Here is a 230,686-nt window from a genome sequence, read left to right as displayed (position 1 = left end):
TCCGGCTGAAATCTACTTTGTTAACTGCAACATACCCCGTTTGGAGGACGAGTCGTCGAACGACGGACGGACAAATTTGCCCTCGGGGCGACCCCTCGTGTGGAGTGGGGACTCAGCAGAGTTGTGTAACGAATTGTCTCTCTGCTCGTCGGTTCTGTGATTCTTCGAACGGGAAATTAACGAGGTTATAACGGCACTGTCTAGGTAAGCCAGTCCGCGAAACGAGCAGCTCGTAGAGTTAGCGCTTTAAAGCACCGAGAACTGCTCAGAGAGACGTAGACCTCCTCAGCGAGTTCTTCATACGATTCGGCCTGCTCGCACGTTCAGTTCCCGCCGTGACCACGCTGTGGGTACACAGTTCGTCCGAACCGACACTTCCTGTCGGTGTCTGACCGGACGAATACGGATTTGGCGACTCGCGTCTAACGGTCCGAGTTCGTTGGATAGTGGTGTACTACCCGCAAAATACGGTCCGGATGCCGAGCCTCAGAGTACGTCGTCGTCGAGTCCGCCGGGGTCTCCGGCAGTGTCAAACAGGTTGTTCTGGGCGCTCTGGACGAAATCTGACTGGACGGCGTCCTCGTCATCGACGGGTGCACCGTAGGCATCCATTCCCATCGAGAGGAGCTCTTCGACGGCCTGCTCTTCGCTCAGGAACTCTTCGTCGACCAGCTGTTCGAACTCGACGAGCAGTTCGTCGGGGAGATTGACTTCTACGACTGGCATAGAAACGGGTTCGTGCTCGATGTACTTGAGCGACCGGGTGTGAGTATTCTGTATGCCGGATGATTACGGCGATTTGCTGAGAATTGATAACAAGTTGATAAGCAACGTCTGAAAGTAGTTGGGCGACGTGGCCGGATGCCCGAAGAGATGGGTGCTTCGTCTAATATCATATTTTTGGCGAGGTTCGCAACCGCGTGTATTATACAGGCCCGCACGGACGGTCAACGCAACGAGCGGCCACCGACCGATACGAGTCGAACGCGACACTATCGACAGAGGACATACGACGTGACACGCGATACCGACGAGGCGATGGACGGTGCCACGGGTCTGCTGGCGACGGGTGAACTCGGGTGGCTCCCTGAGCGGGTCGAACTCCCGGGCGACGAGTGGGTCATCTATCCGCCCGGCGAACCACGCCCGGCAAACTTCGCACTTCGGTTCGAGAAGTCCACTCCGGCGGTCCTCGTTGGGACCGAATCCGGCGATGCACCCGGCGTCCACGTCCTTCCGCATCCCGGCGGACTCTCTGTCTCTGCTCGTTTCGGTGGTATCGTCGACGACTCGGTCCACGAGTTCGAGACGCCGCAGTCCGATGACGAGCGTGCGAGTGTCGCGTCTTGGGTCCAAACGTGGGTCTCTCGAATCGACGAACGAGCCGAAAAAGCGCGTATTCAGGCCGCGTGCGCGCCCGTCCCGAACGCCGGAGACAGAGCGGCAAAGGTACTCTATGAGCATTTCGGGAGCGCTGACTCCGTCGCTGCCGCGGTCGTCGAGCGAGACACCGCTTCCCTTCGGAAACTCTCGGGTATCGCCGAGCAGACGGCGAGTGAACTCGTCGTCCACTACGGAACCGACGCAGAGTGGGAGTATTACCGGCAGAACCACCGTGATACCGCGCCATGACCGGCAGTACTGTCCCGCTTGTTCCTCTCAGGAGCACTGTCCCGCTTGTTCCTCTCAGGAGCACTATCCCGCTTGTTCCTCTCAAGCACTGCCCAGTCGTTCCCATCGGTAGCCACATGACTCAAATGGCTATTTGACTCTCACGTAGGGTTATTCACCCAGCGGACAACCATCTCCTTATATGCCCCCAACACGGCGCTCTCTGCTCCGTTCGACAGCCCTCCTCTCGCTCGGTCTCGCCGCCGGGTGTCTTGGAGGAGGTGGTTCAGGCGGCACTACTAACAGCACGGACAACGACACAAATAGTACCGATACCACCGCGACTGGGACGGATGAGACCATGACCGATACGGACGACACAACCGACACAGACGAGACGACTGGCACGGACGAGACCGACACTTCCGATGGCACGCAACCCGCTCACAGCCCGGAACTGTCGCTTGCGAACGTGGACAAGGCTGCGGATGCCCCGATAGAACACTCAATCGAAGTGACTAAGGCAGCCACGACTGACGAGCACCCGCCACAGGTCCGGGTCACGCTGACTAACACGAGCGATGAAGCCGTCCAAGCCGGTGAGGGGCGGGACATCTTCTTCAAGTACATTACAGACGACTCGGACGAACTCATCCTCCTCCCCGCAGGAAGTGAGTACTCCGCGGACCCGGGTTGTTGGCGTCTCAAGGAATCTCTCTTCCTAACACAGGAGTATCAGATGATTTCCCTCGACCCGGGCGAGTCGCGGTCCGAACTCGTCGACCTCTACGGTGCAGCGAAGCAGGAGGGTGAAGAAGAGACGTGCCTCTCGGTCGGCGAATTCAGTTTCGAGTCCAACTTCTCCGTCGGCGCATCGGAGGCCGACGAGAAACAAGAGGCGAAGTGTCGCTTCTCGATATCACTCGAGTAAGAGAACCACGGGTTCGAACCCAGCCGTCGTGTCAACCCGTGTGGTCGTGTGACAAGCCTCATATCCCTCTCTCGGTGAAGTACGTGGTATATGGTGACGAATCGTATCACGGTCTCGCTCGATGAGGATGCGCAAACCGCTCTCGATAGCCTTTCGAGACGGACTGACAAGCCACAGAGCGAAATCGTTCGGAACGCGCTCACGTTCTACACGGCCAATTTCGAGGCGGCGACGACGGAAGCGAGTGCCAACCTCGAATCCTATCATCAGATGCTTTCGAGCGGTGAACACGTGCTCCTCGACATCGACTTCTTACACTGTTTCCTGGACTACGTAGAGGACGAAGAGGGCGAACCGGCCCCGGCGTTCGTCGAGGTCGCAGACCGTGTCGCCTCGTTTCACGCGCACGAGTACGAAGAACGGTTCGACTCCCTCGATGAGATACTCGATTGGCTTTCGTTCTGTGGCTTCCTGACGGTTCGAGCATCCGAAGGAGACACGTATCACGTCGTCTTTCCCACGGAGTCGGTCAAGTGGTTCATGACGTGGTTCATCCAACAGAGTACCCAACGACTCCCATTCGACATCGAGGTCGAAGAGGGCGTCTCGAAAGCGATACTCACCGAGGTTCGGTGACAGTCGCCCGTCTCTCTTCATACGATTTCACACACCTTCATACGACCTCTACCACGCGTAAACGGCGTTCTCAAGCGGGTTTTATATATTGGACCATGATTTGTGAAAGCACACCATGGGTGGAATCATGAACATTGTAGATCGGCTGAAGTCAATCGGGCCCGGTGCGATGGTCGCCGCCGCGTTCATCGGACCGGGGACCGTCACGACAGCCAGTGTAACTGGTGCGCGGTTCGGCTACGCACTCATCTGGACAATCGCCTTCTCGATAATCGCGACTATCGTACTCCAAGAAATGAGCGCCCGACTCGGTCTCGTTTCGGGCGATGGGCTCGGCGAAGCGCTCCGTGGCCAGTTCGACAACCCCACGATGTCGATGCTCAGTATCGTTCTCGTCGTGAGTGCAATCGGTATCGGCACCGCCGCCTACGAGACCGGGAATATCCTCGGTGGTGCGGCCGGTCTCGAAGGTCTCACAGGAGTAAGCGCCAACATCTGGGGACCAGTTATGGGCCTCTTCGCTGGGTCGCTGCTTTGGACTGGCAAGTACAAACTCATCGAGAAGGCGCTCGTGGGTCTCGTCTCGATAATGGCGGTTTCGTTCTTCATCGACGCCATCATCATCGGTCCCGACCTCGGCGCGCTCGCCGGCGGGTTCGTTCCGAGCGTCCCGAACGGGTCTGAGTTCCTCATCACCGGTCTCATTGGGACGACCGTCGTCGGCTACAACCTCTTTTTGCACGCCGGAAGCGTCCAAGAGCGGTGGTCCGGCCCGTCCGAACTGAACGAATCGCGCGCCGACACCATCCTCTCTATCGTCATCGGCGGTCTCATCACCATCGCTATCCTCGTGACCGCCGCCGCGGCGTTCCCCGTCGGCACGAATATCGAGAACGTGAGCACGATGGCCGAACAAATCGAACCGCTCGTCGGAACCCACGCGAAGGTGCTTTTCGGCATCGGACTGTTCGCCGCAGGGTTCACCAGCGCGACGACCGCTCCGTTGGCCGGCGCGTACGCAACCGCCGGTGCACTCGGCTGGGAGACGGACCTCTCGTCGACGAAGTTCCGCGCCGTCTGGGGTTCGATTCTGCTCGTCGGTATCGTCTTTTCGGGACTCGGTTACAGCCCGGTCGAGGCGATTCTCTTCGCGCAGGTCGCAAACGGCGTCCTGCTTCCAATCGTCGCTATCTTCCTCATCTACATTATGAACGACCGCGACATCCTCGGCAACTATGTCAACAGCACGACGCAGAACATCGTCGGTGGTATCGTTACAATCATCGTCGTCTGGCTCGGTCTCCGGACGCTCTACACGGTTGCAGGAAGCTTAGGGGTGCTCTGAATGGTAGATGAGACACGCCTCGGCGTCGATGTCGGTGGGACGTTCACTGACGTGGCCCTGTTAACCCCCGATGATGAACTCGTAACCGCGAAAGTCCCGAGCACTGACGACCAGAGCGTGGGCGTCATCGAGGGCATCGAGAAAGCCTGCACGGAGGCGGGTATCTCTCCCGCCGACGTGGACGCGTTCACGCACGCGATGACCGTTTCGGTCAACGCATTGCTCGAAGACGACGGTGCGAAGACGGCGCTCGTCACGACCGAGGGCTTCCGCGATGTCCTCGAAATCGGACGCCAAACCCGCCCCGACCTCTACGACGTGACGGTCGACAAGCCCGACCCGCTCGTCCCGCGTCGGCGACGGTTCGAGGTCTCGGAACGCGCCACTGTCGACGGCATCCAGCAGGCTGTCGACACGGACGAGGTCGAAGCACTCGCCGACGACATCCGAGAATCCGGGGCTGAAAGCGTCGCCGTCAGCCTCCTTCACGCGTATCGACATTCCGAGAACGAGCAGGCTGTCGCGGAGGTTCTTCGCGACGAACTCGACGTTCCGGTCTCGGTTTCCCACGAGGTCCTCGCCGAGTTCCGGGAGTTCGAGCGCACCTCGACCACCGCGGTCGATGCCTACGTGACGCCCGCAATCGACGCCTATCTCGGTCGGCTCGAAGCCCGTGCGGACTCACTCGGCGTCCCCGTCCCCCGAATTATGCAAGCGAACGGCGGCATCGCTCCGGCGAAGACTGTCCGAGAACACGCTGTCACGACCACCATGTCCGGTCCCGCGGCGGGTGTCGTCGGTGCTGCGGAGACGGCGACAGACGACAGTCTCGACGGACTCGTGACCTTCGACATGGGCGGCACGTCCAGCGACGTGAGCCTCGTTCGTGACGGCGACGTCGAACAGACGACCGACGCCGAAATCAACGGCCGTCCAATCAAGACGCCGATGGTCGATGTCGGGACCGTCGGTGCGGGCGGCGGGTCCGTCGCGTGGGTCGACGCGGGTAATGCGCTCCGTGTCGGTCCTCGCTCTTCCGGCGCGCAACCGGGTCCTGCGTGTTACGGCCGCGGCGGAACCGAACCGACAGTGACCGACGCGAACGTCGTCCTCGGCTACATCGGCGGCAGTTCTGCACTCGGCGGCGAACTCTCGCTGGACGTTCCCGCGGCCGAGGACGCGCTCGCGTCGCTCGCCGACGAGGCCGGTCTCGCAGATTCGCTCGAAGCGGCACGCGGCGTCTACCGCGTCGCCAACGCCAACATGGCTCGCGCGATTCGGTCGGTGACGGTCGAACGCGGCCTCGACCCGCGCGGATTCGGTCTCGTCGCGTTCGGCGGCGCTGGCCCGATGCACGCCGCAGCACTCGCAGAGAGTCTCGGTATCGAGACTGTCGTGGTTCCCCGCGCCTGCGGCGTTCTCTCGGCGTACGGTTTGCTCGCGGCGGACGAAAAACACGACTCCGTGCGGACGTTCCGAACACCGCTCGAATCGATTGACGCGGCGGCGATTGGGACTGCTTACGACGAACTCGCAGACGACGTGCTCGCCGACGTTGCGACTCCCGAATCCGCGGCAGTCCGCCGCGCTGCGGACCTCCGATACGTCGGCCAGAGTTTCGAACTGACTGTCCCCGTGGACGACGAGTTCGATGCGGTGGCCGTCGAACGGCGGTTCCACGAGGCTCACGAGAGCGCGTACGGCTACCGGATGTCGGACCCGGTCGAACTCGTCAATATCAGAGCGACGGCCGTCGTCGAATGCGACTCACCGTCGGTCACCTATCGGGGCGGGACCGACGCCCGGAAGGGGAGTCGTGATGCGTTCTTTGGCGCGCGTTTTTACGACACACCGGTCTACGACCGCGACCGCATCGCTCCGGGGTCCGATGTTTCCGGTCCGGCAATCCTCGAACAGGACGAGAGTACAGTCGTCGTGCCGCCAGCGTGGCACGGAACCGTCCGCGCGGATGGGACGCTCGTCTTGACCGCGGGAGGTGACGACGAATGACCGACATCGACGCCATCACGCTCGAAATCATGCGCAACCAGTTCGAGAGCGTCGCCGAGGAGATGGGGCAGGTGCTCATCACCTCGTCGTACTCCCCGAACATCAAGGAGCGCCGTGACTGCTCGACCGCGTTGTTCGACGCCGAGGGTCGCCTCCTCGCGCAAGCCGAACACATTCCGGTTCACCTCGGCGCGATGCCCGAGGCCGTGACGACGGTGCTTGAATACGACCCCGAACCCGGCGACGTGTTCGTCCTCAACGACCCGTTCGAGGGCGGAACGCACCTGCCGGACGTGACGATGGTCTCGCCGCTCACGGTGGACGACGAGATACTGGGATACGCCGTCTCTCGGGCGCACCACGCCGACGTGGGTGGCATGACTCCCGGCAGTATGCCCGCCGGTGCTCGCGAAATCTATCAGGAGGGCCTTCGCCTCCCACCGGTTCGACTCGTCACGGCAGGCGAAATCAACGACGACGTGCTGTCGCTCCTCTTGGCCAACGTTCGAAATCCGAGTGAGCGCCGCGCCGACATTCGGGCGCAAATCGCCGCCAACGAGCGGGCCGAAGAACGGCTTTCGGACCTCATCGACGAGCACGGGAGAAAACAGGTCGTTGCCTCGTTCGACGCGGTCATGGACTACTCGCGCGACCGGGTGACTGCGGAACTTCGCGACCTGCCGGATGGTGAGTACCGCGCCCGTGACGTGCTCGAAGGCGACGGCGTTACTGACGACGATATCCCAATCGAAGTCAGTGTAACTGTCGACGGTGAGTCCATTCACGTCGATTTCGAGGGTACCGCTCCACAGGTCGCTGGCAACGTGAACGCCCCGTTCGCCGTCGCAAAGAGCGCGGTCTATTTCGTCGTTCGCTGCGTCACCGACCCTGAGATACCGCCGAACCAAGGCTGTTACGACCCAATCGACGTGCACGTCCCCGAGGGGTCGCTTTTGAACCCGGCTCCACCTGCCGCCGTCGTCGGCGGCAACGTCGAGACGAGCCAGCGCGTGACCGATGTCGTCTTCACCGCCTTCGCGGCGGCGGCACCGGAGCGCGTCCCCGCGCAGGGACAGGGAACGATGAACAATCTCACTATCGGCAGTCGCTCCGGCGGTGAGGATGGATTCACGTACTACGAAACCATCGCCGGCGGCTTCGGCGGCCGAGCGAGCGGCGACGGCATGGACGGCGTTCAAGTCGGTATGACGAACACGCTCAATACGCCAATCGAAGCGCTCGAAGCGGAGTACCCGCTTTTCGTCGAGCGATACGGACTCCGAGAGAACAGCGGCGGGCGCGGGACATACCGGGGCGGACTCGGTATCGTCCGGTCGGTGACCGTCGAGACGGATGCGACCGTCTCACTGCTGACCGAGCGTCGCCGAGTTGCGCCAAAGGGAGTCGCCGGTGGCGAAGATGGTACTGTTGGGAAGAACGTCCTTTCCGACCCTGAACCGGGTGATACCGATGAAACGTTACCCGCCAAGGTGACGCGGGATGTGCCGTCGGGGACGACGATAACCGTCTTTACCCCCGGCGGTGGCGGATACGGTGACCCGGCCGACCGCAACCCGGACGATATCGAACGGGACCTTGCCGACGAGAAACTGTCGGAGCGGAGCTGAGACTCACTGGTGAGAGTTCCGGCCTGAAAATACCTATTTCTCTGTTATCTGTTTGACTGCTTGTCCCGTTCGCGGGCATCAAATCGATACTATAGTCGTTATCGATGAATTTCTCTCGACAATACAGTTATATTCTGACAGGCGTACTATTCTGTAAGCCAACCGTGAATCAAAGCCTGAACGACACTCCTTCGACGACCGGTGATGAGTCGGAATAGTTCTCGGACTCGCGAGCGAATTTATGCGACGTTTGCCGACTCGTCACTCGACTTCGAGGAGTCTGTACAGCACTCACTCGAAATTGTGGCTGACTTTCTCGGCGTAGAGTACGGGTTCTTGACCCGTATCACCGACGGCGAGCAGCGAATCCAGCAGGCGATTGGTTCGCACGAACTCATCCAGCCCGGCGAGTCGTGCCCGCTGGAGGAAGCCTATTGTCGGCGAACAATTCAGATGGAAGAGACGTTAAGCGTTCAGGACGCCGAAGCATCGCCTCAGATTCCATCCAACGCGTTCGAGACGTTCAATCTGGGGTGTTATATTGGTACGAAAATCACCGTCGACGACGAGGTGTACGGAACGGTCTGTTTCGGCGACACGACACCCCGAAACGAGCCGTTTCCCGAGAGAAAAGCACTCCTCGTCGAACTCCTCGGACAGTTGATTTCACAGGCACTCGAACGGCGCGCGTACGAAACGAAACTCGAAGAACGAAACCGCCGCCTCGAAGCTGAACGACAACGGTTCAAAGAAATCACCGAGACGACGTTCGACATCATTTACCGAACCGATTTAGCGGGACAGTTCACGTACGCCTCGTCGTCGGCCGAACGAATCATCGGCTACCAGCCTGACGAGTTGTTGGGCACGCAGTTCATCGATTATATCTGCGAGTCGTCGGTTCCGAAGACACTTGCGGCGTTCAATCGCGTCTTAGACGGCCACTACATCGAACAACTCGAAGCCGAATTCAACACCAAAACTGGCGAGACAGTCGTGCTGGAGATTAACGCTCGACCTGTCTACCACGATGGCGAACTCCTGTTGGTGCAGGGTGTCGCCCGGGATATCACGAGACGGGTCGAACAGGAACGCGAACTCCGGATTCAACACCGGGCTATCGAAGACACACATATCGGTATCACGATTGCCGATGCGTCGCTTCCGGGTTACCCTGTTGACTACGTAAACGAGGCGTTTGAGCGACTGACTGGGTATACGGGAGCTGAACTCGGGGGGAAGTCGTATCACACATTCCTGCCTGAAGATGTCGACTCGAACGTTCGAGACGAGATTCGGAACAGTCTGGACGTCGGTGAGTCGATTTCGTTCGAACTGCTCATCACCCGAAAGGATGGCACGCCACTGTGGTGTCGGACTACTATCAGCCCCGTCACGGACGACCAAGGCGAGGTGACACACTTTGTCGGGTTCCACGAGAACGTCACGGAGCAGGAACGGACTGTCCGTCTCGTCGAACTGCTCAACCGGGTCTTACGACACAATCTGCGGAATAGCATGAACGTCATTCTCGGTAACGCCGACCTCTTGCGTGACCCCGCAGTGGCTGATGTGGCCGCCGCTCGGATACGTCGACGGGCTGACTCGCTGGTCCAATTAAGTGAGCGTGCACGCGAGTTAAAACAATACGCGCAGCGCGACCGGAGCCCGACCCGTCTCGACCCTGCTACACTCCTTTCTCGAATTGTCGAGGAACACGAACACGCATTTCCTGATGCTTCCATCGAGACTGACATTTCCACCGAACGGGGAATCTGTGCGGGGAGCGAACTCGAACAGGCAATCTCGGAACTCGTGACGAACGCGCTTACACACCACCCCTCGGATTCAGCACACGTCTCTCTCTCGGTGTCCGATGCCGACGACCAGGTCTACATCGAGGTGATTGACGACGGCCGGGGCATCTCACCAAGTGAAACGGCGTTCGTCGAGGAGGGCCACGAGACGGAGTTAGAACACGGCAGTAGTATGGGTCTGTGGTTGGTTAACTGGATTGTCACCCGATACGGGGGGTCGTTCCAAATCGGACCAATCGACAACCCAACCGAAACGGGAACGCGTGCAACGCTCCTCGTTCCGGCCATCGACGACGAGATGACCGTCGAAGAGGCTGCACAGCCACCGACCGCACTCTTTTGGTAGGTCGTCCTGGATAGCGAACTCCGGGTTACTCTTCAGTCGAAAAATGACCCAGTTCCCGGTACGTTTCCCGCGCCGTCTGGCAGTTCTTCAATAGTTAACGCAGATTGTGATAAATAGAGGATAAAACTCGTGTGAGCTATCGGCTTCTATACTCGCTGGAGGAACGTGCGTAACTCAGCATATGCTGCGTCGTACTGGTCGTAGAACACGCAATGTCCGGCTTCGGGGATATGAACGAGTCGTCCGTTAGCTAACTTGTCGGCAATATCGAGGTCCTTGACCCGTCGTTCGAGGTCGGCGTCGGATTTCAGTACGAGCGTCGGACACGTAATCTCGGTAAACGCGTCCCCCAACTGCGGGTAGCCTTCACGTGCGATTTCCGCAATCGCCTGACGACACTCGGAATCCGCAACTGCGAGACGCCGAGCTAAACTCGGCTCTCGTTCTGGATAGTCTGCCGTGATTTCCTCGACTGGTCTGTCTGAACATTCTTGAATGTGCTCACGGACTATGCGTGCTCGCTCGTCGGGACTATGTCGGGAGCGCCGTACATACCTGCGGGGTCTTCTAAGATGATCGCACGCGGGAGGTCGGGTTTCTTGGCGGCTGTCCACGCGACGATCGAGCCACCCATCGAGTGGCCGAGTAGAATCGGGTCTACAAGGTCGAGCGCATCTACGAGTCCCAGAAGGTCTTCGACGCGGTCGTCCATAGTGTAACCACTTTTAGGGGCATCTGAACGACCGTGACCGCGGGCGTCGTACATCACTAGCTCGTAGTCGTCCGCGAGATCGGCAACGAGTGGCTCCCAACACCTGCCGTTGTTGTAGAACCCGTGAGCCATGACAAGCGGTGGACCGCTCCCTGCTCGGTAGTACTGTAACCCGACTCCGTTGACGTGTACCGTGTCTGTTGTCCAACTATCCGGGAGGTTCATACGAACACAAATTTTGTATCTGAAATAAACATATCGAGCCGGGAACCGTACTTAGGTCGACTTGCTGAGAGTGTACACCGCCGGTTGTGTCCGAACGAAATTGTCAGAAAACAGCACTATGTGGGGCCTCGGTCATGTACTTCCTTTCGACGGTCGACTACCAACCGAATGGTGCGGTCGACATGCACACCAGTTGTGTGTATTATAGACTATTCTACTATGGTTGTACCACTGTCTCTCGTTCGAACATTGTAAACATTCTAAAATTTGTATATGGGACTGAAGTCTCTCCTGCTATTATCTCTCTCATCGTCGTCGAATTGGGGAAGCGACTCTACACGGGGAAAGGTACTAAACCCTGAATACTACTGATACCTACGAATCGCTAGATGCCATCTCCCGTGGCGAGTTATTGGAGATAAAACATTCTGTGTAATAGTCCGCTGTCCAGACAGTTTTCTAAAGGCGTGATCTCACGAACATATTGTAAAAAAATAAACAATACTATATCCCCGTCGTTGATGCCATATATGGAATGTATCGCCCGGGACTCACTTTCTGTTGCTGAATAGTCTTATCACTGTGAGTACTATTATCTGAGTGTGTATCCGTCAGCCCGTGTGGTTTGTGAGTAAATCGCGTCGACCCGAGCGTTCGGGCTTCCCATTACAATTGTATTGTTGTAATCCATTCTCCCACTCTTTTTCACACCACTCAGTCGAGAAACTGTGTCGCTATCCATCGATTGAACTGTACTCGTAGTACTGGTTTCGAACCTCGATCTCGTTTTTGCTGTATCGCAGTATGTTCAGTAGGTCGGCCATGTACCCCGGCGTGAACCTGTCTCGCGGTCCGGTAACCCCGATTGATGCCTCGACATTTTCGTCCCCGTCGAGAATCGGGACGGCAATTCCCCGAATCCCGCGCAGGTGTTCTTCGTCGTCCATTGCGTACCCCTGTTGACGAACTCGGCTGAGTTCGCGTTCGAGTTCTTGGGGTGCTGTGAACGTCTGGCTCGTTCCTTTGGAGAGACCGTGCCGCTCGACAATCTGCTTCCGTCGGTCCTCCGGAAGGTATGCTAAAATAGCTTTCCCGAGCGATGTCCAGTGCATCTCGGTGTGGTTCCCGATGGGTATCTCGTCGGCAGCGGCCTTCTCACCAGTGCTTCGGTAGAGGATGACGCGCTTTCCGTTCTCTTCGATGGCGGCACCGACGATTTCGCCAGTCGTCCGACTGAGCTCTTCGACCTTATTTCGGAGGAGTCGCGCGATGTCCAGTTGCTGGCGAACGCTTCCGCCGACCTCCAGAAACCGAAATGACCGCCGGTACTGTCCCGCTTCCTTGACGACAAAGCCCTGTTCTACGAGCGTGTTCAAGTGGATGTAAATCGTGCTCGTCGGGATGTCGACCACCGAGGCGAGGTCGGAGAGTCCAGTCGGCTCTACCTCCCCGAGCGCCGAGAGTATCTCGAACGCCGTTTCGACCGAGCGTATTGTTTTATCGTTACCAGTTGTCATGGTAGTGTATTTTTCGCACTGGTTGAAAAGGTTTCCTTCACTATCCAAGATATATTCAACAGCGTTGAAAAAATGCGTAGCGGTAATTGGAAATGGCAACGAATCGCTCGAACCACTGGTATTTTTCGGACCTCGTGTTCTTGCATTCCATGATGAATGTTAACTTATATATTGGTACGAAGTGAACTGTTCGGCCTGATGTCCGGGTAGGAGCGCTCGTGCTGCGGATTGATTCACTGTCGGAGAATCTGGTCCGATTTTATCATTTTCGACCATGTTGAAACTGCGGTCGCGGAGGAATCAGTGACCGACCGAAATTTGTCCGTAGCGGTCCGCAGATACGGCTGGAGTCCTAATTTGCACAAACAGGCTGCTTCGCTCGGTATACACTGTGTTTCCTCCCTCACTGCAACTGAGACGGTGCCCTATCTCACATCTGTCTCCCTCGAGCGCGGACCAGCAGACATGCGTTTTCCCAATGAAGCCTTTCAATACGGTTGGTAGAACGGTTTTTGCATCCACTGCCAACATTTATTATTCAGGATAGTGCATTATCCTTCACCCTATATGAGCAAGGTTACACTATCGAACGTCAGCAAAGTGTACGACGATTCCATCCTTGCAGTCGAGGGCTTGGACCTCACTGTGGAGGATGGCGAGTTCGTCGTCGTCGTCGGCCCATCCGGTTGTGGGAAATCGACGACGCTTCGGATGGTCGCGGGGCTTGAGACCGTTTCTGGTGGTGAGATATCCATCGGGGATACCGTCGTCAACGACGTCCGGCCACAAGACCGGAACATCGCGATGGTGTTCCAGTCATACGCATTGTACCCGCACATGACCGTGCGCGAGAATATGTCGTTCGGGCTTCGGCTCGCGGGTGAGCGCGACGACGAAATCGAAACGCGCGTCGAGGACGCCGCTGAGATGCTGGAGATATCCGAACTCTTGGATGACTTACCCAAACAACTCTCCGGCGGGCAACAGCAACGAGTTGCGCTGGGGCGTGCCATCGTTCGCGACCCCGATGTCTTCCTGATGGACGAACCACTGTCGAATCTGGACGCAAAGTTGCGGACGCAGATGCGCACCGAAATCCAGCGAATCCAAGAAAACCTCGGTGTCACGACGATATACGTCACGCACGACCAGACGGAAGCGATGACGATGGCCGACCGTATCGTCATTCTCAACGACGGCAAGCTTCAGCAAGTCGACCCGCCGGAGCGATGCTACGACGAACCGAACAACGAGTTCGTCGCCGGCTTCATTGGCTCGCCATCGATGAACTTCTTCGACGTGACCGTTACCGCTGCCAACGAGGGTGCACACTTCGAATCGCCGAGCTTCGAATTCGCGCTCGACGTCGATGTCCCGTCGGGAGAGTACACTCTTGGGGTACGACCGGAAGACCTCACCGCCGAACGAGAGGGTGGGTACATCGATACGATTGTCGACGTGGTCGAGCCGGTTGGCTCGGATAACTTCCTCTACCTCAAAACAACTCGCGAATCGTCCGAAGTGATTGCGCGGGTCGAGAGTGAGTTCCGTCCAGCGGTCGACGACGAGATTACACTCGGGTTCGATATCGACGATATGCATCTCTTCGATGTCGACGGAGCGCGCGTGCCGGTAAACGAGCTACAGATAACGGATTCAGCCTAATATGATGTACAATACGATTGGTCGAGGCGAGCACGAATGGGCGGGAATGACGGCAAGGGAAGTTCGGGAGACCGGGTCTCAACCGGGTTCTATCTTGGTTATTCCAGTTGGCAGCATCGAACAACACGGACATCACCTTCCGGTCGTCACTGATTCTCTTCTCGTCGAAGCGATGGTCGATGCCGCACTCGAACGACTTGACGACGTTCCGGTCGTCGTCTCGCCCACGGTTTGGAGTGGCTTCTCGCCGCATCACCTCACGTTTGGCGGGACGCTTTCACTCGACTTCGAGAACCTCCGTGCGATATTAGAAGATATCGCAAGTACCGGTCTCGAAAACGGATTCGATGCCGTGCTGTTCGTCAACGGCCACGGTGGCAACGGACCGCTCATCGGATCGGTCGTCAGCACGGTCGGCGTGGAGGCTGACGCCGAGGTCCTTGGAACGACGTACTTCGAACTGGCATCCGACCGGATCGAGGCGCTCCGAGACAGTGAGACCGGTGGGATGGCCCACGGGGGTGAGTTCGAAACGTCGCTTATGCTTGCACTCCGTCCGGACCTCGTCGGTGACTCCTCGGAACGCGATGGTGAGACGTTAGACGAACAGTACCAGTGGGCTGGACAGGACCTGCTTGATGGCGGTTCTGTCGGTGTGTACCGGTCGTTTGATGTGTACTCTGACTCCGGTGCAATCGGTTTACCTGAAAAGGCCAGCGCTGAGAAAGGGGAACGGATTCGGTCGATTATCGGGGAAGAACTCGCTTCGCTGTTGCGTACTATCCACGAACACAACGCGTAAACTGCACTGAACGCACTACTGACAAAAATAGAATATGAACATAAACAATTATATATGCGGGAGTAAGTGGTAGCAATGATGCGAAAAGATACCAAAGGGCAGCCTAGTGAGCAGTCTCTGGACCGTCGTCAACTCCTTCAGGCACTCGGTGCTGGCGGGATGATTGCTATCGCCGGGTGTACCGGCGATGGAAACGGCGATGGGACTGGCACTGCCGACGGCAACAGCGGTGACGGTGGAAACGGTGACGACGGTGGACAGAGTATCCAGTTCCTCACGATGGGAGTTGGTGACAACATCAAGCAGTTCTTCGAGGAGAACAACGCTGCCTTCGAAGAAGAGTACGGGGTCAACGTAGAGTTCACGAGCGTGACGTGGGACAATGCACGTCAAACGGTGAACAACCGCGTCGACGGGGGACAAGCACCGGACGTGAGTCGGTGGCCTGCGCGCTGGATTCCGCAACTCGTCGGGAAGGGTGCACTCGAACCAGTCGACGACCTGATGGACGGCGAATTCGGCGAGAAGTTCGCCGAAGGAGTTGCCAACGGGACGATGTACAACGGCTCTCACTACGGTGTACCGTGGGCGGCTTCGAACAAGTGTCTCTACTACAACAAGGACGTGTTCGAGGCTGCCGGACTCGACCCGGAGAACCCGTCGCTGGACACGTGGCAGGACATGTTGTCCGCCGCGAAGACGATTACCGAAAGCGGCGAGGTGAGTGTCCCGGCACTCGGCCTTGCCGGGGCTGACGCCATCGAGACCGGGTCGCAGTACTACCATTACCACTGGTCGTACGGTGCAGACCTGGTAGACGACGAGGGGATGCCGGTCGTCAATTCGGACGGAGCCGCCGAAGCGCTCTCGTTCTACGCCGACCTTCACCTCGAACACGGCGTGACGCAGGCCTCGCCGCTGTCTTCGACCCGCCAGGACATCCGGCAGTTGTTCGAGAACGGTGACCTTGGGATGGTCATCGGCCACGTGTACACGGGACTCAACATTACCGAATCCCAGGAGAAGGGCGAAGTCGACTTTGAGTACGGTATCGCCCAGGTCCCAAAGGGTCCGGAGGGACGGTACAGCCTCTTTACCATCGACACGCTCGGCATCCTGAGCCAAAGCGAGCACAAGGACATCGCACGGGACCTGATTCGGTTCTACTTCGACGAGGAACGGCGGTTCCAGTACTCGAAGCAGAAGGGGTTCCTCCCGGTCGTCAAAGCGGTCGGCGAACGGGAGTACTTCTCCGAGTCGAAAAACTGGGGACCGTTCGTCGAGGCGGGCCAGTATGCCCGTGCCCGGCCGAAGCTCAGTAATTTCAGCCAGTTCAACGACCGGATGGTCCAGGCGATTCAGGAGGCGCTTGCGGACCAAAAAAGCCCGCAAAAAGCCCTGGATGACGCCCAGAGCGACCTCGAAGATGCAATGAGCTAAAATGGAACACCATGAGTCTCGCTGAAGAATATTCCAAGACGGACGGGGAATCACGTCTCTCTCAGTCCATCGCACACCTCAAGCAAAACCGGCGCGCCTACTTCCTGATAGCGCCCGCTGCAGTATTTCTGCTCGCCGTCGTCGGCTACCCGATACTGGAGACGTTCCGTCTGTCGTTGTACCGCTCACCGGCCGACTCGACTATCGAGACGTTCGTCGGCCTGCAGCACTACGTCGAAATCGTCAACAGCGACATCTTCTACCGGCTCCTCTGGCAGACGGGGCGCTGGGTGCTGGTTGGTGTCGCCGGCAAGACGCTCCTCGGACTGCTCATCGCGGTTCATCTGAAGAACGATATTCAGGGTCGGAAGTTCTTCCGAACGGCATTCCTCATCCCGTGGGGGATTCCGTATGCCATCTCTGCGGTCGTGTTCCGGTGGATAGAACACCCGCAGTTCGGCTACCTCAACGCGGTGCTCCTCAAGCTTGGCGTGATAGACCAGGGAATCGGTATCCTCGGAAATCCCGATATCGCGTGGCTTGGTGTCGTCGTCGCCGACGTCTGGATCGGAACGCCGTTCATGGCGATTATCTTCCTCGCTGGACTGCAATCGATTCCGCAGGACCTGTACGAGGCGGCCGCAATCGACGGGGCCGAGCGGTGGCACCAGTTCCGGTACATCACCCTGCCGCAGCTCAAGAGCGTCATTCTGATGGCCACGCTGCTATCGACCATCTGGACCTTCGTCAGCTTCGACGTCATCTGGACGATGACCGGTGGGGGTCCGATTAGTACGACTGCGACGCTGGTCATCCATATCTATCAGGTTGGATTACAGAACGGGAACCTCGGTCGCGGCGCTGCCTACAGCGTCATCGGGTTCCTGTTCCTCCTCCTGTTCGCCATCGTCTATCTGCGGGTGTACACCCGAGGAGGTGACGAACTATGACGATGGCGGGCCACAACAGAACCGGCCTCCGGCGGGTCAGAGTCTACGGCGTCCTCATCGCGTTGCTCGGAGTCATGATGTTCCCGTTCTACGCCATGTTCTCCAGTACGTTCAAGCCCGAGTCCGAGATTTTCTCGGCCCCGGCGACGCTGGTCCCATCAGACCCGTCTGTCGGGGCGTACCTCGATGTCTGGACACAGACCGACGTCGTCCTGTGGGTCGCCAATAGCTTCGTCATCTCGCTGGGGACCGTCGTACTGACGCTCCTGCTCGCAATCCCGGCCGCGTATTCGTGCGCACGGAACGATTTCGTCGGGAAGCGGACGTTCCTGCTCGCCGTGCTCGTCGTCCAGATGTTCGCGCCGGTCGTGCTCATCGTCGGGCTCTTCGACGTTATCACCCAACTCGGGTTGTTCAACACTTACCTCGCGGTGATAATCCCCGCGGCGGCCTTTACCCTGCCGTTCAACATCTGGATGCTCTACGGCTACTTCAAGACGGTTCCCGTCGAACTCGAAGAGTCGGCTCGTATCGACGGTGCCAGCCAGTTCCAGATACTCACGAAAATCGTCCTTCCGCTGACTAAGCCCGCACTCGTCGCCAGCATCACCTACACGTTCCTGTACGCGTGGAACCGACTGCTGTTCGTGCTGACGTTCCTCACCGACAGCGGGAAGTACAACATTCCGCGCGGGGTCTTCTCGATGGTCGGGGCGCTCCAGACCGACTGGCGGATGATGCTGACTGTCTCAGTCATCGGTATCATTCCGCTTTTGGTCCTGTTCGCCTTCCTCGAGCAGTACATCGTCGCCGGAATGACTGCCGGTGCGGTCAAGGAGTAAGCCAGCACCGCACAGCCTGCCTCCCTTCTCTCTTCCCCAACCTCCCTTCACCTTTATTACCGCTCCAGTGGACGGCTTCGTATGGAATTCGCCATCTGGGCGTACCCGTGGGACCTTTCCGAGGAGGGTCCCGACCGGGTCACGGCTCGACTCACCGAACTGGGAATCGACGAACTAAACCTTGCGACTAATTATCACACTGTGCAGGCTTTCTCGCCACACAACCCCGAACGACGGACGTTCTTCGCGCGTGCGAGTTCGTACTTCCAACCCGACGACGGGTACGGGCGACTCGAACCGGTCCCGTACGAGGGGATGTCCGGCGACTGGATTGACGAAATCGCGGCCGGGCTTGGCGACATTCGGTTGAACTCGTGGACGGTCGGCTGTCACAACTCGCGGCTCGGGATGCGCCACCCCGATGTGACGTTAACGTCGGCCCACGGCGACGATTTGGTGTTCGGACTCTGTCCGTCGAACCCCGACGTACAGCACTACTTGACCGCACTCGTCCGCGATTTGGCCGCCCGCGAACACTTCGACCGTATCGAACTGGAGACGTTCGACTACTTCTACGGCACCGGATTCGGCTGGCACCACCAGAAGATTCACGCGCAACTCGGGACGCTCGGCGAGTTCTTACTCGGACTGTGTTTCTGTGACCACTGCCGGAGTACCGCGGCGGACGCCGGACTCGACGTCGAACAGGTCAGAAGGACTGTTGCTGAAACGCTCGATGCGGTCGTTGCTGGGACGATTCCGGACGACCTCTCTCCCGAGCGATGGCTCCGTGAGCACGACGTAGTCGCCGACTACGTCGACATTCGTGAAGAGACGCTGGCTGACCTCTACGCAGAACTGTCGGCGTCCAGCGGGTCGACGCCGCTCGGCTATTACGTCGGCGCACCCGAACCCGGACGAGAGTGGATGGTCGGCGCAAACCTCGACCAGTTATCCGAGCACGTCGATTACTACTGCCTTCCGGCGTACGAGTCGTCGAGAAACGCGGTGATGGATGCGTATCGAACCGTCGATGCATTGACCCCGGATGTCCCGCTTCACGTGGGGCTTCTTCCGGGCCACCCGGCGATACACGACGAGGCGACCCTCGTCGAAATCGTGGATGCGCTTCGGGTTGCGGGCGTCCCCCGTGTTTCCTTCTACAATTACGGGCTGTTACCGGAGCACTCCCTCGACTGGATTCGGGCGGCAACAGACACTGCCACGTTGTAACAAACGATACTTTCTTACTGCCACCCGGTACAACCATTGGTATGGAGATAACCGACGTGACAGCGGTTACTGTAGATGTTCCGTTGACCAATCTCGACGAACCCCTTGGTATCGGTCCGTACACCACGAACCACGGGGAACTCGAATCGATGGAGCGTGTACTCGTCCGCGTCGATACGGACGAAGGAATCGCTGGCTGGGGGGAAATGCGCGTGTTCCTTTCGCCGTCCGCCACCGAATCGATTATCGAGGAGGGCGTCGGCCCGATGATTACCGGGCAATCGCCGTTCGAAATCGAGCGGCTCCGTCGGCAAGTGTTCGTCGAATACACGAACGTCGATATGTTCTTCGCCGCCGTCGAGACGGCTTGTTGGGATATCGTTGGGAAGGCGCTCGACCGCCCCGTCTACGAACTCCTCGGTGGGTGGACTGCTCCGACACAGAGCTCCCTCCGTCACCGAGAGAACGTGGGTGCCAACGACCTGACCCCGGAGAGGGTTCCAGTTGCGTTCTGTCTCGGAATTCTCTCACCCGAGAAATCCCGAGTCAAAGCACGAGAGGCGTTGGAGGCCGGATTCGACGTTCTCAAGACGAAAGCTGGCAAGGATTGGCGGCAGGACGTTGCGCGAATCAAAGCGATGCACGACGAGACGGACGGACAACTCGAATTCCGTCTCGACCCCAATCAGGGATGGACCCTCGACCAGGCGGTCCGCGTCGGGGCGATGCTGGAAGACGAGGGAATCTACCTCCAGTACCTCGAACAGCCGATTCGAGTGGATTCGCACACGTCGCTGGCGAGGTTGCGGCAGCGTCTGCGGCAACCCATCGCACCGAACGAAGACACCTACATCTCGCACAACATCTCCTCGCTGGTCGAGGCCGGCGCGATGGACGTTGGCGTCATCGACCTCACCCCGGCCGGTGGTATCAGTGGACTTCGCCAGCAAGCAGCAATACTCGAAGATGCGGGCGTTCCGTTCACGCACCACTGCGCGTTCGACCTCGGGATTCGGACGGCCGCAATCCTCCACGCCGTCAGCGGAATCCCTGGGTTCTCACTCCCGCCGGACTCGACGTATTACGCGTGGGAAGGGGACATCATCGAAGAACCGTTCGAAGTCGTAGACGGTTGCCTGCCCGCCCCGACCGGTCCGGGTCTCGGCATTTCGGTCGACCTCGATGCCATCGAAGCGTACCGGATATAATGGGACACCATGACAAGGTTCAAGAGGTGCGACCGCATCGATTCTCCCGCTATGGTTGAGTTATCACTACGAGACCGTCCGGCAATCGTCACCGGTGCATCCCGTGGCATCGGCCGTGAAATCGCGGCGCGGTTCGCGGAAGCCGGCGGGGATGTCGCCATCTGTTCGCGGTCCTACGACGATGTCGAACCGGTGGCTGAAGAACTGACTGCCGCACACGCCGGGCGAGTCGTCCCTGTCGAGTGCGACGTGACCGACCGCGACGAGATCCGGAATCTAGTCGATACTACGATTGACGAGTTCGGCGATATTCGAGTCTTGGTGAACAACGCCGGCGGTTCGGACGAGTCGGCCAACACCATCCACCGTTGTGACGAAGCGGCGTTCGAATGGATGGTCGACCTGAACCTGAAGAGTCAATTCCTGTTGAGCAAAGAGGTGCTCCCGGCCATGGTTGCCTCCGGTGGAGGCTCGATGGTTCATATGGGGTCGGTCAATGGACTCTTCGGCATTGGACTCTCCGGCTACTCGGAAGCGAAGAGCGGACTCCTCTCGATGTCCCGAAACATCGCCGCCCATTACGGTCAACACGGCATCCGCTCGAACGTCATCTCCGCGGGGACGATTGAAACCGCCAACCGACGCGAGGAGATGGAGAGCACGGAGGGTCGGACGGGCGAATCAAGCGCCCGGGACCGCTGGCTCGACCAGTATCCACTCGGGCGGTTCGGAACTCCCGACGAAGTCGCAGATACGACGCTGTTCCTTGCGTCTGAGATGTCCAGCTTCATAACCGGTGAGAATCTCGTACTCGACGGCGGTCTCACGACGAGCCTCCCGACGTCGTTTATCAACGAGATATACCAGACGGATGAGATTCCCGCACGAGAATAACCAACTCCTACCAATTCAGTCCCAATGAAAGAGCTAACAACAGACGAGGCACCGGACAGTATCGGCCCATTCTCACAGGGGGTTGTCTCCGGAGACCGAATCTATGTCTCCGGGCAAGGCCCCGTCGACCCGGAAACCGGCGAAGTCATCTCCGGCACTCCGGGCGAACAAACCGAGCGGACACTGAAAAACATCGAAGCCATCCTCGAAGCAGGCGATGCGTCGCTTGCAGACGTGGTGAAGGCAACGGTGTTCCTGAAGGACATGCGGTATTACGACGAGGTAAACGAGGTCTACGGGGAACACATGTCGTCTCCGTACCCTGCTCGGAGCGCGGTCGAAGTCGTGAAACTCCCCGTCGACATCGACGTAGAGATAGAGGTAGTCGCCGAGGTGTGAGTCAGAACGAGCCATACCGCAATTAGTGACAAACGTTTGGAACGGCTCATCAAAACAGTCGACATACCGCGACAGGGACGCGATTTCACGTTGGGGAACCGGGCTACTCGCAGTCTTATTCTTTTCCGCGTTTCGCCGACTTCCGACTTAGTCGTCGTGCGCAGCAGCGACGGCATCGACGAACGCACGGGCGTTCGCAGTAAGTTCTTCGTAGTCTCCCCGTTCGATAGCGTCGCCGTCGACGAGTGAACTCCCGACACCGACGGCGGTCGCACCGGCGTCGACGAATGTGCCGACGTTGTCGAGTGAGATGCCGCCGGTTGGGACAGTCGGGATATGCCCAAGTGGTCCCTGTAGCGAGGAGACGAACTCCGGACCGAGCGACGACGCCGGGAACACTTTCACCATGTCGGCTCCGGCGGTGTATGCGTCGACAGCTTCAGTCGGTGTCGCTACACCGACGATAGAGGGGGCACCGTAGCGATTCGCGGTTTTCACCGTCTCTGCATCGAACGACGGGGTGACGATGAACTCGGCTCCAGCGAGCATCGTCGCCCGCACGGTTTCGTTGTCGAGAACTGTCCCTGCGCCGACGACGACCTCGTCGGACGTGAACGTCGAGGAGATGTCTCGAATCATTTCGAGTACGCCGTCGGTGTTCGCCGTCACCTCGACGACGGAGACGCCACCTCGCTGAAGTGCATCGACGGTCTCGATTGCCGTATCCGGGTCTGTACCACGAACGATTGCGACGATACCCGTCTCTACGATTCGCTGGGCGATGTTTGCGGACATTACGCATATCAGGGCGACACACCTCTTAATTTTCGGGGTACAGGCGGGAATCTGTACGGGGTTGCTGGCTTGCTCAGTTCGTAGCAAACATCGTCGAAAACAGAGGAATTATCCCGCAACTCCGTGAGGAACGAGTATGGTGACCACCCCTCAGGAGAGTGAACACTGTGACGGCTGACCTCGTGACGTTTGGTGAGACGATGCTCCGACTCTCACCACCACGCGGAAGTCGATTGGAGACGACAGAGACGCTTCGGTTCAGTACGGCCGGTGCGGAGTCGAACGTGGCAATCGCTGCGAGCAGGCTCGGTGTTGACACCACGTGGATTTCGAAACTCCCCGATTCGGCACTTGGTCGCCGAGTCGTCACCGACATCCGCCAACACGGGGTTGCCCCGGAAATCGTCTGGACGGACCAGCATCGTCAGGGGGCCTACTACCTCGAACACGGTGGCGAGCCGAGAGGAACCTCGGTCGTCTACGACCGCAGCGATGCTGCGGTAACGACAGCCACGCCCGAAGAACTGCCGACCGATACTGTCGAGGAAGCAGCCTACTACTATACGAGCGGCATCACGCCGGCGCTATCGGACCAACTCCGAGAGACGACGCGCGTCCTGCTCGAAACCGCACAGTCCGCAGGGACGACGACCGTCTTCGACCTGAACTACCGGACGAAACTCTGGACGCCAACCGAGGCCCGCGCGACGCTCGAATCGTTGTTCCCCTACATCGATGTCCTCGTCGTCGCGGAACGCGATGCACGAAACGTCCTCGGACTCGACGGTGACGCTTCGGCGATTGCGACGGCGCTGGACGACCAACACGGCTTCGAGACGGTTCTCGTCACGCGTGGTGACGAGGGTGTGTTGGCGCTGTCCGATGGGAGGGTATACGAGCAGGGCGCGTTCGAGACTGAAACCTTCGACCCGATTGGGACTGGAGACGCGTTCGTCGGCGGCTATCTCGCGTCGCGGATTCGCGGGGACCCTCTCACGACTGCACTCGAACAAGGTGCTGCAACTGCGGCACTCAAACGGACGCTCGATGGAGACTTGGCGGTCGTCACTCAGCAGGAAGTTGACCGCGTGCGGGAGCAATCGAGCGGCGGTATCAGCCGCTGAGACCACCGCTGTCGAGTCGGGAGGACGACACAATCAGCGGCGGTTAGCATTAACATTGCCTCGAAATCCGCCTTGGTCTTGGCTATGTTTCCCTTTCCTATTGCCGTCTCATGATGTCTAATTATTTGACATCTGCTGATTTCTTATTCATTGTTCTTGTGCACAAATAGCACTATTCGACTGCGGACCTTCGAATTGTTTCTCCCTCCAGAATTGAGGTGGCTGTCGATACGTATTCTGGGGACCCATTCCTATTTTCCGCTGTGGTTTCAGTTGACATAGTCGTCCCGTCTACTCTCCCTATCCGTGGAGAGTCTGTCTAATAGTTACAGACATTAAAGAGAGATCTCGCGTCTGAGAGGGCATATCTATCAGTTAGTCGGTACGAAACACGGCAGCCGAACTAACACTGTATTATCCAACTGATTCGACATCGATGATTCACTTGGTTTCAGAATGTATTGTATCGAATAGACACGGCCACCTTCGATAGGTTTTGACAGTGGTCCATCGGTCGTGACCGCGCAATTAGACGGTGTCTTTTAACCTCATAGCCCGAACTGAGGCTATGTACAAGGCAGTGTTCCGTATCGAGAGCGATGATCCCTATTCGAGCTCTACGGCGAAAAATAACACAACAATCGAACTCTGGTGTAACGACCACTGTGACTTACTCCACATTACCGGTGAGCGGCAGGACGAGGTAGTGAAGCATGTGGATTCGGAAGTCGGCGTCCAAGAACGAATCGACAACGAGAGCGACCAGACTATCATCACGGAAGCATGCCTGAAGCGGCACGGAAGCGATTATATCGAGCCGTATCTCGCCGCGAACAACTGCCTTCTGTTACCACCATTACGATACGAACATGGTGCAAAGGTCGTTCGTGTACTCTCACTCGATTCGTCGAACCTCACGACATTCTACAGCGACATCTCGGCCGACCATACCGTTACAGTCGAGTCGAAAAAAGAGCTAAAAAACGTGCGGTCGGAGACGCCCGTTCTTTCGGTGGATTCGTTTTTACCGACACTCTCCGACCGCCAACGTGAGGTATTTCTCACCGCCTACGAGCAGGGGTATTACGAGATTCCACGTGGCACAACGACCGCTGAGCTCGCAGATGCTGTCGGTGTTGGCCGACGGACGGTAGAACACCACCTCAGGCGCGCCGAGGAAAAATTCGCAGACGTATTTGCCGCCTATCTATAGCAGCAGGTCTCTTGTTTACGAATCACACCCGCCCGTAATCTGTTGTTTTCCAGACTCAGTGACCTCGTACCGTCCTCGACCGCGTGGATGAATATGCCCCTGCTTGTATAAATACGCGCAGGTATGGTCCACCGTGATTGGATGACAATCTGTGGTCTTGGCGATGTCCATGACGTGCAGTGGCGATTCCTCGACGAGTACGGTAAGCACCTTGTGTTCGGTTTCGGGGTTGCGTTTTCTCATTACGTCTGTAACTAATCTGGAAATATTGGTCCTCTTAGACCGGTCGGTGGGGGCGATTCAACGTTACCGTGAAAGTCGTCTCCAAAGAGTTGGACACGTTCTCACAGTATCGTTGACCTGGTGAATGGAATCAATCGACGTGTTACGATGATGCTTTGGCTTAGTCCGCTCCCTCTCTCGGTACCCATCCGCACTGTTCGCACTTCCAGTAGTCGGTCCGTCTCGAAAGTTCGCCGTTGCATCTACTACAGCTCATTATCACTCACTAGTTGTTGGATTATATACATTAACCTAGGGTGACGACGAGTATTTTTCACGGCCACAGGCCCCGCGATTCTTTTGCCTTCCCGATACGACTGAGTGCAACCACATACGCGGCATCTCGCCAACTCAGACTCTCTACGTCGACTTTTTCTCTGACCGCGTTCCACGCGGACAGCATCTCTGCTTCGAGTTCGTTGTTGACGCGCTTTTCGGACCATTGTCGACGGTTGATGTTCTGTAACCACTCAAAATAGGAGACGGTCACCCCGCCAGCGTTGGCGAGAATATCCGGTATGACTGGGATACCGCGTTCGTTGAGGATGCCGTCTGCTCGGGGTGTGGTTGGACCGTTCGCGCCCTCTACGATTATATCCGCCGCGATTCGGTCGGCGTTGTCGTCGGTAATCGCATTCCCGACTGCCGCCGGGATCAGAACGTCGACATCTAACTCCAGTAGGTCCCTGTTGGAAATCGTGTTGGGGGCTTCGTGCTGCCTCACGCCCTCCGGTTTTTCTTTGTGTGACGGAACGGTGTGGGTGTCAAATCCATTGGAATCGTAGATTCCCCCGTTCACATCGCTGACGGCGACAATCGTCGCATCCCACTCGTCGAGCAGGCGTGCTGCGTTTGCCCCGACGCTTCCGTATCCTTGGACGGCGACGGTCGTCTCTGTGATGTCTTTTCCGTAGTAGTCAATCGCCTCACGCGTGATTATCGCGGTACTTCGTCCGGGTGCCTCCTCACGTCCATAGCTTCCTCCCACGACTGGGGGCTTCCCCGTCACAACCCCCGGAATTGTCTCGCCCTGCTGCATACTGTACGCGTCCATAAACCACGCCATCGTCCTCGCATCGGTTCCCATATCGGGCGCAGGAATATCTTGATTCGGGCCGACGTCACCTCGAATCTCATCGGCGAACCGACGAGTGAGACGTTCTTTCTCGGCATCGCTGAGGTCCTTCGAATCAACCGCAACTCCTCCCTTTCCACCGCCGAATGGGAGATCCATGACAGCACACTTCCACGTCATCCACATCGAAAGCCCGACACACTCCTCTGCGGTCACGTCTGGATGGTATCGGAGTCCGCCCTTGTATGGCCCGCGAACGTTATCGTGTTGTGCACGATAGCCGGTGAAGACCTCAACTTCGCCATCGTCCCGTTTGAGAGGGACAGAGACTTCAACAACCCTCGACGGGTGTTTGAGACGTTCGATGACATCCGGGTTGATATCGACGTGCGTCGCCGCCTCGTCTAGCTGTCGGCGGGCTGTTTCAAGCGCAGATATCTGATTCGAATCGACACTCGGGTTCGATTCTCGGGTCTGTGTTGATGTCATGAGTCTGTACTAACGAAATACCATTGAGATGTGGCTCCGCTCCAGCGTTGACCTCGAATCCGGAAAGACCGCCGCCATTCGGCTTCGGTACTCCTGGTTGGATTTCGTGAGGGTGGGTTGCGTCCCATATTGGTTGATACATATCATGTAGCATATTCTCTGACACTCCGAACGCGTACCAATTTATAAGAAACTGCCCAGTGGTATTGGACCATCAGCCCAAACTATGCGGTGACGAAGATGAGACGGACGGATGCTACTACCGGAACGAAGTATGGAACGATGAACGAAGCGTGGAACCGCAGTTCACACACCCACACGCTACGTACGTGTAAAAAATATAGAAAATATGGAAAATATTTTCAAATCATCACTTCGAACTACTGAAATCCGTGACATATTCATTGGGATATTTAAAGGTGAGTCCATATGGAAATTGATTCTATTTGCCCCAATCCCTGATTATTGTTAATGGACGTATGACAACGGAACACACATCGTGTGGTCGGGAGAATCGGTCCGTTTCACGGCGGCTTGTACAACATACAACGAATCTCGTAGCCAGAAACACGGTTGTAGACGAACGGACTGACAGCAAGGTAAGTCAATGGTAGACTTCGAACCTCGTCTTTTCGGGCAACTTGACCCCGATGAACGCCCCTCGCTCATCGCAGCACTCGTTCCCATCGCGGGAATGATCGTATTCCTCAGTGTGGGTATCATCACGTTCGGCTTGGACCCACAGTTCCCACTCTTCTGGGGTATCGTATTCACTGGATTGTTTGCTCACTATCACCTAGGCCTGTCGTGGGAGGACCTCTATGACGGTATCTCGAATGGTCTCCTCTTGGGGATGAAGGTGATTCTCATCATGTTCACCGTTTATGCACTCATCTCCTCGTGGATTCAGGCAGGGACCATCCCGAGTCTAATGTACTATGGACTGGAGTTGTTCACGCCTGCGGTGTTTCTTCCAATAGCCGCCGTACTCGCTGCGATTATTGCCTTTGCGGTTGGCTCGTCTTGGACGACAGCAGGAACACTTGGGGTCGCACTCATTGGCATCGGTTCCGGCCTCGGAATCCCGGCACCGATGACTGCTGGGGCCGTTCTCAGCGGTGCCTACACGGGTGACAAGCAATCACCGCTCTCAGATACGACAAACCTCGCGGCCGCAGTGACGAACACCGATTTATACGAGCACATCAACGCGATGCGGACTGGCACGTTCATCGCGTTCGCCTTATCGGTCGTTCTGTATGCGTTCCTCGGCATGACTGCCTCCGGAAACATTCCCGCCGGTCGCGTCGAATCGATCCAAGCAGCTATCGAAGGTACCTACGTCGTGTCGCCGGTCGTCTTCCTCCCGTTGATTATCACTTTCGGACTTGCGATGTACGGCGTTCCGGCGCTCCCAACCCTCGGAACGGGCGTCATTGCAGGCGCGGTCACGTCGATGCTCGTGCAGGGGACGGGTTTCGCCGCGGCGTGGTCTGCCGCCCAATCCGGCACTGCCCCCGAAACGGGGATGGAACTCGTGAACGGATTACTGCAGAGCGGCGGGATGACGGGTGGCGCGTGGATCGTCACGATTGCGATTGCTGCGCTTTCGCTTGGTGGGATGCTCGACCGTGCCGGAATTCTGGCGGTCCTCGCCCACCATCTCGGCCGACTGTGCCACAACGTGGCGAGTCTAACGGGCGCGACCGCACTCTCTGCTGTTTCGATGAACATCCTCGCCGCCGAGCAGTACGTTAGCATCGTCGTGCCGGGGATGACTCTCAGAAACCTGTACGACGAACAGGGATTGAAGACGGAAAATCTCTCGCGTGCTATCGAAGCGTCCGGAACAACGACGAGTGCGCTTATTCCATGGAGCAGTGGCGGACTGTTTATGGCTGGAACGCTCGGCGTTCCGACGCTGGAGTACGCCCCCTACTACTTCTTCGGCTTACTCTCGCCGCTTGTCCTCATATTCATGGGAATGACCGGCTGGCAGATTATGTATAAGGACCAGGAGCAGTCCAGTAGCACTGTGTCACCAAGTGAGGGAACGGCGACAGTAGCGCCAGGAGAAGACTAATCGCACTGCCGCCTCGGGGGGTTCGAGAACCGGATTCCCTTGAGGGATTCTCCGATAGTATCGTTTGCAAGTTATTGCACACTCGCTCGACCACTGTCGTGCGATCGGATGTGTCACCAGTTGCAAACGCTACTATAGCTTAGTAGTGCAACTCGTTAGCGGGGTGTAAGCCCGACGCCATCGGCCAGTAATTCGTGGGACCGGAGTGCGTGCTCGTGGTCGGAAACGATATGCTGAATCATCACTTCGTCGACGCCGACGCGCTCCGTAAGTTGCTCTAACAAGCTAGCAAGCGTTTCTGGGCTCCCGGAAATGGCTCGTGGCCATTCGTCGGAATCGAGCGTAGCAGGTGTTGGTTCTGGGACGCCACCAAGTTCGTCGATAGCTTCCTCGATGGACGGCGTGGTTCCGATGATTCCACGTTGCATCCGTTTGTACGACGCCTCAGCCACTGCCCGTAGTCGTGCCGCCTCTTCGTCGGTCTCAGCACAGACCGCGTTTACTGCAACCATCCCCTGTGGCTCGTCGATACCACCGGCTAGTTGTGACGGCTGGAAGCGTTCACGGTATTCATCAAACGCGTGTGTGGCGAACTGCGGTCGAATGAACGCCGCGAAACAGTATCGTAACCCGAGTTCGCCTGCAATAGCTGCGCTCGACGGACTCGACCCGAGTACCCACGGTGTTGGTACGTCATGGCTTGAGTGCGGAATTTCGAGGTCGCTGTAGGCGTGTCCGTCGGGGTAGTCGTCGTAGAGGTGAGTAACGACGGCTTCGATTTTCTCAGTGTGGTCTTCGTCCGGGTTCTGCACGTGTCGTTCCGTCCCAAGGGCACGGTCGGCGGCTGGTGAGCCGTTCGCCCGACCGAGGCCCGCATCGATACGGCCCGGCGCGAGTGCATCCAGCGCACCGAACGCTTCTGCGACCTTAAACGGGCTATAGTGGTTGAGTAGCACTGCTCCTGACCCGAGTCGGATTGAGTCAGTTTCGCCGGCGAGGCGGCCGAGTAATACTTCGGGCGTCGTGCCCGCGATGGTATCTGCCATCCCGTGGTGTTCAGCCACCCAGAACCGGGAGTACCCAAGTTGCTCGGCCTGTCTTGCGGCTGCCACAGTGTTCGCGTAAGCTTCAGCTGCGGTCCCGTTGTCGGGAACCGGAGACAGATCGACGATGGAGAGCTTCATACTCGGCCTCTGCGACTGCGAGGAATAACGGTTTGGCTAGCCGGAACCCTTGCTTGCTTTCGAAGAATTTCAGCCGCTGACCATCCGTCGACGACCAACGACAGCAGCCCCGAGTGCGACGACGGTCAGTCCAAGGTAGACGAACGTGACGCCCGACGAAACCGTCTGGTCGTACGCTCCAAGATAGTCCAACGGAATAAGTTCGTTCATCGGGCCACCGTACCACGCAACCAGATACAACATCTCGAAGACGCGAGGTCGGCCAGTCCAGATGCCAATCGCGAGTGCTGCCGCAGGGAGAAAGAGAACACCGACCGCCCACCCGAACAGCGCGTTGAACGTTCCTGTAAGCGCAAATCTGGCAGCGGCGGGGAAAGTCAGTGCAATACCGACTGTGACTGCTGCGAGGTACGACGACGCCAACAGCACATTCCGGCCACTGCTTACAAAGACGAGTTCTTGGGTTCGGTGCGTTTGGTCTCGGGTTCCGAGAGAGGACCACAGTGACAGGGGTAACAGGAGCGCGAATGGTATTATCACGGACCTGAGTGCAGTCACTGATGGAACGAACGACCCGAGTAGGGCGAGTCCGCAGGCAACGTACCACCAGCGAGGGTGCCCTCGAACGACGAGGCGGAGTTCGGAGAGAAACACCTGAGGGAACCGGATGCCGGTCTGTGAAACAGGTGGCAGTGATGAAACGTCTGTAGTCCGGTTCCGAGACTGATTGTCGGTTGTTGCCGCAAGTTGCGGTGATTCCGCCTCGTTGCTACCATTCTCGCTTTCTTCACGCTCAGGCGTAAGAGAGGGGGCTGACCACGAACTAGTCGTATCGAACCGATTGAAGGACACGTACGAGCCAACGAATAGTATCCCAGTCGTCGCGAAGATTGGCACTCTCGTGGCGAAATGCTTCACCGACCACGCGACACCCGACCAGTTGAATGGTTTTAGTTCTCCAGCGGTATTAGTGTAGAGAAACCCGACGTTCGTTCCGTCGTACGCTGGATACTGCGAGGCTATCGCTTGCGCCATGCTCTCCCTGAAAATATTGATTCCCATGAGGTCGACCGCTCCTGAATACGCTCCGAAAAGCGTCAGGAACATCGCGGCAACCACGTAGATGATGTTTCCGGCCGTTCCGCGAAGGAATCGGTTACTCTCGAAGCAAACGGCTGCGGCCGCAACTACCGTCATTGTCGGCAGTGTTACCAGAATGAATGGCGAGAACAGTGCCCAGAGGTCGAACTCGCCCGTTCCTTGGATAACAAAGGTTCCAGCAGTCAAGACGGCGAGGACCAGAGTCGTTATCGTGAGGAGCGCGAAATTACTTGCCCATTTGCCGAGGAGATAACTGCCGTCCGAGAGCGACGACGTTGCGACGAGTTCCGAAACGCCGGTGTCTCGGTCCCTGCTTACGCTCCCGCCGACAAGGACAAACCCGAATACGAACAGCATATTCGTCCCGATAGCACTCAGCATTGCACCGTACCATGCGGCTGTCGGAACGCCTGTGTACTCACCGGCGACGACGAGTGATGAGTCGACCGTGATGAGTTTCGCGAAGTACGCCAAAATGATGGGCACGACGAGCCACTTCGCGGTCCGAGAGCGCTCTCGGAAGTCCGCTCGTGCAACTGCGAGTACCGCTGTAAGCATTACCGTGCTCCTCCGCCGGTGACATAGAGGTAGGCATCTTCGAGCGTCGGCTCGACTTGCGTAGCTTCGGGCGTTGGGACGTCGTCTGCAACGGCACGAACTTGCAGGCCGTCTCGCGTTCGCGTCGTCCCGCTTACCATGTATTCCTGTTTGACTGTCGCCAATTCCGAATCCGGGACAACCCACTCCCAGACAGAATCAGCAGCTCGGGACAGTAGTTCGCTCGGCCGTTCGTGGGCGACGAGCGCTCCGTTTGAGAGCAGCGCAATGTCGTTTGCGGCTGCCTCGATATCCGAGACGATGTGCGTCGAAAGAATGACGATACGGTCCTCGGCGAGGTCTGCAAGGAGGTTTCGGAAGCGGACCCGCTCTTCCGGGTCGAGTCCGACTGTCGGTTCGTCGACGACGAGCAACCCCGGGTCGGCGAGGAGACTTTGCGCGATGCCGACACGCTGTTTCATTCCTCCCGAAAAGCCGCCTAATCGACGGTCTCGGTCGTTTTCGAGGTTCACCAGTCGCAGTAATTCTTCGATTCGGTCACTTGCATCGCTGATTCCTCGGATGCCAGCGAGATACGACAGGAACTCTTCTGCGGTCAGGTTTGGATAGACTCCGAAGTCCTGCGGTAGATAGCCGAGGTCTTCCCGAATTGCCTGTGGGTTTTCAGTCACCTCAGTTCCGTTCCAGTGGACCGTCCCCTCGGTCGGTTCTTGGTAGGTAGTAATAATCCGCATTAGGGTGGATTTCCCTGCACCATTTGGTCCGAGAAGTCCGACGACGCCGCTATCGAACGAAAGGGAGATATCTCGAAGCGCCCAGGTACTTCCGTACTCCATTCCGAGATTTTCGACAGTGAGATTCATAGACATTCGACCAATCACACTCCGCTGTGTACACGAAATGTAACCTCACCACCATATAATAGTATTGAATAATTGATTGGTGGATACACCTCCCGGCCAGACGGCCGTGAGAGAAATCTAAGACTCGTGAGTATACCGAGTTACCAGCCGTTTCATCACGGCAGATTCGGCTTTGCGGAGCAAATCGGAGGCAGTACTCTCCGCACAATCGAGCGCATGTGCTACATCGTTTAGCGTCCCTTGACGGGGGACATCGTAATAACCGATTGCAACAGCCGCTTGGAGTGCCTCGAACTGTCGTTCGGTGCAGTCTGTGGCGACAGTCTCGTGGCGGCGGTCGAACGTTCCAATCGAACGGATAGTCACGTCGATACTCGGCGGCAACCGCTCGATGAGTGTCCGTAGGTCCTCTCCTGCTCCGACGAGCGTCATCTCAAATGTTGCGTCAGCGTCGTAGATGACCGGTGGCAAGACGACGAGGTCCAGTTCAGTATATGCCTCACGCCACGTCCGGTCTTCGGTCCGAGTTTCTTGACAGATATAGACGTAAAACGAATTCTCATCAATCGGGGTTATTTCGTACCACCGAATCGAGTCTACGGATAAAATCGCGTCTTCGTACGGCTCACGGGCTGCCTCTACGTAAAATATAGTAGCGTTTGCAACTGGAGACACATCCGACCGCACGACAGCGGTCGATTGAGTGTGCACTGACTTGCAAACGTTACTATAGCTCGTACTCGATGTCCCCTCCTGTCTCGATATTTCACGACAACAGTTCCTCGTAGTGGACGACGTCGTTCTCGCGGATGAACTGCTGCATCGGATGTAACATCCAGTCCAGTTGGCGGAGTGTGGCCCGTAGATATTTCATATACGTTGTGCAAAACTGACATTGTATTTAAACTATCTAAGTGTGCCGCCGTAACGCCAAAACAGGTCTCAATGCTACCACTAACTGATGCTATTGACACTCAGCGAGGTGTTGCTTGGTATCGGGCTTGTGGCCGGTGTGGTGAATCTCGGGGGCGTCTGGGCGAGTATACTCGGTTATACGTCGTACTATCCGCTCGGCGAAAAGAACCTCCAGTTCCACGCGTTTTGGGGGCTTTCGCATACGCTGAACCTATCGCTATTGGGACTCGGTATCCTCCAGTTCGGAACCCTCGGTCTCCCGACCTGGGTGTTCTATCTTGGAATCGTGCTCGCTATCGTCGGGTTCGTCACCGTCACCATCTCGACGTTCGACCTCGGCGTGGAACAGACGCAAGGATTGGAAGGTGAATTACGGACGGATGGACTGTATCAGTACTCACGAAACCCACAGTATGTCGGCTACGTTCTCGCGACGGTCGGGTATGCCTTTATAGCCGGTTCGCCGTTTGCGATTCCACTCTGTGGATTCTACTTAGCGTGGTGGTTCAGCTTCCCGCTCGCGGAAGAGCCGTGGCTGCGAGAGCAGTACGGAGACGAGTACGAGCAATATCTGGACCGCGTTCCTCGGTTTGTCGGCCTTCGGACGCTCCGATTACTGGTGCAGTCGTCCGCGAGTCAGTGAACGCGGTGGTGACCAGTTTGCATCGAAAACAGTGAGTGAAGAGGGATTGATGCTAATCACCGGCCGACCAATCTCACGCGGTCCTCCCCAAACACCGGGACACCGTCGTGTGTCATGCCCTCCAATCGGCCCGTATTTTCGTCGCCGTCGAAGCCAGCGTCTCTAGTTGGGAAGTGGAGTACGAGATCATTTCTCCCGTCTCCTCCACACGGAACCGTGTCTTCGACGTGACCGTTATGGGCGGGACTCGCACCGCTGCCAACCTTCACATCCTCCGGGTCGCCGAAGCGGAGTGACCCCACGTCAATCCGTTCGGTCGGGTTGAATGTGCTTGTCTGCTTGACACTGACCGGGGTGACGCCCCTACTTCTGGGATTGATCGGACTCGGTTCAGAGCAGGGTTTAACATCGATTTCGGCTTTGATCGCCACGGTGAGTGTCAACGTACAGGTGTCTGATGCACCGTGTTCATCGGTGACTGTGAGTGTAACCGTCTTTTTACCGCCGGTCGTGAAGGTGTGTTTGACGACTGCACCGGTTGCGTCGGTGATACCGTCCCCGTCGAAGTCCCACTCGAAGGTAAGTACGTCACCGTCGGGGTCACTCGATCCCGTCCCGTCGAAGAAGATTGGCTCACCCGTCGCTGAAACGTTGCCCGGGAAGGATATTCCACAGTCGTTCGGGATGATTATTTCACAGTTGGCGGTTGGTGGTCGATTACAGACTACCACGTTAACCACCTCAGTGCAAGTGGATGACTTCCCGTCTTCGTCGATGACCGTCAGTACAACCGTCTTCTGTCCTGGACTTGAGAAGCTGTGTGTAACTATTTGACCGATTGCGTCGGTGATACCGTCCCCGTCGAAGTCCCACCTGTAAGTGAGTTTGGAGTCGTCACCGTCGGGGTCACTCGACCCCGATCCGTCGAAGGTTACCGTATCCGTGACGCAAGCTTTGTTGCCCGGGAAAGATGCCGTACACTGGGCATCCGGTGCCTGTAAGGTCACGCTAGCTCCACCGAGTGCTGCCGCCTGTTGGCCAACAGAGTTGCTTTGCCAAGCCAGCACATCGAGGAAGCTCGGCCAAGCGGTGAAGGTATCGTGCCAACAACAGAGGTCCAGATCTGGATCGACGATACCGATGTTGTTACCTTCCGTAGTTGGTGTGACGTCACTATAGCTGAGACCTGTATTGGTCGTGAAGCTGCCAATATCTGCGATATACGCCCAGGCGTTGTTGAAGTCGGTTTGGGAGCTGCCAAACAGTCCTCCCCCATTATCTACGAAAGACGCGACGTCTGCCGAACGGCTGACTAGGGCGTCATTTTCCGCTTGCGACATCCCGCCGGTCGTTTCGGGTGCACTGCTGACGACAGCAAGCATCGCGAACCCGCTGAAACTCTGACTCCGGATGTTGGTGCTTCCCCTGACGTACGTGACTGATTCGCCCGTATCAGTCCCGATACGGTCCCAAAACGTCGTCACCGGGCTGTTGGCGCTGCCGCCAACGACGAGAATCCCGTTGTTCCCGTTAGTCACCCTACTGAGGATATCGTTGACAATACCGACGTAAGTGCTGACCGGTCCGTGCCCACCTATGCCGCCGTCCTCAGTATCAATCCCCATAAGAATGACAGGACCTCCCGCTTGTGCACTCACAGATGGAGTGCTGAACGTAAGCAACCCGCCACCCAAACCGACTGCAGTAGCTGACTTGAGGAGTGTTCGACGATCGATACTCGCTGGTTCGCTTTCGACTGAATCGTTCTGTGTCATACCGTTATGCCTATCTTCACCCGATGTTGGACTACTGTCTCTCCACCACACTCGACTGACAATCTTGAACTATTTGGCCTCAATTGGGTGTGTGATAGTGTACAATCTAGAATACTATTGTAATATTTAAAGTATATACGAAGTTATCCGTTAATGTATTTGAATGCTTGAGTGTTGGTTCTTGGTGGTCTGCTGACCCGCACCGCCAGGTCAAAGAACAGATGAAGGGTCGATTATCCTCTCGCCGCCTGGCCGATAATTCGCTGTATCGTGGTGAGATGGGTTCTCGTGCCGTTCAAACAGATTACTCTTCGAGTTGCAGACGCAGGACTTCGACATTCAGACAGCGAACACATAACTGTGAAAGCCTAAATTAGGTAGAACTATCGTTCGCCAACTGGTGTCCACGTCCGCCCAGTCGCGCCCACGTAGTGTGCCCGCGGACGAATTACTCTATTATTTTCCAGTTGTTCGAGACAGTGCGCCATCCAGCCACCGACTCGCGACACGCCGAACGTCGCCGTGAACACGTCTTTCGGGATACCGAGGCCGTGAAGGAGCGCAGCGGTGTAAAACTCGACATTCGTCTCCAGTCGCCGGTCTGGCTTGTGCTCCGCCAAGATATCGACAGCGCACTCTTCGAGGTCTTGAACGGTCTCGAAGAACTCCGTATTCGAACTCGCCTCGTAGAAGCGCTCGGCGGCCGTCGAGAGCACCGCTGCGCGTGGGTCCCGAACGCGGTACACGCGGTGGCCGAACCCCATTAGGCGTTCGCCACGCTCCAGCGTCTCGCGGACGTACCCCTCTGGTTCCCCGGATTCGTGGACTTCTTTGAACATGTCGAGGACAGGTCCCGGAGCGCCGCCGTGGAGTGGCCCCTTGAGTGTCCCGACGGCGGCGGTGGCTGCCGATACGAGATCTGACTCCGTCGAAACCACGACTCTCGCAGTAAATGTCGAGGCGTTCACCCCGTGGTCTACAACCGTGTTGAGGTACGTTTCTAACCCACGGATGGCGGCGTCGGTCGGCTCCTCACCGCTCAGCATGTAGAGATAATTTGCGGCGTGTCCCAAATCTTCGCGCGGTGCGACCGGCTTCTTCCCCTGCCGATATCGCCAGTACGCGGCTACAATCGTCGGGAAGGCGGCGATTACTCGCTGCGCATCGTCCTGTGGGGTGCCATCTTCGGTCCCGATGGTTGCTGTCGCAGCGCCCATCCGAAGGGCATCCATCGCGGGTTTTTCTTCTTCGGCAGCACGCCGGAGCACCGCCCGTACTTCGTCGCTAATCTCCCGGCGGGCCGCGAGTTTGGCTCGGAGGTTGGCGAGTTCTCTATCGGTTGGGAGTCGGCCGTTCAAGAGGAGGAAGATACTTTCCTCGTAGGTCGCGTTTGTTGCAAGCTCTTCGATGGGGTACCCACCAATCACAAGTTCGCCACTTTCGCCATCGATGTCGCTAATTCGAGTCTCTGCAACTGTGATCCCCTCTAGTCCTTGGTTCGTGGTGTTATCGCTCATTGATTATTTTGTGTGAATTTGTGATTCGGCTGGACGCTGTCGTTAGATTATTGTGAAACCGGTGCCGGCGTTTCTGACTTCCACTCCTTCGAACCGATGTTGGTTGACCGCGCCAGCAGACGCTGACATTGCTAGCGTGGTTCCTGTACATCGTTGTCTATTGATAGATGGCCTCGAACCATATTCTTTCTGAGAACACCAATTCTCACAACTAGTTGATGACTATGCGTTGCTCACAGGGTGGACAGCATATCGGAGACCCCTCGCGACTCGTCCTATTGTGAGTGTGTTGAGGCTACTTCGGTGTATGTCACCGAGAAGTTGATTTCCCCACACTGAACACACGGTGACAATGTGACACAGTTTCTATTCCGTTTTGATTAGCATATTCGATCAGAAGTCACAAATTGTCTCATAGATACAATTTCGTATGGAAAATTTCAACCCCAAATCTGTTGACGGCACTGCTCCGAATCCCGATACGCCGCAGGCGGTGCTCTCGAATTACCTCGACGAACACGATTACGAGATTTTCCGTGCGCTCAACGAGAATGGGAGGATCTCCGACACTGAACTTGCAGAACGGGTCGGACTCTCTCGAACAGCAGTCCGCCGCCGCCGAGAGAAACTCCAGGAAAGCGATGTACTCGAAATCCTCGCAGTAATTGTGCTTCAAGAGGCAGACCTCGTAACTGCGCAAGTTCTTGTCACGTTCGACCAGCACGTGTCATCTGATGTCAGAAAAGAGTTTATTACGAAACTCATCGATGAGGGTCTCATTTACAATGCGAGTTCTTGTCTCGGTGAGTACGACCTCGTATTTAGCACTTGGCACGCGGATTTGAACTCACTCAAAGAGTACGTTTGGGACCTCTTCGATGGAGAACAGATCGTCGACGATTATACGATGATTCCACTGGTGAAGACGTGGAAAGCGTGGGATAAAGAACTGGACCGACCCTAATTCGATTTGGGTTCTATATGGGAGTAGACCTTGTTATTTAGAAATTGACCATAATATCTAGAAGTCGCCCTTGATAATGTCTGCAACGCGTTGGCGATCAAACAACTGTTCGTCTGCGGGAATCTCCGGGTACGGCCCTTCAGTGTAGGTCGGCCACTCCCCGAAAATGTCGGGATAGAGTTGCTTTGCCGCCATCTCAAGTTGAAAGAGGTTCATGAGTGGCCCCTGGTTGCGTCCGCCCTGTGTGTAGATACGGTCGTTCTGAACGGCTGAGAGTGACTTCGTCGTCGGATTACTCTTTAGACGGTCGCGTACCTTCGTCACGTGTCTATATTCGGACATCCCGGCGAGACAGAGGATGACATCCGGGTCGGCCTCGATGAGCGCCTCGAAGTCGACGGACGACTCAGTTTGTACATCCGCGAAGACATCTGCCGCGCCAAGCGGTCGGGTGTGGGCCGTCAGGAAACCCGGGCCGTTTAGCGCATACACGTACATGCTGTCTTCTGACTGTGCGAAAATGACCATCGCCGCTGTCGGACGCTGGTCTTCGGGCGGGAGGTTTCCCTCGATAGTCGAGAGCACTTGAGCATGCACATCAGCGAGTGCCTCGTATCGCGCCTCCGCTTGGAAGACTTGTGCGACTTTTTCGAAAATCTCCCAGAGTGTGTAGTACTGGTACCCCTCGGCCCAACCTGCCGGTGGTTCTTTGTTGGCGCTGCTGAGTGTGTTCCCGAACCACGGGGCGACATTCTCAGTGATTTCTTCGATATCGTCGGTACTCCACCCCTGCATGGTCGTCATGTAGGCAGGGTCGGCGAGGTGAAGGTCACTGTCGAGTTCGTAGAGTAACTCTTTGCTCGGGTTCCACGACCCGGGGAGACCGGCCCAATCGACAGAAACACCATCGAGGCGTTCGAGAAACTTGTTCCATATCTCGTCGTTGTATCCGGGGCTGTACAGCATCGACGTGACGGCGTCGCCGTGTCCGACTGCAGTCGCCATATCAGCATGATGTGGGAGGACTGTGAAGACACTCTCCGGCGGTTGCTCGAACGTAACCTCACCGGCGGGCGACATCGTCACCGAGTACGACGTCTCTTTGGCGGTTTCGGCCACTGTAACAGACCCGGATGTTGTCTCTGTTGGTGTTGAGGATTCGCCGCTCCCCGTACAGCCAGTAAGTATCCCCACACCAATGACTGTCCCACCGTACTTCACATAGTCGCGTCGTGTTATTGAATTGTCACGAATTGTCTCACGTTCCACGATATTTAGGCCGGCCTAAATTAATAAAATTGTTTCGATTATTAGGCTGGCCAAAAACTATCCCTTGTTAGTATAGTCTACCGTAACCTGGATGGCTTGTGTGTCAAATCTGGGAGAACATACGCTAGTTCGGCAGTGATATCACGAATTAGTTCCAAGACAGCATATGGATATCGACGTCACCCTTTCACAGGTCAACCCAACCACAGGAGACATCAAGGGGAACACCGACCGCATCGTCGATAGCCTTGAGAGGGCCGAACAGGACGGTTCAGACGTCGTCGTTTTTCCAGAGATGGCAATTACGGGTTACTGTATCCGGGACCTCATCGAAGACGAAACGTTCGTCGACGAAAACCGACGCGCACTCGATTACATCCGCCGGCGAACCGGTGACACGGCTGTCGTCGTAGGTGTCATCGACAGAGACGACCGTGGCGTATACAATGCCGCTGCCGTCCTCCAGAACGGCACTGTCAGGGGAATCGCCCGGAAAGTTCTGCTCCCGAACTATCGATACTTCGACGACGAGCGCTATTTCGAGGCTGGAGAAGACATCAGTCCCATCCAGATTGCAGTCAATGGGGAACAGATGGACCTCGGCGTCACCGTCTGTGAAGACATGTGGGATGAGGAATACGACCGCCAGCCTATTACGGAACTCGCGGACGCGGGCGCTGACCTACTCATCAACATCAACGCATCGCCATTCGAAGCGGGAAAGCGACAGACCCGCCACGAGATTATCCAGCGACACATCGAGCAGACGGGACTCCCACTCATCTACGTGAATACGGTTGGCGTCGCTGATGTGGAGAAGAACATCCTCGTCTTCGACGGCGATAGTCTGGCCTATGCCGCAGACGGCACACTCCTTGCGAAAGCGGCCCAGTTCACCGAAGACAGCGTCCACGTCACGGTGAGTCAAGACGACGCCGTGCTCTCCCAGTCCCGCTCTCAGTCCCAGTCCCGCTCTCAGTCCCAGTCCCGCTCTCAGTCTGACTCCCATTCCCAATACACGCCGACGACTATCTCGACGGAGCGCCGGGAAAAAGAACTGTACGATGCACTCGTTATGGGTGTTCGTGATTATGCTCGCAAAACCGGCTTCGAGAAAATCCTCGAACCAATCTCTGGTGGCATCGATTCGTCACTCGGATTGGCAGTCTGTGTCGACGCACTCGGGCCGGAGAATGTAATTGCGTTCAACCTCCCCTCGGCGGTCAACACAGAGACCACGAAGAGCATTGCCAAGGTACTCGCGGCTAATTTTGGTGTCGAATACCGAACCATTCCGGTTCAGTCCATTTACGACGAGATTCTGGACACCTACGAGAAGCACTACGACGATATCGACTCCGAAACGGCAAAAGAGAACGTGTATGCACGCGTTCGTGGGCTACTCATGATGTTGGTAGCGAACGACTCGCCAGCAGATGAGTCCGCGATGTTGGTTTCGAACGGCAACGAGACTGAGATGGCTCTCGGGTACGTAACCCTGTACGGCGACATGGATGGTGGCCTCGATATCTTGGGCGACCTCTCGAAGATGGAAGTCTACGACGTCGCTCGATACGTCAACGAGCGGCACGGAGAAGAGCTGATTCCAGCGGAGACGTTCGAAATCGAGCCATCGGCCGAACTCGCAGCGGACCAGGTCGACCCGTTCGATTACTCGACGGTCGCACCACTCGTCGACGACTTGCTCGAAAACCGTATGGACCCTGCTGAACTCGTCGCGCAGTTCGAAACCGAGGAACTCGACTCCGAACGATATCGCGACCGCCAGGGCCGTTCCGTCTACGACCGATACACCATAGAAGCGTTCGAAGAGACCGTTTACGACACCTACAACCGACTCACGCGCTCGACGTTCAAACGCGTCCAGGCACCACCGATTATCGCTGTCAGCTCCCGAGCGTTCGGCACCGACTTTCGCGAACCGATTATCAACAAGTGGGACGGAAGACCGCTCGATTGGGATGAAGTTGGTTGATATCTTTCCCGGACTGATGCGCGAGGTGTCGGCTGAGTAGACACAGTGCTATCGACGGCGCAGCGGAGTTTGCGGTTGTGAATCCACGACGGAGTACGATTTTCGACACGGGTCGGATCCCGTTGGTGATGTCACTGCCTACAAGTACTGACAATACGTATTTATCTTACAAAAGTGTCACACCGTGTTTCCAAAACACGGCAAACGGTCTTACCATTTTGTAGCAGTCCGATTCCACCATCAATTGTTATGGTTCCAACAAATAGGCGAACGTTGCTGCGCGGACTAGCAGTAACAGGTCTCGGTGGACTCGTCGGCTATACCGGTTCGACGGCCGCGAGTGACTCCGATTCAGATGCCAAGGGAACGCCCTCCAACGAAACCGCAGAGCAGATGACCGAAAATCAAAACGAGTCGTTGGACGCTTGGCGTCGTTCCGCGAACGACTCGTACGCGGTTCGACTCCGAGACTACCGGTTCGATGACCCTCCGACGGTGTACCTCGGTACTTGGGGTACGAACTCGTTTTCGCCAGCCGCGGTGAAGGTTCTGCCCGGTACCACGGTCACATGGAAGTGGACCGACGAAGAGACGGCGTACAACGTCGTCGCTACGGACGGAACGTTCGACAGTGGGAAACCGGTTGCAAACAAGGGCTCGACGTTCCAGTACACCTTTGAGGAGGAAGGAAACTATCGATACGTCTCCGAACCCCACGCCGAGATTGGGATGAAAGGCCTCGTTGTCGTCGAGTCCATTGCACGAAGCGAGTACCCGAAAGTCGACAAATGGTTAGCCGATACCAGTAACTACGACGGGTCGGTGCTCGACCGGACGACTTCGAGTTCGGTTGACGTCACCGTCGGTGCGAGAGGGAACGCTTCGGACCTCGCATTCGACCCGGCCGCCATTAAAATCTCGCCGGGAACGACTATCAACTGGATTTGGAGTGGGAAGGGTGGAATGCACAGTATCCGCTTCAAAGAGGAGGACTTCGGCACGGACGCCCCAAAGTCCGACCCCGGCAAACACTTCGAACACACGTTTACCGAAACCGGCATCTACCGGTATGAGTGTGGCCCGCACACGGCGCTCGGTGGACGCGGTGCTATCATCGTAGAGTAAGCTCGGCTGTGTTGTTATTTTTAGAACCCCGATAAATAGAGCGATCAGGTTTATCACTTCTTTCTGAATTCGTAATACCCTCCAATTAGAAGTGTCACATCGGCGGGAATCAGATTATTCTTTGACACCGAGAAACAGGAATGTTGTTCTGGACCCGTCTTAGAACCATCCAGTGCAGTCGGTTCTGCGGGGGAATCGGTACGCTCGAACCAAAGCACCACCGACTAGAAGTGCACTTGTGTTGCTCCGTGGGAGCGACTGTAGTACAACCGAATTGAAGTTGCACCCAAACCTCCAGCAAACCTGCTCATTGGTGTTATCTAGCCAACATCTTTATTGTGGTTTGTGATTATTAACTGACATGGTAGATGATAACCATGACCGTGTGAATCGTAGAGAAGTCCTCTCTGCAGTTGGAGGTCTCAGCATTGGGGCGATGCCTGGGATGTTTAACAACAACCTCGGTAAGGTTAGAGAGGAAGTTACACGATTCAATACCGTCGAAGGTATTGAACAATCGTTCGAAATCGTTGGAAATGACCTCTTAACGAAGATGAGACAGTCAGAGCTTGTCCATAGTGAGGTTGTTCCTTCGATTAGTGATTTCACTCTTATGAGTGCTGAAGAGTACTTCCAAGCCGAAGAAGGAACCTACGTCGAATCAATAGCCAAGGATAATCAGTTTACTACCCGGATAGAATATTCGAAAAATCTCCCCGAGGGTGAGGTGGTGATCAAATTATTCCCTCAGCTGGCGGAGGCTCAAGGAATTGTGGTGAATCCCACCGAAGTCTCTATCTTCAAGAGTCAGAGTGGAGGCACTTCCGAGAATAACTATAATCTCGAACTTGAACCACAGGCTTGTACTGGAAGTAACTGCTTACAGACGGAGCTCTGTAGATATACCTACACGAGGCATGAACAGACAGAACTGTTCTGTTGCTATCAAGACGGTGAAATAGTTGATTGCTGTTGGGGAAGTGTCAGGTACCATGGCTGTGGTGTCCCCGATTGCGACACGCCTAACTGTGGTGATTATTGCCATGGAACTTGTGGGTGATATGATATAAACAGCGGCCTGTCTAGTTAACAGCCTCCGCTGGCGGTCCATGTTCGACGCCGAAATTGTAGATTGACTGCTACTTCTTCGGGTAGGTCGGGTTGATTATCGAAGTTTCAAGTCTAAAACCCGACCTTTAGGGTGGGGGGATGTCAATTCGGCCGTAGTTGGGGGTAATTAGTCAATCTGTAGAACGTGCGTCTCTGGGGATTTCTCTGGCACCGCTCTCGAACCCGAGTTTTGCCACCCCTTGGGACATAGGCGGAGCACGTCGGATCTATTCCTGTCCGATATCGGATTTTCGGACCACCTCGAGTTGGTTCTCGATTAACTCGTAATATGTCCCACGAGAGTACCACTATCTGCCCTATCGTGCAGTTTCGGTAGCGAAGTGGGTAATCAAACGACACTCTGTACGGTGTCGAAGTCTACTCGCAGCAGACTTGTGGATGTTTAGTGTCTCTGCGAGTTCGGTGAGCGTACACGTTTTGGGGTCGTCGTAGAATCCTTGCTCGATGGCTGTCTCGATGAATTGCTGCTGTCGGTTCGTGAGTATTGTGGCAGTCTCGTGGGACTGGGACAAAGAGATTACCTGATACGGAACTTCCGCTGCCGTCAGTTCCTCCAAATAGTTAGCTAGGCTGTCGTGACCGGCGGCAACGTGTACGGAAAACCATCCGTTTTGGAGAAGTGTCGGATAGATCGAGATGCAGCCGGATTCGTAGAGCGGATCGTAGACCTTCGAACGCCGAGTGAGGAACTGGAGAAGTACGACCTGCGAGTCCGCATGAAGGACTTCCACGTTAGCTACCTCGGGTGTCGTTTCGAATTCCTGGATGATATCGCCACCGTCGGGTGTTTGGACTTCGAGCGTGACCAGCGCGCCTTCATCACGGAGTTGCGTCGCCAGAAGTCGGAACTCATCGGTCGGAAACCCCGTTGAGAGTTCCGCGAGCCACCCTCCAACCTCCTCCCCGTTCAGCTTGATTTTCAGGTGCGGCATTGACAGCATCTATTCTCCAACTATATTTAAAAGCAGCAACATGTATCCAATCAATCCTACGCTAACCGAGGCTCTCTATCTCTACTGTGGTCGAAATGAAACAACACTCAACGACCGATTCCCGTATTCGGGGAGGAACGGCTCAATGACGACCGGTTCGCTTACGCCGCAGGAACGGGAGAACGAGCGCATCGCACGTCGCATTCCGGAAGATGTCTTCGGTGACGGCAACCTCGACTTGCTCGACGACCTGTACGCGCCGAACGCCGTCGATTACAATCCGTTCGGGTCTCAGGAGGGATTAGAAGCGATTCGAGAATCCTACGAGTCGTTCCTTTCAGCGTTCCCCGACGTCACGCAAACGGTTGAGCACAGTGTCGTTCACGGCGACATGGTCGTTCTCCATATCACAAGCCGAGGGACGCACGAGGGAATCCTCTGGGGCATCGAACCAACAGGAAAGGAGATGGAGGTTCAACAGATGGCGTTCGTCCGCATCGAAGACGGGTTGATTGCCGAGCGATGGTTCCTCTCGGATAACCTGATGCTGCTTCAGCAACTCGGTGTTATCGACTTCCCTCCCGAATAGCGATTTCGCCCGGATGCCCCTACACAGGGGCATTGAGGGAGATGAGGGTTCGTGTGGGCCGTCTTACCAATGCAGATATGGTTGGGGTCAAACTCCGTGGTAACTGACTTCAGGACTACTGTAGAAGGCAGGCATGTAGCCAAATAATCGGTTGAACTGGTGTTCCTTGCACCACATCAGTCTCGTACGAAAACATCGTCAGAGGATGATGGGGATGCCAATTCAGAAGCAGTCAACAATCATCCGAAAATAAGGAACACGGGACAGTGCCGTCGCTCAGGAGTCAGCGGACACAGAGCGGTTCAGCGTTAGTCTGGCGGGTCGAGACCGTAGTATTTCTTCGCAACGGTCAGGAACTGGTTCGCGTCCACACGCGGCGCGTACGTCGAGTTTTCGCCCTCGATTGCGAGATTCACCAGCAAGTCCACGAGTCGCCAGACGTTGTACAGCACACACGCGAACACGAAATTGAAGAACCGATACGTATGGCGCTTACTCGTCGTGCGGACGCGGAACGTCTTGATTTGCTTGTATCCGTTCTCGATGCCCCAACGGTGGCGGTAGCGGCGAACCATCCGCTCAACTATATGGATGCGTTCGATCTCGCTATCCTCGTCATTCAACGTCACGCTGGGGTGGTTTGTCTCGAACAGCGCGTACGCCTGCGCATCCTCCTTACTCCCCACGGGCGGCTCACTTGCCTCCTCTTCTCGGAGTTCCTTCGTGAGGGTACTGAACCCGTGCTGGGCGTCATCCTCACCCAGTTCCATACCGAAGTCAGCGAGTTCGTTACGCATTTGCTCGCGGATGTCCGCTCTCTCCTCCGTTTCACGGCCCTTATCTTCGTCTTCCGTCTCGGGGTCGTCGCTCGTACTCGACGGGAGGTACATCCGCTTGCGAGTCGGGCCGCCTGAGACCGTTTCCTCTTCGATGTGAACTGTCTTCTCGGCACGACGGAGCCGGGTACAGGTTGCCTTCCCTGATTGATGTTTCCGTGCGCCGTTCAGATAGTAGACACCATGCTTGTCGCAGGCGTTCTTCACACCATCATTATCGAACTCTCTGTCCATCATCACGAGTTCGATGTCGTCCACGAGGTTGAGCGCGTTCTCCAGTAGGCTGTCCACGATGTCGGCTCGCTTCATCCCACGTTTGACTGGAATCGCGTCTAGCACGAGCGGGATGTCATAGCCGACAATTTGGATGGTGGCCCACTGATAATACACTTCACCATCTTTGTAGCCGAGAATCCAATCTTCCGTGATGTTGTTGCCCCCGTCGCGCTCGATTTTGCCCGCCCACGGGTTGCCCTTCGTGATGTCGATTGCGGCCACGAGTTTGCCGACGAGTTCGGCGTTGTGCCGAGCGCGGGCGATGAGCATCCGGGTGGTCTCGTGGAGCATCGAGCGCGTCTCCTCAACGGTGAGTTTCCCAATCTGATAGCGGTGGTTCGACGCACTCGGGGTGCGGTCGCGCTGGGTGTCGATATAGAAGGAGTGCTGGCCGCTCTGAGCGTACATGTTCTCGCGCATCCCCACGAACGGTTTGGCCTGTTGCCAGACCTCCTTGGTCTTCTCCGCGACGAGTCGCTGTTCGCTCCGCTTTGAGGAGATGTCGCGTTCCTCGGGCCGAAACACGGGGTCGGGGGCGGGAATGCCTTGTTCGCGGGCAAAGTCAAGGGCTTCCTCGGTGGCCGTCCGCACAAATTCGCGCTGCACGTCGGTGAACTCCTTGTTCCACATCTCCCAGAGCCGCGACTGACTCGGCGCTCCGCTCGTGTCGCGGTTGTGCGCGACGGGAAAGCCAAAGTCACGGCAGATGTTGGGGAATGAGTGGAGGAAGTAGCGGAGGAACCCTTCGCGGCAGTCCCACGCGAGCCGGAGCTATGAGCCTTCACCCACGCGTAAAACGACGTAGTATTCCGATGCCAGTCCACACGGGCATCACCGTAGGTTTCGTCGCGGAAGAAGGCATTTCGTAGGACTTCGACGAAATTGGGCTTCTCGGCGTAGTGGGTGAGGAAGTGGATACTCCCGTTGTAGGTCTCGTCGTTGACGGTGAACGTGAAGTCCCTGTCGTGGTCGAACGGTGATTCAGTAGGTTGAATAACCGACACTACTGGGTAGCACGAGAAATGGATTATATATAATCTTGGAGGTTTTCGAGGTGGAAGGCCCCTGTGGGTGCGTCTATTGCTGAACCAGAGAATTGTCGGGGTATCCTGCCCGTCGCCGCGCATCCTGCCGCTCGCTCTCTGTCAGGCGGTACTGTTCCAACTCTTCTTCGAGCGGGCCGAGTGCCCTACGACGTTCTTGATGTGCTTCGAGGAAGTTCGCAATATTCTCTGCCGCCATCTCTTTGAGTTCACCACTCAGGAGCGACCCTTGTTGATACTCGCGTGCAAGCCGTTCCACCTGCTCATCACTTTCTTCAAAGAAGTAGTACAAGAACTGATACGAGACATCCACCTCGGGATTCCCTCCCTGTTCTCGATGTTCTTTGAGACTAGTCTGTCCACCAGAGTAAGCGTGAGTACGGATTTTGTCGAAGACCGTCTCCCGGTCATCTGAAAGGAGGATGCTCGGTGCGTCGTCGGACGAACTCATCTTCCCCGGCCCTTCGAGGCTCGGGAGGAACTTTGAGAGCAAGGCACCGGGCTTGGCCACGTCATACCGTTGCTTGGCCGCGATGTCACGGCAGACTCGAACGTGGGGGTCTTGGTCAACTGCAATCGGGACGAGCGTCGGATGGCGACCCTCCACAAGTTGTGGTAAGAGGAGGTGTGTGGCTTGGACAGCAGGGTAGAACGAGAGACCGATATTCTCGGGCTCTCCATATGTTGCGTCCACGGTCGATTGCGTCACTTCCTTGGCAAACGCAGTTGCTAAAGGATACACCACGTCAGCGTCAGCCGTGTCTACGATGATTCGGGTTCGCTCGGGGTCGAACCCAACCGCGAGAAGGTCAAGGAGGTTCTCGCGGGTGTAGTCGCTAATCTCGCCCAGCGATTTGTCTTTTAGGAAGTATTTCTCGTCGTCGGAGAAGGGGATGTAGACGAGAGTTCCCGTCTGGTCTTGCAGATACTTAGCGAAGTAGAACGGGAAGATGTGACCGATGTGCATCGGCCCTGAGGGGCCCCGTCCCGTCACGATGGAGTGTGGTTTACCTTCGTTGGCGGCATCAAGGAATGGGTCTACATCTCGCTCTGCATAGAACACGTCACGGCGCACGAGCGGATGGCCGGGGTCGGGAAACTTCGCCTTCTGTTCGGCAGTGAGGGCATCAGCCCCGAACTTGTCGAGGAGTCGGTCGTAGTCGATGTCGCCTTCGACGGCGTATGGCGTTACGGTGAAGTCGTCTTCTGCTGGCATATGTGTTTGATGGTTGTAGTTACTTTGGAGGCGATGCGATTGAGAAAGCGAGTGAGCATCGCGGTCGAATCTGCCGGGTTAAGCCCGTCCGACCCTAAACCGCGATACTGTCCACTTCCCGAAACGCGTGCCAACGCCAGCAATTGGCGTGGGAAGTGGACACCATATTGACATCGACGAGATTGCTCCCCTTATAGGTTCTGTTCCTCTACTTGTCTCGCAATCAGCAAACCAGTCCAACCGATTATTCTTGACGTGCCTGTCTTCTGACCACTGGAATAGATATAGCAATATTCAGTTTACCATCGTCTGCTCGGCTCCCACCTCAACCCCATCTGCCTCCGATTCGAACACTGCAGCTAACTTCTCTCGCATCGCCTGCCGGCGGAACGACCGGCGGCGCTCCTCTGAAAGGTAGTTCGACATGACGACGCTGGCGCTTTTCGACCCTTGGTCGGCGGCGACACCCTCCAACTGCGCCAGCATGTCGTCGACTGCTTCCTGATACGCCGTGTACCAGAACCGGCGGCAGAGCTTCGCTGTGGGTACTTTCCCGTCGACGGTCACGCCCGCCTCGCTAGCGAGGCGTTTGAACCGGCGGTTGACCGTTTCGCGGGCGATGTGTCCCGTCGAGGAACGCGACGAGGGAAAGAGCGCGCCGTTCCAGTCGTCGTCGGAGAGGTCGTCGGTTCGCGCCGCCACGGCATCGACACCGTAGAGCAGCGCGACCGTTCCGGGGCCGTTCTTTCGCTCCTCGAACGCGATGTGCGGGTCGTCACCGGTGAGGACGAGTTGCGAGGCGTCGAGCGATGCGAGTTCGTTCGGGCGGAGTCCCCACCCGGCGAGACCGAGGACGAGCAGGCGTTCTTCGAGGTCGTCGGCAACGCCGTACACCCTGCCGACCTGCTCGGCCGTCATGGTTCGGTTGTCCGGTTGCCCCTGCTCCCAGCGGAACTGCTTGGCGGCGTTCTCGACGGGGTTGTACCGCGCCCGACGGAAGTCGACAAGGTACTCGTAGAAGGCGCGGACCGTCTGGAGATATTTGAGTTTCGTCCCGTCGGTTGCGAGTTCGTCGTCGAACTCGTCGAGGACGTTGAGACAGCGGTCGATCTCGTCAGGTTCGGCGTCCCTGTCGTCCAGTCGAGAAAGCAGGTCGGCGGTCCCGTGGAGGTCGCGATAGGTGCGGGCGAACCGTGCGAGGTGGGTTCGACGGGTCGGAAGCGTCGAGTCGGCGAGTCCGCGCCGCGATTCGAGCATGTCGAGGTAGGATTCGAACGCTTCGACGGTGGCCTCGGCGTCGATGCCCCACTCGTAGCCCGCATCGGATTCGTCCTCACCGAGACCGACGACGTCGACGAAGAAGTCTCGCGGTGTGAGGTCGTGTTTCTCGCGCAGTGCGTAGGCGATACCCGACCAACCGTGGTCGGTGAGCCACTCGTAGGTGGGCACGTCGCGTGTCGGGTCCATTCCCTCGCGGTCCATCGCTGGCGCGACGGTATCCCAGTAGAACGCTTCCAGTTCGTCGAGTGACTTCCGAGACCAGTTCACCGTGGCTCACCTCGCCCGCTGGCTTCGCCGTGTCGCGTTCCGAGCACCATCGTTCTGGTTTCAGAGCATGTCGGAGAGGGATTAACGTTTTCTCTCGCCGCGTTCGGCCTGAAACATCATTCCCCTGAATATGAAGTGTTAGTTCACGTGAGTATGGTGGCCTGTGAATATATCTGGTTGACGCATCAATAGTATACGTACAACATGACCGATGGCAACGACGGTACTCCGGCGGGTAAAGCGATGCCCGAAGCCGATGCGCTCGTCTCGTCAGACCCATCCGTGGACGTTGGAGCCGCGGCTGACGAGGTGACTATCCTCGAAAGCGGGACCGAGTTAGAGCGAACAATCGGACTCCGCGGGGGCCTCGCTATCGGTATCGGGACGATGGTTGGTGCCGGAATCTTCGTCTTCCCCGGTCTCGCGGCGGGTGAAGCCGGTCCCGCAGCGGCCGTGTCCTTCGCAATCGGCGCTGTTATCGCCCTGCTCGTTGCGTTACCGACTTCCGAGTTGGCCACGGCGATGCCCAAAAGCGGGGGTGCGTACTACTTCGTCTCCCGTGGGATGGGGTCCACCTTCGGTGCTGTGGTTGGCATCGGACTCTGGTTGGGTCTCGTCTTCGCCTCGGCGTTTTATCTCGTCGGGTTCGCACAGTACGCGATTGCGGTGCTCGAAGAGATCGGTGTACCGGCGCTTCTCGTCGGTAATGTCTCGCTTGTGGCTGTGTTAGGTGTCGGGTTTGGTCTCGTATTGACCACACTCAGTATATTCGGGACCGAGAATACGACGAAACTACAGAACAGTATCGTGAGTCTCCTGTTGGGGATTCTCCTCGTCTTCCTCGTCTACGGGTCTCTCGACACGCTCGGCCTTTTTGGTCGCCAAACTGTCCCTGAGCAGTTCGTTCCCTACGGGACATTTAGTATCTTTACGACGGCGGCGCTGGTCTTCACCTCGTACCTCGGTTTCGCACAGGTAGCGACCGTCGCAGGCGAGATAACGAAACCGAGTCGAAATCTCCCGCTCGCGATGATTGGTTCCGTGCTCGTTGTGGGTGTTCTGTATGTCGTAACCATCTTGGTTTCGACGGGTGCGTTCGGCAGTGAGCAACTTGCCACCTTCGGGGAAACGGCAATCGTCGAGGTTGCCAGAGAATATCTCGGGTTCCCCGGTGCGGTCGCCATCCTCATCGCCGGACTCTTTGCGACGGTTTCGAGCGCCAACGCCTCTATCTTGAGTTCGTCTCGCGCGTTGTACGCACTGAGTCGTGACGCGCTGGTTCCGCCGCAGCTCGCGCGAATCAACCTTCGGTATGGGACGCCTCACCTCGCCCTTACGCTCGTCGGTGGCCCGACTGTCGTCCTCGTCGCCGTCGGCGAGACGGAAGTGCTCGCGGAGGTTGCGTCGTTTCTGCACCTCATCACGTACGGATTCATGTGTCTGGCGCTCATCGTGATTCGCCGGTCGAATCCCGACTGGTACGACCCGTCGTTCCGCGTTCCCGGATACCCGCTGGTGCCAATCCTCGGGGCTATTGCGAGTTTCGGCCTCGTTGCGTTCATGCAGCCTCTTTCGCAGATAGTTGGGGCAGTCGTCGCTCTCTCCGCCTTGGCGTGGTACTTCGCCTACGCACGCGATGTCCGTTTGAAGGGGGTGAGCGACGATGCGTGATGCTGGTAACGTTCGCGTGCTCGTTCCCGTCGCCGTGCTGGAGGGGCAGGTGATTCCGGACCAGGTGATACGCTTACTTTCGAGTGCGACAGTCGTTCTCTTGGCGTACCACGAAATTCCCGAACAGACGGCACCAGAGCAAGCGCGCGAACAGTTCGAACCCAAGGCTCGGACCGAACTCGAAGACCTCGTAGAGGCATTCGAAACCGAGGGAACTGCAGTCGAGACACATCTCGTGTTCACCCACGACTCCGGCCAGACAATCGAGCGGACCGCCACAGAAGCCGACTGTGACGCGGTGTTACTTTCGAACCCAGCCCCCACTCTTGACCGAATCATCGTCCCGGTCAAAGAACACATCAATATCGACACGATTAGCAAGGTCGTCGCGGGTCTCGGTCGGGGTCGGGATGTCGATATTACGCTGTTCCACGCCGTCGCTAACGACGAGGCCGTCCCGGACGGTGAAGCACTCCTCGACGAGGTCGTAAACGAACTTACCACCCTCGGTCTCGACCGTGACAAACTATCTCGCTCTGTTGTCGTCGCACAGAAGCCGCTTCAGGCACTTATCTCGGGTGCTGAAGACCACGACGTCGTCGTGATGGGTGAGGAGGAACCGACGATTCGTGGCCAGTTATTCGGTGAGACGTCCGAGCGCGTCGCAGAGCAAACTGTCGGTCCAGTGATTGTCGTTCGGCGACCGCTCGAACCTGACGAGACGGACGAGGTTGATGAGGCGGACGAGGCGGGCGAGATTGATGAGGCGGACGAGACGGACGAGATTGATGAGGCGGACGAGACGGACGAGATTGATGAGGCGGACAACACGGGATGAGATGGTTTTCATCAGCCAACTCTCTCAATGGTAATTCAAAATTCAGCAATACTACTCCCGGAGCTACCCATTGATCTATAACTGAGCCTGTCTGAAAATTTCTAAAATTTTTACAATTTTAGAAATTTTGAACATTTTATTGGCTAGTTTATAAAAGGTTCCCACTGGATGCTAAAAATCAGTCCCGTCCTCGTCCCGTTTGGATTCACACTAGTTGGACATCTAATACAAATCCGTTTTCGGTATTGCTAGTTTTTGGATTACTGCTCGCAGTCACACCCTCCGCGTTCAACGAGTTCGTCGAATCCATACTGGCTCCCACAGTCGGCACAGAACACTTGCACGTCGACGAGCACTTCGGGTGAGCCGACGACTAAGTCCCCGCGATTCGCCGTGGAGTCCAGTGCACTTTCGGTGACTGCAGCGAGACGGCCACGGAGTCGCTGGACTCGTTCTGTCGGGTCACTCCGCTTTCGTTCTTTGGAGGCTCCCCGGTACGAAGTCAGATAGGTGTGAATCGCCTGATGCGAGACGAAGTCCTGTTGCAGACTATCTACATCGATACCGGCTCGTTCGAGCCGTCCACGCGCCCGCGTTCGTTCGGCACCCGTTGCGGCATCTTCAGTCAGGGCGTCGTACAACGTCTCCACTTCGCCGTTGAGGAGGTCCAACCCGGCGTCTATCGCTGCAACCTTGAGCAGTTCGTTGTTGAACACGTCTGCGAGCGTTCGAAGACTGTCGGAATCCTCGTCAGCCGTCCATCGTTCTTCAAGCTCTTCACCGAGTCCGTCTAACCCGTACGATTCGATGAGGCGGCCGACCTTCGAGTTAGTTGGATTCGGTCGATTATCAGGCATATGTGAGTAGAAAGAGAACCGCATCCATAATGGTTTCCATTACATCAATACGGGTGTAATCGAATCCGAACCATTATCTGAATCGGATTATTGTATCACGCTATGACTGTCACGAGTCGCGCTACCGGCGTTACCGTCGAAGCGCGAAACATTGGCGGAATCGAAGACACGAGTGTCGAATTCGAACCCGGCATCACGATTCTCGTGGGCCGAAATGCCACTAACCGTACTTCGTTCTTACAGGCGTTGATGGCCGCACTCGGGAGCGATACAGCATCGCTGAAGGCGGATGCTGACGAGGGCGAAGTCAGCCTGACATTCGGCGATGAGACGTACACTCGCGTCCTCAAACGACAGGGCTCGAACGTCGTTACGAGCGGTAACCCGTATCTTTCTGACCCGGAACTTGCCGACCTCTTTGCATTCCTTCTGGAGTCGAACGAGGCACGTCGTGCGGTCGAGCGAGGGGACGACCTGCGTGAACTCATCATGCGTCCCGTCGACACCACCGCTATCGAAGCGAAGATTACGCAGTTGGAGGCTGAACGCCGAAAAATCGACAGCAAACTGCGTGAGAGCGATAACATCGACCAGACCATCGCGAATCTGGAGCAGCGAGAGGCCGAACTCGACAATAAGATAGAACAGGCCCACGAGCGACTCGAAGAACTCGAAGCAGAAATCGAGACCGCAGAGCGGTCCGATGATGGCGACGACGAACTTCTTGACCAACTTAACGAACTCCGTTCGACGCTCGAAAACGTTCGTTTCCGACTCGAAACGGAGCGACAGAGTCTCGAAGCACTTCGAGACGACGAAGCAGATATTCGTGAAGCGCTCGACGAACTGCCCGACGAGACGACCGACTCTCCGGAAGAACTCGAATCTCGATTGGAGTCGCGTCGCGAGCGCGTCCGCGAACTCGAATCGCAGATGAACGAGATTCAAAACATCGTCCGCGCGAACGAGTCGATGCTCTCCGGCAGCAACACGGGTGTGGCGAGTGCGCTGCGAGACGACGAAAACGGAAACGTCACCGACCAACTCCTCGGTGACGACCAAATCGTCTGTTGGACCTGTGGCTCCGAGGTCTCACAGGAGACAATCGAAGCAACCGTCGAGCATCTTCAGGACTACCGCGCAACGCTTGCGGCGGAACGCCGGTCGGCCCGCGAGGAGATTGACGAACTCTCGTCACGAGTCGATTCCATCGAAGAGCGCCGAAACCGACGCCGAGAGCTGTCTTCCCGACTCGAACAGACAATCGCCGAACGGAAAGAGACGGCCGACCGTATCGAGGACCTCGAATCCCGGCAAGAGGAACTGCGCGAGGAGGTTGCCGCCGTCGAGGAGGAAGCCGAGGATGTCGACGACGAAACCGACGAACTGGTCGAACTTCACTCGAAAGCGAACCGCGCGGAGCTCGAATGTGACCGCCTCGAATCCGAGCGCCAGCGCGTTCGCGACCGCCTAAACGAGGCGCAGACACGGAAGGAGGAACTCGCCGAGTTCGAAGCCCGCCGTGCGGAAATCGACGACGAAATTCGAGAACTCCGGGGTCGAATTGACCGAATCGAAGCGGAGGCGGTCGACGCGTTCAACGACCACATGGAGCGCGTTCTCGACATTCTTCAATACGAGAACATCGAACGGGTGTGGATCGAGCGGATTCACCAAGAACAGACCGGCCGTGGCGCGTCCCGCGATAACCGCGAGTTCAACCTCCACATCGTCAGACAGACCGAGTCCGGGTCCGTCTACGAGGATACGGTTGACCACCTGAGTGAGAGTGAGCGCGAGGTCATCGGACTGGTGTTCGGTCTCGCCGGGTACCTCGTCCACGACGTGGCCGAACAACTCCCGTTCATGCTGCTCGACTCGCTGGAGGCAATCGACTCCGAGCGAATCGCCTCCCTCGTCGAGTACGTCCACGAACACGCCGAGTACGTTGTCGTGGCGCTGCTGCCCGAAGACGCTTCCGCACTCGACGACGCTCACGAACGAATCACCGAAATCTAACCGAGAGACGGAATCTCTCGGGATCTATTGTCCCCGTCTGTAATCGAATTCATTGGAAGTCGATGATCGTTACAGATGTATCGGTGTAATATAACTATCATACACCTGTGGTATATACCGTTCCGTCAATAGGGAGATACTCGTATTTCCCATTTGTAGACACCTATCAAATCGGTTTATATTCGCATTGGTCGGTAATGAGTTGGTATGTGCTGTCATATCTGGGGAGTCGGCATCCGTGCGTTGCACTTTGCATATATGGCAACAAATATCAAAAATATTATTACAGCGGTCTGCTGATGTGTCTATTCCTCTCAATATTATGTAGTCCTCGTGCTGGACGTAGCTTAATACTTTATTTTAGTAGCTACTATCAATAGTATAATTTGGTTGTTACTGTCTATCTATCCAATCCTTATGTGGCTGCGCAGTGAATATCTCTATATGGAACTCGACATCGGCCGGACTGGCGTTGCGATTCTCCTCGTGTTGTTCCTCATTTTAGGCGTCGAAGACGTGTACGTCTGGACTGTCTCGGGTGTTGTCCCCGGTATCGAATTCTTCGTGGCTCTCGTATTCGTTCTTGTCATCGCGTTCATTGCGATTCGAGAGGCACGAGAACACCCTCCGGCCCGGTAACTCTCCTTGCGGTCACTCTCTACTTTTCTTCCCTATGTTGCGTCGTTATCGTTCGTCTCCCTCTCTGTCCGACAGTCCAGTATTGCCCCACAGCACGCCGACCGGTACGCTGACGACTCCCGAACCAGTTTGCAGTCGCGGTACCGATAGGCAACGTCGGTACCGCAGTCACCACAGCTGAGCACATACTTTGGGTCGGTAAATCGACGAACGCGAATCGGTGCGTCGACTGACTCGGCACGTCGCCTGAATGACGGTCCATGGTCAGTTGCGCCAAACGTCTGGAACTGCTCGACGTGGACAAGTTCGTGTCGGAGCGTTGCGGCCCACTCGTCTCGGTCGAAGGACTCGAACGCCCGCCACGAAAGAGACATGGTACACGCTGGCGGTGTTGTGGTAGCACCTCCGATAGAACGAGTTGTCCAATCTATCGGCTTACCGACGGTTGTGCCATCAACGTTCGGTGTCTTTACTGCTGCTGCTCTCCGTTTTGCCCGGGTTGATACTTCCCACTGGACGAGGGTTACGTCGACGCTGAAATCGTACCTATCCACCGCACGAGTGCAGTACGCACGCGACCAGCGAACCAACTCGTCGTGCGACCCAATGACGTTGTACCCATCTGTGGACCCGCTGTCGTCGTGTGCCACGTTTCGACCCGTAGTTCGGAGTCTGGTATCATGGATGTTTTGTTCATCGTCGTGTTTCTGCTGTCTGGCGGCTGCCATATTGACCACGAGTGTTGTTGTTAGTCCAGGGGCTGCACTCACGACTAACTACGCCATAGCCCCTGCTGTTATCTCCTGTTTACTCTAAGCTGTGGAAGTACCTCTGAGCGAGGTCAAACCACTGCTTTTGATGGCTCACAATACCTGTTTTCGGCGGTATACCTGGTGTAAATGCATTCTGGCGTTCCTCGTGATAACGGATATTAAATGGCTGGTTCTACTGCTTCAGCCAATACTTACTTGCCCGATAATAAGGTATGTTGGAGTCGGTACGCTGGTATGAGCAGCGTTGCTACCCTTCGTGTCCCTGCGTCCGTGTTCGTTCTTGAAGAAGTACTCTCTCGGACCTCGGCCCTTGAAGTTTGGCCGCTCCGGTCTATTCAGGTTGACCGTGGTACCATGGCACCGTTGTTGTGGTTTCACGGTGCTGACCCCACCTCTGTCGAGCCATGGCTACGCGAGGACCCGAGTATTTCTGACCCTTCGTGTTTTTTCTCCTCGAAAAATAGAAGCGTTTACCGCGTCCACCTCAATCCGGCTACAGACGAATTTATGCGTATCTTCGTCGACGACCAGTTAAGCGTGGTTGGTGCACACGGACAAGACGGTGAGTGGGCACTGCGTGTACTGGCGGAAGACCGCGACGCACTCGGGACGTTGACCGATGTGTGGCGACGCGCCGGTCTTACGCACACTGTCGAATCTGTCGTCGACTGTGGAGATATTTCGTGCCCCACTCGATTTGGTCTTACCGAAGCACAGCATCACACACTGATGACTGCTTTTAATGAGGGCTACTACAGCGTACCGCGCAAAACAAATATAAATGAGCTCGCAAACAGATTTGGTATCTCTCATCAAGCAACGTCTCAACGCCTCCGTAGAGGCCACGAGCGGCTTGTTCAGAATACACTCCTCGAATGTTCTACGATGGAGTTTCCCTTCTGACACCTTGCAATAGCAACCAGAAGTTCAATGTCAATAACACAGAGTAGTGAACCCGGAATGGGTGCCTGAACTCGGGTGACAGACTCGCAACCCTACCTCTCACTGTGAGCGGGGCCCAGTGGAAAGCAACCTTCAAACGTACGCTCGGACCGACTGAACATCCGATGTTCCGTGCGTCCCCTTTGCATGCCGACTTCCCCGGCGTTCGACAGTGTTCGCTCAGGAGGGCAGCCATTCTTTCCGTACCAGTCACGTTACGATACGTGATTGGCTGTATCGCAACCCAATCGATACGTTGACGTGCTCAGACGAAACGTGATTACGTATCACCTATCAGACACCGCTGGCAGAAAGCGCAACATCATGAGTGAGATACTAGTTTATGAAGAATAGAAGCCAAAACGACTCCCAGTCTTCGACTCCAACACTCGACAGGCCAGGGTCTGAGGGTGGAATTGTCAACTATTGCCAATCTTTGTTGTCCCTCTGTTTCGCATATTGCAGGCGTATCCTTCGCGGACTCGCTGTACCGCTTTGGACTCGATTCAGTCAGGGATTAACTGGAGCATCAGCTATTGATTCGACGGCACCTGGGTCAGCAAGGGACGTTCGAACGGCAACCGACGGTTCTGTTACTCGTCTGAATGAGACTGACGACTGTCGCGATAGTTTGCCTCGAACTGACGACCCTGACCTTGATAATCCGCTCCTCGGCGTCGACCCGGAACTCCTCAACCCCGAGCGTCGAATCTTGCAACTGCTTATTATCGAAGGCGGTCGACTCCCGCAAGCAACGTTGGTCGAACGTACTCGTTGGTCTGACTCAACAATCAGTCGAACGCTCTGTCGAATGGAGACACAGGGTCGCATCGAACGACATCGACTCGGCCCCGGAAAATGTGTCGTCCTCCCACAGAACCGCGAGACGTGACTGCGGGACACGCGAACCGTTCGCTTTCTCGACTTCGTTCTACGTCACCTACCGTGTATTCCCCAGTTGATGCTAACCCCAACGCGTAACAATGCGGTTCGATGGTTGGCCGCAAATGTGACCGACACGAACGCGGCCGTCTCGAACACTACGGCGGACTATCAGAGCGTGAGGGTTATCGTCCCACAAAGCAGAAAGAGGAAAACGAACCGTCGCGCCCACACCAGTGAGAGGCTGATTTGACTCGCGTGCCCCAGTCCCGACGTGACCACGGCAAGCCCGACGAACACGGCGCTCACGGGGACGAACTGTCCTGTGAACATGGGCTTATTCTTTCCTCCCGGGACTATCGGTTTGTGGGTCGATACGCGCAGTTATCCCTGAGTCATTCATGATAATTTGTTGGCTTTTTCACCATTTCCTTATATGGTAGTTAGTTCACATTTACTGGTGCCATAAGCGGGGGTGCAACTGTTATACGGCCCGCTCGTGGAACGTTCTGTCTTAAGTGTGCCATCGGCGGGTTTCAAATGGTGCCACTAGTAAGTGGCTCCGCGGTAGCCGAAAAAACAGACGACAAGCACTGCAGGAACAAGTGTACAGGGCGTATCGAAGGGACTCGAACTCGATGCGGTAATGGCGGTACACATCACCCCGAAGAGCAAGACGCTGAAGTTCACCAGTTGTTTTACCGACAACTGAACACGCTCTGTGTTCAATATATCCACCTCGGAGCCCCCGTCTCCGTTGGTGGCTGTCTCAGTAGTGCATTTAGTTTCGGCCGTCTCTTCGTCGAACGTCTTCCCTGCGGTTCGGTCGCTCGTGTTCATCGAGCAGACGCAGCCTGTCTCTCGGTCGAATACCACTTGGTTCGTCGAGTCGAGATGAGGAAGGTCAAAATCATAGAGGATACTATGAATCTCCTCGTCGGTGGGGACCATCCCATCGGTCTCGTCTCGGAACCACGCTGCGAGGTCGACAGTCAGTTCGCCAATTGTGTATGGTGACTGATGGCGGTTGTTGACCAATGAAACGATGGTGTTGCGGCGCCGTGTCTCGGTAACGCCACCGAGACCAGGTCTGTCGTCGAGTGTTGGACCAGCGTCTTCTCCAGTGTCGCCTGGACCACTCGGCCCCCACGATGGTGCCATTGACACGTGCCGCTACGGAACCTATAAAAATAAAACCCGGGTGTCTCACCCCCGTGAGCGGTCGGAATCAACCTAGTTCGTGTTTGAGATAGCTTATCTGACTCATAATAATGCAGTGATAGCGTCTGCCCTCATACAGCGGCATTTGGACCGCACGACTACTATGAGAGGTACACACCGAACCCAGGCCGATGACAAGCCGTTGTCCTACTGTGACGCGATGAAATCGAACATCGTCGATGAGAGTGACCGATGAGCGAAGACATCCACATCGCCAATCCGATTCTCGGCGACGAAGAGCTCACGCGTATCGAGTCGGTCGTTGAGTCGGGAATGATTGCAGACGGTCCCGAAGTTCGTGAGTTCGAAGCTGAATTCACGGAATACTGCGGCGCTGACCACGGCGTCGCCACGTCGAACGGAACCACTGCGCTACACACGGCTCTCGAAGCCGTTGGCGTCGGTCCCGGCGACAGGGTCCTCACGACACCCTTCTCGTTTGTTGCAACGGCGAACGCAATTCGCTTTACGGGAGCGGAACCGGTGTTCGCGGACATCGACCCTGACACATTCAACGTTGACCCTGACCACGTCGAGGAGACACTCGAATCCCTCGATGGCGACGTTGAGGCAATGGTCGTTGTCCACCTCTACGGCCTGCCGGCCCCGATGGACAGACTCCGTACCATCGCTGATGAGTACGACGTGACTATCGTCGAGGACGCGGCACAGGCACACGGTGCGATGTACTTCGACACGCCGGTCGGTTCGCTCGGTGATGTTGCGAGCTTCTCGTTCTACCCGACGAAGAACATGACCACCGGCGAAGGTGGTATGGTCACTACCGACGACGAAGACATCGCAGCACGTGCGGCAAGTTTCATCAACCACGGCCGCGAGTCCGACGGCTACCGGCACGTCTCGCTCGGCCACAACTTCCGAATGACGAGCATCGCCGCCGCCATGGGTCGGTCTCAGCTCGACCGACTTCCCGGGTTCGTCGAGGCTCGCCGTGAAAATGCGGCACGTCTCGATGAGTTCCTTGCGGAGACGGCGGCTGTCACACCGACGGTTCCCGATGGCTACCAGCACTCCTACCACCAGTACACGATTCGCGTGGATAACCGCGATTCAGTGACTGAACAACTCGACGAATACGGTGTCGGGTACGGAATCTATTATCCGCGCTGTATCCACAACCAACCTGCCTACGACGACGTAGACGCGAGTGTGCCCGTCGCAGAACAGGTTTCCGAGCAGGCGCTTTCGATTCCAGTCCACCCTGCCCTCAGTACGGATCAAATCGAACGGGTTGGGACCGTTCTCCGGGATGAGGTAACTATCACTCCGCCCGCAGACGCTTCTCGTTCCACGATGGAGGTGACCAATGACTAACAATACCGTGAACGCCGGTGTCATCGGCGTTGGAAGCATGGGCCAAAACCACGCTCGCGTGTACGACGAACTGTCGGAGACGAATCTCGTCGGCGTCTTCGATGTCGACAATGACCGTGCTGAAGCCGTGGCCGACAACTACGAGACAACCGCTTGTTCGATGGAAGACCTCCTCGACACGGCGGATGTCGTTTCGGTCGCCGTCCCGACGCAGTTCCATTATCAGAACGCCAAGCGTGCACTCGAATCGGACGTTCACGTCCTCGTCGAGAAGCCGTTTGTCGACGACCCTGCTAATGGACAGGAACTCATCGATATTGCAGATAACCGTAACCTCGTATTGCAGGTCGGGCATATCGAACGGTTCAACCCCGCAGTACAGGTCCTCCGTGATTTCGCCGGTGAACTCACCATCCGCGGCATCTCGACTGAACGACTCGGCCCGCCGATCGACCGTGCCATCGACGACACGGTCATCATGGACCTGATGATTCACGACCTCGATATCGTCTTGGATATTGTCGACAGCGAAGTCGATTCGTATAACGCGGTCGGAACGCCCGACTGCCGTTACGCCAACGCGAACCTCCGGTTCGATTCCGGGGTGACGGCGTCGCTCACGACGAGTCGCGTCACCCAAGAGAAAGTCAGAACTCTCACCATCTCTGCGGCAGAGTGCCGAGTGAAGGTGGACTACATCGACCAGAATATCGAGATTCACCGTTCGTCGGTTCCCACGCATATCGACGGTGGGTCGCCCGTCCGTCACCGTCATAAGAATCTCGTCGAGACGCTGAACGTCGATCAGGCCGAACCTCTGATGAGTGAGCTTCGGTCGTTCGCTAACGCCGCGAAGACGGGTTCAAAACCGGTCGTCGACGGAGAGCAGGGGCTCCGAGTGCTGGAGTTGACGAAAGCGCTCGATGAGGAGGCCCAGTCTGACACTGATAGCACGCGTGAGGTGGTTGCCGGAGCGAGGTGAGATGGTTGTTGGTCGTTGGGTGTTTCTTACTTCATGACCGTACATGGGTGGACTTCAGTGAGGCTCTCGACCTCTCTGTCAGACATATGTTTGAAATCAGACAATCGTGATGTCTGCTGATTATGTGTGGTTAAACCGCCTGAAACAGTTGCTAAACTGATGGGATTCCCTTAGTGATGTGCTAAACGGTTCACAACAGTTCGGACTATCCGGAACGAAGTCCGCGATTTATTTGGGGTCGAAATAACGGTTGGAGCGAGAATGTCCACCCAGGTCAACAGTCCTGACAATTCGCTCATCGACCAACAAGTGACCACGGACGAGCAGAAACAAGAACTCGGAAAGGACGAGATATACCATCTTCTTCAGAATGAACGCCGTCGAAACGTGCTCAAATACTTGCGTGACTGTGAAGGCTCAGTTCAAATGCGAGATATCGCAGAACAAGTCGCTGCGTGGGAACACGATACGACGGTGCAGGCGCTTATGTCCGACCAGCGCCAGCGCGTGTACATCGCTCTGTATCAAGCACACCTGCCGAAGCTAGACGAACAGGGTGTTATTGAGTATAACCAAAGCCGAGGCATCGTCAAGAAGAATCCACTCGCAGACGAACTCATCAAGTACCTTGAGAAACCGGAAGACGATACCGACGACGATACTTCCACCACTGGCCGTCCGTGGGGAACATACTATCTTGCTGTTTCTGGGATGAGTGCTCTTCTTATCGGCGGTTCGGGTCTCAACCTTCCTGTGGTTGGCTCGCTACCTCATCTGTTTATTGCTCTTGCAGTCATGAGCGTCTATACGGCGCTTACTTTCTGTCAGGTCATGGACGACCTCAAGATGGCTGACGACAAATAGCGTCCTACTGCACTGCATCCTTGTATCCTGAATCACTCGTCCAGTTCAAACTGTGTATGCTGTGTGATTTGGTTGTGGTCGACGAATTTCATTGAACCCTTGATGTTCTCTGTCATCGGCTTTTTCTCTTCTATCTGCCGTGAGATTCATATTGGTGAAGCAAAGTCTATCAAATAATACACAACTGAATCCCATGAATACAGCCACGTGCTCCCATATCAGTCGAGACTCGGACAGAGTTGCCCCGCAAACCACTGTGAGCGGAGCGACTCAGTGTCTCGCTTTCAGTGGCTACACCCACCTAGAACTCCGGTCCTGTGATGATGTCTCGAACTAAGGCCCTTCTTCTGGTGACTGTGTTCGTAGCCGTCGCGGCTATCGTTCCTGTGGCCGTTGCTGGTTCGAACGACACCACCGACCACGAGGTATTCGTCGAAGGGGAATTTACGGATACGGTTCCGGCTAAAGAGACGGGTAGGTCAACGTTCCTTTGGGAGTCGCAACCAAACACGCTCGTGGTGAGATTTAATGCCTCTAACGAGTCGAGCTTCTACAAGGTATGCGTGCAAAACGAAACTGGCCAGACAGCCGCCTGTCAGTACAAGGAGCTGAACCCCAGTAACCGAACCGCGACGTTTGACTACGACAATCTCTCTTCGTTCGAGGGTTCAAACAACATCACGGTCGTCCTCTGGGATGAATTTCCGGCGGAGCCCAAGAAACTCGGCACCGACACCATCAACATCTCGATTATTCGGAAGGATGGCGACATCGACGGCGACAAACTCACGAACGCAAACGAGTTGGCGAACAATTCGTCGATGTTTCTCATGGACACCGACAACGACAGCCTCGGAGATGGCGCTGAAGTAATAAATTACGGCACATCACCAGCGAAAGCTGATACTGACGCCGATAACTTGACTGACGCTGCCGAGTTGTCCAGGTCGCTGTCACCGACTGACCCCGACACCGACGACGACGGCATCCCCGACGGCGTCGAAGTCGAGCACGGGTCGCCGCCAAAGGATGCGACCGCTGATACCGACGGCGACGGGCTTAGCGATTCGTATGAGTACAAACACAACAGTAGTTTCGTCGATGCCGATACGGACGGTGACGGGTTGAGCGACGGTTTTGAGACGAGACTGGGAACGGAAACGAGCGACGGTACGACGACGCCGATGCTCTTGTTCGCTAGTGGGACGCTCTTCGGTATCCTCACGGTCTGTGGGCGATGGTTCTTCGCCTCGTCGCGGTACCAGTTGGAGGGGACAATCTCGTCGTGGTTCTCGAAGATTGAGTCGCTCTTTGCGGTCATCGTAACGGTGGTGCCTGGATTTGAACCTGAATCCGACCCTGCCCCGGAGTCTAACTCTGAATCGGAGTCCTCCCCGTCTCGTCCGTCTGCCGCACAAAAATTCGACCGACTCGAATCTCAGCAGGCGTCACAGCGAACTTCGACCGGTGAAGAAAAAGTACTCAAACTGCTCCGGGAGAACGACGGGTGGGTCTATCAGAGCACAATCGTCGAACGAACGAACTGGTCAAAATCCAAGGTCAGTCGATTACTCTCGAAGATGAGCGACAACGGGATGGTAGAAAAGATCAGCGTCGGACGGCAGAATATCGTCGCCGAGGCGGGGGCGATGCCCGAGGGTGCTAAATCACCGTTTGACGAGTGATTGTTCGGTGGTTTCGGCCGACGCGGTCGTCACAATCTCAGTCTGTGAGTCTCGTTTGGATGCCGGTACAGACAGTGTAGAGAAGTCCGGGAAGCTGCCGCAGGCCGGGTGTCTGACCAGCGCGAAGGTACGCGAGTCCGCGGTTGAACCGACCTTCGCGCAGGTAGAGCGAGGCGAGTGCGTACTGATGTATCCCCGTGACGTCGTATCCACGCGTTTCTAGTTCGACAACGTCCTCGGCGAACGTCCGCAGGTAATGGGTGTTCGCCTGCCGGACTGAATCTGCACTCGGCCCTCCGGAGGGATACCGTCGTAAGAGGGGTTCGTCGATGTAAGCGAGTTTCCCCTGTTTGAGCACGCGAATGAGGAACTCGGTGTCCTGATACCGGTCGAACGATTCGTCGAAACCGCCGATTTGGTCCACGACATCGGAGTCGACGATGAGTGTCGACCCGGCGCTGGTGTGGAGATTCTCCATGAGGACCTCTTTGACGAGTTCTTCGCCGCCTTCTCTCCCCTCCTTTGCGCTGTGGAGTCCCACGAATGACTTGATTCGTTCCCAGACGGGATTAGCCCCTTCGTCGTCGATGAGGGTTGTTCCACAGTAGGCGGCGACCCATTCACTGGACCGCTGTTCTAACGTCTCTACCTGCCGTTCGAGTTTTGTCGGTGCCCACTCATCGTCGGAGTCGAGAAGCGCGATATAGTCACCCGTCGCGACCTCGATTCCGGTGTTGCGGGCGGCGCTTCCGCCGCGGTTCGTCTCGTGGGCGAGGTAGGTTACTCGTGGCTCGTCGTACGAGGTTACCACTGTTTCCGTGTCGTCCGTGGAGGCGTCGTCGATGACGATTACCTCGACATCCGACAGCGTTTGGTCGAGAGCGCTGTCGATGGCGCGCGGGAGGACTTCTGCTCGGTTGTACGTGGGAATGATGACGCTCACTGTCGGCATCGAGTATCGACTGTTACTCCGCGTTGGAGTTGCTTTATTATCGGTCTGGTAACAGCATCTGTCGACGAAATCGCAGCTACGCTCGTGTGATTTCGCTCGGCAAGGAGTCGACTACAGCCCTGTAGCTTGTGACCTCCCTGACAACAAGTGGATACGTGAGTACCAAGCGTGAGAATTCGCAGTCAATCGTTTTTCGCGCGTGCACTCGTGTCCCGTTTTGATGTGGCCCTCGTCTGTTGTTCCGCATTATCCGGCTGATAAGCAGTATCTACGTACACGATAATAACGAGGGGTGGGTGTGATGTCCCGTCTGGGTTGGAAATGGACATCTCAACACGAGCACTGAAACGCGCCAGTATTGCCCTCCTCGTCGCCCTTCTGATGACGACGGCCGGTTGTTCGTCACCCGCTGGGGATGACACTGGTGAGACACACACCAACGCAACCACCGTCGAAACGACGGGAGTAGTCACGACTACTTCGCCGGCGACCGCCGATACGACCGACTCGGATACGACCACTTACAATGAATCGACAGACTCGGGCGGAAACGAGTCCACGTCGAACACGACCACCACGTCGAATACGTCGAACACGTCGAATATCGACGCGGCGTACACCGAGCAGATGGACGTGACGCTCCCAGGGAACTCGATTGGAAGCAAGCGAGCGTCGGCTAACTGACGCTCCTCATTCGTTTATTATGTACGTGAATCACCGGACAACAAGCGGCCAGCGACTGATGCGCTGTCAGGGCGCGCGCATTGTGAAGTCAATGAGAGGTCATGACGCGCACACTGAGCAGTCAAGTACACGGTTTCAGAGTGACGCGGGAGGCGTGCGCCGATGAACCGGAATATGGTCACCGCGTTTCTCTCTATCGCCGGGGGGCGCATCTTCATCGTGCTGTCTTCGGTGGTCCTGACGCCGATTTTTATTACGACTCTGGGTTTCGAACTCTACGGGCGCTACAGCACCCTCACCGCAGTGTTCGGTATCTCAACTATCCTGATGAGTTCAGGTATCAACAGCGGTGCTAAAAAGTACCTCGCCGAAGAACGCCCGTTCCACAATTGGAAGACGCACGTATTCGGCTACTACTTTCGTCTCGGGACCGTCCTTGCGGTGTTGACGGCGGTCGCGTTCGCCGCTGCAGCCAGCTTTGGTCTCGTCTCTCAGTATCTCGGTCAGAAGTACGTGATCGGATTCTATGGGTTGGCCGGGCTGACCATCGCGACACAGTTCCGTGAATACTCCCGTCGCTCCTTGATGGGTCTCAAGCAAGAGCACCGCTCGGAGCCGCTGCGTGTGCTCAACAAGGTCGGCACCCGAATCACACTCATCGGTATCGCCTCCCTCGGATTCGAGATTGGGGGACTGATGGTTGGTCTCATCGTCGTCAACACGCTCGTCGCGTTGCTCGCGCTGTGGTGGCTCCGAACCAGTATCTCGCTTCGCGGCGTATTCTCTACGACACCGGAGGGATTCCCGACCAAGGAGCTGTTTAATTTCAACCATCTGTCGGTGGTTTACATGCTGTTTCTCACGTCGATGTACCACGTCGACGTGCTGATGCTCGCGTCGTACGTCACTGAGACGCAAGTTGGATACTATAAGTCCGCGCTGGTCATTAGCCAACTCCTCTGGGTAATTCCCCGCTCGATTCAGTCGATGCTCATTCAGTCTGTTTCCGACCTCTGGGCCGAAGACCGCATCGACCAGATCAACGAGATTGCGTCGCGGGTCACGCGCTATGGAATGCTCATCGTCCTCCTGTTGTCGCTCGGACTGGGGGCGCTGGCGAAGGACTTCGTCCCGCTTTATCTTGGCGACGGGTCGATGCCGGTCGTCACACCGCTTCTTATTCTCCTGCCGGGGACTATCGGATTCGCAGTTGTCAGACCGATTCTCACGATTAGCCACGCGAAAGGAGACATGAAGCCGCTCATCGCCGCAACCGGTGCTGCGGCGATGCTGAACCTCGGGTTGAACGCGTTTTTGATTCCGCGATACGGCATTATCGGTGCGGCAATTGCAACGACAACCGGCTACTCGTCACTTCCGGTTTTTAATCTTCTGAGCGCTCGACACATCGGATTCAAGCCGTTCTCGGATGCTCGACTCGGTCGTGTGGTCGCAACGGGATTCATCGCTGGCGTTCCTATCGTCCTTCTCTCGATGACCATCCAAAACAGTCTCACCGCCCTTATCGTCGTCCCACCGACGGGGCTTCTCGTTTTCGTGACGGTGGCGTTTATGATTGGTGCGGTCAGCGTCGACGAGGCGCTGGACGTGATGGAATCGCTTCCCGGTTTTGTGGGGCCGTACGCCGCTGCCGCGCGAGCACGCCGGGACGGCACCAGCGACGATAGGACACCGTCACGGGAGCAGGCGTCGTGGAGTAAGTGGAACGAGAATACGCTCCAGCGTATCCTTCTCATCTTCGGTGTCCTCCTTTCGATTTCGGGGGTCGCACTCGCCGTGGGCGTCCCCGGAGTCGATATTGGTCCGTCTCTTGACGGCGACTCTCCAGTCCCCGATGTAAATACTCCAGTCCCCGTTACGGACACGCCGATACCGGTTACAACCGATGCCCCGGCGACCGAAACCGCCTCCCCAACACCGACTGGGTCAGCTACGGACTCGCCGACGAATTCGACGACGACAACCGAGTCCGACGACGGCGGAGGATGGTTCTTCGGTGGTGGTGACGATGATGACGACGATGACAATGACAATGCACCGAGTCCGACAACCACGACGAACACACCAGGTAATAACACAACTACAGCAGTCACACCTGGGAACAACACGACGACGGAGACACCGACGAACAACACGACGACAACGACGGCGGAGACACCGACGAACAACACGACGACAACGACGACGGAGACACCGACGAACAATACGACGACAACGACGACGGAGACACCGACGAACAATACGACGACGACGCCGACTGACACGCCGGAAAACGGCACAACGACGCCGACTGACACGACGACGCCGACTAACACGCCGACGAACGGTACGACCACGACAACAGATACGCCCGCCGAGACGACGACAACGACAGCAACGACGACGGACACGCCGGAAAACGACACAACCACAACGACGACCGAAACGACGACAGTCACGTCAACAGCCTCGACGACAACTGAGACATCGACAGAGACGACGACCACAACGACTCGGTCGACTGAGACACCGACAGACGGGACGACAACCAGCGAGAACACGAGTTCAACCAACGACGGGCCGGCACTGTTGATGGTCCAGTCGATGTCTCTGGTCGATTGGCTGGGTTCACTGTGGACGCCAACGAGTGGGATTCCGTTGTTCCATTCGGCTCTTTTCGTCGGTGTTGCCGTACTCGCTGGTCGAAACGCACTCTAGTGGCCGACGTTCGACTATCTCCACTTTCTCGTACTCGGCGCTACACTGTTCCCGATTGGTTCTTCCGGACGCCCGTCGGGAACGACGGTGGCTAAAATGGAGGGTACGATGAAACGCGGTGGGGATTAGTGGCTCATCGTGACGGTTTGATCTTTGCGTTCTTCGTCTGCTTCGAGGACTTCGACGTAGAGGTCGGCTATCTCTTCACAGACGTTCTCCCACGTGAACTCGTTCGCGTACGCCTCGATGGCATCGGCGTTCCAGTCTCGGTGGAGCGCCCTGACCACGGCGTCGGCGAGTTCATCGTGTGACTCGGGTCCCTCGACGAGTAATCCGTAGTCGTCGCTCGCAATGACCTCCTCGCTCCCGCCGTTTTTGGTTGCCACGACGGGCGTCCCGCAGGCCATCGCCTCCAGTTGAACGACACCGAAACTTTCGCTGTAACTCGGGAGGACGAACAGGTCGGCGGCGTTCATCCAGTCGTTCAGCGTCTCCGATTCGACGTATCCGAGCAGGTCGGTCTGGTCGTCGATGCCCAACTCTTCGGCGAGCGATTCGAGTTCGTCTTGCATCCCTCCCTGCCCGCCGATGACGAGTCGTGCCTCCGGTTCGGATTCGTGAACTCGCGTCATCGCACGCATCAAGTGCTGGAACCCTTTTCGCGGCTTCAACGTCCCGAGCGCGAATACGAGGGGGGTGTCGGCGTCGACGCCGAGTCTCTCGCGGGCTTTCGACGTGGGAATTCGTTCGAAAATATCCGTGTCGTACCCGTTGGGGATGTGGACCACGTCGTCGTTGTAGGGTTCGAGTTTCGAGCGGTCGCGGCGATTGACGCGGATGAGTCGGTCGGCTTCGGCCCACGCCTCGTACAGTCGCTCGTTGCCGGATTGGAGTTGTGACTCGAACCAGTCACGGTTCGCGTGGACGGTCAGGACGTACGGAATGTCGAGTTCGTCTTTCAGGCGTGCCCCGACGTATCCGGATGTCCACGACATGTGGCAGTGAATCAGGTCGAACGAGACGGGGTACGATTTGAGTTGGTTCCGGACTTTCCGGACGTGCTGTTGTCCGAGGAGATGCTCGCGCTGGATGTCCAACGGGAGATACAAAAGCGGTGTCTCGATGACGTGGACGTTGTTTGGAACGCCCGTCTGGGCGATTTTCGCGTCCTTTCCGAATCCTTCGCCGCCGTCTATCGGTAGGCGCGACGCCACGTCCGCGAACCAGTTGTATCTGACGCAGACGTGGATGGAGTTGACGTAGTCCGCGAGTACGTCGACCTGCGATTTGACGAAGTGTTTGTACCCGTGTGAGATGACGAGAAGGTCCATATCGGCCAATCGGTCGTGGTCCATGCGTTGGGGTTCGTTCGAAGTCCGCCCTCAAGATTATCGGGTGGGTAAGTCCTTCCCCACCTCAGGCCGGGGGCATTTCGGTGTTGTCGACCACGAACCCTTCTGCGCCCTTGTCGGTGTACCCTCCGTAGAGGACCGAGTCCATGATGACTACGTCGGTGCCCTCGCTGTACAGTTTGATAGCCTGTCGCCCGCTGTACGACTGCGCGGTGATATCGTCGAAGCGCGTCCGGTTGCCCTTGTTGATGAACGGGTGGTGCGTCGATTTGTAGGTACCGCCGACGAACAGGTTGTCGTCGGCCAGAATCTCGGCACAGCGCCGGTAGTCCTCGCCGGGTTGGTCGATAGCGAGGTTCTCGAACCGACCGTTTGCACGTTCGATGCGAAGTGCTTCGCGGGCCGTCTCTCCGGGTGCCGGCCCGGTGATTGAGATGTTCTTCATCAGTACCGTCGAGTCCTCGGTGACGTTGCGTCCCTGGACGTACACCGCGAAGTTTGACCCCTCAATCTCGATAGTGGAGTCGAGGATTTCGACGCGCCCGGCGTCCGGGGTAATCTGGATACCACGCGCACATCCCCCGTCGTCGTTTAAGACGATGTCGCAGTCCCGGATTGCTGCGGTCTCAACGTCGTTGAGGACGCGAATGGCATCTTCTATCGGGCCGGTGATTGATACTGTGGTATCTTCGATTCGAAGGTTCGACCCGTCGTCGAGACGAATGCCTCGCTGACTAATTCCCTGAACAAACTCGTCGATAACGACCGTCGTGCCACGAACACTGCTTCCGTACCCTTTGAGGCGAACCGAACTGATGGAACTGTTCTTATATGTTCCGCCTTCGACGTGGACCGTTCCGTTCGCGCCGGAGACGTAGAGACCGTTGTCGGGGAATCGACCGAGTTCGCAGTCGACGATTCGGAGCGTTCCGGCGCTGTAAGGGTCGATGAGCATCCCAGTTGGGCCGAGATCAATATCCCCAATCGTGTCTTCGGTGTACGCAGCACCATCGGGTGCTTTGAATCGCTCAATGATTCCAGTCCCGTTTGCCGCGGTTACACTGAAAAGCGCCGGGCCGAAAGTTCCGGTGTCGTGTTGTCCGGTGATGGTGATGTCACGGACTTCCAATCCGTCAGTGACGTAGGCCTCGATAGCCCGAATCCCCGACTGTGGGGCAGTGAAATCGAAGGTTAACCCCTCGAAGAGGAGGTCACGCCCGGGTGCGTAAATGACGCCAAGTCGGAAGAACCGTGACGGTCCCGAGAACTCACCTGCAGTCACGATCTTGTCCTCAATTGCGTCGATTGTTCCATGTGTGACGGTCGCATTCGGTCCGTAGAAGCCGAGGTTCTCGAACCCCGTCTCCCGGAGTTGTTGGTTCATCAGGTACCGACCTTCAGGGAAGACAAATAGTGTGTCGTTCCCGACGTTCTGTGAGAGAACATCGTCGATTGGGACGTTCCCGGTTGCGTCGGCACCCGCCTCAACTACGTTCACGATATTCTCGAACCGGTCGAGGTACGTTTGTGGAATCTCAACGCTCATCGAACTTGCCCGTACGTTGTTGACTGGGTGGAACACATATCCTCCCACTGCGAGAGTGCCGGTGGCACCCTGTATGTACGTCCGCCTGTTGATTTTCGGCCCGTTCGTAATCTCATCCCCCCTTTCCCCAAAGGTGGTGTTTGTCTTTGTTCGTTTCACATCTGAGGATACGCACCTAGGGGTTCAATGCACCCCGCTTCACATATGAATTGTTTTAAATACTATCTGGAAAAGAAGACATTCAAGAAGACTGTACTATTACTGCTCGTGGTTGGTGACGGTGGTGTCGTACGTCTCGTCGTCGACCTGAATCTCGAGTGTTTCGTTGGCCCCGTGGTCGAAGACAACCCCAAGGAGGAGGAACGCAACCCCAAACAGGAGACCGAGTATCCAGTTTCCGATTCCGGTGGGCTTGTCGCCGTTGCTCGTTAGACCCATCGCGACGAGGCCCATGAATGCGACACCCGAGACGGCAGTTCCGAGTAGATAGAATGCCGCCAGTGGGTGGAAGTCCCGAAGCAGGTATTTGTTTTTCACCCGCCAGAAGTAGTTTTTGAGCAGCATACACGACACACGCGGGATGTACTCTCCGTAGTCGATGTGGCTCTTCCAGTCGTCGTCGTATAGGTAGGTCGACGAACACGCAACGTCGGCGACCCGAAGGTTTTCGACGTTCAGTTTGACGAGGAGGTCGTTGCAGTAGCCGTAATACTCGTACATGTTTTCGATGTCGGCCTGCTTCAACGCCTCGTATGAGATGGCCGTGTACCCGTTTTGCGGGTCCATCGTCTTCCAGTACCCGCTCGCAATCTTCGTCAAATACGAGAGAATCGAGTTACCAACGAGACGGAATCCCGGCATTGCATCGAGGTCTTCGCGCTTCATAAAGCGGTTCCCTTTCGCGTAGTCCGCATCACCCTCGGCGATAGGGTCGAGGTACTTCGCTAGTTCGTCAGGGTCCATCTGCCCGTCGCCGCCGAGGACGGCCGTAATATCGACTTTGTCTTCGAGGGCGTGGAGGTATCCCGTCTTGAGCGCTCCACCGACTCCGCGGTTTTCGTCGTGCTGGATGGGCACGATAACATCGTCGTAGTCGGGGGATTCCGGAGAGTGTTCGGTATTGAACGCTTCGGCGTGCCGCTGTATCTCGTCCCACGTTCCGTCGGTGGAGCCGTCGTCGATGACGTATGCCACGTCGACGAACGAGGGCATCGTGTCGATGACCTCGCCGACGTATCCCTCTTCGTTATACGCTGGCACGACGACGGCGGTCGATTTGTCTTTGTACATTGTCGTGGAAAGCTCTACCGCTGGGTGGTCGCTTTGGGGTCGTTATTATGTGCATGATAGGCGATGTAACTGCTCGGAATTGATGCGCACAAAGCCCCCTTTGTTCCGCCATTCGTGTTTTACCATCTACATAATAACTTGTCGCCGTCGGGTACGGAAAGATATCGATGAACGTGAGACATGAGGTAGATTCCCGACCGATCTACCTCGAAATCTGTCTCGATGACCCACAGTTGGTGCTCTCGTCATTTACCACGAATCGTTCTGAAGTGTTGGAAATAGAGTTCCAACCGACTGAAGAACAGGGGTGGGATTGCGCGTTTGTTATCGTTGAGGACGGTGACCGCGAGTCGTTGGTGGCTGCTTTCGAGTCCGATCCGACAGTCGCTGAGGTAGAGTTCCTCGGAGATATCGGCGACAACCATCGATTTCGGGTTCGCTTCGCGGATGGCGTCTCTTTGGTTCCCCCATCGACGACTGAGATGGGTGTGCAAGTCCTCTCTATTCGATACAAGCGCAATTCGTGGTTTATCCAGCTGCATCTCCCCGTTCACTCCGCGTTGCATCGGGTACAATCGTACTACCACGACCACGACATCACGTTTCGCGTCAAACGGCTTCACATCGCCCGCGACACCGACGTTGGTGCCGAGACGATGCTTCTCCCGAGTCAGCACGAAGTACTGCTGGTTGCCTATCGGAACGGATACTTCGACGTTCCCCGGAAAGCTTCACAAAGAGAACTCGCAGACCGCCTCGGTATCTCGAAATCGGGAGTCTCACAGCGAATTCGCCGTGCTGTGAGTCGACTTATTGAGACAACCTTGTCCCCGTGAAGTACGAATGGACGTGAGACCCGGTCAGAAACTACTATCGGCGGAACAAATTGTCCTCGTAAAGGACATCGACGTTCCCACGTTCCGTAGTCCCGTTGTAGATCTCCGATTCGACGAGTTTGACGTTCTCGGACCCATCGAGTATTTTCATCCCCTCGAAGCCGTCGAGCGACTTGGCGGTGATGCTGCGGAACTCGGTCTCGTCGGCGTCGTTGACGATTGGCGTGTGCGACGTAGTGACGTCTCCCCAGACCATTGTACAGCCGTCACCGATGATTTTGATACCTCGACGGTAATCGTCGCCAGTTTGTTTGATGTCGAGGCGGTCAAAGGTACAGTTTCCGCGTTCTGCGCGGACGGCGTGACGCCCGCAGGAGCCATCGCCGCTTCCGGTGACGTTCGTCTCTTGGACGACCACCGGTGGAGCATCTGCACCGGTTGGCCCTTGGATATGGATCGCCTGTCCTGGGGTGTTGAACTCGATTTCGCTGTTTAAGATGTCGACTTTCCCCACGTCTGGTGACACCGTGATGGCTCTCGTGGGAACGTCGCCTTCGACGGTGATGTTCGAATTCTGAACCCGTGCCCACTCGACGTCATTTTGGATACTGACTGCCCGTCCATTGGGTTTCTTGAGGTGTACCTCGGTGTTTTCGACCCAGTTGTACTTACCACCGTCGAGGCGAATCCCGCGCTGGTTCGTGTCTCCGTCGCGTTGGTGGTTGACGATGACTGTCGCATTGTGGACGGAACTGTAGTCGCCGGAGAGTCGGATGTTTGCGATGTTACTGTTCTTGTAGGAGCCCCCTTTGACAACGACGCGGCCGTCGTCAGTCGAACAGTAGAGTCCGTTGTCCGGCCACGGGCCAACCTCACAATTCCGAACCCAGAGTTTACCGTGGTGGTACGGAGAGACGAGAATCCCTGTCGGTCCAACGGAGATGTCCCCCGGCGTGTTCTTCGAGAATTCGCCCCCGTACGGAATGTGAATGTTCTGTATCGTCCCGAGACCGGATGAACCGGTAATATCGAACAAGAACGGGCCGTATTTTCCGCTGTCGTGTTGTCCACTGACGGTGAGGTTTCGGGCGAGTAGGCCGTCTTTGACCTGTGCCTGTACGACACGAAGTCCCGTGTTGTCTTCGGTGAAGTCGAAGGTAAAGCCCTCGACGGTGAGGTCTTCACCCGGATGAGTGTACGTTCCCAGTTTGAATAACCACCGACCGTCGTAGTCGGAAGCCGGGACGATAGTCGCGTTTTCCCCACGAAGTTCGAATCCTTTGAACTTGGTGTGTCGGAACATATCGTCCATCATATATGTGCCGTCCGGGAAGTAGAGCGTCGTCCCGTCGTCACAAGGAATCGATTCTAAGATCGGATTGATAGATTTCTGTCCTGTCGGGTCCGCACCTTCATCGACGATGTTTACCCGGCCGTCGTCCGCTGCGGCCGTCCCCACGAATGAGCATGTTGCGAGTGCACCTCCAATTCCTTTCAGTGCTTGCCGACGTGATACTGTTCTGTGCTGTCCATCTGCGCTTGTTTTGCGCATCGCATGACCGTCAACATTGTAATCATTTGAATTTTGTTGCCGTTAATAATATAATATAATTTCTAAAACTATTAAAAATTAAAAGAATTAAACAAAGTTCCGAATGGATATATGTCTTCTCAAACCTATCTCATCTTTGTTGGCGTTCAGTGGTCGCTTCCGATACGATGACGAAGCCATCGAATACCCGGTGTTCCGTCAAGTACCCAGAGGACAGCGCCGAGCGAGAGGATAGCCACGTATCCGAGTACCAATACGAGGTTCTCCGGGTGCATCATCTGAAAGAGGAATGTTCCAACGTACGTTCCGAAGCGTTCGATGAAACTGATGTTACTTTCGTATGGTACCTGTGGTGCAAGCGGCCAGAGTAACCGCCCGAAATTGGGTCCGTTCGCGCGAAGCGCGAGCACGTCGGTGACGAGGTGTGATGCATACCCAACAAGAGCGGCGATGGATACGGGCTTGTCGCGTATTCGCGCCGAACCAGCGACGAGCATTATTACGGGGAGGCCGACGAAAACAGAGTGTGCTGGTCCGTAGCCTGTCGTGATGATGCCGAGCGTCCACGAGAAGGGCTTGTCGACGAGGTCAGGCATCTGCGTCGCCAGTGCGACAGCCAGTGCCGCTTTGTCGCTCGGCGGGCGACGCCAGACGACACGGCTCAGTACCGAGTACGATACGTAACCGAAGAGCAAGTGCTCCCATGGTAACATCAGATGCTCGCCTCTTCGTTCGTTTGTGGCTGAGCCGGCTCTGTGTCGCCTTCACCGCCGTCGACAGAGACGACGAGTTGGACGGTTTGATACGCACTTTCTCGGCTCGGTTCTGCTGGTGGCTCACCTTCGTAGACAAAGAACACGAGTCGCAAGGAGTCACCCGACATGGGCGGTGTCACGTCGTGGTTGATGTACGCGGTCTCGTTGTCTGCAACTGACCGCTGCACCCGCGAGAGTTCGTGTTCTTCTACAACCCGTGTGTTGTTCGCTACAGCTAGCGTTCCATTGTTCCCCCCAGCCCGCGTTTTGTTGTTCGCTACGGGCTGTGTTTCGTTGACTGTCTCTCCAACCCACGGTTCGTTGGCCGCTCTGTCCAGTCGTTGGAGTTCCGTGACAACGGTGTACGTCTTGGACTCGTGTTCGTGGTTCTCTATTGCGAGTGTCAGTGTCGTCGGCTCTCCTTTCGAGAGTTGTTGGGGGTATCCGCCGATTTCGTATTCTGACCCGTTTTCGGTTACGAGATACACTTCGGTGAAATCCGATTCTGGCTGTTGTGTTTCGACCATTGCGAAGCCGACGCTACTGAGGAACGCGACGACGCTCACGACGAGGAGGACGTTAACGGCGAGCGACACTGACGAGCGTTCCGACTGCACCGAGAGGGGTGAACGAACCCCACTTGTAGCCGTTTTCGCATTGCCGATAAGAGCACGGAGCGGCGGGAGGCCTGATCGTTCTTCCTCCGGAAGCATGGCCCGCCGGGCGACGGCGAGAGCAGAGAACAGTATCGTCACCACGAACACGCCGACGCCCGTGATGGTGGCGTGGAATCCCCAGCCGAAGTAGTTTGTCAGGATACCGACTCCACTGACGATGGCGACGCTCGATGTCGTTGCAAGGACTAATCGAACGGAGTACAGGAGTCCGGCGGTGTGTCGTATCGGTCGCGTTAACGAGCTATCTTTCCCCATCGTATTGGACTCAATGTCGGAGCGCCGTTCCGGAAAGGCCGCAGCAAGAAGTGCGTAGCCTGGATAGAAGACGATGAATGGAACAACGAAGAGGCTCCGGACGACCGACCCCGAGACCCCGAGGAGAATCACCGCGAGTGCGGCGACCGCTCCGGCGACGACGAGGAGTAAGTCGAGTGTCCACCGACGGTAAGACGACTTCATCACCCGCGGATTGACAGTGTGCATTCAAAAATGGGTGCGACCGTTCATTTCGAGAAGAGCCGTAAAATCGGATTATCGGCCTGGTAAGGTCTGCTTGTAGATGGCAGTCTGACCCTCGTGAGGAGCTGATTATCGGATAAACCAACCATTCTCGCAAGCTGAGTCGCCGGTTCGAATGCTATCGACTCACTCTCACTGATCTGCACGCTATCGACTACCCAACCTCTCCGACTTGCACACTACCGACCACCCAACTGCACCGACCCGAACACTATCGACCACCCAATCTCTCCAACTTGCACACTACCGACCACCCAACTGCACCGACCCGAACACTATCGACTTGCCAACCCCTCCGATTCGTACGCGATAACGTAACACGCTCTTCTTCGCTCACTCTCTTACCGTCCCGATAATAATGGCCGTCTCCTGTGACCTCTTTCTCGAACCGCGGGCCGCGACGGTCCGCCCCGACCAACACATGCGCACTAAAACGAAACTCGTTACGGCACTCGTTGCACTGTTCGTACTCGTCTCCACCTACCGCTCTGTCGGCCGTGGGTCGTCGCTCCCGGACGAATACGAGACGACCGCTGACTCGACGTCGGCATGAACGAGTACGTCACCGGAACCGGGTGTACAATCGACGACGACGTTACCATCGGCTATCCCGTCGGTGACGACCCGAAGCAGACCGTCATCGGCGACGAGGCCCGAATCCGCTCGGGAACCATCATCTACAGCGACGTGGACATCGGTGATGACTTTATCACCGGCCACGACGCCCTCGTCCGAGAGAACACCCAAATCGGCGACGATGTCGTCGTCGGTACCAAGACCGTCATCGACGGAACATCTGTCATTGGCTCCAACGTGAGCCTCCAGAGTCGGGTCTACGTCCCCACCAACACCACCATCGGAAACAACGTCTTTGTCGGGCCCGGTGCGGTCCTCACGAACGACCCGTACCCGGTTCGACAGGACGTCGAAATGGCTGGCCCCACGCTCGAAGACGGCGCTTCTGTCGGCGGTAACGCGACTATCCTCCCAGATGTGACTGTCGGCAAGAACGCCTTCGTCGCCGCTGGTGCCGTCGTGACTAAGGACGTTCCACCGGAGACGCTCGCAGTTGGAACGCCGACCAAACACCATCCGCTTCCAGCGGAACTCCAAGAAAAAAATTCGATATGAGCTCACAAGCAACCGTTACGAACCTCTATGGGTCCGAACGACCCGAAGACGAGCAGGTAGCCGCACTGACTTCCGGCCACATCCCGGTCGGCGTTTACGGACTCGGAAAGATGGGTCTCCCCCTTGCTGCGGTCTACGCCGAGACCACCGAGAACGTGACCGGCGCGGACATCGACACCAACGTCGTCAACGAAATTAACGCCGGGCGAAGCCACATCGTCGGCGAACCGGGTCTCGACGACCTCGTTTCGGAACTTGTCGCAGACGGTGCACTCCAAGCGAGTCCCGAACCCCGCGAAGTCGCCGATGAGGTGAGTATTCACGTCGTCATCGTCCCGACGCTGGTCGACGAGGACGACCGCCCAGACCTCTCGGTCATCGAAGCGGTGACAAACGATATCGGGATGGGTCTCGACGAAGGCGACCTCGTCATCTTCGAATCGACGCTGCCGCCTCGCTCGTGCCGTGATGTCCTCCTCCCGCGACTCGAAGAACAGAGCGGACTCTCCCTCGGCGAGTTCGGTCTCGCGTTCTGCCCCGAACGAACCTCTTCCGGCCGCGCTCTCGAAGATATCCGCGGTGCGTATCCGAAGGTCGTCGGCGGCGCGGACGCCGAAAGCACCCGCGCGGCGGCGCTCATCTACGACCAGATTTCCTCGAACGAGGTTATCACCGTCTCGGATACGACGACCGCGGAGGCGGTCAAAGTGTTCGAGGGCGTCTACCGCGACGTCAACATCGCCCTCGCAAACGAGCTTGCGACTCACGCGGACGAGTTCGAAATCGACGTGACCGAGGCAATCGACGTGGCCAACACCCAGCCGTTCTGCGAGATTCACACGCCGGGCGCTGGCGTCGGCGGCCACTGTATCCCGTACTACCCGCAGTTCCTCATCAAGCAGTTCGAGACCGATGCACCGCTCATGCGAACTGCTCGTGACGTGAACGACGAGATGCCGCACGTCACCGCGCAGTCCGCGCTCGACGAACTCCGGAAACTCGACGTCGACCCCGAAGACGCCTCCATTCTCGTCCTCGGACTGACCTACCGGGCCGGCGTCAAAGAGATTCGAAAGACGCCGGCGCTTCCCGTCATCGAGCACCTTGTGGACGCTGGCGCGGATGTCACTGCCACCGACCCGATTCTCGACGACACCAGCGTCTTCGAGGACGCGGGTGCGACAATCACCCCCGGCATCACGAGCGACGACTTCTCCGTGGATGCTGTGGTTCTCGTCACGGCTCACGAGGAGTTCGAGCACCTCGATATTCCTGCCTTCGGCGACGCTGACGGTGACAGTGACAGCGACGGTGACGGCGACAGCGACTGCCCGCTTGTCCTCGTCGACGGTCGACAGGCAGCGACGGCGTATCGAGACGACGAAAGCGTCGTCTATCAGGGGATTGGTCTCCATGACTGAGACGGTCTGTGTCGTCGGACTGGGATACGTCGGGCTTCCGCTGGCTATCGAGTTCGACCGCGTCGGAAAGTCGGTTATCGGCTACGATGTCGACTCGGAGAAGGTCTCCGAACTCTCCAGCGGAACCGACCCAACCGGCGATGTGACCGACGAGGGGGTCGCGGCGTCCGACGTGTTTTTCACGACGGACCCGGCGCAGCTCTCGGATGCGGATTTCGTCATCGTCACGGTCCCCACGCCAGTCGATAGTATGGAAAATCCCGACCTGCAGTTCGTCGAATCGGCGGCTGAAACGGTTGGAAAGTACATCTCGCCGGGGACGACGGTCGTCCTCGAATCGACGGTCTACCCGGGTGCGACCGAATCGGTTCTCGTGCCCGCGCTCGAATCCGAATCAGGCTACACTGTCGGCGAAGACATTTTCGTCGGCTACTCGCCCGAGCGCGCCTCGCCCGGCGACACCGGTCGCGGCGTCCGCGACGTGGTCAAAGTCGTCGGCGCGAACGACGAGCGCGTCCGCGACGAACTCGCCGAACTCTACGGGAGTATCGTCGATGCGGGTATTCACAGAGCACCCGATATCGAGACGGCGGAGGCGTCGAAGGTCATCGAAAACGTCCAGCGCGACATGAACATCGCGCTCGTCAACGAACTGGCTATCGCCTGTGACCACATGGGCCTGACGACCGAGGATGTCCTCGAAGCCGCGGGGACGAAGTGGAACTTCCACGACGGCTACTCGCCGGGATTCGTCGGCGGCCACTGCATCCCGGTCGACCCGTTCTACCTCACCTACCGGTCCAAACGCGAGGGCTTCTCGCCGAAACTCGTCCTTCAGGCGCGCGAGATTAACGAGTACGTTCCCGTCCACGCCGCCCGGAAGACGGTCAAGACCATCAACGACTCCGGGCGCGTCCTTCAGGACACCCGCTTGTTGGTTCTCGGTCTCGCCTACAAACCCGGCGTCGGCGACATCCGGAGTTCCGAGGTCGGAACGATGATCGAGAAACTCGACGAGTTCGACATCGACTGCGTGGGGTACGACCCGCACGCCGACCCCGATGCATCGCGCGAGGTCTTCGGAATCGACGTGACTGAAACGGTCGATTTCGAGGCCTACGACGGCGTCGTCGTCGCAACCGCCCACGACGAGTTCGCCGCGTACGACCTCGAAGCGATGGCGGCGGGTCTCGGCTCCGACCCGGTCATGGTCGACGTGGCGGACGTGTTCGACGCCGACGAGGCCGCCGCCCACGGCTTCCACTACGCGCAGTTGTGAGACCACCGCTTTCCCATCCCTGTTCACCGATGGATATCCTCATCACGATTCAGCACCCCGCACACGTCCACTTCTTCAAACACGCTATCGACGAGTTCGAGGCGCGTGGCCACGAGGTGCACGTCCGCGCGCTCGACAAGGACGTGGCGCTTGCGTTGCTCGATGAGTACGGAATCGAGTACGAGGTTCTGGGCTCTCGCGGCGGGTCGCTCCCCCGCGTCGCGCTGTCGACACTCGCAATCGAGTATCGGCTCTACCGCGAAGCGAAGGAAATCCAGCCGGACGTGATGGCCGCAATCGGCGGCTTCGAGGCGTCACACGTCGCACAACTCGTCGGCGCGAAATGCGTCGTGTTCACCGACACGGAACACGCGACGCTTTCGAATGCGCTTACGTTCCCCTTCGCCGACGAGGTTGCAACACCCGGCTGTTACCACGACGACGCTGGCCCGAATCACTATCGTTATCCAAGCTATCACGAGCTTGCGTACCTCCATCCCGACCGATTCGACCCCGACCCGTCCACCCTCGACGACCTGCCGGTCGATGCCGACGACACCTACGCCGTCCTCCGACTCGTCAGTTGGGGTGCCGCACACGACGTTGGGGATGCCGGTCTCGACAGACTGACTGAACTGGTCGGCCGTCTCGAAGACGCGGGTGCGACGGTTCTCGTGTCGGCGGAGGACGACGCGCTCCCTCCGGAACTCGACGGGTACGATATCGATATCGACCCCCATCTCATCCACCACGTGCTCGCGTACGCCGACCTCTTCGTCGGCGAGAGTGGAACGATGGCCTCGGAGAGCGCGGTCCTCGGGACACCGACCGTGTACGTCCACAGCGCGGCCCCCGGACTGATGCGTGACCTCGCGTCGTTCGACCTGCTGTATGGGTACCACGGCGAGAACCGAAACAAGCACGCCGTGAAGCGAGCGGTCGACATTCTCCGGTTGTCCGACATCGATTGGGACGAACGACGCCGGGCGCTCCTCAATCAAAAAGTGGACGCGACGGACATTATCGTCCAGCGGGTTCTCGAGGCCGGAACGTAAGCCGCGAATTTCACGTCGTCTCTCAGGTGGTGGCCTGAGTGTCTGACCCATTGGTCGAGTGTCCGACCCATGCTCGGTCCGGGGGTAAGTACCCCTCTTCTCTCCCGCCTCGAACCAAACTGGTCGATATGCTGGGCGCGTGGGAACCCGTGTTCTGTCGAATCGCGCGGGCACACATCATTTACCAAGTATATAATAAGGACCGTGTAGTTCTTGAACTATCACTATGACACTGCTGGATACAGTTCAATCTTCGAGCCGTGACGGTGATGTGACCGTGATGGTGGCCGGTGCCGGTCGACTCGGCACGTCGGGGATCGTCAAAGCCCTCCGTCAGACCGAGGCGTTCGACGCTCGCGTCGTCGGCGTAGATACGGACCCTGATGCGTGCGGATTCAGTTTCGTCGACACAGCGGCTACTGTCTCCCCCGTTAACGGCGGCGATTACATCTCCGACGTACGAGGAATCGCCCGGAGGGAAGACGTTGATGTGATTCTTCCCCTCATGGCCGCGGAACTTCGGTTGCTTGCTGAAGCGAAATCAGCCTTCGAAAACGACGGCATCGAAGTGATGGTTTCGGACCCGCGTGCCGTGTCGATTACAAGCGACACCGGGGAACTCTACGACCGACTCGCCAAACAGGTTCACCCCTCTGTGCCCGAATTTTATCGCGTTACTACTCCAGAAGAGTTTATCGACGCAGTTCACGCACTCGGCTACCCTCACCAACGTGTCTGTTTCAAGCCCTCTATCGCCAACGAGATGCGTGGTTTTCACATTCTCGATTCGAAGATAGACCGGTCGGGAATTCTGACGAATCAGAAACCGAACAGCACCGTGACTACGTTGGATAACGTCCTTCCCATCCTCATGGAAATCGACGAATTCCCGAATCTCGTCGTCATGGAGTACCTTCCCGGTGAAGAGTTCACCGTGGATGCTCTCTCTCGTACAGCAGACACTCCAGTTGTCGTCTCTCGCTCCCACAACGAATCGTGTGACGGCCACTCGTTTACAAGCACGGTCGAAGAACGCCCGGAACTCATCGAGCGGACCCGCGAAATCTGTTCATTCTTGGAGTTGGAGTACAACGTCGCTTTCCAATTTAAGTACACTGCCAGTGGAGTCCCGAAACTCCTCACCGTTGACCCGTGTCTGTCCGAGTCGATTGCCGCGTGTGTCGGCGCTGGCGCGAACATGCCTGCGCTCGGCGTGCAGTATGCGCTCGGACGTGAACTTCCCCCAGTCGATATCGATTGGGGTACGCGCGTCGCCCGCGATTGGCAGGAAGTGTTCTACGGTCCAGATAAAGAACTAAGAACTATCTAACGGTGTCTGTGGTCTATCTCGAACGACTCCAGCGTTACGCACGTCTCAACATATGAACCTCATCTCATCGATACGCGAACGGTTGCAACAAACAGAACTCGACGTACTCGCAGCGGTCGTTGGCCTTGTGCTCGCTCTCGGGTTGTTCCCCATCCGATTCTTCTCGTCACAGATTTTCATCGTGACGCTTCCACCGATTCTCGGGGCCGGCTGTATTCTCTACCTTGCCGCGTCCCGGGGCACGGAAACGACAGACGGCCTTCCGACGCTGACGCCATCAGTCACCAGACTTCTGTCTGTTGGCATCTTCTTCGGACTTGCGGCGATGGTCACGCTCGCGGTGTTGCAGGGTGAACGAAGCGTCCTCTTCATGGACATCGGCGGCGTCGTCGGCGTCTTACTTCTCGGACAAATACTGCTCTCACCGGACGAAGAATTGCGCTCAGGGGTGTTTCTCACACAGGTCGTGATTTACTCGTTCGTCGTGCGTTTTGCCGCGCTCTACACGACAACGGGATACGTCGGCATCGACGTTTGGTCGCACACGACGTTCGTCGAGATGATACTACAGGCCGACTCGCTGTCGGCTATCAACGACAACAAGTACTACGCATCGCCGCTGTTTCACCTGCTTGCGTCGTCGTCGACGCACTTGCTGAGTCTGTCGCTTCGGAACGCGCTGTACCTCTCGCTCGGTATCGTGATGCCGCTCGTCTCGCTTTTCGTCTATGGGACAGCTCGATTGCTCGTTCCGCTTCGGTGGGCGCTTGCGGCCGCCGCGCTCTACGCGATGGGAGACCAGGTCGTCCGGTGGGGTATCCACCTTATTCCGACGAGCATGGGTCTCCTGTTTTTCCTTGCGTGCATGTACAGTCTCGTCCGGGTTATGCACGCGAGCGACAGGTGGCGTGACTTCGGGCTTCTGGTGCTGTTTAGTACGACGGTCATCCTGACCCATCAGGTCTCGTCGTTCATCATGCTGGTGTTGCTTTGTTTCGGGTTCGTCGCACAGGTGTTGCTTCAGCTCGATTTCTTCACCGAAGAACCGGACCCGCTTTCGCTTACGGGCGGCGGTTCTACTCCGGTGAACCTCGCCGGTCTCGTGGGGTTCAATATCGGTCTCATCGTGTTTACGTGGTCGCTGACGCCGTACAAGGGGGATACCTTCCTCGAAACCGTGCTCAGTTACTTCTACGTGAATTTGTTCAACGCTGGCTTCCTGAGCGGTGTCAGCGGCAGCGGCGGCTCGACCGGTGCCTCCGGAACGGCGCAGTCGACCGGTCCAACCTTCCTCTCTCAGGTGTCTACCTACGTCACCGAAGCTGGGTTCCTCTTGCTCATCTTCGCCGGTGTCATCGGGTGTCTCACCGTCCTCAGACGGTCGCGGGCAACCCAGACGACCTACTGTTTCGTCGGGTCGATTATTGCGATGATGTTCGTCGTACTCGGACTCCCGCTTTTCGGTATCGAGAACTTCGTTCCGGGTCGATGGATCGGATTCCTGTACGCTCTTCTCGCTATCATCGGGGTCGTCGGGTTCCGACACCTTGCAGACCGAACTTCGCTCAAGGTTATCGGTGTCGTCTTACTCTTGTTCGTGTTGCTCTACCCGAACGTGATGATTATGTCGAACGACGGCGCGATGGACAGCCCGGTGTTTCCGAACCAGCACGAACGACTGTCGTACACGGACCCAGAACTCGCCGCAGTCGAAACGTTCGGTGCTGCTCGTCCGACTAGAAAAGGAGCGAAACTCTACACGGACCTGCCGTACGGGACAGTCTGGGAGCGGACAGAAGCCTATCCCGCGGAAGCGTTACCGATGAAACGAGGGAGACCGATTTCGCAAGGAATCATGGTGTATCGGACGTACCAGTCCGAACACGCCTCGTACTTCATGAACAATGCGACTGGGACAGTACAGAATTACAACCCGCCGAAGACGGCGGTCTGTCCGCCAACGACGAACTACGTCTACTCGAACGGCCACGTTACGATTTGTACGCTTCCCGGCGCGGAACCAACGCCGGTTCTTTCCGGAACGTAGCTACCACCCTCATTTCCCAAACAACTCGTGCTGGAAGACAGTATTATCGGCCCGGTAAGCTGGCTTTATCCGTTGCTTGGAGGTGAGACACGGCCAGGGAGACGGTGGTTCGGGTGTTCTGTACACCGCGGAATCGACCGACGAGAGGACGGCTTTACCAGTTCTAGCCGCCCGATGACTACTTAGCTCGTTTATAGTAATGGGGGTTTCACTGTATGTGGTTCGTAGGGGGCGGCCAGCCGTCTACCGTTCCCCTCACAAACCATGATACGCCAGATTCAACGCTCGAAAGAAACAGACTGCGCCGCATCGCGCACAGCGCCCCGCTCGTGGAGCGTGAGTGGACGTCGAACGAGACGCGCTCGGAGGTGGCGCTAATATGTGCGGTATTATCGCGCACGTCGGTGACGGGCGAGCTCTCGACCCGCTCGTAACCGGCCTTGAAAAACTCGAGTACCGCGGCTACGACTCCGCCGGTATCGCCGTCAAAAACGGGACGGGACTCGACGTGTGGAAGTGCTCGGGGCAGGTCTCAGACCTCAAAGAGACCATCGCCAACGTGGAATCCGAGGCGCGAATCGGCATCGGACACACTCGATGGAGTACACACGGCCCGCCGACCGACGAGAACGCGCACCCGCACACGGACCAAACGGACCGGGTTGCGGCCGTTCACAACGGTATCATCGAGAACTACGAGGCGCTCAAGGCGAAACTCATCGACGAGGGATACGAGTTCACGAGCGACACCGACACCGAGGTCATCCCGAACCTCGTCGATTACTACCTCGAACGCGGGAACGAACCGCTTGCAGCCTTCCAGCACACGGTAAACGAACTCGAGGGTAGTTACGCGATTGCCGTCGTCGTCGACGAAAACGACTCCATCTACGCGGCCCGTCAGGGGTCGCCGCTCGTGCTCGGCGTCGAAGCGAACACGTACTTTCTGGCAAGCGACGTTCCGGCGTTCCTCGACCACACTGACAACGTCGTCTATCTCGAGGACGGAGACACAATCGAGGTCCGAGCGGATGGCGTCAACATCGTCGACGACAACGACCAGTCGGTACAGCGCGAAGTCGAACAGGTCGATTGGCAACCCGACGAGACGGGCAAAGGCCAGTACGACCATTTCATGCTCAAAGAAATACACACCCAACCGACGTCACTCCGGAAGACGATTGAGGGGCGAGTCGATCTCGATTCGGGTTCGACCGACCTCGACATCGAAAGCGACCTCTCGGAGGTCGAAACCGTCCACCTCGTCGGATGTGGGACTTCGTATCATGCTGCGCTCTTCGCAGCGTGTCTGTTGAACCGCTGTGGGCTTTCGGCGCGTGCGATTCGCGCCAGTGAGTACGATTTGACCGCGGGTACTCCCTCGAACAACACGCTTTTCGTCGCGGTCACCCAGAGCGGTGAAACCGCGGACACCCTCAGCGCACTCCGCCGTGCGAACGATGTCGGCCTCGACACGCTCGCGGTGACGAACGTCGTCCAATCGACCGTCGCCCGCGAAGCAGACGAACCGCTGTACATCCGCGCAGGTCCCGAAATCGGCGTGGCGGCGACGAAGACGTTTTCCTCGCAGGCCGCGATGCTCACGCTCCTCAGCCAGCATCTCGCCCGCGTCAACCAGTACGCATCTCGAGTCAATAACATCGAAGCACTCCTCTCGGATTTGACCGACCTTCCTGATGCCGTCGAGGGTGTGCTCCAGTCGAGCAACGCTACTCGTCTGGCCGAGAAGTACCTCGACGAGAACGCGTACTTCTTCATCGGACGCGGACTCGGGTGTTCAGTCGCAAAGGAAGGTGCGCTCAAGTTCAAGGAAATCACCTACGAGCATGCCGAGGGGTTCGCGTCCGGCGAACTCAAACACGGTCCGTTGGCACTCGTCACCGACCGTACGCCGGTCTTCGCCGTCTGTGCGGACGATAGTTCGAAAACGGTGACGAACGCCAAGGAGGCACAGACGCGTGGAGCACCGATTATCGCCGTTTCGACGTCGGACCACAGCATCGTCGACACCGCGGACGACCACCTCTCGATCCCCGATATGCATCCGGTCTGCTCGAACCTCCTCGCAAACGTCCAGTTACAACTCCTCTCGTACTACTGCGCAACCGAGTTGGGGAGGGCCATCGACAAGCCCCGCAACCTCGCAAAGAGTGTCACTGTCGAATGAATCCCCTATCGAATCGCATCTCCTGACGATGAACAAAGAACTGTTTGGCGTCCTTGATGATGACGGCATGTTCGACAGTCTCGTGTCCCGGTCGAGTTTCGACTGGGTTGTAGACGGCGAGTGCGCCACCGTCGCGATTCGTGACCCGGCGCTCGGGTTCCCGGGTCGGTCGTCGACGTACAGTGACGAACGAGGCAGCTGTGTCCTCTGGGGGGAGATTCTCCCGCCGGACGGCGTCTCGACTCCGTTGGCCGAGTACACGCTGGATAGATACGAGGTGGTCGGCCGCGAAGCGTTCTCTGAGCTCAACGGGTCGTTCCTCGCCTTCGTCGAATACGACGACGATGCTATCATCGCAACCGACCCGGCACGCACGTGGCAGTGCTTCTACGCCGACACACCCGACGGTCGGGTGTTCGGGACGAACCCTCAGCGTGTTCTGTCGGCCATTCCCAGCACGGAAGTCGACACCCGTGGGCTACTCGAATACGTTCATATGGGCGTCGTCGTCGACGAACGGACGGTTTTCACCCGCCTCAAGTGTATCCCGTTCGATGGGTACATCACCGCTTCCGGAGCTGGAACGCTTTCGCGCTTCGTTTACGACCCTGCCGACCCGGATGAGTTCGACTACGTCGACGAACTTGCATCACGGCTGGAACGTGCCATCAAGCGCCGAACAATCTATCCCGGCCGACATGGATTGCTCCTGAGTGGCGGCTACGACTCCCGGGCCATCGTCGCACAGCATCCGGATATTGACGTGTGTTACACGCTCGGTGCGCCTAAACACCCGGAGGTAAAAGCCGCCCGTTCCATCGCGAACCAGTACGGCGCTGACCACGAGACGCTCATCGTGGATGAGAACTATCTCAATGTCGATGAAGAGACCATCGAGTACACTCTCGGGACACGCGAGTCGATTCACATCCACCATGCAGGGTGTGACGACAAGATCGATGTCGACACCATCTTCCACGGCTTGTTCTTCGATACGTTCCTCCGCGGTCACTTCCTCCCGCGGAACGTGGTCAACCTCTTCGGGAACAAGTTCCCGTTGAAGGGTCTCGAGTCCGACCCGAACGTCACGGAAGTTCTGTCGTCGAAATTCGTCTATCATCCGGCGTGCGACCACGTCTTCCCCGAGTGTTACGACGAGTTCGACACGAGTCTGGGGTTTATCGACGATGTCATCCAAGAGCAACTCGATAAGTGGTCCGACCGCTACGATAACGTCTACAACAGCATCTCGCTCATCGGTATCCAGAACCAGCCGACGCTCCCGTTCCATTTCGAACTGTCCGATAACTACATCGAGTCGTTCGTCGCGGCCGACGCGGAACTCATCGACTGGCACCTGAAGACGCCGCCGGAAAAGCGGAACACGAAGACGATGAAGCAGGCGATTCGGAAACTCGACCCGAACATCTTCAGGCATCGCCCACCTGACCGGCCGTATCACTCGCACCGAAAGAACCAGATAGAGAAATTCCTGCGACGGAAACTCCCGCTCATCGAGCCATTCAGCGCACCATGGCCCGACCTGCAGGCGCAGTACGCGGAAAACGAACTCGACCACAAACTCTTCCCCGGATATCCGTGTATCCACAAACTACCGGTCAGGGTCAAACTCCGCATCAACGACATCACCACGTGGATGAACGCCGCCGTGGACAACAACGTCCTCACACCGAACGACGTGTTGTGCCCCCCAGAGCGACTGCTCACGGACTCCTGATTTGGTCGGGGTTCTCTCAGTTGTTCGCTGTTCTGCGTTTCGTGACTCGTTGGTGCGTTCGTGGATAGATTTTGATGATCGTTGGTGCGTTCGTGGATAGATTGTCGACCTCGTTCTCAGTAGCGTTCGAACGAGACGCCTGAACGTCTGTTTTAACGGCCTCGCGCCACAGTCTCGCCGGGTCTCGTCTGCGTGCCTTCGGATAGTTTCACGCCGGCGTTGAGTCCAGTGTTAATCCCCGTCTTGACGTTGTCACCGACGATAGCACCTAACTTCTTGCGACCGGTCGAAACAGGCTCTCCGTTGACTGGGACGGTGATTGCTTCACTGCCGTGCCGTAAGTTGGCAACGTTGGTCCCCGCACCGAAGTTGACGTGCCGCCCGACGACGCTATCGCCGAGATACGAGAGATGGCCGACGTTTGTGCCTTCGAGGAGAACGCTATTTTTAATCTCGACGGCGTGGCCGACGCGAACGCCAGGCCCGACGAAACTGCACCCGCGGATGTAGGCGTTCGGACCGACTGACGCGCCTGCGGCGATGTACGCGGGGCCTTCGACGACGCTCCCGCAGCGAACAGTCGCGCCTTCCTCGATGACAACATCGCCTTGGATGGTCGCATCGTCGCTCACGTCGCCGTCGATTCGACGCTCGATTGTCCTGAGTTTCCACTCGTTGGCTTCCAGTAGCTCCCACGGGCGTCCAACATCGACCCATCGGTCGAGTCCGACAGGTGAAACGTCGTGTTCCGAGATGACCTGTTCGAGAACGTCGGTCAGTTCGCGTTCACCACGCTCGCTTGGTGGTACGTCGAGCATGTCGCGGGCTTCTTCGGGGAAAACATACGCACCGGCGTTTACGAGGTTGTTCTGCGGTCTGTCTGGTTTCTCGACGATTCCAGTGACGCTGCCGTCGGAGACGTTCAGGACGCCGTAATTCGACGGGTTCGAGACACAAACTGAGGCAACACTCGGAGCAACTTCAAATAGCGAGGCGATACTCGGGGTGTCATAGAGGTTGTCGCCGTAGAAGACGGCAAACGGGCCGTCGATGAATTCTCTCGCGGCGTGAACGGCATCTGCAGTTCCCTGTTGTTCGTCCTGAACCACGTAGGTGACCGGAACGCCGTGGTACGTGGACCCGAAGTACTCTCGAACTGTCTGTTGTCCGTGGCCGACGACGAATATGAGTTCGTCGACTCCGGCTTCGACCGCCGCACGAGCGGTGTGTGCCGCGATAGGTCGGCCCGCGACCGAGAGCATGGGTTTGGGCACGTCGTTCGACAGCGGTTTCATTCGAGTTCCTCTCCCTGCCGCGAGTACGATAGCCTGCATACCTGACGTAGTCGAACGATGGGCGTTATTATGCGCGAGATAAGCCAGAATACAGCTGAGTGCGGCCTCTACAACGGTCGATTAAGGTATCTGTGTCGGGTGTTTGGGACTCGTCGAAGTAACTCACCCGAAGAGCATACCGTGTTGCCAGAGCAGGTCGCGTGCGGCGGCGACTTCCCACATCACCCTGTCTTCGAAGTGAGTGTCCTTACGCGTCGTTTCGACGATGTATCCGGGCAGGTGCAGGTCGCCGTACACTTTGTGGATGAGTAGGGGCCGCGAGCCACCCAGCGAGTTCCCGCGGTTGAAGTCGTAGTACGGCGGGTACTCCGACCGGTCGATGTACTGCTCGTTGACGGCGTTACAGGCGTCTCTCGCGTTTTCTGGTGTGGCACTGGTGGGGAATATTGCTTGTCCGACCTTCCCGTCGTACTTGTAGATACCGCTCGAACTGTGGAGGTCGACGACGACGTCCGGGTCGTGTGAGACGAGTTCGTTCCAGATGGCCCGCGCGAGCGTGCTCGTCGGGTCTTCTCCGGTGGGGAACTGGCGGTTCAGATCGCCGTCGATAGTGTACCGTGCCTTGATACCGATAGCTGGCTGATTCGCCCGGGGGAGGACAACGAGTTTCCCGCCGGTCGGACGAAATCGCGCTATCTGTTGTGCGGCGGTGTATCCCTCCGGCTCTTCACCGTGCATCCCACCGACGACAAAGGCCACGGGTCCGGGTTTTCCCGAGTCGATAACGTGGACTGGCGTCTCGTATTTTGTCCCCGGAAGCAGCGAGTGCGTCTGTACGCTTCCGCTGTTGACTCTATCGAGACGTCGTTGCGTCCACCCGAGGATGTCGGTGTAGTTCCCGCGCTTGTGGTCACGAAGGAGGCGAACCCGAGGGACGGTGGGGACGCCGTACCGGATTGCCTCTTCGGTCGCAGAACGAACGAGGCTGTTGTATCGGCCGCGGTATGCTCGGTTGGCTATCTTTGTCGTGTTTCGGACTCCGCTGCGGCCCATATGGGACTCCAACTGGGTGTGCGTGTAGGATTTCGTCGTGACGTTCGAGAACATGAATTCGAAGAACTCCCAGAAGTTCTCCGGTTCGACGTCCCAGACCCCGTGGGCGGCGCGGGACGCGCGGGCTTCTCCTTCGTCGTCGCTGACGAGGTAGTCGTCGATAGCGTCCGGGCGGTACGAGAGGAAGCGAAGTTCGACATTGAGTTCGCCCGGAAGGACGTACTCGCGAACGATGTCTTCGAGGTTGTGCTGAACGAAGTACTGCGAGTCCTCGGAGAGGAAATTCACGTAGACGACGAGCGTCGGGTTCTCGTCGTCCGTCCCCATTGTTGGATAGAGACGTTCACTGAGGTACGGGGCGGTTCCGACGAGGCCTGCTGTGAATCCCGCCGAGACCCGTTGTACACCAATTGTACCGAACAACGCGAGTCCTCCCGTCGCAGTCGAAAAGTCACGGCGAGTGAGTTGGGTTGCCATTTCAGTTCAGACAAACAGATGTTCTGTATTCTTGTGATATCTGGGCTTCATATGGACAGCCTTCATATATTTTTTGTGTGAATAACTACGATTTGTCTGTGTGATTGTGTGTAGGGGGAGGGGAATCCCGGTTACAGACGACAAATTAAATTATTTGGTCGGACTTCTGCCAAAATATTAATTTTGTGTATTTGTCGTGTCGAAATACTGTTGCTGTAAGTTTATTCGATGTCTCTACTGCTAATATAGAGGCTAATGCAGCCGCCTTGGTTCTTTCACGTCTGTGGTCAATCGCCAGTTCGTGTATGGTTTCGTTGTGTATGTGTCTGACATCTTACAGTGGTGGCAGAAAAAGAAAGAGTGAGGCCACCCCAGTCGCAGCCCGTGACAGGAGCCGGGTTCTGCGATAGTTCGCGGATAGGTCGACAACCGCCGGTGGGGAGCAGCGTCCGTCGACCCAATTTGAACATAGGCGGCTTCCCGGATTATTATCTGGTTACTAGAACGGTTTTCACCTCGGTTCCAGTTGTTACAATTGAGCGAGAGAATCGTTGTCCCCCTCTAGGACCTTTTTAGAGGAGCAACTATCTCGATGGTTCATGTACGTCGCACCCGTGGCGCTCTCTCATGGATGTTCACGAACTGACTGCGATTCAGCGCGATTTGCTCTTCGTTATCAGTGGAATGAGCGGTTCGTCAGGACAAGCGATTAAATCGGAACTGAGGGAGACACAGGGGCGTAATCTGCTCGCGGGGCGCGTCTACTCCAACCTCGATGAACTCGTTGAACAGGGTCTCGTCGACAAAGGGAGTAAAAACGGACGAACCAACGAATACGTACTCACGGAGAAAGGCGAAAAAGCAATCAGGAACCGCCGCCGCTGGGAACGGCGATACGTGAAACAGACCGTCTAACACGTCCTGTACGTTTTCTCCTCCTTCTGATGAACACTGATTAATTATATGTGGGGTGAGACTCCATTCGGTACGAGCGACTGACTCGCCGGCCCCCGCATGACCGACACACACGACTCGACGCACATTGTTCGGACTGTTGTCCAACATCTGCCGGAAGGCATCCTCGTCGAGGATGCGTCACGAAATATTCTCGCAACGAACGAGCGACTCGTCGAGATGTTCGGACTCGAACGCTCTCCATCTGAGCTCGTGGGTATGAACTGCGAACGCCTCGCAGAGAGTGTTGCCTACCTCTTTGTTGATTCGGAAGCGTTCGTTTCGGCTATCGACGAGACTCTCGAACACCGAGAGCAGATTGACCGCGAGGAGTTCAAACTGACCGACGGCCGGGTCTTCGAGCAAAGTTACGTTCCCTACACACTCCCGGAAGGTCCAGCAAACCTCTGGGTCTACCGCGACGTGACAGATGACAAGGAGTACGAACGTCTCATCGGTCGGCAAAACGAGCGTCTCGAAGAGTTCGCGAGCGTCGTCTCCCACGACCTCAGAAACCCGCTCAACGTCATCCAGGGGCGACTCGAACTTGCACTGGAACGACACGACAACGACGAAGATTTGCAGAAAGCCGCCGAGGCTCTCGACCGGACGTTCGAACTCATCAACGACCTGCTGATGTTGGCACGAGAGGGAACAGCAGTCAGAGACCCGGGTCGAATCGTTCTCGCAGATGTTGTGACTCGGTGTTGGGGTACTGTCGAGACAGGGGAGGCAACACTGGCAGTCGACACCAACCACGTCGTCCGCGCCGACGAATCACAGGTCAAACAACTTCTGGAGAACCTCATTCGAAACGCCATCGAACACGGGGGTGACGGTGTGACTGTATCTGTCGGTAGTCTCGCCGATGGGTTCTACGTCGAAGACGACGGCCACGGTATTCCGGCCGATGATTGGAACCAAATTTTCAGCACGGGATACTCTACTTCGCCCGAGGGAACCGGCTTCGGACTCTCTATCGTCCAAACTGTCGTCCACAACCACGGATGGGAAATCGGCGTTACGGAGAGTCAATCGGGTGGCGCACGGTTCGAGATAACCGGTGTCACCGTTCTCGACTCGACTTCGTAACGGCTCTTTTCTGGACGGCTTCTACCATCCGACGACTTACTCCAGTGCGACGTACGGAAGTGTTGCTGGGTCCCCGTCGGCGTAGTCAAGCACCGTTGCTTGCGAATCCCCGTCCGGTACGATAAGGTCTGCAATGAGCGGTGCGTCGTCGACTGCGCCCGACTTCGCACCACCGAAGACGTACGCTCCACGTTCTTCTTTGACCGGACGAAGCGACCCCCGGTCTTCGGACTGCACCGCAGCGACGACTTCCAGTGTTCCCGCGTCGACGCCGTCGAAGGCCGCTCGGTCGAACGTGAGCGTGACCGTATTCGACTCGCGGTCGACAGTTTCCTGAAGTGTGATGGCGTTCCCCGATTCGTCGCTGAGGGCTGCTCCAGTCGCGTCGACGGCGCTCTTCGTGAATCCACTCACTTCGAGGCGGTAGTGCCACGAATCTTCGAACGAGACGGTTGCGCCGAGGTCGTCGAGACTCCTGTCGGTTCCGCCGTCTTTGTTCGGGTCACGAACCCACAGGAGGAACAGTTGTGGCGAGAACCCTCGACCGCTCCCGAAGGCGTTGTACAAGTCCTCCACTTCGAAGGTTACCTGATACCTGCCCGGTGTCTGTTCGACGGTGACCGACTGCAGGTCGAATGCTCCCTCTTTGAACGCCCCGTTTGTCGGGTACGTGTAGGCTCCCGGACCGTCGTCGTCACCCGTCGGGTCGGAGAGTTTCGCAACGGTTTCCGGAGGCTTCACCGTTACCGTCTCGGAAGTGAGCGTCTGTCCGTTGGCTGTTCGAACGGTGACTTCGTAGGTTCCGGGCGTGTCGATAGCGTACGAGAGTGTGTCCTGTTGGTCGGTCGTGTGGGGTGGGAACCGTACGTTCGACGTAGCCACGTTCTCGCCGTCGACGACGATTTCGACAGTGGTGCCGCCGATATAGTCCCCCGAGTTCGACCCCGTCGCGGTCACGAACGACTCTCTGACGAACGGGTTGTCTCGAATCGAGATTTCGATGTCTTGCTCAGGTCGCTGGTACGTCGGAAGCCGTTCGAGGTCGTCACTCGTTGCTGGCTTGAGTCGAATCGCCGTCCCGCCCGTCTCGGCCATCGAGGCGAGAAGCGTCGTATCCGCCGTGACGATTGCCTCGTCCACGCGAACCGGTTCGAGGTTCGGATTCGACCCGTACGCGACGTCGACACCGTCGGAGTACAGTTCTGCGACGTATTTCCCCTTCGTGTGGCCGAGACCGGTGGCGTTCTCGTGGGCCTTGCCATTCGAACTCCTGTGACCCTTACCGCTCGATTTCCCCGGACTCGATGCGTGCCCGTCTCGCTGTCCCGGTGCGCTGTCGAGGAAGTCGAGTGAGATGTCGAGTGCCCGGCCGTTTTCGTCGGTCATGGCTCCGACGAACCATTCATCTCCGCGTTTTCGTGCGATGACGGAGTACGAGCCAATCTCCGCATCGAGCACGCGAGTGTCGTCCCACGGACCGGCGGGAACCGACTCGATGAAGTCGAACGCATCGACTGTCGGCCTCCGGGTCGGGTCCGTCTCGGGTTCGGGCATCGAGGAGTCCGGTTCCGTCACTGCCACCGAATCGAGGTTGAACCCGCCGGTGTCGTCGTCTCCGAGCGTCAGTGTAACCGTGTTTGCACCGGCCGACAGCGAGACGCGGACTGAAATCGCGTTCCACTCGTCCCAGTACGCCGTCGGTGGGAACGTCGCCTGTTTTTGTGCGTCCCCATCGACGAGTACAGTCGCTGTTCGAGGTGTCCCTTCGGGTACGGCGTTGTTTGTCGCGTCGCTCGCGTATCGGAAGTGAAGGTCGTACTCACCGGCGCTCGGGACGTTTTCGATAGGCCACGAAAGTGAGGCCCCGTGGTCGACGGTGTTGGGGTCGACCGGGACGTACTTACCGCCGAATGCCCCGGCCCACTTCGCGGCTGTTGCGAACCCATTCCGTTCTGCATCTTCCGCCTGTGTCACGCTTCCGACTTCGAGTGCCGTGTCTCGGTCGGCGAGATACGAACTCGGGAGGTCGGAGACCATCTGCAGGCCGCTGAAGTACGTCGGGTACATGGCGAGTTGCTTCGCTCGCGTCGTTTCGATGCCGCCGGACCCGGAGTCCATGTCGAAGATTCCCGGCGTGTACTCGACGGGACCGCCGAGCATCCGGGTGAACGGGAACGTGACGTGATGCGATGGACCGACGCGTCCGAAGGAGTCGTACTCCTGTCCGAGGACGCCCTCTCGTGTCATCACGTTCGGGAAGGTTCGGCGCTCGCCGGTCGGCTTGAGTGGTTCGTGAATCTCCAACATCTGCCGGTGTTTGGCCGCCTCGCGGTACACGAGTCGATGGTGGTTGACGAGTGGTTGGCAGTGGTGATTGTACGTCTCACCGTCGATGCTAACGCCGCTGTCGGCGACGTATCCTGTCTTTATCGAGTGAATTCCGAGTGAATCGTAGTAAGCGAACGGACTCGAACTGTCCGAAGTGAGTTGCGACTCGTAGTTCGAAATGTTGCCCGCAGTTTCGTTGTGTGCGGTCATTCTAACCGGTGGGTTGAGGGCTCGACCGTAGTCGGTCACCTCCTCGATATCGAAGTCCGGGTAGCTCTCGTCGAAGTCCATGGCGCTGCCGTCGCCGGGGTAGGTGCTCCAGCCTTCGTTCCAGCCCTCGACGAGGACGCTCGGAATGTCGTGCTCGCTGGCAAAGTCCATGTAGCGCTTCATGCGCTTGGTCTGTGCGCCGTGGTTTCCGGTTTCGGGACCGCGGTACTCCCAATCTGCGCGTCCGGTAATCATGAGCCACCACACGCCGAGGAACTTCTGTGGTTCGATCCAGTCGGTTCCGTGCGGGAAATCGGCAGGGTCGTGTGGCTCGTTGAGGTTCACGATGAGGTTGGACTCGACGAGGTCACCCGGTCTCGACCCGACCTGAATCGTCCGCCACGGGGTTGCGTGGGGTGCCGTCGCCGCCACCTTCGTCCCATCGGGGAGTGGTGCGAGCGTCGATTCGAAGGCCGTCCCCCCGGAGGACGTGGGTTCGACCCCCATCGCCGCGTAATCGACGAGGCTGGCTTCGTGAATGCTTAGATACGTTTCATCGTCGGCCTGAATCGTCATCGGGGTGTGAGCACCGCCGAAGGGGCTTCGTTCGCCGATTTCGCTCAGCGGCGTCTCCTTGTACCCGTATTCGTAGCTGTTGAAGTCGTTCTCGATCCACCACGCGGTGTAGTCGCCGCCGAATGCGAACTCCGTCCGCTCTGCGGTGATGACAAAGTCGCCGAAGCCACTGTCTTCGGGGAATACGTACCGCAGTCCGAGACCGTCGTCGAACACACGAATTGCAACTGTGAGCGCCCGCTCAGGACTGGTCGTCTCGGCGAGACCAACACGGAGTTCGTTGTAGTGCTCACGGATTTCGTTGTATTGGTCCCAGACGGGTGTCCATCGGTCGTCTACCGCCGAGCGTTCGGTCCCGGTAACCGTGAGTTCGGTCCCGAAAGCGGGCTGCCCGTCGAACTCGAACCCCAGCGACGACGGTTCGACGACGGTTCGTCCATCGTACGAAACGGTGTACGTTGGCGTCCCCGACGAGACATCGAACTCGACTGCGACTGCACCATCCGGAGACGAGATTGTTTGGGCGAGTTCATCATCGCTATTCGACACGGTCGAAGCGACCGTGTCGGGGACGTCGAGTGTGTACGATGCTGCTGCGGCCAGCGACGTGAGCCCGCCGAGAAACTGGCGTCTTCCGAACTCCGCCCTGTCGTCGTTTGTCTGAGGTTCTCTATCGGACATCCTGAAAATTCGTTATTCGATAATGAATAAAAGTCTTATTGCCGAAGAAATATGTGTTCATACTTTATTGCACGGTTTTATCGCTTCTATCGTCGGAATTCGATGGTTGAGTACTTTTGTGAATGTTTCTGTAGGTCTGGTGGCAGGGAAGTCGATGGCTGTGGCTTAGCCGATTTTTTGGTGCGTTCCTTTGCTGGTATTCAGGTTTGTAGACAAAAAGAACAGAAATTTGACTGTATTACTAGTATCATTGTCGCAGTGAGACAATGAGGATTAGCGAAATGGCGCGATAGTTTGGTCTGAGATGGATGAATTGAATATCGCTATATAAAATTAGTGAGTCGCGCGCGCCCAGTTTCAGAGGATGGCCAGTGGAGTTCGTCGACGAAGTTGTCCTTCGAACCTACCTGATGGGAGCAAAAGCGGAAAGCTCGCCGTCAATGGATGTATGAGAAGTTAGAGGCAGCGTTTGGTGCGTAGAGCCGGCATAGCAGTAATACAGGAGGTTACTGCAACTACCGCGGTGTGGCTAAAGAGCCACACACCAAGATTACCGGAGTCTGCTTCGCAGACTCCAGATGAAACAGATGAAATGAGGGTCGCGTGCCTACTCGGCGCGGCTTATTATTTTTCTAACAACGCCAACACGATTATTCGCGGCACGGTAGTGTTCTCTTCCCAGTTCAATTAGGTTGATTTCTCTTCCCCCAATTTCTGAATAATGCCAATCAAAACTACAATTGTATCCGTCTTTAGAATCTTTTGAGACACCAGAGTCCAGTCTTCGAATATCGTCTTTTTTTTAATCGAGATTGGTGGTTCTGAACCTGACTTTCCTTCAATAATTGGATGCATATTAATCGAAATTGGCATTAATTGATTGTGCTGAACATAATGCCTTAGGCCAAGAATTGGTTTCCGGTGGGTATCATACTTGTCATCAGATAGAAACTCAACCTCTTCTTCAATTCCCAATTTCTCAACAGTATTATTTAGAATCTCATCAAAAGTATATGCTGACGAAACATAATTGTGAATCTCAGTATAGACGAAGGCCTGAGAATCTGGATGGAAAACCATTTCTAAGCTTATTTGATCGAATACACTGTCCCTCCGTTGATAATTCAATTTTAAAACGTCGAATGCTGTTAAGAGTTCAGAATCTGACCGTTCAACAAGATTTTCTTCCAGATCTTGCTTATAGATTGTCTTCCGAGAAATGTACTCATCCCCATCAAATGGTTCATCAATTTCTCGGTTTGCAATTGATAAGATCAGATGGCTTTCAATATCCTTAATGAATATCCAATTTCTTCCACCACAATCAGAACATTTGATTTGAGTTTTGAATCCCTCTTGGTTTGATGGTTCAAATTTTGGTGTGCCAGTTATTCTTGAATTACAATTTGTACATTTGACCTCTGACAGAGCCTTATATGCGAGTTTGAAGAACTCAACCATGTTAACAATGTATTCCATTGTCATATCAATCTAGCTGCTTGACCAGTATCTTGACCCACGTCGATCTCGCAGTTCCTCGAGCAACCCACCACCCTAAATCGAGACTTCACAGAGGATTGGCCACCACCGGGGGTCCGCCAAAACGCCCCATAGTTAAGTAAGTATACGCCCGGTGGGGGGTGTGTGGTGGTGGCCACTTCTCGAAGTATACGCTGTCTGTCGGTTCGACGTTTTGGACCGACCACGGACTCACACTCGTAACGAGTCACATCGAAGATAGAACTAAGTAGGATTGGGTGGCCGATGGGGTGTCAACAATGGTATTTCGAAAGCTCCGGAGCCACGACGGCACCCCGCTTGTTGCACTCGACCGTGACGATCTCGTCCTCGACGGCGTGATCTCTGCAGACGAGGACGACCACGAAGAACAGAACATGCACGTCCAGCGACTCGGGAAAGGAGTCTATGTCGTTCGACCCGTGGGAGGATGGCCCCATACCACCGCTCCACGAAACCAAGCTGGTTCAGGGGCTTGTTAGGTAGGAACTGCAGATAAGAGAATACGGCTGAAAATCTGTTCAGAATATTCCCGCCGAAACAAGCAAGATCCCAAGAGCAAGGATAGTCCCGACAATTTCAAGCTTTGTTTGATGGGCTTCTTTCCAATTATTCACGTGAACCACGACGGTTTGAGTATCTTGCATGGCCATGTCTTCGTACGTATAAGACAACGAGAACGTGATATCGTAGTTTCCCGGTCGCGCATCGTCTTTAGTATTTAATTCATATTCAAGAGGTGCGAGCTGATCATGAGTCTGTTCGGCGACTGAGTGAGGTAATGCTCGTTCGCTATGCAAATTCCGACTATCACCAACAAAATATGACTTTGCGAGGTTAAGATACACGCTAACTGCGTCTAGTTGGTGAGTACAGAGGTAGTCCTCACCGGAAGCAGGCTGTGAATACTCACCTGATTCCTTGTCGTGAGCATCATGTATACAGTACCGTAGCGTACCTGGGTTCTCTTCATCAATGATCTCTTCGTGATAGTGGTTCACATAGAGTTTGTTTTTATCTACATCACCAAAGCCGCTGATAAATATACTAATTTTTACTGGCCCTCCTGGATCAATCTCAGGAGTCTGTATTACAGGAACAATTTGGTAACTTGGTTTCATACCATACATATAATATTCGCTCTGGTTATTTGTTTGCTCCTCACATGGTGGATTTCGGTGCTGTTAACCGATCCTCACATGGAGACCAACGGGGTTGCTCATAGGTGAATACAGCGCGCGTATCTTGCATGTGAACCGAAGGTAGTAGCTATCAACCTAAATTATAGCGTACTCAGTTGGACAGAGGCCTATCCCTCCCAGTTCCAACATCCTCATATAAATCTGACCTCAGCACGGGAGCATTGACATACTCCTCCGTGATTTCCTCAACAGTACTATGGAACCACCTGTCTGCCTTTGGGGCAGTATACACCCTTTCGATTAGGTCGTCTAATGAGGTGGTGACTGGGAGTCCAGCGTCAGTAATTGGTTTCTCGTAAGGGTGGTACGGTTCAGGTCTCCATTTTTTATGTCGAAGAACTACGCGAAACTCCCTCTCGTGCTGGAAGCACTTTCTCTTATGCAAGGAGGGTGCGATAACTGGACTCAGCGGGACCACATCATCGTCCCAGTCGATATAATTCACTCTCGTGAAAAACAGATCATGATCTGTCGTAAACGCAGCCCGAAGATCGTCTACTGTGGACTGAATAGCAACGCCTGTGTCGCTGCTCAAGTAGAGCTTCCACATACCGTCTGACTGGACGGGATTTTGATGCCAACAACTAGCATATACCCACTGCTGAATGTCTTCAAACTTCTGCGTAAGAATACCGTTATTTTCGCCCGAATTAGCAAGAGTCTTTGTTGACGGCATCCCCTCACGTGGGTCATCAAACTGATCTACTCTGCTGAACCAAGTCTTGCCCGTTGTGAGGAGATTCACATACTGAGAGAAGTCTATGTATCTCCAGACGGTAGCAGTTCCGTCGGCTTGTTTGAACCAGTCTTTCTCAGAGTAATCAGTGTGTTGTGAGTCGCTCATTTCCAAATACATGATTCAACCACAACTAACTTTTGTGAACGCTTCTGAGCAATCTCATATCTCTCAACCAAGCCATCTACACATCAACCCATTTTAGCTGGTCCCGGATTCCCCCGACACACGCTGTATAGTTACTGAACACACCCTCTGTCTGTATCACACGGATTGTGTCAGGTTCTGAGGATTTCAACAGAGCCGAGTGAGTAGAACGTATCCGTCGGCCAACTGCACTCAATGGAAAGATTTCTCTCATCAAAATTGGAAGGAGGTTGCGAAAGTAGCAACCCCGACGGACACGGGTAATAATTGAGCTTACTCGCACATAAACTTGACCTACGAGTCACAAATCAGCCGCTTCACCTCATCGTACTCTCGAAGGTCGTCGAGGAGGTCCGGACGATGTTCTTCAAGAAATTCTAAGTCCGCCGCTAGTTCGTCGAATCGGCTACTCTTTACCGGAAATCGAGGTGAGCCATCGCCCTCGAAGTCACGTGGTCCGGCACAGGACCGAGGTAGTTCCGCCGGAACGTCTCACGTCCCGAGTCGGTCATCGCCCACCCGCCCCACGCCATGGTCAACTCCTCGGCAATCGGAACGCCCTCGAACGCGAGTGAGTAGAACGTGTCCGTCGCCCACGTTCGTCGAAGGTCGTGCATCCCGAGGTCGTGCCAGCGGTCGTCGTCCAAGTCGTCAGCCAACTGCTCGCGCGCCTCGACAATCCAGTCTCGCAGCGACCGAGTGGATACGTCGATGACCGGCTCGTCGACGCGCAGTCGCGCTGCTGACTTCAGATACTTCACGCGCTCGCGGAGACTCCGCGAGACCGGCGTGTCCCGCGTGCCGGTCTTCCCGTCGGGAATCGTGAGTCGCCACTTCCCGTTGTCGTCGAGCGGCTGGAAGTGTCGCGGCTCGACGTTCCGGACTTCGTCGCTGCGGAGACCGTGGAGTGCGAGGTCAAGGGCGATGCGTCGACGCGGGTATTCGTCCTCGACGAGTGAGAGCAGTTTGGCCTGCTCATCACGAGAGAGCCACAGTCGCTTTCCTGACTTCGATGGATATGGGCGTGCCTGCATGGTTCCGGTTCTGGTAGGTAGCTCTGTTTTCCGGAACCTTAGCTAGTTGGGTCGGGTCGATCTCGGGTGAAAACAGGCCGATTTGGTGACTTCGACGCGCCGGAGGTTACGAGAATGGGGTATTCTCGGAAGCGTATAGAATAGCCATCTGCTAGTCGGATCTGCAGGACTCGGGGAGGAGAATCAAAGGTCTATTCGGATTTTTCCCACCATTTGTTTTCTTCAGGAACGTCATCTGGCATCATAGGCCTCGCATTAAAGATAACTGAATGGAAGTCGGTGATATTCTTCGACTCGACGGTTGTGTATCCAAGTCTTATCGGTCTTCGATCACCCAGTCCATCTTTGTACCACAATCGAACTCCCGCGTCGATTTCAGACTCGCCAGAATCTTGAAATATCCACAGAAGCTCGGAAGCTGAGAGAAATCCTGGAGGATTGTCACCCATAGTTTCATTTATGCACACATCATCACCCAGCTGCTCTTCGATCTCGTCGGTCACCGCATGGAGCGAAGTGGTGTAAACTTTCTCTCGTTCGTTCGTTCCTATTACACCGCCCTGGTCATTCAAGCGGATCGCATCCATACGAGGTCCAGTCATCTTTTTCAGCGCAGTTTTCCATTCCCCCTGAATTAAAGGTCCCTGCGATTCCCAACCGATCTTGTTCCCATTTAGCATTGCTTCTACTCTGAGTTCTTCAGCCGGTGCCCGACCAAAATTTGACAGGGTGACTTCAACCAGATCTGCATGTAAAAGATGGGGCCAAGTATCCAAGCCATTATTAGTCGCGTATTCGCTAACCTTCTCGGCTGGAATAACTTGTAAATCCTCGATACGTAACAGGGCCTTCGACTGGAATTCTGTTTGCTTTTTTTCTTCGTTCAGAATCATTGTTTGGCGCCGATAGAGATACACCAAACCAGCGGACAGCACTAGGCTCCCGAGTGCGCCTACGATTTGAGCAAATGCTGGGAGATCGTACGGGGGTGTGTGATTTACTAGATTTGTCTTCCCTGAGGTCTCAGACCAGAACAGCAGTGCTGGGGAGCACAAGGCAGAAACAGCTAGCAGTAGTGAAGACTTTCTAACCACGTACAGATGCGGACACTGCTCAAATATGAATGCTCGGAGCATACCACGGCCAACTCTCTTTGGCTCTCGGTTCCGAAAAGAGAAAACCAGATTCTCGGAACTGCTCACTAGGGTGCATTCGGCACTTTGTCGCTCTTGCCTGAGCACAAAATGTCTGATTCGGGGATAGATATTTGTTATCGTATAGACATTATTATGTGTGGAATCATGACAGAATGGGCACAACACTACGACGAAATCCCAAAAGCACTCTCCAACAACGGTGAGATTAGGCTGCATGCTCTGGAGTTGATAGCTGATGAACCAATCATAGGAAAGTGCCTCGAGGGAGGTACACGAAAAGAAGACTTCAGGACGATACTGTCGGAGCTTGTTAAAGGAGAGATCGACCATGCAACCGCTGAGCAACGTGTCTCATCAGAGCTCCCACCCAGTAACTCACTTCATATGGGGAACAATCACGTATTCAACAGCCAGTGGAAAGAACGGTTGATACGGTCGCAACTGAGTCGGTTTTATAACCAATCAGTAATGGAGATTCTCGAAGAGCGAGGAGACTCAGAGTGTTTTGTCCCGCGCTCTCCTCGAGAAGACACGACTTCAGATTGTACCCAGCAGTTGGCGGGGGGAAAACATGCAACCTCGGAGCTCCTCCGAGCGCTGTATTCTCAGCAGAGACAAGGCAACTGGAACGACGGAGTCACCGTTCCAGGACACGCAAATTGCACCCATACAGTAGTTCCAACCGAACTAGCACAGAATAATTAGTCACCTATCCGAAACTAGGTGATTCTCAGAACTACTGAGTGTTTGGTTGTGAAGACGGTTCCCCCTACTACTCAGTACACTTGACATCTGGTCTATCATTTTATTTGTCTCTGAAAACACTCTTTTCTATGGAAGACCAGCTGTATCCGTCCGACGTTAAGGATTGGACTTGGGATACGATTGAGTTCCTAGCTGACAACGACGTCCCAGAGAGTACCTACTTGGAATACAAGAAGCATCTATCGTATCCTACTGGAGAAAATTCAGATAAGTCAAAACAAAAGTGGCGAAGAAACCTTGAACGAGAGTTCACTGCATTTGCCAATGGATGTGGTGGGATTCTTGTTTTTGGTATGGCTGATTCGATTGATCCAGCGCCGTTTGAACCACCGGAACATGAGGTCAGACGAACAGTCAATCAATATATTAAGGATACAACGCCAGTTGTAGAAATCTATGTCTCCGACCCACTCATCCCCCCGAGCGAGAATACCGACAGAATAGCGCTTGCAGTTCGTGTCTTTGAGGCCTCGCGTAAGCCAGTCAAGGCATCTGATTCGTCCTATTTTGTCCGCGTCAACGACCAGAAGCAGCCGATGAGTCGAGAGCAGTTAGAGTCGATGTTCGTTGAGGCAGATCGTCGCCAACAGGCAGTCCGGCAACTAGAGTTTGAGATCTCTCGGTTTGTGAATTCATTTGAAGAGAATATAGAGGAGGTACCAAACCGGGATCACATTCCGCCTCTTGAGGCAGTTGACGAACAATCACTAAGGGGGGCTCTTCGACAGAACACCCACCTCTTTAGCGATGAAAATATTCAAGAAGATATTATTGAAGTGATGGGAATATTGGATGAAATAAGCTCGGCGAAACGCGAATTTGATGAAGGCTGTAGAAATATGGGTCGTGTCGAACATGACAGTTATAGTGAATTGAACAAAGTAACCCAAGTCAAAATTTTTGATCTTAGCTGTCGTCTAGACTCCAAATTGAGAGATGTCAAAAAGAAGACTCAACTGGAATTCCCGTGAGAGGGAGCTGCTAGTTGAGGTCATCAGAGTACGTCTTTATTTTGGCAATGTGGGGATCTGACTTGGTTCCGAAATAACCCGACTCTCGGAAGTCGGTCAAGAGTACCGACCTAATAGATAGTACAAGCGGTCATAGAACATCTTCGAATTGGTCGTCAACAGCCACACCACCACTTTTCCACCTAAGCGAGGCTATCTGGACAAACTCACTGTCGTGCTGTAGACGCGATATTCAGAATCAGCCCTCCCAAAATGCACGCTGGCGGGTTTCAATTTCAGTGAGTGCCATTGAGAGGACGTCACGCCAATCGCTGGGGTGGGATGTATCGTCCCCATGGGTTGGTGCATCTGGCCCAGGATGGATGTGGTCGCGAGTGTTGTGGTCCGACGGGTGGCGGTCCCATCGGTGATCGAACGTTCCTTCATCGTGGTCTTCGTGGTAGTGTAGCGAGAAGTCGCCGTTCTCGAACCAGACGAGCTCTAAACGAGCGTTTTGAACACTCGATGGGTAGAACCGCCCATCATACACGCAAACCAGCCGTTCAGGGGCGAATTCAGGTTGATCAACTACCTGAGTGAACCGCTCGTCGGTAGTAAACCGATTTCGAATAATGCCCAGGCGGTCAAAATCAATTGGAGCGCCGGAGACCGACTCAGACGCAGTACTCTCATCCTGGCCTGTCATACCGCTGTTCGTTGGTCGGTTGCACCACCCGACTCGCTCGCTAACGCCCGTTCAAGGAGCTTTATCCGACGTTGAGCCGTTTTCCACGCGGAAACAGCTTCCCAAACATCTTCTATCGATTGTTCAGTGGCGGCAGCGTGCTTCGAGAGAGAGACCGCTGCCGGCGACGCGACAGCAAACTCCTCAGCCAAATCTTCTGCACGTGTTGTTTCCGTCTTCAGGAACTCAAGGAGTTCTGCTGTCGTGTAGTCGTCTCGGAGCGTCTGGACCCGTCGCCAGTTCAAGTACGACTGGTTGCGTTCATACGTCGCTGGCGACTCGGTAATCTGTGTCACGATTCCCATTCGTTCGAACCACTCTAAGTACTCTCTCGCGGCATCGACACCGTGGCCTGCGAGGTCGGCGATGTCCCCAACGGTAGCTGGACTGTCAAGCCCAAGCACAGCATCAAAAAAATCGTCTCGCGTTCGGCCCCCACGAACAAGTTCCTCCGGAGGGGACAGAGCATCGAAATCTGGTGAGTTCGTTCGCTCCTCGGCATCAGCCTGGAGTTCAGAGTGCGGTTCTTCCATACCCATACCACGTGGTTCATAGGAATAAACCTTGCTAGCACGGAATATTCCGTCTACATGATTGGAGTAGAATAGATTAACCAACATAGAGCCCAGAGTCGCAGTAACGTTGGTTAGGTCAGTTAACTAGTAAGAGTATCGCAGTACTCACTCATGACCCCTCGTTGCACAGAATCAGACAGTGTCCGGCGAACCGAAACAGCCTATGAATGTCTGTCTTCCCGCCATACCCGGTGACGACGTGACGATATTCAAACTCCACGCGGCCGACTTCGTTCTCACCGACCGAGTCCGATGCCGTCGTGGCAATGGATTTCCCCACTACGACGGCTCTTCCCACTGTTCTGCACGCCCGACGCTATACCCGGCCGTGACCAAGACATCACAGAACGGTGAGCTCTTGAACAGCTCCTGTATGTGGTGGACACCCGCCGGTTGTGGCGGCCCCACCGCCTCTACGACTCGAGCAGTGACGATTGCAGTCGCACGGGCTTGATCAGGTCCCCGAACCCACCGCTTGATTCGCGTTGCTCGGCCGTTGACCCGACCGCTAACCTCGACGTTGATTACCGACTCGTTGGACCCAAACGGGATTGCATCGGTCAGCCTGACGATTTCATCGACACCGAGCGCCGACACGACCGGCTGGTACAGTCCGGTGCGGCGTAATACTGCCAGATAGCGAGTGACGATGCGAGAGTCGTAACACAGTCGACTCTCGATTGTCGGGATGGCCGTCGTCCGGGCAAGCACGTGCTGATCTGCGAGATTTGCCCGATACGCTCGGCGCCGCCCCCAGCCAGGAATCTCGACCACCCGGGGATCGGTGAGGCCAGTCACTGAAGTCGACTCGCCGTCACGCCGCACCGAGAAGTCCCCAAGTGCGTCCTCGATTGTCCATTTAACCGTATCTGGGCCGAACGCGTCACCAATACCCAGCAGTAGGGTGATGTCCGCTCGGTCGACTGTATCGAGTTCTGCGGTTGCTTCAGCAACGAAGAGGTTCGTCAGTCCGGGAGACAGTCCGACACTGAGTACGGCCGTCGCGCCTCGTTCCCGAGCGAGATCGTCGAACGACTCGATAGCCCGGAGAAGCGCGTCCGTCGGCGAGATATCGACGTAATCGATGCCGCGCTCGAGACAGGCTTTCGCGAACTGTGGCGTGTCTTGATCCAGACACATGACCACCGTCCCCACGTCAGCGAGCGCGTCCGCATATCCCGCACTGTCGCTTACATCAAACGTGCGGGGCTCGACGCCAGCGACCGAACTGGCAAATCGGCGGGCATTTTTCTGCGAGCGACCAGCAGCGAGTATTTCCCCCTGTGTCCGGTCGGCGAGCTCCGTACAGACAGTCCGGCCAATCGTGCCGTAGCCACCGACGACGAGCACAGCTGCGTCAGGACGGGCCATACGGAGGCTCCGTGACGGGTGACAGTATAGCCACCTCCGAGTATACTCGGGTCATATACGTCCAAACTCCGTGTCGAGGTAGCGCGGCAGCAGATTCGCTTCGATTCGCTGGAGTTGCTCCGAGACCGTCGCTGGAGCACGTCCGACCGCCGCCGCAATCTCCTCGTGTGTCGCTTCCCGTGGGACCTCGTAGTAGCCCAGTTCGACGGCAGCCTCGAACACCGTTCGTTGCCGTTCGGTGAGTAGGTCCACAAGCTGGCCGCGTTTGGGGACGTACTCACCAAGGGACTCCGGATAGATGTCGACCTCGGGGGGAAGGTCAGCTGTAATACATGTGATCGCAGATTCAGTCCCAACGACCGTGAGGCGAACGCCACGATCTGTGTAGTCGTCTGTGTACACAAGAGGCGGCACGAGAACGAGCGAGTACGCAACGAGGATGTCGAACAGCAGCTCCATGGACGGCGATTGGCTGTATTCGACGTACGCGAGGCCGGTTTCTCGCGTGACCGCGAAGTCGTGGACGGAGCCTTCGCATTCGAGGAGCTGTTCGAGCCGAGCCATATCGCCCGAAAACTCGCACAGTTCAACCAGCCGGTCACCGACTCTGCTGATTTGATAGCTCGTGTCGATCGTCACGGCAGGACAGGCTTCGATAGCGGTCTCCAGTGGGTGGAGTTGCCCGTCATTCCAGATGAGCACCCCGGACGCATAGCGCATGGCGTTCCATTTGCAGGCGCAGCTCAAGAACTCCCCGAGTATACTCGGGTATAGCGTCAATCACACCGACCCGGACTGGTAATACATGATCGAAACAAGCGCCGCGGTCCAGATTGATGCGTCACCGGCGACCGTGTGGCCGTATCTGGAGGAATTCGAAACTCGCTGGGAACGCTCTAACCCTGACCACGACGGGATGTGGGTCGTCATGGACCCAAAAAAGCCGCTTCGCGATGGCCTCCGATTTTACCAGCGTGAGTATGTTGGCCCGATCAAAGGCATGATCAACGCTGAGCTCCGTGACGTCGTCGAAGAACAACGATTCAGTTGGATTGGTACTTGCACCTATACACTGCCCCTGCTTCCGTTCACATTCACTGTCGAAGAAGGCGGAACCGTGGTGCTCGACCCGAGAGGCGGACAGACCCATCTCTCGCATCGTGTCTGGGCTCGCGTTCCACCGACAGTACTGGGCAAAGTAGCCGAAAAGGCGTTGACGGCTGCCGTTGATCTCGAAAATGAGGTTTACCAACACACACTCGTTGAGCTTGAATACTTCAAGAATGTAGTCGAGACCGACGCCGAGAGCTGACGGTCAGTCATCGGTGGACGTGAGTCTGACGGGGACAGACGACGGATTCTCGTCTGGAACGTGGGCCGCCTCGCCAAGCGGTCCTATAGTAGCGTTTGCAACTGGTGACACATCCAACCGCACGACAGCGGTCGGTCGAGTGTGCAATGACTTGATTACGGTGGTGTAAGTCGCTGTTCGATTATTCACGATGTGAGCGGTGCTTAACGCTCTGGCTCATAAGTTATCTCGCACTTATCTGTATCGACGTACATTGTTCTTCTGAACCCAGTCCTCTAGTTCAGCGCGTTTTATGACCCGACATCAGCAGTTTACGCTCGTCGTCATATTCATCGTCGTAGCCACTGTTCTCGGAAGCGTTCCACCGTCAGTGACGGCCACAGAGACGGTTCCGACTGAATCGACCCTCGGGGCCGACCAGCTACTCGGAGCAGGACTCGCAGAGGAGGGACGTAGTATCGATGACGGCGAGAGAGTCGCCGCGATTGACAATTCGACGCACGATGACGGAGAGGGTGAAGACGATTGTGTCGTGGATGACGATGATCACGTCGATGATAAAGAGGACGACGGCTTCGAATTCGGTGACGAAGACGAGGCTAACTACATCGATGACGACGAAGATGATGAGGATAACTTCGAGTTCGATGATGAGGGTGACGAGGACGACCACGAGGATAGCTTCGAGTTCGATGACGAGGGGGGCGAGGACGACCACGAGGATAGCTTCGAATTCGATGATGAGGGTGACGAGGACGACCACGAGGATAGCTTCGAATTCGATGATGAAGGTGACGAGGACGACCACAAGGATAACTTCGAGTTCGATGACGAGGGTGGCGAGGACGACCACGAGGATAGCTTCGAGTTTGATGACGAGGGTGACGAGGACGACCCTGCCGATGACGACGAAGATGATGAGGACGGCTTCGAGTTCGATGATGAAGACAGGGCTGACCACACCGACGATGACGAAGATGATGGGGACGGCTTCGAATTCGATATCCACGACGAGGACAACCCTGTCTACGTCGAAGAAGGGGAGTCCGAACCAACCGATGACGCAGTGGAGCAGTCCGGGCCGTGGGGGTCCGAACCGGTTGTTATCGCCCTAGAAACCCCTGACGACGGCCGTAACTACACCTCGCTGGTGAACGAGGCGACGACGTTCTGGGAGGCGAACGACGCGCGCTATCTCGGCTCCGAAATCGACTACGAGGTCGACGCGGACGCGCGGAATCCGGACCTCGTCGTCCGCTTTTCGGACGACATCCCGGAGTGTAGCGGGCAGGTCGACGCCGTCGGCTGTGCACCCTACATCACGGACGAACGTCAAATCGACCGGCCGATGACTGCCCACATTCGGACCGGGTTCAGCGACGACTCGACAGCTGAAATCATCGAACACGAACTGGGACACACACTCGGTCTCGCCCACGGCGACGAGCCGGCCGAACTCATGGATGCGACGGGAATGGTCTACACGCTTCCGCGAACCAACGCCACCGAGAAGGCGTTTCCATGGGCTGACTCGCACTTCACCGTCTACATGAACGATAGTGGAGCGGCCGACCCGGATGCGGCCCGCGAGCAGGTTCACCACGCCTTCGACTACTATGACGACGACGCACCCGGAATGCCCGACAACCTCACGTTCACCTACGTAGACGACCCCGAGAAGGCGGATATCCGCCTCCACGTCTCCTTCGGCGAGACCTCGCCGTGCGCCGCGGGTGCGGATTCCTTTGCCGCCGCCAGTGGGTACGACCCCGACGGAGACAAAGCGCTAGAGACGTACGACACCCTCGGCATCGTCCTCGTCGACCTTGACTCCGACGCCGTCGGCTGGCATGTGGGCTACTGGACGGCCCACTATCTGGGTGCCGAGGACGACGAAGACAAGCCCGAACCATTCAGAAACGCCACGTACAGTGACCGACGGAGTGAGTGGTGGGAGTGACCGAGTGGACTGAGTCCTCATAGGAAGGGGCGTCCGTCACGTCGGCGATACTATCGTGCTCTGTGAACTACAAGCAGACAGAACGATTGATTCTGTCTCGGGTCCCACCGTGAAGTACTCGGGTGTTCAACCCCTACTCTACTTGTTGTGCCGTACCGAGAGCAAGCAGCGTGGCGGCAGGACCTTCTCGAGCTGATTCAAGAGATGAGCCGAGCCGTCGACGCCGCCATCGTCGAGGGACAGAACGACCGGCGTGGGCTTCGAGCCGCGGGTTTCGAGAAACGAATCTACACCTGTTCAGAGGCTGGGCGGTTGGTCCCGTTTGCGACCCAAATCGACGAGGAGGAGGTCGTTATTCTCACCGACTTCGACCCGGCAGGCCGAAAGCTGAACGCGCGGTTGCGTGAACTGCTGGCCGACTCACAGGTCAGTCCCGAGTGGCGACGTAAGGTCGGCGCGCTGTTGACGCCATACGACCGTCGGGACATCGAGTCGCTGAACAATCTCTTTCGGCACCAGTGGTAGGCAGACAGGAACTCAGCGGTCGTTCGCATCGATTATTGTCTCGTTCCAGTCGTGCTCGAACCGGCCCACAGACCTCGTCGGCGACGTCGGCGCTAGGAAGCGAGCGATGACCGGACAATCGACGACGTGTACAGATACCTCAAAGAGCTCGGAGTTCAGGACTACGAGGCGAACTTACCGGAGTTTGAAGACGATTAACACCGGAACACAGCGCAACGGCGTGCGATAATCACGATTGGCGTACTGGCCCAGCGCGGAATGTCGCGAACAACCCGTCTCCACTGGTTTGGAATTGCGTTCGGGGTTGGTCATACTACTCACAGCCGCTAGAGCCCGACTGTTGGCACTATCCCGGCGAACCCCCTGGGCGGTTCGGAGCTCACGCCCAAGCGTCCGGAGAATCCTGACGCCGAATTACGAAACACTGAAAGTCGATGTTGAGATCCTCAGTGAACGCTCTCCCGAGATGTTCAAGAATCTACAAGATATGGGCTGCGAAGGTAGCGAGTAGCGGGCGCGATAATTTTTTTATTGGGTGAAGCGTAACTCTAGATTGCTTTCATTGGAGGTCATCGGCTCACGCCGGTAACCTACCTTTTCAGCGGTTCTGTATGTGTATGAGCGGTGGTCGGCTGTGAACTCGGGGTACGGTCCGTCGTCGTACGTCGGCACGGACGTTGGCCAGCGCCTCGTACGCTCCGTCTCTTGGAACACGCGGGCGACCTTCTCGAACTGCTCCCACAGGCTGTAGTACTCGTAGTTGCCGTTCCACTCATCGGACGGCGTTTGGTTCCGGCCACTGAACGAGTTTCCGAACCACCGGATTATAATTACTAACGGCAGCATACGGATACGTACCGAACGTCCTGATGACCGACTCTGGCCAGCCGCCGTCACCCGACCGCCTGATTAACCTCGTTGCTGGTGAGGACCACGAGGAGGCAGTGGCGTGTCTAGACCGACTCAACGCGGCCGACGCCGACGCACGCAAGCGTGTCCTGCGGGCGCTTCGGGGCTTGGCCGAGGAGTGCCAGAGTTCTTTCGACGGACTCGCCGTTGCACTCGCGACGTTCCTAAACGACGATGACCGGGCAGTCAGACTGACGACCGCCAAGTTGTTCGTCACGCTAGCGCAGTCGGAGCCTGGTGTCGTCCTACCAGTCGTTGAATCACTCGCGGCTCGCCTCGCCGACAATGAAGAGTTCTACTACGTTCGAGCTCGCAGTGCCGAAACACTGGGATACGTCGCGCTCGAACACCCCAAGGAGGTCAGTGAGCCGGAGATACTGGCGGACCTCCGGGTCGGGCTGTCGTTCGATGAACCCGAAGTCAAGGAGAAACTGGCCAAGGCCATAGAGTACGTCGCACTGGGTAATCCGGACCGGCTCCGGCATCAGGTCACGTCACTGGCAGAGCATCTCGATGACGAGAGCGAACTCGTCCGGTATCACATCTGCACGGCTCTCGTGGTCATTGGCTGTGAGCACACGGAGCGGTTATCCGAGGCAGCGGATGCGCTCGGGAATCGGCTGACCGACGAGAGTCCATACGTTCAGGGGCGGACGGCGGAAGCGTTCGCTATGCTAGCGCGGTCGGACGTGGGGGTCGATACGGTCCCTGATCTCGACCGAATCGATTCGGTGGACGACGAAATGCCGTCATTCCTAGCCGACCGCGTGCGGTTCGCTCGACGAGTGTCCCAAGACTGTCACCACTCTGGAGCGGCTCCAGAAGGTCTCGGGACTGTCGAATCGATTCGTAGCGGGACAGCCGATATCGCCGGGGAGATTACAGCCCCTGACGGCGACAACGAGTGTCCACACTGTGGACTCGACTTGCCGGACGGCAGGCCACCGATGTGTCCGCGTTGTGGGGCCCCACAGTAGCCATCAGAATTTTGGCTTAAAAGTGAGAAGTTTCTTATATTATTAGGCGTGCCTAAAATGCATGGCAGACGACGCCACCGGGCACAAGACACCGACGCGGCGAGAGCACCGCCACGTCGTTAGGTATGTCCGTCGAGAAGGGCCGGCTCGCGCTGTCGGAGATGGCCGTCTTCGCGGTTGTGTGCATCTCTAAGACCAGGAACTGCTCGCCGCCGACAGCCTGTAGGCGAACCTCTGGGGGTACAGGCCGGGAGATAGACGACCTTCCCGGGAGTTCGGCGAGCAGGCGGCTGACCCGAGAGAGTAGCCTGGGGACTGATTTAGGGTCGCCTAAACACCGGAGGTTTTTTAAATTTTTAGGGTAGCCTAAAACATATGGCAGACGACGCCACGGAACGCAAGGGACCAACACGGCGAGAGTACGTCAAGTATAGCGGCGCAGCCATCGGCGGTGGTCTCCTCGCCGGTTGCACTGGCGAGGGTAGCCAGTCGACGTCTACCGCCGACGAGACCCCCACCGACACCGCGACAGCTACGGAGACAGCCACTCTTACGACCTACGAGGCGTGCATTGAGCCGGTCGGCTGTGTCGAATTCGACGAGGTCCCAGAGACCTATATCGTCAACAACGGGGAGTGGGCGGACATGGCGTTCGCGCTCGGGCAGCGCGATGGGTTCCTGACGGCGACGAACATGATCCCTGGGTTCATGTTCGACCCGTTCGGTCTTGACGTCCCGCCGGAGTCCGAGACCGCCACGCTATCGGCGACCAACTGGGATAAGGAGATCTTCTACGAGAATGACCCTGATGTCATTTTGATGGACCCCAACTATATGCACAAGACGGGCTGGGATGGGTCCTGGAGCGAATCGGATACCGAAGAGATTCGCGAGGAAGTCGCCCCGTTCTTCGGGAACAACTTCCTCCGGCGTCGCGAGTGGCACGACTACAAGCTATACTCGCTGTATGAGGCTTTCGAGCGGCTGGCTGACTGCTTCCAAGAGCGCGAGCGCTACGAAGCGCTGGTAGAGGTCCACCAGCAGGTCCAGAGCGAGATTCAGTCGCGGCTCCCAGCCCGAGGCGAGCGCCCGACGGTAGGGCTGCTCAACAGTGCTTCGAACCCCAGCAAGGGAACCTTCTACCCGATGCGAACTCAGACGGAGGGCGTCGAGACGAAGCCCTACCGCGACCTGGACGTGGGAAGCGCCTTCACCACGGATCTCGTAGAAAACGGGAGAATCGACTACGAGCACCTCCTCGAGGTCGACCCCGAGATGCTGATTGTCCACTGGGGTATCGGCACGACTGGTGACGGGACCGGGTTCTCTCCGTCCGCGTTCCGCGAGCAATATGTCACGCCAATGGAAGAGCACGCGGTCGGGAGCCAGCTGACGGCCGTGCAAAACGGCGACGTGTACCCCGGTGCGTTCGGGTCGCAAGGTCCCTTGACCAACCTCCTCCAGACCGAGATGGTCGCCCAGCAGCTCTACCCCGACGAGTTCGGCACATTCGATCCCGAGTCGTTCCCGGAAGTTCCCGATACGAATCAACTGTTCGACCGACAGCGAGTGCGTTCGATAATCGACGGAGAGTTCTGACCATGACGGACGCGAACGGCGGCGATACGACTGACACACCGACACACAAAGAGTACGTGAAATACAGCGGTGCACTCGTCGGCGGCGGCCTGCTCACGGACTGTACCGGTGGCAGCGGCTCAACGGAGACGGCCGCATCGACGGTGACGAGCGGAGACTGAGATGCCGGGCCGCGTACTTGATTGGGAAGCCTCGAAGTTGGGAGCAGCTGTAGCTGTCGTCAAGGATATTTTCGGGCGGAGCGCCACGGTGGACGAGACTCTGCTGACCGAACTCGGGTTCGAGGAACTGCAACGTCGTCACGAGACGCCCACAGCGTATCGCGTTCGGTGTGAGGACGTTGCAGACCAGCGCCAGTCGTTCCTTGACGGCGCGACGAACTACGGTGTAGGTGTCGGCATCAGCCACTGGAGTCTAGTCCCGTACATTTCCCAGGGCTTTCCGGTAGATTCCCCGAGGGATTATCCGGTGTTGGCGACAGGCGCTCGGCTCGACGATACCTGTGTGGGTTGTCAGCAAGCAGTACGGCGACAGCTGGTCAGGAGAGTCTCACTCATGGACGATAGTCCCCGACACAAGCGCGCTCGACTGCGGGCATGGATGTATGCAGCGCCCTTCGAGCTCGATGAGACGCCCACTGACGAGGCACCAATCGGTGATTCGACTGCACCTAGCGACACAGACGACACAAAGAAATCTTCTGAGACACGATGAGTGGGGCACCACAGTATCTCTTGGCACTCTACATCGCACAACACCGGCGCGACCCGCCTATTCCGCTTGGTGTCGTCGCGGAGATGCTAGACAGGTCTCCAGCAGCATCGACAGAGATGTTCCAGCGACTCGCGGACGATGGGCTCGTGTCCTACGAGCCCTACGACGGTGTGACGCTGACTGAGTCAGGACGCAAGCACACCGCACAGTTGCACGAGACGTACGTGACCGTCTCGTGGTTTTTCCGGGGCGTGCTGGAACTCGATGACTACGAGACGGAGGCGATGGAACTGGCCGGGCTGGTCAGTCCGACGGTTGCGAAGCGGCTCGCAGCCACGCTCCCCTGTGACACCGAGGGAACGGCCACACCCGAATTCGATGAACCAGCGCCTACAGTCAACGAGGACGAGTCTTGCTAACGGGACGCCGTCTCTCAGTTCGAGCCACCTTGACAAAATCCCACGGCAAGAATGGTATGGATAAACTGTGCCTGCAGTGGAACACGCGAGGAATGAACGGGCGAGACCCTTCAGTGGTTCGACCTATGTACGAATAAGCGAACCCCGGGATACAATCTAGCTTTTAGGCAGTACGAAAAATTGCCAGCAAACAAGTAGGACGATATACAGAATGAGAGATTCAGGGATTAGAAATTCTGAGTAGAGCTATTTTAGGACCCCTTAAAACAACAGCTTTATGATAGTTAAGAGAATATGAATAGTTGCTATGAGCACAGAAGGACTCGAACGTCAGGCGCGTAACTATTTGAACAACAACGTCCCGCAAATCCAGCAACACGGTGGTAACTTCGAGGTTCGAGACATCAATGAGGAAGAAGGGACCGCGACCGTCGCGATCGGCGGTGCCTGTTCGGGCTGTGGCATCGCCCCGATGACGATGAAGGCCATCGAACGCCGACTCCCCGAGAGCGTCACTGGTCTCGAAGATGTCGAAGTCGTCCGCTCCGGCGGTCAGCGTACTGCGGTGATGCCCTCGAAGACTGATGAGATGGAGGACATGGACGAGTACGAAGACTACAACCCCCCATTCTAAGCGACCGTCCGGACGACGAGGCTTGACTCCGTCGCTCTCGTCCCGACATGCGACAGACTGACCAGTCCGGACGTGGTCAGAACCAACTCGGCGTCGCTCAGTCACTTGTACCGTGAACTCAAAGACCTCACGAACAGCGAGTGGTGTCTCAGCGACCAAGAACTCCGCGACCTCGCGCAGCTTGAAGATGTCATCGAGAGATATAGTGGTAACACCGTGCAACCACCGCTTACTCCCGAGTTCATCGACTCACTCGAACACTACGGTTCGCTTTCGACGAGAACGGGTCCTCACCGGCGAGTTAACCAGACATCGCTGATGACGCGGTAGACACTGAGTTTGCGCGCGGGGCACCACGTGAGTAGCGGTGCGAGTACCCCGATAATCATTAAACCGACGAGCCCGACGAATTCCGATGTGCCGGTTCCTATGTGAGGTAGTTGGCGGTTGCCGTCCCGAAGATGAGAATCACGAGTCCGATGCCGGCGTACCCGAGTACGTGTTAGAAGTCGTCCCATCGGCACTGTCTACTTAGTGGTTTCTCAACCAGTGTTCGTCTGACGTACTCTGGGGGACTACGAACCGCGTTGGCGAAGAAATAGTTATGCAGGTTGTGACAACCGGTCTCGTTTCTCTTCCCGTTTCCCTAGATTTTGTTGAAGTTGCTACTGCGACGTGACAGTGTCGTTGCGTCTATGGTTGGTGTGGTATACGCTGGACTGATTCACGAATACTGTATACAAATTCTGTAAACATATTCAATATACGTTTTCAAATTATGATTTTATGTATCGAGAATTGGGTTTTTACTGACAATCTATATGTGAAGTCTCGACAGATATCCCGGTGTAATCCAAGACAGCCGTTCGCGCCGCTCAAGTATCGCTTCGGACTGGGCGACGACTTCGGCCGGATTGGCCAGCAAGTCCTGCAGTTTTTCAGAGAGAGGGTCGAACCCCATGGTCGCGCACGTCGTCGGTGTGCGAACCGATGAGGTCCTCACTGAGCGCGGGGTTCGAGATGAGCGCGTTCCGGTCGGTGTCTTCTACCAGAACTCCGCTCGGGAGGGTTCGTCTCCCCGCTCTCTGGTCGCGTCCTCTCGTCTCAATGGCAGTATCCGAATCTCGTAGTGCGACTCGCCTTCGGTATCGGAGGGTGTGATTTCAGCGCGCGTCGGTGAGTCTGGCTGCGGGTCGAACACGTCGGCAACGGGTGGGGATACCTCGCTGATCGGCCGACTGCGTAGGAAAGCGACCACCATGCAGTTGCGAGGACGAGAGCTGTAAGCGGGCGACCGCCCGGGCGGTCGCGGTTGTGCCATGCCATTACCGCCACGAGTAGCGAGATACCAAACACAACGAGTAGCAAGAGCAGATATGGAGAGAATTGCCATTTCATGGATGGACGTGGTTATACATTTTAGTTCCCACAATACTTAAGCTTTGTCTCGATGTCACGGAAGGGTTCATCCCTCTGAGTCAGATACTGCTGAGACGAACGGGGCTGAGTTGTCGAACGCTCGGTTAGCTCGGTATTCGGCCAATCTCGTCAGTGATTGACACTCACATTCCTGATATTCTAAATTTACACCTATACAGTTGTAAATGTGACTTTAATTTACTAGCTGCCCCTAGCGAAATTCCATGCCATTTACAGCTTCGACTTTCGAAACAGGTTCGTTCATGGTTCAGGTAATCTTGCCGACAATCGGCTATTTCCAGGGATGTTAACGGCATCCCTCAATTCGACCCCGAATAGTGTGTTGAGAAAAGGCGGTGAGAACAGACCCGAGGGTCTGGAATTTCGACGGCGAACCACACTGTCGGTACGAAATTGTGTATCTCTCGGTTGACGAGAGCAGCGGTGCTACCCACAGTGGCTGGTAATCGATATACTATCGTTTTATACGTCATTTACTTGGACACAGGGATACGTTTGGGAATTAACACCTTGTTTAGGAGGCAGATTGGTTTATGCGTGTACTCCACGGACGTGGGCGGAGCCAAGTCTGGTGAGGTAGCCGATGGCGGCGACGAGTTTCGCATACGTCGCGTTCATCGGGAGGAAGACGACCCCGCAACAGTAAACAGGCCAATCGCGTAGGCAGCGAACGTGCCACCGAAGAGCACGACTGCGGTGAGCAAGTCGGGGTTTCGTTCGAAGCGCTCACCGAGTAGGACAGTACGGAGTGGAGGGACCATACTGTGACCTTACTGATGAGCGAGAGATTCGGGCTCGTACGAACTGAAACCGACACATCCATCATTTAATTGAATTATTTAACACGAGAGACTGTCAGTGTTCACTGACACAAGACGACTCCAGTCGTGTCCGTCGATATCGCTCGCCGCATTTCGTGGGTATCTCTGAACCGGAGCATATCTGCTCGAATAGCTGTCTCTCGCCACGGGTTGGCCGGGTCGATACGAGTCTGACTGCTCGTTCACGTGGACGGCTCATCCTCCGAGAAGTTCAGCAACCGGATTGACGACTTACGAGAACACGTCTCTTCGCTCGATTCGTCTCGTTAACTCGACCGTTGTGAATGATGCAATGAACCCCAACGAATAGCCGACAAAGTGTTCGTAGAGATTTAAGATACCGCCCTCTGTTGTGGGGTCAACCGGAAATGCAACGAGCAGAATCGTGACGAACAAAAACCCGGTGACGATAATCAATTCGAAATAGCCGGTTGCCTCGGCACTGGAACGGAGTTTCGAACGAACGTCATTTTCTTGTTTGTATGCTGAAATAACATAGAGCAGGATAGTGAGCAGTACGACGAGTATCAGCCCAGCGGTCCCGACTAACACCGTGGAGTTCTCTGGAATGACGGACTGCACACTCAGAACTGAAATGAGTCCGACGCTAGTGATGAACATCATCGGTGCGAACGTGTCTACTGGCCCTATCCCGAACTCACTTTCAAAATAGTCGGCTAACGCGAGCGGCAGACACCCCGCGAAGGCCATCACAATACCCGATGAACCAAATGTGACCGACGACCGAGTGATTGCAAGGTTCATGTACGATAGTACTGGAGGAAATGCAACTAATACTGTTATCACGAACACGTGGAACTGCCGTCGACTTCCGCTTACGACACCGAGTATGTACAGGACAGGTACGACGAGAAAGTATAAGAATACGTTCGTGAACAGGTGACCGGTCTCTAAGTGGACGAACGACGACGTGAACGCGGTCAGCAGCGTCGGATCGGTGTAGTCGAACACGAGAGACTCACGGAGTTCCAACGGCAGTTGGTGAACAAGTGTCAGTATCACGGGGAACGTGAGAATAAGTGCAATATCTTTTGGGTGCGTGCGCTCTTTGAACAGTCGCACTAACGACGGCCTCCTTCTCGTCTTGTCTGTATCGACGCGCACGCTCTTATTATATATAACAACCCGAATCGTATAATGTTTCTGTCGGTGGTATCACTACTGATATTCGAGTTGAGCGATGCGGAACTGTGCCACCCCAGGTGACGCACGGCGGTTTCCCCACATATGTTAGTTTTGTTTACTCCACTAATCGACTCCTCACGCCTGAATACGGACGTATACGCTATCGGCTGTATCAAGCCTTATTTACCTACATAGTCGTATCATATTCAATGAGTAATTGGCAACGTGAAACAACGAAGACAATCGTTGATAATTACGGCCTGATTCTCGTTTGTCTCTTAGTTATCGCCGCACTTGGCGGCTACTTGACGTACACCACGCACGTCGAACCGGGAACGGATACAGCGACCCGACAGCTCTCCTCGTGGCAGTCAAGCGGTTCATTTTCTCACAATGCTACGGTACGCAATGGAACGTCGGCGTTTGTCGAGGGGACCGTTCTCCAAGACCGCTCGGTCTATTTGACTCATGTCGCTCCGTTACTGAGCGGCTCATTCACCTACACGTACGGCGTCAGCAACGAGAGTAATCTTGCCGTAGACACGACGGTTCTCGTGCGCTATCGCTCGGTTGAGTCCGCCGGTTCGCCCGACGAACTCGTCTATTGGCAGGTCAAGCAGACATTAGCCCATGGGCGCGACGAATCCTTATCTCCTGACGAGTCGATGACGATTCCCTTCTCGCTGAATATCAGCGATGCAGCCGAAACCGTTCGGCGTATCGACCGAGAACACGGTGGGACTCCCGGTCAACTCGACATGACGGTCGTTGCGCGGGTCGACCTTTCGGGAACGCGGAACGGCCAACACGTAGACACTACTCGTACGTATCTCCTCCCGATTGATCCAAGTCAGAATAGCTATCGCGTCGAAGACGCGGACCGAATAACCCACGGTGATGAGCGAACCGTAGACGTAACTGTCGACCCCGACTACGGCCTCCTTCGGCAGGTCGGTAGTCCGTTGTTGTTCTTGTTCGGCACGGTTGGAGCGGGATTCCTCGTCTTTGCTCGGTCTACCGGTCAACTCTCACTGAGTAACCGTGAACAGCGATGGCTGGCGTACCAGTCGACCCGCGAGGAGTTCAATGACTGGATTACGACCGGACAAATCGATCAGGTCGGAGACGACGTCTGGTCCGTCACGGTCGATTCGCTTGAGGGGTTGGTCGACGTAGCTATCGACACGGACAACCGCGTCATCGAACAACGAGGCGGCGATGAGTTCGTCGTGTTTACCGGTGACCGACTGTTCCGGTACCGACGCCCGCCGGAACCGGAGACCAACGGCGAGTTCTTCTGGAACCGCGACGAAGGCCGAACTGACGACTCCGATGGGTCCTGACGACGCTTTGTGCTGAACAGGGTCGGGTTACCACGGGAAACAACAATCTCCGCACGCCCGAAACAGTTCTCGTTAGTTCTCGTCTCAAATCTAGACGTTAGTTCTCGTCTCAGATTCAGACGTCACACTCCTATCTCAGAATCAGATGTCGCGCTCTCGACTCAGATCATCGAGGTACTTAGACGACAGACCGCAACCGGCTCAGGACGATGGATACAGCACCGAGCGAAACCCGTTCCTCTCCGCGTAATCACCAGCCAGCGGTGTCAGGGCTCGTGGTCCGGATCGAGGGGGTCACCGTCTGCTGTGCGTTTGGTGACGCGAATATCTGGCAAGCGTCTGTAGCCCGTTGCGCTTCCGGCGAGGACGGAACAGAGGAGCGTGCCAATCAGCTGTGGCACTCCAGTGATTCCGGCACTCGACAGAGAGAGCGCCACCAGTATCGAGAGGACAACCACACCCAGACCGACCACACTCTCACCGCGGAGGACATCTTTCAGACGGCGGCGGCGTGCAGACTCTTCCATCTGGAAGATAGGGAGCACCCCGTGGTGCCGTGTCTGTACGAGGTAATTCGCGAGTATTGCAGCGACCCCGCCGAGTGCGAACCACCACACCCACGCGACACCGAACACGGGGGTGAAGCCGAAGATAAATCCACTAGGTTCGACCGGCTGTTCGGTGTCGTCCGTGGCCGTCGGCGGTTGTTCGTCGGTAGTACTCCCATCGCCCGAATCCGGAGGACTGGTGTCGGTCGTAGTTTTACCGGTCGTATCTCCACCATCTGACTGTCCGGATGTATCTCCATCTCCCGAGGAGGTATCGTCATCATTCCTGTCCGTGGTATCATCGTCGTCGTCATCGTCATCACTGTCAGTATCCTCGTCCGTGTCTTCATCGGGATTGGATTCCCGTTCAGGAACGGTCGCTTCGACGGTGACTTCGCTTGTGAAGTCACGGTCTTCAGGGCTGACGGTTACACCGAACAGCACGGACTCGTTCGGTTGTAGCAGTATGGGTTCCCCGTTGATGCGCTCGCCGGTATCCATACGGTGAATCGTTATTCGCTCGCTGTCGCTCCCGAGTCGAACTGTTGTGCTGTTATTGCTGTTCTCGTAGCCAGCAAACCCGACGACAAATAAATCGTTCACTCGCGTCCGACTGTTCGGAAGGACGGGTGAGAGGTGGAGTCGTATCTGCCCGTTGTCGTCGTACTCGACGTAGCGATGACCGTTTTCCGTGTCCGCTGCGGAGAGATACACCTCTGAGTCGTCCGCTGGCGCGATTTCGTCCCCAGTTGTGAAGGCTCCTGTCGCTATGACTGTGCCGCTGATGAGAGCGGCGAGTGCGACGACGGCGACGAGCGTCCGGTTCATACTTGTGATTATTCTGCTGTGGGGGGCACGCTTGTTTCAGGCGTCCCAAATCTGTGGTTTCCTTGGGGTCCGTTCGAAGCCTGTACGGTGTGTTTGCGGGTTCCGTACTGCGTTCGCGAACTCTGTGTTCGTTCTAACGTTTTAGTTCGCGCCTGCAGCGCGTTGTGATTTCAGGTACGCTTCGTTTTCAGTTGCTTTTCGTTTCAGTTACGCTTCGCTTCCACAACGAACGTCACGGAATCGATATCCTTGAGACTGCTTCCGTCGACATTGTCATCCAGTAAATCGACCACGATGTCCACTTCTATGACATCCGTGTTCTCACCGCCGGAGGTGCTCCCGTCGGCTCCGAGTTCGATGGCGTTCCCCGACGTACCGTCACCGACGATAGAAGACCCGTCGACCCGGAAATCAAGAACTTCGCCGTTACTCGGGTCGTCACCGATACCCTCGGTACTGTCGTCGACGTACAAATCTACCTTGGTGCCACCATTGTTGTCGATTTCGAGCGCGTCCGTGAACGTCGTCTTCGCACGTTCGTTGAGGTTCGTCTCTGCGAACTTGATCACCTCGGCGGACTCGCTGTTGTCTGTCCCGACAATTGCATCCGCGCCAACGCCACTTCCTTGGTCGAAGCTTACCTGTGCCGACCCGCTGTCGTTGGTGACCTTGAGGTTGACGTTCCGGTCCGCTTCGATAGAGGTGAACGCACCGGAGCCGAACACTGCCCCCGTTCCAACGCTGGCGGCACCGATACTGAGTAGGAGACTTCTTCGCTTCATCTTCCTCGATGTCTCTCGTACAGGGTCTTATTACTGAACAGCGTTAGACCGTTTAACCTCCAGTTTAGGCCGTCTAACGCAGGTCATTAGTAAGTTGGTACCCGTCAATGGATGAGTATGAAGATGAACCGCAGAAGTGTACTGGGGCTTATCGGAACGATTGGTATCGGAACTGGCGCGGCGTTCGGCTCGGGTGCATTCAGCACCGTCGAGGCGACGCGCGAAGTCGAAGTTAACGTCGTTGGCGTCGACGACAACGGCGACGACGACGGGTCGGAGATTGCCGACCAATTCACGGACGTGCTCGTGGACGCTTCCGCTGACGAAGTCGCCCTGCGCGACAGTAACGATGACCTGGTCACCGACCCCACGACGTTGTTCCCCACCAGCAATGACACGCTCGATGCGAACGGAACTGCGGATATCGACGAGAACTACGTGAGTCTCATTGCCAACGACGTGACCGTCGTCTTCGGGTACAAACAGGGCGGTACCGACGAGCGTCTGCTGCCGAACAGCACGTACACCTACCCCAGCGGCTTCTTTACGCTGGTGAACAACGGCGACGGTAACGGAAACGGCAAGAAGTTCAGCGTCGAACTCGAATCTGGCAACACGTTCCTCACAGAGATTGGGGGCCAAAACCCACACAGCGAGGAAGTCGCAGCGGATACAACGTCTGAGTTTGGTGCAACGCTTGAAACTGGCCAGAGCGGCACGGAGAGCGAGACGCTGACTATTCGTATCAGCGAAGTCTAATCCGGACCGTCCGTAGAGTACATGGGTTATTCGTCCGGGCGGGCAGTTTTCAACCGTCCGACGGAAGGGGTCCGCGTCGATATCGTGGTCAACCGGGGTGTCGTTTCCCTTAGTGACACCTGTCTGATATCAGAGTAACATGAAAGCCGAACGTAACGAGAAAGCGTATTACCAAGGAATCTGAAATTATGTCTATGGTACAGTTGGGAAGGGCAGACACAGACGAGAGTCTCGTTTCCCGTGACGACGTTTACGGTCTCTTGAGTAACCACCGCCGTCGGTACGCTCTCCACGCAATAAAGCAGAACGACGGACCAACTGAACTCTCGAACCTCGCAGAACAGGTCGCGGCGTGGGAAAACGGAAAAGTCGTCCACGAAGTCACGTCTACAGAGCGACACCGCGTGTACACCTCAATGCAGCAGACTCACCTCCCGGCGCTGGAACGCGCAGGCGTCATTACCCACGATAACGGTACGATTACACTGACAGAGCAGGCGACAGACCTCGATGTTTATCTGGATGTCGTCCCGGGCAATTCGATTCCATGGGCCGAGTACTACCTCGGGCTTTCGGCGGTCGCGTTGGCACTCGTTGCTGCCGTTTGGGTCGGTGTGTTCCCCGAGTGGATTCCGAAACTTGCGTGGGCCACTCTCATCTCGCTCCTCTTCCTAGGTTCTGCAGCGTATCACGTCTACCAGAACCGAAGTATGCGGTTGGGAGAAGCCGACAGGCCTCCGGAAGTTAGAGAATGACCGGGAAGTGGACTCGCCGGAGTGCACTCGCGTTCCTCGCTACCGGTGCGGGGATGCTTGCCGTCGATAGCGCTGGCTTCACGACGGTTGACGCCGACCGAACAAGCACCCTCGGAACCACCGACGATTCGAGCGCACTTCTCGGGGTCGACGGAACACGCATCGAAGGCAGTGACGGCGACAGTGTGACACTCACGACACTCACAAATCGGTTCGACGAACCACTCACATGGTTCCGCGTCGACGTTCCAATAGACGCACCGATCCTCGATGTGGAGACGCCGAGGCAGCTCAATCCCGGCGAACAAGGTGATATCGAGGCAACGCTGTCGTGCCCGCGAGAGGAGGCTACCACTATCGACCTCACCATCACCGCCGGCGGCAACGACCAACAGGTCGAGTTGACTCGTGAGTTCACGGTCGTCTGCGAGGATCCGAAAGTCGCCTGGTGGAAGTTCGACGAGAAGCCGAGTAGGACTACACTCGCCGACGAGTGGAGCAACCACAGTGCGACACGAAGTCGCCGTTCGTGGCCATCGTCTCGGCTAATCGACCCCTGGGCCAAAGACTGGGCACTGTACTTCGGGCACGGCTGCGACGTATTGACAATTCAGGATGACACTGCGTTAGACCTGACGTCCGAGTTTACGCTTTCAGTTTGGGTGAAGTATCAACCAGGGGTACATACAAGTACTCTTTCGAGGCTCTTTAGCAAGTGGAACTCGGTTGGTGACGACAGCTATCAGTTCTTTATCGCGGAGAAGCCATTCAGCGACCAACACCACGAGATTGTAATCGAGACGACGGAGAAGAACGTTCTCACCGGTGTTTCGGTTACACCGTGTGAATGGCAACTACTGACATGGACTCACAGCGCGGAGCGAGATCGCGTGTACGTTGATACGGAACTCCACGATGTCCCTGGTGTTCCCAACGCAGAACCGTCCAACCAGCCGTTACGCATTGGAAACGGGGTCGATCCGAGCGGCAAACTCGACTATGGGTTCACCGGCTGGTTGGATGACGCCCGTATCTACGACCGCGAACTGACGCCGGAACAAGTCCGGGACCTCTACGACGAGGACGACGTCGACTGGTGAGGGATATCGTCCTTTTTCTGCCCGAACCCGAGCTGTTTACTCTACTTGAATAGACGCTTTAACCGACGCTTGAGTGGAATGTCACGGGCTGTATCTCGGATTCGATTCGAGCCGAACCCGAACACTGCGCCGACCATCGCAGAGACACTCAACAGTATCAGCACGTTGAATACGCCAATCGCCACGAGCGGATGTATCAAGTGTAACTGCTCGATGACTCCCTGAGGAAGGAGCAAAAAGTAGCGCCGCTCGGTAACCGTCACGGCGGTCTGTTCACCCGGCGGTGGAGCCGACACTAACAGCGTCGCTGTCACCGATTCACCGTGCGGCACGACCAGTTTGCTGTGACTCATTTCCGCGTCAGGATGTGTCGTTTCGAGGAAAATGAGCATCGTTACGAGACCACTGTTCTTGGCAGTGAATCCGTTTTCGACCTGGTCGCCGGGTTCGATGTCTCCGGACACATCATCCCCGTCGACAACTACCTGATGAGTTCCGCTCGGTGCCAACATCGCGGCGTTCGCTGGGACGAGTACGAGAAACGCCAACCCGAGCGCAACCCACCGACCGTCGATAGCCTCACTGTCCGTTCGTGAACGCTCTCGGTCTCGGCCACGGGTCTGTCCTTCCCGTAAATCATCTATAAAAATGAACAGGAACAACACGAGTCCGACGGAGATAAACAAGCCGCTTAACCCTTGCGTCCCGAACGGTGCATCGACGCCGAGTGCTGTCGTCAAAGCCGTTTGTCCGCCCGACACAGTGTCTCGAACGGTGGTGATGGCGGTTCCGAGCCCCGGAATTCGGACTACACCACCGTTCAATTGGAGCGCTGTCGCGACAATTCTGTCATCAGTTACCACCGGTTCGTCGCTACTCTGGTCCCGAAACGGGTTGTTGTCTCCTTTCGTGATATAGCCCGTTTCGGTCTCTTCGACGACTCGGTGTGTCGTCAGTCCCCCTCCATGCAGTTCGATAGCGTTGAAAACAATGATGTCGCCCGGTTCTATCTCGCCCGACAACGGTTCGGGAATGGCGACGAACGCGTCACCCGTATTCAGTGTCGGTGACATACTCCCAGACGTGACGTATCCCAAGAGGACGGGCTGGCCGAGGAGTTGGCCGACCACGAGCGAGATGACGACAAGCGTGGTTACGACGGTGAAAAAATCCTCGACGAACTGTCGCAACATACACTCTCTACTTAGTTGCAGGTTTTCAAACTAGCGGAGCCGTGGATAGTTCATATAGCAGAAACCAAACCGATGCCGAATACGATACGAAGAGTAAGCGTTCCCAGACGAAAACGGAACCTGTGGACCGGAGTGTTCGTTTCCATCTACTTCTTATTGATAACACCGAGCGTACACTGGCTGACAGTCTTTCGGATTTGCTTTCAGACACCGCCGTAGCCGGGCGAGCTTTGGCTCGGAAGTGACTGAAGGGACGTTCTCCGGGGTCTAGATGTTCTGTACCAGAGATATGAAAAAGGCGCTGTTCGTTGCGCCGCGGGTTTCTGTCTCTGGAGGCACATCGCACCGACTCTCGGTGCGTTGGCGGTACGGATACGCCACAGAATGTCATTGCACCCCATGCTAATTATTATCATTATATTCGCAGTGCTGAGGAGTACCACACCGGAGAATTTGGTTTATTCAGAGAACACCACAACTTTCCCCTTAGACAATTGTTTCCTATTTAACTACCCCTTTGATAGTTGTGTTCATGTATCAATACGGGGCACTGTTCGATGGCGCTGCCTGCCATGGCAATAACGCCACGAATCCCACTGGCATTCCACTACTACTCTTTTCACCGGTCGTTCATTGTCTCCTCGGGGGCCGTTGATTCGCGAGTGGACGTCACGGCTGACGCCGTTCGTTGACGCGTCGCGTCTCGTTCGCATCTCACAGAACCGCTGGTCCTGCGGGCAGCCCATCAGAACGCTTTGCGTTCTGAGGACGCCCGTCAGGGCGGTCGCCGTCCAGCTCCACGCGACCAGTTGTTCTTTAGAGAAAAAAGAGATTCTTCTATTTCTCGACGTTCAACGGACTCATCAAGTGGTTTGGAACAGAGTACATCGGCTGGATGACAGCTGACACAACCTACCTGAGGCAACGCCGAAGCGGGTTGCGGTCGACGAAACTACTATCAAGATCAGTGGTGAATAGTATTGACTATGCAATACAATATACATCGAGACAAAGTTGATTCTCGATGTCGAATCATTTGGACGGTAGGGACCGGTCCAGCTACTGTGTTTCTCTATCGGCTTACCTAGAAACACGACCTCTCAGAGGCTGTGTTCCTCGTCGATAATTACGGTTATCTGACTGCAATCGCCCGATTAGGATTGAGCAGTCGGCCCGACTACGTCGAACGAAACCTCATCGAAGGTGGTTTCACTCCCTTAAAATCCGAATTGACCGCTTTCACAGTTCGTGGGCTAGAAGTCTCGGAATTGTCCGCAAGTGTTTTCTATAATTCACACAATACTATAGCTTCCAACGACCACATCAATCGCTCGATGGACCGGTGTCGTGCAATCGGCTGTGTCACCAGTTGCAAACGCTACTATAGACTGTGCCCCAAACAGTATATGTCACACTGACGAATAGTCTCCCAAAGACCGGGTGAACAGCTCCAATCAACCCACGAAAGAGAACCTCCACGATGTTCACACGAAACAACGCGATTGCGCGGCACGGCTCCGGGCCTATGGCTGTTCTTCGCGCTTTCCTCTCACAGATTCATCCCGTATTCATGCTGCCGCCACTTGCCGCGTCGTGGTTCGGGAGTATCCTCGCTGGTGAATTCTCACTCTTCGTCGGGGCCGTCCACATGGGCGCCATCTTCTGTGCAGTCTATACGGCCCACGTGAAAGACGGGTACGTGGATTTTCACGTCCGAAACGAGGACGACGATCACCCCCTGACTGTCACCGGATGTCGGATTGCACTCGCTGGGGCGGCACTTGCGTTCATCGCCGCGCTCATCGGTCTCTGGGCTCTCGCTGGACCGGGGGCGGCACTGCTCACGCTGCCGACATGGGTGATTGGCTACCTGCATGCACCCCAATTGGATATGCATCCAATCGGAGCGACCATGGGATACCCGCTTGGTATCGCTCTAACGATCGTGAGCGCGTCATATGTGCAGAGTGGGATAGTGCCACTCGAATCACTTGCATTTGGACTCGTGTTTCTCGTCCTTCTCTCGGGGGTAAAGACGATCGACGATGCCCAAGATTACACCTACGATTCCTCAATCGGTAAGCCGACGGTCGCAGTGGTACTCGGGCAAGACACCGCCCGAAGAGTAGCGTACGGGATAATGACGGTCGGGTTGGGACTCGTCATGGGATTCGCTGTCGGCGGTGTCTTCCCGCCGAGTACTGTTTTGGCTGTCGGAGTCTTTGCTCCCGTAGCAGCGATTGCGTGGCGGAAATCACCGACACTAGCCACGATGTTGCTTATCCGTGGCGCCTACCTGTTTCTGGCCAGTCTCATCGCCGCAGTGTGGTTCCACCCGTTCGTCTAACCGACCCGAGAGGACGGCGTGGATAAGGTTGTGAACTACACTCTCGAAAGCATTACACGCATACTGGACCGTAGTCTTCTCACAGGAGTCATGACGAGTAAGCTGTCATGGCGGAGGGCTGGAGCGTACGCTGGGCTGTTCATAGTCATACTGTCCGGAAGCGTTCTTACCGTATCGTTGCTGTCGAATCCGTGGTTTTCGCTACAATACCACTCACTCTCTGACTTGGGTCGCCGCTCGGCTCGGCTCACGCTTGTCTACAATGGTGGACTGGTCGTTAGCGGAGTTCTCTTGCTCTTTTTTTGTACTCAAGTCTTTCGAGAAAGTGAGACCCGCCTCAGCCGGGGTGGGGTCGTACTCTTCGGGCTGACCGGCATAGCGCTCCTTCTGATTGGATACCGCTCAAATGGCGTCACACTTCCTGAATCGTACGCTCTGGGCCTTGCGCTTTCGGGAGGAACAGGAGTATTTCTACTCGCCGTGTCACTGAGTTATCGAGGTGTTGCATATGCCCGGCTGTTCGCTGGCGTCGTTGTGTCTGGAACCTTCCTTGCGTTGCTCGCAATACACACGTTCGACGGACTGGCAATCGCCGAGCTAATTGCAATCGCTGAGTACGACGTAACGCTCCTCATCTTCTCCTATCAACTTCTCCAGAATCCGAGGGACAGCTGTCGTACCGCGTGAACTACGCGCTGGGGACGGAATCCGGACTTCGACCCTAACTCTCCTGAGTGCCTTGTTGAATCTTTCAATTAGTAATCGGTTTGAGTGGTCGTGCTCACAGCGTATATTCACCACGACACCCCCTATCAGGAGTCGTTCTGTTCGATTTTCTGACCCCAGTAGCCCGGGTGTTTCTCGACAACGAGGTCATCCTCAATCGTCAGCTGACACGATAACCGGAGTCCGGAGTCGAGACTATGAGGTGGCAACTTGAGACGACGGCGTTCTTTACCCGTCGGGTTACTGACGTCCCCCTCCACGATTTCGACGGCACATGTTCCGCAAAGCGCGTTGCCGCGACAGTTGGTATACTGCGCTTTCCCGTTATGCGGGGAGAGGCCAGCATCTAAGAGGGTTTGACGGAGGTTGTCACCAACGTCGGCTTCAATCGTTTCACCTTTGAACTCTATCGTTGGCATGTGTTTACATAGCACTACAAGACACAAATACGTTTGACCGGTTCGTCCGCTATATGAATTAGATGAAATATCACACAGTAAGGTGAACATGGAGAATTTCTGGTGCCTCACTCACTAGAAACGTCCGCGTAGCTCACACCGCGAGACAGCGAGACAATCGTGATGGTAACACCTTACGAACGCCGTTAGAGACAACGGCTTTTTCAGATGGATACCCCTGGCCTGTTGGTATATCCGACTGTGATTCGAAATACTGAGAACGCCAGTATTGGTCTCGCAGATGACATCGTATTTCAAAACGCTTCGACAGAGTCAGCCCTTTCACCGGATAACAGAAAATGAAAACGTGGTACCTTTTGGGCCTCGAAGAGGCCTCGTGGCCCGAGAAGCTTATGTTCGTCGTAGCGATGAGCGTGATGCTCGCTCTCGGTGGGTTTGGTTTCCTGAAGCCGTCAGTACTCAGTAGCACGCTCATCGGTGCGAAGACGTGGGTCCTCAATTACTTCGGTTGGTGGTTCATCCTACTCGGATTCGTGCTGTTAATTGTCGTCCTACTACTGGTATTTTCGCAGTATGGGAAACTCCGAATCGGTGGTCCCGATGCTGAACCGGAGTTCGGCTTGTTCTCTTGGCTGTCGATGGTATTCACCGTCGGGTTCGGTGCATCCATTCTCATTTGGGGCGTCGCAGAACCCATCTCCATCGTCAGCAGTCCTCCGCCAAAGCCGTATCCCGTCCAAGGTGCGTCCGTAGAGGCGATGGCACTGGCGTTTATGTTCATTCACGAGGTGTTCCCTGGCCTTGCAATGTGGTATCTCCCCGTCGCGATGGCGTTCGGAATCATCGTCTACACCGACGGCGTCGGTGAGTACAAGATTAGCTCGATGCTCACCGCCGTCATCGACGAAGACCGCATTCCCGGTCTCTATTGGACGGTCAACCTAGCCGCTGTCATTGCTACCATCGGCGGAATATCGACGACGCTCGGCTTCAGTGCACAGACGATGGCAGCGATTCTCGGACGAGTGTTCAACCTCGAAGCAACAGTTCTGACGTACGCGGTCTTCGCGCTTATCGGCGTCGTCTTTCTCGGTGACGTCTGGCTCGGGCTCAGAAAAGGAATCCGTAATGCCGCCCGTGTGACGATGTTACTGATCGGTCTCTCGATGGCTTTGCTCGTCGTGGTCGGTCCGACTGTCTTCATGTTCGAACTCGGTCTCGATGCGACAGGTGTCTGGCTCAGCGAGATGTTCCGGCTGACGCTCTACACGGCACCGACATCCGCGGGTAATTGGGCGGCAAACTGGACCGGATTCTGGTGGGCGTGGTGGGCCGCGTGGAGTATCTTCGTCGGCAGTTTCGTTGCCCGTGTCTCGAAGGGCCGGACCATCCGCGAAATGTTCGTCGTACTTGTCGTGGTGCCGACGTTCCTTACGTGGATTCAACATTTACTCATCGGTGGGTGGGTACTTGCGCCGGGGTACCAGCAACCAGTCGCTGACATCATGGCCGCTGCTGGCAAGCCTGCAGCAATCGCGAAGGCCCTGCAAATCACCTCCTTCGGGACGGTACTGGCGGTCTTGTTTGTGCTCGTCATTGCAGGATACATCATCACCTCGCTCGACTCGGCGGTGTTCATGATCTCCGCGATTACGCTTGGCGACGAAAATCCGAACCCTCGAAACCGCGCGTGGTGGGGGGCATTACTGGCCTTCTTCGGAATGATGTCGCTCGAACTCAAAGAGTTCAGTTCCATCCAGTCGCTTTCGGTCACAATGGCGCTTCCGTTCTCACTACTCCTGCTCGTCATCCTATACGGGAGTTACGTCGTCGCGAAAGGATATGTACAGAATACCAGTGAGATCGACGTAGAGAGCGAGACGCTCCTCACTCGGCAGTCTGATTCGAGCACACCGAGCGACGACTGAGTGAGCATTCTAGGAACGGAATAGACTTCTACAGGTGGAGCAGGCCGAGTGTCTCGGGGTCGTTGGAAAGACCTTCGTCTTTCGTGATGACGAGACCCCTTTGGCGTCTCGAACCACTTGACCCCGAGGCGGTTCACTAACGGCCCCTCTTCGAATCGGTTCGTTCGAAAGGACCACGGGTGTCAGCGATCACTACGGTCTGGTGATTACCCTGTCAGACACCACGAGCAGTGAGTCACGCACCTCTATATTCTCTCACTATGGGAACATAACCAGATATGGATTATAAATAATGTTGTATCTATCTTTATAGGTAATATAAAATACCATAAACAGTTGTTCCTCCGTTCCACCTGTATGGAAAACATTAGTCGGCGACAAGTTCTCGCGACAACAGGTGCTGCGGTTTCAGCTGGGGTCGCCGGATGTGCCGGAACTCTGGGAAGCGGTGAGTCGAGTGGAGAGACGTTCGGTGTAGGTTATGGTGACTATCAGACGACGGTGAAGGCCGCTGATTTCCCGAAGAAGCTCTACGTCTATGCCGTCCAGTCGGGGTGGTCGAACTGGCCTGCCATCATGCAAGCGTTCGAAGAGCAGTACGGTGTGCCACTGAACGATGACGACCGGTCCTCGGGAGAGGCACTCAAAGACCTCAGATCCCACGCACAGAACCCGACACACTCGGCGTACAACGGCGGGTACACCTACGGCATCCTGGCGATGAACGACGGGTTGACCCAGGCGTACAAGCCCGCAAACTGGGACGCGGTCCCCAAGAAGTTGAAGACGGACAACGGCCACATGACGGCGACGCGCCGCATGACGACGGCGGTCACGTACCGAAAGGACCTCTACGAGGAGCGCGGCCTCGACGCCCCGGAGACCTGGGATGACCTCCTCCAACCGGAGATTACGAAGGACCTTGCGCTCCAGACGCCGACCGCCGCCGTTGGGTTGGCCGCTGCGCTCTCGGTCAACAACGCTCGTGGCGGGTCGCTCGACGACTTACAACCGGTCATCGACTACTACAAGCAGATCAAAGACGGCGGTGCCGAGTTCACCGACAACTTCCTCGCACAGTTCACGAAAGGCGAGTACGCGACGTTCATCCGGTACGACTACTCGGGGCTCAACCTCAAGTACAACAACGACGAAATCGCCGAGGAGAACGTCGGCGTTGCGCTGCTCAAGGGGAAGAACGGAAATAAAGGCGCGTTCAACCAGCCGTACGGCTACGGGATGTTGAAGGACGCGCCGAACCCGGGTGCGTGTAAACTGTTCATGGACTACGTTCTCTCGCTCGAAGGCCAGCGAAAGTTCCTCGACGCGTACGTGCGTCCGATCCGCGCTCCCGAACTGGAGATGCCCGACGAGTTCCCTGACCAGAGTACCTACGACGAAACCGAATTCCAGGTCGACTACGGGTCGCTCGTCGAGAAGCAAGAGCGCATCATCCAGCAAATCAACCGCGAGGCCAACCTGTAGATGACAACAGACGGGGAACACGGTTTCGAGCGGATAGCCACTCAGAAGACCGGCATCCAGTGGACGGAGTGGCGACGCGAACGGGTTCGTATCCTCCTTCTCTGTCTTCCCTTCGCTGTCCTCGCAATTACGGCCGGGGTCGTCCCGCTGTGGGAGATGGCGAAGATTAGCGTCTCTGAGTCACAGTTCGTGACCGGTGGATTCACCCTCGACGCCTACGAGACACTCGTCACCGACCCCTACTACCGGAGTGTCGCGGTCAATACGATCTGGTTCGCGGTTGCCACGACGCTCGGCAGTCTGGCCGTGGCGGTACCAGTCGCACACGCCCTCGAAAAGTACGACCTTCCGGCGAAGGGTGCACTCGTCACCGTCATCTCGTTTCCGAACAGTTTGCCCGGCATCGTCGCCGCGTTCATGATCATCGTCCTCCTCGGAAACAGCGGTGTCCTCACGAACCTCTTTGCGGTGTTTTCGGGGAGAGCCCCGACGTCGCTCGCCGTCGCGACGAGTGTGTTCGGACTGTACGTCGCGTACCTCTATTCGATGGTTCCCCGCTCGCTCCTGTTACTTCGAGGGACGTACGCGGAGATCAACACGGACGCCGAAGCGGCCGCTCGGTCACTGGGTGCGACCCCGTGGCAGACGTTTCGATACGTTACGTTCCCACAGATTCGTTCGGGTGTCGTCGGTGCCGGTATCCTTACGTTCCGCACCGCACTCGCCATCTTCGGAACGGTGCTGATTCTGAAGGCAATCTCGCCACCAGTTTGGACGCTCCAAATCAATCGCGAACTCGCAAACGGCTTCGATATCCAGATGGCGTCGGCGATGGCGACCGTCTGGTTCGTCTTCGTCTTTGCGGCGACGTTCCTCGGGCTTCGACTCACCGACGCGGAGGTGTCGATATGACGATGCGTCCACGGTCACCGACGGCCCACCCCGGACGAATCCTCGTTACCGGGGTCCTCGTAGGGACTATCATCCTACTCGTGCTCCCAATCGTCCTCACCTTCGTCAGTTCGTTCGCCCGCGAGTGGACCGGTGTTCTCCCGACGGGGTTCGTCACACTCAGCCACTGGAAGTACGTACTCGGAATCGGCGGCGGCGTCCAAGACGCGGCCGACACGTCCATCGGCGCTTCTCTGGGTTTCTCGCTCCTGTTGGCGCTCGGTGGTGTTCTCATCAACCTCGTCGTCGGGATTCCAATTGCTTATGCGGTCGCCCGCTACGAATTCTGGGGCCGTAACTGGACGAGTACCTTCGCGGTCCTGCCGCTCGCACCCGGGATTATCCTCGGTGTTGCCTTCCTCCGAGCGTACCCCGAACTGTCCGCGACGAACTTCGGACTCATCGTCGGCTACTCGCTTCTGAAAGCACCGTACATGGTGATGGCGGTACTCGGTAGCTTCGAGTCGATGCCGTTGCGGCAACTCGAAGAGAGCGCCCGGTCACTCGGCGCTTCGTGGACTCGCACGTTCTTGACCGTCATCATCCCGAACGCCAAGACGGGTATTATCTCCGGCTCGATAGTCTGTTGGACGCTCGCGGCGGCCGAATTCAACTTCTCGTACATCGTCTTCTCCCGGGGAACACCACCGCTCGCACTGTTCTTGAAGGGCCACATCTCGAACAGTTCGTTCCTCACGACGGCAGCGGCCCTCTCCGTGTTCTTCCTGCTGGTCGCCGGCGTTACCGTGTTGTTGCAAATACTCGGTGGTCATCGCCCACTCAACCGAATCTGACCATGGCACGAATCACACTCGACGGAGTCACCAAACGGTTCGACGAATCGGTCGCGGTCGACGGTCTCGACCTAGAGATTGCCGACGGTGAAACACTCGGTGTCGTCGGCCCCTCGGGGTGTGGCAAGACGACGACGCTCCGGATGATTGCCGGATTCGAGACGCCGACAAGCGGGTCGGTCCGGTTCGACGGCGAAGACGTTACTCACCGTTCCCCGGAGACCCGAAACGTCGGGCTCGTCTTCCAATCCTACGCGCTCTTCGACAACATGAGCGTCCTCGAAAACGTCACTTTCGGCCCCAAGATGCACGGTGTCGACCGTGAAGAGCGTCGGACCCGTGCCCGTGAACTTTTGGCGATGCTCGACATCGACGATTTGGCGATGCGGAACCCGCGAACACTCTCGGGTGGCCAACAACAGCGTGTCGGCATCGCTCGTGCGCTCGCCATCGAACCGAAGATTCTCCTGTTGGACGAGCCGATGACCGGTCTCGACGCGAAGCTCAAACGCGAACTCAGACGGGAGTTGGCCGACCTGCTCAGTGAGTTGGGTGTCACCGCGCTGTACGTGACGCACGACCAAGACGAAGCGATGGAGATGACCGACCGAATCGCGGTATTGAACGATGGCCACCTCGAACAAGTCGGGTCACCGGAAGCCCTCTACGAGCGACCGGCGAACCGGTTCGTCGCAGAGTTCGTCGGCGCGTCGAATCTGCTCTCTGCACGGCCAACGACCGATGGTTTGGACCTCGGCTACGCGACGGTCGATTCACCGTTGGAGACGACTGCACACGATACGGTGACGGTCGTCGCTCGACCGGACGACATTACACTCTGTGACGACGGAATCGTGACGGCCGAAATCGAGGACGTGACGTACCTCGGCGAGCGAGCCGAGAGTATCGCCACGCTCCCGGATGGAACGTCGGTGACGGTTCGTTTCGACCCACGGGCGGAACACGTCGTCCCCGGCGACGAGACCGGCCTCTCGTTCGACACGGAACGTCTCCACGTGGTCGAGCGCTACTAGCGATAGAGCCACCCGAAAAAGAGTTTGTCGCCGACCCATCCATCGGCCAGTTACTCACGACTGACGCCGTAGGCTTCCGCCTCGTGATTCTTGATCGTCTGAATGGGAGGGTCTTCATCAGCACAATTGAGGTAGATAGATGTAACCCAGACCCGGCCAGCATGTTGGGTCCTCTCCCAAGAGTTGTGACTGTGACATTACTTCCACCCGATTGACAACTGTTAATGTCAAACATGGTGAAGTTACACGTGGTGTACCTCGCGTAGAGAGGTAGGGAACCAATCGAGAAGATGGCACGGGCACACCGCGAGAAAAGGAGGAAGTAAAACCAATATGAAACCGAACCCAAGAGAACCAGAAGAGATACGAGGTAAACGAGAACTCGTCATGGTCGCCAAGCCCGACGTAAAGTTGCGGGCGCGACCTGAAGGGCTGACCTCGGCCGCAGATGTCGATATCAGTCCGTTGTCGGACGTCCTCGACGACGAGGGTGCAACTATCGAACCACTCTTCGGAACGACTGAAGAGCGGTTACAGGCCGACGTCGAGTCCGTGGCTTCCGAGTCGGACCTCGACGTACCGGACTTGTCGGTGTATTACAACGTTCACACGGACGAAGACCGGATGGAAGAGGTCGCCAAACGGTTGAACGAACTTGAGACGGTCGAAGCCGCCTACGTGAAACCGCCAGCCGAACCAGCGGAAGCGGTCGGGGAGGCTGAATTCGAAGCGCTCAACGACATGACTCCGGTCACGGAGTCGCCGCCCGCGCACACACCGGATTTCGTGTCCCGGCAGGGGTATCTCGATGCGGCTCCCGACGGTATCGATGCCCGCTACGCGTGGCAATTCGCTGGCGGCAGAGGCCAAGGAGTCGACGTGATCGACTTGGAGTGGGGCTGGAACTTCAGCCACGAGGACCACCAGAACAACCAAGGAGGCGTAGTCGGCGGCACTAACTCGGCGTACGATAACCACGGGACCGCTGTCATCGGCGAGATTGGCGGTGATCAAAACGACTTCGGAGTCACCGGTATCGCGTCGGAGGCCAACATCAGTGCTGTCGCCTTCTCCATGGCTACGGCACGGGCGATTCGTCTGGCAGCGAATCGGTTGAACCGTGGCGATATCATGCTGCTAGAGATCCATCGACCGGGCCCCCGGAACAATTTCCAGCAGCGAAGTGACCAAGACGGATATATCGCCATCGAATGGTGGCCCGACGATTGGGCGGCCATTCGGTATGCCGTCGCGAAGGGAGTCATCGTCGTTGAGGCTGCGGGGAACGGCGATGAAAACCTCGATGATTCGATTTACGACAACAGACCATCGTGGTTCCCCTCCGACTGGAGCAATCCGTTCCAGCGGGGGGACCGAGACTCGGGTGCCATTGTCGTCGGCGCTGGTGCCCCGCCGCCGGGCACTCACGGGAACGACTGGGGCCCCGACCGGTCGCGTCTCGGCTTCTCTAACTACGGGAGAATTATCGATGCGCAGGGTTGGGGCCGAGAGGTGACCAGCACTGGATACGGCGACCTCCAAGGCGGATCGGACAGGAACGAATGGTACACCGACGGCTTTAGCGGAACGTCGAGTGCCTCCCCAATCGTCGTCGGTGCTCTGGCCTGCGTGCAAGGGATTCTGCGCCGGGACAGACAAGCCCAACTCAGCCCGCTGCGAGCGCGGGAGCTGCTTCGTTCGACCGGGTCGCCTCAGCAGGACGCTCCCGGACGCCCCAGTTCACAGCGAATCGGGAACCGACCGGACCTCCGGGAACTGGTCCCCCATGCGTTGCAGACCAGTAACTGGACCGGCGTCCAGTTCCGTGGGACCGTCCCTGCGAACAGCACGCGACGCTGGTTCACCTGGGGATGGCCAGCACAGTGGCACGTCTTGTGGACCGTCGTCCCGACGTCGCCCGACCCCGGTGGACCCCAGATTGGATGGAACGTGGAGGTCGAACGGGCCACACACGAGAACATCACGTACTGGATCAGCATCACGAACAAGACGTCTTCGTCGGTGGACGTTGAGGCCCGCTACGCTGTCCTTGGAGAAACGTAACGGATGAACGAATTCACGAACGCACACAGTCGACACGACCGAACATACACGGAGACACGAGTATGAGAACAGGAGTTCAATTCCGCGGTACCGTCCCGGCAAACAGCAGTCGTCGCTGGTTCACTTGGGGGTGGCCCGAAGACTGGCACGTCACGTGGTACGTCGTTCCGACGTCACCCGAGAAGGGTGGACCACAGATCGACTGGGACGTGGAAGTAGAACGCGCATCGAGCGACAACATCACGTACTGGGTATCGATTCAAAACACCACTAGCGACAGCGTCCAGGTTGAGGCCAGATACGCAGTACTGAACTAGAGGTGAGCAGACAATGCGTATTATAATCGAGATTGACGAAGAAGCCGACACTGAGACGACTAAGGCCGAGGTTCGAAAGGGGGCGGAGAAGATACACGAAGGAACCAGAGGGAGGGAGAAGACGCACCAAGAAGCCACCGACGCGGGTGAAGCGCCCAGTTCCAGTCCTGCACTAGCAGAAGAGACAGCGACTTCTGGTCCGCAACCGAGGCGAACGCGGGAGAGACCGGAACAGGGCACTAACGGTGGTGCTGCTCCCCAATCGCTGCCAACACCTCCGTCCAAGAACGGAATGGACGTCTCTCCTACAGGTCGGGCGACCGACGCCGGCGCAGCGCCGGGACCAAAACCAGAGCCAGGGCGAAGCCCGGTAATAAACGGTGGGATGCCGTCCACCAGTGGGTCTCCGAAAAAAGTATCCCAGGCAAAGTCCGAGAAGACTGACGCTGGCCCCCCCTCGGTACCACCCAGCGGGAGCTCGGCAACTGTCGAGGAAACGCAGATGGACTACGAGACCATGGTTTCGGGAACTGTAGAGGAAGTCAAAGACCGAGTCAAAGGAGAGCACTTGGACATAATGAAACTCATCGAAGCCGAGCGAGCCGGAGACGACCGGAACACGCTCATCGAATGGTTGGAAAAACAGAAAGCGTAGCTGTCGACAGCTGAGCAAAGCTCACCGCGTCGAAGAGGAATTGGAGACACGGCAAGCGTAGTGGGCTTTGGAGACGATCCAAACACCGGTGAGTACGCCACGCCCGTCGCCGGAAGAACCGAAATCCGGTGTTTCTTTCTCCACCCGTTTTGGTCACACAATCAAAATGAGGACCGCAGGACGGCATCACGATTTACATCAAAATTATATTGAAAATTAAGAAATAGTTTTTACGAACCGCGGACAATATTTTGATGGAATCGAGGTGATCAGCAATGGCTCTTCCAACTGGTCCCGCAAGTTCCTGGTTCCAAGGCACAGACTTCCCGAGTCGATTATTCGAAACCGGACGCAACGACTACGAACTGTACGAAGCAGACGATGAGTTCGTCCTGAGCGTCGAAATGCCGGGCTTCGATTCCGAGGAGATGACGGTTTCGTGGGACGAAGGCGTGCTCAACATCGCTGCCGAGCACGAAGACGAGAAACGCGGCCAGCGGAAGACCTACCATCGTCGCTTCCGGTTCCCGAAGAACGTGGACGACGATGAAATCACGGCGCAGTATAATAACGGTATTCTCGAAGTCCGACTGCCGGTGATGACTGGTGGGACAACCCGTGGAACGGAGATCGAAATCCAAAGCTAACACCGGCTGCACCGTCTCAGCTCGGTAGTATCGGTTGACAGCCAAGTTTTTCAGAGTGATATTCGAGGAGTGAGTAGAAATCCTCACCGGACGAAGGAAACGACGGAATTGCCGACTAATTGTGACCCGACGGAGCTGACCTTATTGTTGCTCACGGTGGTTCCATCCGCTTGCTTCTCGGCACGTGAAGGGGCTCAACATCGCGAAGCACTCATGGAGCAGTCACAGGCAAACTGCTCGATAAACGAGTTTCGCTACGACCATGAGGCGGATGCAACGACAATCGTCCGCGAGGACTGTACTGACCACTGCTGAGTCACCCATCTTCACCGTCCGGTGCTGGTCACCCGCTATCCCAACGAACGCGCTCGGGTGGCTTGTAGTGTCTGCGAAGAGAGAGAAATTCGGTTGGAGAGGGGGTTATTCGTCCATTGCATCGAGGTACTGCTGCTCCCATTCATTTCGGGCTTCGATCTCGCGACGCCCCCGTGCTGTCAGTCGGTAGCTGTTGGTTCGACGGTCTTTCTCGCCTTTGTCGACGAGACCCTTCTCGACGAGGGTGTCGAGATTCGGATAGAGCCGACCGTGGTGAATCTCGGTTTCGTAGTAGTCCTCCAGTTCTTCTTTGATGGCAAGGCCGTGCGGCTCATCTAACCCCGCCATAACGTACAGCAGATCACGCTGAAACCCGGTTAGATCGAACATGTGTCCGTTTTGTAGCTAGTTGGGAACACAGATACGTCTGTTGGGCTGTGTTGAATTCTCACGAATTACAGGTTCGTGGTCATGTTTTTTTCCACAAGTGTCGTTGTCGCGATAGTGTACAGCTAGATCAATCGTCCCCGTCCAGATGACAGCGAGTATGCTGATGATTGCAGTCAGTTTTCACTTTACCATCGCAAAAGAAGTATCAGAATGTGATTAATATAGTATTGTAAATATGAATCGATACGCTGGTGTGGACTCGGGGGGGGACTCGTCGGCCATTTCCTTTCGAGACGGAGTATCGAGATATAATCACACTGGTGTTGGACAACAGTCGACTCCGAACGACCCATATCGGCCGCTAGGTGAGGGAACCAATCCAGCTCTGTCTGTGTTCTGGATTCTGCGAGCGGTCGCGTTCGTTATACACGACGAACAGCCCGTTCCGTGTCGGAACGAGGTGATCAACGTCGGCGTGGTGACTTGCGATGGGGTATCCTGCGGGACCATCGGTACCGGCAGAGACGAGTTTGGGTGCCGAATCAGGAGCGCGGACGACGAACCGATAGTCCGTGAGTGTTCCGTCGGTATCGAACCAGGCGAGCCACGGGAGAGAGCCGTCACCGCAGAGTGCAGTTCCCGAAAGCAGGTATCCGTCGTCGAGTGCAATTGCATCTCGCCCGAAATTGCTGGTCGCTGCGAACCCAATGGCCCGGTCGAGCAGTATCTCGCCATCAGTATCGATGACGAGTAGTCTGGCGTCGTTCGCATCCGACCGTTCCCACGCCTTCCCGGCGATGACGCTCGCGCCAGCACGGTTCTGGTCACTGTCCATGGACCCGGTGGTGTCTAAGCCTTGCTCGTGGGACGCGATGCTGTCGAGCGTGTCGGAACTCCCGGTCTCGGCGTAGTAGTACTCGCTGTGTTCTTTGGTTCCGTCGGGCGAAACCCAGGCAACAGATGAGCCGCTGACGTATCTGAGTGCGCCCGTTTCGTCGGCGACGAGCGACTTGCAGTCGTTGCCGGCGTACCGTTCGCGCCAGTGTTCGGTGCCATCGTCGGCGTCAGCGGCGAGGAGCCAATCTCTGGTTCCGTAGACCCGCTCCCAGGAACCCGGTGACCGTCGGGAGTAGCTGCCGGTCTGGCCGCCGGCGACGACGCCGTCCGGGGTCGTAACCACCGTCTCGAAGGTGTCTCCGGAGCCAGACGGGTATTCTTGTTCCCAGCGACGGACGCCACCAGCCGTCACCGACGCCAGCCAGGCTGGCGGCACCTCCTCGGACTGGTCCGTGTCGGCTGACAGACTCTTGCCAGCGACGACTGGCCCACCCGGGCTCACCGTGACGGCCTTCGGCCGTCGCTTCCGGTCCCAGCGGTACTCCCAGTCGACGGTTCCACTTGGACTGAGTCGCTGCAGGAAGCCACCGAATCCATCGCCAGTGCGGTCTCCCACGTCGTACCAGCCGACTGTGTACAGCCCATCGTCACCGGCCAGCACCGCATCCGTTACGAATCGTTCACGCTCGGAGCCGAGGCGGGTCCACCACTGCACCGTCGCCCCGTCCCTCATCGCGCACCGCCGCGTGCTGTCCCGTCGAATTGGCGGAAAGACATATCACAACGGGAGAATAGCGAGCGCAAAAGACTTCGCTTCTGTCGGAACTGTTTACTCCGTATCGTCCCTTGACCGACCAATGCGAGTCCTCGACCGGAAACGGTACTCCTACGTCTTGCTAGCCCGCGACGGGGAGTGGATTCTCACGTTCTTACTCGGCGGCCCCGTGGAGCGCGATGTCTCCGTGCGATTGACGCCCGTAGAGGTCACCGCAATCGAAGCCGGCGACTCGTCGGCCGAGGACCTGGTCGAGACCTTCGGCGCCGACCTATCGGCCACCGAGGACAGACAGATAACTCCCACCGTCTGGCCTGCAAAGGACGCCGAGAGTGGGTCGTAGTGCCGCAAGTCGTTTCGACAGTGCTCTTCGGTTTCGATCGAGGCGTGTCTGTTCAGTGTCCGGATGAAGTTCCTCCCTACACGACTTGAAACTTCTCGATGTGGGTCGCCGAGATGCAACGGAACACCCGCCTTTCGCCCAGATTCGTCGACAGGGTCGGTGGTTGGGAGCACATGGATTCTACGATACAGGAAGGTCAGTGAAATATTGCCAAGGCGTTACAGACGATCAAGCGTTCCCATTCCGATGCCGTCACGCTCTCCGAGACGGAACTCCAGTGGTACATCGATGCGGATCGTGACCTACGGACTGGGTAGATCATGCGCTACACCGACAGGTGTTTGGTCAATCTCTGTCTTTCGGTCGTCCATCCCTCGTTCGACTGTGAACGCTTTGCCTACGTCCAATCGCTCAGAGACGAGTGTACGCCAGAAAAGCCCGAAGACGCAGCGATAGCAGAAACTGGCGTACGGACCGAATCAGGTTTCGATGGTACAGTCGCCCTCCGCGTTGTCTTGATATTCGTTGACGGCACAGACGTCGTCGTTTACCGTTCCATCGTCAGATGACCAGAGACCCAACGCTTCGCTGTGGCGGAGCGTGGAATCAACGACCTTGATACGACCACTTTCCACGTGAACGTTTCCACTGGTATCACGGCCACCGTACTCGACGATGGCGTGTTTCAGGATGTTTTTGCGGCTCTCAGAGAACGACATGACAATACCGTCCCACCAGCCGGGGACATCGTCGGTAGCTGTGAACACAATCTCCTCTTCAGGAGTTCCTTCGGCGATGAGTGCACTGTCAGGTGCCATCTGAATGGATGTTCCCTCCTCGAACCTGAAGACGGCGCCCGGATCGACAGTCACTTCGATATCTTCCACTCTGATCTGGCCGTTCACTCGATAGGGCACGCCGAGATTGTGCCATGTCACGGCACCGCTATCGACGTTATCATCCTCAACTGACACTGTTTCGGCCTCAACGACGACCACATCCGCCGTGTTGCCTGTGTACGAGGATTCTGAATCTAGATAGTGGAGGTTATTCGCAGTCACACGGACTGCCCCACGTTCGTTTTCGGTATACTCGTTCGAGTCAACGTCGGGCATCGTTACATTCTCGTCGATATAGAGGCCGTACCCGTCACTGTTCGTTACCGTCGAATTCGTGAGCGGAAGGTATGTACTGCTGTCTAGATGGATATTCGCCTCGTTGTTACGCCCGCCGTACTCGACGACGACGTGATTCAAGCGGTTGTTTCGTGCCTCCGACCACACGAAGATTCCGTTCCACCACCCTGGCGTCTCCTGGCTGGCGGTGAATACGATTTCTTCCGATGCGGTCCCGTCAGCGATAATCGAACCGTCCTCATGCCCGTAAATCTCCAAGCCAGTATCCTCCTCGAAGATGAGGGTTGCTCCTGGTTCGATCGTCAACGCCGCCTCAACCCTGAGGGTGTCTGTTACCCGATATACGGTCTCTCCCGAAAGCGTCCGATCCGTCGTAATATCCTCCGAAAGGATCTCCGGTTCCGCTTCGTCGTCCCCATCTTCAGTTTCGGTTTCGGTTCCGTCGTCAGCGTCGGTTGCCGTCTCCGTGACATCGGTTGGGGTCCCGCCAGTATCAGTCGGAGTTCCCCCGTTATCGTCGTTCGAACTCAGGCACCCGGCGAAAGCTGAAAGTGAGAGTGTCGCAATGAAACTCCGCCTATATTTCATACGCTCAATAATATCAACTGTACTTTCAATCTGCCTATTTTCTTGCAACAAATGTTCGACATGCAAACGAACTATCACCGTGAGGATGCGAATCCGGGACGGTGCGTTTCGGAAAAAACCCCTGCCCGAATGTATCGTTCGGGACCGAAAGCGTGCCGTGACACCGCGAAATCGGGCACCGTCTCGCGATCCGTCTCGGTGGGAGAATACGGGGCTTCTCAGAGGTTGCTTTCGAGCAACGAGACGATGGACTCCGTCCGTTTGTCGACTTTGTCCATGTTGGTGCACGGTTCTTTGTCCACCGTGAGGACTCCATCTTCGTAGCTGATGTCACCGGTCATCCCTGCTTCGTTCTTGAACACGACCGATTCGAGGTCCGCCTGGAGGGCTTCCCGCCCCAGTTCGTCGCTACAGATCGCCTCGAAGGCATCGATTGTCGGCTGGAAGTACACTTTCATCCATCCCTCGAACCAGAGATCTTCGTTGACTCTCTCGTCGATGAGTGATTCCCACTCGATATCGAGACCGACCTCGAAACCGGCTGCGTCGTCCACCGATTCCTTTAGGGACGGCATTTCCTCCTCCTTGAACTCCTTTACTTTTCGCTTATCTCCTAGATCCATTAATTTTCACTCGGCTATAATATTTATCCTTAGTCATTTAACACTACTCATTCGACTCGTCCTTTCGCCGCGAGACGCACCGCCTGACGACGATTTGGGACACCTGTATCGAAAGCTTCGCTATCGGGATAGGCGTCAGCCAGTGTTTCCAGGCGATCCAGGTACTGTTGCTGGTCCGACTCGGGGACCGGATACGCCGACCACGGGTCAGCCTTCGGATACTTTTTGAGTGGAAGAAACTTCTTCAGGGTATGAACGACGAGCCCTCCGGCGGAGACGACGTGACCACTGATGAGACCGATTCCATCGTGGTCGAGACACTACTCGACGCGCTGAACCCAGCCGAGGAACTCGGCGACGGAGGGGGTGGTGAGGGCGACGACCGTCGGAGGCAGGCCGAGCAACTCGATGGACTCGTCGCCGAACGCTCACCCGACGAGGGACAGTCTCACCTCGTCGCCGTCGCATATACTGCGATGGTGGACGCTGTCGAGGCTGGTCGGTTCGAGCGTCTCGCCGTCCCCATCGACCGCCTCGCGACTCTCGTCGGGAGACACCCGTCGTCCGTGCATCTCCGAACGCTGCTGGCTAGGATTCTCACCGAGGCAACGTGGGACGAGGGTGTGGCGGGACGGTTCGACGCGCAGGCGGCTCACCTGGGCCGCCTCGAATCGCTGGCAGAGAGGGTGCCAGACGACGAGGTCACGACTGCCCTCGCACGGGCACGCTTTTTCGCCGCATATCACACGGGGGCGGCCGAGCGCTTCGACGAACTCGGGACGCATATCGACCGGCTCGACTGGCTGGTCGAGGACACAGACGACGTGGGGATACGACAGGAGTTCGCCCAGGCGTTGGTCAACGCCATGATCGACGCGGGCAAGGCCGGACGTCTCGACGCCCTCGATGATCGATTGAACCGCCTCGATCTCCTGGTCGCCGAGTACCCACACTCACAACTCCAGGTGTCACTCGCGAACGCCCTTGCCATCGCCACGTTCCATTCCCTGGAGACAGATCGCGTCGACGACTGTCAGACCCACCTCGACCGTCTCGACGACCTCGCCGCCAAGTACCCGAACACGGACGCCATCCAGGGCCACTGTACCAGCGCACACTGCCACGTGGTCACCTCCCAGGGCGACCAGCCTGCATGCGAGCGGTCCCTGGACCGTCTCGAAACGCTCGCGACGGACAACCCCGACACAATCCCGGTCCAGCTCAGGGTGTCCCAGGCCTTCCTCGGCGCGGCACTCACCGGCCGAAAGCTCCCCGACGGGTTCCGGCCCCGTCTCGAACGGCTCGATGTCCTCCTCGGTGCCGACGGCAACTCAGATACCGACTGGCAGCAGCGACTCGCTGAGACCATCGTCTCCACCGGCCTGGGACCCGCGGACAGCGCTCGACTCGACGACAGCCTGGAGGCACTGCTCGACAGCCTGGACGCCCTCGTCGCGGACCACCCCGACGACGACCTGCTTCGTCTCGTGTTCGCCCGGACGCTCCAGTGGACCACGGCTGCCAAGTGTGAGGCGGGACAGTTCAACGCAACGGAGGCGTCGATCGATCGTCTGGAGCGGCTGGCGACCGAGACGCCCGACTCCGACCCGGTCCGCCACGTGTTCGCCCGGACCAGCGTCAACGCAGGTATCGACGCGGGCGAGGCCGGACGACTCGACATCCTCGAATCCCACATCCACCGGCTCGCGCGCCTGGTGACTGACCATTCGGACCCGCACTTCCGTAGCGCCCTGGCGAAGGCCCACGCCGTCGCGACAGTACACCAAGGGCGGGCCGCCCGGTTCGACCAGGTCAAGGCCCATCTCGACAGCCTAGAAGCGCTGGCGGCAGACGCTCGCCACGAGGACGAAGTCCTGACCCACTACGCCAATGCCCTGGCGAACGCCGCCCAGTACGCGGACGACGCCGGTCACAGCGAGGGCTACTGGAGCCGGTTCGACCGATTCGAGGCCCTGGCTGCGGACGCTCCCGATAGCCGCGTCCCGTTCCACCTCTCCGATGCACTCTTCGACACCAGCAGGATCCTCCTCGACCCCGTCTTCGACGAGGAATCGGACGTCCAGGTCGATTTCGGGGTGATCGGGGCTTGTCTCGACCGGCTGGACCGGCTCACCGACGACCACCCCGAGGACACCGAGATACAACTGCAATTCGCGAGGGCACTCGCGAATCGCGTGTGTGCAGCCCCCTTCGCGGATGACGGGAGTCACCTCGGCGAGACGTCCGTCCGCTTCCACCTCGACCGTCTCGACGCCTTGGCGGCCAGGTATCCGGACGCAACGCGGATCCAGTCCGAACTGGCCAGTGCCCTGTACAACGCGGCGGTTGCAGCGGCCGACGGTGATCACGTCGCGGACCGACGGTCCGCCCAAGCACGTCTCGACGCCTTGGCTGCCGACTACCCCGACACCGACGATGTACAACGCATGCTCGCGAAGACCCTCTCGCTGGCTACGTTCCACGACTCCGAAGCCGGTCAGTTCGAACGGGTCGAGACACACCTCGACCGTCTCGAAACCCTCGCGTTCGACCACCCGGCCGGCGACGCGTGTCAGTCCGAACTGGCCAGTGCCCTCGCAAACGTCGCTCCCTACCAGCGTCGGGATGGGTACGTCGACGACCTCGCGGCCCGGTTCGACCGATTCGAGACGGTGTCCATCGCCCATTCCGACGTGGGGATCGCCCGGTCCCTCGCGAAGGGGCTGGTGAGCACGGTCCGGTCGCTCGTCGTCCCGGTCTATATGGACGGCAGTGACAGACGACTGGAGTACGACACCATCCAGCGGTACCTCGACCGGCTGGAGGGGCTCGCAGGTGAGTATCCTACAGACGAGGAGATCCATCGACGGCTCGCCGAAGGCCTCGTCACCGGCGTCACTGCTGCGTCCCACCTCGCACACGACGGTCGTATCGAGCCCGACGAGCACGAACGCTACCTCGATCGCCTGTCGGAACTGGCGACCGAGTTCCCAACGGACGGCGGAATCACGGCGCAACTGGCGACGGCCCACCGCAGGGTCGCGCGGGACGCCGGGATAGTCGGTGCCTTCGAGACCCAACAGCGCCACCTCGACCGTCTCCACGAGTTGGCCTACGACCACCCACACAACGATGACGTGTTGTTCGAACTCGCCCAGGCGCTGGAGGACGTCGCGTACGTCGACGGCGATCCCGATGCGGTCGTACCAGTGGATTGTGAGAGTTACTTCGACGTGGTCGAGGCCGCCGCTCTCGCGTACCCAGCAGACGTGAACGTCCTCTTTCAGATTTCCAGAGGCCTCGTCACCGCGGCGGCGTCCGAAGGGAACGCTGGTCGGTGCTCGGAGCTCCGTGCGTGTATCGACCAGCTTGAGGAAGTGGTCACCGAGTACCCCCTCCGGAGTGAGATCCGTATCCAGTTGGCCGTCGCCCACTTCAACGCGACGGCGCCAGCTGGCAAAGCCGGTCGGTTTGACCAGGTCCACTCACACCTCGACCGTCTGGAGACGCTGGCTGCCGAGTATCCCGACACCAGACGAGAGGTTCACGAGCGGCTGATTAAGGCTCTGTTCAACACCGCGAAATACCAGGGGCAAGCCGACCGGTTCGACGCCCTGACCGACACGATCGACCGGGCCGAGGAACTGGCCGCGACCTACCCATCCAGTGACGAGGTCCAGCGGACCTACGCCCTGACCCGTTTCACCGCGGCCACGGCCGCGAGACGAGCCGACCGGTCCGAGGAGTGTCGGGTCCACATCGACCGCCTGGACGACCTCGTGACCGACTATTCCCACGTCCCCGAGATCAGACGCCGGTTCGCGAAGGCGCTCCACGGCATGATGGACTCGTTGTGGAGCGCCGACCGTGTCGATGAGGCACGGGCAACGATGGACCGCATCCGCTCGGTGGCAGCAGCGTTCCCGGCTGACGAGGAGCTGCAGTGTGTCTCCGCGCGAGCTCTGGTGAACCACTCACGGAATGCTGGTGCGGCGTGTCACCTGGACCTCCTCTCCGACCACCTCGACCAGCTGGTGACCCTCTACGAATCGTATCCCAGCGAGGAGACTGCCCTCCGCTTGGCCCAGGGACTGTTCAACACCGTCAGATATCGAGGGGAGGCCGGCCAGTTCGACGATCTCTTCCGGTCGCTCGACCGTCTCGACGACCTCGCCGCCAGGTACCCCGACGGTGACGTTCCCCACCTGTACGCCAAAACCCTCTCTATCGTCTCGAAATACCTGGGAGAAAACGACCGGGTCGAGACGGCTGAGCAGTGTCTCGGCCGCATTGAGGCACTGGCCGCGGCGCACCCGGCTGACGAGGTGATCCAGTCACGGCTGTCCGAGACACGCCAGCGAAACGCGGTTGAGGAATGACCGTTTCCACGGCCGTTCCTCTCGTGTCGAAAGTCCCGGCGTTTGTGGAGACAGTCTAGTCGGCCGTCCCGTCGGATTCGAAGGCGGCCGCGGCGAGGTCGTCGCCCACGACTTCCCGAAGCCCGTGGTCGAGTCGAGCGGCGTAGTCCGCGCTGGCACGTGGGTTGGCGGTCGAGAGTTCGTCGGCCGACCGTGTGAACGTCCGTTCGAGCGTGTCGTCGGTCCGAACGATGCCAGCGTCGGCCGCGGTTTCGATGGACGCACGGACGGCGGCGACGTAGGCTTCGATCTGCTCGAACGGTTCGCCACCTTTCACCCCTTTCACGACGATGTCGGCGTACACTTCCTCCAGGAACGCTGCAGGGTCGTCGACGCTCGCACTCGCGGCGAACGCACGGAGTTCGTCATCGAGGCGCTGCCGCCACGCCGTCGCGTCGCCCTCGACCGTATCGACGTAGGCGCGCGTATAGACGGACGCGACGAATTCGGCTGGATTCTCGGGCACCGCTCGCGTTGCAGTCGCCTCGATTCGTTCGGTGACGACATCCAGCCACGCCTCCACGTTCGCGTGGTCGCTGTTGGTGCGGCCGACGACAGCGAGTGCCCGGGCATAGATCCGTTCGAAGATACCGGCCCGCTCGATGCCGACCCACTCGAAGTCGGCCCGTTCCTCGGCGGCGGTGAGGACCTCCGTAACGCCGAATCTGACTTCCGCTGGTTCGGCTTCGACGGCGAGCGCGAGTGCGGTTCCGAAGACGGAGCTGACGTAGTTCACGGGATGTGGAGGGTTATCCGCCGCCGTCGCCCCGGTTTCGACCTGGGAGAGTACTGCCTGCACCAAGCGGTCGTGTGACCGGTTGCCGATATCGGTCCGTGTCATTACTGTTTGGAGGACCGCCGCATCCACTTCCGCGAAGGCGTCGAACCACTCCATCTTCGTCGGCCCGTCGATCTCCCAGCGGCACTCACGGAAGGACCTGGCGAGCGAGGTGATCCATTCCCCGGAGAGGCTTGTCTCCCCGTCTGCCGCCCAGTTCACTGCTGCATCGCCAAAGACGCCATCTAGGAACGCGACTGGGTCTGTGACCAGGTCATCCGCGGCTGCCACCGTCTCGATGCGGTCGGTGAGCGCCTCGAACCAGACACGCTCCCGGCGTGGCGAGATTCCGGACGCCGAGTCGCGTACCCGCCGACGTGAACTCTTGGACGATGAGTCGTCGTCGAATCCGTGTACGCGGGTGGACAGCGCTCCGCGGTAGGCCGCCGTCAGGAATCGCTCTCGATGGGCCGTCTCGGCCGCCGCACCCCGCGCCACGGACCCGTCGTACAGTTCGATCCAGTCCTCGAATCGTGGCGAGTCAGAGAACGGAAGCGCGCCGATGCCGTAGGGCCCGTCGTTGACGCCGTCAACGCTCTGCTCGACGCTGGCAAACGCCGCGAGGGCTGCCGCGTGGAGAGCAGCACGCACCGTCCACTCCTCGGCAGCGAGGTCCGACGCCGCGACGGTGTCGACGAGCCGGTCGCACGCACCGAACAACCGTTCCGCACGGTCGAAGTTGCGGGCTGTGACGACGTGCCGGACGGCCTGCCCGTAGATCTCGGCGACGAACGCCACAGGGTCGTCGAGGTCCGCGGTCGTCGCAGTTCGGCAGAGGTCCTCCCCGACCGCCACCAGCCAGGGCTCGATTCGGTCGTCGGGACATTCGTGTTCGAATACCCAGAACCCGAGTGCGCCAGTGTAGGCGTGCCGGAGCAACTCCGCTCGATTGTCCTGGCGCTGCATGAACGCGACCGACTCCCTGACCTGGGACCCGAGCGCGTCCACCCATGTCGAGAGGTCGCCGAGTGGACACGCCGCGCCAGCCACGGCCCCGATTGTGGACGCGAAACTGTTTCCGATGACGAACGCTGCGAACCCCTCCTCGTTGGTTGCAGCCGCCTGTTGGACGAGTGCGGCGACCGGCGCGAGCGCATCGTCGGCCGCCGTGGTGTCGTCGACGGTCTCGATGATTCGCTCGGTCATCGAGCCGTAGACGCGACAGAGCAGCGTCAGTCCCGGTTCCTCGGAGATTTCCCCCGCATCGACCGTTCTGTGAAGGACCTGGTCGACACACGCGAGTGCGCCATGATTCGGTCCCGTGCCGTCTGTTGGCCACGCGAGCCTTGACAGAGCGTTCGCGAATGCACCCACGAACGGTTCGTGGTCGCCGCCGACGGAGTCGCGTCCGGGCGGAGTCGCAGTCTCGTTCGTGAGGGCGACCGCACAGTCAGCAATGGCTTCGACCCACTCGTCAGTCGTGGGGTTTTCGCTCGCCACTGCTGCCATGGCAGTGCCGGAGACCGCTCCCCGGTACCTGATGGCCCCGTCGGTGTCGCTCCGATTCAGCCCGACGTCCCCGACGAGGTCGTCGAACAGTGCCAGCCACTGTTTTGCGGCACTCGGTCGCGCGGTCCGCGCGACGACAGTGACGGCATCGGCGAGCACTTGACCCACGAACGCCGCGTCGAGGTCTTTGTCGGGCATGCCAGCGATTGCCGCCAGTGTACTCTGGTCCGTGATTCGCTCCACGTCGAGCGTCAGACGGGACGGGCGTCGGGTTTCCGGCCAGTCCATCGCGGACAGGAGGTCGTCGGCGACCGCTCGGGACGTCCGTTCAGGTGCGACTTCGATGTCGTCCAGTTCGAACTCGATTCGGTCGCGCCAGGCGGCGACGTCGGCACAGCCAGTCCGGTCGGCAACAGCGTCGAACTGCTCGCGGAACTCGTCGTCACAGATGAGCAGTGCACCCGAACAGGTGTCGTCAGCGACCCACTCGACCAGCGACCGAATCCCCGCCTCGCTCGTGATCCGTGCCGGCTCGGCACCGTAGGTCGCGACCACGACTGCGTCCGGCGTGGCGTCGATGCCCACCCTGATGTGATCGGGTCGGCTGAGGTCGGTGAGTCTGACTGTCGTCCCCCACGTCGTGAGTTCCGTGGCGACGTTCGCTGCGAGCCGTCGTTTTCCGCTCGCTTTCGGTCCCGAGAGGACGACGACCCCACCATCGAGTGCGTCGACGACCTTGTCGACGTCGACCCCGGCCGGTCCGTCGTCCGTTTCGAGGCCGTCGTCCGAGTTCGGGAACTCCCGCTCCGCTGCAGCCGCGTGTAACGTCTCTGGTTCCTCCCAGTGCCAGGCACCGACAAGTGGAGCGGAGCCGTACTCGTCGGGTCCGACCGCGATCTCGTCCAGCGATGGTCTCACTGCTCGCATGCCGGCCCGGATCTCCTCGAAGGCGGCACCCACCTCGGCGATGGCTGTCTCGGTTTCGGGCTGTGCCGCCAGCCGCTGGCCGATTCTCGTCCGCATCGACTCGGACGCGAACACCCGAAGGTGATCGATTGTCCCCGGTGGGAGATCGAAGGCGATTTCGAGCGCTTCGGCGGCCCCCGCCAGCGGTCGATGTCGAACGAGCGGCTCGAACCACTCCGTGTCGTCGTCTGCGAGCGAACTCGCGACGAGAGCGATTGCGGTGGCGACCGCTGGCGACAGTGCAGCCGGGTCACAACCGACCTCCTCGGCACGTGGATGGAGCGACGAGATGAGTTCGAGTGTCGCCTCACCCAGTGGTTCGACCGTGATATCACAGTCGCCGACCACCGTCCTGACATCGGGTTCGACGAGAACCGTTTCGGACCCGTACTGCGAGAGCGAGAGGAAAGCTGCGGGTGTGACGGTTTCCTCGACGGTCCCGATCTGTTCTCCGAGTCGCTCGTCCTCGAAGTCGTAGCTGGGGTTGGTGACGCGTTCGACGATGGACGAGCGCTCCTCGTTACTCAGTCCAGGCAGACTTCGGCGGCTGGTGTGCTCGCGGATCTCGTCTATCGCATCGCTGCTCTCTGCTGGCGGCGTTCGAACCACGAGCACGGAATCGACCCGCTCGACGATGTCACTGGACACGGAGAGACTACTTTGGCACAGCCAGTCGAGGCTCCGTGGCCGCGTTACGAGGACTGCACCACCGGGACGAGCGAACAGGGCGTTCATGCCGGACGGCTCTCCGTCGGTCGAGCAGTCTTCGTCGCTCAGGTCGAACGCCGCCGTGACAAAATCGTCGACGATTACGAGTTCGTCGTCGTCGACGTCTCTCGTCGCTGCGAGCCGCTCAACGGATGGGCCGACCCGACGCAAGTGATGTGATTTTCCGACGCTGGGTGCCCCGAGGACGAGTGTCACCTCGCCCGGGTCGACTACGTCGCACAGTTCGCTAGGTGTGACTTCTCGAATGGTATCTTCCATGTATTCCCTACGACCGACCCCGCCGACGACTGCGTTCGGCTAGCAGACTCCGCCGAGTGTATATCTTCAATAGGTTTGTTTGTGAGTATAATTGTTCGCTGTTGGAACGGCCATCGACGAGTTATCGATTATGTAGTAGAAGACGGCGTACGGGGCAGACTCAATCACGTGTAGCGGGCCATTCTGAAAACCATCATAGGGTGATGGTTTGTCAAAGGCCAAACACCGACTTTCTGTGGAGGCACAACTCGGAGGAATCGCACCCGTAACCGCACCAGCGGCAACCTCCTTCCCAACGACGATTTCGAGCTTGAATCAAACCTGATGGCGAGTCATCTGCATTCTGACTTGGTTTCTCCGGAGACAGTGGGTCTCAAATTCAGATACCAGCGGGTATACTGACTAATGCAATCACCGGTGTGGTTTGTGACGGCTTAGGTGAAATGGATTGCGTTCAATGAAACTGCAGTCACAACCTGCTTAAACTGCCACAGGCAGGGGGCTGATAGAGCTAGAATACTGAGATAGGTTAGTAGGAGTCACCACCCCTGTCTCAATATAAAAATCGAGTTTATGATGAAAGCGAGCACATATACCCACGAACCAACGGGCCAGATAAATACGGCGCTGACCGGAATTACACCCAACAAGAGGACGGTTATGACGAACCGCACCCACACCCAACCGGTAGAATCTTCCTCTGATTCCCCTCGAATCGAAACGTCGTGTTGTCGGAGTGACTCACGGAATTGGTCTTCAATGTCTGATGGGACGAGAAATACCGTCGGCTTGTTGGTGAACGAATTCCGGTAGTACAACCGAACTACGGTCTGGTCAGCGAGTGTCACAAACCGGGCAGACTCCACGTCTTCAAACGAAGTAGACACATCCTCGTCGCTGCGGAACAGGGTGGGTTCTCCCATGTGGTAAGTACTCACAAGTTCTCCAGCCCCTTGATCGAGCTTAGCCGTCATACTGATGAAACGTTCTGAGCTCTGCAAGGTCGCCGTCATCAGAAACGCACAGTACATATGGTACGCATAGGTGCCTTTGTCACTGACAAGCGAACCAAAGGCCAGTAGAACGGCAGGGACAACAGCGAATACAGTCCACCATAACAAGCGACCGAAATCGATACTGTTGAATGCGATTCGCTGTGGGAGTTTCCGAAGTCCACCTATCTGCGCGGTCCACGTTGTTACTGCCTCGTCTTCGTCATGATTCGCCACCCGCAAATCCATCAATCCCGTATGAATGCTAATTCTGGCAAAATAAACCTATTGTTAGGCCAATTAGTTCATTGTATTTGATTGTTAGAATTTGCTGTATATAACAATATTTAATATATTAATGCAAGAGGAACCACACACTAACTGCTAACTGTATAATTAATGAACGTATTCCTGTATATGTTGTCCAGAATTTCAACTATGTCAAATCAAATTCTAATCTAGAAAATAATATGATAGAATAAATGGCTTATATTATGTGTTTTTGATAAGTAGGTAATGGTAGAAAAATATAAAGAAGATATGAGTTCACAAAGAGTAAAACGAAGAGGTATTCTGAAGAATATAGCTGCTATTGGGGCCTTGTCCGCAACTGCGCCACAAGTTAGTGCTTCCACTGAAGAAGAGAAATCTAAATTAAATAAAATTCTAAACCACGAAAAAGTCAACCAACTATTGGACTCGATTCCTGGCTTAGAGTTGAATCGTGAAAGTGCTACTATTTATGGAAATGGGGAGTCCGCTGTCGCAGTCCCTAGCAACTACGGTAAACTCTTTGCGAATACACATGACAATATCGACGTGAGTTTCTACTTGGATGAATGGGGTGCCTAGTGTAGATGATGCTTGGACTCAGGGAACCAAGGCTCGGTTGGCTGTGATGGACAATGAGATTCTCCTTCAGCGGAATGTAACTAACGCAGAAAAGCGTGAATTCCTCGCAGCAATTGACCGTCCAGATTTCCACGAAGACAACACTCAAGTTGGACTGATTCCCGAATTGGATGAGGTCCATTTTCTCCATACAAACCGGGATGAACGAAGAATCGAATCTATAACCGCAGTGAAGCAAAAAAGCTCTGTAGGACTTACGAAACAGCAGGGAACAACTGAGAAGAGTCATTCAGAGGTTAGCTTGAAAGTGACCGACTCTACCACACATACTCCCTCTGATTTTAAGCAAGCGACATCGACTCCTTCCAAGTCGAACGTTGTGTCTCCTGCTGCTGCTCCCCCCGGATGTAAAGCAGAAGACCTACACGATCTGTTTATTTGTATCGCAGACTACGCTGATTGTGGGTACTGTTTCTTGGCCACCAGTCTTACTGGCCCTGTTGGCATTGCCTGTCTCATTATTGTATGTTTCGATGGTGGACTGTCAATTGTTAGGGAACATATTACTGACTGGGGTTGCTGGGCATTTGGTGAAGGGCTATATGACTGTCTTCGATATATCGTCGATGAGTACGGTCTTCGGACACGACTACTTCGAGGAACCCTATCCAGCCATCACTCGGAACTTTTTGTGGCCCGTCCCACCTTATGTTCCAGAAGATAGTTGTTGAATCGTCCCGAAGTGTTTCCTATACCACATGAATTCTGAGTCTCAATATCACGAGTATGGCAGAGGTGTAGAGATCATCCTCTCTGCAGCGATCCTGGCAATGGGATTCTCGTTCGTTGCACTCGGTCCGGATGTCCCGTGGCCACCTGTTATAGAGCTGGCAGGGGTTGGGGTTTGGACGTTAGCTCTTCCAATAGGACTCTTGGCAATTCTGGTGGTATCTCGGCTTGCGACTACTGAAAGACCAAACTGGCATACTCAGGTGATTTTCATCGTCTCAGTGATCACGGTTCTCGCCAGTACCTACGCTGTCATTGGACCATACATTGATCGTGCCAATCCGCTCCTCAGTGTATTTCCAGCGTCAGTTCTTGGGCTCATACTAGCGAGTGTCGTGGTGATTAATGACCTCAGTAGGGTTGCCGGGACTGACCCATCCTAATCCCCTGCCGTAGTTTTTGAGCGCTCACTGAAGGTGTGGAGACGTTATACTAATCACGGAGAACTGTACTGAAGAGAGCTAGTGGGCCAAGGTTTTGGAAACTGGCATCAAAAATCTGTGAAACGAAGCTGCTCCAGTTTGTAGAACAGGTAATTCACTTGGCCAGTCAAGCGATTTCACGATACTCCTCGAAATTCGGTTTCTTCGAGTGTGGTGGGGTGGGAGTACTTCAAGCTAAACGTCGTGCGTAGGTCAGTGGGTGTCACAGAGTGTCTTTTTCTAGCGCGGACGGGTCTGTTGAAACTCACTCACAGCCTTGCGTTTGTTGGGAGGCTAGTTTCGCATCGGATGTATTAACCCAGGGGGATTTCAACAGAGTCGCTACGCTCGAATCTTTTTAAGATCTTGACTACACTTGAGGTGTTGCTCAAAGAGATCCTTGGCACGGCGGATAGCACTGCTCTCAGAGTTTTTGAGTATTCGATGTAGGTTATGTCGAATCTCATTACGTCAGATTACTAATTATATTCATCTTAGAAACAAGAGTTTACAATTACATCACTATGCATGTAATACAACGCCTCAAGTAACTTCGTTTTCCCACTGAAAGTCTGATGACGCGGTCGATTTGTCTTTTGTAAGTGGAGGCACCGTCTCAGAACAACGTATTTCACGCATATTCTGACACTCAGACGAAATAATCAATTAAGAGATGAGCTCTCGTCCTAAACACCTACATCCACGCGCGGGTGACCACCCGACAGCAACGGCGACCATGCCACCCCACTCCGAGGCGGTGGTGGCTCGCACGTTCGTTCTGATGGTTGTCCCGTCGAGTTCGGAGCTACCGGGTGTCGAGATCAGTGGGGAATCACTCATGTGCGATTACAGTGGAACAGACTCACTCGTCTGTGCTTCTCCCTTGTGGCGGTAGAGTGGGTTTGACGTGGAGAGTGACGCACGGAATTATACTACCTTATATTATTTGAGTTTCGTAATAGGCAATCAATATATACTCTTAGAGAGATGTTCCTGTTAACGGTCGAGGGGGAAACGAATGACGGTCCCTGCTGTGTGGGTCATTGGACCCACTCTGATGTGCCTTTGCTGTGAATCCCCTGCCGGACAAATACAACATGAACATGCAAGCCCTAGACACCAACCCAGAACAGAACCGTACTGAGATGCCGATTACCATCAGCAACTTCGCTATCCCGTCCGCCCTCGAATCGTCGGGGACGAAGTTGGTTTACCTCTACCTCGACGCCGCCAACGGCGGTGACATCTCCGAACTCCGTGCGTCACTCGGGATGAAGACTATCACGCTGTACCCACTGCTCCAGACACTGGAAAAGAACGGTCTCGTCGAGTGCGATGGCGACGAGTATCACATCGCCGCGTAATCTTCCCCTATATTTTAACTACTCCGAGTCACGGCTCCGTCCTAAGCCAAGAAATCACACGCGATGGTTCTCTGTACCTGTGCAGAACTCGCCTGACTGCGCGCTCGACTTCGACGGGGGACGAAGCCATAGTAGCGTTTGCAACTGGGTACACATCCGATCGCACGACAACGTTCGGTCGAATGTGCACTGACTTGCAAACGCTACTATACTTCACTGGTCTCGTTGTTGCTGCGATTATCCGTTTGGTGACGCCTCTGACCGTGCTGCGAACCACTCGCAGACGCGGGGCCAGAGGTCTGTATGAGCCCCTTCACCGGTCGACAACCCGACGTGATCGGCCGGGTACTCGATCACCGTCGTATCTGTACTGGGGACTGCCTCGATAAAGGGGAGGCTAGCCTCAGCCGGGATAAATTGGTCGTCCATCCCGATGATGTCCAGTATGGGCATCTCTAGGGTTTCGAGGTCAATAGTTTCCCCTCCTACCGAGAGTGTTCCCTTCATCAGCCTGTTCTCGCGATAGAGGTCCACAAGGAATTCAGTGTACAGCTCGCCTGCGACGTCAACGGTGTCAAAACCCCACTGAAGCCTACGCAAGAACCGTGACAGGAACTCCTCATCGGCAATATGCTCGTAGAGGCTGAGATAGCGGGCGAGGTGGTATTCGACCGGGTCGACGAGCGAAAATTCCATCGCGAGCCATTCGCCGGGAGCGTTTCCGAAGGTATCGACCAGATGTTGAGGATTGTAGCTTTCTTCACGCCCCCAGAGGTCGAAGATGCCCCCATCGACATCAAAATTCAGCACCGGCGCAAGCATCCCGAGCGTACGGACCAGTTGCGGATATAATGCCGCGAAGATTGCGGCCAGTGTCGCGCCGGTACAGTAGCCAAATAGATGGAGCGCGTCCGCCTCAGTTCGTTCGGTGACGACATCGACGCAGTTGGCGAGATACCGAGTTACGAAATCCTCTAATCCGAGATGGGCATCCAGAACGGAGGGGGCACCCCAGTCGAGGAGAAAGACATCGAACCCCTGGTCGAGAAACTGTTGGACGACGCTTCGGTCGGGCTGAAAATCGAGGATTGATGGGCGGTTGATAATCGCATACACGAGCAAAATCGGGACGTTCTGCTGCACCTCAGGTCGTGGCTGGTAGTGCCGGAGTTCGAGTTTATTTTCAGTGTAGACGACATCGCTGGGAGTCGGTTCGAGAGGCGTTGTCGTCTCGTGGTTTCTGGAGTGACGTTCGAGGGCTGTCTTTACACCGAACACCGGGAGAGTGCGCCAGCTACCGACGAGGTTAGGGAACATACCAGCTAGAGGCAGGCATCGGTTGAATATGTTGAGGACCCGTACCAAACTCAGTGAAATTCGTCTGGAGTGTGAACGGAACCGAGTCCGAACTGCTTCGCTGAGTCCCCCGTCTCAGGTGGAGTTAACTATCCATCGAACGTACATTTCGTATGGAGCTCATCGAGGGGTACGACCATCAATCTGGAGTCCACTGTGGAGCAGCGGCGCTCAGGAACGTCACTGAGTATTACGGGTGGAACTACAGCGAGGCAAGTTGTTTCGGTATCGGTGGAGGTCCAGCGTTCGTCCTCTACGAGCACCCCGAGGAGTCCTGGGTTACGTTCCGGACCAGTCCGACTTGGCTGGAACGGGCCTTCTTCGAGCGACTCGGTATCTCTCACTTGTCCAAAGCAGGCGATGACTTCGAGACAGCCTGGGAGGAGACGACCGCTCGTGTAGACGCGGACGACCCGATTATACTGTTCCTCGACCCGGCTTCCCTGGACTATCTCCCTGATGACTTCCCCCATCTGCCACCCCACGTCGCAGTGATGACTGGATACGACGATGAGACGGTACAGCTCTCGGATGGAGCGATGGAGGAACAAACGGAGGTGTCGCGCTCGACACTCGAGGATGCCTGGTCCGCTGACCGATTTGTGCCGCTGGACAACGAATATCTCGTCGTGACCCGTGCAAGAATCACAGCAGACGGAACCGATGCGGCCGCTGCCGGCCTTCGGCAAGCCGCGACGTATATACTCGACCCACTTCAGATAAAGCGAGACGCACGGGGGCCGGGTGAGGAAGGCATCCCGGCGCTACGCTCGTTCGCAGACTATCTCGGAACATGGCCGGAGCTGCCCGAACCAGTCCGACCGGTACGGGCTGCTCGACAAAGCATCGACGAACACGGTGAAGGGGCCGCTTTCCGTGTGCTCTACGCCGAAGCGCTCGAAGAGTTAGGACAGCGGACCGGACTCGCCCACGACCTCGCTGACCGAATGGCCAGCGTCGGTGAGGAGTGGCGGAACGTCAAGACGCTCCTTGACGATATTATCGCGGAAGACGAGCCGCAACCGGCACGCTTCGCGGAGGCCGCGACCCTCATCGGCGACATTGCAGACCGGGAAGAGGCAGTGTTCGAAGAAATCGCCGACGAACTGGGACGCAGCGATAGCAGTGTGTGAGGCGACAGCAATGAGTGAGGTGACAGCAATGAGTGAGGCGACAGCAATGAGTGAGAGGCGATTCGGGAGCTCAAACGTTTCGCGCCGGACGAGCAGTCATTCTCGATACGCTTCGTAGACAAAGCGTAGATTCCAGAGATTGAACCCGTCGCCGTGTTTCCGTTCGACGCGACGGTCATAGAGGGGGATGAGGTCCAGTTCTGGCTCCGTGAACGCGGGCTCGACGCTCCAGTCGAGGAACCACTTCCGATCGTGAAACCAGATCTGATCGCCGAATGCGTCGAATACGCTCGTCAACATCTCATGTACCATCTCTGACCCTGTGTCGTCTTCCGTTTCTTCACGGGAGAATTCATAGGTGACGGTGATGGGAACCGTGCCCTCGCGGAAAGCCCTCTCCCGAGAGAGATAGACACACTTCGCGCCCGCCTCTCGAAGGTGCACAACGAGCTCGTCTGGTGTCGGCACGGGTATCGGTTGCTCACCGATATCGGACTTCGGATCCCAGGCCATATGGGAGTTCACGTGCGGGTCGCCAAAGAGCGTATCCCCACCGAAGTGTACCTTTAGTGCGTGCTGGTCATAGATTCAGACACACCGTATGGTCTCTGCTGCCACCCTCGACGAAGCCATCGAAACGTACAACGAGTATCGGAGTCCGATGGCGACGGCCGAACTAATCGACTACGCGGCGGACACGTTCGTTGTCGAGTTCGAGGGTCCGTTCTGTCGGATGTGCTGCGACTACGACTACTTCGAGGACCTCATCTATGAGTTAGCCGCCCTCGGTGAAGAGCCATCTACAATCGACATCAGCGAGATCAGCTACGAGGGTACCGAGAGATTCGTCGTTAGGTTTTGCATCACGTGAAAATGAGACGATACCGTTGTGGAGACTCGCGACCCACTGAGTTAAGGAGATACGTCGGGTATACCCGTGTAAAGCGGTCGAACCACGACAATGACTCTCTACGAAATCGAGCGACCTGACGGGCCAGAACGAGGGATTCGGGTCTCCTGTCCCGACCACGGTGAAACAGAGGAGTTCCAACCGGGCTATCAGCGGGTCGCATTCTACTGTTCCGGGTGCGGGATCGAGGTCGAAGTCAGGCTACACGATACGCACGACTGGCGAGATTGGGGCGAACGCTGCTAATCGAACGTGTCTCAGATCGCGTGCTTCGTTGGGATTCGGACGCTTCCAGCAACTCGCCGAGCGCGGTGATCTTCTGTGCGTATGTCTCGAAGTCGCCACGCTCCAATGCCGCCTGGGCCTCGTCGTACAACGTCTGGGCCCGCTCGAGTTCAGCCTGTGACAGGCCGGTATCGGGACTCACCGCCTCGGGTCTGGCTGCCCCAGCTTGGACCGCCAGCGCCCGGTCGAGCGATGGCTGCATCGTCACTCGGTCGCCGTGGACCAAAATGACTCGCTTGAGTTCCGGCAGCGACCCTTGCTCCCGAGATTCGAGAAAGAGCGGTTCGATGTAGATGATGGTGTCGTCGATCGGAATCGCCAGCAGATTCCCGCGGATGACTGACGACCCAGCCTGCGACCAGAGAGTGATCTGTTGGGAGATGTCGGCGTCTTGGTCGATACGCGACTCGATCTGCATCGGCCCGAAGGTCAACCGCTGCTTCGAGAAGCGGAACGCTTTGAGCGTCCCGTAGTTCGGCGGGTCGGACCGAGCGGCAAGCCAGCCAATCATGTTCTGTCGTCCCTCCGGGATGTACGGTTGAATCATCACGAACTCGGGGTCCTCTTCCCCGGGGAACGTCATGATGATGTAGTAGGGGTCCATCGGAATCTCTTCCCCTCGGGCAATCTCGTTCGGGATGCGCCAGGAGTCCTCTTTGTTGTAGAACACCCGCGGGTCCTTCATGTGGTAGACGAGGTACTGCTGCGCCTGAACTCGGAAGGCGTCCTCGGGATACCGCACGTGTTGACGGAGGTCAGCAGGCATCTCCTCGAAGTCCTCGAACAACCCCGGGAAAGCTTTCCGGTAGGTCTGGATAAGCGGGTCGTCGGGTTCCGCGACGTAGTAGGTGGTCTCGCCAGTGTGCGCGTCGATGACGACTTTCACTGAGTTTCGGACGTAATTCACCCGCTTCCCCCTGAACCGAACCCGGTCTGAGTAGGGATAGTTGTTGCTCGTGGTGTAGGCATCGTAGATCCAGTAGAGCTTCCCATTCGACACCACCACGTACGGGTCACGGTCGTATTCGAGGAAGGGAGCGATGGTTGGTGCCCGGGTTTGGATATCTCGGTTGAACTGCAATCGAGACTCCGCAGTCACCGAGTCCGACAGGACGATTCGAGGGTCCATGAACTTGATCGAATAGACGAGTTCCCGGAGCGTCGAGTCGAGCACGGTGCCGCCGTCGCCGTCGTACGACGTATAGACGTTCTTTCCACCACTCGGGTAATCGAGTTCCCGAGTTTTCGTGTTCACGATTGCGTAGTCGGTCGTTGTCTCCCCGTAATAGATACGTGGCTGAGTTACCTCGATGCCAGCCGACGAGTTCGGCGGGATGTCCTTGATGTAGAATGCGGGTAAGCCGTCCGCCGTGACCGTGCTGACGGGGGACATGGCGACGCCGAATCCGTGGGTGTAGACGAGGTGTCGGTTGACCCACGTCTGCGACTCGGGTGGAAGTGCCCGAAATTCGATTTCGCGGGCAGACACCATCACTTGCGTCTCCTGGTTGTCTACTTCGTACCGGTCGATGTCGACGTCAGTGAACCGGTAGTAGGTCCGGAAGATTTGGAGTTCGTTGTACGTCTTCAAGAGAGGTCTGGGGTCCCACAACCGCACGTTATCGATGGTCCCCCGATTATCGTCGATCTGTTCCCGGGTGAGTGTCTCGGAGACGGGGAACTCACGCTCTTCGATTCGGTCAAGTGCGTACGCCCGGTTGGTAAACTCGATCTCGTTTTTGATGTACTTCTCCTCTTTGTTGAGTTCGTCCGGTTCGACGACGAAGCCCTGATAGATGGCTCCAGCGGCGTTGCCAACGAGGAAGAACCCGACCAGCAGGGCAATGGGTACGTACACCGCACGGGCGTCCTGAAACCGCGTGTTAGCAAGGACAACGAGACCGCCGATGAGAGCGGTCACGGTTAGAAGTCCGAGGAGGGGTAAGAACACTGTCCGGTCGGTGGCCCCGACCCCGAAGACGGCACCGCGGGGGGAGAAAAACAGCTCGTACCGGTCAAGGGCGAACACGGCACCCAGCAGGACCATCAGGACCCCGACATTGGTCGTGACGTGCGCATAGGCGTACTCTCTGAGATACGATAAGTAAGCCCAGACATCGGAGGAGTTCCCGCTGTCAGAGACTGTTCCAGCGGTGGCGACGAACTGACGGCTGTAGAGCGACAGCGACAGGACGGTCCCCGCCGCGGCGACGAGGAGGAGATACCCCACGACAAGGTTCAGAAACGACAGCGTGTAGACGTAGAAGGCGACATCCCGTCCGGAGATCGGGTCGGCCACGCCGAACGGGGTGGCATGGAGAAACCGGAGAACGGTATCCCACGCCGACGCGTGGATGAGGCCGATGAGAACGGAGAAGACGACGATACCTGCCCGATAGGTCCACGGCGGTGCAGGAGCGTCGATTCGTCGGAGGTTCTGTGTGGCGATACGGTAGTTGGTGGAGAGAACAAGGAAGCTGATTCCCGCGGTCAGGACGAACAAAACAGTCCAGTACGCGAGAATCGTGAGAAACACGGAGTCGTATCCCAAGGCGGCAAACCAGAGGAAGTCGCCGTACAGCGAGGGGAGGGCGACGATTCCGTACAGGGCGAAAACTGCAACTAGTCCGAGTAGCAGTCGTTTCCACGGGCGTCGACTCACCAACATACTAGATTATAGGTGGTAACGCACTAAAGGACATGCCAGCTCACTGGGTTAGGCTGGTTTGTGCATCGCACCAAGCAGACGCTTATCCGAAACCACTGTGAGCGACTGACATCACGGCTCATCATCAGTCGGTTTTGTGTAGTGGAGCGAAGGAAGGTTCCCCACTCGGGTGGTGTGCATCGACCTCGTAGCGCAGACCTGTCTCCCGTTCGTACCGAACACGCGACCCAGCTGTGATTGGGTGCTGGTCCTCTACCGCTACTCTGATCTGCTGAGACTGACACAATAATCGAGACAGGCCTGAAGAAGCCACGCAAACGGATGGCGGACGAGATGCAGAGGACACATTCCACAGATTGTCACCGACAGCAATTGTATGCAGTCACGGAACGAGCCCGACGCTGATTCTCCGTACTGACATCAGCTGCCAAACTGGCCTTAGGGTGCGTATGTCCCTTTTAATACCGTTTGTGCCAACCGCTTGCCCTGCATGGCTTTTTCGACAGTACGTTTGTTCGCCGTTCGTGGGAGGCCGAGGGTCGTATCGAGAGCGTACAGTTTGAATCGATAGGTGTGTCGATCATCAGGTGGAGCGGGGCCATCGTAGTCGCGATTGCCGAAGTCGTTGGTTCCCTCGATGGCTTCTGTAGGCTTCCAAGCTTCGGGAATGTCTGTGCGAGCGGGTGGGATATTCCAGACAATCCAGTGAAGCCAGACCTTACCGGCAGGGTCAACCGCGTCGGGATCGTCCATGATAAGCGTCAGCGACTGGGTTTCTGGTGGAGCCTTCTCAATCGACAGTGGCGGGTTGATATTCTGGGCGTCGTGGCCGTACTTCCGCGGAATCGCTTCGCCATCCTCGAAGGCTGGACTGGTGAGCCGCAAATCCCCCATCGGCGTGGTGTCGCCGAGCGTTGAGTTATCTGATATCGGCGTTGACGTCGGCGTATCACCATCACCGTCTCCGGTACAGCCAGCAAGCGCTGCTGCAACCACTGTGACGATCGTCCTGCGGGTGGGAGATTCGGATATCACTCGCTGTCTCAGCATATGTGACGAACACACATATCTTTTGATCATAAATTCCGTCGAGAGAGGCCTTGAAGTCCTTCTCACCACCTGTCCCGACGAAGTATCTCTCTTCAACGGGTAACCCTTTCACCCGTAGCACACGAAATCTTAGGGTATGGCGTCGATTCCCGTGGAGTTCCAGGACCTGTTTGAACGCGGTGCACCCGTACAGCTCGCGACCGTCCTCCCCGACGGCATGCCACACGTCACACCTGTCTTTGCCGAGTACGACGGCGAACACGTCCTGTTCAACACCATGCGCGGGCGGCGAAAAGAACGCAACATCCGGAACAATCCCAACGTTGGGGTGTCGGTAACCGATCCGGACGACCCGTACCGGTACCTCTCGATTAGCGGAGAGGTCGTCGGTGTAACCGAAGACGGCGCTGTCGAACACGTCCATCACATCGCCCGGAAGTTCATGGACGTGCCGGAGTATCCGAACCTCGACGACGAACCGAACCCTCGGGTAGTCGTCCGTATCCGACCTGTGCAAGTACGAGCTATCGACGAACCCGAGCGAAGCGACTAACCCGGCTGCGACGGCAGTACTATCGAAGTCACCGCGGCGTTCAGACGGATTCTTCGCGGTTTAGCGTTACGCCGTCGAATTCGGTTACGTAGTCGGAATCGAACGCCGAAACCGGCGTCTGGAATCCCGGTTCGACGTCGCCCGCGAGAACACGGCGTGCCGACTCGACGGCTGTCGCCGCTGTCAACTCGTACGTATCGGGCGTCGTAAGCCGTGCCACAGCCCGGCTCCCATCGTCGTTCGTGACTTCTGCCCAGATTCGGTTCGTGTTCTGGGCGCGTTGGTCCGGCGTCGGTCCCGAGACGACTCGGTCCACGGCGGATACGAGAAGTCTCTGCAGGAGCGACGAAGACAGCAGCGGGGAGAGGGGACGAATCCGGCGCATCACTTTGACCGCGATGTCTGGGACCGTCGCATACGTCTCGATGTTCTCGATGCCGGTCGAATAGTAGGCGGTCGAGACCGTTCCCCACGGAACGGTTACGCCGGTTTTCTCTTCAACGCCGAAGTCGAACGTACGGGTCTTCCACGCGACCGGAACGCTCCGAACCGCTCCGTCTTCACGGACGGCACCCGACCGGTCCAGACTTTTGATAATCGATTTCACTGTTCCCGGAGAGAAGGTCCCGAGACCATCAATCGCCATCGTTAGCCGGTCGGGGTTCGGGACTTCCTCGGCGAGGATAGCGGCGAGACAGTCCGTTGGCACCGCGTCGAAACCGACGGCAGGGAGGACAGTAATCCCAGCCTGCTCGGCGTCGGCATCTCTCTTGGCAGCGGCTTCGAGTATTTGGACCCGTCCGGCGATGTCGAGATAGTCGGTTCCGGTTTCGAGACAGGCGTCCACCAGTGGGTCTGCAGTAGTCACGAACGGACCTGCACAGTTCAACACGGCGTCGACGTCCGCGAGTTGGTCTTCGACGATTGCTGGCTGCTCCAGACTGAACACGCGGTGGTCAACGCCGAGTTCGGTCGCTTGTTGTTCGAGTGGTTCGGCTCGTCGCCCCGCAATCGTCGGTGATGCGTCGTCGGCGACGGCCCTGTGTGCGATTAGCGACCCCGTGTACCCGTACGACCCGTAGACGAGCAACTCTCCCTCCATACTCGATATTTGATTCTCTATTTACATTAACGATGGGGTAGTTTCGTATCAGAAACTCCACAACGAACGGTGTCGATCACCGGAAATCGAAACCAAGACGAAAATCAACAGACACCGGTCGTATCGATAGTTTTTCATGCGTCATATCTCGTGTTTCTTTCACAGGATGGACGTCAACAAGTACCGACGGACACTGTCCGTGATGGCACTCTCGAACCTGGTGTTGCTCATGGGTGTGTTCGAATTTAGCTGGGACCCGCACTTGGTCCTCTTGTTTTACTGGTTCGAGGCGGGAGTCGCCGTCACCCGGGAAGCCGCCCAATCGTTGTTTGCCGCGTTACCACCCTCCAAAGAGTACAGACCGACGGGGACGAGAGCACCGTTTCCGCTCAAAATCCTCGCGGACGTTCGAGGCGGCTTTCGCCCCGCCCGCTGGCTTCCCCCAGTGTATCCGCAGAACGTCCCGTATACCCTGCTAACGCTGATCCCGCTTGTCGCATTCTGGCCGTTTGGGGGGCTCATGTTGACTGGCGTCGTTACCCCGGTTGTCGAGACGTTCGTACTGCCAGTGTCGGCCGCCCTCGGCGTGCTTGCCATTCTCGTCAGCCAACTATTCAAACTGGTTGACTGGTTCCAGTCAGGCGAGTACGAGACAGTCTCCGCGACCGGTGGTGTCTCCAAAACGCATCTGGCGCTATTGTTCATCCTCGCGTTCGTCGCGCCGTTCGTCGTTGGGGTTGTCGAGGCGGCCGGTGTCACTCGGGTCGAACTCGGACTCGTACTCGTCGGCTCCAAAGTCGTGTACGACGTCCTCGAACTCCGAAACCCCGGCTTCGTCCAGTCGGCGATGTTCATCGACAAAACGGCCGGCGAGGAATCTACGGTCGAGGTCCCTGACGGTGAACCAGTCGCAGCGTTCCACACCGACCAACGCGCCGAATTCACCACCTCGGTGTTCGTCGGTGTGCTCTCTTCGTTCCTCGGGCCTACGCTTTTTTTCGTCCTCCTCGGCGGACTGACAGGGATGTTGGTTGGCAGTAACTTATTCGGTACTCCCCACGGTCCAGCTATCGGCGTTGTGGCTGGTGCCGCGGTTGTCGTCGCCGTTCGAGTGCTTGCACAACTCGCCGTCGGATGGATCGTGGGCGGGCACCTCGTTTATCGTGTGTATCCCGACGCTGTCGTCGCCCACAACACACTAACTAGCGAGGCACAGTGGTCGATTCCCCGAGAAGACATATCCGACGTAACCATTGGCGACGGGTTCCTCGCCTCTAGACTCCCCGACTGGTTTGGGACAGTCCGCCTTGACCGGTATAACGGTGAGAGCCACAAGATTGCGTACCTCACGGATGTCGATGCGGTCGCGCAGTTGCTCGATGCCTGACCTCGCCCCGGTCGTTTCTCGGAACGACAGAAATCGAGTGGCTCTCCTACCGGGCAGGTGGTTAGCGACGACGCCAGAGCGACATGATAGCGCCGCCGCCCCCGATACTCATCCCTGAGAGCCCGTATTCCAGATTCTCGGCGTGGAGTTCGTGGGCCATTGCCGCCGTAATCATGCCTCCAGAGGCACCGATAGGGTGGCCAAACGCGATAGCCCCGCCCCGGGGATTCATCTTTTCACGGGGGATACCGACCCGCTCCATGACGTACACCGCTTGCGCAGCGAAGGCCTCGTTTATCCAGCAGGTCCCAATGTCGTCGACCGTGAGATCGTTCTCGGTGAGCACCGTCTCGACGACGTCACCGACCGCCTCGTTGAACTCGTCGGGGTCGCGATAGACGATGCGGTAGTCGACTAGTTCGGCCATCGGATCGACGCCCATCTCCTGAGCAGCGGCGTCGGCGGCCAGGAGCACGACGCCCGCGCCATCTGAGAGTTTCGAGGCGTTGGCGGCGGTGACGGTTCCGTCGTCACGGAACGCGCTGGGGAGGCTTGCGAGGTCGTCCATCGTCGAATCCGGCCGCGGTCCCCCATCACGTTCGACGCGGCCGTCTGGCGTCTCCACGGGGACGATTTCCTCGTCGAAGTCACCAGCCTCGATGGCTGCCGCGGCCCGCTTGTGGCTCTCGAGCGCGTAGCGGTCCTGTGCCTCCCGGGAGAGGTCGTACGTGTCGTCGTGCCGGTCGACGAGTCGTTCTGCGATCTCACCCATGTGCACGTCGAGGTTCACGTCCCACAACGAGTCGAGAATCATCGAATCACGTATCGTGACGTCGCCGTATCGTCGCCCCTTACGGTAGTCGGGAAGTATCCACGGGGCGTTCGTCATCGACTCGAAGCCACCGGCGATGGCGAACGTAGCCCGTCCAGCACTAATCCGGTCGGCTGCGAGCGTGATGGCACGGACTCCAGACCCGGAGGCCTCGTTCACCGTCGTGGTCTGCGTGTCGTTTGGGAGGGTCGACTCGACTACCGCCTGTCTCCCTGGGACCTGCCCAATACCGGCCTGGATGGCATTGCCGAGCGAAACCCATTCAACCTCGTCAGCAGGCACGCTGGTTCGGTCGAGCAAGCCGTCGATTGCCGTCCGTGCCAGTTCAACAGCCGCAACATCAGCGAGCGCTCCGAGCAGTGTTCCGTGGGGTGTCCGGACACCATCAATGAGGACGGTATTTGCCATACAGTCTTGTTGAAATTCCAACTACTTCATTTCTCGCCACCTATCTTCACTTTCTCGGACCAGTTGTCCGACTGCTCGGCTGAGACCGCTACTCGCGGCCATAACAGGGTAGGCTTTCCGTCCGGTGATAAACATATTAATAATTTGAACTCTATATGATTCCATTCTGATACAGATGTGCTGAGATAGCCGATTGAACTCTGAGGCTCAGTGGTCGCTTTAGATTTAGGACAGGAAAACAGCCGGAAACTGAGTATGCAGACAGATATCCACTATTATAGACCTTCCAAGGGGGAGAGAGAACGCGGAGTTGTCAATGTATGAAACAATATAATAGTTTTAACTTAATATTTTTCTAATATATTCTAACTGACTACCTCATCAGATACTCCCCACATCTCTCAAGCGCAGCTACGCCCTGTGCCTCACCCTCCAACTGTGGCACACGCCGGAGCGGCAACGAAAACCGCTCCTCAATCTCTTCTACGCGCTTCCGATGTCGCTCAGCATCACGCTGACATCGTTCACAACGACACTCTTCGAAATTCTCGAAGACACGATTTACCACTACACAGTCGACCGAAACCGACGCTTCACCGAGTCTCTCAACTAACCGTTCAGCTTCAGCAATCGCCATCCGCTCTGGAGTGAGCACCACGCGAAAACTGGTCCGCGAAGGGTCACGCAACAACTCACCAACCGAACCCACACGCTCTTGCAGCGACACCATCTCGTCAGAGTTGCCACTTGCGCCCCAGTACGCCGCTGGCCCGAGGAACACGCTCTTGGCCGCCTGTGCAGTCCGTCGGACGCGTCGTTGAACGTCACCAGCAACACCGAGTGTCTCTCCGAGCACCTCAGGCAGGTCGAGTAGACGGAGTGTATGTCCAGTTGGCGCAGTATCGAACACGACGTGGTCGTACCCGGCGTCAGCGTAGCGGGCGATGTACTCCAGTGCGGCCACCTCGTCGCCACCGGGGACGAGTCCGGACTCGAATAGCCGCTCCAAATCGTCGTCCCCCAGCCGTAACCCGGCGTCGCGAAACTCGTCGGCGAGAGCCTCGACGACACGCTGGTAGGCCTTCTGTCCGGTTTCGGAGTCAACTTCGATAGCACTCAACGAGTCAGTAATCTCCGTAGGCTCCCCACTAAGCCCACGTTCGAAAGCATCGCCGAGTGAATGGGCAGGGTCGGTCGAGACGACGAGCGTCTTTCCCTCCCTCTGCTTCGAAAGTGCGAGGGCGTGCGCCGCCGCACAGGTCGTCTTTCCGACGCCACCTTTCCCACCGTACAGGATGATGTCGGTCTCGTTACCGTGCGGATGTTCTGTCTCGGTCATCGCACTGATGTAGGGTGCGTGACGTTACAAAACCGTGGGCGACCCTTCACACGACAATCGTCAATGCAACGCCGAGTACTAGCGGCGACGTGAATTCCGAACGTGCCGAAAGAAACGTGATACGGGAACGGATTTACCCATGTACGTCCACGCGGTCTCGCCCGTCGTGGCGACAACCGTTGGAGATACTTCAAAGTACGATACTTTAGAATCATTATCTGACTTCACAGAAGTACAGGGCAAATACCACAGGAGTTGACTCCGAGACACTTCACGGTACAGAACTCATCACCCTCAGACACCCTACGAGAGAGGGTATAGAACCGGATTCCAGTGAAACAGGGCCAATATTTGAATATAGTAATTCATATACAACTACCATATTCGTAATACGAATTTATATATTGTATATGTTTACAGTATTTGAATACAACCCACGGCACACATATGTCAGACAACCACAATCACTAGACTATGACGTTGTTACGTGGGGCTAATCCCTCCCGGTACCAGCGCATTCAAACACTGCTAGTTGCGGTTGGATTGTTCAGTTGTTCGGCTGTCTTTTTCACCGTCGTTTCGAGGGTCGACCTGCTCGTTGAAATTATCCGGTGGGAGTTTCTTGCTGTCGGCCTTCTTGCGCTAAGTGCTCTCATTGCTGTTCGTGATGGCGGGCTACGGAGAACGTGGCTGTTCGCTTTCGCCCTCGAAGCAGGGTTCGGAATTCATCTCGGTGGAGTCGGCATCACTGGAAAACCGCCAGGCCCACTCTTCCGAGTCGTATGGGCCGGCGTTGTCGGACTGATTGCCGCACTTATCCTCGGAACACTCGGTGGCTCACTCGGGCTTGGCGTAAAGCGTCTGTCCACTTCCTGAAAGCGTGGTTCACAGCTGCTTCAGTGCTCACGTACCGGGACCGACGCACCACTCGTTCACTATCTGGCGTGTTGGAGTCTGAGGAGTAGCAGGTTGCAACTCAGAATCGATACGCCATCATCACTTCGTCGACGTACTCGCCGTCGATCGTATAATGGTCTCTGCGAATCGCCTCAGTCTCCCAGCCATGCGCACCGAGGAATTCCATGGCACGGTCGTTCGTCATTGGAATGCTATTGTAGACCTTCCGATAGCCGTTTGCCTCAGCCCAATCGAGTCCTCGCTGCAGGAGTTGACTGCCGATACCGTGGCCGTGATACTCCTCTTTGACACCAACAGTCTGCTGTGCGGTCTCCTGAACCTTCGCTAACTGGGGGAGGTCGAGGTGCGTCCAGCCGACGACTTCGTCGTCAATTGCGGCGATGAAGAACACGCGAGACTTTATCTGATTATGGCGCGTGACTGTCTCCTCGTAGAGGAGTTGTTCGGCGATACTTTCGGCGACGACGTACGTCTCCTCCGCCGTGACGTCTCGAATGGTGTCGACGAGACCCTGGAAATCCTGCTGGCGGGCGGGTCGGATAGTGACCACCCCGACGTCGGACTCGTACTCTTCGATCGCACCGACTTTGAGCGCTAACTGGAGCGTTCCACCGTCTTCTTCCAGGTACCCTCTCGACTTCAAGCGATCAAGCTCGACTTGGAATTCGTCGGACGAAACGGGAGCGATATCGAGGAGCACGTTCCGCTTCGCGGTCCCGTGTCGCTCAACGTACTCATAAATCCGTTTGCTGGCCTCAGATTCGAACGTTGGGCGCTCGGTTGCTTGCATATTCCCCTGATGATTCGGGAACCATCCGTTTATTTCTTGCCCATCGTTACCGCGTGCCAAATATATGGGTGAGTGTATTCGCATAGATGGCTGTGACCGATTAGGTCAGTACGTCGAAGCCTTCCTCACGGAGTGCTGCTTCGAGACGGTCGCTGTGTTCGCCTTGGAGTTCGATAGTACCCGCATCGGAAATCGTCCCGCCAACTGCGAGGCGGCGTTTCAAGGTCGACGCGAGGGACTCCAGTTCGCCGCGCGGAAGGTCGAGTCCTTCGACAACGGTCATGGGTTTTCCGTACCTGCGGGTGTCGACGTGAATCGAGACGCGCTGCTGTGACCGTGTCAGGTCGTCCCCGATTCCGAGGTCGTCTGGTAAGCCAGTGATGTTGCTGCGTGTGTCCTTTGTCACATACATATGTCCGTCTCCGAACGACATGAGCCTGTAGTTGGGATATACCAAACTCGAGGCGCTAATCGAGCCGACGATTCCTTTCTTCGGCGGTGTCACACTGGAGGTCACTTCAGTGGTCGAGAGGTTCGAATCGGGAGAGTTGACTTACTGGAGGCCACACAGATATAACGTTACAACTGTAGTTTCCTCGCTAGCGGTTATCGCCGAATTCCAGTGTGTGAAGGCATGAATAGAGGCTTTACTCCGGAAACAGTGGGGTGCTATTAGACGAAACAAGGACATCGCTGCGGTGGCTGCGATACCCAGTTGCACATTTAGAGGACACTCTCGAAGGAGTGGCTGACTGATCCACCTCGGGGGGCGATTGGAGTGAGCCCGACTTCGGCCGGAGTGGGGAAGCCGGGCCGGAACGCGCCCAACTGAGCACCCACCGTTGTCGGTGATGCCAGTAAACCAACTGAGTGGTCCTCACGACGACTGACAGTAGACTTAATATGATTAATGATGACATATGACACACCATTACTACGATGACCGAAGAATGGCACCTTACAGGCGATTACGTTGAAGCATGCAACTGCGATATCGCGTGTCAGTGTATCTGGTTAGAACCACCTGACGGCGATGTTTGCACGGTTTCACTCGCGTGGGACATCCAAGACGGACACTATGGAGATGTCGACTTGGGCGGGTTGGCGGTAGGAATGCTCGTGTATACGGACGAGGGAGTCATGTTCGACCCCGATGTCGCGTGGCACATCGTGCTCCTCGTCGATGAGGACGCCGACGGCGAGCAACAAGCCGCACTCGAAGATATCTACCTCGGCCGGGCCGGAGGAATCTGGGCCGCCGTTGCCGACGCCCACGTCGAAAGCGCGGAGGTCACGAGTATCCCAATCACCTTCATCCGGGACGACGCCGATATCTCCGTCTCAATCGGTGATGTCGCCTCCATGGAAGTTGTCGGCATCCCCGGATTCAATGAGGAACTCGGGACCATCTCACCTCATCCACTCACGAAAAGCCGGGAGATGCAGACCGGGAAGTCGACGACAGCGACCGTGTCGTACGACGACGACTTCGCGTGGGACGTCTCCGGGAACAACTCGTACCTTGGGGATTTCGAGCTAGCGAACACCTGATACAGAACACCTGACGCATCTGCCAACCCACGCAATGCCCACGCGAACCTCGCTTCGAGACCAGTTCAGCCTTCGACAGATGCCGTTCGTCGCGCTCTTCACCTACGGAATCGCACTCCTCGCGTGGGTAGCAATCATGGCGCGATGGCTCCCGATGCCGGGGTCAGTATCGGGACTCCACATGTCCGACCCTGGAGCGCCAGAAGCGATGGCACTCTCGAATGGACTGACCGGTGTCAGCCTCTATCTGGTCATGTGGGGCGTGATGATGGTCGCAATGATGTACCCATCGTCGGTACCGCTGTTCCGACTCTACTACAAAACGATAGACGGGACGACCAAGGCAGGCAAGGCAGCACGCGTGAGTGCTTTCATGGGGACGTATGCACTCGTCTGGGCGCTTACCGGCATCATCCCACTCATCGTGAACGCCGTACTACCGATTGCGACCATCGCAAACCAGCACAGTACGCTTCTGTTCGGTGGAACGCTCGTGTTACTATCGGCGTATCAACTGTCTCCGTACAAGCACCGGTGTCTGAAATACTGCCGGACGCCACTCGGCTTTCTGATGGAATTTCACCAGCCAGGAATTCGCGGGGCAGCACGGATGAGTTTCCGATTCAGCGTCTTCTGTGTGGGATGCTGTTGGGCGTTGTTCGCCGTCATGGTAGTCGTCGGGTCGATGAACATCCTGTGGATGGCTGTTATCACGGTGCTGTTATCACTGGAGCGCGTAGTTAAATGGGGAGATAGATTAGCCAGAGGAGTCGGCGTGGCGGCCGGAGTCGGGGGTGGTGTCTTTATCCTGCTAGCAGTCGTGTGAGCGGGTATCTGTCGTATCACCCGTTGTTGCTCGCTTTTTCGGGGTTCCATCGCCCTCGTTCTCGGCTCTCAGATATCGTCCATCCGCGCGAAAAACATCTGGCCGCGGCTACATTTTTATGTTATCGTACCACACACTCTCTATGGACATCCGTGAGGCGACGACAGCGGACACCGACGGCATCCGAGAAGTTGCACACGACTCGCTTGTGGCGTCGTACGGCCACGCACTCGACGAAACGCTCATCGAGAGCTCGGTCGAGGAGTGGTACGGCGACGATGAACTCACAGCCGAACTCGACGACGATAACACACTCTTTCTCGTCTGTGACGATAGCGGCGACATCGTCGCGTTCTCACAGAGCTATCTCAGGGGCAAAGGAGACGTTACCGGTCAAATCAGTTGGTTACACGTCCACCCTGAGCACCGAGACCGCGGTATCGGGGCTCGGCTCCTTACCCGGACTGAAGAAGGTCTCGTCGACCACGGAGCCGCGCGTCTGACGGGAAAAGTCCTCGAACTCAACGAACTAGGGGCCGACTTCTACGAACACCACGGCTACGAGGAAGTCGATAGTCGTCGTATCGACCTCGGTTCGGAACAGTACGACGAACGAGTCTTCGAAAAGTTCCTCGGAACCGAAGACGAGGTCGCAGCCCCTCTCGACCCTCGTACGGTAGACAGCAGGACTGTCTACGTGGCATTCGACGAGAGCGACCGCGGCTCACAGGCACCGTTCTACGTCAGCTACGTCGACGAGGAACGCGCAAACCGGTACGGCTACTTCTGTGGCAACTGCGAGAGTTTCGAGGTGTCGATGGACTCGATGGGAAGAGTCATCTGTAACAACTGCGGGAATAAGCGCCGTCCCTCGCGCTGGGACTCGGCGTATCTCTAACCAATCGCCCGTATCGGTTTCGCTGTTACAGGTTCACGTGTGTTCAGTACGTGGTAGATGGGGTAGAGAACCCAGTCTATTCTCCGCAGACACACTGAAACTAGTTTTTATGGAGTAGAAGATTGTACACCTAGCACAATCAATCGGAGGAATAACACAATATTGCATTGAGTTGTTCCGACAAGACAGTGTAGGGGGGTAGCGGCCACATTCCTTCATAGAGTACCGAAAATCGAGTTCCTTGAAGCCGCTTCTCTCGTAGGAAGGAATCATAACCAGGGCGTTGCCTTGCGTTTAGAACGTACATCAACTGGATTTGGTCGAACGAACTCATCTCAAGTGTCGAATCAACTCCCCCGGTGCAAATCGGGAACATCCATAACTCACGAGTTGGAAGTCGGACAAGAAACCAGAATTATATTGTATAATATAGAAAATATTGTTCTTGAATTTCGATTAGAGAAACCGTAATTCGTTTCACATTGGCACCTCGGCCGGGGCATCAATAGTCTCAACGTGACCGTGAATTGTGATTCATGGTAGCACGCAACTATTAAGTAGATTGCCATAGTTGGATTTACTATGTCTTCGGGAATATCGATGGCTTGCGATTCAAGCCACTCGTCCCGGTGTTCGACCGTTCTTGAGCCTCTCGGTTCCATTTTTACGTTCTTTACATTTTTCACATATAAACTGGCGTAGACTACCACGGTGTGGGCAACCACCCACGCGCAGGTAGAAAACGCCAGTTGTGGTTTGACTCGGAAAGTTTCAACGACGAACTTCCGGATCAACTGACCCCAGCCACGAGGCGCTTGCACACTAACTACGACAACCATCCAACGACCAATATGAACGCACATAACAAACACACGTATCGTGACCAACAGACGGTAACCGCTGCACAGGCACAACAGATACCGAAGCCGGCGTCTGTAAACGTTGAAAGACGGTCCATCCGAGTGTCACTAGACCGTCTTTCTACGCATCGGTGCGATTACTGCGGAGAAGAGATTGAAGAAAAGACGCGGTATCGGAATGTCACCGTCCGTGATTCTAACGGCGAGATATCCGACTACGCCTTCTGTACCGAAGCGTGTTCGACCTCTTGTTTCGGTGGACGGTAGTAGCGTACCCTTTCGAGACGAAACCTGTCGACTAAGACATCGGTTCGCCACCGCTGCCAGATAGTCTGTGAGGGCTGTTTTCGCTTCAAAAAAGGTTGTCGAGTGTGACGTGTCTGGGGATGGGTACCTCGACAATGCGCACAACGACGCCTAACTCAGTTCAATGGCCGGAGAGAGCGGTCAGTTTCGCCCCACTCTGTGGTTGTTAGCAAAATCTGGCACCCACATCCTGAAGTTGTTCATTATACCGAGCGAGATTGATGAGCAACGGCGTTATTCCCTCAATTTCCGAAGCATTAGTTATCGGTCCCGCTTCATACGCGGTGATACCCTCAATTTCTTCTGCGAGTGACGCAACTCTTCCTCTTGCATCCGGGTCGTTACCGACGACTAGGGTGTCAACGTCGAGATCCGTCTCGAGGTCCGCGAGTTTCCCTGCCGGGAGGTTGTGAAAGGCACCGACGACTGGGGTCTCGTCCGGTGCTACGTCGGCAACTAACTCGGTGACGCTTCCTTCGTCCGGAGGCCGGTAATGAAAGCCAGTCTCATCTTTCGCAAGTCCGACAGCAGGTGTGACGAGCGTCGTCTCTTTCAGTTGCTCGGAGAGACCGCGAACCGTATCCCGGATATGAAACGGGGGAACTGCCAGTATCGCGATTTCAGCGGTACTCACAGCACGGTCATTAGATGCCCCAGAGATACTTTCAGTACTCCGGTAATCGATGATTTCACAGTATGCTGCCGCCGCGTCGACTGCTTTCTCCGCAGTTCGAGACCCGATGGTGAGCTCGTGGTCCGTATGCGCTCCGAGTCGAACTGCAATCCCCTGTCCGAAGTCTCCGGTACCGCCGACTATTGCGATTCGCATACACCGTCTTGTCATTAGAGAGGTAAATAACATTGTGAAAGAGCAACGTGGGCTGGTATCCTGTTCAAGCGCACCCGAAACCGGGAGATGCCCAGATTGGCGGGCTCTTAGCGGGACCCCCCGTATCTGATATTGATGTGTATCTCGTCGATTGTGGCCAGTAACTTATCCGGTAGTTCATCTTTCAAGAGACCTCCTTTAACCCGATTGGCGGGGCCAGAGATACTGATTCCACCGACCGGCATGCCCTCTTCGTCACGAATTGGAGCCCCAACTGCATTCAGTCCCTCAATCGATTCACCGAGGTTGAACGCGTATCCTCGTTCCCGAATCTCCGCTAACTCTTCGAAGAGCGCTTCTCTGTCAGTAATCGTCTGTCCAGTTGCTTCCACCAGCCCTTGCCGGTCGATGATTCCTTGGCTTTCTTCTTCGGGAAGATACGCCAGAATCGCCTTCCCGGCAGCGAGTTGGTGGAGATGCCGACGTTGGCCAACACGGGCAGACGTCTCTAACGGACTCGCACCCGAGGCTTTGTACAAGTGAACGCTATAGTCTCCCTCCTTCGCGACGAGCCAGACTTTCTCCCCGGTCTCTTCAGCTAAGCGGTCGACCTGTTTTCGGGCGACATCGAAAAACGAGATGCGGTCACGAGCGCTGATTCCGAAGTCTAAGAGCCAGAGGCTGAGATAGAACTGCCCGTTCTCTCTGAAGAGCAGGTCATTGTCCTCGAGAGTGAGGAGATGTCGATGGATAGTACTGCGAGCCATGTCGAGTTCCTCGGTGAGTTCATCGAGCGTGCGGCCCGGGTTGTCCTTTAGTCGTTGCAAGATTTGAATCGATGACTCCGTCGTGGTTACCGGACGATTCGAACGGGATTGTTTAGTCATATTTTATCATCGAAGTATCTACGATTTAGCTCTTGTCCCGAAAACGCGAGGCATATCTCAGTTGCTGAAATTTGCGTGGTTATATATTGGCCTTGCTGGTTGTGTACTGAACTTGCTAGTTATATACCGACCTTGCTGACCCGGCTAGTTGTATACCGACCGGGACAGACGGTCGTCACTCGACTGAGTTCCAGATAACGGGTGGGAGGCTGTTTGCGAACTATTCAGACAGTACTATTCCACCCAAACGGTCTTGCGATTGACGAACTCTCGAATACCGGGTCCGGAGAGTTCACGGCCGTATCCCGAGTCACCGATTCCGCCGAACGGAACACGAGGGTCAGATTTGGTCAGTTGGTTCACGTAGACGCATCCAGCGTCAATCCGATTCGCCAGACGTTCGCCACGTTCTCTATCAGCCGTCCAAATACTCGCCCCGAGACCGAATCGCGTGTCGTTGGCCACGTCGACTGCTTCCTCGGCATCACTAACTTTGTACACCGCTGCGACTGGCCCGAACAGTTCTTCCGTATCGGCTGGACACCCTGCGGGGATGTCCGTCAGCACCGTGGGAGGGTAATATGCGCCTGTACGGTCAAGCGGTTCACCACCCGTACGAACAGTTGCACCAGCTTCGACGCTGGCAGTCACTTGTTCGTGGAGGCCAGCCATCAGGTCTGGGTCCGCCTGTGGACCAATATCTGTTTCTGTGTCCATCGGGTCGCCAATCGTCTGGTCCGCAAAGGCACTCACGAGTCGGTCAACGTATGTCTCGTAGACCGCTTCGTGGACGATAAAGCGTTTCGCGGCGATACACGACTGCCCATTGTTCTGATTCCGGGCCAGAACACCGGTCTCGACGGCAGCATCGAGGTCGGCATCGTCGAGGACGATGAACGGGTCGCTTCCCCCGAGTTCAAGCACCGTTTTTTTCAGGTTTTTGCCAGCCGTCTCCGCGACCGCGCGTCCAGCAGGCCCACTTCCGGTAAGTGTCACAGCGCGGACTCGGTCATCTTCGATGACACTGTCGACCTTCTCAGACCCGACCATGAGGCTTTGGAAGGCCCCTTCCGGGTAGCCCGCTTCGAGAAAGACCTCTTCGAGCGCCTGTGCACATCCCGGGACGTTCGAGGCGTGTTTGAGCAACCCAACGTTACCAGCAGTGATGTACGGAGCGGCGAATCGAATGACCTGCCAGAACGGGTAATTCCACGGCATCACCGCCAGTACCGGACCAAGCGGTTCGTGGACGGTCTTTACTTTCGTTCCGGGCGGACTCGGGTGGTGCTCCGGTTCGAGATAGGCACTCGCATATTCAGCATAGTGGTCACACGCCCACGCACATTTCTGTACTTCCGCACGTGCCTGGGAGATGGGTTTTCCCATCTCACGAGTCATCAACGTCGCATACCGCTCTTCGTTCTCGCGAAGTACGTCGCCAGCAGCGGCGAGGAGTTCCTCTCGCTCACGAAGCGGTCGTTCGCGCCACTCAACGAACGTTTCAGCGGCGGTTTCGAGCTTTGACTCGACCACCGCTGTACTGTCCGCTTCGTACGTCCCGATTCGCTCTCCCGTCGCAGGATTAACGGAGTCCATCAGCTATGACATATAACTCCGAAACAATAGGTATTATCCTGAATGTACCGTGTTGCCGAAAACATCCAGAGGAACAACGGACAACCACCCAGCTATATCCCCGGCATACACCCGAGACAGGATAGCGTCATGAATCCGAGTTACTCGGATACGACTGTCCACCGTGGACCTCGTCGGTAGACGAAATCCAGCAGGACCGGCGTTACACACGTAGAACTGTAACGTGTGTGAGTCACTCGGATACTCCTTTCGCGGTTTCGTCCGGAGTGAAGCTCTCTTCTTGTGTATGAAGTAGAGATATTCACTGAACATATAGTAGCGTTTGTAACTGGTGACACATACGATTGCACGACAGCGGTCGAACGAGTGTGCACTGACTTGCAAACGCTACTATAGTTTCCAATACTGGGCTGGCTCTTAACCCCGCAGGAAATCCAGATACCCATCGTCGTGTGTCCGGCTCAAATACTTCTGTATCCAAGTAACTCGTATTAGTCTACTCCGAACTAGTGTATGAGGTGTTGATATAGGAAAGGGATAGAACAGCAACATACAGAACATCTATTGTTTAAGCTCCCAATATGGTGAAGAAATTATACAAATAATCGCTATTCATGCATGATTCAAAATCCGAGAGATTCGTACAGAGGTCGATTCTTCCACTGCCGAATCGACCCAGAACGTACCGGGTACCTGTCGCAGCAGAACACTTTTACTTGGTGGCTGAAAGTTTGCAGACGCTACCATGGCATGTAGTGTACAGCCCAACGACCAGCCTTGGGTGCAGCAAGCATCTGGTCTCCAAGGTTATTCTCCGAGTGTGAAGCTCGCTGCGAAACCCTTGGAGAAGGGCGAACTGACACAGAGACCGCTAAATCGCATCTGTATGGACCACATGAGAAAACTGGACGTGAATACCGGGAAGCAAACCAATGAGTAAGTACGCACCACGTGTCGAGAAGATGGATATCAGCGGGATTAGGGAAGTATTCGAGGGCGCAAGCGAGGGCGATATTAACCTCGGCATCGGCCAACCCGATTTCCCTACCCCGGAGCATATTCGGGACGCTGCACTGTCCGCAGTCGAAGAGGGGTTAGTCGATTCGTACACGGCCAACAAGGGGATACGAGGCCTGCGAGAAGCCATCAGCGAAAAGTACGAACGGGACAACGGGCTTTCCATTGAGCCTGATAACGTCATCGCGACATCCGGTGCTAGTGAGGCACTTCATATCGCTATTGAAGCGCACGTCAGGCAGGGTGGCGAGGTTGTCATCCCCGACCCGGGATTCGTCGCGTACGAGCAACTTGCAGTACTTGCGGGAGGAACGCCCAAACCAGTCGAACTGCGGGACGACTTAACTCTCGACCCGGCGACAGTCGAAGACGCAATCACCGAGAATACAGACCTCTTCATCGTCAACAGCCCGGCGAATCCGACCGGAGCGGTGCAGTCGAAGGCAGACATGCGCGAGTTTGCGCGCATCGCCGACGAGTACGACGTAGTGTGTCTCTTAGATGAAGTCTACGAGCACATCGTGTTCGAAGGCGAACACCATTCTCCGATGGAGTTTTCGACGACCGACAACGTCGTACAAGTGAACGCGTGTTCGAAGTCGTACTCGATGACGGGGTGGCGACTCGGATGGGTGACTGCAAGCAACGACCGAATAGAGCGGATGTTGCGTGTCCATCAGTACGTTCAGGCTTGCGCAAGTGCGCCAGCCCAATACGCCGCCGAAGCCGCCCTCAAAGGACCACAGGAACCCATCGAGGAGATGGTTTCTGCGTTCGAAACCCGTCGAGACGTTCTCTTAGATGGGTTAGACGATATTGGACTAGAAACGCCTCGACCGGAAGGGGCCTTCTATGCGATGCCAGAAGTCCCCGAGGGGTGGGCCGCGGACGTACTGGAAAACGGCGTCATCGTCGTTCCCGGAGAGGTATTCGGGGAACGTGGAGCGGGCTATGCCCGGATTTCCTACGCAACAAACGTGGAAGCGTTGAAGGAGGCGCTGGAAATCATGAAGTCCGTCACACGAGCGACCCCCTAAAACCACGCTTTACGTCCACTGTTTTCTCACGCTGACGACACACACAGCTTCAACCTTGGAAGCATCGAACTGTGTCCCAGTATCTCTTAGCAGCGGTAATCAAGCAACGAACATCCAACATCCACAATCTTCAGAAAAGTTTATTAAGATATTCGTGTTGTGTGATGTTGTATGTCACGTGACACGTGGGCAAGCCGCATAGGCTTCATACTCGCAGCGGTGGGAAGCGCGGTTGGACTCGGGAACATCTGGCGATTCCCGTGGATGACCGCGCAGAATGGTGGCAGCGCCTTCCTCGTAACCTATCTGTTCATCGTTATAGGGGTCGGAGTTCCCGGTCTACTAGCGACACTCGTGATTGGCAGGCGCTCGAATCGGAATCCGGTCGGTGCATTCAAAGCACTCAAGGGTTCACGAGGGTGGGTGCTACTCGGCGGAATCTGTGTCCTCACATCGGTTGTACTGATTTCGTTCTACAGTGTCGTTGGTGGGTGGATTCTCCGGTACTTCATAGAGAGTTTCACAGGCGCGTATTTCGCCAATCCCGGTGCCCACTTCGAGGCGGTCAACTACGGGATAGGTGCGTTCCAGTATCAGGTGCTGTTCCTCATCATAACTGCACTCATCGTGATGGTCGGTGTAAGAGAGGGCATCGAAACAACGACGAAAATAATGATGCCCGGTGTCGCAATTCTCCTCAGCGTCATGGCAATCTGGGCGTTCCGCCAACCAAACGCAGCACAGGGATACCAGTTCTATCTCTCGTTCGACGGACAGTATCTCTCAAAGAACTTCCTCTCCGTCGTCAGTTCGGCAGCCGGACAAGCACTATTCACCCTCTCGATTGGTGGCGGGACGATGCTTACCTACGCATCCTATATCGAGGAGGACAGGTCGCTCCCATTTGACGCCTCAACAATCGCAATCCTCAACCTCGGAATCGGTGTCCTCGCTGGTCTCGTCGTCTTCCCGCTCCTCTTTTCGTATGCAGACGGCCCGACAGGCGGTGGTCCGGGAGCGCTCTTCGTCAGTATCGCTGGTGCATTCGCAAACCTCCCCGCTGGTGAGCTCCTTGGAGCGACCTTCTTCCTCGTCGTACTACTGGCCGCCATTACCAGTTCGATTAGTATGCTCGAAATTCCCGTGTCCTTCCTCGTCGACGAATTTGGGCTTAAACGATCGCGGGTTACGCGGGGTCTCTTCGTTATCGTCGTCGCGACGGGCGCGCCCAACGCATTTAATGCAGCTGTGTTCAGCTTCGTTGCAGGTCATCTCGTGAGCCTCCTCATGACGCTCGGTCTAATCGGGTTTATGTTCTATGCAGCGTGGGTACTTGGACCAGACGCCGTCGAAGAATACCTCAAAGGAGCAGGTTCCCTCTCTCGTCCGTTCGCGGGGGTTTGGCGATACGCCATCGGGTCGGTGTTCCCGGTATTCCTACTCTTTTCTTTCTACACCGATAGCCTGAGTCTCGCGGGCTACTCGGTCGATTCGATGGAAGTACTCGCCGTCACGCTTCTGACTGCGATTCCATTTGTCGTGCTCGTCCACTGGTCAGAGCGTGAGACACCGTCCAAGACCACCCAAAGCATGGACTAGACGATTCACCCCTCTCATACCCTGTCGAAAAACGAGAGAAACAGAACTTCCGGATGACCCGATGGTCCTGAGAATCACAGCTCTCAGGAAGCGGGTTAGTATTCTCGCCCAACGAATAAGAAATAATTAACAAACTATGAATCCACACTAAGATGTATGAAACGCCAATTGATAGTAGAGTATTTTCTCAGAGTCCCTACAGAGTATTGGCTATGAGTACGTCATCATCGATCATTGTGATTAATTCTCACAGAACTATTAAGTCATCACCTCACAATTGGTGTAAATATGGTGACCGTCAGTGAACCAGAGATTCGCGCGGCAATCGAGCCAGTTCGGCATCTGGATGCCATTTTTAGCGCGATTTTTCTCCTTACATTTAAACTGACAGCAGTCGTTCCGATGCGAGGCCGCGCATGGCCTCGCACCGGACACATCCTCTGGAAATAACTCACAAGCTCCCGTTCCCAGCGGTCCTGTGGGTGCCCAGACCGGCCGTGGTACAGACGACAGACTAACCACCGGTATATCGACCACCACCAATGAGCGCACAAAAGGAACTCGACCAGCAAGACACCAGCAGTCCAGTGCCGACGGATGAGCAGCCAGTTCAGATACTAGATAAAGACGGCAACGTGCGACCGAACGCGACGGTGCCAGACCTCTCAGACGAAGAGCTAGTTTCGATGTACGAGGACATCAAACTCGCCCGTCGGTTCGACCAACGCGCAATCAGCTTCCAGCGCCAAGGACGAATCGCGACGTATGCACCCATGACGGGGCAAGAGGGGGCGCAAGTCGCAACGAGCTATGCGCTGAACGACCAGGACTGGCTATTCCCGACGTACCGTGAGCACGCGGCGAAGTACGTTCACGGCGTTCGGTTGGCTTCGCTTCTGAAGCCCCTCCGTGGGATTCGAGAAGGCTATGCAGTTCCTGACGGCGTCAACGTCATGCCGGAATACATCCCCATCGCAACGCAGGTGCCGCAAGCGATGGGAATGGCCTGGGGGCACAAGTTGCAGGAGAAAACGGACCGTGCCGTGCTCTGTCACCTCGGGGATGGAGCGACCTCCGAAGGCGACTTCCACGAGGGGCTGAACTTCGCTGGTGTCTTCGACGTTCCGGCGGTCTTCGTCTGCAACAACAACCAGTGGGCGATTTCCGTCCCCCGAGAGCGCCAAACGGCGAGCGAGACCATCGCGCAGAAGGCACAGGCGTACGGTATCGAAAGTGTCCGCGTGGACGGACTCGACCCGCTTGCGGTCTATCAGGTCACGAACGAGGCGCTCAACAAGGCGAAGAATCCGGCGAGAGACGAACGTCGCCCGACGCTCATCGAGGCGGTGCTATACCGCTACGGTGCCCATACGACAGCAGATGACCCATCTGTGTACCGGGACGGAGACGAAGCGGACGAATGGAAAGAAAAGGACCCGGTTGACCGGTTACAGAAGTACCTGTACAAGGAGGGAATCCTCGACGAGCGTCTCGAAGCCGAACTGGATGACCGCATCGAAGCAAAGATCAGTGATGCGATAGCGGAGGCTGAACGCGCAGAAGCCGACCCCAACCAGATATTCGAATACGTCTACGACGAAATGCCCGACCGGCTTCGGGAGCAGCAGGAGGAACTCAATGCCCTCCGCGAAAAGTACGGTGACGAACCCTTCAACGGGGTGCTAGAATGAGTTCGACGACGGCACCAGATGCCGAGTCCCCGATCGACCAGTTAAACCTCGTCGAGGCGGTTTGTGATGGTCTCTACACCGAGATGTCCCAAAACGAGGATGTCGTCGTGTTGGGTGAAGACGTGGGGAAAAACGGCGGCGTCTTCCGTGCTACTGACGGCCTCTACGAGGTATTCGGTGACGGGCGCGTTATCGACACGCCGCTTGCGGAGGCCGGTATCGTCGGGTCCGCAATCGGCCTCGCACTGTCCGGACTGCGCCCGGTGGCCGAAATGCAGTTCATGGGGTTCATCTACCCCGCGTTCGACCAACTCGTGAGTCACGCCGCCCGGTTACGGAGTCGGAGTCACGGACAGTACACGGTACCGATGGTCGTGCGGGCCCCCTACGGCGGCGGGATTCACGCACCGGAACACCACTCGGAATCGAAAGAGGCCTTCTTCGCCCACGAGCCCGGACTGAAGGTCGTCTGCCCGAGCACGCCGTACGACGCCAAGGGCCTCCTCATCGCCTCCCTTCGAGACCCGGATCCGGTGATTTTCCTCGAGCCAAAGCTCATCTACCGGGCCTTCAAGGAAGCGGTTCCGACGGGAAGCTACGAAGTTCCGCTCTCCGACGCTTCGGTCCGTCGAGAAGGAAGCGATATCTCGGTATACACGTGGGGGGCTATGACGCGCCCGACACTCATCGCCGCGGATAATCTCGCAGACGAGCACGGTGTCGATGCCGAGGTCGTTGACTTGCGCACGTTGTCTCCGCTCGACACCGAGACGATTGTCGAGTCGTTCAAGAAGACCGGCCGCGCCGCAGTCGTCCACGAGGCTCCGAAGACGGCAGGACTGGGAGCAGAAGTCTCCTCGACGATTCAAGAAGAGGCGCTTCTCTATCAGGAAGCACCCATCAAGCGTATTACCGGGTTCGATGCGCCGGTACCGCTTCACGGCGTCGAGGACTACTACCTGCCGCAGGCGGTGCGGATTCAAGAAGGTATCCTCGAGACCGTCGGCTTCTGAGTATCTCTCCCGAATCGTCCCTACTCGTCGCCGTATTCTTGCCATACGTCTTGCCGCACGAGTCCACGCACCCCACGTTGGTAGAGGCCCCTCAAAAATCAGAAACTGCTGCGCGTAGCGTGAAATGTCACCAGTTACAAACGCTACTATAGTCGGGGTTTCAGTAGTCGATACGCGTAATCTCTTCGACCGGCCATTGGCTCAGGATTTCGACGCCGTTCTCGCGGACGACGACCATCTCCTCGACGCGGACCCCTTGGCGGTCTGCAGGCTCCATAGTCTCGACGGCCATCGTCATCCCCTCCTCGATTTCGATGGGGTGGTCCGGCGAGAGACCGCGCCAGATGAGCGGGACCTCGTAGAGTTGGAGGCCGAGTCCGTGTGCCCAGTGGTTCGTCGTCATCTGCCAGTGCTCGTCGGCACCGTACCAGTCAGCGTGTTCGCCCTCCATGTCGGGGAAGCCCTTGCAGATTTCGTCGGTCGTCGCACCCGGTTCGATGCGTTCGAGCACGTCGTAGAGATTGTCTCGGGCCGTCTCGTAGGCGTCCTTTTGCGCCTTCGTCGGCTCACCCATGGAGAACGTTCGGTAGTAACACGACCGGTAACCGAGGTAGCCGATGTTGTAGAAGTCGGCATAGACGATGTCACCGGGGCGAATCTGCCGGTCGGTCGTGTTCGCCTGATGTTTCGGCCACGTGTTCGGGCCGGACGTGACGTAGCCGCCTTGGACCATCGCGCCGTGCCGCCAGAGTTCCTTACTCGCGTGGCCCCAGACTTCGGATTCTTTCACTCCCGGGCGGGCGGTTTCCTTGATTTTCTGGAAGCCAGCCTCACAGATGGCTGCGACCATACGCAGGCACTCGATTTCGTCCTGCGTCTTGATTTTCCGTGCATCGTGCATCAGATCGACGCACTCCTCAGTTCGAGTTTCCACACCGTTGTTCTCGAAGGCGCTTATGAGCCCCTGGTTACCCACGTCGAGGCCCACCGGTTCCTTGTGGACGCCGTACTCCTCCATCGCCTCCGTGACGAGATTGGCCATCTTCTGTTTGAGCCAATTGCGCGCTGAGTCGCTGCCGGACGCGCGCGGGACGTTCCCCAGTCCGGGGCACGCATAGCGGATGTCGTCCAACCAAGGACAGTTGAACCGCTGATTACTCGCGTGGTCGGCGGTGTCCCAGTGAACGATATCACCGTCTTCGGTCAACAGGGTGTAGTGGTCGGCTCCGGAGCCACCAGTCATCGCGAGCCCGGTGACATAGCGGATATTCGGGTCGGAGACGAGGAGCATACTCCCGAGCTCCGAGTCCTGCAAACGCGAGAGGGCCTTCTCGTACCGTTCCTCGCGGAGGCGCTTGACGTCGATGCGCTCTTCCCAGTCAACAGCTTGTGTTCCGCGCGTGCCTTCCATGAAACTCCGCTCGTACATACTCGTTCCCGTGATTCTTCCCGGATGATTATCAAGATAGTCATTGGGGTTATGACTGCTGGGAGTCTGTCGCTCGGAAGGACGAACAGAATCACACTTTCTTACTGATTCCTCATATTTTAATAGACGCCACAACGAGATGTACATCCATGTACAAGCACGTCGCGCTACTAGTACGTCAGCCGGACATGTCCCACGAAGCGTTCGTCGAACACTGGCAACACACCCATACACCGATTGCGAAGGATATCGAAGGAGTCGTTCGGTACCAGCAAGTCCTCCCAACCGAGCCCGAACACGCGGAGTTCGACGGGTTGGCCGAACTCTATTTCGAGACGCTAGATGAACTGCACGAGGCACTCGGGAGCGAGGGCTCGCGCGATTACGACCCGACGAAAGAAATCGCAGCGAAGGCTCGCAAGGACGTAGATAACTTCCTCGACGTGGAGCGTCGCCCGCGTCTGATCGGAAGAGAGCGCGTCGTCAAGGACGAAGTCGACGGCGACACCGACGGTCTCTACAAGCACTCTGCGTTCCTCGTCCGAAAGGAGGGTATGACCCACGAGGAGTTCCTCGACCATTGGCAGCACACCCATACGCCCATCGCAAAGGAGATCGATGGCGTCGTCCGCTACTGTCAGGTGGTTCCGACGGACCCCGAAAACGCCGAATTCGACGGCGTCGCTGAACTCTACTTCGACGACATCGACAAGCTCTACGACGCACTGGGCAGTGAAGGCTCCCGCGACTACGAGGCGACGGGTGGCAAGGCTGCTGAGGCGCGCGAAGACGTGGATAACTTCCTCGCTATCGAAGCGCGCCCGCGGTTTATCGGCCGCGAACAACTCGTGAAAAACACGCTCGTGAACCACGATGGCTACTGAGGGAGAGGAACGGGACTACGAAACCCAAGTTCGAGACGCGTTCCCGTCGCTCCGCCAGATTGAGGACGATAGCCTTCGGGAGAAAGTCGTCGAAGCCTGGGTACTCGGTCTGGAACGGGGCGGTTGGAAGACCATCCAAGACATTCCATACGCCTGGAATATTCACGAAATCACCAACGTCGAACACGTCCGCGGAGTCACGAAAATCGCGCTCCAATCCGCCGAGGTTCAGCGCGACTTCCACGGTGCAGACCCGGATATCGACGTTATCGTCGCGGCGTGTCTGCTCCACGACGTCGGAAAGTGCTACGAGTACGTCGACCACGTCGATGCCGAACTCCTCGATGGCACGGACCGCGAACGCTACGCCAGCGAAGAGATTCCCCACTCCATCTCGGGCTACGCGCTGGCCCACGAAGTCGGCTGCCCGCTGGACGTGCAGAGAGCGATTCCACACTTCCTCGGGGAAGTACCGACGCGGACGCTCGAAGCCGAACTCGTCAAAAGCGCAAATTCAGCCTCTTCGAACGCCATCACCGAATCTGCGATGGGAATCACGTTGAAAGAGTGGGTAGACAAGTACAGTCAGACGCAGAACTGAATCCGGGGCTCCGTTTGACTGTCGTCGGAACCCGAGTTTTCTTTTGGCCGTCGTTGGGACCCGAGTCGTCCGTTTGACTGTCGCCGAATCGACGTTCAATCGTTCGTGCGCGCCTAGATCGGGTCCAGTCCGGCCTCGTCGCGGAGCACCGAGATGTAGTCCCGGAATCCGGATTCGAGGTCGTACTGCGGGTCGTAGCCCAAGTCTTCTTGGGCTTTCGTCATGTCGAGGCGTTGGGTCCACGGCAGTTCGCCATCGTCAGACACGTCGATGTCGGCGTCGGGCATGATGTCTTCGACAGTCTCAGCGGCCTCTCGGACGGTAGCAAGTTCTCCGCGGACGTTGTAGATGCGCTGGGAGAGTTCTTCGTCGGGCGTAAACGCCGCCAAGCGGAATCCCTGTGCGATATCTTCGACGTGTTGCCAGTCGATTTCTTGGTCACCGTACTCGACCGAGAAGGACTCTCCGACGGCGGGTTTTTCGACGATGTTCGCGAGGAACGCAGACCCACCGGTCTCACGGTACGGACCGTATGCAACGGTTGGCCGGATTGCAACGTGACTGACGCCGTACTCCTCGTTGTAGACACGGGCCTGGTGCTCGTTGTACTCCTTGGTCGCCCCGTAGAGCGTATCCGGGTAGACCAAGTCGTCTTCGGTGACCCACCAGTCGCTGCCGTCGTCGTAGTTGTGGGGCGGCGCGTAGACTGCCGCAGAGGATGCCCAAGCGACTCGTTCGACCTGGTCATCGAGGGCTCGGGCGGCCTCGAAGACGTTACTGGTACCTTCGATATTCACCTGCATGGCCGCGCGAGGGTTACTCTCGGCCGTGTTAGTCAAGAGTGCAGCGAGGTGAACGATATGCGTCGTTCCGGTCTCAGAAACCGCGCTGACCACGTCAGTCGCGTCGCTCACGTCTCCTCGTCTGACTTCGACGTCGTCGGCAATATCGTGTTTCTCCAGGATGCGCGTGTCCGTAGAGAGGTCGTATGCGATGACGTCGTGTCCGTGTTCGAGGAACTGCTTCGAAACGTACGAGCCGATGAAGCCGGTCCCGCCAGTGACAAGTACTGTCGCGTGTTCCGCCATAGTACTGATGTCGGCGGAGTCCGGCAAAAGCGTTGTGCCCTCCCACAAACTGGCCGTTACTCGTGGAGACCGCCGACCTCTGCGTAAAACGATGACTGGAGTGTTTCAGCCATGTCTTGTTCGCGGTCGATTCGTACGTCGACGACCGTCGGAACATCGGCCGCTTTGGCCTCTTCGAGGCGGTCACCCAAGTTTTCGGGCTCTGTTACGCGCATCCCCTCCGCACCAAAGCCTTCGGCCACGGTGACGAAATCCGTATCGTGGAACTCGACGCCGGGAATCGAATCGTCCATCTGGCGGACCATCCCGAGTGAAGTGTCGTTGAGGACGACAAACGTGGGTGAAACCCCGTATTCGACCGCTGTCTCGACGCACGTCATCGTCATTGTAAAGCCGCCGTCACCGGCAACTGCGACCACGTCCTTGTCGGTCGTGATTGCCGCGGAGACACCGGCGGGTCCAGCCCAGCCCATTCCACCGACACCGCCACTGCCGAAGTAGGTTCGGACCGCCGGCGTCTGCACGTAATTGAGGAGCCAAAATCGGTTGTTCCCCGAATCCGCCGTCACAATCGTCTCCTCGTCGACTATCTTGTTGATTTCTGCGACTGCACGCTGTGGGAGAATCGGACGCTGGTCAGAGTCGCACTCGGGAACTGTGAAGTCCGTTCGGGCTTCAGCAGCGCGGTCGACTGCCCAGCCATTCTGTCCGCTTCCTGCGCTGACGAGTGCCGCAAGCGACTGTCCGGCGTCGCCGATAAGGCCGACATCGGCGGGGTAGACCCACCCGGCGTTTCGGGTTTCGATATCAGCGTGGATGATTGCTTGCTCGTCCGGGCGAATGAAACTCGCCGCCTGCCAATTCGTGTCCATCGGATTCATCCGACAGCCCACGACGAGCAGCGCGTCTGCTTCGCTGACCACCTGATTGGCTCCTTCGTGTCCGAACGAGCCGATGACACCGGCGGCCCGGTCGTGTGTCTCCGGAATCGTCGACTTCCCGAGATAGGAAGTGGTGACAACCGCGTCGTATGCCGCCGCTACGTCGAGCAGTTCGTCGTAGCACTGAGAGACGTGAACGCCGTTCCCCGCGATAATAACCGGTCGCTCAGCATCCGAAAGTATCTTCGAGGCCTCGGAAACGGTTTCCTCGGTCGGTGCCGACTCCCAGTTTTTGGTCTGTTCTTCTGGAGACCAGAGAGGTGGCGTATCATCTTCCGGCACCTCAGCAGTGACTGCATCTCCGTCCAGAATGACCGCCGTGGGACCGGGACGATTAGCAGTCGAGTGCTTGAACGCTAACTGGACGCTCCGTATCGTTTCGTTAGCCGAACGAGGGAACCACCACTCCTTGGTGATACCGTCCAGAATCTTGGGAAGCGAGAAACCACCATAATCACCACGAGCCTGCTGATACGGCGCTAACGTCGAGTAGTCACCTCGTTCAGATGCTTCCGTCAGGGCAACCATCGGAGATGAACCGAGTCGGGCCTCCATCTGACCGATTGCGCCGATACTCCCAATCCAAGGACCTTGTCCCGTGAGCACACCCGGTGACTGGTGATACCGCCCGTACATCTCGGCCATCACGCTCGCCTCGCGCTCATCGCGCGGACGCACGACCTGAATATCCGAGTCGGCGAGTGACTCGAGTAGTTCGATAGCTCGGCCGCCAGGGTATCCGAACAGATACTCGACGCCCAGATTCTCCAACACGTGAACGATTTCAGCAGTACACTTGGTCATGGGTCTGATGGGTTCTGTAGGCGCTAGCGAGTACGGTCGCGACGAGCACGGCATGTCACGGTAACCGTACGACGACTGCCCTACGTGAGTTACATTCTCTCACTGGGTGTACTTCGGTTTATCGGTCATCTCACCTGTTTCTTGTTTGGACAAAGAAGAAACAGAATCCGAATAATTTGGATACATCGCCACCCATAGGATATTGACCATACCTATAATAACCAAGTGAGTATCTTGAATTGGAGAATTATATCAGGGAGTTAGAGCTAAAAACAACAGAATATGTTGTCGTAGCGCCTACACCAGAGCCCCATTCGACTGCACGATGTCGTGCACCGAGTCTGTAGTGACTCGTAGACGCTGTGATAGCTCTATCAGACGAAGCCTATCCGAAATACTCGGATACAAGTCGTATCGCGCCACCGAAGTCGATTTTCGTGGACGTCACGCCACGAATTTATATCACATATATGATTAGACCGGCCCAGTCCGTTACAGTAGTAGTTGTGTAATAGCTTGTTACGCTATTTCATAATCAACTCACACATACCTAAAATCCGTCACGAATAGTTGTAATAGTCATTTTCACTAGGTTAGAAGTCGGGTCAAGCGTACGACTACAATCACTAGATTCCAACGAGAATCTTGCTAGAAGTATCTTGCCTGCCACCGCTGACGACGGTCAGTCCGCGCTGTTCATCACGTCTCTGTAGCGGTAAAACCGCAAATCAGTAGAGTAACTAGACTGGTACGCTTGCTGAATCGAGTTATCCGAACTGTGTCCACCCGTTCGAAAAGTAGATGTCGCCGCTGATAGATATCGATTTCAGACGGCTGAATCTCTTGGTTATATATTGACTGGATGGGTGCTTTATCGGCTAGCTCCATCGCTTCTGTCATGAGTCATAGCATCATCCGACTAGTTGTATCGATGCGAATACGGTTGCACGCATCGAACACTGTGGGAAAACAACGCCGAGTCAGCGCAGGGTTCGAAAGAGGGCACTCGCGACGAGCCAAACCCGTACCTCGGAATGACTGTCGACCCGGAGGGTGCCGCTTTCTTGCGTCCCACTTCACCCGCCGAACTCGGACTCGAACCGTCGGATATGTTCGTCTGCTCCGGCAACGATCACATCGTCACCTTCTGCAATTTCGAACGCCGTCGGGTCGAAATTCGTGATGATCTCTTCTTCCCGGACGACGGCGATAACGGTCACACCGGTACGTGACCGGACTGCCGCCTCGGCCACAGTTTTGCCAGCCAGATCGGTAGCCGGTAGCCGAACCACGGAGACCTGCTTGTCGTAGACGAACACTTCCTCGTCCTCGAACACCGTAGATGCGATCATCCGGCCGCTGACGGTCGCCAGCGACTGGACGAAGTCCGCCCCTGCCCGGTAGAGCTTCGTCACGTCGTCTTCCTCGTTCGCCCGAACCAGGAGTCGTAGGTCCGGGTTGCGGTCCCGAGCGATTAACGTCGCGAGGATAGCGGTTGTGTCGTCTCCGACGGTGATGACAAGTGCCGAGGCGTCGCCGATTCCGGCACGTTCGAGCACTTCGGGGTCTCGAACGTCTCCCACTACGTCGACCTGGCTGTCGTCCTCGATGTCGAGGACTGTGACGTTCGTCGTCGTTCCCTCGAAGGCTCTGGCAGCCGCCCGCCCGGACTCACCGTACCCCGCAATAACGACCGTTTGGGACGAAACCGACTGGACGGACGCGATTGCTTCGTCGCGAAACGAGTCTACCTCTTTCCGGTCACCCACGACTAACAGCCTGACACCGCCTTCGATGGTCGTATCCGGCGGGAACGGACTCTCGAAGCTCCCATCGACCCAGGCACCGATCATGTCTACGCCGAACCGCTCACGGAGCTGTGCCTCCGCAACTGTCCGACCGCAGAGGTCGCTGTCCGGTGTGACTCCGACTTCGACGAGCTGCAAGTCTTCGCCGATTTCGACCTCCTCGTCGACGAGCGTGCTGACGGCCGTCGGTACCTCGCTCGCGATGCTCTCACCGAGCAGTTGGCGGGGCGAAAGGACTGCGTCGGCACCCGCTACGTCGAGGTACTCCCCCAAACCGCGGTGCTCAACGAGGGTGACGGTCCTGACCTCCGGGTTTACCTCCCGGACGGACAGGACGATGCTCGCCGTCGCGTCGTCGGGCGCGTCTACGACGACCGCCGCTGCGTCCGCAACGCTCGCTGCAGACAACACCTCAGTCACCTCCGGGTCCCCGTGAACCACGTCGTAGTCTGCCCGGTGGAGGTCGGTCGCGACCGCTTCGTCGGACTCGATGAGGACGTATGGTCTTTCCCGGGTGGCAAGTTCCTCCAGGAAGGCCTCGGTTCTCGGTGTGAACCCGCAGATGACGACATGGGCGGAGTGGTCAGGCGCGTCGCTCGGCGCAGATGGCTTGAGTGCGCTCTGGAGCCATGGCACTGCGAAGATATCTACCGCGGTCAGTATGAGGCCGATACCCGTCAGTTGAATGCCGATGACGAGCAGGTTCATCTGTAGGCTATCCCACGGGGCGTCTTCACCGTAGCCAGTGGTCGTTAAGCTCTGGAAGACCACTTCGAGCGAGCGATACAGCGGCTGGGAGCGCCCCTCCCAGATGCCCATGCCGACGTTGTAGACCAACGTGAGGACAATCGTGGTCACAACGACTAGCCCCAGGTAGGAGAGGGTCCGGCGAGCGACTCTAACCATGCTACGGTGTTTGTTGCCATGGGTCAAAGATTCGGTGGCCCACCGGCCTGTCTGTAAAATGTCCGTTCGAACTCCCGACCGAATCGAAACTCCATCAGAACGGTCGGTTCCGAGTGCCGCGACGGCCAGCAGCGGCGATTGAGGTGGGCAGTTACATGCTATAGTAGCGTTTGCAAGTCAGTGCACACTCGCTCGACCGGTGTCGTGCGATTGGATGTGTCACCAGTTGCAAACGTTACTATATTCTCCAAACCACTCTCGACTATTTACGAAGGAAGCAATCGACTTCCGCCGAAATCAGTTCCGGTGCTTCGCTGGGACCGCTGTGACCAATACCGTCGAACTCGACGAAGCGGCTATGCGGAAGCGCCTCGTGAGTAGCACGAGCGCTTTTGCGGAGGAAGTCTGGACCGTCGGTACCAGTCAGGACGAGCACAGGGGCATCGACGTCGAGACGGTCGGGAAGCCGGTATCGCTCGACGGCACGATTCATCCGGACAACCTCTTCGACGAGGTCAACACAGTCGGGCCAAACTGGCCACTCTGCTAACCATGCGTCGAGGTCGTCGATTCCTTCGGGGTGAAGTACTAGCTCGATGTAGCGTTTCACCGCCTCGCGGCGTTCGCCCTGCTCAACGAGCGCCGCCATGCGGTCGGCGAGATTAGCCTGCGTCCGGAAGTCGTCGGGAAGGACAGCCGGTTCGTAGGCGACGACCGCTTCGACCGTTGCATCCGTCGCAGCCTCGATTCCGGTGAGTGCACCGTAGGAATGCCCGAGCAGAATTGGGTCGCCGTCAACATCGTCAACGAGCGTCTGTACGTACGTGCTCTCACGTTCTAGCACCTCGCTAGGGCTTGTCTCGGCCGGACCGTCGAGACAGGTTCCAAACCCCGGTCGTTGGGGGACGACAGCGGTATACTCTCCAAAGTGAGGGATGACTGGGTCCCAGTATTCTCGAGGAGCCATCCCCCCGTGGAGTAGGATTAGCGGCCGACCATCTCCGTACAGTTCGTAGCTTAACTCCGTGCCATCTGTTGACTGTGTCGTCTGCATACATCTCCACGTTATCGGACGACCCGGCTAAGCCATTCTCTCAGTGATGGGGCCGTTTAAATGGAGACGGTTAGATGTCGTCCTTCGGACTCCGCAAGCGTTCAGACATAGTTTGTAATTTCTCCGTTCCGGCGACTTATAGTAGCGTTTGCAAGTCAGTGCACACTCGGTCGACCGCTGTCATGCGGTCGGATGTGTAACCAGTTGCAAACGCTACTATAGGTGACAGAATAGTAAGCTAGCAAATGCGGCCAACACCGCCATCTATGTTTCTTTGACGAGTGGATAGTAAATCTGACTGCCGGTGATATGGACAGTAATTCGGCGTACAATAGTCAGAAATTCACTTGATACCCCCAAAATTCGCAAGATTCAATTAATATCTAATTATTCGAGTTGGTTGGCCCACGGACCTGTGATTCAAGTCCTCAGAGAAGCACCTCAAGTACGAGAACGACGACCCAAAGGAGGGCGTACCATCCAAAAGGAGTGGACCGACTGGAGTCAAACCCTTCGAATAGTCTGACACGTCCCGAGTCCTGTAAGTACGAGCACACAGCTACGACGAGCAACGGCGACACGACTTGTCTCGGACATACAGGAAGCTTGGGACGAAACCAACGACAAACGTTCCTATCCACGCATATGTGACGTACAACGGTTCAGCTGAGAACGTGGTAATCAAATTTTCAAACTCGAACTGAACCCACAATGTAGCCGCAACAAGGGTATGCCAGCCCCGTCAGTACTCCTGCAGTAGTCGGGTACCTCGTGAAGTTGGACTGTGGCTGGAGGAACGCTATGTGTGAACCGACTGTTGACTTGTTTGAATATTTGTGTTCACTCAGAATACACAACTGCCCAGCTATTTCGAGATAGTGAAATAAAATGTGGTGTGCTCACCGACGGTGGACTCGACCCAGATGTCGCCGCCGTGTCGTTCGACAATGCGTTTGCACACCGCGAGCCCGATACCGGCTCCACTTTCTCCACCTGACGCTTGTTTGAATATCTCGAAGATCTTCTCCTGTTGGTCCTCCGGGATTCCCACGCCATAGTCTTTGACACTGAACCGGTATGCGTCGGAAAGTTCTGTGAAACCGACGTTGATTTCGGGTGGCTCGTCACCCGCGTGCTCGATGGCGTTTTTGATCAGGTTCTGGAAGACCTGTCGGAGTTGGTCCTCGTCAGCTCGGACCATCGGGAGTTCGTCGGTCGTGATGGTTGCGTCTTCGTTTTCGATGAGCAACTTCAAATCCAGACAGACGTCATCCACGACTTCGTTCGGGTCGATTGTTTCGAAGTCCCCCGCCTGTGTTTTGACCCTGGAGTAAGCGAGCAGTCCGTTAATCATGTTTCGCATCCGTTCTGCGCCGTTGACGGCGAATTCGATGTACTCGTTGGCCTCCTCGTCTAGTTGGTCTCCGTACTCCATCGAAAGCAAGTCGAGATAACTACTAACCATTCGTAGCGGCTCTTGGAGGTCGTGCGAGGCGATATAAGCGAACTGCTGGAGTGCCTCGTTCGACCGTTCGAGTTCTTGTTTGGTCTCTTCGAGTTCCTGCTGGCGCTCGATACGTTCCGTAATGTCGTGACAGGTCAACACGACACCTGTAACGAACGGGTTCTTTGCTACTTTCTCGCACGTTCCCTCGAGAACACGCCATTGACCGTCCGCATCCTGCATCCTGAATTCGATGCGGTGAGGTTCGTTGGCACCTGACAGTGCTGACTCGACGGTCGGTTTGTCGTCCGGGTGGATGTGGGAGAGCAACGAAGTCCCATTCATCTGCTCGGGGTCATATCCGAGTATCGTGCGTGAAGAGGGGCTCTGGAACGTAATATTGCCGTTCTCGTCGACCTGCGTGATGAGGTCCGACGCGTTATCAATGAGAGCAGACGCTCGCAGGTTCTCGCGTATCGTACGCTGCATCTCGTCGAAGGCTCTGTACAACTGCCCGATGTTGTCAATTCGGTCGGTGTCGAAGTCGACGTCGAAGTTACCGGATTCGATACGTCCGGCTTTCTGGGTCAATCTGTCGACGGCAACAGCCGTATTCCGCCCGAGGATGGCTCCAACGACGCCGATGAGGAGCACGCTCACGATAGTCACCAGAGTGCCGTACTGTCGAACCGCGTGGACGAAGCCGTAGGCGTCCGCCGTCGACTGGTAATAGAGCAAGACCCAGCCCTGGTCGGGGAAGTAATAGTACCCGACGACGTAGCCGTCGGGGTCGAATCCGTATCCATCTCTTAACAGTCCACTCGGACGATCGCCGATTTCCATTGCCCCGCTCGGATCTTCGCCGGGTTCGATATTTCGTGCCGCTGGAAGGATACCGTGCTGGTCGGGAAGCCGTTCAAATATCTGTCCGTACTCGACGCCGTATCGAGGGTCGAACTCGTCACTCATGATAATCCGGTCGTCTGAATCGACCACGAGCGTCAGCTCTGACCTGCCGTGGGTCCGGAAGTTCTGCCCGTACACACCCAAATCCATCGTGAGGACGATTGCTCGGTCAGGCTGTCCACTGACCGGACGTACGTACGAGACCACTAGCGTTTTGTTGTTTATCAGATACGGTTCGGTGACAAGCGGCTTGGCTGGGTCGAGAGTCGTATTTACCCGAGAAGCGCCGGGAAAGTCAGCCTCACGAAGCGTGTCCACCTCCCTCGTGCCCGCGAGTATCTTGTTGCTCGTCGTATTGACGTAGTCGACGCGGTGTGTCGCATCCGGGAAGAAGACCAGTTGATGTCGCAGGTGCCGCTGGATGTCTTCGACACCACGGCTCCTGACGACGTCCGTTGCCGTGAGTGCACCCGTTAACCGCTTGTTTTGTTCGTGCCAAATCCGGAAATTGCGACCCTCCTCCGAAGCCACCGTCGCGTGCTCCTCCATGACGTTCTGTTCTACGGCAGCCGTCATCTCGTTCGTCGTGAAGTACCCCAGCGAACCGACCAGCGTCCCGAGGAACAAGAGCGAAAGCCCGAATTTGAGGACGTAACTCCGGCGGACCTTGTCGGGCACGATTCGTCTGATTAGGTCGAACATCGTCAGGATCGCTCGATGGGACTCACATCAATTGGGCGAATATTACTGCACAACCCGTATGCGACCGGGAAGCTCGTAGGTTCGAACGATCGGGAGTGGCATCCCGAGGTGCCAGTGCTATCAGTAGTATCCAGCATTTTTGAGTACGCTCTCGATTTCCGTTTCAGCACTACTCATCGCTTCCTCAGCAGAGATTGGACCGCCTAGGGCACTGTGAAGCCGTAATCCAAGTTCTTGCTCGATAACCGGCCAGAGAGGTGTCCGCGGACGCCATCGGGCTTCCTGCAGGCTCTCGTAAAGCGCTTCCATCCACGGCCGAGCGTCGAGGTTGTTCTCGAAGGTGTCGTGACGGAAGGGAACACCACCGATATCGACGTAGCGTTCCTGACCCTCTCTGGAGACAAACGACTGTATTACTTTACCGCTGGCTTTCTTCGCCGCCTCACTCGTGTAGGAGTTGATACCGACAATCCAGTTTCCCTGCTGTGGTGCTCTGCGACCATCGCCGTTACTCGGTATGACCGTGAATGCGAGGTCTCCGGTCGCCGGGCTATCGTCTTCTATCGCAAGAGAAGCCGTACCAGGCCAAGTGCTGGCCTGTGCGGCCGTTCCCTGAGCGAGTGTTGTAACGACCTCGTCTTCGTTGTACTTCGTGACGTCTGCGGGACTGATGTCGGCTAACTCCTTCACGAAGAACCTGAGAGCCTCGATACCGTCCTGTGAGTTCCACTGGAATCGCCAGTCAGTATCGAACATGCTCCCGGCCTGCGAGAACCCGACCGGAAAGAAGTTCGTAACTATCGGATTTCCTTGCGCTCCGCGGATGACGTATCCGTGGACGCCGTCGATCTCGTCTATCGCCCGTCCCGCTTCGAGGACGTCCCGATAGGTTTCGGGCGGGTCGTATCCGACCTGGTTGAAGTACGCTGCGTTGTACACGAAAATCTGCGTATTTCCGACGACGACCAACCCCCGCAAGGTCGGGTCTTCATCTCTTACTTCAGGGGGCAACGGGCCCCGTGGTGTCGGCCAGTGGGCGATGTCGAGCGTCGTCTGAATGTATTCGTCGGGGACTCCATCCGGGAGATACTCCACAATCGGTTCCAAGTCAGAGGCAAAATTCGGGAACCAGGGGTCGTCCATGAATACGAGGTCGAATTCGTCGCGCTTCTCAGCCAGTAGTTTGCGGTTTTGTTCGTACAATGCGTCGTACGGTTTCAATTCGACGTTGACTTCGATACCAGTCTCGACAGTAACAAACTCGTCAGTTAGTCTTCGGAACAACCGCCCTTCCCCTTCGGTCGCCGCGATAGAAATACTGTCAGTCCTGCCTCTGATGGTGCCGAGACAACCGGGGAGGAGGCTTCCTGTTAGTATCGCTCCGCCAGCAGTCACTACCTCTCGGCGCCCTATCCGAGCCCGCGCCATCACGTATTATATGCGTCTGTAATGCATAAATCCCAGGGTGCCACCTGGGAGATATTCGGGGTTGAACCCTTCTACACCGTTTACAGTACGGTTCTCCAGATAGCGGGATTTACTCGCTGTCGTCTTTGCTGTCGTCGTCGGTGAGGAACCGTTCGAGCATCTCGACTTCGTGGTCGTCGAGGTCTTCGATGTCCATGTCCGCAAGGTCATCGAGGTCGTCCGCACCGGTTTCGGTGCCGAGTTCAATAATCTCGCTTCGGGTGAGGTCGTCAAGGAACGCCTCAACCTCGGTGTCTTCGTGCTCGTCGCGTTCGAGATCTATGTGTTCACCGTCTGACTCGAGGTCGAGTCCCCCGTCTTTCTCGAAGTCGAGGTTCTCGTCGCTGTGCTCGATGTCGATGTCGTCGGTCTCGAACTCCACCTCGTCGTCATCGTTCTCGAATTCGAAGTCGTCATTGAAGTCCTCTACTTCCACTTCATCGCCCTCCTGTTCGATTTCGTGGTCGTCAGTCTCGAATTCGACATCGTCGTCCTCGCCTTCGAACTCGAGACCGTCGTCGGTGTCAACCTCCAGGTCGTCGTCGTCCAGTTCGATATCGATGGCGTCGGTCTCGAAGTCGGCACCAAACAGGTCGTTCTCGAACTCGAAGTCGTCGCCTTCGACGTCGATGTCGTCGCCGTCCTGCTCGATGTCGTGGTCGTCAGCCTCGAACTCGTGGCTCTCGTCGTCGCTCTCGAGGTCGATATCGTTGTCGTCGTCTTCGACCTCAAGGTCGTCACCCTCCTGTTCGAGTTCGAAGTCATCGGTGTCGACTTCAATGTCGTCGCCATCGATGTCGATGTCGATCCCGCCGCTGCCGTCGAACTCGATGTCGAGTCTACCGTCGTTCTCGAAGTCGATGTCGTCGGTCTCAACGTCGACCTCGTCACCGTGCTTCTCGGCCTCGAAGTCGTCGAACTCGACGTCGAGGTCGTCACCATCGGATTCGAAGTCCAGGTCGTCTGCATCGCTCTCGACCTCGAGCGCGTCGTCGTCCTGTTCGATTTCGTGGTCGTCGAACTCGATGTCGAAGAGGTCGTTTGCCTCGTCGGCCTCGAAGTCGAGGTCGTCTTCATCGTCCTCGACTTCGACCACGTTGTCGTCCTTCTCGATTTCGTGGTCGTCAGTCTCGATGTCGACCTCGTCCCCGCCGTCGTGACTCTCGAAATCGAGGTCCTCGTCGTCATCTTCGACTTCAAGGTCGTCGCCGTGCTGTTCGATTTCGTGGTCCTCGACTTCGATGTCGACCTCGTCGTCTCCATCGGACTCGAAGTCGAGGTCTTCGTCGTCGTCTTCGATTTCGACGTCGTTGCCGTCTTGTTCGATCTCGCTATCCTCCGTGTCGATGTCAATCTCGTCGCTCTCGTGATTGGCGGCTACCGACGTGGCAAAACCGGCAGTAACCAAGCTGAGCGAGAGGAAGACGATCAGTACAAATCGGAATTTATGTTTCATCAGATATCATCTCGTCGTCTATCACCCCACGGTTAGGATAGAATCGCTCGCGTCCATCGCAGGATGAAGTCGCCCCGCATCCATCACAGGATAGAGTCACCTCGAGTCCACCCAGACTGTGGGCAGGTAATCAATTGCAGTGCGTACAGATAAAGATAAAATAACTGATTGGTCACTATCTGTAAATATCGCTACAGAGTGAGTCTGAGGGGAGAGAGTAACGCGCGAGACGGTTACTCACCGTCTGGGAACTACGAACTACCTCACCGTCTGGGTACCATGAACTACCCGTGAGAACAGACCGGATTGGTGTACGGTTGCGTTCGGAGACCACCCCTGTGAGAAACGCGCGCACTCTGGCCGCAGCGTACAAGCCCAGTAGTTCAACGCCCGCGTCAGTGTGGGCAGGGGTACTCGCCGGGATTGCTTCGCTCCTATCGAGCCTAACACACATTAGTGTGCGCGTTGTTAACACTAGTATAATGCCCGAAATCACCATCTCAGAAGAACTCTACAGACAACTACAGGCCGAATCTAGCGGTGGGGATATCGAAACGTCGTTGTGGAGAATGGTCGCAGTGTACCGACGGTTGAACCATCCAGAAGCAGATAGCGAGTGAACTTGCCCGGTGGTACGTGGAGAGACCGTTGGTCTCTTGCCCCCTTGGAGAGGACCTCTTCAGTGACCCCAAGACACTCACTTCTACCGCTGTAGATGCCACGGCACCTGCCGTGGCGGACAGTGTGCGGGTATCGAGCGTCGATTAAACTCAAGACCTTTACCCCATTATGGCATACACTAACATGGTGAGTCGCTATGTGCCATCACGGGTATCGGTTCACTGAAAACGAACAAGAGTTGGAGGAACTCCTTGTGGACGTTCCGGAAACGGAATCCGAAGAAGAGCGCCCAGAAGAGGTGTATCACCTTCCACTAGACGACTAAGCTGTCCAGTGGAGTTCACCAGATAGCTGTGTATTTTCACACCACCGTTAGCCGACTCGTCGCCCCAGTGTAGACCAAGAAGCGGCCGGCCGCAAATGTCCGCAAGTGGCTCTGTTGGAATCCTATTTGGTCAATATTTTCCCGCTGAAATAGCCGTTAGGTAGGTGTGCGACTCTCACAAGGACAAGGAGTGAGTCCAAGGTCATCGGGTCGGCCAGCAAAGGCATCTCAGGCAGTTCGTGTCAAAAAGAACTTAATAGCACATCCGCTCGCTAGTCATAGAGATGAGGGATCTAGAAGAAGATCAAGAGATTGAACGAGCTATTCAATATCTGGTGCATTCGTTCGAAGCCTCAGGAGATAACCCGAAACCGGTGATCCTCCACAGTATAAGAGTGGGAATGAATCTTTACGACAGAGGTTATGAAAAGCACATCGTCATCTCTGGTCTTCTCCACGATCTGTTAGAAGATACAGATGTAACTTCCGATGAGATTCATTCGAAGTTCGGGAAAGACGTTGCAAATATCGTGGAAGCCACTAGTTTCGACGAGAATATCGACGACTATCTCGAAAGACACTACGATATTTATAAAAGGTGCTTTGGGCTGGGAAGAAACGCGGTAGCTGTTAAAGCTGCGGATATTTTAGATAACAGTGATTACTACGGCTTAGGAGATTCGGAAGAACTGGAAAAGAACCAGATCAAAAAGGTGGAGTATTTCATTGACAAATCAGAACCATATATCGGGGACGAAGACATATTTCAGGAACTCAATGACAAGTTCCCCATTGTGAAGGAACGCATTGAAAGCTGATGTCGCTCAACAGGCCAAGTGAATCGCTTGCTCCACGAACTGGAGCAACTATGTTGGTCGCTCTTATGTAGAACTGTGGAGTGACCCCGTAGCAAGGCAATCGACGACGATTTCGAGGGATGCGCCGACCAGATTCAGCGAGCGAATGAGCCCGAAGGTGTGAGCGGCCTGCTCCAAGCCCTGCTTGGACAGGCCGCGAAACTTCCGCAGCCACGGTTTGACTAGCGAGAAGAGGCACTCGACTTGGTTGATGTGGACGCCGTCGGCCGAAACGTACCGTTCGTCGTGGATAACGGTTCGGTGGTCGTACTCCATCTCTCGATACGCTTGGAGTCCATCAGTCCAGACCTCTCCCAGCCGCTGGGAGAGGTCTTCAGCCTCTTGCAGTACCGGTTCGAGGTCTCCCTGGTAGCTGATTCCAAGGTGACCGCGAATCACCCGAAGCACGTCGCGGCACGCCGCGACGAGCGTTATCTGGTCTCCGTGACGGCCCTTCCATCGTGAGCGCCCCGATCGGGACGACCCGCCGCGGTACCGACTGGTCCGCGGCGGGTCTTGGCCTTTGTAGCCTGAACAGACCGTGCTCGATTCGTCGATTTGCGTTGGGCCCGAGATGGAGTGTTGGAATTGCTCCCAGACGAGGGGGAAGCCGCGCGTGACCGCGGCTTCCACCTCTCGAATCGCGTAATAGACGGTCTTGTACGCCCTGTCGAGCACAACCGCGATTTGAGAGATACTGAGCAACGTGTCTGCATAGAGGAGGTACGCGAGAAGCACCTCTCCGGTGGTGAGGTGCTTCTCGTGGAAGGGCGTGCCATAGGTGTAGACCGGTTTAAAATCGCAGTTTCGGCAGATAACGCGGTCGGACGACTCCCACGTGTGAATGCTGGGGTGGCCGCAGCGAGGACACGTGGTATACTCCCAGAACTCCTTGAGTCGCCGCTCAATGACGGCATCGAGCGGCTCGGTGTCCAACTCGAACAATCCAAGATCAACGAGCTGGCGAAGCATTCCACCGAACGCTGGCTGAGTCTGAGGCATAACCTCATGATTTCGGCTCGTTCACCGTAACTACACGGTCGTTCCTCAGCTCTACATAAGAGCGATGTTGGTTATTACCTATCATATATCTCGAAATTGCTATTCATAGCAGAAATGCTATAGAGGCGTTAGAAAGAAACTCTAGAATAGGACTATGAGCGTAAACCTCCAGCGGCTTGGACAGGCGGAGGTACCGGAGATTGCCACAACACTTCGTAACGCCGGAATCGCAGGTGCTGGTGGAGCAGGGTTCCCGACGCACGCGAAGTGGGAACGCCTCGATGAGGTATCGTTTCTCCTCGTAAACCACCAGGAGAGCGAGCCAGTCTACTACATCGACAAGTGGTTAGGCAAGACCCACACAGAGGATTTGGCGTCGTTATTCGACGCACTCCTCGAAGAAACGCTCGAGTTGATCGTCATCTGCGCCAAAGAGACCAACCAAGCGCAATGGATGGGAGAACTCGAAGCTGCCTTGGACGGGACAGTATACACGGCAGAACAGCTACCGATTGACCCAGCCGACGAGTCGGGTGTGGTGTTCGCATACACCGACGACAGATACGAGTACGGGATGGAGAGCGTCCTGCTCAGACTCGTCGCCGACGTCGTCCTGCAGAACGAGTTACCGATGGACCACGGATGGATTGTCCAGAACACCGAAACGATGTTCAACATCTTCCACGCGCTGGACAAGGGCGAGACCGTGACGCGGAAGTTCGTCCACGTCGACGGAAACGTCCCTCGCCACCGATTCCTCGAAGTTCCGGTCGGAACGCCAGCCACGACACTTCTTGACGCCGCCGGTAGGAAGTCCGCGGAACTGGACGACGACGAAACGCTCGCCGACGGTGGTCCCGGTTGGTGTTTCGAAGTCGAGGGGCCACCTTCCGAGTTCGGCGTGAGCAAGCGGACCAACTGTGTACTTGTACTCGACAAAGATGTAGTCGCCGAGAATACACTCGGCAACGGTCGAGTCAATGTCCTCAGCGCCTACGACTGGTCGGGCGACCACGAGACAGAACCGACGCCAGTCGAACCGGACGTCGTTCGCATTCCGCTCATTACCAACCCGAGCTTCGGCGACATCGTCGCAAAGAGTCATCCAATCGTCGAAGAGGGAACAGAGGTTACCGAGGGGGCGATGATTGCCGTTCCGGGACAGGACGGCATCAGCAATAGCCAGCACGCATCCATCGACGGTACCGTCACCGCCGTGACGGAGACACACATCGAAATCCGTCGTAATTCGAGTGGGGAGCGCTCGGCTGGCGACGTGCTGGCTCACGAACGGATGGTATACTGGACGTGGTGTAAGGAATGCGGCGCATACATCGCTCGCCCCGAGTGGGACCAACTCGGTCCGGGAACGGAGTACGTCTGCAAAGACTGCCGGTGAGCTGAGTGTCGTGAGGTCCGTGGACCCCTCCCCGTCCGTACCCATAGGTCTACAGCATTATAGGACGAGTACGAGGAAGCATGGCCGCCGCCAGACAGATTCGGCTTGCCGGTGCTGCCCTCAGACTGCTTGTTACTCACTCAGATTGCTAGTTGCTCAGGGTGGGAGTTGGGTCGTAACGTCCGACCGAATCCAAGCGTTCGCGTTCGTTTTGTCACAGACGACGTAGCTCTCTCCGTCCTCGTAGCCGGTAAAATCGTCTAAATCGGTTCCCTTCGATTCCGTCAGTTCGTCGATTACTTCGTGTGATTCAGTGCGCATGGATGTCCGTTCGAACGACAGCTCAACCGTCGTTCCAATTAGCTATCCACATCAATGGAAAACCCCGTTAAATGGTCTGCGGCTAGAGAGTTATAGTGTGTATATATCCCATGGTGCACTGACACATGGGAATTCAATTACATTCCGAGGATTCCCTAAGCAGACCTACCGCGACCGCTTCAGCGACCTACCCGGCCAAAGCCGCGTGCTTCTCCACCGCTTGTTCGCCCAGACGGTTACACTCCTCAAGGAAGTCGAGAAAGTCGACTTCAACCCAACGTCATCTGTCTATTCGACACAGCAGTATCGTCAATCTTTGTACGGCGATTCTTCACCGAGTGCTTCTTCCCTCCAGACGGCGTCAGAGGTCTCTTCTTCGCCCCAGTCGACGTATGCGTCCTCGAGCATTTCAACGACTGCGTGTCCGAGGTCGGTCAACTCCGCCCGAGCATTCGATACGAGGTCCTCTCGGGTGGACCACTCCGCCGGGGGATTCGGCACTTCGAATCGAAGTCGCTCCTCGACCGGGTCCCAATAGAAGTCCAGTTGTTCGAAGAGCCCACGACCACGGATAGTTTGGTACTCCTCTTCGGTCAAATCCGTGTACGTGGCCCATTCACTGAAAGCCTCATTCCACGCACCATCTCGTAGAATCTCCTCTAACTCTTCCCGACGGAGGTTGCTCGTCCCAAGTACTTCCGGAGCTTCGAACTCACTGGGTAAACCACGGTTCGTCAGGTCGGGTGGGTCTGGACTCTCGACATCGAGCACCATAACCGAATAATTCGTCCGCCAAAAGGATAAATCAGTGTCTTATTTTCCAACTAAGTCATCCTACAACTAGCTCCGTGAGCTTCCTCCCTGCATCCGTGTGAGATTCGTTCCAAGTGAGTTTCCACGATACGAGAACCTTCACCCGAGTCGACCGCTTAGGGACAACAGTCGGCCCGTTTGGGGTAACAGTTGACTTGTTTGAGGGACAACGACCTTACGTGGGTGCCAATGTTCGACCGAATCCTAGTACCGACAGACGGTAGTGACACCGCAGAAGCAGGTGCCGAAGCGGCCATTGTACTCGCCCGCCAGTTCGACGCTGAGTTACACGTCGTCCACGTTTTCGAACCCAATGAACGTCCGCCAGACGAAGACGAGGGGGAAGAGATGCGCAGCCATCGTAGCGAAGAAGCCGCAAACGTGGTGGCTGAGATGGCGGCGGATGCAGATGTCAAGACAACGGTGGCAGTGCTAGAAAGCGACGGCTCGGTTCACGAGGATGTCCTCGATTACGCCGCTGAGCATGGTGTGGACTGCATCGTGATGGGGACGACCGGTCGGACAGGCCTCAACCGATACGTCTTCGGAAACGTCGCAGAAAAGACGATACGAGAGTCGCCGATACCGGTCGTCACTGTCCACGAGGACACTACCATCGACTCAGCGTTCGACTCGATACTGATTCCAACCGACGGGAGCGACTATGCTCAGGCCGCTGCCAACCACGCTATCGAACTGGCTTTGGCGACCGAAGCGGCACTTCACATCGTCCACGTCGTCGACGTTGGCGTCGTGACTGGCAGCGTCAACACCGCCGCAATTCTCGACGCGCTCGAAGAAGCTGGTGAACAGGCGCTCCAAGAAGTCATCGACCAAGCTGAGGAGGCGGGTGTATCGGTGATCGAGGCGACAGTGCTGGGTGGGTCACCGTACCGTGCCATCGTCAAGTACGCCGACGAGCACGACATCGACCTTCTGGCGATGGGAACGCATGGTCGGACCGGGGTGGACCGGTACTTTTTGGGGAGCGTCACTGAACGTGTAGTTCGACGCACCGAGGTTCCGGTACTGGTCGTCTCAATACCGGGGCGAGCAGACTGAGGGTGGAACCAGACCGGGGTGTGAGAACCGTTGGGTTTCTCACTCACTTTCGAAGTCAGACGGCGACTTGGGGACACGCTTCCCAGGGTCGGTGACTAATAACGGTCAGCACATCTCGTTTCGAGACACAAACGACCCCTCATCGGCCAAAACCCACTCCGAGAGTAGTGTCTGTTCGTCCTTCGGAACCGGTGAGATTGTACACCGCTCGCCGCCGTCTGCACGACGCGTGATGTGGGATATATACGTCGCTCGTCGTGCCGGCGGCGGCGGTGTCCATTCGTCGGATTCTATCGGTGGGGAGTCCACGCTGCTCAACCCCTCCCGGATTGAACAGGCCGGACGAGCGGCCGCGTGGTCCAGAGCGACCAATGCGGTATCATCTCGTTACTCCCCTTCGAGCATCCACCCGAAACGTTTCTCCCAGTATTCTGCGTCTCGGGGCTTCTTGGTCCGGCCTTGGGTCTTCTTATCACGTATCTGCCGTTCGACGACCTCTCGTGCCTGATTGATTGCGTGACTTGCGCCGTAGCCCTCGCCGGAGCCAAGGTACAGTCCGCGGTCGGTGTGCAGACGGATTCGAGCGAACAACAGTGGCGTCCCGCGGAGCTTCTCGTCGTGTTTTTGGAGGTGAATCTTCGCATCCAGAACGTTCATTCCGTGGTCCTTATCGGCGAGGTTGTCGATTGTCGTCACGATTTCGTCGTACGATAGGTCGTCTAGCAAGTCAGAACCGTAGATCTGGACGGCCCGGTTGCCCCCCGCTTCCCACGTGAGTGAGTCGAGAACATCGGTTTTCGTCACGATACCCGACGGTTGCCCGTCGACTATGACGACAAGTGAGGACCCCTCGATGGCGAACATCTTTTCGACAGCAGACTCGAGCGTCTCTGATGGACTGATAGTCCGAACCGGCGAGACCATCACGTCCCGAACCGGCAGGTCGAGAATTCGCGCGAGTTCTCCTTCCCGGGCACCGAACCCACCCTTCCGAGACCGACCGGCACTGCTGGATAACGACCCACCATACGAGTCTGTCCCGCTGGCATCGCCGCCCTTGCTCTGGCGTTCCGATCTCACTGTGAGACCGACCACGTCGTAGAGGCTGAGAATACCGACTGCCGTGCCATCGTCGACGACGGGGAGATGGGTAATCCGATTATCTCGGAAGGTGTGGAGTGCCTCACCGACCGTGGACGTCGGTTCGACCGAGACGAGACCGTTAGTGTAGACGTCGTCGACGGTGGCTGCATCCAGGAATGGTTTGACTTCCTGGAGAATGTCATCGGCCGTGACGACACCAATCAAGTCTCGCCCCTCGAAGACCGGCAGAACCTTCGAATCACTGTCGAGCATGAGCTGTGCGACTTTACGAACGTCCTCGTCGGGTGTGAGTCTAGGAACGTGCCAAACGAGCGAACCGATTTTCTCTGCGGGTTGGTGGTGCGAGGTAGCGAGTTGTCTCCTCGTGATGACCCCTTCGAACTCCTCTCCGTGAACCATGACGCCCTTGACGGTGTGGTCATCGAACGCACCGACGAGTTTAGAGACGGGAGTTTCGGGTGTGAATTCGACGTACTCTTCTGAGACGATATCGGTGATGTTCATCGTGTTGAGATGTGTTTGCTTCTCTGTTGGTCGCGTTCGATTCTTCCTGACAGGGATGCCAGCACATACCATTTCATCGCGGAGCGACAAGTGTTTATCTGTCAGTTCGACATTATGGAAGCAAGAGGAGCTTTCGGCGTAGTGTTCACCTTCGAAATCGCATCCGTGACAGCTCACCCCGGAATTTCGACTCACTCCCTCTTGATGAGGTTGTGTTGCTCGAAGTACAACTGAAGTTCCCGAATCGACGTCATCACGACGTCACAGTACTCCTCGACGACGGGTTCTGGAGCGAATCCGATTGCTGTCCCCGCTATGCGGAGCATCGGAAGGTCCTGGCTACCGTTGCCGACCGCAATCGTCTGTCCAAGATCCAGCCCTTCGGCGAGTGCCAATTCCTCCAGTGCGTGGTCCTTCTGTCTATCAAGCAGGGGACCTTCGACAGCGCCGGTCAACGCACCATTTTTCACGACGAGATTATTTGCGATGATATGGTCGACTTCGACGCCCGCTCGCTGCAATGCCGCTTCGACCCCTCGTTCGAAGCTTCCGGTGATGATGGCAACAGACAAACCGGACTGCCGGAGGTCCGATAGCATCTCGGCAGCACCGTTTCGTAGCTTGCAGCGATTGAACGCGGCATCCACCTTAGATTCTGGCATCCCTTCGAGGAGTGAGACGCGTTGTCGAAGACTGGTCGTGAAATCGACATCGCCACGAATTCCCTGTTCAGCGAGACCTCGTATCTCACCTGCCACATCGTACTCTCGTCCGAGGAGGACTGTCATGTCTGACTGGCAAAGCGTCCCGTCGAAGTCAAAGGCCACAAGCGCCATACCAATCATTTGTTCGCTATCAAGATAATTCTCCCCCAGAAGTCACATGGCTAATCGCTCGTCTCGGTGCGGGATACAGCCGTAAAGTCCAGTGAATCCAGCGACTTAGCTCGCGTCGGTGACCCGGGGCAGGCATCTAAATTACAAACAAGATGAAGGTCAGAATTACAGACGTACCAATGTAACTGATAGTCAACAAACGTGTGTTATCGTTACTACGCAACCAAAAACCAGGATACGTCGGCTACCCGATCGAATGCCAATTCAGTCCTCGGCCTGTTGGAATGTAATAAGTGCTGTTTCATTGTCATGTGGTTCCGTGCCAAGTACGACCTTGTCGCCGATGGCAATGTCGTCGGGAGTCGCGTCCCGGAGCTGTCCTGTGAGGGAAACTCCCTCGTCCAGTTCGGCAAGGACGACAGTGTAAGGTGTCTCACCGTGGAACTTTGGAATCGTGACCGAGATTTCGGTGAACGATAAGATCTCTCCTCGTTCGGAAAGCGGCTCCTGGGTTAGTTCAGTCGAGCCACACGCAGGACAGAGCTGTCGAGGTGGGAGCGTCCCGTGTCCGCACGTCTCGCAGACGAGGTACTGCTGGTCGCCCGACGCAATCGCATCGGTGAACGCGTCGAACCACGCTGGCATACTTACTCACCCCCTAGGATAGTCACTGTCGTACTCGCACCGCTCCCACCGACGTTGTGGGCGAGTGCAACCTCCGCCTCCGAGACCTGGTTCGGATGGCGTCCTTCGAGTTGCTTGGTCAGTTCGACGATTTGGCCGATGCCAGTTGCTCCTACCGGATGGCCCTTCCCAATGAGGCCACCCGATGTGTTGACCGGGATGTGACCGTCGGCTGCCGTTTCACCTTCGACCGCACCGCGTGTCCCCTCACCGCGCTCATAGAAGGAAAGCGCCTCAAGCGCCAGTATCTCCGCGATGGTGAAGCAGTCGTGGACCTCGGCGACGTCGATATCGTCGGCCGTGACGCTGGCGTTCTCGTATGCTCGCTCAGCGGCACGTTCGGCTGCCGGAGTCCGACTAATGGCCGCCCGGTCCTGCAGCGCGAGGGCGTCACTCGACTGGCCGGTCCCGAGAACTTCGGCCGACGTTTCGAGGCCGTGGTCGGCCGCGAACGTATCGCTGACCACGATAGCGACGCTGGCACCGTCTGAGACTGGGCAGGCGTCATAGAGGGTGATAGGCGTCGCGACAGGCTTTGATTCGACTACCTCTCTCACGGAGAGTTCTTTCCGAAACTGCGCGAGCGGGTTGTCGACGGCATGTCGGTGATTCTTGACCGAGACGGCGGCCAAATCCTCACGCATCACGTCGAACTCGTGCATGTATCGGCGGGCCATGAGCGCATAGATTCCGGGGAACGTCAAGCCCTGCTCGTTCTCGTAAACATCGTCAGCCGCGTTGGCTAAGGCATCGGTCACGTGCTCGATGTCCGTTGTGGACATCATCTCGACTCCACCAGCAAGCACCACATCGGCGTCTCCGGATTCGACGGCTTGAACCGCCTGACAGAACGTCGCTCCCCCGGACACACAGGCACTCTCGATACGGACCGATGCTGCCTCACGGGCTCCGACGTGATCAGCCATGAGTGCCCCAATGTGACCCTGGTCTTCGATAAGACCGCCCATGAAATTCCCGATATATACGGCGTCAAGGTCGCCGGGCGAGATATCGGTCTCGTCGAACGCCTTGACGGCCGCTTCACTGAGGAGTTCACGCGACGATGAGTTGGGATGTTTGCCGTATGTTGTACTCGCAGCGCTGGCGATTTTCGTCCCCATAGTGCTAGTGAACAACACAGTCTATCGACTAATATCTCACTGCGAGTTCTCACATGATTGGAACCGGTTGTATTTCTTCACGGGTGAGGACGACAACTGACAGAACTCGGAGCCCAAAAGAATCAGAGGAGATAGTTTCTAGTGCTCGTGGTGGGAGGTCGTCTTCTCGAACTCGCTTGCGATGGTATCCCAGTCGATAACCTCGAAGAACGCGTCCACGAAACCACCGCGGTCGGGGCCGTACTGGAAGTAGTACGAGTGTTCCCAGACGTCGAGGGCGAGAATGGGGTGGGCACTCCAGAGCGCACCATCGTTGTGCTTCTGGACGGCGAGGTTCCGGAGCTGTTTCGTGACCGGGTCGTAGACGAGCAGTGCCCACCCGCCGGCGGGCCAACTGGCGGCCTCTCTGAACTCGGCCTCCCAGCCCTCATAGGACCCGAAGTCGCTCTCGATGCGGTCCCGGAGGTCACCCGTTGGTTCACCGCCGCCGCCGTTCGGCGTCATACACCGCCAGAACAGATGATGGAGGTAATGGCCGCAGCCGTTGTGACTCACCGAGCGCATGGCAGCCGCCGAGCCGTCCATGTCACCCGACGAGCGGTTCTCTCTGAGCGTCTCCTCGGCAGCGTTCAGGCCGTTAACGTAGCCCTGGTGGTGAGTATCGTGATGCCACGCGAGGATCTGCTCGTCGATGTGCGGTTCGAGCGCGTCGTAGTCGTATGGAAGCGGTGGAAGCTCCGCCTCTGAGAGTTCGGACATGGGTTGTTCCCGTTCTTACATCATCGTCAATCATTATCAAGATGAGCCATCAAATCCTTCAGGTTGAGTGACTGCCTGCCAGCGATAAAATTCAAAGCGAGCGCCTGAGTCAGGTCCCGAGGCAGTACACGCAACGAAGAAGGTCCAGGATAGGTATCATCTGGATTCGTTATTCCTATCGGGGTGAGACGTAATCGCATTCGCCTACGCACTCTTCTTTGAGTGGGCTTTCACCGAGTACCTGCTCTGGTTTAGCCCCGCTCCGGAAGACAGTGACACCTTTGAGGCCGAGGTCACGTGCGGACAGAAATATCTCCTTGATATCGTCGACAGACGCCGACTGGGGGAGGTTAACCGTCTTACTCACCGCGTTATCGACGTGGCGCTGGAACGCGGCCTGAACCTTGAGATGATGGTCGGCGGGAACGTCGTGGGCCGTCTGGAACAGTCGCTTCACATCGTCTGGAACTGCCTCGACATCTTGAATCGTGGTTCGGCCGTGGAGTTTCTCCACGAGGTCTGCGGAGTAGAACTCCCGCTTCTTTGCGATGTCAACGAAGCGGTCGTTGACAACCTCCAAGCCGCCCATCACCTGCTTCGTATAGACGACGCTGTATATTGGTTCGATACTTGCCGAAGAGCCGGCGATGAGCGAAATCGTCCCTGTGGGGGCAATCGTCGTGGTCGTGACGTTCCGCACCGGCTCTTCGTAGGAGGAGTTCTCCCACGCCGGGAACGGGTCGCGTTCGTTCGCCAGTTGCTTCGACGCCTTCCACGCTTCGTCGTGAATGAACCCCATCAACTCCTCTGCAAATTCGACGGCGTCCTCGGAGTAGTACGGAATCCGAAGGTCAACAAGCATGTCGTGGAATCCCATCACGCCCAGTCCCAATCTCCGAGTCTTGGTCACCATCTCTTCGATTTCGGGGACGGGGAATTCCGACATCTCTATCGCATTGTCGAGAAATCGGACGGCGAGGTGGACGGTCGTTCTGAGCTTCTCCCAGTCGACGTCCCCGTTGTCGGTATGCTGGCCGAGGTTGATCGACCCGAGAATACACGCCTCGTAGGGGAGTTCCGGAACTTCACCACAGGGGTTCGTCGCTTCGATTTTCCCGAGTTCCGATATCGGGTTCTGTTCGTTGATCGTATCTAAGAAGAGAATCCCGGGGTCACCGGTCTCCCACGCCATCTCGGCGGTCTGGCTAAGCATGGCGTCAGGGTCCGCTTGCCGGACTGTCTCCCCGGTTCGGGGGTTCACGATGTCGTAGGTCTCCTCCGATTCGTAAGCATCCCAGAACGCCTCACCCGTCGCCACAGAGAGATTGAAATTCCGTAACACGTCTTCTTCTGCCTTGATGGTGATGAATTCCTCAATATCGGGATGGGTGATATCGAGTACACTCATATTTGCACCCCGGCGGCGACCCCCCTGCTTAATCTGCTCGGTCGCGGTATCGAATACCTTCATAAAACTCACTGGTCCGGATGCCACGCCACCGGTTTTCAGCACGACATCCCCTTCGGGACGGAGGTTCGAAAACGAAAAACCAGTGCCACCGCCGCTCTGGTGGATAAGCGCCGTTTGCTTGACGGCTGTAAAGATCGATTCAATCGAGTCCTCAATCGGCAGGACAAAGCAGGCAGCGAGTTGCTGGAGTTCGGTTCCAGCGTTCATCAGTGTCGGCGAATTTGGGAGAAAATCGAGATTGCTCATTACCTCGTAAAACTGTGCTTCGGTCGTTTCGACGTCGCCACCGAACTGTGACTCGGCCGCCGCGAGGTTTGCGGCGACTCGGTGAAACATCTCGTCCGGCGTCTCGACGACGTTCCCCTCCTTGTCTTGTCGCAGATACCGTCGATGGAGGACGGTCTTAGCGACGCTGTCGAGCGACCCCATACGTCTAGGTGCGTCTCGTGTTCTATTAAGACGTGACCCAAACTCCCGAAGCTCGCTCTGAAGCACCCACCCGGAACTGTGTGCCACTCCACTCAGCCGTCGGTACGGAGCGCCGTCACTTTCTCGATATTCCACACATCGCCCCTCTCATCTTTGGGTGTCTCTAGGACCATCGGTTTCTCACGAAGGGTGTCGTGGTTGACAAACTGACGAAAGCCCGCCTCACCGATTTTGCCCTCGCCGATGTGCTCGTGCTCGTCTTTCTCGGAGCCGAGCGGGTGTTTCGAGTCGTTGAGATGGAGATAGTGCACGTTCTCGATGCCGACGGTCGAATCGATCTCGTCGACTAGCTCGCCCATCGCTGCTTCATCGGTGAAGTCGTACCCTGCCGCAAAGAGATGGCAGGTATCGAGGCAAATGCCGAGGTCGCCGTACTCGTAGTCCGATGTCTTCACCATGGTATCGAGGTCTTCGAGTCGCTTCCCGACGGTGGTTCCCTTGCCGGCAGTGTTCTCCAACAGGAGTGTCACGCCGCTCGGTACGTCGATATCTGACAGTCGTTTACCGACGTTGTCGATGCCAGTTTCCTCGCCAGCGCCAGTGTGCGCGCCAGGGTGGAACACGTAGTACGGAATGTCCAGCGTCGCCGCCGCGTCGAGTTCATCTTGAAGGCAATCGATGGACTTGCGTGCGAGGTCGTCCTTCGGCGTTGCGAGGTTGATAAGGTACGTCCCATGGATGACCCACAGGCCGACATCCTGTTCGTCGGCAGCGTCTCGAAACGCGTTGGCCTCTGTCTCGTCGACCTCGCTGATAGTCCAGCCTCGAGGAGAGCCAACGAAGAGTTGACCACAGTTCCCACCCAGTTCTACCTCGTGTTCGACGGCCGCTTCGAAGCCGTCCGAGATCGAAACGTGTGCACCGAGCCTGAACATACTCGGATGTGGCGAGGCTCGCGGTTAATCTTTCGTGGGTGGTTCCCCGTTGGACCGCTCCGCCGCGCGAATGTATCATAACACGTGTCGGTTAATAATGCTAGAGAATCCCACGCACATCTAAGTGTCTGGCGTACGGATTGAGACTGACTCATGAGCGAGTCAGATAACATCAGTGACGCGGTTCAGCGGGTTAGAGACGCCTTCGGGAACGTGGTTAGCGAAACCGAGGACGTGAGCGAGCAAGCGAAACAGAGTGTCGAGGAGGCCATTGACGATCTGGAACAACGGATCGAGTCACTCAGAGAAGGTGAATAACCGTACTGCTCTCGATACTGTTTCGTGGACTGTTCTCAAAGTCGAAAGCGCGGGCAATGGTGACCTATACGGAACACCACTCGGAGCTTGTGGCGGACATTTTCCCGTGAAACGACACAAGTTGTTTTGCGAGACCGAACGAAAGTTAGACTATGTACGAAGCTATCCTCGTCCCCACGGACGGGAGCGACGGGACGGAAGAAGCGATTGAACACGCTATTGACCTCGCAGGCAAATACGATGCAGAACTGCACGCGATTTACGTCATCGAAACACACGATATCACCTGGGTAGACCAAGCTGGAGATATTCGTGAGAAGCTCGAAGCAAGGGGAGAACGGGCCGTCAACAACGTCCTCGAACGCGCTGAGAGCGCGGATATCGAAGACATCGAAACCTCAATTATTGAAGGAAAGACGTATCGTGCAATTCTGACGTACGTCGACGACCGCGATATCGACCTCGTGGTGATGGGAACCCACGGCCGGACTGGACTAGACCGATACCTGCTGGGAAGCGTGACGGAGAAAATTGTCAGACTCTCCGATATTCCAGTCCTCACCGTGCCGCTCGCTCGCGAGGGGGAGAAAGAAGCGAGTAGGGTATGAGATACAGCCACCCCGGTATCAGATAGTGAGGTAACTACCGATCCAATAAGCGACATAGAGAGCTCCGAGTACGATGGCTTCGGGCCGTTTGATCCGCCCCCGGTAGAGAAAGAAGCCGGTTGCGGCGGTTGCGATGAAAAATACGGGCCAGTAAAACGCCAGCACTGAGGGGTCGAGCGTAAATGCACGTGTGACCGCGAGGAGACCGATATTCCCCGTCGCGAAGAAAATCAAACTCCCGACAATATTGCCGACGGCGATGCTCGGCCGCCCTTCTCGGACCGGGGCTACGACTAACGTTACTTCTTCTACCGCCATCGCCATTCCGACGAATGTCATGCCGAACACCGTTTGGTTGAGACCGAACGCGGTCACGATTCCCCGTGCCCCACGGACGGCTAACTCCGATCCAACTACGATACCGACGACGAACAACACCGACAGCCCGAGATAGTACCACTCCCCATGTCCCTCGGATTCGACTTCCGAAACTGCTTTTTCGGCTTCTTCGTCCCGAAACGTCTCCCTCCCCTTTTCTTCTTCACAATATATGTAGCCAAGAATAAGTCCAAAGAAGGCGAGTAGGGCCACGCCGTCGAACCGAGATAACATCCCATCCAGGATGAACACGAGCAAAAGGAGGGGAGAGAGAAACAAAAGCGCCAGATAATCGCGGTCAACCGTCGTTTCGAACGGAGCGATGAATCCACCAATAGCGACTGCAACGCCGACGAGAAAGAGCCCGGACCCCAACGCGGAGCCGATTGCGATGCCCGGCAACTCGCCGAGCATCGAGGCAACACCAAACGCCCAGTTCTCGAAATCCAGCCCCGCAAAGAGAACCGCAAGAACGAACGTCGACAGCCCTGTCACCACCGCTGCTTTCGTGATGTTTTCGACAAGTTCCTCAACGCTGTAGACGATAATCACCACCCCGACGATAAACGCTCCGACAGCGAGAACAGGCGACGAAACAGCCATAATAATCCATACTCACGTATCAGCATATAGTTGCGTTCGACAGGAGTCAACACGCTATAGTTGTATTCGACGGAGTCCACCAGCCTTGGTTCTCGATTATATAGTAGCGTTCGCAACTGGTGACACATCCGGTCGCACGACAGCGGCCGGTCGGGTGTGCACTGACTTGCAAACGCTACAATAGCACAATGATTACGATGCCGATAGCCAAGACGACACCAAGGACCACCGTTACGAGTTGACCGAGTTGTCGCGTCCCCAGCAGCCACGCGAGTCCGACCTTCACGAGAGTGTTCGAGATGGCACCGATGACGATGCCAGTCGTTGCAACGTCCGGAGAAATCGCGCCATCTGCTGCGAGCGTACTTAACGTGAGCGTGATTGCATCGACATCCGCAAGACCGGAGACAAACGCCGTCACATAAACACCCGACGCGCCGAACCACGAATTTGCGGACTTGGACACGAGGAGAACCAAAGCGAAGACGGCGCCAAAGAACAGTGCCGGTCGGAGCCGGAACGGGTTTTTGATGTTAGCTTCCATCTCTCTTTCTGTGGGAGACAACCAGTAGATGACACCCGCGACGAGTACTCCAGTGACCGTCATCGCTCCGAGTGGAACGGCGACACGAGGGAGCAGCGCAGGATTGACGACCGCAATCTCGACGAGCGCTCGCGGGAACATCACGATTGACGCGATGACTGTCGAAAACGCGCAAATTTGATAGAGAGTAGGCGTTTCCGTCGTCCGTTCGGCCATCGAAACAGTCGTCGCCGTCGAGGAAACGAACCCACCCAAGATGCCGGTCACGGCGAGGCTCCGTTTGGCCCCGACGGCCCGACTCAAAACGTAGGCGACGAAACTCAAGCTAGTGACGAACACGACCATGAGCCAGATAAACCGCGGATTGAGTCCAAGCAAAATATCGAGTCCCCGGTCGGGCAGCGTCGGGAGGATAACCAACACGATCAGGATGAACTTGATCGAGGCCCGACGTTCGGCCTCGTTGATCCGGTCGGCAAACCCGTGAATGGTCCCCTTGGCAGAGAGGAGAATCGTGATGACTCCACCGACAATGATCGCGAGCAGCGTTCCTTGCTCTGAATGGGTTGTCAAAGCTCCGAGAAGGAGCGTGAGGAGCGCAGCAGTCAGCGTCGTCAAACCGATATCGTGTTCGGTCCAGACTTTTCCGCCGTACGCGACAGTCAACGGAATGACGAGGGCAATCACTACGATGGGTAACATTGCTGGAAAAAACGCTTGGACGAGCGCACCAACGAGTCCGAACAGTGGAAACGTGCGACTGCCAGCGAACGTGCCGCCCGATTCGCTCTGTTCTCGCTCTAGTCCGATGAGTGCGCCAATACCGAACGCAATAGAGACGCGGAAGACGAGCACTAGGAGCGAGTCAGTAGCTGGGTCAACCATCCCATTCAAACTTCGCCGTACCCAGTTGTCAAACTTCGGGCGTGACAACCTGCAACCGTTGAGAATCTGCTATTGGGTGAGGGGACAAATAGCATCCACTGCTTTCTGTTTCCATCAGGTTCGGTGGAACAACGACCGGCATCGCTATCGGGACTCTCTGGGCTGCGGTGGATGGGTAATCCATAGATAGCGACTCACAATGTACGTCGGTGATGGCTATCACAGCAGTCGAGAATACGCTTGCGAGGCGTGGAGGTCAAGGCGGTTTACCTGACGACTAATACGGGCGTCGGCGCGCGTCGTACCACTGCTTCGGCAACTGACCCGAGGAGCATCCGGACAACAAAAGAACGTCCATGGCTGCCGATCACGATCGTATCGACGTCGCGCTCTTCAGCGTATCTGATGATTTCGCGAGCGGGATCGCCGACTCGGATTGCCGTCGACACCGTTCGGTCATGTTCAGCGGCCATGTCCGTAGCGTTGTCAAGCAGTTTCGACGACCGGTTATGGGCCCGCTCTCGAAGTTCCTCAGTGCCGACTAGCGACTCCGCTCCGTACCTCTCTTCGACGTAGTCGATTACATGGAGGACAGTGATCTCTGTTTCCGGGTACGTCGTGAGTGCGTGTTCGAGAGCTTTCTCCGCGAGCGGAGTCGCATCGAACGCCACGAGGAGCCGCTCGATATCGGGCACAATGGGTCTTCGGTACGGAGGCTAAAAGAGAGTCCGGGGGGATGACTGGTACGAACGATGCAAGCGTATCCATGGGTGTAAGCGTATCCAGGCAAAGTAGGGAAAAGACGGCTACTATAGTAGCGTTTGCAACTGGTGACACATCCGATCGTACGATAACGGTCGATTGAGTGTGCAATGACTTGCAAACGCTACTATAGCTTGTATTAGAAGGGAAGCACAGTAATCACGACTGGAACGACGACCAGTGAGATCAGAAAGGCAACGAGATACCGTTGGTCCTCGACCAGTCGGGTATGGACGACGTCGATTGTTTCGAGGTACGTTGAGAACCCCAGTAGTATTCCCAACGTAATGAGAGTCCCAACGGCGAGTAGTGACACGACGAGCGTCACACCGTCTGGAGACTTTAGGACCACTGCGACTACAACCGTATCGAAGAGCGTGCCGATGTTTGCGCCCAGCACGTAAGGGGTGACCTCCCGCCGTTCAAGGTACCCGCGGTTGTAAAGCGGGACGATGACACCCAGCGAGAACGCGACACTCGTAGTGATGCTGGTGATGAAAATTCCCAAACCGAGAGCGACCCACTTGTGCTGAAACCGGCGGAAGAATCGCTGGCGAAGCCAAGCAGTGTTAACCCGCTTGAGTACTCGGTCGAAGAGATTGAGACCGGCAACCAATATGATTACGGCCACCACGAATCCAGGGGCGACACCGATAGCATCGATGAGGGTGGTTGTCATCGGCTCCAGCACCGCTAACGGCTGGGAGGATAACTCCAACCCCTCGCCCACACACTCAAACAGACCTCGAAGCCAAGGCAACAAGAGGTACCCCAAGATAGTCGCCGGTACATATACCGAATGGGTCAACAGGAACGTTAGCAGCCCGAGACTGATCGCTTCACCCACCGAGTACCGCCGTTTCTGGAGATAGTCCAGTGCGCCGATTAGGACCACAATGGCGGCGGCACCCAGACGCGACCCGGCAACCATTAAGAATAGCTGCGAGACCGTGACGACTCCTGTTTTGAACAGCGAAACTGACAGGGCTGCGATCACCGACCCGTTTGCCAGCGCATACGTTGCGATCCAGCTGACGCCAAGTGCTCGCGCGTCGCCAGCGACGTAGCGACCAAAGAGTTGCTGGAGAGGAGCCGCCGCCGCCTCCGTAACCGCTCCCAGTAAATGGATTCCGAACAAAAACATCGTCAGCGAGAGGATGCCACCGACCCAATACGGACCAGACACACGAATCCGTTCCAATACCTGGTTCACGGTTCGATTTTTACGAACTCACGCTGGCGACAAAACAGTACGTCCCTTTTGCGTCTCCACCGAGAGAGACTATCGTTCAAATTGGACCGGAGTAAGGAATTCGTGGTCGTCGTCGAACGGCACGTAGTTATCATCGTTCGATACGCCTTCGTCGAAACACCCGTGGACAGACAGCAGTGGTCAGTCACCGTCCAATTCAAACGGACGTTCGAGCACGTACCTGTTTTCCGGGTGGGGTTCGTCGCCGATTATCGTCTCACGTTCATCGGCGTGTTCGAACCCGAATCGTTCGTAGAACGCGTTGCCGGGCTTGTTCTCTACGAGGACCATCGCGTTGATCCGTTCGATGCCCTGTTCGGCGAGGCCAGCACACGTCTGTTCGAGCAACTCACGTCCAACGTTTTCTCGCCGGTGTTCGGGGTGAACGTAAATCCGGAGGATGTATCCCTCCCCTTCGGTGTTGTTCCAAGTCGCGTGTGCGAAACCGATGACTGTGTCCTCGCGTTCAGCAACGAGAATCCGCGCCTGACTCTTGTGGAGTTCCGCTACAATCTGCTCAGGAGTGTACCAGTCGGTGACCGCCTCTTCGGCCGTTTCGCGGGTCAGAATCTCCGGATAGTCGGTTTTCCAGGACTGTTGTGCTATCTGAAGGATGGCGTCGGTATCGTCTTCGGTCGCAGTCCGGATAGGCATGTATGACCATAGCACTGGCATCCCGATAGTCCTTCCCCACCTTCGGCGAAGATGATAGTTCCGTCTTCGGCACCGAGACAGGGTACACGAGCCAGCAACTCATAGCTGAGGCGTGAGATGCTGGGTATATATCTCCACCCATGGCCCTATCTAACAAATTATCCTCAACCAACATGATAATATGACACCTGTGAGAAGTTTCGAGTATGGAAGTCGCAGTGATTGGCTCATCGATGACCAAGTTCGGTCAGCGGAGTGCCTGGATCCGTGAGTTGCTCTCAGAAGCAGGCCAAGCATGTCTCGAGGATGCGGGCGTCGCCCCCGCAAGTGTAGACCATCTGTACGTCTCGAATATGGCCAGTGGCGAGTTCGAAGGCCAGACGGGGGTGATGAACGCACTGGCCCATGATCTCGGAGTGATACCGGCCTACACCCAGCGAATCGACCAGACCTCTTCGTCCGGTGGGGCGGGAATCTACGAGGCGTGGCAGTCGATTGCCTCAGGAGTCAGCGAGATGACGCTGTTGGTCGGTGGCGAGAAGATGACCCACAAGACCACGGGCGAGTCAACCGATATCATCGCCTCCTGTACCCACCCAGAGGAGTACAAACACGGCGTGACGCTGCCGTCATTCGCCGGGATGACGGCCCGGAACTACCTCGAACGGTTCGACGCACCGCGGGAGTCGCTGGCCCGGGTCGCGGTCAAGAATCACAGGAACGGCGTCGACAACCCGAAAGCGCAGTTCCAGAAAGAGATCGACATCGAGACGGCTCTGGAGTCACCAATCATCGCTGATCCGCTCCGGTTGTACGACTTCTGTCCTATCACGGACGGGAGCGCGGCGATGATGTTTACGACCGAAGAACGGGCGCAAGAGATCACCGACGAGTATGCCATCGTCTCTGGCGTCGGCGGCGCAACGGACACACACGTCGTCCACGAACGTGATGACCCAACCGTGATGGGCGGCGTCGTCGAATCGAGTAAGCAAGCCTACGAGATGGCCGGCGTCGGACCCGATGATCTCGATGTGGCAGAACTTCACGACATGTTCACAATCCTTGAATTCCTCCAACTGGAGGGCATCGGTGTTGCGGACCACGGTGCCGCGTGGGAACTGGCGATGGACGGCGTCACTGCAAAAGACGGCGGCCTCCCGATCAACACCTCCGGGGGACTCAAGTCGAAAGGCCACCCGCTGGGGGCGAGCGGCGTTGCACAGGGCGTCGAGATATACGAACAGCTCGTCGGTGAGGCTGGTCCGCGACAAGTCGAAGCCGACACTGCACTGGCCTGTAACGTCGGCGGCTTTGGAAATTGTGTCATCACTACCATCATGGAGGCTGCAAAATGACCCTGGAAGCTGGCAAGTGTCCTAACGGGCACGTCTCGTATCCCACGCACCCTCGTTGTCGGAAATGTGGTGAACCGCAAACGGAGACGCTCGACCTCTCGGACCGGACCGGGAAGGTCGTTACGTGGACTCACTCCACGGCGACCCCGCCGGGCGTCCGCCAGCCGAACACGATGGCAATCGTCGAGTTCGAAGTAGACGGCCAGGCCGTCCGCGCGCTCGGGCAGGTAACCACCGACGACATCGAGACCGGTGATGTGGTCGAACCGGTGTATGTCGAAGAACTACGCGACCCAGAAGTTGGGATCAAAGCCCCCGAAAGTCAGTCCTGGGACGGCTATCGCTGGGACCCTGTGTAGTATTAGGGGTCCGGTGTAGCGACTCACTCGTGTCGTCTTTTTTACCACATGTCGCCTTGCCAGACCCAAATCGTTTGACGATAGCGTGCGATTAGTTATCATGGTTGACGCACGCGAATACCACGAGCAGACGAAACATTCTCCGGAACGCGTCCGCGCCGACACGTTCTCACTCGATTTCGAGAACAAGCCGCGACCGTACAAGGTGTACGAGGGGCTGTCACAGATCTCGCTCGAAGAGTTGCGATACTCAGCCGACGAACCGGCACTGTCTGCGATTACTACCCCGCCACCCGAATCACGTGTGGATGTTGGTTCGCCATCGAACGGTGTCGGTTCGTCATCGAACGGTGTCGGTTCGTCATCGGTCGATACCCAGTCGCCGTCAGTCGACACCCAGACACTCCAAACGCTCTGCCACTATGCGACGGGTGTAACTAAGACGCTGAAAATCCGCGGCAGGCAAACGCGTTTTCGGGCCGCTTCCTGTACGGGGAAACTCTATCACATCGATCTCTATGCCGTCACCGGTGCTGTCGATGGACTCGACCCCGGCGTCTACCACTTCGATCCGGAGTCCGAATCGTTCGACGTTCTTCGGGCGGGCGACTACCGTGGTGTGCTCGCACAGATGACAGACGACCTCCCGGCGGTTGCGAACGCACCAGTGACGTTCATCGCCACCTCCCAGTGGTGGCGCAATGCCTGGAAGTATCGCGACCGAACGTACCGTCACGCATTCTGGGATTCCGGGACGATTCTCGCTAATTTGCTGGCTGTTGCATCTGCTCTCGGTTATCGGTCGGTAGTTGTCTCCGGTTTCGCAGACAAACCCGTGACACGTCTTCTCGGTATCGACCCCGCGGAAGAAGCCCCGCTCGAACTTATTCCGGTCGGGTCTGGAGATCCAGCCCCGGATGCACAGGCCATCGAGCATATCGACCCCGACGAAGAACCACTGTCGGACCACGTTGTCGGCTATCCACTCGTCTCTGACGCCTGGCGACAGAGCAAACTCGGAGATAACGAGGAAGTCCGTGCCTGGCGTGAGCAATTCGTCGACGTAGGCGACCACGTGTTCGGAACACACGACCAAGGCGACGGCCAACTGGTCACACTCAACCCCGTTGACACTGAGACCGCATCCAGTCGTCCGGTCACGACAACCATCGAACGTCGCGGGTCGTTGCGCGAATACAGCCACGATACCATTAGCGACCGTAAATTCGCCACGGTCCTCGATCGGGCACTCGGAGAGGTACCAACCGATTGTGACGAGGACGTTTCGCACCTGGTGGATTACTACTGCCTCGTCCATGCTGTCGATAGCATCCCGAGCGGGGCGTACCAATATCATCCCAAACGAAACGTCCTCGAACGCCTCGGTGAAACCAGCCGTCAAACCGCTGGCCACCTCGCACTCGACCAAGGAGTAGTCGGCGATGCCGCTGCGAACGTGTACACCATGGCGGATGTCGACTCGATTGTCAACCAAGTCGGTAACCGTGGCTACCGGCTGGCACAACTCCTCGGTGGTATGAGCCTTGGGCGACTCTATCTCGCTACCTACGCTCATCGAACACTGGGTGGGCGAGGGTTCACGTTCTACGACGACCTCGTAACCGAGCATCTCTCGCCACGCGCAGCGAACCAGACGCCGATGACGCTCTTCGCATTCGGAAAGTCCAGTAAATGATTCGGAGGAGATAGCTAGGTCGTCAAGACTGTCTCGTGTTGGTCGCTCCTATTCTCGTGCCGCTCTTGTATCTACTCTCGTATCTATCCTCGTATCCATCCTGCTCGTCTAGTGCCGCGGTGCCGTCTGACACTTGTCAGGCCCCACTGTTTCCACTAATATGCTTACATGACGAGACGGCACTGTCGCAACCCCCACTCTCCCCCCACTATTTCCAGTAAAACCGAGAGAAACGGTCTGCTAAGTTATCGCTGAGATTAGTTTCAGTACTAGCCACCACCTCACAAAACTTGCACTAGCTATCCTACGGACCAATTCGGACCATACATATATAAATCTTCCCAAAATTTATTGTTTACTCTAAGCACATGACTCACTTTCGTGGCCCTTTACTGGAAATAGTGGGGAGGGGGTGTTGCGTCATATTCGATTATTCAAACTCGACACCGTCGGGCGGTTCTACTTGCACACCATTTTACTGGAAACAGCGGTGTGTCTCTAGTATATAAAGAATCGTTTACTGGAAATACTGGAACCCACTGGTCTACTCTCACGTGATGTCTTGGTTCTTGGGCAACAGAGGTTTACTGGAAATGGTGGGGTGTCTCCCCACCGTCGTGTTCCGAATCATTTACTGGAAATAGTGGGGTTGGTCTCTCGCTGGGGATCTCACCCTCCCCTGACACCAGCACCGTAACAACCTCCACAACTTGCTCGCGATATACTGGAAACAACGGGGTCAAATACGAATAGTGGAACCATCGCTCAGTGGTGGTTATACTGGAAATAGTGGAAACGGTGGTCGAAACAATTATAATTTAATACTGAATCAGTTGACCACAACATGGCTCCTCGATTTCAGCCGGACGATACGCTCTATAAGCGACGGAATACGCTTAAGGTCGAGTATGTACCGGACGACATCGTTGGGCGAGATAACGAGATCGAGGAGTACGAAGCAGCCCTACAACCAATCATCAATGGTGAGTACCCCGATAACATCTTCATCTATGGCAAGACCGGTGTGGGGAAGACCGCGGTCACGAATTTCTTGCTCAACGAACTCCGGGAGTCGGCGGAACACTTCGGCGTTGATCTCTCCGTTATCTCGCTCAACTGTGATGGTCTCAGTACGAGTTACCAGGCTGCAATTAGTCTGGTCAATAACCTTCGAGAACCCGAACATCACATCGCCGAAACCGGTCATCCGCAGTCCAAGGTCTATCGCTTGCTCTGGGATGAGTTGAATAAACTCTCTGGGACCGTTATCATCGTTCTCGACGAGATCGACCACATCACGGACGACACGTTCCTCTACCAGATCACGCGCGCGGACAACAACGGGTACATCGACAATATTCAGCTCGGTCTCATTGGCATCAGTAACGACTCGACGTTTCGAGAGCAACTCGACGCAAAAGTCCAGTCGTCACTTTGTGAGACTGAGATTTCGTTTCCTCCGTATGGCACCGAGGAACTCCAGAAAGTCCTCGAACAGCGGGCCGATATTGCGTTCCACGAGAATGCAATCGAAGACGGGGTAATCTCGTTGTGCGCTGCACTCGGTCGACAGGACGGTGGTGACGCCCGACGAGCAATCACACTGCTCCGGAAAGCAGGCGATCTCGCTCGCGCGGAGAACGCAGAGACAGTGACGACTGACCATGTCGAACGAGCCCAGGAAAAACTCGAAGCGCAACAGAGTATGGATATCATGCGCGACCTCACCGAACACGAGCAACTCACGCTCTATGCGTTGACGACGCTCGCCGCCGAAAGCGCCACTCCCGCCCGCTCGCGTGTTGTCTACCAGCGCTACAAAGAACTCTGTGATTTCAAGGGCCGAGACCCTCGAACAGCCCGTCGAATGCGCAGTTTTCTCTCCGATTTCGAGATTCTCAACCTTACGCTCTCCCACATGGAACATCGTGGTCAGGACGGTGGAACGTACCGTGAACACGAACTCAACCGCGATATCGCAACTGTCGTCGATGCACTCCAGACGATTATCAGCGAGTTCGGAGCCCACCGAAGTATCATCGAATACCTCCCCGACTCCGGCGAAGACTTCGCAGCGATGTAG

The 230,686-nt window shown here is 56.7% G+C and carries 194 protein-coding genes and 2 pseudogenes; 106 read left to right on the top strand and 90 right to left on the bottom strand.

The window, feature by feature from the left end; genetic code table 11:
• Positions 1 to 486: 486 nt before the first annotated feature.
• Entirely contained in the window at positions 487 to 726 is a 240-nt protein-coding gene (locus HFX_RS17755) for a DUF7120 family protein (RefSeq protein WP_004060920.1), read from the bottom strand.
• Positions 727 to 1,014: 288 nt separating this feature from the next.
• Here HFX_RS17755 and HFX_RS17750 point away from each other — a divergent pair, with 288 nt between their 5' ends.
• The 7 genes from HFX_RS17750 to HFX_RS17720 all read left to right on the top strand — a co-directional run bounded on the left by HFX_RS17750 (position 1,015) and on the right by HFX_RS17720 (position 10,324).
• The gene (locus HFX_RS17750) at positions 1,015 to 1,632 is read left to right on the top strand and encodes a hypothetical protein (RefSeq protein WP_004060921.1); all 618 of its coding nucleotides are present in this window, start codon (positions 1,015 to 1,017) and stop codon (positions 1,630 to 1,632) included.
• A 181-nt stretch (positions 1,633 to 1,813) separates the two neighbouring features.
• On the top strand, positions 1,814 to 2,542 hold the full coding sequence (locus HFX_RS17745) for a hypothetical protein (protein ID WP_014732789.1): 729 nt from the start codon (positions 1,814 to 1,816) through the stop codon (positions 2,540 to 2,542).
• A 90-nt stretch (positions 2,543 to 2,632) separates the two neighbouring features.
• The gene (locus tag HFX_RS17740; protein WP_004060923.1) at positions 2,633 to 3,178 is read left to right on the top strand and encodes a ribbon-helix-helix protein, CopG family; all 546 of its coding nucleotides are present in this window, start codon (positions 2,633 to 2,635) and stop codon (positions 3,176 to 3,178) included.
• Between the two features lie 127 nt (positions 3,179 to 3,305).
• Positions 3,306 to 4,523 carry an Nramp family divalent metal transporter gene (locus HFX_RS17735; protein WP_081603750.1) on the top strand — a complete coding sequence of 406 codons (1,218 nt, stop codon included), beginning with the start codon at positions 3,306 to 3,308 and terminating at the stop codon, positions 4,521 to 4,523.
• Positions 4,524 to 6,533, top strand: coding sequence for a hydantoinase/oxoprolinase family protein (locus HFX_RS17730; protein ID WP_004060925.1), 2,010 nt, complete (start codon positions 4,524 to 4,526; stop codon positions 6,531 to 6,533). It begins immediately after the preceding gene.
• On the top strand, positions 6,530 to 8,161 hold the full coding sequence (locus HFX_RS17725; RefSeq protein WP_004060926.1) for a hydantoinase B/oxoprolinase family protein: 1,632 nt from the start codon (positions 6,530 to 6,532) through the stop codon (positions 8,159 to 8,161). Before HFX_RS17730 ends, HFX_RS17725 begins: the two co-directional genes overlap by 4 nt.
• 204 nt (positions 8,162 to 8,365) lie before the next feature.
• Positions 8,366 to 10,324 (top strand): PAS domain S-box protein, encoded by a 1,959-nt coding sequence (locus HFX_RS17720; protein WP_004060927.1) that lies wholly within the window; start codon positions 8,366 to 8,368, stop codon positions 10,322 to 10,324.
• 146 nt (positions 10,325 to 10,470) lie between these two features.
• Here HFX_RS17720 and HFX_RS20405 read toward each other — a convergent pair whose 3' ends face one another.
• From HFX_RS20405 to HFX_RS17705, 3 genes are all read right to left on the bottom strand, one after another.
• On the bottom strand, positions 10,471 to 10,677 hold the full coding sequence (locus HFX_RS20405; protein WP_004060928.1) for an alpha/beta fold hydrolase: 207 nt from the start codon (positions 10,675 to 10,677) through the stop codon (positions 10,471 to 10,473).
• Positions 10,678 to 10,832: 155 nt separating this feature from the next.
• A complete protein-coding gene (locus tag HFX_RS20400; RefSeq protein WP_004060929.1) occupies positions 10,833 to 11,261 on the bottom strand; it encodes an alpha/beta fold hydrolase in 429 nt (142 codons plus the stop codon).
• Positions 11,262 to 11,995: 734 nt separating this feature from the next.
• A complete protein-coding gene (locus tag HFX_RS17705) occupies positions 11,996 to 12,778 on the bottom strand; it encodes an IclR family transcriptional regulator (protein ID WP_004060930.1) in 783 nt (260 codons plus the stop codon).
• Positions 12,779 to 13,345: 567 nt separating this feature from the next.
• Between HFX_RS17705 and HFX_RS17700 the strand changes: the two genes are divergently transcribed.
• The 9 genes from HFX_RS17700 (at position 13,346) to HFX_RS17660 (ending at position 22,211) form a co-directional block, all read left to right on the top strand.
• Positions 13,346 to 14,443: an ABC transporter ATP-binding protein gene (locus HFX_RS17700; RefSeq protein ID WP_049917553.1), complete on the top strand. Its 1,098-nt coding sequence runs from the start codon at positions 13,346 to 13,348 to the stop codon at positions 14,441 to 14,443.
• A gap of 1 nt (position 14,444) precedes the next feature.
• Complete coding sequence (locus HFX_RS17695) at positions 14,445 to 15,245, top strand: creatininase family protein (protein WP_004060932.1); 801 nt, start codon at positions 14,445 to 14,447, stop codon at positions 15,243 to 15,245.
• Positions 15,246 to 15,404: 159 nt separating this feature from the next.
• Complete coding sequence (locus tag HFX_RS17690) at positions 15,405 to 16,685, top strand: ABC transporter substrate-binding protein (protein WP_004060933.1); 1,281 nt, start codon at positions 15,405 to 15,407, stop codon at positions 16,683 to 16,685.
• A gap of 11 nt (positions 16,686 to 16,696) precedes the next feature.
• Positions 16,697 to 17,635: a carbohydrate ABC transporter permease gene (locus HFX_RS17685; protein WP_004060934.1), complete on the top strand. Its 939-nt coding sequence runs from the start codon at positions 16,697 to 16,699 to the stop codon at positions 17,633 to 17,635.
• The gene (locus tag HFX_RS17680) at positions 17,632 to 18,477 is read left to right on the top strand and encodes a carbohydrate ABC transporter permease (protein ID WP_004060935.1); all 846 of its coding nucleotides are present in this window, start codon (positions 17,632 to 17,634) and stop codon (positions 18,475 to 18,477) included. The genes HFX_RS17685 and HFX_RS17680 overlap by 4 nt, the downstream gene beginning before the upstream one ends.
• 81 nt (positions 18,478 to 18,558) lie before the next feature.
• On the top strand, positions 18,559 to 19,710 hold the full coding sequence (locus HFX_RS17675; protein ID WP_004060936.1) for an alpha-amylase family protein: 1,152 nt from the start codon (positions 18,559 to 18,561) through the stop codon (positions 19,708 to 19,710).
• 41 nt (positions 19,711 to 19,751) lie between these two features.
• Positions 19,752 to 20,918 carry a mandelate racemase/muconate lactonizing enzyme family protein gene (locus tag HFX_RS17670; RefSeq protein ID WP_004060937.1) on the top strand — a complete coding sequence of 389 codons (1,167 nt, stop codon included), beginning with the start codon at positions 19,752 to 19,754 and terminating at the stop codon, positions 20,916 to 20,918.
• 51 nt (positions 20,919 to 20,969) lie between these two features.
• A complete protein-coding gene (locus HFX_RS17665) occupies positions 20,970 to 21,812 on the top strand; it encodes an SDR family NAD(P)-dependent oxidoreductase (RefSeq protein ID WP_004060938.1) in 843 nt (280 codons plus the stop codon).
• Between the two features lie 24 nt (positions 21,813 to 21,836).
• Entirely contained in the window at positions 21,837 to 22,211 is a 375-nt protein-coding gene (locus HFX_RS17660; protein ID WP_004060939.1) for a Rid family detoxifying hydrolase, read from the top strand.
• 147 nt (positions 22,212 to 22,358) lie between these two features.
• Here HFX_RS17660 and HFX_RS17655 read toward each other — a convergent pair whose 3' ends face one another.
• Positions 22,359 to 23,006 carry a bifunctional 4-hydroxy-2-oxoglutarate aldolase/2-dehydro-3-deoxy-phosphogluconate aldolase gene (locus HFX_RS17655; protein WP_004060940.1) on the bottom strand — a complete coding sequence of 216 codons (648 nt, stop codon included), beginning with the start codon at positions 23,004 to 23,006 and terminating at the stop codon, positions 22,359 to 22,361.
• Positions 23,007 to 23,173: 167 nt separating this feature from the next.
• Here HFX_RS17655 and kdgK1 point away from each other — a divergent pair, with 167 nt between their 5' ends.
• Together kdgK1 and HFX_RS17645 are read left to right on the top strand one after the other, a co-directional pair.
• Entirely contained in the window at positions 23,174 to 24,130 is a 957-nt protein-coding gene (gene kdgK1 / locus HFX_RS17650; RefSeq protein WP_004060941.1) for a bifunctional 2-dehydro-3-deoxygluconokinase/2-dehydro-3-deoxygalactonokinase, read from the top strand.
• A 568-nt stretch (positions 24,131 to 24,698) separates the two neighbouring features.
• Entirely contained in the window at positions 24,699 to 25,343 is a 645-nt protein-coding gene (locus HFX_RS17645) for a helix-turn-helix domain-containing protein (protein ID WP_004060942.1), read from the top strand.
• Positions 25,344 to 25,899: 556 nt separating this feature from the next.
• Here the strand turns inward: HFX_RS17645 and gdhB are convergent.
• Positions 25,900 to 27,189: a glutamate dehydrogenase GdhB gene (gene gdhB, locus HFX_RS17640; RefSeq protein WP_004060944.1), complete on the bottom strand. Its 1,290-nt coding sequence runs from the start codon at positions 27,187 to 27,189 to the stop codon at positions 25,900 to 25,902.
• 607 nt (positions 27,190 to 27,796) lie between these two features.
• Between gdhB and arcD the strand changes: the two genes are divergently transcribed.
• The gene (arcD, locus tag HFX_RS17635) at positions 27,797 to 29,272 is read left to right on the top strand and encodes an arginine/ornithine antiporter ArcD (protein ID WP_004060945.1); all 1,476 of its coding nucleotides are present in this window, start codon (positions 27,797 to 27,799) and stop codon (positions 29,270 to 29,272) included.
• Between the two features lie 155 nt (positions 29,273 to 29,427).
• Here the strand turns inward: arcD and HFX_RS17630 are convergent, their stop codons facing one another.
• From HFX_RS17630 to HFX_RS17615, 4 genes are all read right to left on the bottom strand, one after another.
• The gene (locus tag HFX_RS17630) at positions 29,428 to 30,456 is read right to left on the bottom strand and encodes an LLM class flavin-dependent oxidoreductase (RefSeq protein WP_004060946.1); all 1,029 of its coding nucleotides are present in this window, start codon (positions 30,454 to 30,456) and stop codon (positions 29,428 to 29,430) included.
• A gap of 69 nt (positions 30,457 to 30,525) precedes the next feature.
• Positions 30,526 to 32,115, bottom strand: a complete 1,590-nt coding sequence (locus HFX_RS17625; RefSeq protein ID WP_004060947.1) for an ABC transporter permease — start codon at positions 32,113 to 32,115, stop codon at positions 30,526 to 30,528.
• Positions 32,115 to 32,978, bottom strand: coding sequence for an ABC transporter ATP-binding protein (locus HFX_RS17620; protein WP_004060948.1), 864 nt, complete (start codon positions 32,976 to 32,978; stop codon positions 32,115 to 32,117). The genes HFX_RS17625 and HFX_RS17620 overlap by 1 nt, the downstream gene beginning before the upstream one ends.
• Before the next feature lie 117 nt (positions 32,979 to 33,095).
• Complete coding sequence (locus HFX_RS17615) at positions 33,096 to 33,653, bottom strand: helix-turn-helix domain-containing protein (protein ID WP_004060949.1); 558 nt, start codon at positions 33,651 to 33,653, stop codon at positions 33,096 to 33,098.
• A gap of 286 nt (positions 33,654 to 33,939) precedes the next feature.
• On the opposite strand from HFX_RS17615, the gene HFX_RS17610 reads away from it, so the two are divergent.
• Complete coding sequence (locus tag HFX_RS17610; RefSeq protein WP_004060950.1) at positions 33,940 to 34,536, top strand: methyltransferase family protein; 597 nt, start codon at positions 33,940 to 33,942, stop codon at positions 34,534 to 34,536.
• 56 nt (positions 34,537 to 34,592) lie between these two features.
• Here the strand turns inward: HFX_RS17610 and HFX_RS17605 are convergent, their stop codons facing one another.
• Positions 34,593 to 36,194, bottom strand: coding sequence for a PKD domain-containing protein (locus HFX_RS17605; RefSeq protein WP_160163663.1), 1,602 nt, complete (start codon positions 36,192 to 36,194; stop codon positions 34,593 to 34,595).
• Positions 36,195 to 36,694: 500 nt separating this feature from the next.
• On the bottom strand, positions 36,695 to 37,828 hold the full coding sequence (locus HFX_RS17600; RefSeq protein ID WP_004060952.1) for a citrate synthase/methylcitrate synthase: 1,134 nt from the start codon (positions 37,826 to 37,828) through the stop codon (positions 36,695 to 36,697).
• 430 nt (positions 37,829 to 38,258) lie between these two features.
• Here HFX_RS17600 and HFX_RS17595 point away from each other — a divergent pair, with 430 nt between their 5' ends.
• The gene (locus HFX_RS17595) at positions 38,259 to 38,792 is read left to right on the top strand and encodes an Lrp/AsnC family transcriptional regulator (RefSeq protein WP_004060953.1); all 534 of its coding nucleotides are present in this window, start codon (positions 38,259 to 38,261) and stop codon (positions 38,790 to 38,792) included.
• 57 nt (positions 38,793 to 38,849) lie between these two features.
• Here the strand turns inward: HFX_RS17595 and HFX_RS17590 are convergent, their stop codons facing one another.
• Entirely contained in the window at positions 38,850 to 40,061 is a 1,212-nt protein-coding gene (locus HFX_RS17590; protein WP_014732776.1) for an ABC transporter substrate-binding protein, read from the bottom strand.
• 166 nt (positions 40,062 to 40,227) lie between these two features.
• Here HFX_RS17590 and HFX_RS17585 point away from each other — a divergent pair, with 166 nt between their 5' ends.
• The 3 genes from HFX_RS17585 (at position 40,228) to HFX_RS17575 (ending at position 44,242) form a co-directional block, all read left to right on the top strand.
• Positions 40,228 to 42,057 (top strand): NAD+ synthase, encoded by a 1,830-nt coding sequence (locus HFX_RS17585; RefSeq protein WP_004060955.1) that lies wholly within the window; start codon positions 40,228 to 40,230, stop codon positions 42,055 to 42,057.
• A gap of 273 nt (positions 42,058 to 42,330) precedes the next feature.
• Positions 42,331 to 43,182 carry a halocyanin domain-containing protein gene (locus HFX_RS17580; protein WP_231512968.1) on the top strand — a complete coding sequence of 284 codons (852 nt, stop codon included), beginning with the start codon at positions 42,331 to 42,333 and terminating at the stop codon, positions 43,180 to 43,182.
• Positions 43,183 to 43,543: 361 nt separating this feature from the next.
• Positions 43,544 to 44,242 (top strand): hypothetical protein, encoded by a 699-nt coding sequence (locus HFX_RS17575; protein ID WP_014732775.1) that lies wholly within the window; start codon positions 43,544 to 43,546, stop codon positions 44,240 to 44,242.
• A gap of 367 nt (positions 44,243 to 44,609) precedes the next feature.
• Here the strand turns inward: HFX_RS17575 and HFX_RS17570 are convergent, their stop codons facing one another.
• The gene (locus HFX_RS17570; RefSeq protein ID WP_004060958.1) at positions 44,610 to 45,245 is read right to left on the bottom strand and encodes a helix-turn-helix domain-containing protein; all 636 of its coding nucleotides are present in this window, start codon (positions 45,243 to 45,245) and stop codon (positions 44,610 to 44,612) included.
• A gap of 145 nt (positions 45,246 to 45,390) precedes the next feature.
• Here HFX_RS17570 and HFX_RS17565 point away from each other — a divergent pair, with 145 nt between their 5' ends.
• Positions 45,391 to 45,834 (top strand): ester cyclase, encoded by a 444-nt coding sequence (locus HFX_RS17565; RefSeq protein ID WP_004060959.1) that lies wholly within the window; start codon positions 45,391 to 45,393, stop codon positions 45,832 to 45,834.
• Positions 45,835 to 46,142: 308 nt separating this feature from the next.
• Here the strand turns inward: HFX_RS17565 and HFX_RS17560 are convergent, their stop codons facing one another.
• The 3 genes from HFX_RS17560 to HFX_RS17550 form a co-directional block, all read right to left on the bottom strand.
• Complete coding sequence (locus tag HFX_RS17560) at positions 46,143 to 47,552, bottom strand: transposase (protein WP_204365883.1); 1,410 nt, start codon at positions 47,550 to 47,552, stop codon at positions 46,143 to 46,145.
• A 471-nt stretch (positions 47,553 to 48,023) separates the two neighbouring features.
• Positions 48,024 to 49,205 carry a tryptophan--tRNA ligase gene (locus tag HFX_RS17555; RefSeq protein ID WP_004060961.1) on the bottom strand — a complete coding sequence of 394 codons (1,182 nt, stop codon included), beginning with the start codon at positions 49,203 to 49,205 and terminating at the stop codon, positions 48,024 to 48,026.
• 294 nt (positions 49,206 to 49,499) lie between these two features.
• Entirely contained in the window at positions 49,500 to 50,753 is a 1,254-nt protein-coding gene (locus tag HFX_RS17550; RefSeq protein WP_004060962.1) for a tyrosine-type recombinase/integrase, read from the bottom strand.
• A gap of 204 nt (positions 50,754 to 50,957) precedes the next feature.
• Here HFX_RS17550 and HFX_RS17545 point away from each other — a divergent pair, with 204 nt between their 5' ends.
• Entirely contained in the window at positions 50,958 to 52,424 is a 1,467-nt protein-coding gene (locus tag HFX_RS17545) for an APC family permease (RefSeq protein ID WP_004060963.1), read from the top strand.
• Positions 52,417 to 53,262, top strand: coding sequence for a universal stress protein (locus HFX_RS17540; RefSeq protein WP_004060964.1), 846 nt, complete (start codon positions 52,417 to 52,419; stop codon positions 53,260 to 53,262). Before HFX_RS17545 ends, HFX_RS17540 begins: the two co-directional genes overlap by 8 nt.
• A 260-nt stretch (positions 53,263 to 53,522) precedes the next feature.
• Here HFX_RS17540 and rdfA read toward each other — a convergent pair whose 3' ends face one another.
• Complete coding sequence (gene rdfA, locus HFX_RS17535) at positions 53,523 to 54,119, bottom strand: rod-determining factor RdfA (protein ID WP_004060965.1); 597 nt, start codon at positions 54,117 to 54,119, stop codon at positions 53,523 to 53,525.
• Between the two features lie 102 nt (positions 54,120 to 54,221).
• Between rdfA and HFX_RS17530 the strand changes: the two genes are divergently transcribed.
• Both HFX_RS17530 and HFX_RS17525 read left to right on the top strand, forming a co-directional pair.
• Positions 54,222 to 56,138: an archaea-specific SMC-related protein gene (locus HFX_RS17530; RefSeq protein ID WP_004060966.1), complete on the top strand. Its 1,917-nt coding sequence runs from the start codon at positions 54,222 to 54,224 to the stop codon at positions 56,136 to 56,138.
• Positions 56,139 to 56,582: 444 nt separating this feature from the next.
• Positions 56,583 to 56,777, top strand: coding sequence for a hypothetical protein (locus HFX_RS17525; protein WP_014732770.1), 195 nt, complete (start codon positions 56,583 to 56,585; stop codon positions 56,775 to 56,777).
• Positions 56,778 to 56,809: 32 nt separating this feature from the next.
• Here the strand turns inward: HFX_RS17525 and HFX_RS17520 are convergent, their stop codons facing one another.
• Positions 56,810 to 57,427, bottom strand: coding sequence for a SprT-like domain-containing protein (locus HFX_RS17520; protein WP_049917572.1), 618 nt, complete (start codon positions 57,425 to 57,427; stop codon positions 56,810 to 56,812).
• Positions 57,428 to 57,712: 285 nt separating this feature from the next.
• Here HFX_RS17520 and HFX_RS20575 point away from each other — a divergent pair, with 285 nt between their 5' ends.
• Together HFX_RS20575 and HFX_RS17510 are read left to right on the top strand one after the other, a co-directional pair.
• On the top strand, positions 57,713 to 58,453 hold the full coding sequence (locus HFX_RS20575; protein WP_320066531.1) for a helix-turn-helix domain-containing protein: 741 nt from the start codon (positions 57,713 to 57,715) through the stop codon (positions 58,451 to 58,453).
• Positions 58,454 to 59,123: 670 nt separating this feature from the next.
• Positions 59,124 to 59,384: a helix-turn-helix transcriptional regulator gene (locus tag HFX_RS17510; protein ID WP_004060970.1), complete on the top strand. Its 261-nt coding sequence runs from the start codon at positions 59,124 to 59,126 to the stop codon at positions 59,382 to 59,384.
• 161 nt (positions 59,385 to 59,545) lie between these two features.
• On the opposite strand, the gene HFX_RS19835 is transcribed toward HFX_RS17510, so the two are convergent.
• A complete protein-coding gene (locus HFX_RS19835) occupies positions 59,546 to 59,707 on the bottom strand; it encodes a hypothetical protein (protein WP_155844701.1) in 162 nt (53 codons plus the stop codon).
• A gap of 216 nt (positions 59,708 to 59,923) precedes the next feature.
• Positions 59,924 to 60,535, bottom strand: coding sequence for a DUF7344 domain-containing protein (locus HFX_RS17505; RefSeq protein ID WP_004060971.1), 612 nt, complete (start codon positions 60,533 to 60,535; stop codon positions 59,924 to 59,926).
• Positions 60,536 to 60,787: 252 nt separating this feature from the next.
• Here HFX_RS17505 and HFX_RS17500 point away from each other — a divergent pair, with 252 nt between their 5' ends.
• From HFX_RS17500 to HFX_RS17485, 4 genes are all read left to right on the top strand, one after another.
• Positions 60,788 to 61,930, top strand: a complete 1,143-nt coding sequence (locus HFX_RS17500) for a DegT/DnrJ/EryC1/StrS family aminotransferase (RefSeq protein ID WP_004060972.1) — start codon at positions 60,788 to 60,790, stop codon at positions 61,928 to 61,930.
• Positions 61,923 to 62,912 carry a Gfo/Idh/MocA family protein gene (locus tag HFX_RS17495; RefSeq protein ID WP_004060973.1) on the top strand — a complete coding sequence of 330 codons (990 nt, stop codon included), beginning with the start codon at positions 61,923 to 61,925 and terminating at the stop codon, positions 62,910 to 62,912. The genes HFX_RS17500 and HFX_RS17495 overlap by 8 nt, the downstream gene beginning before the upstream one ends.
• 261 nt (positions 62,913 to 63,173) lie before the next feature.
• Entirely contained in the window at positions 63,174 to 63,776 is a 603-nt protein-coding gene (locus HFX_RS17490; protein WP_004060974.1) for a DUF7344 domain-containing protein, read from the top strand.
• 563 nt (positions 63,777 to 64,339) lie between these two features.
• The gene (locus HFX_RS17485; protein WP_231512969.1) at positions 64,340 to 65,461 is read left to right on the top strand and encodes a helix-turn-helix transcriptional regulator; all 1,122 of its coding nucleotides are present in this window, start codon (positions 64,340 to 64,342) and stop codon (positions 65,459 to 65,461) included.
• 37 nt (positions 65,462 to 65,498) lie between these two features.
• Here HFX_RS17485 and HFX_RS17480 read toward each other — a convergent pair whose 3' ends face one another.
• A complete protein-coding gene (locus HFX_RS17480) occupies positions 65,499 to 66,413 on the bottom strand; it encodes a glycosyltransferase family 2 protein (protein WP_004060976.1) in 915 nt (304 codons plus the stop codon).
• Between the two features lie 321 nt (positions 66,414 to 66,734).
• Here HFX_RS17480 and HFX_RS17475 point away from each other — a divergent pair, with 321 nt between their 5' ends.
• Together HFX_RS17475 and HFX_RS17470 are read left to right on the top strand one after the other, a co-directional pair.
• On the top strand, positions 66,735 to 67,097 hold the full coding sequence (locus tag HFX_RS17475; protein WP_004060977.1) for a hypothetical protein: 363 nt from the start codon (positions 66,735 to 66,737) through the stop codon (positions 67,095 to 67,097).
• A 162-nt stretch (positions 67,098 to 67,259) separates the two neighbouring features.
• Entirely contained in the window at positions 67,260 to 69,815 is a 2,556-nt protein-coding gene (locus HFX_RS17470; protein ID WP_231512970.1) for an oligosaccharide flippase family protein, read from the top strand.
• Between the two features lie 125 nt (positions 69,816 to 69,940).
• On the opposite strand, the gene HFX_RS17465 is transcribed toward HFX_RS17470, so the two are convergent.
• The 3 genes from HFX_RS17465 to HFX_RS17455 form a co-directional block, all read right to left on the bottom strand.
• Positions 69,941 to 71,170 carry a glycosyltransferase gene (locus HFX_RS17465; protein ID WP_004060979.1) on the bottom strand — a complete coding sequence of 410 codons (1,230 nt, stop codon included), beginning with the start codon at positions 71,168 to 71,170 and terminating at the stop codon, positions 69,941 to 69,943.
• A 61-nt stretch (positions 71,171 to 71,231) separates the two neighbouring features.
• Complete coding sequence (locus tag HFX_RS17460; RefSeq protein ID WP_004060980.1) at positions 71,232 to 72,713, bottom strand: right-handed parallel beta-helix repeat-containing protein; 1,482 nt, start codon at positions 72,711 to 72,713, stop codon at positions 71,232 to 71,234.
• A 258-nt stretch (positions 72,714 to 72,971) separates the two neighbouring features.
• Positions 72,972 to 74,003 (bottom strand): glycosyltransferase family 2 protein, encoded by a 1,032-nt coding sequence (locus HFX_RS17455; RefSeq protein ID WP_004060981.1) that lies wholly within the window; start codon positions 74,001 to 74,003, stop codon positions 72,972 to 72,974.
• A 167-nt stretch (positions 74,004 to 74,170) separates the two neighbouring features.
• On the opposite strand from HFX_RS17455, the gene HFX_RS17450 reads away from it, so the two are divergent.
• Positions 74,171 to 74,839: a helix-turn-helix domain-containing protein gene (locus tag HFX_RS17450; RefSeq protein WP_014732766.1), complete on the top strand. Its 669-nt coding sequence runs from the start codon at positions 74,171 to 74,173 to the stop codon at positions 74,837 to 74,839.
• A 34-nt stretch (positions 74,840 to 74,873) separates the two neighbouring features.
• Here the strand turns inward: HFX_RS17450 and HFX_RS17445 are convergent, their stop codons facing one another.
• From HFX_RS17445 to HFX_RS17435, 3 genes are all read right to left on the bottom strand, one after another.
• Positions 74,874 to 76,298 (bottom strand): pectate lyase family protein, encoded by a 1,425-nt coding sequence (locus HFX_RS17445; protein WP_004060983.1) that lies wholly within the window; start codon positions 76,296 to 76,298, stop codon positions 74,874 to 74,876.
• Positions 76,299 to 76,537: 239 nt separating this feature from the next.
• Positions 76,538 to 77,104 (bottom strand): metal-dependent hydrolase, encoded by a 567-nt coding sequence (locus HFX_RS17440; protein ID WP_004060984.1) that lies wholly within the window; start codon positions 77,102 to 77,104, stop codon positions 76,538 to 76,540.
• Positions 77,104 to 78,282, bottom strand: coding sequence for a DUF1616 domain-containing protein (locus HFX_RS17435; protein WP_004060985.1), 1,179 nt, complete (start codon positions 78,280 to 78,282; stop codon positions 77,104 to 77,106). The genes HFX_RS17440 and HFX_RS17435 overlap by 1 nt, the downstream gene beginning before the upstream one ends.
• A gap of 418 nt (positions 78,283 to 78,700) precedes the next feature.
• On the opposite strand from HFX_RS17435, the gene HFX_RS17430 reads away from it, so the two are divergent.
• The 9 genes from HFX_RS17430 to HFX_RS17390 all read left to right on the top strand — a co-directional run bounded on the left by HFX_RS17430 (position 78,701) and on the right by HFX_RS17390 (position 90,531).
• Entirely contained in the window at positions 78,701 to 78,895 is a 195-nt protein-coding gene (locus HFX_RS17430; RefSeq protein WP_004060986.1) for a hypothetical protein, read from the top strand.
• Positions 78,892 to 79,473 carry an acyltransferase gene (locus tag HFX_RS17425; protein WP_004060987.1) on the top strand — a complete coding sequence of 194 codons (582 nt, stop codon included), beginning with the start codon at positions 78,892 to 78,894 and terminating at the stop codon, positions 79,471 to 79,473. The genes HFX_RS17430 and HFX_RS17425 overlap by 4 nt, the downstream gene beginning before the upstream one ends.
• Positions 79,470 to 80,894 (top strand): nucleotide sugar dehydrogenase, encoded by a 1,425-nt coding sequence (locus HFX_RS17420; protein WP_004060988.1) that lies wholly within the window; start codon positions 79,470 to 79,472, stop codon positions 80,892 to 80,894. Before HFX_RS17425 ends, HFX_RS17420 begins: the two co-directional genes overlap by 4 nt.
• Positions 80,887 to 82,173 carry a nucleotide sugar dehydrogenase gene (locus tag HFX_RS17415; RefSeq protein ID WP_004060989.1) on the top strand — a complete coding sequence of 429 codons (1,287 nt, stop codon included), beginning with the start codon at positions 80,887 to 80,889 and terminating at the stop codon, positions 82,171 to 82,173. The genes HFX_RS17420 and HFX_RS17415 overlap by 8 nt, the downstream gene beginning before the upstream one ends.
• A 29-nt stretch (positions 82,174 to 82,202) precedes the next feature.
• The gene (locus HFX_RS17410) at positions 82,203 to 83,228 is read left to right on the top strand and encodes a DUF354 domain-containing protein (protein WP_004060990.1); all 1,026 of its coding nucleotides are present in this window, start codon (positions 82,203 to 82,205) and stop codon (positions 83,226 to 83,228) included.
• Between the two features lie 226 nt (positions 83,229 to 83,454).
• Positions 83,455 to 84,558 carry an ATP-grasp domain-containing protein gene (locus HFX_RS17405; protein ID WP_014732764.1) on the top strand — a complete coding sequence of 368 codons (1,104 nt, stop codon included), beginning with the start codon at positions 83,455 to 83,457 and terminating at the stop codon, positions 84,556 to 84,558.
• A gap of 52 nt (positions 84,559 to 84,610) precedes the next feature.
• Positions 84,611 to 86,605 carry a glycosyltransferase family 39 protein gene (locus HFX_RS17400; RefSeq protein WP_004060992.1) on the top strand — a complete coding sequence of 665 codons (1,995 nt, stop codon included), beginning with the start codon at positions 84,611 to 84,613 and terminating at the stop codon, positions 86,603 to 86,605.
• 379 nt (positions 86,606 to 86,984) lie between these two features.
• On the top strand, positions 86,985 to 88,793 hold the full coding sequence (gene glmS / locus HFX_RS17395; RefSeq protein WP_049917575.1) for a glutamine--fructose-6-phosphate transaminase (isomerizing): 1,809 nt from the start codon (positions 86,985 to 86,987) through the stop codon (positions 88,791 to 88,793).
• A 28-nt stretch (positions 88,794 to 88,821) separates the two neighbouring features.
• Positions 88,822 to 90,531 (top strand): asparagine synthase-related protein, encoded by a 1,710-nt coding sequence (locus HFX_RS17390; RefSeq protein ID WP_014732763.1) that lies wholly within the window; start codon positions 88,822 to 88,824, stop codon positions 90,529 to 90,531.
• 152 nt (positions 90,532 to 90,683) lie between these two features.
• On the opposite strand, the gene glmU is transcribed toward HFX_RS17390, so the two are convergent.
• Positions 90,684 to 91,865, bottom strand: coding sequence for a bifunctional sugar-1-phosphate nucleotidylyltransferase/acetyltransferase (gene glmU, locus HFX_RS17385; protein ID WP_004060996.1), 1,182 nt, complete (start codon positions 91,863 to 91,865; stop codon positions 90,684 to 90,686).
• Between the two features lie 123 nt (positions 91,866 to 91,988).
• A complete protein-coding gene (locus HFX_RS17380; protein WP_004060997.1) occupies positions 91,989 to 93,356 on the bottom strand; it encodes a succinylglutamate desuccinylase/aspartoacylase domain-containing protein in 1,368 nt (455 codons plus the stop codon).
• A 627-nt stretch (positions 93,357 to 93,983) separates the two neighbouring features.
• Here HFX_RS17380 and HFX_RS17375 point away from each other — a divergent pair.
• Positions 93,984 to 94,271, top strand: a complete 288-nt coding sequence (locus HFX_RS17375) for a helix-turn-helix transcriptional regulator (protein WP_004060998.1) — start codon at positions 93,984 to 93,986, stop codon at positions 94,269 to 94,271.
• 99 nt (positions 94,272 to 94,370) lie between these two features.
• Positions 94,371 to 95,402: a PAS domain-containing sensor histidine kinase gene (locus tag HFX_RS17370; RefSeq protein ID WP_004060999.1), complete on the top strand. Its 1,032-nt coding sequence runs from the start codon at positions 94,371 to 94,373 to the stop codon at positions 95,400 to 95,402.
• 36 nt (positions 95,403 to 95,438) lie between these two features.
• Here the strand turns inward: HFX_RS17370 and HFX_RS17365 are convergent, their stop codons facing one another.
• From HFX_RS17365 to HFX_RS17335, 7 genes are all read right to left on the bottom strand, one after another.
• Positions 95,439 to 99,197 carry a glycoside hydrolase family 97 catalytic domain-containing protein gene (locus tag HFX_RS17365; RefSeq protein WP_004061000.1) on the bottom strand — a complete coding sequence of 1,253 codons (3,759 nt, stop codon included), beginning with the start codon at positions 99,195 to 99,197 and terminating at the stop codon, positions 95,439 to 95,441.
• A 687-nt stretch (positions 99,198 to 99,884) separates the two neighbouring features.
• Positions 99,885 to 100,658, bottom strand: coding sequence for a hypothetical protein (locus HFX_RS17360; RefSeq protein WP_137685693.1), 774 nt, complete (start codon positions 100,656 to 100,658; stop codon positions 99,885 to 99,887).
• A 311-nt stretch (positions 100,659 to 100,969) separates the two neighbouring features.
• On the bottom strand, positions 100,970 to 101,155 hold the full coding sequence (locus HFX_RS20225; protein ID WP_049964098.1) for a hypothetical protein: 186 nt from the start codon (positions 101,153 to 101,155) through the stop codon (positions 100,970 to 100,972).
• A gap of 81 nt (positions 101,156 to 101,236) precedes the next feature.
• Positions 101,237 to 101,836: a hypothetical protein gene (locus tag HFX_RS17350; protein ID WP_137685694.1), complete on the bottom strand. Its 600-nt coding sequence runs from the start codon at positions 101,834 to 101,836 to the stop codon at positions 101,237 to 101,239.
• A gap of 172 nt (positions 101,837 to 102,008) precedes the next feature.
• On the bottom strand, positions 102,009 to 102,761 hold the full coding sequence (locus HFX_RS17345; RefSeq protein WP_231512975.1) for a hypothetical protein: 753 nt from the start codon (positions 102,759 to 102,761) through the stop codon (positions 102,009 to 102,011).
• Positions 102,762 to 103,213: 452 nt separating this feature from the next.
• On the bottom strand, positions 103,214 to 103,834 hold the full coding sequence (locus HFX_RS17340) for a site-specific integrase (protein ID WP_004061005.1): 621 nt from the start codon (positions 103,832 to 103,834) through the stop codon (positions 103,214 to 103,216).
• 191 nt (positions 103,835 to 104,025) lie between these two features.
• Complete coding sequence (locus HFX_RS17335) at positions 104,026 to 104,727, bottom strand: hypothetical protein (RefSeq protein ID WP_049963747.1); 702 nt, start codon at positions 104,725 to 104,727, stop codon at positions 104,026 to 104,028.
• Between the two features lie 1,097 nt (positions 104,728 to 105,824).
• On the opposite strand from HFX_RS17335, the gene HFX_RS17330 reads away from it, so the two are divergent.
• Positions 105,825 to 106,727, top strand: a complete 903-nt coding sequence (locus tag HFX_RS17330) for an ATP-binding protein (protein ID WP_004061007.1) — start codon at positions 105,825 to 105,827, stop codon at positions 106,725 to 106,727.
• A gap of 238 nt (positions 106,728 to 106,965) precedes the next feature.
• Here HFX_RS17330 and HFX_RS20390 read toward each other — a convergent pair whose 3' ends face one another.
• The 4 genes from HFX_RS20390 to HFX_RS17310 form a co-directional block, all read right to left on the bottom strand.
• On the bottom strand, positions 106,966 to 107,412 hold the full coding sequence (locus HFX_RS20390) for a hypothetical protein (RefSeq protein WP_004061008.1): 447 nt from the start codon (positions 107,410 to 107,412) through the stop codon (positions 106,966 to 106,968).
• Positions 107,409 to 107,984: a DUF7342 family protein gene (locus tag HFX_RS17320; protein ID WP_014732757.1), complete on the bottom strand. Its 576-nt coding sequence runs from the start codon at positions 107,982 to 107,984 to the stop codon at positions 107,409 to 107,411. Before HFX_RS17320 ends, HFX_RS20390 begins: the two co-directional genes overlap by 4 nt.
• Before the next feature lie 321 nt (positions 107,985 to 108,305).
• Positions 108,306 to 109,397, bottom strand: a complete 1,092-nt coding sequence (locus tag HFX_RS17315) for a saccharopine dehydrogenase family protein (RefSeq protein WP_004061011.1) — start codon at positions 109,395 to 109,397, stop codon at positions 108,306 to 108,308.
• Positions 109,398 to 109,448: 51 nt separating this feature from the next.
• The gene (locus HFX_RS17310) at positions 109,449 to 110,117 is read right to left on the bottom strand and encodes a helix-turn-helix domain-containing protein (protein ID WP_004061012.1); all 669 of its coding nucleotides are present in this window, start codon (positions 110,115 to 110,117) and stop codon (positions 109,449 to 109,451) included.
• A gap of 85 nt (positions 110,118 to 110,202) precedes the next feature.
• Between HFX_RS17310 and HFX_RS17305 the strand changes: the two genes are divergently transcribed.
• The 10 genes and pseudogenes from HFX_RS17305 to HFX_RS17250 all read left to right on the top strand — a co-directional run bounded on the left by HFX_RS17305 (position 110,203) and on the right by HFX_RS17250 (position 118,776).
• On the top strand, positions 110,203 to 110,709 hold the full coding sequence (locus tag HFX_RS17305) for an SRPBCC family protein (RefSeq protein ID WP_004061013.1): 507 nt from the start codon (positions 110,203 to 110,205) through the stop codon (positions 110,707 to 110,709).
• Positions 110,710 to 111,581: 872 nt separating this feature from the next.
• Positions 111,582 to 112,669 (top strand): annotated as a pseudogene (locus HFX_RS17295) (matrixin).
• 204 nt (positions 112,670 to 112,873) lie between these two features.
• Positions 112,874 to 113,194 carry a toprim domain-containing protein gene (locus tag HFX_RS17290; RefSeq protein WP_137685695.1) on the top strand — a complete coding sequence of 107 codons (321 nt, stop codon included), beginning with the start codon at positions 112,874 to 112,876 and terminating at the stop codon, positions 113,192 to 113,194.
• 869 nt (positions 113,195 to 114,063) lie between these two features.
• Entirely contained in the window at positions 114,064 to 115,080 is a 1,017-nt protein-coding gene (locus tag HFX_RS17280; RefSeq protein WP_004061018.1) for a hypothetical protein, read from the top strand.
• A gap of 375 nt (positions 115,081 to 115,455) precedes the next feature.
• Entirely contained in the window at positions 115,456 to 116,679 is a 1,224-nt protein-coding gene (locus HFX_RS17275; RefSeq protein ID WP_004061019.1) for an ABC transporter substrate-binding protein, read from the top strand.
• 2 nt (positions 116,680 to 116,681) lie between these two features.
• Positions 116,682 to 116,840, top strand: coding sequence for a hypothetical protein (locus tag HFX_RS17270; protein WP_004061020.1), 159 nt, complete (start codon positions 116,682 to 116,684; stop codon positions 116,838 to 116,840).
• A gap of 1 nt (position 116,841) precedes the next feature.
• The gene (locus tag HFX_RS20720) at positions 116,842 to 117,393 is read left to right on the top strand and encodes a DUF7260 family protein (protein WP_004061021.1); all 552 of its coding nucleotides are present in this window, start codon (positions 116,842 to 116,844) and stop codon (positions 117,391 to 117,393) included.
• Positions 117,390 to 117,812: a metal-dependent transcriptional regulator gene (locus tag HFX_RS17260; RefSeq protein ID WP_014732753.1), complete on the top strand. Its 423-nt coding sequence runs from the start codon at positions 117,390 to 117,392 to the stop codon at positions 117,810 to 117,812. Before HFX_RS20720 ends, HFX_RS17260 begins: the two co-directional genes overlap by 4 nt.
• A gap of 307 nt (positions 117,813 to 118,119) precedes the next feature.
• On the top strand, positions 118,120 to 118,446 hold the full coding sequence (locus HFX_RS17255; protein WP_004061023.1) for a NifU family protein: 327 nt from the start codon (positions 118,120 to 118,122) through the stop codon (positions 118,444 to 118,446).
• A 105-nt stretch (positions 118,447 to 118,551) separates the two neighbouring features.
• Positions 118,552 to 118,776 carry a hypothetical protein gene (locus HFX_RS17250; protein WP_014732752.1) on the top strand — a complete coding sequence of 75 codons (225 nt, stop codon included), beginning with the start codon at positions 118,552 to 118,554 and terminating at the stop codon, positions 118,774 to 118,776.
• A gap of 774 nt (positions 118,777 to 119,550) precedes the next feature.
• On the opposite strand, the gene HFX_RS20650 is transcribed toward HFX_RS17250, so the two are convergent.
• From HFX_RS20650 to HFX_RS17245, 3 genes are all read right to left on the bottom strand, one after another.
• On the bottom strand, positions 119,551 to 119,844 hold the full coding sequence (locus HFX_RS20650; RefSeq protein ID WP_081603746.1) for a histidine kinase N-terminal 7TM domain-containing protein: 294 nt from the start codon (positions 119,842 to 119,844) through the stop codon (positions 119,551 to 119,553).
• 656 nt (positions 119,845 to 120,500) lie between these two features.
• Positions 120,501 to 120,647 carry a hypothetical protein gene (locus tag HFX_RS19830; protein WP_155844702.1) on the bottom strand — a complete coding sequence of 49 codons (147 nt, stop codon included), beginning with the start codon at positions 120,645 to 120,647 and terminating at the stop codon, positions 120,501 to 120,503.
• 291 nt (positions 120,648 to 120,938) lie between these two features.
• Entirely contained in the window at positions 120,939 to 121,832 is an 894-nt protein-coding gene (locus HFX_RS17245) for a hypothetical protein (RefSeq protein ID WP_238547498.1), read from the bottom strand.
• A gap of 230 nt (positions 121,833 to 122,062) precedes the next feature.
• Here HFX_RS17245 and HFX_RS17240 point away from each other — a divergent pair, with 230 nt between their 5' ends.
• Positions 122,063 to 123,196 carry a DUF5305 domain-containing protein gene (locus HFX_RS17240; RefSeq protein ID WP_004061026.1) on the top strand — a complete coding sequence of 378 codons (1,134 nt, stop codon included), beginning with the start codon at positions 122,063 to 122,065 and terminating at the stop codon, positions 123,194 to 123,196.
• 266 nt (positions 123,197 to 123,462) lie between these two features.
• Here the strand turns inward: HFX_RS17240 and HFX_RS17235 are convergent, their stop codons facing one another.
• Positions 123,463 to 124,572 (bottom strand): hypothetical protein, encoded by a 1,110-nt coding sequence (locus tag HFX_RS17235; protein WP_004061027.1) that lies wholly within the window; start codon positions 124,570 to 124,572, stop codon positions 123,463 to 123,465.
• Between the two features lie 203 nt (positions 124,573 to 124,775).
• Entirely contained in the window at positions 124,776 to 125,354 is a 579-nt protein-coding gene (gene tafE, locus HFX_RS17230; RefSeq protein WP_004061028.1) for a TafE family fimbrial adapter protein, read from the bottom strand.
• Positions 125,355 to 125,477: 123 nt separating this feature from the next.
• Here tafE and tafA point away from each other — a divergent pair, with 123 nt between their 5' ends.
• The 3 genes from tafA to tafC all read left to right on the top strand — a co-directional run bounded on the left by tafA (position 125,478) and on the right by tafC (position 127,968).
• The gene (gene tafA, locus HFX_RS17225; protein ID WP_231512979.1) at positions 125,478 to 126,113 is read left to right on the top strand and encodes a fimbrial protein TafA; all 636 of its coding nucleotides are present in this window, start codon (positions 125,478 to 125,480) and stop codon (positions 126,111 to 126,113) included.
• Positions 126,114 to 126,307: 194 nt separating this feature from the next.
• Positions 126,308 to 126,868 carry a DUF7344 domain-containing protein gene (locus HFX_RS17220; protein ID WP_004061030.1) on the top strand — a complete coding sequence of 187 codons (561 nt, stop codon included), beginning with the start codon at positions 126,308 to 126,310 and terminating at the stop codon, positions 126,866 to 126,868.
• Positions 126,865 to 127,968 (top strand): TafC family fimbrial protein, encoded by a 1,104-nt coding sequence (tafC, locus tag HFX_RS17215; RefSeq protein ID WP_004061031.1) that lies wholly within the window; start codon positions 126,865 to 126,867, stop codon positions 127,966 to 127,968. The genes HFX_RS17220 and tafC overlap by 4 nt, the downstream gene beginning before the upstream one ends.
• A 41-nt stretch (positions 127,969 to 128,009) precedes the next feature.
• On the opposite strand, the gene HFX_RS17210 is transcribed toward tafC, so the two are convergent.
• Complete coding sequence (locus HFX_RS17210) at positions 128,010 to 129,161, bottom strand: signal peptidase I (RefSeq protein ID WP_004061032.1); 1,152 nt, start codon at positions 129,159 to 129,161, stop codon at positions 128,010 to 128,012.
• 711 nt (positions 129,162 to 129,872) lie between these two features.
• Between HFX_RS17210 and HFX_RS20385 the strand changes: the two are divergent.
• The 3 genes and pseudogenes from HFX_RS20385 (at position 129,873) to HFX_RS17200 (ending at position 132,195) form a co-directional block, all read left to right on the top strand.
• Positions 129,873 to 130,452 (top strand): annotated as a pseudogene (locus HFX_RS20385) (hypothetical protein).
• Positions 130,453 to 130,641: 189 nt separating this feature from the next.
• Positions 130,642 to 131,508: a UbiA family prenyltransferase gene (locus HFX_RS17205; RefSeq protein WP_004061033.1), complete on the top strand. Its 867-nt coding sequence runs from the start codon at positions 130,642 to 130,644 to the stop codon at positions 131,506 to 131,508.
• 90 nt (positions 131,509 to 131,598) lie between these two features.
• Positions 131,599 to 132,195, top strand: coding sequence for a DUF998 domain-containing protein (locus HFX_RS17200; protein WP_238547497.1), 597 nt, complete (start codon positions 131,599 to 131,601; stop codon positions 132,193 to 132,195).
• Between the two features lie 125 nt (positions 132,196 to 132,320).
• On the opposite strand, the gene HFX_RS17195 is transcribed toward HFX_RS17200, so the two are convergent.
• Positions 132,321 to 132,653: a 2Fe-2S iron-sulfur cluster-binding protein gene (locus HFX_RS17195; RefSeq protein ID WP_004061035.1), complete on the bottom strand. Its 333-nt coding sequence runs from the start codon at positions 132,651 to 132,653 to the stop codon at positions 132,321 to 132,323.
• A 338-nt stretch (positions 132,654 to 132,991) separates the two neighbouring features.
• On the opposite strand from HFX_RS17195, the gene HFX_RS17190 reads away from it, so the two are divergent.
• From HFX_RS17190 to HFX_RS17155, 9 genes are all read left to right on the top strand, one after another.
• Entirely contained in the window at positions 132,992 to 134,581 is a 1,590-nt protein-coding gene (locus tag HFX_RS17190; protein WP_004061036.1) for a BCCT family transporter, read from the top strand.
• A 357-nt stretch (positions 134,582 to 134,938) separates the two neighbouring features.
• Positions 134,939 to 136,066 carry an extracellular solute-binding protein gene (locus HFX_RS17185; RefSeq protein WP_004061037.1) on the top strand — a complete coding sequence of 376 codons (1,128 nt, stop codon included), beginning with the start codon at positions 134,939 to 134,941 and terminating at the stop codon, positions 136,064 to 136,066.
• The gene (locus HFX_RS17180) at positions 136,067 to 136,978 is read left to right on the top strand and encodes an ABC transporter permease (RefSeq protein WP_004061038.1); all 912 of its coding nucleotides are present in this window, start codon (positions 136,067 to 136,069) and stop codon (positions 136,976 to 136,978) included.
• 2 nt (positions 136,979 to 136,980) lie between these two features.
• Positions 136,981 to 137,811, top strand: a complete 831-nt coding sequence (locus HFX_RS17175; protein ID WP_014732745.1) for an ABC transporter permease — start codon at positions 136,981 to 136,983, stop codon at positions 137,809 to 137,811.
• Positions 137,812 to 137,813: 2 nt separating this feature from the next.
• A complete protein-coding gene (locus HFX_RS17170) occupies positions 137,814 to 138,845 on the top strand; it encodes an ABC transporter ATP-binding protein (RefSeq protein ID WP_004061040.1) in 1,032 nt (343 codons plus the stop codon).
• 333 nt (positions 138,846 to 139,178) lie between these two features.
• Positions 139,179 to 140,909, top strand: coding sequence for a S8 family peptidase (locus HFX_RS17165; protein WP_014732744.1), 1,731 nt, complete (start codon positions 139,179 to 139,181; stop codon positions 140,907 to 140,909).
• A 62-nt stretch (positions 140,910 to 140,971) separates the two neighbouring features.
• Complete coding sequence (locus HFX_RS17160) at positions 140,972 to 141,226, top strand: hypothetical protein (protein WP_004061042.1); 255 nt, start codon at positions 140,972 to 140,974, stop codon at positions 141,224 to 141,226.
• Between the two features lie 502 nt (positions 141,227 to 141,728).
• Positions 141,729 to 141,881, top strand: a complete 153-nt coding sequence (locus HFX_RS20180; RefSeq protein ID WP_004061043.1) for a hypothetical protein — start codon at positions 141,729 to 141,731, stop codon at positions 141,879 to 141,881.
• Positions 141,882 to 142,156: 275 nt separating this feature from the next.
• Positions 142,157 to 142,528 (top strand): Hsp20/alpha crystallin family protein, encoded by a 372-nt coding sequence (locus HFX_RS17155; RefSeq protein ID WP_004061044.1) that lies wholly within the window; start codon positions 142,157 to 142,159, stop codon positions 142,526 to 142,528.
• Between the two features lie 420 nt (positions 142,529 to 142,948).
• On the opposite strand, the gene HFX_RS17150 is transcribed toward HFX_RS17155, so the two are convergent.
• Positions 142,949 to 143,233, bottom strand: coding sequence for a PadR family transcriptional regulator (locus HFX_RS17150; RefSeq protein WP_004061045.1), 285 nt, complete (start codon positions 143,231 to 143,233; stop codon positions 142,949 to 142,951).
• A gap of 361 nt (positions 143,234 to 143,594) precedes the next feature.
• Entirely contained in the window at positions 143,595 to 144,785 is a 1,191-nt protein-coding gene (locus HFX_RS17145) for a hypothetical protein (RefSeq protein WP_238547496.1), read from the bottom strand.
• Between the two features lie 142 nt (positions 144,786 to 144,927).
• Here HFX_RS17145 and HFX_RS17140 point away from each other — a divergent pair, with 142 nt between their 5' ends.
• Positions 144,928 to 145,188 (top strand): hypothetical protein, encoded by a 261-nt coding sequence (locus tag HFX_RS17140; protein ID WP_004061047.1) that lies wholly within the window; start codon positions 144,928 to 144,930, stop codon positions 145,186 to 145,188.
• 479 nt (positions 145,189 to 145,667) lie between these two features.
• On the opposite strand, the gene HFX_RS17135 is transcribed toward HFX_RS17140, so the two are convergent.
• Both HFX_RS17135 and HFX_RS17130 read right to left on the bottom strand, forming a co-directional pair.
• Positions 145,668 to 146,960, bottom strand: a complete 1,293-nt coding sequence (locus tag HFX_RS17135) for a hypothetical protein (RefSeq protein ID WP_231512981.1) — start codon at positions 146,958 to 146,960, stop codon at positions 145,668 to 145,670.
• 170 nt (positions 146,961 to 147,130) lie between these two features.
• Entirely contained in the window at positions 147,131 to 147,535 is a 405-nt protein-coding gene (locus tag HFX_RS17130) for a hypothetical protein (RefSeq protein WP_004061049.1), read from the bottom strand.
• A 251-nt stretch (positions 147,536 to 147,786) separates the two neighbouring features.
• Here HFX_RS17130 and HFX_RS17125 point away from each other — a divergent pair, with 251 nt between their 5' ends.
• Positions 147,787 to 151,914, top strand: a complete 4,128-nt coding sequence (locus HFX_RS17125) for a hypothetical protein (RefSeq protein ID WP_004061050.1) — start codon at positions 147,787 to 147,789, stop codon at positions 151,912 to 151,914.
• Between the two features lie 55 nt (positions 151,915 to 151,969).
• Here the strand turns inward: HFX_RS17125 and HFX_RS17120 are convergent, their stop codons facing one another.
• Together HFX_RS17120 and HFX_RS17115 are read right to left on the bottom strand one after the other, a co-directional pair.
• Positions 151,970 to 156,193, bottom strand: coding sequence for a hypothetical protein (locus tag HFX_RS17120; RefSeq protein ID WP_004061051.1), 4,224 nt, complete (start codon positions 156,191 to 156,193; stop codon positions 151,970 to 151,972).
• A 539-nt stretch (positions 156,194 to 156,732) separates the two neighbouring features.
• The gene (locus HFX_RS17115) at positions 156,733 to 157,434 is read right to left on the bottom strand and encodes a hypothetical protein (protein ID WP_004061052.1); all 702 of its coding nucleotides are present in this window, start codon (positions 157,432 to 157,434) and stop codon (positions 156,733 to 156,735) included.
• Between the two features lie 267 nt (positions 157,435 to 157,701).
• Here HFX_RS17115 and HFX_RS19825 point away from each other — a divergent pair, with 267 nt between their 5' ends.
• The 3 genes from HFX_RS19825 (at position 157,702) to HFX_RS17105 (ending at position 160,612) form a co-directional block, all read left to right on the top strand.
• On the top strand, positions 157,702 to 158,037 hold the full coding sequence (locus tag HFX_RS19825) for a hypothetical protein (RefSeq protein WP_137685689.1): 336 nt from the start codon (positions 157,702 to 157,704) through the stop codon (positions 158,035 to 158,037).
• 758 nt (positions 158,038 to 158,795) lie between these two features.
• Complete coding sequence (locus HFX_RS17110) at positions 158,796 to 159,209, top strand: hypothetical protein (protein WP_004061053.1); 414 nt, start codon at positions 158,796 to 158,798, stop codon at positions 159,207 to 159,209.
• Positions 159,210 to 160,345: 1,136 nt separating this feature from the next.
• Complete coding sequence (locus HFX_RS17105) at positions 160,346 to 160,612, top strand: hypothetical protein (RefSeq protein WP_004061054.1); 267 nt, start codon at positions 160,346 to 160,348, stop codon at positions 160,610 to 160,612.
• A 237-nt stretch (positions 160,613 to 160,849) separates the two neighbouring features.
• Here HFX_RS17105 and HFX_RS17100 read toward each other — a convergent pair whose 3' ends face one another.
• Positions 160,850 to 161,929: an alpha/beta fold hydrolase gene (locus HFX_RS17100; RefSeq protein ID WP_004061055.1), complete on the bottom strand. Its 1,080-nt coding sequence runs from the start codon at positions 161,927 to 161,929 to the stop codon at positions 160,850 to 160,852.
• A 152-nt stretch (positions 161,930 to 162,081) separates the two neighbouring features.
• Between HFX_RS17100 and HFX_RS17095 the strand changes: the two genes are divergently transcribed.
• Positions 162,082 to 163,101: a BtrH N-terminal domain-containing protein gene (locus HFX_RS17095; protein WP_004061056.1), complete on the top strand. Its 1,020-nt coding sequence runs from the start codon at positions 162,082 to 162,084 to the stop codon at positions 163,099 to 163,101.
• A gap of 96 nt (positions 163,102 to 163,197) precedes the next feature.
• On the opposite strand, the gene HFX_RS17090 is transcribed toward HFX_RS17095, so the two are convergent.
• The gene (locus HFX_RS17090) at positions 163,198 to 163,614 is read right to left on the bottom strand and encodes a hypothetical protein (protein ID WP_004061057.1); all 417 of its coding nucleotides are present in this window, start codon (positions 163,612 to 163,614) and stop codon (positions 163,198 to 163,200) included.
• A gap of 88 nt (positions 163,615 to 163,702) precedes the next feature.
• Here HFX_RS17090 and HFX_RS17085 point away from each other — a divergent pair, with 88 nt between their 5' ends.
• Positions 163,703 to 163,972, top strand: a complete 270-nt coding sequence (locus HFX_RS17085) for a hypothetical protein (RefSeq protein ID WP_004061058.1) — start codon at positions 163,703 to 163,705, stop codon at positions 163,970 to 163,972.
• 235 nt (positions 163,973 to 164,207) lie between these two features.
• Here the strand turns inward: HFX_RS17085 and HFX_RS17080 are convergent, their stop codons facing one another.
• Both HFX_RS17080 and HFX_RS17075 read right to left on the bottom strand, forming a co-directional pair.
• On the bottom strand, positions 164,208 to 166,964 hold the full coding sequence (locus HFX_RS17080; RefSeq protein ID WP_004061059.1) for a UPF0182 family membrane protein: 2,757 nt from the start codon (positions 166,962 to 166,964) through the stop codon (positions 164,208 to 164,210).
• Positions 166,965 to 167,402: 438 nt separating this feature from the next.
• A complete protein-coding gene (locus HFX_RS17075) occupies positions 167,403 to 167,858 on the bottom strand; it encodes a YbhB/YbcL family Raf kinase inhibitor-like protein (protein WP_004061060.1) in 456 nt (151 codons plus the stop codon).
• A gap of 292 nt (positions 167,859 to 168,150) precedes the next feature.
• On the opposite strand from HFX_RS17075, the gene HFX_RS17070 reads away from it, so the two are divergent.
• Complete coding sequence (locus HFX_RS17070; protein ID WP_004061061.1) at positions 168,151 to 168,567, top strand: PPOX class F420-dependent oxidoreductase; 417 nt, start codon at positions 168,151 to 168,153, stop codon at positions 168,565 to 168,567.
• Between the two features lie 40 nt (positions 168,568 to 168,607).
• Here HFX_RS17070 and HFX_RS17065 read toward each other — a convergent pair whose 3' ends face one another.
• A complete protein-coding gene (locus HFX_RS17065; protein ID WP_004061062.1) occupies positions 168,608 to 169,669 on the bottom strand; it encodes a saccharopine dehydrogenase family protein in 1,062 nt (353 codons plus the stop codon).
• 166 nt (positions 169,670 to 169,835) lie between these two features.
• On the opposite strand from HFX_RS17065, the gene HFX_RS17060 reads away from it, so the two are divergent.
• Complete coding sequence (locus HFX_RS17060; RefSeq protein WP_004061063.1) at positions 169,836 to 171,056, top strand: DUF6498-containing protein; 1,221 nt, start codon at positions 169,836 to 169,838, stop codon at positions 171,054 to 171,056.
• A 61-nt stretch (positions 171,057 to 171,117) separates the two neighbouring features.
• Here the strand turns inward: HFX_RS17060 and HFX_RS17055 are convergent, their stop codons facing one another.
• Entirely contained in the window at positions 171,118 to 172,296 is a 1,179-nt protein-coding gene (locus tag HFX_RS17055) for a thiolase family protein (protein ID WP_004061064.1), read from the bottom strand.
• 373 nt (positions 172,297 to 172,669) lie between these two features.
• Positions 172,670 to 173,635: an ArsA family ATPase gene (locus HFX_RS17050; RefSeq protein ID WP_004061065.1), complete on the bottom strand. Its 966-nt coding sequence runs from the start codon at positions 173,633 to 173,635 to the stop codon at positions 172,670 to 172,672.
• A gap of 474 nt (positions 173,636 to 174,109) precedes the next feature.
• Here HFX_RS17050 and HFX_RS17045 point away from each other — a divergent pair, with 474 nt between their 5' ends.
• Positions 174,110 to 174,511, top strand: a complete 402-nt coding sequence (locus HFX_RS17045) for a hypothetical protein (RefSeq protein ID WP_004061066.1) — start codon at positions 174,110 to 174,112, stop codon at positions 174,509 to 174,511.
• A 100-nt stretch (positions 174,512 to 174,611) separates the two neighbouring features.
• Here the strand turns inward: HFX_RS17045 and HFX_RS17040 are convergent, their stop codons facing one another.
• A complete protein-coding gene (locus HFX_RS17040) occupies positions 174,612 to 175,343 on the bottom strand; it encodes a GNAT family N-acetyltransferase (RefSeq protein WP_004061067.1) in 732 nt (243 codons plus the stop codon).
• Between the two features lie 100 nt (positions 175,344 to 175,443).
• Entirely contained in the window at positions 175,444 to 175,749 is a 306-nt protein-coding gene (gene yciH / locus HFX_RS17035) for a stress response translation initiation inhibitor YciH (RefSeq protein WP_049917577.1), read from the bottom strand.
• 533 nt (positions 175,750 to 176,282) lie between these two features.
• On the opposite strand from yciH, the gene HFX_RS17030 reads away from it, so the two are divergent.
• The 4 genes from HFX_RS17030 to HFX_RS20715 all read left to right on the top strand — a co-directional run bounded on the left by HFX_RS17030 (position 176,283) and on the right by HFX_RS20715 (position 179,745).
• A complete protein-coding gene (locus HFX_RS17030; RefSeq protein WP_014732733.1) occupies positions 176,283 to 176,894 on the top strand; it encodes a DUF1326 domain-containing protein in 612 nt (203 codons plus the stop codon).
• Positions 176,895 to 176,928: 34 nt separating this feature from the next.
• On the top strand, positions 176,929 to 177,720 hold the full coding sequence (locus HFX_RS17025) for a DUF2182 domain-containing protein (protein ID WP_014732732.1): 792 nt from the start codon (positions 176,929 to 176,931) through the stop codon (positions 177,718 to 177,720).
• Between the two features lie 142 nt (positions 177,721 to 177,862).
• Positions 177,863 to 178,618 (top strand): GNAT family N-acetyltransferase, encoded by a 756-nt coding sequence (locus HFX_RS17020; protein WP_004061071.1) that lies wholly within the window; start codon positions 177,863 to 177,865, stop codon positions 178,616 to 178,618.
• An 851-nt stretch (positions 178,619 to 179,469) separates the two neighbouring features.
• Entirely contained in the window at positions 179,470 to 179,745 is a 276-nt protein-coding gene (locus tag HFX_RS20715) for a DUF7576 family protein (RefSeq protein ID WP_014732731.1), read from the top strand.
• Positions 179,746 to 179,950: 205 nt separating this feature from the next.
• Here HFX_RS20715 and npdG read toward each other — a convergent pair whose 3' ends face one another.
• From npdG to HFX_RS17005, 3 genes are all read right to left on the bottom strand, one after another.
• Positions 179,951 to 180,613: an NADPH-dependent F420 reductase gene (gene npdG, locus HFX_RS17015; protein WP_004061072.1), complete on the bottom strand. Its 663-nt coding sequence runs from the start codon at positions 180,611 to 180,613 to the stop codon at positions 179,951 to 179,953.
• Positions 180,614 to 180,720: 107 nt separating this feature from the next.
• Complete coding sequence (locus HFX_RS17010) at positions 180,721 to 181,500, bottom strand: IclR family transcriptional regulator (RefSeq protein WP_014732730.1); 780 nt, start codon at positions 181,498 to 181,500, stop codon at positions 180,721 to 180,723.
• 234 nt (positions 181,501 to 181,734) lie between these two features.
• On the bottom strand, positions 181,735 to 183,096 hold the full coding sequence (locus tag HFX_RS17005) for an NAD-dependent succinate-semialdehyde dehydrogenase (RefSeq protein ID WP_004061074.1): 1,362 nt from the start codon (positions 183,094 to 183,096) through the stop codon (positions 181,735 to 181,737).
• Between the two features lie 932 nt (positions 183,097 to 184,028).
• On the opposite strand from HFX_RS17005, the gene HFX_RS17000 reads away from it, so the two are divergent.
• From HFX_RS17000 to HFX_RS16985, 4 genes are all read left to right on the top strand, one after another.
• Positions 184,029 to 185,150 (top strand): pyridoxal phosphate-dependent aminotransferase, encoded by a 1,122-nt coding sequence (locus HFX_RS17000; protein WP_004061075.1) that lies wholly within the window; start codon positions 184,029 to 184,031, stop codon positions 185,148 to 185,150.
• 171 nt (positions 185,151 to 185,321) lie between these two features.
• Positions 185,322 to 186,749, top strand: coding sequence for a sodium-dependent transporter (locus HFX_RS16995; RefSeq protein WP_014732729.1), 1,428 nt, complete (start codon positions 185,322 to 185,324; stop codon positions 186,747 to 186,749).
• Positions 186,750 to 187,291: 542 nt separating this feature from the next.
• On the top strand, positions 187,292 to 188,440 hold the full coding sequence (gene pdhA, locus HFX_RS16990; protein WP_004061077.1) for a pyruvate dehydrogenase (acetyl-transferring) E1 component subunit alpha: 1,149 nt from the start codon (positions 187,292 to 187,294) through the stop codon (positions 188,438 to 188,440).
• Positions 188,437 to 189,453, top strand: coding sequence for an alpha-ketoacid dehydrogenase subunit beta (locus HFX_RS16985; protein ID WP_004061078.1), 1,017 nt, complete (start codon positions 188,437 to 188,439; stop codon positions 189,451 to 189,453). Before pdhA ends, HFX_RS16985 begins: the two co-directional genes overlap by 4 nt.
• Positions 189,454 to 189,613: 160 nt before the next feature.
• Here the strand turns inward: HFX_RS16985 and HFX_RS16980 are convergent, their stop codons facing one another.
• The gene (locus tag HFX_RS16980; RefSeq protein ID WP_049917558.1) at positions 189,614 to 190,882 is read right to left on the bottom strand and encodes a M24 family metallopeptidase; all 1,269 of its coding nucleotides are present in this window, start codon (positions 190,880 to 190,882) and stop codon (positions 189,614 to 189,616) included.
• A gap of 149 nt (positions 190,883 to 191,031) precedes the next feature.
• Between HFX_RS16980 and HFX_RS16975 the strand changes: the two genes are divergently transcribed.
• Positions 191,032 to 191,766, top strand: coding sequence for an EthD domain-containing protein (locus HFX_RS16975; RefSeq protein WP_014732728.1), 735 nt, complete (start codon positions 191,032 to 191,034; stop codon positions 191,764 to 191,766).
• A complete protein-coding gene (locus tag HFX_RS16970; protein ID WP_004061081.1) occupies positions 191,756 to 192,367 on the top strand; it encodes an HD domain-containing protein in 612 nt (203 codons plus the stop codon). Before HFX_RS16975 ends, HFX_RS16970 begins: the two co-directional genes overlap by 11 nt.
• A gap of 113 nt (positions 192,368 to 192,480) precedes the next feature.
• Here the strand turns inward: HFX_RS16970 and HFX_RS16965 are convergent, their stop codons facing one another.
• From HFX_RS16965 to HFX_RS16935, 7 genes are all read right to left on the bottom strand, one after another.
• Positions 192,481 to 193,455, bottom strand: a complete 975-nt coding sequence (locus tag HFX_RS16965; protein WP_004061082.1) for an NAD-dependent epimerase/dehydratase family protein — start codon at positions 193,453 to 193,455, stop codon at positions 192,481 to 192,483.
• A gap of 56 nt (positions 193,456 to 193,511) precedes the next feature.
• Complete coding sequence (locus HFX_RS16960) at positions 193,512 to 195,200, bottom strand: thiamine pyrophosphate-binding protein (protein WP_004061083.1); 1,689 nt, start codon at positions 195,198 to 195,200, stop codon at positions 193,512 to 193,514.
• A gap of 1,076 nt (positions 195,201 to 196,276) precedes the next feature.
• Positions 196,277 to 197,914, bottom strand: a complete 1,638-nt coding sequence (locus tag HFX_RS16955) for a potassium channel family protein (RefSeq protein ID WP_049917560.1) — start codon at positions 197,912 to 197,914, stop codon at positions 196,277 to 196,279.
• A 262-nt stretch (positions 197,915 to 198,176) separates the two neighbouring features.
• Positions 198,177 to 198,968, bottom strand: a complete 792-nt coding sequence (locus HFX_RS16950; protein WP_014732725.1) for an alpha/beta fold hydrolase — start codon at positions 198,966 to 198,968, stop codon at positions 198,177 to 198,179.
• An 865-nt stretch (positions 198,969 to 199,833) separates the two neighbouring features.
• Positions 199,834 to 202,020, bottom strand: coding sequence for a sensor histidine kinase (locus HFX_RS16945; RefSeq protein WP_004061086.1), 2,187 nt, complete (start codon positions 202,018 to 202,020; stop codon positions 199,834 to 199,836).
• 120 nt (positions 202,021 to 202,140) lie between these two features.
• A complete protein-coding gene (locus tag HFX_RS16940; RefSeq protein WP_014732724.1) occupies positions 202,141 to 203,415 on the bottom strand; it encodes an extracellular solute-binding protein in 1,275 nt (424 codons plus the stop codon).
• Between the two features lie 142 nt (positions 203,416 to 203,557).
• Positions 203,558 to 204,943 (bottom strand): hypothetical protein, encoded by a 1,386-nt coding sequence (locus tag HFX_RS16935; RefSeq protein ID WP_004061089.1) that lies wholly within the window; start codon positions 204,941 to 204,943, stop codon positions 203,558 to 203,560.
• Positions 204,944 to 205,760: 817 nt separating this feature from the next.
• Here HFX_RS16935 and HFX_RS20525 point away from each other — a divergent pair.
• Positions 205,761 to 205,889 carry a hypothetical protein gene (locus HFX_RS20525; protein ID WP_269321966.1) on the top strand — a complete coding sequence of 43 codons (129 nt, stop codon included), beginning with the start codon at positions 205,761 to 205,763 and terminating at the stop codon, positions 205,887 to 205,889.
• Between the two features lie 284 nt (positions 205,890 to 206,173).
• Positions 206,174 to 206,707 (top strand): HD domain-containing protein, encoded by a 534-nt coding sequence (locus tag HFX_RS16930; protein WP_004061092.1) that lies wholly within the window; start codon positions 206,174 to 206,176, stop codon positions 206,705 to 206,707.
• 63 nt (positions 206,708 to 206,770) lie between these two features.
• Here the strand turns inward: HFX_RS16930 and HFX_RS16925 are convergent, their stop codons facing one another.
• Entirely contained in the window at positions 206,771 to 207,748 is a 978-nt protein-coding gene (locus HFX_RS16925) for an IS1595 family transposase (protein ID WP_014732722.1), read from the bottom strand.
• 154 nt (positions 207,749 to 207,902) lie between these two features.
• Between HFX_RS16925 and HFX_RS16920 the strand changes: the two genes are divergently transcribed.
• Complete coding sequence (locus HFX_RS16920; RefSeq protein ID WP_004060600.1) at positions 207,903 to 209,147, top strand: NADH dehydrogenase; 1,245 nt, start codon at positions 207,903 to 207,905, stop codon at positions 209,145 to 209,147.
• A 156-nt stretch (positions 209,148 to 209,303) separates the two neighbouring features.
• Here HFX_RS16920 and HFX_RS20170 read toward each other — a convergent pair whose 3' ends face one another.
• Positions 209,304 to 209,468: a DUF7331 family protein gene (locus HFX_RS20170; protein ID WP_004060601.1), complete on the bottom strand. Its 165-nt coding sequence runs from the start codon at positions 209,466 to 209,468 to the stop codon at positions 209,304 to 209,306.
• 309 nt (positions 209,469 to 209,777) lie between these two features.
• Positions 209,778 to 210,242: a hypothetical protein gene (locus HFX_RS16915; protein ID WP_004060602.1), complete on the bottom strand. Its 465-nt coding sequence runs from the start codon at positions 210,240 to 210,242 to the stop codon at positions 209,778 to 209,780.
• 228 nt (positions 210,243 to 210,470) lie between these two features.
• Here HFX_RS16915 and HFX_RS16910 point away from each other — a divergent pair, with 228 nt between their 5' ends.
• Entirely contained in the window at positions 210,471 to 211,343 is an 873-nt protein-coding gene (locus HFX_RS16910) for a universal stress protein (protein WP_004060603.1), read from the top strand.
• Between the two features lie 105 nt (positions 211,344 to 211,448).
• Here the strand turns inward: HFX_RS16910 and HFX_RS20710 are convergent, their stop codons facing one another.
• From HFX_RS20710 to HFX_RS16875, 8 genes are all read right to left on the bottom strand, one after another.
• Positions 211,449 to 211,652, bottom strand: a complete 204-nt coding sequence (locus tag HFX_RS20710; RefSeq protein ID WP_014732721.1) for a DUF7511 domain-containing protein — start codon at positions 211,650 to 211,652, stop codon at positions 211,449 to 211,451.
• A 78-nt stretch (positions 211,653 to 211,730) separates the two neighbouring features.
• Positions 211,731 to 212,951, bottom strand: coding sequence for a CBS domain-containing protein (locus HFX_RS16905; protein ID WP_004060604.1), 1,221 nt, complete (start codon positions 212,949 to 212,951; stop codon positions 211,731 to 211,733).
• Between the two features lie 191 nt (positions 212,952 to 213,142).
• On the bottom strand, positions 213,143 to 213,787 hold the full coding sequence (serB, locus tag HFX_RS16900; protein WP_049917527.1) for a phosphoserine phosphatase SerB: 645 nt from the start codon (positions 213,785 to 213,787) through the stop codon (positions 213,143 to 213,145).
• Between the two features lie 264 nt (positions 213,788 to 214,051).
• Positions 214,052 to 214,432 (bottom strand): Zn-ribbon domain-containing OB-fold protein, encoded by a 381-nt coding sequence (locus HFX_RS16895; protein WP_004060606.1) that lies wholly within the window; start codon positions 214,430 to 214,432, stop codon positions 214,052 to 214,054.
• A gap of 2 nt (positions 214,433 to 214,434) precedes the next feature.
• Complete coding sequence (locus HFX_RS16890) at positions 214,435 to 215,592, bottom strand: thiolase domain-containing protein (RefSeq protein ID WP_004060607.1); 1,158 nt, start codon at positions 215,590 to 215,592, stop codon at positions 214,435 to 214,437.
• Positions 215,593 to 215,730: 138 nt separating this feature from the next.
• A complete protein-coding gene (sod, locus tag HFX_RS16885) occupies positions 215,731 to 216,351 on the bottom strand; it encodes a superoxide dismutase (protein ID WP_004060608.1) in 621 nt (206 codons plus the stop codon).
• Between the two features lie 175 nt (positions 216,352 to 216,526).
• The gene (locus HFX_RS16880) at positions 216,527 to 218,251 is read right to left on the bottom strand and encodes an adenosylcobalamin-dependent ribonucleoside-diphosphate reductase (protein ID WP_004060609.1); all 1,725 of its coding nucleotides are present in this window, start codon (positions 218,249 to 218,251) and stop codon (positions 216,527 to 216,529) included.
• Between the two features lie 92 nt (positions 218,252 to 218,343).
• Positions 218,344 to 219,186 carry a deoxyribonuclease IV gene (locus HFX_RS16875; RefSeq protein WP_004060610.1) on the bottom strand — a complete coding sequence of 281 codons (843 nt, stop codon included), beginning with the start codon at positions 219,184 to 219,186 and terminating at the stop codon, positions 218,344 to 218,346.
• Positions 219,187 to 219,339: 153 nt separating this feature from the next.
• Between HFX_RS16875 and HFX_RS20165 the strand changes: the two genes are divergently transcribed.
• Both HFX_RS20165 and HFX_RS16870 read left to right on the top strand, forming a co-directional pair.
• The gene (locus HFX_RS20165; protein ID WP_004060611.1) at positions 219,340 to 219,504 is read left to right on the top strand and encodes a hypothetical protein; all 165 of its coding nucleotides are present in this window, start codon (positions 219,340 to 219,342) and stop codon (positions 219,502 to 219,504) included.
• Between the two features lie 152 nt (positions 219,505 to 219,656).
• Positions 219,657 to 220,112, top strand: coding sequence for a universal stress protein (locus HFX_RS16870; protein WP_004060612.1), 456 nt, complete (start codon positions 219,657 to 219,659; stop codon positions 220,110 to 220,112).
• 18 nt (positions 220,113 to 220,130) lie between these two features.
• On the opposite strand, the gene HFX_RS16865 is transcribed toward HFX_RS16870, so the two are convergent.
• The 5 genes from HFX_RS16865 to HFX_RS16845 all read right to left on the bottom strand — a co-directional run bounded on the left by HFX_RS16865 (position 220,131) and on the right by HFX_RS16845 (position 225,271).
• Positions 220,131 to 221,093 carry a sodium:calcium antiporter gene (locus tag HFX_RS16865; protein WP_004060613.1) on the bottom strand — a complete coding sequence of 321 codons (963 nt, stop codon included), beginning with the start codon at positions 221,091 to 221,093 and terminating at the stop codon, positions 220,131 to 220,133.
• Between the two features lie 175 nt (positions 221,094 to 221,268).
• On the bottom strand, positions 221,269 to 222,522 hold the full coding sequence (locus tag HFX_RS16860; RefSeq protein ID WP_004060614.1) for an MgtC/SapB family protein: 1,254 nt from the start codon (positions 222,520 to 222,522) through the stop codon (positions 221,269 to 221,271).
• Positions 222,523 to 222,788: 266 nt separating this feature from the next.
• On the bottom strand, positions 222,789 to 223,217 hold the full coding sequence (locus tag HFX_RS16855) for a universal stress protein (protein ID WP_004060615.1): 429 nt from the start codon (positions 223,215 to 223,217) through the stop codon (positions 222,789 to 222,791).
• A gap of 206 nt (positions 223,218 to 223,423) precedes the next feature.
• Positions 223,424 to 224,428, bottom strand: a complete 1,005-nt coding sequence (locus HFX_RS16850) for a sodium:phosphate symporter (RefSeq protein WP_081603738.1) — start codon at positions 224,426 to 224,428, stop codon at positions 223,424 to 223,426.
• Positions 224,429 to 224,677: 249 nt separating this feature from the next.
• Positions 224,678 to 225,271 (bottom strand): GNAT family N-acetyltransferase, encoded by a 594-nt coding sequence (locus tag HFX_RS16845; protein WP_081603739.1) that lies wholly within the window; start codon positions 225,269 to 225,271, stop codon positions 224,678 to 224,680.
• 125 nt (positions 225,272 to 225,396) lie between these two features.
• Here HFX_RS16845 and HFX_RS16840 point away from each other — a divergent pair, with 125 nt between their 5' ends.
• The 4 genes from HFX_RS16840 (at position 225,397) to HFX_RS16825 (ending at position 230,686) form a co-directional block, all read left to right on the top strand.
• On the top strand, positions 225,397 to 226,548 hold the full coding sequence (locus HFX_RS16840) for a thiolase family protein (RefSeq protein ID WP_004060618.1): 1,152 nt from the start codon (positions 225,397 to 225,399) through the stop codon (positions 226,546 to 226,548).
• Positions 226,545 to 226,907: a Zn-ribbon domain-containing OB-fold protein gene (locus HFX_RS16835; protein WP_004060619.1), complete on the top strand. Its 363-nt coding sequence runs from the start codon at positions 226,545 to 226,547 to the stop codon at positions 226,905 to 226,907. The genes HFX_RS16840 and HFX_RS16835 overlap by 4 nt, the downstream gene beginning before the upstream one ends.
• 100 nt (positions 226,908 to 227,007) lie before the next feature.
• A complete protein-coding gene (locus HFX_RS16830; protein ID WP_004060620.1) occupies positions 227,008 to 228,603 on the top strand; it encodes a SagB family peptide dehydrogenase in 1,596 nt (531 codons plus the stop codon).
• Between the two features lie 844 nt (positions 228,604 to 229,447).
• Positions 229,448 to 230,686 (top strand): orc1/cdc6 family replication initiation protein, encoded by a 1,239-nt coding sequence (locus HFX_RS16825; RefSeq protein ID WP_004060621.1) that lies wholly within the window; start codon positions 229,448 to 229,450, stop codon positions 230,684 to 230,686.

This window comes from Haloferax mediterranei ATCC 33500 (genome assembly GCF_000306765.2).
Lineage (GTDB): Archaea > Halobacteriota > Halobacteria > Halobacteriales > Haloferacaceae > Haloferax > Haloferax mediterranei.
The sequence above is the reverse complement of the archived record's forward strand: the minus strand, read 5'-3'. Positions and strand labels throughout refer to the sequence as shown.

What these genes read in the sequence shown, in the direction of transcription:
- HFX_RS17755 (WP_004060920.1), bottom strand. Translation starts at nt 726, where the DNA reads ATGCCAGTCGTAGAAGTCAATCTCCCCGACGAACTGCTCGTCGAGTTC.
- HFX_RS17745 (WP_014732789.1), top strand. Translation starts at nt 1,814, where the DNA reads ATGCCCCCAACACGGCGCTCTCTGCTCCGTTCGACAGCCCTCCTCTCG.
- HFX_RS17740 (WP_004060923.1), top strand. Translation starts at nt 2,633, where the DNA reads ATGGTGACGAATCGTATCACGGTCTCGCTCGATGAGGATGCGCAAACC.
- HFX_RS17735 (WP_081603750.1), top strand. Translation starts at nt 3,306, where the DNA reads ATGAACATTGTAGATCGGCTGAAGTCAATCGGGCCCGGTGCGATGGTC.
- HFX_RS17730 (WP_004060925.1), top strand. Translation starts at nt 4,524, where the DNA reads ATGGTAGATGAGACACGCCTCGGCGTCGATGTCGGTGGGACGTTCACT.
- HFX_RS17725 (WP_004060926.1), top strand. Translation starts at nt 6,530, where the DNA reads ATGACCGACATCGACGCCATCACGCTCGAAATCATGCGCAACCAGTTC.
- HFX_RS17720 (WP_004060927.1), top strand. Translation starts at nt 8,366, where the DNA reads ATGAGTCGGAATAGTTCTCGGACTCGCGAGCGAATTTATGCGACGTTT.
- HFX_RS20400 (WP_004060929.1), bottom strand. Translation starts at nt 11,261, where the DNA reads ATGAACCTCCCGGATAGTTGGACAACAGACACGGTACACGTCAACGGA.
- HFX_RS17705 (WP_004060930.1), bottom strand. Translation starts at nt 12,778, where the DNA reads ATGACAACTGGTAACGATAAAACAATACGCTCGGTCGAAACGGCGTTC.
- HFX_RS17700 (WP_049917553.1), top strand. Translation starts at nt 13,346, where the DNA reads ATGAGCAAGGTTACACTATCGAACGTCAGCAAAGTGTACGACGATTCC.
- HFX_RS17695 (WP_004060932.1), top strand. Translation starts at nt 14,445, where the DNA reads ATGATGTACAATACGATTGGTCGAGGCGAGCACGAATGGGCGGGAATG.
- HFX_RS17690 (WP_004060933.1), top strand. Translation starts at nt 15,405, where the DNA reads ATGATTGCTATCGCCGGGTGTACCGGCGATGGAAACGGCGATGGGACT.
- HFX_RS17685 (WP_004060934.1), top strand. Translation starts at nt 16,697, where the DNA reads ATGAGTCTCGCTGAAGAATATTCCAAGACGGACGGGGAATCACGTCTC.
- HFX_RS17680 (WP_004060935.1), top strand. Translation starts at nt 17,632, where the DNA reads ATGACGATGGCGGGCCACAACAGAACCGGCCTCCGGCGGGTCAGAGTC.
- HFX_RS17675 (WP_004060936.1), top strand. Translation starts at nt 18,559, where the DNA reads ATGGAATTCGCCATCTGGGCGTACCCGTGGGACCTTTCCGAGGAGGGT.
- HFX_RS17670 (WP_004060937.1), top strand. Translation starts at nt 19,752, where the DNA reads ATGGAGATAACCGACGTGACAGCGGTTACTGTAGATGTTCCGTTGACC.
- HFX_RS17665 (WP_004060938.1), top strand. Translation starts at nt 20,970, where the DNA reads ATGGTTGAGTTATCACTACGAGACCGTCCGGCAATCGTCACCGGTGCA.
- HFX_RS17660 (WP_004060939.1), top strand. Translation starts at nt 21,837, where the DNA reads ATGAAAGAGCTAACAACAGACGAGGCACCGGACAGTATCGGCCCATTC.
- HFX_RS17655 (WP_004060940.1), bottom strand. Translation starts at nt 23,006, where the DNA reads ATGTCCGCAAACATCGCCCAGCGAATCGTAGAGACGGGTATCGTCGCA.
- HFX_RS17645 (WP_004060942.1), top strand. Translation starts at nt 24,699, where the DNA reads ATGTACAAGGCAGTGTTCCGTATCGAGAGCGATGATCCCTATTCGAGC.
- gdhB (WP_004060944.1), bottom strand. Translation starts at nt 27,189, where the DNA reads ATGACATCAACACAGACCCGAGAATCGAACCCGAGTGTCGATTCGAAT.
- arcD (WP_004060945.1), top strand. Translation starts at nt 27,797, where the DNA reads ATGGTAGACTTCGAACCTCGTCTTTTCGGGCAACTTGACCCCGATGAA.
- HFX_RS17630 (WP_004060946.1), bottom strand. Translation starts at nt 30,456, where the DNA reads ATGAAGCTCTCCATCGTCGATCTGTCTCCGGTTCCCGACAACGGGACC.
- HFX_RS17625 (WP_004060947.1), bottom strand. Translation starts at nt 32,115, where the DNA reads ATGCTTACAGCGGTACTCGCAGTTGCACGAGCGGACTTCCGAGAGCGC.
- HFX_RS17620 (WP_004060948.1), bottom strand. Translation starts at nt 32,978, where the DNA reads ATGAATCTCACTGTCGAAAATCTCGGAATGGAGTACGGAAGTACCTGG.
- HFX_RS17610 (WP_004060950.1), top strand. Translation starts at nt 33,940, where the DNA reads ATGCTATTGACACTCAGCGAGGTGTTGCTTGGTATCGGGCTTGTGGCC.
- HFX_RS17600 (WP_004060952.1), bottom strand. Translation starts at nt 37,828, where the DNA reads ATGAGCGATAACACCACGAACCAAGGACTAGAGGGGATCACAGTTGCA.
- HFX_RS17595 (WP_004060953.1), top strand. Translation starts at nt 38,259, where the DNA reads ATGGAAAATTTCAACCCCAAATCTGTTGACGGCACTGCTCCGAATCCC.
- HFX_RS17585 (WP_004060955.1), top strand. Translation starts at nt 40,228, where the DNA reads ATGGATATCGACGTCACCCTTTCACAGGTCAACCCAACCACAGGAGAC.
- HFX_RS17575 (WP_014732775.1), top strand. Translation starts at nt 43,544, where the DNA reads ATGGTAGATGATAACCATGACCGTGTGAATCGTAGAGAAGTCCTCTCT.
- HFX_RS17570 (WP_004060958.1), bottom strand. Translation starts at nt 45,245, where the DNA reads ATGCCGCACCTGAAAATCAAGCTGAACGGGGAGGAGGTTGGAGGGTGG.
- HFX_RS17565 (WP_004060959.1), top strand. Translation starts at nt 45,391, where the DNA reads ATGACGACCGGTTCGCTTACGCCGCAGGAACGGGAGAACGAGCGCATC.
- HFX_RS17555 (WP_004060961.1), bottom strand. Translation starts at nt 49,205, where the DNA reads ATGCCAGCAGAAGACGACTTCACCGTAACGCCATACGCCGTCGAAGGC.
- HFX_RS17545 (WP_004060963.1), top strand. Translation starts at nt 50,958, where the DNA reads ATGACCGATGGCAACGACGGTACTCCGGCGGGTAAAGCGATGCCCGAA.
- HFX_RS17540 (WP_004060964.1), top strand. Translation starts at nt 52,417, where the DNA reads ATGCGTGATGCTGGTAACGTTCGCGTGCTCGTTCCCGTCGCCGTGCTG.
- rdfA (WP_004060965.1), bottom strand. Translation starts at nt 54,119, where the DNA reads ATGCCTGATAATCGACCGAATCCAACTAACTCGAAGGTCGGCCGCCTC.
- HFX_RS17530 (WP_004060966.1), top strand. Translation starts at nt 54,222, where the DNA reads ATGACTGTCACGAGTCGCGCTACCGGCGTTACCGTCGAAGCGCGAAAC.
- HFX_RS17525 (WP_014732770.1), top strand. Translation starts at nt 56,583, where the DNA reads ATGGAACTCGACATCGGCCGGACTGGCGTTGCGATTCTCCTCGTGTTG.
- HFX_RS20575 (WP_320066531.1), top strand. Translation starts at nt 57,713, where the DNA reads ATGGCTGGTTCTACTGCTTCAGCCAATACTTACTTGCCCGATAATAAG.
- HFX_RS19835 (WP_155844701.1), bottom strand. Translation starts at nt 59,707, where the DNA reads ATGTTCACAGGACAGTTCGTCCCCGTGAGCGCCGTGTTCGTCGGGCTT.
- HFX_RS17505 (WP_004060971.1), bottom strand. Translation starts at nt 60,535, where the DNA reads ATGGCACCATCGTGGGGGCCGAGTGGTCCAGGCGACACTGGAGAAGAC.
- HFX_RS17500 (WP_004060972.1), top strand. Translation starts at nt 60,788, where the DNA reads ATGAGCGAAGACATCCACATCGCCAATCCGATTCTCGGCGACGAAGAG.
- HFX_RS17495 (WP_004060973.1), top strand. Translation starts at nt 61,923, where the DNA reads ATGACTAACAATACCGTGAACGCCGGTGTCATCGGCGTTGGAAGCATG.
- HFX_RS17490 (WP_004060974.1), top strand. Translation starts at nt 63,174, where the DNA reads ATGTCCACCCAGGTCAACAGTCCTGACAATTCGCTCATCGACCAACAA.
- HFX_RS17480 (WP_004060976.1), bottom strand. Translation starts at nt 66,413, where the DNA reads ATGCCGACAGTGAGCGTCATCATTCCCACGTACAACCGAGCAGAAGTC.
- HFX_RS17475 (WP_004060977.1), top strand. Translation starts at nt 66,735, where the DNA reads ATGGACATCTCAACACGAGCACTGAAACGCGCCAGTATTGCCCTCCTC.
- HFX_RS17470 (WP_231512970.1), top strand. Translation starts at nt 67,260, where the DNA reads ATGAACCGGAATATGGTCACCGCGTTTCTCTCTATCGCCGGGGGGCGC.
- HFX_RS17465 (WP_004060979.1), bottom strand. Translation starts at nt 71,170, where the DNA reads ATGGACCACGACCGATTGGCCGATATGGACCTTCTCGTCATCTCACAC.
- HFX_RS17460 (WP_004060980.1), bottom strand. Translation starts at nt 72,713, where the DNA reads ATGAGCGTTGAGATTCCACAAACGTACCTCGACCGGTTCGAGAATATC.
- HFX_RS17455 (WP_004060981.1), bottom strand. Translation starts at nt 74,003, where the DNA reads ATGTACAAAGACAAATCGACCGCCGTCGTCGTGCCAGCGTATAACGAA.
- HFX_RS17450 (WP_014732766.1), top strand. Translation starts at nt 74,171, where the DNA reads ATGAACGTGAGACATGAGGTAGATTCCCGACCGATCTACCTCGAAATC.
- HFX_RS17440 (WP_004060984.1), bottom strand. Translation starts at nt 77,104, where the DNA reads ATGTTACCATGGGAGCACTTGCTCTTCGGTTACGTATCGTACTCGGTA.
- HFX_RS17435 (WP_004060985.1), bottom strand. Translation starts at nt 78,282, where the DNA reads ATGAAGTCGTCTTACCGTCGGTGGACACTCGACTTACTCCTCGTCGTC.
- HFX_RS17430 (WP_004060986.1), top strand. Translation starts at nt 78,701, where the DNA reads ATGGCCGTCTCCTGTGACCTCTTTCTCGAACCGCGGGCCGCGACGGTC.
- HFX_RS17425 (WP_004060987.1), top strand. Translation starts at nt 78,892, where the DNA reads ATGAACGAGTACGTCACCGGAACCGGGTGTACAATCGACGACGACGTT.
- HFX_RS17420 (WP_004060988.1), top strand. Translation starts at nt 79,470, where the DNA reads ATGAGCTCACAAGCAACCGTTACGAACCTCTATGGGTCCGAACGACCC.
- HFX_RS17415 (WP_004060989.1), top strand. Translation starts at nt 80,887, where the DNA reads ATGACTGAGACGGTCTGTGTCGTCGGACTGGGATACGTCGGGCTTCCG.
- HFX_RS17410 (WP_004060990.1), top strand. Translation starts at nt 82,203, where the DNA reads ATGGATATCCTCATCACGATTCAGCACCCCGCACACGTCCACTTCTTC.
- HFX_RS17405 (WP_014732764.1), top strand. Translation starts at nt 83,455, where the DNA reads ATGACACTGCTGGATACAGTTCAATCTTCGAGCCGTGACGGTGATGTG.
- HFX_RS17400 (WP_004060992.1), top strand. Translation starts at nt 84,611, where the DNA reads ATGAACCTCATCTCATCGATACGCGAACGGTTGCAACAAACAGAACTC.
- glmS (WP_049917575.1), top strand. Translation starts at nt 86,985, where the DNA reads ATGTGCGGTATTATCGCGCACGTCGGTGACGGGCGAGCTCTCGACCCG.
- HFX_RS17390 (WP_014732763.1), top strand. Translation starts at nt 88,822, where the DNA reads ATGAACAAAGAACTGTTTGGCGTCCTTGATGATGACGGCATGTTCGAC.
- glmU (WP_004060996.1), bottom strand. Translation starts at nt 91,865, where the DNA reads ATGCAGGCTATCGTACTCGCGGCAGGGAGAGGAACTCGAATGAAACCG.
- HFX_RS17380 (WP_004060997.1), bottom strand. Translation starts at nt 93,356, where the DNA reads ATGGCAACCCAACTCACTCGCCGTGACTTTTCGACTGCGACGGGAGGA.
- HFX_RS17375 (WP_004060998.1), top strand. Translation starts at nt 93,984, where the DNA reads ATGGATGTTCACGAACTGACTGCGATTCAGCGCGATTTGCTCTTCGTT.
- HFX_RS17370 (WP_004060999.1), top strand. Translation starts at nt 94,371, where the DNA reads ATGACCGACACACACGACTCGACGCACATTGTTCGGACTGTTGTCCAA.
- HFX_RS17365 (WP_004061000.1), bottom strand. Translation starts at nt 99,197, where the DNA reads ATGTCCGATAGAGAACCTCAGACAAACGACGACAGGGCGGAGTTCGGA.
- HFX_RS17360 (WP_137685693.1), bottom strand. Translation starts at nt 100,658, where the DNA reads ATGGTTGAGTTCTTCAAACTCGCATATAAGGCTCTGTCAGAGGTCAAA.
- HFX_RS20225 (WP_049964098.1), bottom strand. Translation starts at nt 101,155, where the DNA reads ATGGGGCCATCCTCCCACGGGTCGAACGACATAGACTCCTTTCCCGAG.
- HFX_RS17350 (WP_137685694.1), bottom strand. Translation starts at nt 101,836, where the DNA reads ATGAAACCAAGTTACCAAATTGTTCCTGTAATACAGACTCCTGAGATT.
- HFX_RS17345 (WP_231512975.1), bottom strand. Translation starts at nt 102,761, where the DNA reads ATGAGCGACTCACAACACACTGATTACTCTGAGAAAGACTGGTTCAAA.
- HFX_RS17340 (WP_004061005.1), bottom strand. Translation starts at nt 103,834, where the DNA reads ATGCAGGCACGCCCATATCCATCGAAGTCAGGAAAGCGACTGTGGCTC.
- HFX_RS17335 (WP_049963747.1), bottom strand. Translation starts at nt 104,727, where the DNA reads ATGATTCTGAACGAAGAAAAAAAGCAAACAGAATTCCAGTCGAAGGCC.
- HFX_RS17330 (WP_004061007.1), top strand. Translation starts at nt 105,825, where the DNA reads ATGGAAGACCAGCTGTATCCGTCCGACGTTAAGGATTGGACTTGGGAT.
- HFX_RS20390 (WP_004061008.1), bottom strand. Translation starts at nt 107,412, where the DNA reads ATGACAGGCCAGGATGAGAGTACTGCGTCTGAGTCGGTCTCCGGCGCT.
- HFX_RS17320 (WP_014732757.1), bottom strand. Translation starts at nt 107,984, where the DNA reads ATGGAAGAACCGCACTCTGAACTCCAGGCTGATGCCGAGGAGCGAACG.
- HFX_RS17315 (WP_004061011.1), bottom strand. Translation starts at nt 109,397, where the DNA reads ATGGCCCGTCCTGACGCAGCTGTGCTCGTCGTCGGTGGCTACGGCACG.
- HFX_RS17310 (WP_004061012.1), bottom strand. Translation starts at nt 110,117, where the DNA reads ATGCGCTATGCGTCCGGGGTGCTCATCTGGAATGACGGGCAACTCCAC.
- HFX_RS17305 (WP_004061013.1), top strand. Translation starts at nt 110,203, where the DNA reads ATGATCGAAACAAGCGCCGCGGTCCAGATTGATGCGTCACCGGCGACC.
- HFX_RS17290 (WP_137685695.1), top strand. Translation starts at nt 112,874, where the DNA reads ATGAGCCGAGCCGTCGACGCCGCCATCGTCGAGGGACAGAACGACCGG.
- HFX_RS17280 (WP_004061018.1), top strand. Translation starts at nt 114,064, where the DNA reads ATGACCGACTCTGGCCAGCCGCCGTCACCCGACCGCCTGATTAACCTC.
- HFX_RS17275 (WP_004061019.1), top strand. Translation starts at nt 115,456, where the DNA reads ATGGCAGACGACGCCACGGAACGCAAGGGACCAACACGGCGAGAGTAC.
- HFX_RS17270 (WP_004061020.1), top strand. Translation starts at nt 116,682, where the DNA reads ATGACGGACGCGAACGGCGGCGATACGACTGACACACCGACACACAAA.
- HFX_RS20720 (WP_004061021.1), top strand. Translation starts at nt 116,842, where the DNA reads ATGCCGGGCCGCGTACTTGATTGGGAAGCCTCGAAGTTGGGAGCAGCT.
- HFX_RS17260 (WP_014732753.1), top strand. Translation starts at nt 117,390, where the DNA reads ATGAGTGGGGCACCACAGTATCTCTTGGCACTCTACATCGCACAACAC.
- HFX_RS17255 (WP_004061023.1), top strand. Translation starts at nt 118,120, where the DNA reads ATGAGCACAGAAGGACTCGAACGTCAGGCGCGTAACTATTTGAACAAC.
- HFX_RS20650 (WP_081603746.1), bottom strand. Translation starts at nt 119,844, where the DNA reads ATGAAATGGCAATTCTCTCCATATCTGCTCTTGCTACTCGTTGTGTTT.
- HFX_RS19830 (WP_155844702.1), bottom strand. Translation starts at nt 120,647, where the DNA reads ATGGTCCCTCCACTCCGTACTGTCCTACTCGGTGAGCGCTTCGAACGA.
- HFX_RS17240 (WP_004061026.1), top strand. Translation starts at nt 122,063, where the DNA reads ATGAGTAATTGGCAACGTGAAACAACGAAGACAATCGTTGATAATTAC.
- HFX_RS17235 (WP_004061027.1), bottom strand. Translation starts at nt 124,572, where the DNA reads ATGAACCGGACGCTCGTCGCCGTCGTCGCACTCGCCGCTCTCATCAGC.
- tafE (WP_004061028.1), bottom strand. Translation starts at nt 125,354, where the DNA reads ATGAAGCGAAGAAGTCTCCTACTCAGTATCGGTGCCGCCAGCGTTGGA.
- tafA (WP_231512979.1), top strand. Translation starts at nt 125,478, where the DNA reads ATGAACCGCAGAAGTGTACTGGGGCTTATCGGAACGATTGGTATCGGA.
- HFX_RS17220 (WP_004061030.1), top strand. Translation starts at nt 126,308, where the DNA reads ATGGTACAGTTGGGAAGGGCAGACACAGACGAGAGTCTCGTTTCCCGT.
- tafC (WP_004061031.1), top strand. Translation starts at nt 126,865, where the DNA reads ATGACCGGGAAGTGGACTCGCCGGAGTGCACTCGCGTTCCTCGCTACC.
- HFX_RS17210 (WP_004061032.1), bottom strand. Translation starts at nt 129,161, where the DNA reads ATGTTGCGACAGTTCGTCGAGGATTTTTTCACCGTCGTAACCACGCTT.
- HFX_RS17205 (WP_004061033.1), top strand. Translation starts at nt 130,642, where the DNA reads ATGTTCACACGAAACAACGCGATTGCGCGGCACGGCTCCGGGCCTATG.
- HFX_RS17200 (WP_238547497.1), top strand. Translation starts at nt 131,599, where the DNA reads ATGACGAGTAAGCTGTCATGGCGGAGGGCTGGAGCGTACGCTGGGCTG.
- HFX_RS17195 (WP_004061035.1), bottom strand. Translation starts at nt 132,653, where the DNA reads ATGCCAACGATAGAGTTCAAAGGTGAAACGATTGAAGCCGACGTTGGT.
- HFX_RS17190 (WP_004061036.1), top strand. Translation starts at nt 132,992, where the DNA reads ATGAAAACGTGGTACCTTTTGGGCCTCGAAGAGGCCTCGTGGCCCGAG.
- HFX_RS17185 (WP_004061037.1), top strand. Translation starts at nt 134,939, where the DNA reads ATGGAAAACATTAGTCGGCGACAAGTTCTCGCGACAACAGGTGCTGCG.
- HFX_RS17180 (WP_004061038.1), top strand. Translation starts at nt 136,067, where the DNA reads ATGACAACAGACGGGGAACACGGTTTCGAGCGGATAGCCACTCAGAAG.
- HFX_RS17175 (WP_014732745.1), top strand. Translation starts at nt 136,981, where the DNA reads ATGCGTCCACGGTCACCGACGGCCCACCCCGGACGAATCCTCGTTACC.
- HFX_RS17170 (WP_004061040.1), top strand. Translation starts at nt 137,814, where the DNA reads ATGGCACGAATCACACTCGACGGAGTCACCAAACGGTTCGACGAATCG.
- HFX_RS17165 (WP_014732744.1), top strand. Translation starts at nt 139,179, where the DNA reads ATGAAACCGAACCCAAGAGAACCAGAAGAGATACGAGGTAAACGAGAA.
- HFX_RS17160 (WP_004061042.1), top strand. Translation starts at nt 140,972, where the DNA reads ATGAGAACAGGAGTTCAATTCCGCGGTACCGTCCCGGCAAACAGCAGT.
- HFX_RS20180 (WP_004061043.1), top strand. Translation starts at nt 141,729, where the DNA reads ATGGACTACGAGACCATGGTTTCGGGAACTGTAGAGGAAGTCAAAGAC.
- HFX_RS17155 (WP_004061044.1), top strand. Translation starts at nt 142,157, where the DNA reads ATGGCTCTTCCAACTGGTCCCGCAAGTTCCTGGTTCCAAGGCACAGAC.
- HFX_RS17150 (WP_004061045.1), bottom strand. Translation starts at nt 143,233, where the DNA reads ATGTTCGATCTAACCGGGTTTCAGCGTGATCTGCTGTACGTTATGGCG.
- HFX_RS17140 (WP_004061047.1), top strand. Translation starts at nt 144,928, where the DNA reads ATGCGAGTCCTCGACCGGAAACGGTACTCCTACGTCTTGCTAGCCCGC.
- HFX_RS17130 (WP_004061049.1), bottom strand. Translation starts at nt 147,535, where the DNA reads ATGGATCTAGGAGATAAGCGAAAAGTAAAGGAGTTCAAGGAGGAGGAA.
- HFX_RS17125 (WP_004061050.1), top strand. Translation starts at nt 147,787, where the DNA reads ATGAACGACGAGCCCTCCGGCGGAGACGACGTGACCACTGATGAGACC.
- HFX_RS17120 (WP_004061051.1), bottom strand. Translation starts at nt 156,193, where the DNA reads ATGGAAGATACCATTCGAGAAGTCACACCTAGCGAACTGTGCGACGTA.
- HFX_RS17115 (WP_004061052.1), bottom strand. Translation starts at nt 157,434, where the DNA reads ATGGATTTGCGGGTGGCGAATCATGACGAAGACGAGGCAGTAACAACG.
- HFX_RS19825 (WP_137685689.1), top strand. Translation starts at nt 157,702, where the DNA reads ATGGTAGAAAAATATAAAGAAGATATGAGTTCACAAAGAGTAAAACGA.
- HFX_RS17110 (WP_004061053.1), top strand. Translation starts at nt 158,796, where the DNA reads ATGAATTCTGAGTCTCAATATCACGAGTATGGCAGAGGTGTAGAGATC.
- HFX_RS17105 (WP_004061054.1), top strand. Translation starts at nt 160,346, where the DNA reads ATGAACATGCAAGCCCTAGACACCAACCCAGAACAGAACCGTACTGAG.
- HFX_RS17100 (WP_004061055.1), bottom strand. Translation starts at nt 161,929, where the DNA reads ATGTTCCCTAACCTCGTCGGTAGCTGGCGCACTCTCCCGGTGTTCGGT.
- HFX_RS17095 (WP_004061056.1), top strand. Translation starts at nt 162,082, where the DNA reads ATGGAGCTCATCGAGGGGTACGACCATCAATCTGGAGTCCACTGTGGA.
- HFX_RS17090 (WP_004061057.1), bottom strand. Translation starts at nt 163,614, where the DNA reads ATGGCCTGGGATCCGAAGTCCGATATCGGTGAGCAACCGATACCCGTG.
- HFX_RS17085 (WP_004061058.1), top strand. Translation starts at nt 163,703, where the DNA reads ATGGTCTCTGCTGCCACCCTCGACGAAGCCATCGAAACGTACAACGAG.
- HFX_RS17080 (WP_004061059.1), bottom strand. Translation starts at nt 166,964, where the DNA reads ATGTTGGTGAGTCGACGCCCGTGGAAACGACTGCTACTCGGACTAGTT.
- HFX_RS17075 (WP_004061060.1), bottom strand. Translation starts at nt 167,858, where the DNA reads ATGGGGGATTTGCGGCTCACCAGTCCAGCCTTCGAGGATGGCGAAGCG.
- HFX_RS17070 (WP_004061061.1), top strand. Translation starts at nt 168,151, where the DNA reads ATGGCGTCGATTCCCGTGGAGTTCCAGGACCTGTTTGAACGCGGTGCA.
- HFX_RS17065 (WP_004061062.1), bottom strand. Translation starts at nt 169,669, where the DNA reads ATGGAGGGAGAGTTGCTCGTCTACGGGTCGTACGGGTACACGGGGTCG.
- HFX_RS17060 (WP_004061063.1), top strand. Translation starts at nt 169,836, where the DNA reads ATGGACGTCAACAAGTACCGACGGACACTGTCCGTGATGGCACTCTCG.
- HFX_RS17055 (WP_004061064.1), bottom strand. Translation starts at nt 172,296, where the DNA reads ATGGCAAATACCGTCCTCATTGATGGTGTCCGGACACCCCACGGAACA.
- HFX_RS17050 (WP_004061065.1), bottom strand. Translation starts at nt 173,635, where the DNA reads ATGACCGAGACAGAACATCCGCACGGTAACGAGACCGACATCATCCTG.
- HFX_RS17045 (WP_004061066.1), top strand. Translation starts at nt 174,110, where the DNA reads ATGACGTTGTTACGTGGGGCTAATCCCTCCCGGTACCAGCGCATTCAA.
- HFX_RS17040 (WP_004061067.1), bottom strand. Translation starts at nt 175,343, where the DNA reads ATGCAAGCAACCGAGCGCCCAACGTTCGAATCTGAGGCCAGCAAACGG.
- HFX_RS17030 (WP_014732733.1), top strand. Translation starts at nt 176,283, where the DNA reads ATGACCGAAGAATGGCACCTTACAGGCGATTACGTTGAAGCATGCAAC.
- HFX_RS17025 (WP_014732732.1), top strand. Translation starts at nt 176,929, where the DNA reads ATGCCCACGCGAACCTCGCTTCGAGACCAGTTCAGCCTTCGACAGATG.
- HFX_RS17020 (WP_004061071.1), top strand. Translation starts at nt 177,863, where the DNA reads ATGGACATCCGTGAGGCGACGACAGCGGACACCGACGGCATCCGAGAA.
- HFX_RS20715 (WP_014732731.1), top strand. Translation starts at nt 179,470, where the DNA reads ATGAACGCACATAACAAACACACGTATCGTGACCAACAGACGGTAACC.
- npdG (WP_004061072.1), bottom strand. Translation starts at nt 180,613, where the DNA reads ATGCGAATCGCAATAGTCGGCGGTACCGGAGACTTCGGACAGGGGATT.
- HFX_RS17010 (WP_014732730.1), bottom strand. Translation starts at nt 181,500, where the DNA reads ATGACTAAACAATCCCGTTCGAATCGTCCGGTAACCACGACGGAGTCA.
- HFX_RS17005 (WP_004061074.1), bottom strand. Translation starts at nt 183,096, where the DNA reads ATGGACTCCGTTAATCCTGCGACGGGAGAGCGAATCGGGACGTACGAA.
- HFX_RS17000 (WP_004061075.1), top strand. Translation starts at nt 184,029, where the DNA reads ATGAGTAAGTACGCACCACGTGTCGAGAAGATGGATATCAGCGGGATT.
- HFX_RS16995 (WP_014732729.1), top strand. Translation starts at nt 185,322, where the DNA reads ATGTCACGTGACACGTGGGCAAGCCGCATAGGCTTCATACTCGCAGCG.
- pdhA (WP_004061077.1), top strand. Translation starts at nt 187,292, where the DNA reads ATGAGCGCACAAAAGGAACTCGACCAGCAAGACACCAGCAGTCCAGTG.
- HFX_RS16985 (WP_004061078.1), top strand. Translation starts at nt 188,437, where the DNA reads ATGAGTTCGACGACGGCACCAGATGCCGAGTCCCCGATCGACCAGTTA.
- HFX_RS16980 (WP_049917558.1), bottom strand. Translation starts at nt 190,882, where the DNA reads ATGTACGAGCGGAGTTTCATGGAAGGCACGCGCGGAACACAAGCTGTT.
- HFX_RS16975 (WP_014732728.1), top strand. Translation starts at nt 191,032, where the DNA reads ATGTACAAGCACGTCGCGCTACTAGTACGTCAGCCGGACATGTCCCAC.
- HFX_RS16970 (WP_004061081.1), top strand. Translation starts at nt 191,756, where the DNA reads ATGGCTACTGAGGGAGAGGAACGGGACTACGAAACCCAAGTTCGAGAC.
- HFX_RS16965 (WP_004061082.1), bottom strand. Translation starts at nt 193,455, where the DNA reads ATGGCGGAACACGCGACAGTACTTGTCACTGGCGGGACCGGCTTCATC.
- HFX_RS16960 (WP_004061083.1), bottom strand. Translation starts at nt 195,200, where the DNA reads ATGACCAAGTGTACTGCTGAAATCGTTCACGTGTTGGAGAATCTGGGC.
- HFX_RS16955 (WP_049917560.1), bottom strand. Translation starts at nt 197,914, where the DNA reads ATGGTTAGAGTCGCTCGCCGGACCCTCTCCTACCTGGGGCTAGTCGTT.
- HFX_RS16950 (WP_014732725.1), bottom strand. Translation starts at nt 198,968, where the DNA reads ATGCAGACGACACAGTCAACAGATGGCACGGAGTTAAGCTACGAACTG.
- HFX_RS16945 (WP_004061086.1), bottom strand. Translation starts at nt 202,020, where the DNA reads ATGTTCGACCTAATCAGACGAATCGTGCCCGACAAGGTCCGCCGGAGT.
- HFX_RS16935 (WP_004061089.1), bottom strand. Translation starts at nt 204,943, where the DNA reads ATGAAACATAAATTCCGATTTGTACTGATCGTCTTCCTCTCGCTCAGC.
- HFX_RS20525 (WP_269321966.1), top strand. Translation starts at nt 205,761, where the DNA reads ATGTGCCATCACGGGTATCGGTTCACTGAAAACGAACAAGAGTTGGAG.
- HFX_RS16930 (WP_004061092.1), top strand. Translation starts at nt 206,174, where the DNA reads ATGAGGGATCTAGAAGAAGATCAAGAGATTGAACGAGCTATTCAATAT.
- HFX_RS16925 (WP_014732722.1), bottom strand. Translation starts at nt 207,748, where the DNA reads ATGCCTCAGACTCAGCCAGCGTTCGGTGGAATGCTTCGCCAGCTCGTT.
- HFX_RS16920 (WP_004060600.1), top strand. Translation starts at nt 207,903, where the DNA reads ATGAGCGTAAACCTCCAGCGGCTTGGACAGGCGGAGGTACCGGAGATT.
- HFX_RS20170 (WP_004060601.1), bottom strand. Translation starts at nt 209,468, where the DNA reads ATGCGCACTGAATCACACGAAGTAATCGACGAACTGACGGAATCGAAG.
- HFX_RS16915 (WP_004060602.1), bottom strand. Translation starts at nt 210,242, where the DNA reads ATGGTGCTCGATGTCGAGAGTCCAGACCCACCCGACCTGACGAACCGT.
- HFX_RS16910 (WP_004060603.1), top strand. Translation starts at nt 210,471, where the DNA reads ATGTTCGACCGAATCCTAGTACCGACAGACGGTAGTGACACCGCAGAA.
- HFX_RS16905 (WP_004060604.1), bottom strand. Translation starts at nt 212,951, where the DNA reads ATGAACATCACCGATATCGTCTCAGAAGAGTACGTCGAATTCACACCC.
- serB (WP_049917527.1), bottom strand. Translation starts at nt 213,787, where the DNA reads ATGGCGCTTGTGGCCTTTGACTTCGACGGGACGCTTTGCCAGTCAGAC.
- HFX_RS16895 (WP_004060606.1), bottom strand. Translation starts at nt 214,432, where the DNA reads ATGCCAGCGTGGTTCGACGCGTTCACCGATGCGATTGCGTCGGGCGAC.
- HFX_RS16890 (WP_004060607.1), bottom strand. Translation starts at nt 215,592, where the DNA reads ATGGGGACGAAAATCGCCAGCGCTGCGAGTACAACATACGGCAAACAT.
- sod (WP_004060608.1), bottom strand. Translation starts at nt 216,351, where the DNA reads ATGTCCGAACTCTCAGAGGCGGAGCTTCCACCGCTTCCATACGACTAC.
- HFX_RS16880 (WP_004060609.1), bottom strand. Translation starts at nt 218,251, where the DNA reads ATGGGGTCGCTCGACAGCGTCGCTAAGACCGTCCTCCATCGACGGTAT.
- HFX_RS16875 (WP_004060610.1), bottom strand. Translation starts at nt 219,186, where the DNA reads ATGTTCAGGCTCGGTGCACACGTTTCGATCTCGGACGGCTTCGAAGCG.
- HFX_RS20165 (WP_004060611.1), top strand. Translation starts at nt 219,340, where the DNA reads ATGAGCGAGTCAGATAACATCAGTGACGCGGTTCAGCGGGTTAGAGAC.
- HFX_RS16870 (WP_004060612.1), top strand. Translation starts at nt 219,657, where the DNA reads ATGTACGAAGCTATCCTCGTCCCCACGGACGGGAGCGACGGGACGGAA.
- HFX_RS16865 (WP_004060613.1), bottom strand. Translation starts at nt 221,093, where the DNA reads ATGGCTGTTTCGTCGCCTGTTCTCGCTGTCGGAGCGTTTATCGTCGGG.
- HFX_RS16860 (WP_004060614.1), bottom strand. Translation starts at nt 222,522, where the DNA reads ATGGTTGACCCAGCTACTGACTCGCTCCTAGTGCTCGTCTTCCGCGTC.
- HFX_RS16850 (WP_081603738.1), bottom strand. Translation starts at nt 224,428, where the DNA reads ATGTTTTTGTTCGGAATCCATTTACTGGGAGCGGTTACGGAGGCGGCG.
- HFX_RS16840 (WP_004060618.1), top strand. Translation starts at nt 225,397, where the DNA reads ATGGAAGTCGCAGTGATTGGCTCATCGATGACCAAGTTCGGTCAGCGG.
- HFX_RS16835 (WP_004060619.1), top strand. Translation starts at nt 226,545, where the DNA reads ATGACCCTGGAAGCTGGCAAGTGTCCTAACGGGCACGTCTCGTATCCC.
- HFX_RS16830 (WP_004060620.1), top strand. Translation starts at nt 227,008, where the DNA reads ATGGTTGACGCACGCGAATACCACGAGCAGACGAAACATTCTCCGGAA.
- HFX_RS16825 (WP_004060621.1), top strand. Translation starts at nt 229,448, where the DNA reads ATGGCTCCTCGATTTCAGCCGGACGATACGCTCTATAAGCGACGGAAT.